This is a genomic window from Photobacterium salinisoli, from assembly GCF_003614885.1.
GTDB lineage: Bacteria > Pseudomonadota > Gammaproteobacteria > Enterobacterales > Vibrionaceae > Photobacterium > Photobacterium salinisoli.
In genome coordinates this window covers 979,076-1,209,761 of sequence record NZ_QZMS01000007.1, presented here as the reverse complement: position 1 = coordinate 1,209,761, position 230,686 = coordinate 979,076, and the positions used below count along the sequence as shown (strand labels likewise).

Here is a 230,686-nt window from a genome sequence, read left to right as displayed (position 1 = left end):
GACTCCGAAGCGGAAGCACGTCGTGTATTTGATGCGCTGGCAGACGGTGGTTCGGTTCGTATGCCGCTAGAAAAAACTTTCTGGTCACCTTTATATGGCCAGGTAACGGATAAATTTGGCATGGGCTGGATGGTGATGTTACCAGGCGACGACAGCCAGCAGTAACCGGCTTCTGAAATCAGACAGGGAGTATCAGGGCAATGAAATATGTAGCTTTGGTGTACTACGATGAATCAGTAATGAAGACGCTCACGCAAGACGAGTGGGATGCGCTCAACCGTGAGTGTATCGATTGCGGCGAATCCCTGCGGTCGCGTGACTATATGATCGGAGGCGAGGCGCTGCTATCTATCCAGACGGCAACCACGTTACGCGTTCGAAATGGCAAGGTGGACATTACGGATGGCCCTTTTGCTGAGACCAAAGAACAACTTGCAGGTTTCTACCTGTTAGATGTCCGGGACCTGAACGAAGCGATTCAGATGGCCAGTAAGATCCCGCCAGCACGCTACGGCAGCGTAGAAATTCGCCCAGTTCGTGAGTTGCAGGGTGAAAATAACGTGAGTTATAAAGACACAGACGTGCGTAAAGCACCATAGGTAGAGGAGAAAGAGTATGAGTTATGTAGATGGTTTTGTTTGCGCTGTGCCAACAGACAAACGAGAGGAATACCAACAACATGCTGCAGAAGCCGCACAGGTCTTTAAAAAATACGGCGCCGAGCGTGTGGTTGAAACCTGGGGTGATGATATACCAGATGGCGAAATCACCTCTTTTCCTATGGCGGTAAAATGTAAAGACAGTGAGACAGTGGTGTTTTCATGGATCATTTGGCCGTCAAAAGTGGCCCGAGATGATGGCATGGCCCTGTTCATGAAAGATCCTATCTGCGATCAGAACCTGAATCCCATGCCGTTTGATGGCAAGCGTCTTATTTATGGCGGATTTGAAACTATCGTCGATTGCTAGAAACTGTCATTCGTGCAGGTAGAAGTGTAGAAAGGCGGTGCGGCCATGCACCGCTCAGTCTGTTTAAACACCAGGAGAATACATGATTGTCATTGCTCGGTTTTTGTTTCCTCATGAAGCACATATAGCGAAAGCCAGCCTTGAGGCTGCAGGTATCCTGAGCCATCTGGCTGACGAACATACAGTGAATGTGCAGTGGTTGTACTCCAATGCGATGGGTGGCGTACGCCTTATGGTCGCTGAACAACATGCCGAGCAAGCTCGTGATATTTTAAGCAGTGACTTTTCACAAGCTGTCGAGGACAGTCATATCTGTAGCGGGGGAGCAGATGCCTGCCCGCACTGTGGAAGTCATGAATTACTGCCCTATACAAAAGGGAAACGACCCGCTTTTGTCGTTTTCCTTTTACTTGGCTTTCCCTTGTTTTTTTGCCGGCATGGCTATCAATGCAAAGCTTGTGGTGAATTTACTGAAAAGCTTTAAACCAGTGGCAGAGCGTTTTGCCAAAGTATAAAAAGGGCGTGACCTCGATCTCCCGTAATACCATGCCGCACTGCCAATTAACATTAAGTTATTGATTTTTAAATAATATTTGTCATGCTTCCTCTGTCTTGTTCTATTTCATAAAGTGTCTGTCCCGCTATCTCACCCTGTATCGCTGCTATGCCTGTCCTGGTAATTCCTCGTTTCATCTTGTGTCTGTCCTGATATCACTTTTTGCACAGGAAATTAATGATAACTCTATCTTTAGTTGGCTGGTTCAATAACGCTGTAATTTTTGGTGTAAAATAGACAAATCTGATGGGTAATCAGATAATTGCCTTTTAAACTCAACCTTTTTTGGAAAGTTTGATGTCTTTACTGCTCAGATAAAGAGATATATTTTATTTCTTGATTTTTTGATATCTATTCTTGATCACGGTTTCAAATGTTGACTGTGGTTTGTTTCTTTAAATATTATTAAGTGACTCGAGATAAGTTCTTTTGTTGATATAAAAAACATATTCCTGTGTTTAATCTCCCCGCCAACTGACTCATTGATTAATTGTCAGGATTTAAGAGTTACACCTTAATTGACCATGTTCTTATAAGTGCATGCGACACAAAGGCTTTATATGTTCAATATTTTAAAATCGCTCGGTCGCTCAGAGTCGCCCGTTTCTCTGTTTATGAATAAACAGGTGTTTGCCATTCTGTTGTTTGCCAGTGCAAATGCTGCTGTGAATCCGTATAAGAATATTTTTGGTGTCGATGTCATTGGCCTGAAAGAAATTTATTATAGTTTAGTGATTCTACTTTCAGGAGTAATTATCACCTTTTTTAGTATCTATTTTGGCATGAGGTCAGACAAAGAAGGAAGTTTTGTAAAGTATATTATTATTTGTAGCATTTGTGGTGTGTTTGGAAATATTGCACTTTACGTATGGCCGAATGAGTATACGTACTTTTTAGCTAATTGCTTGCTTCTTCCAGTATTTTGCGTATTGAACTCTTTAATTTTTGGTTATGCAGCGGCTAAGCGCAATGTGGATGGCGCAGATAATGCGCACAATGAGAACGCGGCACTGCGTTCGACCTATTCGATGGGATATGTGTTAACCCTTGGTATGATAGGGATGTTGGCACTTCAAAAAGAACAGCTCATTTTTATCTGGCTGTTTTCAGGCATTATGTGCTGCTTGATCTTCACCTTGTACTTTAAGGAAAAGTTTGTCAACGAAAGCCATAAATCAATGTTGTCTTCCGAACCTATTTCTAAAGTATTCCACGCTTCAAACATTATAAAACTGATAAGTGTTTCGCTTGTTACTAACATGCTGTTTACCTTAGATGCGACTGTTCCATTTATTATTGTCAATCAGGTCCAGGGTGAGTATTCAGATATTGGTGTATTTGAAGCCGGTATTGCTGTGTTTGAGGTTTTCTTTATTTTTTATTGGTCTAAGTCAGCGCAAAAAAAGAAAACATCCAGTGTGATAATTATGGGGGCTGTCATATTCTCATTGTCTACCATGCTGTTGTCTGTGACTCAGAATATCGTTCATGTCTATCTGTTAATTCCTTTGATTGCATTAGGTGCGGCATGTCTTATTAGTATCCCTATCGGATTTTTGCAATCGCTTGCTGAAGGAAGACCGGGTGTTGGTAGTTCGTTGTTGTCGATTTCATTCTTTATATCATCTTCCGTTTCATCTGTTGTTTACTTCTTTGGTAATTATTTCTTTGATATCAGTATGACAATATTTATTTCATCGGCTGTTGGTTTGTTAGGTTTGACCATTTTATACCTGGCCGACAGACGGTAATTTTCACCCGAAAGGGAATTTAAAAAAGGAGAGGAAATGTCGACGTTTTGTGTAGTCGGAGGGGGACTGTCTGGTCTTGAATTTGCGCTTTATTCCGCCATTCAGGGCAACAAGATTGTGGTTTATGAAGCCGGACCGGATTTGCGTAAAGAACATGTGCATTTCGATACCCGAGTTTTGAATGGCGATGAAAAGAAAGTGTATTGGTCGGCGGATGAACATTGGGCTATCGGTGGAATCAGTGAGCGTTTGGGAGGGCGTTCGCTGTGTTACCACGGGGTCATGCTGCCGCTTGAACCACAGGCACTGGCAAGCTGGTCTGAGGTTTGGCAGCAGCGCTTAAATGGCCCATCAGGCTTGTATCGCCAGTTGCAGAAGGAATTTATCGGTAAATACCCAGAAATGACCAGACAACAACAGGTTGACATGCCTCTGATTCATGCGCCTCAGGCTGCGGTTGTCGGCGAGAATGCGACATTTTCGTCATACAGTCCTTTATATCAGCTTGAACCCTTTATCAGGGATGGGGTGATTCAAATTGAAAGAGCGACGATCGCCAAAGTGGAAAAGAAACCGGAAGGCTTTTTTCTGATTGATCAGGACGGGCGCACAGTGAATCCATTACCGTTCGATAAATGTATTTTGTCGGCATCGGCGCTGGTGAATAACAAGATTATTTCCACATCGCTGGAAAAGTCCACAACAGCACAGGTGACCGATCATTACTGTATTGGTATCGCCGTGAAAGTTGAACAGGGTGAACGCATTGCTGAATACCGCCATGAAATGTTGTGGCATGGTTTCAGCGAGCATCATGATCTGAATACCAACATCTTTGTGGTGGAGCGACCGAATCTCGACAGCGGAGATCGCATTTTGTTGCTGATGGCAGTGATTGAGCAAAACCCAGATCAGTCTGAATTCAGCCAGCTCCATTGTCACTACAGTCAGGGGCAGACATGGTTGGACATTAAGTCACATCATTCAGAGGCAGGGATTGAAAACTACAACCGTGTAGCCAGACGCATTGTTGAATTTGCCAGTGAGCAGTTAGGTACAGAATTAGTACCGTTGTTTGACACACCCACAGAACAAGCCGGCAGGTTTTTTGGTTCGACAGAAAGTACCGAGATAGAGCAGGCACTGGCAGCACTGAGTGAGGCAGAGCAGTCAAATGTCTATACGCGATTTATCTTTCCTTATGGCTCGTACGAACATGAGAGCTGTACGCACCCTATTGGCGGAACCGGCGATATTGCTTTAACAGACGACTTGGAATTAACGGCTATGCCGGGTGTGTATGCCATTGGACCGGGTGCTTTTCCTCGTTTGGGCATTGCGAATCCAGCCTTGACCATATGTTCACTGTCCCGTTGGCTTGCATCACATATTTAAGCAGGAAAAAATGATGAATAAACTCGCGATTCTGGGCGGTAGCCCTGTTATTTCAGAACCATTACCGGCCTGGCCCAGCTTGGATTTGACTGTAATGGATGATATTGAAGCCATTTTAAAAACCGGTGAAATTAACTATTGGACCGGTAAACGTGGAATGGCTTTTGAAAAGGACTTAGCGGCCTATCTAGGTGATGGCTATGTCGTGACCACCACCAATGGTACGTCAGCCTTACATACGGCTTTTTCCGCACTGGGTATTGGTTCAGGTGATGAAGTGATCTGCCAGTCCTATACCTTTATTGCGACCGCATTTTCGATTCTGCAGGCGGGAGCACTGCCTGTATTTGCCGATGTTGATCATACGCATACGCTTGACCCCAAGTCGGTAGAGAGCAAAATCAGCGAGAAAACTAAAGCCATTGTGGTCGTACATACATTCGGGGTGCCAACCGATATGGACGCTATCATGGCCATCGCCAGAAGACATGACTTAAAGGTCATTGAAGATTGTGCTCAGGCATTGGGCGCCAAATACAAAGGGGCTTACCTGGGCACCATTGGTGATGCCGGCTGCTTCAGTTTTTGTCAGAGCAAGCACATTACAACAGGCGGGGAAGGCGGTGCTGTGTATGTCAACTCAGAAGATCTGGTCTGGAAATGCCGCTCGTTCCGCGATCACGGTTACGACGTAGAAAAAAGGCTGGGTTTGTTTGAAATCTCACAGAAACTGCCTTACATCCATACTCAGGTTGGTTTTAACTACAGGATGACAGAAATTCAGTCTGCCATTGGCATCAGGGAACTCTCTCGCTTTAAGGCAACTGCATTAGAACAGCGAATTCGCAACGGGCGCTATCTGAGCGTGTTACTGAAGGAACACCCTTTGGTAAAGCATGCACCGGTTGATGATGAAACGCATGGTAACGCCTTCTGGTGGGCGCCTTTTGTCCTTGATATGAGCCAGCTCACCTGCGACATCAAGACATTTACCAAAGCTATTGATGCCGAGGGGGTACCTGGTTATCCGGTACCCTGGCCAGAAGTTTACAATGAAGATGCCTTCCAGAAACAAAATGGATTTGGCACGAATAACTACCCATTTAACGATCCGGCCCACAGGCAGATGGATTACACCTTAACGGACTGTCAGGCGGCCAGACAACTGGGAGACAGCTCGATCGTTTTCCATACCCATCCTGTTTATTCTGAGCAGCACATGGAAAAATTCGCCGCTGCGTTTAATAAAGTGTACGAGCACTATAAAAAGTAATCTGTGTAAAATAGTTTTTGATGAGATGGTTGTTCCATTGAGCACCGCCTCCGCATTCGCGGAGGCGTTTTTTTTTGCGAATACTGTCCTAACGTTCAGATAAACCGACCAAAAATCTCTGTGCTTGTAACATAATGACCATGACCGCCACTCTTTGAGAGAAAAAACAGTGAACATCAAACCTGAGTTAGACGTCACAAGCGATGAGCATGGAGCGATAACTGCGCTCCGGAATAATGCATTTCCCGATCATCAAGTCACCCGGTCCTATTACAAACAGCTACCTCATATGCGGGCGCTGGAATACAAAGATGGCAGGTTAGTAGGCTATCTGGGGCTGGACTATCGGGTTATTGGGGTTGGCAACTGCACATATAAGGTGCTTGGTGTTATTGATTTTTGCGTAGCCAAAACACATCAGAGGCAGGGTATCGGGTCTGCTATGTTGTCTGAGCTAAGCGAATATTCGAAGAATCGGGATGTCGACTTCATTATTTTAGTCTCGGATCTGACGAAGTTTTACATTGATAATGGATTCAGGCAGATTCATGCGCCAAGTGCCTGGCTGAGATTGCATGAGCATAAAAATTTCGGTGTAGCCTTTGAACACCTTGATGATCTGTTTATTAAGCCCATCAGCGGTAAACGCTGGGAGCACGGGTATGTAGATTGGTTGGGTTATATGTTTTAAAGGTAAGCAGTTATTGAGTATCTTGAGTGGCGGGCTAGGGACATGCACGGTGCGCCATTTGTGAATCATAAGAAGGAATCTGACTGTGACATATGAGGAATACAATGCATTTTGCCGCTCTTTACCCGCAACGACATACGTAGTTCAGTGGGGAGGCGCTCATGTCTGGAAAGTGGGGGGGAAAGTTTTTGCCATTGGTGGCTGGGCAAAACCGGGCGAGCCAGCATTTACATTCAAAGCCTCTGAGCTCAATTTTAATATCTTAAAAGATGAGCCTGGATTCAGACCCGCGCCCTATCTGGCTTCGCGGGGGATGAAATGGATTCAGCAGATGGATACTGCCAAAACAAAAGATGAAGCATTAAGATATTACCTCAAAGAGTCATACCGTATTGTGTCATTAGGGCTAAGCAAGAAAAAACAAAAAGAGCTCGGTATTCATCCGGATGAATAAAAATGACGGTTGCATAGTCATCCCTAGTTTCACTTCACTCACACGTAACAAGATTCGCAGGGCAGTCATATGTTTTTCAACAAAATGAAGCGAGAAAACCAAGAGCTGAAAGCTGAGTTATATGCATTAGCGCAAGTTAAAGAAAGTATAGAGTCTGACATGCTTCGACTGACTCTTGACGAGGGTGGGAATATAATATCCTCTAATGCATTGTTTAGAAAAGAAATTTTGATATCGCTGGAAGCGATTGAAGGTAAGCATATTGCGGATTTAGTTCCTATGCAGGCGCGGAATACCCGTCACTTTCATTTGATGTCTGATGCAATCAGGCAGGGAAAGCACTGGAATGGTGCATTGCAAATTTTAAAAGGAAATGGTGAAGAAGCCTGGTTGAGGGCGATTCTTCAGCCCATTTCGTCTGCGAGTGGCGGCATTAAGCATATTGTTATTTATGCCTCAGAGCTTACCAGAACTATTACAATGTCGCGGGAGCAAGAAGATCTTATTAATGCGTTGAACCGTTCTACGGCAGTTATCGAGTTCACCTTAGACGGGATTATTATTGATGCTAACAGTAATTTTCTGACGTCTATGGGCTATGAAAAAACGAAAATTGTCGGGCAGCATCATCGCATTTTCTGTGAGAGTTCAGAGGCCAACTCTCCTGAATATCGCGCGTTTTGGCAAAGGTTGGGACAAGGAGAGTTTGTCTCTGACCGGTTTAAACGTATCGACAGTTATGGGAATGTCGTTTGGTTAGAAGCGTCTTACAACCCCATCTATAACGCCCATGGTGAGTTATATAAAGTAGTCAAATTTGCTACTGTAATTACTGACCAGATTAACCGTGAGATTGCGATTGCGGAAGCCGCTGACATTGCTCATGAAGTCTCGACAGAGACAGGTCAGCAGACGACGCAAGGCAAACAAGTGATTGATTCAACCATAGAGAAAATGGAAGAGTTAACAAAAGTGATGGAAAAAGCGAATACAGGTATTCAAGCACTGTATGAGCAATCTCAGAAAATTAACGAGTTGGTTAGCAGTATTGATGGGATAGCGGCGCAAACTAACCTTCTGGCGCTGAATGCTGCAATTGAAGCGGCCCGGGCTGGTGAACAGGGCCGCGGTTTTGCTGTTGTTGCTGATGAAGTCCGTCAACTAGCCTCAAGGACAAGCCAGACCACAGAAGAAATTGTTGCTGTGGTCTCAGAGAATTTAACGCTAACAGGGAATGCCGTTCATTTGATTGAACAGAGTCTGTCTCAGGCATCTGAAACACTCTCTTTGTCAAACAAAGCTGGGCAAATGATGAGTGATATTCGGAAAGGGGCTGAGAAAGTGGATATGGCGGTTGGCAGTTTTACCAAACAGCTATAGCAATGAAGAGGATAAGGCTCAGTTTGATCTCATAGATATTGCTCGCAATGTGTGTGATTTATTGGGTTTGAAGGTGCTGTTTCTTCACTATTAACAGGCTGAAGAAATGGCACCCATGTTTCGTTCTGGCTATTGATCTTTCCTGATTTTCTGATGAACGTCTGACAAGTTATCGCGGGTTCTCATCGCGACTATGTATCTGTCCAGACTCTCTTCTCTCAACCTGAAACCAAACAAATCACAATTATAGGTTGCTACCCGGGAGTGAAAGCCTCAGAATGTCGGACTTTTCGCCGTCAGAGAGTTAGGCGAACATTCACATCATTAACAATTGAGAATCATATATGGGTTTTGCCTCAACAGGTCTTTCTGCGCCAATCCTGAAAGCTATTCAAGAAAAAGGATACGACACTCCCTCACCAATTCAAGCACAGGCGATTCCTGCTGTGTTAGATGGAAAAGACGTCATGGCTGCAGCTCAGACGGGAACAGGTAAAACCGCTGGCTTTACATTACCGATTCTTGAGCGTCTTTATCAGGGGCCACAGGTTCGCAGCAACCAAGTGCGTGCGCTTATCTTAACGCCGACACGCGAGCTGGCAGCACAGGTACAGGAAAGTGTGTCCGTCTACAGCCGTCATCTGCCGTTGAGCAGTGCTGTGGTGTTTGGTGGGGTCAAAATTAATCCGCAGATGCTGCGCTTGCGCAAAGGCGCAGATATTCTGGTGGCAACACCAGGGCGACTGATGGATTTATATAACCAAAATGCAGTGAAATTTGATCAGCTGGAAGTTTTGGTTTTGGATGAAGCCGACCGTATGCTTGATATGGGGTTCATCCGCGATATTCAAAAAATTCTGAAATTGCTTCCTGCGAAACGTCAGAACCTGCTGTTTTCAGCAACGTTTTCTGAAGAAATTCGCACCCTGGCGAAAGGTCTGGTAAACAACCCTGTTGAAATTTCTGTCAATACCGCGAATTCAACGGCAAGAACGGTTGAGCAGTGTATCTATCCGGCCGATGTGAAGAAGAAAGCGCCTATGCTGGTCAAGCTGATCAAAGATGGCGACTGGCAGCAGGTGTTGGTGTTTACCCGTACTAAACACGGCGCAAACCGCCTGGCAGCATTTTTGTCTGAAGAGAAGCTGGCTTCTGCAGCCATTCACGGTAACAAGAGTCAGGGCGCACGAACCAAAGCGCTGGCTGATTTTAAATCGGGCAAAATTCGCGTATTAGTGGCGACAGACATTGCTGCACGTGGTATCGATATTCCTCAGTTACCACAAGTGGTGAACTTTGAGCTGCCCAATGTGGCGGAAGATTATGTTCACCGTATCGGGCGTACAGGCCGTGCAGGTGAAACAGGTAAAGCGATTTCGTTGGTGTGTGCGCAGGAAGCCGATGAGTTGTTTGGCATTGAGCGTTTAATTCAGCAATTGCTGCCGCGTGTGGAACTGGACGGTTTCAAGCCGAGCAATACGTTACCGGACTCAAAGCTGGACTCGCGTCCCATTAAACCGAAAAAGCCGAAGAAGCCGAAGTCGAATAAACCACGCTCAGGTCATGCTGAGGGTGAGAGAAGCAATGCAAGCGGTAATACGGCGCAAAAGCCAAAGCGTCGGACAAATGGCCATTCGGGTGGTGCAGGTAAAACCGGTGCAGGCAAATCAGGCAATAGTGCGCAAAATACCCGTGATAATCAGTCGCGCAGCCCAAAGAATGGTGCTGGACGCTCTGAAGCGGGCAATTCAAGACCTGCTGGTAACGCGACTGGTGGCAACAAGCGACCTGCTCAGCGTCACAGAGCGCGTCCGCAATCGGCGTGATGCTTTGCTGACAACTTAGATCTGATAACAAGCCTGTCTGAGACAGGCTTGTTGCTTTTGAACCGCTCTTAATTTTCGCTATTGGTTTGCGTAATGCAATGTTTGGCCAACTCATGATACCGGGCCTGCATGGTATCGACGAAATCATTGGCATCGTCAAAATGGCTAACCGGCTCACCAATCACCACATCGCAGTTAAATGGAACAAACATAGCTGTGCCTCTGGGTAAAGAACGACCCAGACCGCGCATGACGACCGGGATGACCGGGCAGCCTTCATGATCTTTGACTAAATGGTAAATACCTTTCTTAATGCCGCTCATGGTTTCCGGCTCGCCCCGGCTGCCTTCCGGGAAGATGATCAAAATATCCCCTTGTTGTAATGCCTGATGACACTCATGTAATACCGCTTCCCGCTGGCTGGGGGAGGGGGAGCGTCTCAGCGGAATAATCCCAATGACATTCAGCGACAGCCAGGCAACGACTTTATTGGCCAGAAAGTAGTCCGCCGCGGCGACCGGGCGGACCTTGTGGACAATGGAAATCGGAAACAGCGCCAGTAACACCAGTGTATCTAAATGGCTGTTATGATTCGCGGCTACCACAACCGGGCCATTTGCTGGCAGGTTTTGCCGCTGGATGATGTTCAGCCCAAGGCCTATAAATACCAGCGGCTTAACAATAAAGAGGATAAATAACACCTTGAGCACGTGAGCCATGGGATCCTCAATAGTAGAGATAGTAAATGTAATGGAAGAACAGCGGTGCAGTGAACATCAGGCTGTCGATGCGATCCAGAATGCCGCCGTGTCCCGGAATAAACTGGCTGGTGTCTTTAATCTGCAAATCACGTTTCACCGAAGAAATCACTAAATCTCCGATAAAACCACTGAAGGCAATGATCATACCGGCTACCAGACCCTGCAGCGAGGTGAGTGGCGTGAGATAGGGAGCAACGAAATACGACACCAGAATCACGGTTGCACTGCCGCCGATAAAACCTTCCCAGGTTTTGTTCGGGCTGACTTTCGGCACTATTTTGTGTTTGCCGAAAGACTTGCCCCAGACGTACTGACAGACATCGTTAAACTGGGTAAATACCAGCAGAAACAGCAGCATTCCCAACGATCCGGCATCCGGATTCAGGCTTGGTAAGACCAGCAGATAGGCCATATGGCTGATACAAAACACGGTCAGCATCATGGCCCAGTGAATAATACCGGCGGAGCGGATGAAGCCTTTGGTATCGCCAATCAGCACCATCACCATCGGCAGGTACAGGAACACATAGACCGGAATGAAAATGATGAACATGCCGTACCAGCCAATCGACAGCCAGTAATACTGAAAGGGAATAGACAGATAGGCCCAGAAGATCACACGGCGATCTGTCATTCGGGTCGGCACGATAGACAGAAACTCTTTCAGCGCCATAAAACTCAGAAAACCGACAAAAAACAGCGTATAGGTCAACGGCAGATAGAGAACGACGAAAACAATGCCAATCATACACCACCAGGAGCGGATACGCAGTTTCAGCTCAAGGTAATCCCTGTCAGGGTGAGCGCGCGATTTCCACAAATACACCAGCGTTCCTGTTACCAGCACAGCCATGATGGCAAGCATCAGATACAGCGAATGGGAAGGTATACTATTCATAGTCAGCCCTTTCTTTATTAGCCTGCTCTGCTGCTTTAAAGCGATAAATACCAACCAGGCGACGCCAGGTCGTTATCACAGATCCTACCAGCATGATCGCCAGCGCGGCGTCCAGCGTGTAGGCCAATATCTCTGGCTGCAAGGCAAACACCTGACTGACGAACAAGACAAGTAAGCTCACGGTCAGCAGCGCCATTCTGTGCTGTTTAGCCATAGGCCCGCGGAAGTCGGCCGGGCAGCCCATGCTGACCCCTAATACACGAACGTAAGCGGTCAGCACGGCGACGAGAGCACACAGCCATGCCAGTGTCATACCGATGTCAGACTGGGTTGCTAAGCCTGCGGCGATGATGAACATAGGGTCTGCAATACGATCTGGCACGTCATTGAATAATTCCCCTGCCGGGGTTTGCTTACCGCCTTCAACAGCCACCATGCCGTCAAACAGGTTACACAGAAGCCGTAACTGGATACAGACTGCAGCGACAAGCAACAGAACACTCAATGCAAAGCTCTTGTAGCACATCAGTGCAGCCAGGCCGATGACGGCAAAAACTATGCTCATCAGAGATATCTGGTTCGGAGTGATGTTTTTCTGGCTTAACCAGACAGCAATGCGCTTGGTTAAAGCCGTGTCCCTGACAGCCAGAGGACGCCGGTTGGATTCAGGTTCGTGCTGATTCTTCATGTTTATGACTTTATTGAAAAGAAAGATGAGCTGGCAGACCACAGCATTGAAGAGCGTTAATTATCTGCTTAATTAAAACGGATGCACGACGGCAGATAAAACGGGCAGCAGAATGTCTTCGGTCTTATAAATCGTACTCGCCAGCAAGGAGTCTTAAACATAAATGGAATAGATTGAATATCAAGCGATTGATTATGACTTTTTGAACTGCTTTCAAACTAAGAGCATGCTAACTAAACGGATAACTGCACTTAGCGGGATGGGGTGAAGTGGCAGACACTGAGAGCATGCTGCGGAGGAAATATCTCCCACAGCATGGCTGGCAGAAGCTAATTGGCTTACGGCTGGCAGACGGTATCTACGCAAGCCACTGAACAGACTTTTGCCAGAGAATAAGCCTTCATATCAATTCAGTCTGTCATGGCATTGACCACAGGCAGTTTAGCGTCTTGCCAGGCTTGTATGCCGCCAGCCAGTGAAAACACCTGTGTAAAACCCATTTTTCGCAGCGATTCTGCGGCTAAGGCTGAACGGGCACCGGAGCGACAGTAAAGGTAAACGGGTTGCAGAGCCATAACTTCAAGCGGATTGCTGTGATGGGCAACCGCCGGGTGCGTTTCGATCTGCATTTCAAGTACGCCCCGTGAAATATGTATGGCGCCTGGCAGCATGCCTGTATCCACTTCATGACGTTCGCGAACATCGATCAAAATAATGTCTCGAGTAAGCAGTAACGCTAATTCATGGCAGTGAATTTCTTCAATACTTTGCTTAGCCCGGTTGGCTAGGTCGCGTCCATTAACAAGCATAATCATATTCCTCTTAACATCAGAGAGTCATTGAAGGAAGCAGTGAAGGCAGTGACTGGTACAGAATGAATCCTGCCATCAGAATTAAACACACCGAAAAAAACCGCTGTAAGTGTTGTTGAGGTAATCGCCCGGACAGTCGCTGCCCGGCTAAACTGCCAGCCACACCAATGACAGCCATGATCACAATCACAGACCAATCCAGCTGGGTGTGTGTAAGGGCGAGGACATTCTGGTATTTCAGAAAACCGATCAACGAGTTCATGACGATGATCACTAGGCTGGTAGCTACTGCAGTTTGCATCGTCAAACCACTGAGCAGTACGAGCGCGGGGACAATCAGAAAACCACCGCCCACACCGCCCACACCGACAAACCCGGTCAATACCCCGACCAGCAGCCCCTGCAAGCCGGTAAACCAATATGACTGAGTCTGATCATGAGAGGACGCAAGGCCAACCGGCTGGAACATTCGCCACGCTGCTGCCAACATCACAAGGGCAAATACTGTCATCTGGATAGCCCCATCCAGATAGCTGGCGATCCAGGCTCCCAGGTAAGTCCCTGTCATTCCTGGAAATCCAAACAGCATCACCAAGGGCCAGTTCACTAAACGTTGTCTGATGCCAGTTATTGAAGAGATGCTGCTGATTATTCCGACAATAATTAAAGCGCTGGCGATCGCTTGTTTTTCTGTCTGACCCAGACCGTAAGCCAGAATGGGTACTGTGAGTATTGCACCGCCGGAACCTAGCATGCCTAAGCTAAGCCCGACTGCAATTGCACCCAAAAAAAGAGTGATCATAGAGACCTCATTGCTTGCTATGATTGTTCGTATGTGTGTAATATACGATATATAGATATTAAAGAAAAGGAAGAGTCTGATGAATGCGATAATTAAAGCTTTCTATCATACTGATACCAGCACTATCAGCTATGTTGTCTATGACAAACAGGGTGGACATGCTGCCATTATCGACAGTGTACTGGATTTCGCTGCACACTCCGGCAAGGTCTGGACCGCATTTGCTGATCAGCAACTGGCATTTATCAAAGAGCAGCAACTGACTGTAGATTGGATTTTGGAAACGCACGCGCATGCCGATCACTTATCAGCGGCACATTATCTGCGTGAACAGTTTGGTAGCCCTGTTGGCGTGGGAGAGGGAATTATCAAGGTGCAGAAAACCTTTAAAGCCGTCTTTAATATTGGTGACGACGAATTACTGCCAGATGGTCAGGTCTTCGACCATTTGTTTCACGATGGTGAGCTTTTTACGATTGGTGCATTAACCGGCAAGGTGATGTCGACACCCGGACACACGAATGACAGTGTGACGTATCTTATTGAAGGTAATGCATTCGTCGGTGATACCTTATTCATGCCGGACGGCGGTACAGCCCGGTGTGATTTTCCCGGCGGTGATGCAGGCGTGTTGTATGACAGTGTGTCTCGGTTACACAGCCTGCCGGCTGAGACCAGACTATGGATGTGCCATGATTATCAACCTGATGGGCGGGACCTGGCTTATGTTACGACAGTTGCCGAGAGCCGTTGTAACAATATCCACATCCATCAGGGTGTCGAGAAAGAGGCTTTTATTCAGGTGAGAACAGACAGAGATCAACATCTGGATGTGCCTAAACTGCTGTATCCCTCTGTGCAGGTGAATATACGTGGCGGCAAGTTACCGGCGGTTGAGAGTAACGAAACAGCCTACATTAAGATTCCTTTAACCGTAAAGCGGTCAAATTGAACAGATTGACCAGCTCACGCAGTTCATGCGCCATCAAGTTGTCGCAAAACTGAAACTATTAACTGAATTTGTGAGAGTAATGAAATGACAGAATTCACACCTTGGACGGCGCTGGCTGGTGGGGCAGTGTTGGGCGTTAGCGCACTGATTTTGCTGTTACTCAATGGCCGCATAGCGGGTATTTCAGGTATCGTCAGCGGCGCGTTAGATGTCAGTGATCCAAATGCCAAATGGCGCTGGATGTTTATAGCGGGTCTGATTATCGGCCCCTTACTGGCAGCCCCTTTTGGTACCTATCTGCCAGAGCATATTGATGCTGGCTGGCCTCTTATCATTGCTGGAGGATTGTTGGTTGGTGCAGGAACAAAACTAGGGTCTGGCTGTACCAGCGGACACGGTATTTGTGGTATCGGGCGTCTATCTCCCCGTTCTATTGTCGCAACAGTCACCTTTATGCTGGTCGCCGTTGTGGTTGTATTCGTTGTTCGCCATCTGACAGGAGTGTAATGGTATGCAAATGCTCATCGCCCTTATTGCCGGTTTGTTGTTTGGTGCCGGATTAACGATTTCCCAAATGGTTAATCCGGATAAAGTGCTGAATTTTCTGGATGTAGCAGGTCAGTGGGATCCCAGTTTATTACTGGTCATGGGATCGGCATTGGTTGTTTTTGGCCTGGGTTATCATTTCTTAGTTAAGCCACGTTCCAAACCTCTGGTAGCCGATCAGTTTTATATTCCTGTCAATAAAATTATCGATAAGCCATTGATCATTGGCGCTATTTTATTTGGTCTTGGATGGGGTTTAGTGGGGATTTGCCCTGGGCCCGCTGTGAGTAATCTGCTGGGAGGTAATGCGAAAATTTTCGGCTTTATTATCGCGATGTTGGCGGGAATGCAGTTTTCTGGCACTATCGACCGTCTGCTTAAAAAGTCTTGAAAATTATGAGGGTAGAATGCGAGATTATTCCAACATGGAGGCAAATGTCGAGCAGGCGGTTGAGCTGCTTAAAGCCATGGGTAATCAGCACAGGCTGATGATACTGTGTGTACTCCAGGAAGAAGAATTGTCTGTTTCTCAGCTGAATGAACGATTTCCTATCCCTCAGTCTTCTTTGTCGCAACATCTGGCCTGGTTGCGCCGGGCCGGATTTGTGAAAACGAGGCGGGAAGCGCAGACTATCTATTACCGGCTCGATAATGCGGCTGTTATTGATATCATCGCGGTGCTTCATAAGCATTATTGTGCGGACTGAATCTGCTTGTTGTGAATTTATCATCAATCTGGGTAAGTTTTACTCAGATTGATCTGCTTCTTTTATCCCCCCAGACAGTCAATTTGACCTGTATTCCATTTTTTCCAAGATCAAAATCAAATATTTCAACAATGCAGGTTGTAGTTTGTGCGCTACCTCATTATTTTGCTTCGTGACCGAACGCCTTGCCTTGACCTGGCAAGAGATGAAATATCAGCCAATCTGGCTGGTTTTTATCAGAAATGACCGAAGTTCTATCGTGTTAGGAGTACGATAAATGACATTACACTGCTCGCTTCCAGGCCAGGCATCATTGCCAGGTAGGGACGCTATTCTCATGATTTCCATTTTGAGTGCTTTGCTCAGCCGCTTTGCTTTGCCCTTGCTGCCTTTTTCACACCCGCTTTCTGCCTATCGCCTTCATTTCTTTCGCCGATTTAGATGCTTTGGCCGTTACTGAGCACATACAGAACGCAACTGATGACAGCTGAACTGTATCAGATAGCTTTAAATTGAATAAAATTAAATAGTTAAGAAATAGGTGCTTGATTGCGATTTTGGTATAAATCGCAGTTAAGGGCATGAAGGAAAATTCTGTGAATATGAAATTGTTAGGCAGTTCCCTGATTATTGCAGGGACGGCACTGGGTGCAGGCATGCTTGCTATTCCTATGGTATTAGCCCAGTTTGGCTTGCTGTGGGGCACCTTGTTAATGCTGCTGATCTGGGTAGGTACAACTTACGCAGCCCTGTTGTTACTTGAAGCCAGTATTAAGTCTGGTGGTGGCCTGGGCATGAATTCCATTGCTCGTAAAACACTGGGTAAAGGTGGCCAGTTGGTGACAAATGGCTTGCTGTATGCGTTGCTGGTGTGTTTGCTGATGGCCTACATTATCGGGGCCGGTGATTTGCTCAAGAAACTGACCGATGGCCTTGGTATCGAATTAAGTGCTACTCAGGCACAAATTGCGTTTACTGTCGTCGCGGGTTTCGTTGTCGCTGCCGGAACCGGTGTCATTGACCGCTTGAACCGGCTGCTGTTTGCGGCAATGGTGATCATGCTGGCCATGACGCTGGTTACTTTGGTACCAGGCATCGCTCCTGAAAACCTGGCATCGGTTGGCAGCGATAACAAAGTGGCACTCATTAAAACGAGCTCTGTGTTATTTACCAGCTTCGGTTTTATGGTAGTGATCCCGTCACTGGTAACTTATAACCCTGAAGCCACGCAAAAGCAGTTAAGAAATATGGTGATTGCAGGCTCTGTCATCCCATTATTCTGTTACCTGTTCTGGCTGTACGCGGCGGTTGGTAATCTGTCGCCTGAGCAATTGGTGGGCTTTGCGAATGTTTCTGAACTGATTGCTGCGCTGAGTGTGAATCACGGCAGCATGCAGCTGATTTTGTCTATCTTCACCGGTCTGGCGTTGTTGACCTCGTTTCTGGGCGTGGCAATGGCACTGTTTGACCAGAACGCGGATGCGTTCCGTCAGAACCGGGCTGTGACGTATGTACTGACTTTTATTTTGCCTATGCTGGGTGCGATTCTGGCGGCGAATCAATTCCTGTCAGTATTGAGCTATGCCGGTATTATTCTTGTGTTTCTGGCTATCTTCGTTCCAATGGCAATGACAGTCAAAGTCAGAAAGAATGAAGAGAAGGCGACAGTAAAAGAGGGTAATGACGCTGTGTATCAGGCGGGCGGTGGCGTAATGGCGCTGGCGCTGAGCTTTCTGTTCGGGTGTTTTTTATTGATGGCTGAACTGATTTAATCTTTTTGAATTTACGATGTGCAAAAGGCGCTTCCATTTGGAAGCGCCTTTTTTGTGGAGCTCAATATCGTATCAGCGACATTGCTTTGAGGATGCTAACGATTTGTTTGACCGAACAAGACCGATATCGTCAGGAGTAGTTTCAGGTTTGACCGAACGCTGAAATAACCTATCTGCCGGAGTAGTGATCTGTTGACACAGAGTAAGCAGCTAGTGACGTATCCTCAAAAAGTTGAGCGAATCTTACCGACTTTCCTTATCTGGTGCTAGGCTTGAGCCTGTTTTGCCGAAGAGACAAAATCCACCATAACGTAAACTTTTTTATACACGCTTTTCTCCTATGACACGCATGCCAAGTTAGAGTATCTTGGTTAAAAAAGATGGGATATGGATATGAACTGGAAACTTGCGGATCAGGTGGCTGCAAAGGCGCTGGCAGAAGGTAGTCTTATGCCAATCGCCACAGAAGCGGAGCAAATTGAAGAACAGGGTGTACGTTATCTTGGCCACCTGGTAACAGAGAATGCAGGCAAGAAGTTACTGAATCTGACGGCCAAGCATACTTCTAACCCCTTTCTGCCCTATGAGAAATCGATGTATGTTTGTGAAGCAGGGGAGCACCATGTGTGTCTGCTCAATAAGTTTCCTGTTATCTCGCCACACTTGCTGATTTGCTCAAAAGATTTTGTGCCTCAGGAGTCGCCTTTAAGCTGGGAAGACTGGCATGCATGGTTGGGCGGATTTACACACTCAGATGTGCTCGGTTTTTATAACAGCGGTCCATTAGCCGGAGCGAGCCAGGCACACCGGCATATGCAGTTGGTTCGAAGTGATATTCCGCTGGAAAAAGTGATCGCGGGTGGAAAGCTGCCATTTGCGCATTGGTTGTATCTGGTTGAAGCGATGACCACTGACGAGCTGTATGACGCCTATCTGAAGGGCATGAAAGCCTTGTCCCTTTTTAATGAGACGGGCGATGCGTGTAAGCCGCATAACATCCTTCTGACTGAGCGTTGGTTGCTGATACTGCCACGTTCCGCTAACAACGTTCAGGGGCTTTTTGCCAATGGTATTAACTACAGTGGACGCTTCCTGGTGAAACAACCGGAACAGCTGGTGTGGTTACAGGAATACGGTTTAATGCGGTTTTTGCGCGAATGCAGTGAGTGAATCACAGGCAGGGCCTTGGGAAGAAGCATCTGTTGTTACAGCATTAAAAAACCCCAGCCTGAGCTGGGGTTTTTTGTCGTTACGTTAAGAAAAGAAATTATTTCTTAGCGTTACGCTCTTTTACTTCTGCGATTACTGCTTCAGCAACGTTCGCTGGGCATGCAGAGTAGTGAGAGAATTCCATTGAGAACTGACCACGGCCAGAAGTCATGGTGCGCAGGTGACCGATGTAGCCGAACATCTCAGACAGAGGTACGTCAGCTTTAATACGAACACCAGTTGCAGCAGCAACCTGATCTTTGATCATACCGCGACGACGGTTCAGGTCACCGATAACATCACCAACGTGATCTTCCGGAGTGAACACGTCAACGTGCATGATAGGCTCAAGCAGCTGAGCACCAGCTTTAGGCATAGATTGGCGGAATGCGCCTTTCGCTGCGATTTCGAATGCTACAGCAGAGGAGTCAACTGCGTGGAAACCACCGTCGAACAGCTCAACTTCAACGTCCAGCACAGGGAAGCCAGCCAGAACACCAGTACTCATCATACCAGCGAAGCCTTTTTCGATTGCAGGCCAGAATTCTTTAGGAACGTTACCACCAACAACAGTAGAAACGAACTTGAAGCCAGAGTTTGGCTCACCTGGTTTGATACGGTAATCGATCTTACCGAACTGACCAGAACCACCAGACTGCTTCTTGTGCGTGTAGCTGTCTTCGATTGCTTTGGTGATAGTTTCACGGTAAGCAACCTGTGGAGCACCTACAGTCAGTTCAACACCGTGAGTACGCTTCAGGATGTCAACTTTGATGTCCAGGTGCAGCTCACCCATACCTTTCAGGATGGTTTCGCCAGAATCTTCGTCAGTTTCAACCTGGAACGATGGATCTTCTGCGATCATCTTACCAAGTGCGATACCCAGTTTCTCAGAAGCGCCTTTGTCTTTAGGAGCAACAGCGATAGAGATTACTGGATCTGGGAAGATCATTGGTTCCAGAGTACATTCGTGCTTAGGATCACACAGAGTGTGACCAGTCTGAACGTTCTTCATACCAACAACCGCGATGATGTCACCAGCTTGCGCAGAATCCAGCTCGTTACGGTCGTTTGCGTGCATTTCAACCATACGGCCGATACGCTCAGTTTTACCTGTTGCAGAGTTCAGGATGGTATCACCCTTCTTCAGCTTACCAGAGTAAATACGGATGAAGGTCAGGGCACCGAAACGGTCATCCATGATCTTAAACGCAAGTGCACGGAATGGTTCGTCAACAGAAACGGTAGCAACTTTACCAGTTGGTTCACCAGTTTCTGGATCAGTCAGATCCTGAGGGTCAACTTCTGTTGGGTTTGGCAGGTAGTCAACAACAGCGTCAAGCAGCAGCTGCATACCTTTGTTCTTAAACGCAGAACCACAGAACGTTGGGAAGAAAGCCAGGTCACGAGTACCTTTACGGATACAACGCTTCAGGTCTTCGATAGAAGGCTCTTCACCTTCCATGTAAGCTTCCATCAGCTCGTCGTCTTGCTCAACGGCAGTCTCGATCAGCTCTTCGCGGTAAGCTTCTACGTCATCAACCATATCCGCTGGGATGTCTTTGATTTCGTAGTTTTCTGGCTGACCTGAATCGTCCCACACGTAGGCTTGGCGAGTCAGAACGTCAACAACACCAACGAAATCGTCTTCACGGCCGATAGGCAGGGTCATAACCAGAGGGTTTGCGCCCAGAACTTTCTTCACTTGCTCAACAACGCTGAAGAAGTCTGCACCCATACGGTCCAGTTTGTTAACGAAGATCAGACGAGATACTTCTGATTCGTTCGCGTAACGCCAGTTAGTTTCAGACTGAGGCTCAACACCACCTGAACCACAGAATACACCTACACCACCGTCAAGTACTTTCAGAGAACGGTAAACTTCAACGGTGAAGTCAACGTGTCCCGGAGTATCGATAACGTTAAAACGGTGGTCTTTCCAGAAACAGGTAGTCGCAGCTGACTGGATGGTGATACCACGCTCTGCTTCCTGATCCATGAAGTCCATGGTAGAAGCACCGTCGTGTACTTCACCCAAACGGTGGATTTTACCGGTCAGCTTCAGGATACGCTCAGTGGTAGTGGTTTTACCCGCATCTACGTGCGCGAAAATACCAATGTTTCTGTATTTAGATAGATCTGCCATTGTTTTTCTCTATATGAACAATTGTTGTCACATGTCAGGGTGGGGAGTATAGCACTACTTACAACTATCAGAACATAGATCTGAGTAATTTAATGAGTAATCGTTGGCTTTTAACCCATTGATTCAGGCAGGAACTGGATGATTGCTCAAGAAAAATACAGAAAATGTCTGTTAACTGATTGTGACAAGGTGTCGCATCACGACCGGACGGTTCAACAAATTTCTTGATGATATGCCCAGCGATTCAGGCGGCGTATTTTCTTATGGTATATATTTGTGTTACATGTCAGTGTTCGTCATTGACAACTCTTACAATAATGAAAAAGAACGATTTTCTGGTGTCGACTGGGTTGTTAGGTGAAGTTGCCTTGGAGGGGATATGAAGAATGGATTGACTGTAAGCCTGTCAATAATGGCAGGATTATTGCTGGGAAGTACCAGTGCACTGGCAAAAGAGGTGATAGAAACCGCCAGTTTGGTGGGCTTTGGTACGGCAAAATATACACCTGAATTCAAACACTTTGACTATGTCAATCCGGAAGCGCCAAAAGGCGGATCCATCACCTATGCGGAAGTCGGCACGTACGACAGTTTTAACCGTTATGCCTCGAGAGGGGTTTCGGTAGCCGGCGCGGACGAGATGTATGACACCTTGTTTGCGCCAGCAAGTGATGAAATTGACAGTTACTATCCGTTAATCGCAGAAAAAGTGCGTTATGCCGACGATTTTTCCTGGATGGAAGTTGATATCAACCCTAAAGCGCGATTTCATGACGGCGAGCCGATTACAGCGAAAGATGTCGCCTTCACCTTTGATAAGTTCATGACAGAAGGGGTGCCCCAGTTTCGTGTGTTTTATAAAGACGTGAAGTCAGTGACGGCGGTATCGCCGCTGACAGCACGGGTTGAAATGTCTGTCGCCAACAGGGAAAAACTGTTTTCTCTGGTTGAAGGCATGAACGTCTTACCGGAACATTACTGGAAAGACAAGAAACTCAGCGAGCCACTCAACGAACCACCGATTGGCAGTAGTGCGTATAAGGTAACCAGTTATCAGTCGGGCCAGAGTGTGACTTACTCCAGAGTTAAAGATTACTGGGCGGCCGATCTTCCGGTGAATGTCGGGCGGCATAATTTCGACACCATCCGGTACGACTATTACCGTGATGATACTGTTACCCTGGAAGCGTTCAAAGCCGGTGAATATGACTTTCGCCAGGAAAATGTTGCTAAGTTCTGGGCGACCCTCTATGAGGGAAATAATTTTGATGACGGTTATATAAAGAAGGAAGAAATTCCTCACGAAATCCCTCAGGCAATGCAGGCCTTTGTCTTTAATACCCAGCGCCCGGTTTTCAGTGATGTCCGTGTCCGAGAAGCCCTGAATTACGCCATGGACTTTGAGTGGATGAATAAAACGCTTTTCTATAACCAGTATTCACGTACCCGCAGTTTTTTCCAGAATACCCCTTATGAAGCAAAAGGTTTGCCGACACCTGCTGAGTTGAATTATCTGGAACCGTTAAAAGACAAGATCCCGGCGCGTGTTTTTACTGAATCTTACCAGCCACCTGTCACTGACGGCTCAGGCCGCGTTCGTGCGCAATCACGTAAAGCATTTGCATTATTAAAGGCTGCTGGCTGGGAGCTGAAAAATCAGGTCATGACCAATGTGAAGACTGGGGAGCCTCTGGCGTTTGAGCTACTGATATACAGCCCGACCTCGGAGCGCATCGCAATTCCGCTGCAGAAAAATCTCAAGCAGCTTGGTATCGATATGAAAATCCGTACGGTTGATACAACGCAATACATCAAGCGCCTGCGTGACCGGGATTTTGACATGGTGTCTTCCGGTTACAGTGCCAATGCTTACCCGACACAGAACCTGCTGATTGCCTGGAACAGTAACTATCTGGATTCCACCTACAATACCGCCGGGGTTCAGGATCCTGCTATTGATACGCTGACAGAACAAATTGCAGCACACCAACAGGATCCTGCTGCGCTGGCAGCATTAGGCCCGGCGCTGGACAGGGTGCTGCAATGGAACTTTTTTGTCATTCCTCAGTGGCATTTAAGCAAATTCCGAGTGGCGACCTGGGATAAGTTCGACCGTCCTGCGGTCCGGCCTAAATATGCACTGGGTGTTGATACTTGGTGGGTGGATACGGCCAAGGCGGCCAAGTTGCCGGAAAAACGCCGTTAATCGAAACGTGAAAACAGGTAAAGCAGTATGACGGCATATATTATCCGGCGACTTTTGCTGGTGATCCCAACGCTCTGGGCGATTATTACGATTAACTTTTTTGTGATTCAGATTGCACCGGGCGGGCCTGTTGAACAGGCGGTGGCGCAGCTTGAAGGGCATACTTCCGGTATTATGGAGCGCTTTACCGGCGGCGGGCAGGAAGTGCAGCCGTCGGAAAGTTCGCAAGCAAACGGCAATGGCGGAAGTGGCTACCGTGGCTCCCGCGGGTTGGACCCGGAAGTGGTGGCAGAAATACGCAAGCAGTTTGGTTTTGATAAACCTCTCTGGGAGCGGTATGTCGACATGCTGAAAAACTATGTCACGTTCAATTTCGGCGAAAGTCTTTTTCGTGGCGGCAATGTGATTGATCTGATTATTGAGCGGCTGCCGGTGTCGATTTCGCTGGGACTGTGGAGCACCTTGATCATTTATTTCGTCTCCATTCCTCTGGGGATTGCGAAAGCGGTGAATCATGGTAGCCGTTTTGATATCTGGAGCAGCGCGTTAGTGATTGCCGGGTATGCGATTCCCGGTTTCCTGTTCGCTATTGTGTTGATTATTTTCTTTGCCAGCGGGAATTATTTCAGCTGGTTTCCGTTACGGGGATTGTTCTCGGCTGATTTCGATCAGATGACCTGGTATCAGCAAGTCGGGGATTACTTCTGGCACCTTGCGCTGCCCATCTTTGCCATGGTCATCGGTGGTTTTGCGACCCTGACTATGCTGACCAAAAATTCGTTTCTGGATGAGATCAACAAGCAATACGTTGTCACCGCCCGTGCGAAAGGGCTCGATGACAGAAGTATTTTATATAAGCATGTTTTTCGTAATGCCATGCTGATTATTATTGCCGGTTTTCCCAGTGCGTTTATCAGCATTTTCTTTACCGGCTCAATGCTTATTGAAGTGATGTTTTCGCTGGAGGGAATTGGCCTGTTAGGCTTTGAATCAACAATTCAGCGTGATTACCCCGTGGTATTCAGCTCGCTTTATATCATGACATTGCTGGGACTTATCCTGAATATCATTTCTGACCTGACTTATACCCTGGTCGACCCACGCATTGATTTCGAGGCCAGGTAATATCATGAGAAAGACATTCGCAACCTTGTTTACCTTCAACCCACTGACAAAAGAGCGCTGGGCTCGGTTTAAAGCACACAGACGCGGATATTGGTCAATGTGGCTGTTTGGCGTGCTTTTTATTATCAGCCTGTTTGCTGAAGTGATAGCCAACGATAAGCCCTTGTTCGTCAGCTTCAAAGGTGACTGGTATTTTCCGATAACCGAACAGTATGCCGAAACGCAATTTGGCGGTGAGTTTGCCACAGAAGCCGATTATACCGACCCGTATGTGCAGGATCTGATCAACGAAGACGGCTATATGATCTGGCCACTGATCCATTTCAGCTATGACACGATTAACTATAATTTGTCCGGCCCGGCGCCTTCAGCACCGGATAGTGTGAACTGGCTGGGGACAGATGATAAAGGCCGCGATGTACTTGCCCGTATCATCTACGGCTTTCGTATATCCGTGCTGTTTGGCTTTGCGCTGACCGTGATTTCAACCATTGTCGGTGTCATGGTCGGAGCCGGGCAGGGCTACTATGGCGGCTGGCTGGATCTGTTTGGTCAGCGTTTCATCGAAGTCTGGTCAGGTATGCCGACTTTGTTCTTGCTCATAATCCTGTCCAGTTTTGTTGAACCTAACTTCTGGTGGCTGCTGGGCATCATGGTGCTCTTTAGCTGGATGGGATTGGTGGGTGTTGTGCGAGCGGAATTTCTCCGCTGCCGGAACCTGGATTATGTGCGTGCAGCGCAGGCGCTGGGCGTGAATGACAGGCGCATTATGCTCCGTCATATGCTGCCCAATGCCATGGTGGCCTCGCTGACGATGATGCCCTTTATTCTCAGCGGGTCAGTGACCACACTGACATCACTGGATTTTCTGGGGTTCGGTTTGCCTGTGGGTTCACCGTCTCTCGGTGAATTGCTTGCTCAGGGCAAAACCAACCTTCAGGCACCCTGGCTGGGCCTGTCTGCATTCGTTGTACTTTCTATCATGCTGAGCCTGCTGGTCTTTATCGGCGAGGCGGTGCGCGATGCTTTCGACCCACACCATCAATCGTAACGACCGGGATACTGCAATGAGTGATGCATTACTGACTATTGAAAATCTCTCTGTGGGCTTTGCCAATGGTAAGCCTGTCCGCCCGGTAACGGAGAAAGTCTGCCTGACAATCAAGCGGGGAGAAACACTGGCACTGGTGGGTGAGAGTGGCTCAGGCAAGTCTGTGACGGCCAATGCCATCCTGCGCTTGCTGCCTAAAGCCTCGGCGCGTTATCTGGAAGGCCATATTTATTACGATGGTGTGGATATGCTGCGGTGCAGTGAACGCCAGATGCGCGGGTTACGCGGCAATAAAATCGGCATGATCTTTCAGGAACCTATGATGTCCCTGAACCCGCTGCATAAAATTGGCCGGCAACTGTGTGAAACTCTGGCGATTCACAAGGGAGTGCGCCAGAGACCGGCAGAGAAACGCGCGCTGAGCTGGCTGAAGAAAGTGGGTATCCGCAACCCAGAGCAGCGTATGTATGCCTATCCTCACGAGTTGTCAGGTGGTGAGCGACAGCGCGTCATGATTGCCATGGCGCTGATTAATGAGCCCGATCTCCTGATTGCGGATGAGCCAACGACCGCGCTTGATGTGTCTGTTCAGGCCCAGATCCTCGATTTGTTGAAAAATCTTCAGCAGGAACTGGGCATGGCCATGCTTTTTATTACGCATGATTTGAGTATTGTGCGAAAAATTGCCGACCGGGTCGCGGTCATGCAACTCGGGCAGTTAGTGGAAACCAATGAGAAAGAGATTCTTTTTTCGTCGCCATCCCATCCTTATACCCAGAAACTCATTAATTCTGATCCCACCGGCGAGCCTGTCCCCGTTAACGGGGACCCTTCCGCACTGTTTGAAATAGACAAATTGCGTGTCTGGTTTCCCGTCAAAGGGGGGATTATGAAACGTGTTATCAGCCATATTAAAGCCGTGACCGATGTGAGCTTCCAGCTGAAGAAGGGGCAGAGTGTTGGTCTGGTCGGGGAAAGTGGTTCAGGTAAGTCTACGACCGGAATGGCAATACTCCGATTACTTAACAGCGAAGGGAGCATACGTTTTGACGGTCACGAGATCAGCCATCTCAACCGTAAAGGCATGTTACCTTTTCGCAGTCGCTTACAAGTCGTCTTTCAGGACCCGTTTTCCGCACTGAATCCTCGAATGTCTGTCGCTCAGATTATTGGCGAAGGTCTGAAAGTCCACCAGACATTATCAGATGAGGAAGAAGATGCTGCGATTTGTCAGGCAATGAAAGATGTGGAGCTGGATCCGTCCACCCGTTTTCGTTATCCCAATGAATTTTCAGGTGGGCAACGTCAGCGGATAGCCATAGCAAGGGCGCTGGTATTGAAACCGGAGTTTATTCTGCTGGATGAGCCCACCTCATCTCTGGATCGCACCGTCCAGCATCAGGTGCTGAATTTACTGAAAGAATTGCAGTTGAAGTATGGCCTGAGTTACCTCTTTATCAGCCATGATCTCAATGTCGTGAAGTCATTGTGTCACTATACCTTGGTATTAAAAGATGGCTGTGTAGTAGAACAGGGGCCAACCCGTCAGCTGTTCAGTCGCCCTGAGGCCGAATATACCCGCCACTTAGTGAATTTGTCTGCGGTTAACTGATACTCACTCTCCGTTAACACCTCTAAGCTGAACTGCTTTTTTGGGAGGCAGTTCATGCGTCAGATTTCACATAAATGCTTTTGATGGCATATGCTTGCAATACAGTCTTTTGTGCCTGTTGATGTCTGAACAGTATCTGTCACGGCCTCTTTATGCTGACATGCTGCACATTATTGACATCTTTTGTGAATCAGCTGGCTAATACTTATACAAATTATCACAGGCCTAACTAGCAATGATTGGTTTAGTGTGCCGAATTTACCGTAAATAATAGTTTCAATGACTGGATGTTGTGGATTTGTTGCTATTTGATGCCTTCATCAAGCAAATCAATGCTGATGAAATAAAATTCTTAACAATCACATTACAATTTGCGTATTATACTGCTCGAGTTGTAACCAAACAGACTATAACAGGGAGACTCATATGCAGTCATTGGTCGATTTTATCAACGGGATAATATGGAGTCCGGCATTGATTTATCTTTGCCTGGGTGCCGGTTTGTTTTATTCCATCACAACACGTTTCATGCAGGTTCGCCATTTCGGCGAGATGATTCGCCTACTGTTTGCCGGACAGAGTTCTGATAAAGGGATTTCGTCTTTCCAGGCATTGGCAGTTTCGCTGTCAGGCCGTGTGGGTACAGGTAACATTGCAGGTGTTGCTGCAGCCATCGGTTTTGGTGGTCCGGGTGCCGTATTCTGGATGTGGGTTGTTGCCTTCCTGGGTGCTTCAACAGCTTATTATGAATCAACGCTTGCTCAGATTTATAAAGAAGAAGACGAAGGCCAGTTCCGTGGCGGTCCTGCGTATTACATCGAAAAAGCAATGGGCCAGAAATGGTATGCGTGGATTTTCGCGATTTCAACAATCGTTGCTTGCGGCCTTCTTCTTCCTGGTGTGCAGTCAAACAGTATCGGTAATGCGGTTGAAGCAGCATTCGGTTCTGGTGATGTGATCGAAACCACTTTAGGTACATTCAGCTCTGCGAAGATCATCACTGGTGCGATCGTTTGTGTGGTTCTGGCTTTCATCATCTTTGGTGGTGTTAAGCGTATTGCCCACTTTACTCAAATTGTTGTGCCTTTCATGGCGCTGGGCTACATCGTTATTGCCTTCGTTGTTATCCTGCTGAACATTGACATGGTACCGAGTGTGTTTGCCACCATAGTGGGTGATGCCTTTACGCCAATGGCGGGTGTCGGTGCGGCTATCGGCTGGGGTGTTAAGCGTGGTGTCTACTCCAATGAAGCCGGACAGGGTACTGGTCCGCATGCAGCAGCAGCGGCACAGGTTGATCACCCTGCTCAGCAAGGCATGGTACAAGCGTTCTCGATTTATATTGATACGCTGTTGGTTTGTAGTGCGACAGCATTCATGATTATCATCACTGGTGCGTTTAACGTCCATGGTGCTGAAGGTGCTTTCCTGGTTCAAAACCTGCCTTCTGACATTGCTGCGAACAGCCCGGTATTTACTCAGATGGCAATTGAAACTGCAATGCCAGGTCTGGGTAAACCATTCGTTGCAATTGCACTGTTCTTCTTCTCATTCACGACAATTCTGGCGTACTACTACATTGCAGAAACCAATGTTGCGTACATCCACCGTACCATTCATGTACCTGGCCTGATGTTTGTACTGAAGCTGTTCTTGCTGGCATCTGTATTCTACGGCGCAGTGAAAACCGCTGATCTGGCATGGGCGCTGGGTGACGTGGGTGTAGGCCTGATGGCATGGCTGAACATCATCGGTATTCTGATTATCTTCTTCATGGCGAAACCAGCGCTGAAAGCGTTGAGAGACTATGAACTGCAGAAGAAAGCGGGCGTGAAAGAATACGTATTTGATCCTGTGAAACTGGGTATCAAAGGTGCTGATTACTGGGAAGAGCGCATGAAGCGTAAAGGCCAGAAAGCGCCAGACCTGGGTGAAGATTCCTCTACAGGTACAGCCAAATCAACCTTGTAATGTGAATTGACAGACAGTCTTATTACCAAAGGCCAGCATTTGCTGGCCTTTCTTTTTTTAAGAGTTCATGTAAATCAAGTAGTGCAAGACACTCTAACTTATACATTCTGATGCTTATGTGTTAGCTTTTGCGTTCTTAGGGCCAAAGCAGATAAGTGGGTATGGATATATGTATCAAATAGCTATCATCATTTTTGATGATTTCACGGATATCGATTTTTTTCTGCTACGCGATATTTTGGGAAGAAGCCAAAAAGACTGGGCCGTAAAAATATTGGGTACTAAGCCGTCACATATATCGACTTTAGGCATGGAAGTAAAAACAGATGGGCATGTTGCAGAGGCCTCGGAGGCCGATGTTGTGTTATTCAGTAGTGGTTACAAAGGGATTCCAGCGGCGTTAAATAATAATGAATTTATGGCATCACTTAAGCTGGATCCTCAAAACCAGCTTATTGGGTCAATTTGTGCAGGTGCGTTTATTCTGGCCAAACTGGGTCTACTGGATGGTATTACTGCAACGACTCATCCGGATGCAAAATCAGCGCTTGAGGCGGAAGGTATTTATGTCCTTGATAAGGCGCTGGTAGTGCATGGAAATCTTGCCACAGCAGGTGGGTGCTTGTCGCAATTGTATCTTACAGGTTGGCTGGCAGAGCGTTTGTATGGTGTGGATAAACGTCGGGAAATTCATCGGCAGCTTATTCCTGCAGGCCAGTCAGAAACGTTTGAGACATTAATTAGCCGTACACTTTCAGAAGCATAATTAATTTGAGTGAGGCTGTTCGGTTATTCAATATTGTAATAATGGAAGGTGATTTAATGCTATGACCCTTCTCAAGAGGTAGCTCAAGATGATTCTAGACACACAGCAACTACTATTAGTGCCAATCACCGAAACGGATTGGCCACTTTTTCAGACGCTTCATACGATACCGGCTGTGATCGAAAAATGTTTTGATGCGCCATCTGACGATGAATTAAAAGCAAAATTTCACGCGCGTCTTCAGGTCTGGACACCTGAAAGCGGAGCATGGTTAACTCTGGTCATCAAAGAAAAAGCGTCAGGTGAAAAAGTCGGCATTACTGGCTTTTTCGTCGATCAGGGGATTGCGGAAATGGGTTATCTGCTGATGCCTGAATTTTATGGCAAAGGCTATGGTACGGAATCCCTGGATGCAGTCATTCAGTGGGCTGAGACAGCGTTAGGACTTGCCTTGTTCAGAGCCGTGGTAACCGAAGGCAATATCGCTTCCGAGCGTGTGCTGGAAAAGTGCGGCTTCAGGTTACAGGAGAAATTTCCTGAAGCTTATGACATAGGCGGTAAATTGTACGCGGATCATATTTACCTGAGGGGATAAAGCGACGTCTTTCAGTTCCTGAGCCCTGTCTTGGGCACTATGAAAGCCAGGGGAAATCATGCTGTGCCGCCAGGCAATGAGCCTGACGGCAATGACGAGATTACACAGTAAACTGCTTCATCAGCTCATTTTGTTCACGGACGTTCTTAATTTGTGTTGCCATTGCCACACTGGTTTCATTGGCGGTTTCGGCAACCTGAACCGACAGATCCTTAATGTTGATGGTATTACCATTGATATCCTCAGCAACCAGGCTCTGCTCTTCAGCTGCCGAGGCGATTTGTATATTCATATCGTTGATCTGTTGAATGGCTTCACGGATACGCGACAGTGCTTCATCGGCTTCCTGCGCCGTTGCCACAGTTTCGCTGGCGGTGTTTTTGCTCAGTGCCATGGTGCTGGTGGCTGAGCTGGCGCCTGCCTGAAGCTGCTCAATCATCTGGCGAATTTCAGTGGTAGATTGCTGAGTACGTTGCGCCAGTGTGCGGACTTCATCGGCGACGACCGCAAAACCGCGACCGGAGTCACCCGCCCTTGCGGCTTCAATGGCAGCATTCAGCGCCAGCAGGTTTGTCTGATCGGCAATGTCATTGATCACCTGAAGAATACGCTCAATGTTGCCTGTGGCAGATTCCAGCTCCCTGACGACATCGACAGCCTGATCAATCTGATCAGACAAATCATGAATAGACACAGATGTCCGGGAGACTATATTTCCACCTTCCTGTGCAGCCAGCTCTGCCGCTGAAGCTGCAGACGCTGCGCTGTGTGCATTGTTTGCCACGTTAGCCGATGTCGAAGCCATTTCGTTCATGGCCGTTGCCAACAGTTCAAGCTGTTGCAACTGGCTGTTCATGGCCTCGGATGAACGGTTGGCGCCCTGAGCCGTCAGCTCAGTACCTTGCATAATATCGTTACTCAGCGATTGCGAGCGTATGATTTGTTGCTGCATACGTTCCGTAAACTGATTAAAACTTTGCGCCAGTGATGCAAACTCCGGCTCGGTATTGGTGCTCAGACGCTGGGTAAGATCGGCCTGCCCGGTGGCAATGTTTTTCATGGCCTGATTGATCACATCCAAAGGGCGCATCAGGCGTTTGACCGTAAAGAAGACCGCGATGAAACCGACAATAATAAACAACAGAGAATAAGTGATGGCGTTGTTTTTGATTTGATCAACAGCGGCAAACGCAATGTCATTTTTCAGCACCGCACCAATATACAGTGTCTGTCCCTGTACTTTATGGAAGCTGATCTTCACGGATTCATTATCAAGCACGGTATCCAGCGGCTGCGCTGAGATCTTGATACCGGGATACGCTTCCGGCAGTGGTTTACCGTTAACGTCTTTGTTTGGGTGCGCGATGATGACACCATTATCAGAGACTAAAAAAAGATAACCGGCATTAAACAAGGACGCCTGATTAATCAGATTGGCAATTTTACTCATGCTGACGTCAAAAAAGATGGCGCCAACAAACTGGCCGTTGTTTTTAACAGGCGCGGCAAAAGAGACCAGAATTTCGTTTGTCACTGAATCCCGGTATGGCGAGGTAATTATCATATGTCCGGCTTCTTTTGCCTCGGTGTACCAGGGGCGGGCACGGGGATCCCAGCCCGGTGCTGGCTTCCATGATGGATCACTGATGATAAAAGAACCGTCTTTCTCGAATCCTATACCTGTCAGCTCAAAAGTATTTTTGAGTACAGGCTGGCTGATAATTTGGCGAATGCTGTCAGGGGTTAAATTTTGCTCAACGATCCCAGCGGTGATATTGGCTAATTTCGTCCGGCTGGCTATCTCTGTGACTAAGGTCTGATTCACGCCGGACACGATTTCATCAAGACTGTTGTCTACCAATTTATGCACATCATCCCTGGTGTGAACATACTGAATGCCAGAAAGCAGAACTAAAGCGGCGATCAGTATTGCCGACGAAGTGGCAACGATTTTGTGGCTAAACTTCATGGAGTCCCTCAACTACTGTAATAGCTATTATTGTTCTTCCATTGTCGGCGCAGTGCCGAAAAGTCTTAATAGCAAAAATATGTAATTGTGATGGGTGATAAATATTAGCAATGATTTTGTGAGGAATAATGCATTCCTGTTCCGAATATTCAACCAGGACTCAATAAAAAAGGGCAGCAATAAGCTGCCCTGATATTCCATCAAGGGAATATTAGTCGATCAGACCATACTCATTGCGTAGCACAGTGATAATTTCTTCTTTAGGATTACCGCTGAGCTCAATTTTCTGACCTGTAACTTTCTCGGCAATGCCGGTATAGATGCGAGATACCTGCATCAGTACTTCTTCAGGCAACGCATTGTCACGGGCCAGCGCTTCACGCTCTTCCATACGATCTTTGTTCAGCAGAATGTCCGGGTCAGGGAAGTGGTTCAGCAACAACTGACGGAAATCTTCTTTCGAGTTTTCGACAATTTTACCTTCGCGGTAGGAAGGGCCATCCCAAATGCGGGAGGAGTCCGGTGTACCGACTTCATCCATGTAGATCATTTTTTCCTGGCCTTGCGCATCGGTGACATAACCAAATTCGAATTTTGTATCGACAAAGATCTGGTCAAGTTGCGCTAACGCATCGCTGATAACAGCAAAACCTTCTTTCAACAGCACTTCGTAATGATCAACATCTTCAGGCTGGCTGAAATTGAACGCCTGATAGTTGTTGAGCAAGTCGTTGCGCGTGACATTGACATCATCCACAGCAGGTACGCCAGGAATACCATGCAGAATTCCTTTGGTTGAAGGGGTGATCAGAACTTCAGGTAATTTCTGATCTTTTGCCAGGCCATCAGGCACATGAATACCGCAAAACTCGCGATCACCGTTGGCATAGGCACGCCACATGGATCCAGTAATGTATTGGCGGCAAATCGCTTCTACTTTGATTGGACGGGCTTTCTGAACTATCCAGACAAACGGGTGAGGGATATCCAGAATATGGCTGTCTGCCAGGCCTTTCTCGCGGAACAGGTGGAACCAGTGATTGGAAATCGCATTCAGTGCCGCGCCTTTGCCCGGTACACCGTTCAGGCCACCTTCACCATGCCAGATGCAGTCGAACGCAGAAATACGATCGCTGATAACCATGATTGCCAAAGGCGCATCCGGGCGAACATTGTAGCCTTTCTCTTCAATCAGACGGCGGCTGTCAGCCTCAGTCAGCCAGTATACGGAGCGGACTTTACCGCTGTGAACCGGCTGGTCGGTACGGATTGGGAGATCATCATTTACAGCAAGAACTTGATCAGCAAGGCTCATGGTGAAGTTCCTATTTCAAGAGTCAATTCGATGAAAATCGCTGATTGAGGTATCGCCCAATCAGCGCATATCCTGTTGGCGTGGCAGATAATAGCAGAAGTGTTTTCGCCTTTCAGCAAAAAAGCAAACGTTTGCCTTCATGTTTCTCTGAGTGGCGCTCATTGCAACAGTACCGCCATTTTGCCTGAATTTTCAGCGGCAATCGCAAAAGACTGACGGACGTTAGTGCGACGGGCGGAACTGTGGCAAAATTACCCTCCTTTCAGACAGCCACAGGCAAAAACGGTACATGATGCATTTTACATCCGAGCAGCAGTGTTTTATTCAGCATCGCGAGGGAAATGCCTTATGTATTGCCGGTGCAGGGACAGGGAAAACGACGACTCTGGTCGGCCTGATCCAGGCTCAGCTCGACATGCGGTCGGCCAGCGAGATGCTGGTCCTGATGTTCAACAGCGACATACGCCGTGATTTTCAGCAAAAACTCAACCAGTCCGGTATCACTCAGCCTGTCCCTGTTCATACTTTCCACAGTTTTTGTCTGCGGGTTTTGAATCAGTCGGGCTATCTGGTTGAAAGCGGATACCGCGTTGATTTCAACCCTGGCGAAAATGATAAAAGTCTGGCGAAACAAGTGCTGCGACAAATGACGGGGAAAGAGACGGCTTACAGCAAACAGCAGCAATTAAAAGAGCCAAAAACCCTTGAACTGCTGCTCAGTTTTGTCGGTCTGGTGAAAGCGCATATGTTACCGCCTCATGAAGTCTTTGCCATGGCGGGTATCAACAATGACTATCGCTTTATTCTGGATGCCTATACCGCCTTTGAACACTTGCGGCAGGCGCAGAAGTTACTGTTTTTTGATGACTGGCTGGTCACTGTCGTGTCACTGCTTGAACAGAATGCCTCACTGCGTGCGCATTGTCAGCAACAGTGCCGGTTACTGGTGGTTGACGAATTTCAGGATATCAACAATGCGCAATACCGTTTACTGAAGCAGTTGCTGGGACCTGACTGCCAACTGGTGGCCGTGGGGGATGTTGATCAGTGTATTTATACCTGGCGGGGCAGTGCGCCGCAGTTTATGCTGAATTTCGAACGCGACTTTGCCCCTGCGCAGGTCTATTCGCTGTCGCAGACATTTCGCTTTGGTCATAGTCTGGCGCTGGCTGCCAGCCATTTGATTGCACATAATCAGGCACGTTTTTCAGATTTCCTGACCGTGCCTGCTGACAATGTTCCTGATACTCAGGTGAATGTGATTGGCTCTCCCAGACAGGTGGGGGAAATTGTCAGTGCTGTTCATGCGTATATCGAGCAGGGAGGTCAGCCGGACGATATCGCCATTCTGGTCAGACGCTGGTCTCAGACCTTGCTGTTTGAACTGGCGTTTCTCAGCAAACAGATTCCATACCACATGCCCGTACCTTCTGTGCTGGCAAACAGCCGTGAAGTGCGCTTACTGATGGAAGTCATGACGCTGGCCATCGGGCGATTTGCCCAATTAAATGATCAGGACAGATCCGCACTGCTGTTCAGCTTGCTGTCATTTCCCCATTGTTACGTACCCAATAAAGCGCTCAGACCCTTGTGTGATCAACTGGTGAAAATACCGGATAACCACTGGGTCGGTTTTGCTGAGCGGCATGCCCAGGTAAACCCTGGTCTGAAACTGGATAACCTGATTGAACGCCTGGCGCTTTTTAACCGGTTGCAGCGCAAAGGCGGGCAGAAGGCCTTTGATGTATTTGAGCAGTACCGGCGTGAAAGCGGTCTGGACAGCTGGATATGGAAAACCGAGGCTACAGCCAGTGAGATAGAAGAAGCGATAGACAGGTTAGATGCGGTATCGACCGTGCTGGAGTCGATGGATCAGCGCTGTGAAAAAGCTTTACAGTATTTTGAGTTTTACACAGCGCAATCCCGCGATACCGGTCAGGGGCAGACAGATCAGAAGCTACGTTCGGCCAGCGTGCAAGTCACCACTATATTTCGGGCTAAAGGGTGTGAGTATCAGCGTGTATTCCTGCCGTTCTGGGATAAAGATGCGTTTCCTTACCGCAATCCGGCAGCCACAGACATGAAAACAGATCAGGAAGAAGAACGGCGCCTGGCTTATGTGGCTTTAACGCGGGCAAAAGCGTATTCGGCTGTGTATTACACTGACTCAGAAAAGAAAGGTAAACGTAACGCCAGTACATTCGTTCGGGAAGCCGCGATTGAGAAGGCCAAATCCATTGGGCCAGCCCTGTATCAGAAGGGGTCATTACCTGCTGCGGAATCCCCTGTGACGGAAAGGTATTATGAACGTGTCGGACGGGCCGCAGATGCAGCGCAAAGTGCGAGCAGTCGCACGCCACACAAAACGGTATCCAGGGCAGATAACCAGAACCATGGCCACGTCAATCACGACAGCATGGTTGCTTACAGCTACCTGTGGGCCATTGAGCAGCCCTTGCCTGATAACGCCGAGAAGGTAATTCGCTCCTTGATCAGAACTAAAAATGCCCGTTACCTTGACGCAGAAATTACCCGGTTGTTGCGAGATCTGAACACCGCAGCGGACAGTAAAAAACCTGTGCTGATCAAACGTTTGATTGCTGTGTCCCACGCACGTCGGCAGGTGCTCAGGTGAAGGGGGAATTTACTGCAAGACATGCAATTTCTTTTCTAACTGGCCCAACATTAATGCCGCATCCGGTTTATCAGCATTCAAACCGGCGATCAGTGTCATAAAGTAGCAGTCCATCATCACCGCGGCGCGGTGTGGGTCGTAACTGACTTCATGTGAAAATAAGCGCTGGCGGAAGGCTTCCAGCTGCTGTTCAAACTCATCCTGCTGCCAAATCAGCACCCGAAACAGCTCTCTGCTGAAATCCGCTTCCAGACAATAAAATGCATAAAGGTATCCGGCAAAGTGCATGAGTTTTTCTTTAGGGCAGGTCTCGGGGCAATCAGTATTTGCTGCCGCTAAGACATGATCAATTTGCTGACTAAAACCGGCTTTCAGTAAATCCAGCTTTGTCGGAAAGTGGCTAAATACCGTTCCGGCTGCCACCTCAGCACGCTCAGCTATGTGCCGTGTTGTTGTGTCTTGATAACCCCTCTCGCGAAATAATTGCCAGGCGGCTTCCTGAATCCGTCGTTTTGTCTGTTCTTTTTTCATCATGTCTTGTTGCTTTGCTGATAAGCCGGTTGCGGATGAGTTGCCATCATACCGTAATTAACGAGCGGACTTCATCTTGAATGTTGAAAATTGATCGCGCTCAAATTACTATAAATGAGCGCGCTCAATTTTATAAAGCAGAAAGATGGAGAAACCGAATCATGAATTATTTACTTTTAATGAAAAGAGCAATGCTTCAGGTATTGCGCTATGGCGTTTATGTGCCGTATCTGGTGTTTTACAGTTTTGTTCTCGGGCCGGTTGTGGGCGGTATACTGATGGTTGGCGGAGTGGCCGTACTGTCATTGATTCTTGGCCCAAAGACGAGCTGGCTGGCATTGAAAAAGGCCTACCGAGAAGAGGAAGTCAGGGGATTGAGGGCGCATTAAAACGAGAAAACAATGTCGTGGGCAGTCTTAAGACTGGGCGGTTAAACTACACACACTATTTTGCGTTTATGAATCTTTCCTGAACGGTCGCCATTCTATAGCGTCCAGTGCAAAAGGAAGGGCTGACAATGCGATTTCAGTGGTTGCTGATCATACCGTTTTTCTGTTTGCTCACGGCCTGTTCTTCATCTCAGGTACATTGGCGGGATATTTCGCCCAATGCCGTGCAAGCAAACGCCGCCGAGGAGCCTCTGTCACTGTGCAGGGCACTTTACAAAGATGAGGCCCAGATTTACCAGTGCGAAATAGAGATGTCGGCACTGTTACGGGCAAGACAGCAGTGCGCACAAGATACCGATCCCAGTTACTGTGTGCTGATGGCAGAATATACCTGGCGCCATTATAAAGACCATGTGCTGGAAGGTTCCCCCGATATCAAGCAGGCGGGTACTTACCCTGTGATGTGCGGTTATAAAGAAAATCAGATAACGCCGTGTTCTCTGACAAAATAATGCTTAATACTCAGCGTCATACTGTCGTCTCTTAATACTGATACATCAATCTGCCAGTAACAGAAAGATGTTGAACGGTATAAGAATGGGTTACCAAACCCTATAAGTTGTGATGCTTGGCTGCCTTTGGCAGCCTTTTTTTTATGCCTGCTATAAGCGGTTATAGTTGATGAAATGTGATGCCATTGATATGTTTCAATGTTCATATGTTTGTTGGGCGAAGGCTTGCTCTGCCCGAAATGGTGAACAGGGAGAAACGGATGTCGTTAGCATTATTACTGGCTGAGTTAGAATCGTTAGGGGAACAAAATGACGCAATTCAATCAGACAGGGCGAAAAAACTGCTGAACATTACCCGGGACACAGGAGAGTTCCTGTCTGTCATGGTGAAGGCAACAAGCGCTGAAAACATACTGGAAATTGGCACCTCTAATGGTTACTCAACGCTGTGGCTGGCTTCGTCGCTGTCCGCTAAAGGTAAAGTGGTAACTATCGAAAAACAGACAGAAAAAATCGCAATGGCAGCTGAAAATTTTGTGCGGGCCGGATTACAGGATCGCATCGAACAGGTCCAGGCTGATGCCGGTGAATTCATACAACGCACAGATCTGATCTTTGATTTTATTTTTCTCGACGCCGAGCGTTCAGCTTACATGGATTATATTGAGCTACTGCTAAGTAAACTCTCAGCCGGTGGGGTATTAGTGTGTGACAATGCCATTTCTCATCGTCATGAACTCGTAGCCTTCACTGACTATCTGAGCCGCCAGGAAGGATTAACGACCTGTCTGCTGCCTGTCGGTAAAGGGGAGTTTGTTGTACACAAAGCCTGAGCGTTACGGTCGGATAGGAACGGGTAAATGAAATCAAGGGACATGGTTATTGCGCTGCTGGTTGTTGTCATTTGGGGTGTCAACTTCTCTGTTATTAAGATAGGACTGGAGACGCTGCCGCCGATATTATTTTCTGCATTACGTTTTGCTGTGGTGGCTGTACCGGCTGTCTTTTTCATTCCGTTCCCGAAAACGTCCGTATGGAACGTGCTGGGTGTCGGCGTGTTCCTGGGGGTACTGAAATTTGGCTTACTGTTTATCGCTATGAAAGCGGACGCGTCAGCCGGCTTATCATCCTTGATCTTGCAGGCTCAGGTGTTCTTCACCATAGGTTTGAGTGTCTTGCTGTATAAAGAAATGCTCAGCCGGTATCAGGCGTTGGGTATTCTGGTGGCCGTGGCAGGTTTCGGGCTGTTTTTTCTTGATGCCGACGGCAACATTACTGCCATGGGTTTGATGATGATTCTGGCAGCCGCATTTTGCTGGGCTATCGCCAATACCATGATGAAGCGGATGCAAGGGGTCAATTTGCTTCACTTCATGGTATGGGTCAGTGTGGTTCCTCCGCTACCTTTGCTGTTAATGTCGTATTTCACCGAAACGGCGCAGCCTTTGGATGTGCTGCTCGCTGCCACGTCTGAAACCTGGCTGGCACTGCTTTACGTGAGTTATCTTTCTACCTTGCTGGCCTTTGCATTGTGGGGGTATTTACTGAAAAGTTATCCCGCAGCCACAGTGACGCCTTTTGCTTTATTAATTCCGGTCGTCGGGATGTTCACATCCACACTGGTGCTGAATGAGCGCATGACGGTAACGGAAGTGGCAGGTGCAGGGCTGATCTTTGCCGGTTTGTCATGCTGTATTTTAGGGGGACGACTGATGCAGGCAAAAATTCGTGCTGCCCGGCAGCAGCTTTAAAGTCTGATAAAATGATAATTTTATTAATAACTGCATTCTGGATCCTCTGATTTTTGCCGTTGGTACTCTTTTACAAAAACACCTGCCACTAGGGTAAACAAGGACGTGTTCCTATTAACCCATATCAAATGATTGATTTAAGGTGGTTGAGATGAAAACAGTGGCAACGCTTTTAGTAGCAGGCATGACGCTAAGCTACAGCGTACAGGCAGAGATTCTTTTTACCGATAATTTCGACAGTGGATTTACGCAGTGGTCAAGTTCAGGTGTTGTGGAAAGTAACAATAGCGAAAACCTGGGGGGTGATGCGGTCCGACTGCAGCAGACGGGGCAACTCTGGAAAACATGGGATACAACAGGCTATTCCAATGTCACCATAGAATATTATTTTGCCGCGACCTTACTGGAAGATCCGGACTATTGCTATGCGGAATATTCTACCGACGGCGGAAATCAGTACACAGTTGTCACCAGCCTTACCAACGGACAGGATACAGGGACATTTCAGCACGGTCTGATAAACACGGCTGATCTTGCCAATAACCCCGGTGTGGTGCTCCGTTTTCGTGCTGCGGCTTCAACCGCCGATAATTGCTTTATCGAAAATGTCACTGTAACCGGAGAGCCCGGCTCAGGCACGCCAGAAGCGGATATTCAAACCAGCAGTTCAGTGAATTTTGGCAGTGTATTGATTGGCTCATCGGTTAATCAGACATTAACTGTCACAAATCAGGGGCAAGCCGACTTACTGATCAACAGTGTTTCTGGTATGTCGGGTGATCTTGCAGTGACGGCTGATAGTTGCAGCAGTGCGAGTTTACATGCACAGAGCCAGTGTCAGATCACGCTGAACTATCTGCCAAGTATTGAAGGGTCGGTTAATCAGTCACTGTCTATTCAGTCTAACGATCCTGATCAACCAGTTCTGAATTTGCCTGTCAGCGGATATGGCCTGGATGATCAGGGAGATGGCTATGTTGAAAACTATGATCCACTGAGTGGTTCGGGCAGTGTGTCCCGTTCTGAACTGACTTATACCTATCTGAACGGGGCAGGCAGTGATACTCAGGTGCCTCTGTCTGCGTTTGCCGTGCCAGCCAATGCAGCCCAGCCCGTTCATCAGTTTGAAGGTCGTATTCAGCTTCACAATCCTGGCAGCACAGGCCAGTTTGCAGAGCAAAGGGATACATTCAGGTATACCGGCTCAGGTGATGATCCCCGTAAACACCTGCCAGACTTTGATTTTCGTTTCGTACAATCTGGCACACACCTGATTCCAGAAACCCGGGGTATTGTGCTCGGAAGCCATCCATACTGGGAGTATATTCTCGAGCCTGGCCGTGTCTGGCGTGAAACCAATGACAGCGGTGATTCGCGTGCCGCTATTCCTTTCTCGTTGATGCAGAAAAACTCGAATTGTGTCCATAACGGTTTGATGAGCTTTACGTTCAATGACAACGGGATGAGTGATGTCGCGTATCAGATTTCGTCTGAAACCTGCCTGTATTATCAGGTCGATATGTGGGGCAGAGTAGCGGCAACCTACACACCCTCAACGGTCACTGATGCCTTGCTGATTAAGCAACAGCATCAGGCTTATGAAGCCAGTAAAGTGCCGGTCAAACCTATCACAGCACTGGCTTCTGACTATCCGGCGGCCAATGTGGATGTCAGTCAGTTTGGCAACAGCAGTGAAGTCAGCTCTGATTACATGTCTGTATACGGCGTTTATGTTGACGGCACGCACTATACTGCCGGTTGTGAAACCCGGGCCGGGATGCATCCTTATTGTGATCGCTTGCGTGTTCCCTCTTACTCGACCGCGAAATCGGCGATGGCCGGTACCGCGACAATGAGGCTGGAATACCTGTATCCGGGCTATATGCAGGAGCAGATTACAGACTGGCTGCCCGAAGCTGCCAACGATCCGGAAAATGACTGGCAGCAAGTCACAGTGAATAACGCGATTGACATGGCGACAGGGAATTATCGTCTGACCAGTGATTCACTGAGCGATGAAGGGTCGGTTGCCAATGATACGGGATTCTTCCTGGTGGAAGGTCATCAAAATAAGCTGGACTATTCAGTCAGCCGTTATCCGAGAAATTCAGAACCTGGCACACTGTTTATTTACCACACCACGGATACGTATATTGCCACCGCGACGGCTCAGGCCTACGTGAAAGACAAGTTTGGCGCACAGGCTGACGTCTTCAAAGACATTATTGTCAAAGATATCTGGGCACCACTGAACATGGATCTCGGTACGCAGGATACACGTCGCACTTACGACAGTGTGAAAATGCCATTTGGCGGATACGGCCTGACTTTCCTGCGGGATGATATTGTCAAACTGGCCCGTTTTACCAGCATTGATCATGGTCAGGTAAACGGACAGCAGGTACTGGATCCTGCACAGTTGGATATTGCGTTATTCCGTGACCTGTCAACACCGCCGTTTAGCACGACCTACACCAACAAGTATTACAGCAACAGTTTCTGGTCACTGAAGCAAAGCGTACCGGGCCAGTGTGATGTCCACGTGCCTTATATGTCTGGCTATGGTGGTATCCAGTTCGTGATGTTGCCGAACGATATGATTTATTACTACGTCAGTGACAATGACGAGTTTAAGTGGGATAAAGCGTTTGCTGAGGCGGGAAAAATCAAACCCTACTGCCAGTAATCCATTGAAAAACAATATGAATAACAACGGCCCTGCGGGGCCGTTTTTCTTGCGAGATACACACCAAAAGTTTCTTTTGCAGAACGCTTTTATTGAAAAGCATGATATAGAACGCGCATGTTAAATGAGATGAGAGGCATATGTATTAATGAGATGGATAAGTTTATTGCTGTACGTTTGTATCTTAACGGGTTGTTCAAGTATTGCTTCGAGGGTTGGCTCGGGTTATCAGGTAGGGCAGCCTTACGGAGGCCTTGAATATGCTGTAGATAATGCAGACTGTAATGTTTATGCACTTCTGGCATTTCCACCCATCATTGTTGTCACGATTCCACTTTCCGTTGCAGATATTCTGACGTCGGCTGCTTTAGATACCGCTTTATTGCCGTTAGATCTCATACTGGAAGATAATGGGAATAATAAAACCAGTTTCTGTCGGATGTCCTGGCGATAAGAGCATGATCGTTGACGCGCTCTTCAAACGCAGAGATGTCGCGGTTTTCTGATTTTATCGCTCCTATCCCTAACTGGACCCCTCATCAGAAAAATCTGGATCTATGACAGGTGTCCTAATCCCTCTATTGTTAAGCTGATGTTACGGAAAAGCCGCCGCGCAGAGGGTTAAGTGCGCGGCTGTACGAGGTACGAATCCTCACTATACAGCTTAACGTGGAGCGACATATGTTGAAGAAAAAGGGAATGACTTTACTGGGTGCACTGAGTGTGACGATGGCAGCCGGTAGCGTGATGTATTCAGCAGACACCCTGGCAGCCGGCACAGACACTTTAACCTATGCCCAGTATGCCGATATCAAGGATTGGGACCCGGCTGTCGCCTTTTCACTGGAAGTGAATATGCTCAGCAACGTGTATGAACCTTTGCTGTGGTATAACCCACCGGGCAGCGAAGAAACCTTCACACCAGCGTTAGCAACCTCCTGGTCGGTGAGTGATGATGGGCTGACATGGACCTTCAGGCTCCGTGAGGGCGTGAGCTTCCATGATGGTGAAAAGCTGACTGCACAGGCAGCAAAACAGTCGCTTGAACGTACCATTGCCATGAAAAAAGGCGCGCACTACATCTGGTCTGAAGTAGAAGCCATTAATGCACCTGATACTTACACGCTGACAATTACCACGAAAAATCCCGCGCCCATCGATCTTATTGCCTCCTCGCAATATGGCGCTTATATCTATTCCCCAAAAGCTGCTGAAAAAGGCACCGAGTGGTTTAATGAAGGGCATGCCGCAGGCACCGGTCCTTATCAGGTTCGATCCTGGGAACAAGGCCAGCAAGTGGTATTGGATAAAAACACGGCCTATTGGGGGGGCTGGAAAGACAGCCAGTACGAGCGTGTTGTCCTGAAACTGGTCGCCAATCCAGCCACTCAGATTCAGATGATCAAAGCCGGTGATGCGGATTTCATCAGCCTGCCGTCTGCGGATCTGATTCAGTCTTTGGCGAAAAACAAAGACGTGGTGGTTCAGGAAGTCGCTTCCTGGAAAAACTCGCAATTTCTGATCAATACGCAAAAATACCCCACGGATAATCTGCAGTTTCGTCAGGCACTGACCCATGCATGGGACTATCAGTCTGTGGTTGATTATGTCTACGCAGGCGGTGCTTCTGTCGCCAAAGGGATTGTGCCAACCTCCATGTGGGGCGCGAATGCGGATCTCCAGGCGCCCGGTTTTGACCTGAAAAAAGCCAAGCAGTTACTCAAATCGTCCGGCGTGCCGGAAAAAGACTGGAAAGTGTCTGTTTCTTATATCAACTCGTCAGATGCTTATAAAAACGCCATTCTGATGTACCAGGAAAATCTGCGTCAAATTGGTGTCACACTGGAAGTGAAGCCAGGACCTTGGGGTAAAATCTGGAATGATGCCAAGAACCTGCGTACTGCACCGAATCTGCAATCCATGACCTGGTGGCCGACCTATGCCACGCCATCAGACTGGCTGATCGGGTTATTCCGCACCGAAGATAAAACCTCGTTTAACCTGTCGCATTACTCTAACCAGCGCTACGACAGTCTGGTGGATCAAGGCGTGAAACTGGAAGGTTCCGACCGGGCGAAGGCCGTCAGTCTTTATCAGCAGGCCCAGAAAATTCTGGTGGATGACGCCGTTGCTATTTTCTATGCCGATCTGAAAGACAGGGTGATTTACCGCAAGGGAATAGAAGGGCTGAAACCGAATCCGGCGTATGCGGCGACCTTTTTCTACCAGCTGAGTCAAGGCTGAGACACGCCCACCATTCAGGCATAATCACAGGGAGGTGACGGCGATGAGCAGTTACATTGCCAAACGTTTGGGCATGCTATGCGGTATTCTGTTCGGCGTTCTGACCATCACATTTTTTCTGACGAGGGTGTTGCCCTCGTCACCGGTAGAAATGATGCTGGGCTCGAAACCGACGCAGGAACAAATTGCCGAGGCAACCATTGCACTGGGGCTGGATAAGCCCCTGCTTTATCAGTACGCAGACTATCTGGGTAAGGCGGTAACCGGGGATCTGGGTAACAGCCTGAGAACCGGGCAGAGTGTGGTGTCGGATATCGGCACACACATGACGGCAACCATTGAGCTGGTGACCATAGCCATTCTGGTTTCTGTCTTGATGGGTGTGCCGGTTGGGGTGTTTTCCGCGGTGCGTAAAAATACCCTGGCAGATCAGGCTTCCAGAGCGGTTTCCCTGATGGGTATCGCTGTCCCTTCCTTTTTTCTCGCGATCGTGCTGCAAATGGTGTTTTACGGCTGGCTGGGCTGGTTTCCGCTTCAGGGGCGGATTGCCTCAGCGGTCTTTATTGAGCACCCATTTCCGTCTGTAACCGGTTTTTATCTGCTGGATACGCTACTGGATGGACAGTGGGAGGCGTTCAAGAGTGCGGCCCTTCACCTGATATTACCTGTCATGTCACTGAGTCTGGCGACCTTTGCCATATTCGTGCGTACAACCCGTAATCTGATGGTAGAAGTACTGAGTCAGGACTATATACGTACCAGTCATGCGTTTGGCATGCCAAAACGTACCACACATTTTATTTATGCTTTGAAAGCGACGCTGGTGCCTTTACTGACGGTGGTGGGACTGACCTACGGTTTCATGCTGGGTAACAGTGTGATTGTCGAATTCGTGTTCGACTGGCCCGGTATTGGCCGCTATGTCGTGGATTCTGTAATAACCAATGATTTTCCGGCTGTGATGGGCGTGACTCTGGCTCTGTCCGGAAGTTACCTGCTAGTCAATGTCATTGTGGATCTGATTTATTTCGCGGTTGACCCGCGTTTGAGTGTGAAGGGGTAGTCATGGAACAGACGCTGACGTTACAAACAGGCTGGCGCTACACGATTGCCTTATGGTTGCACAGAGTGCGCAGTAACCCGCTGCTGTTTATCGGTGCAGGATTATTGATACTGCTCTGCGCTGCGGCGGTGTTTGCACCCTGGCTGGCACCTTATGACCCGGCCCAGATGAATTTCGCCCATAAATTACAGGCGCCCAATGCGGCGCATTGGTTTGGCACCGATAATCTGGGGCGCGATATCTTTTCCCGTGTGCTATATGGCGCTCAGGTGTCATTAACCATAGGCTTCGCGACTGTGGTTTTTTCCCTGCTGATAGGGTTGCCGGTCGGGTTACTGGCAGGCTATGCGGGAGGACGGGTCGATACTGTTCTGATGCGGGTATCGGATGTGTTTCTGGCGTTTCCGCCCATGTTGTTACCTATCTGTATGATTGCGATCCTCGGGCCGGGTTTGTTTAACGTGATGCTGGCGATCGCCGTCTCCTGGTTCCCCTGGTATGCCCGTATATTACGTGCTGCTGTGCTCAGTGTGAGAAACGAGCTGTATGTGCATTCAGCCCGGGCTATAGGTGTCAGTCATGTCACTATTATGTTTCGTCATTTATTGCCTAATGCGATGACGCCTTTGTTGGTGCAGGTCTCGATGGATTTTGGCTATGTCATTCTTTGGGCTGCGGCGCTGAGTTTTCTGGGATTAGGTGCAGTACCACCGACCATAGAGTGGGGACTGATGATTGGCGATGCGCAAAGTCTGTTTCTTGAATTCTGGTGGACGGCGGTTTTTCCTGGTCTGGCCATATTTATATGTGTTCTTGCCGTTAACCTGCTGGGTGATGGCTTGCGCGATATGTTAGACCCGACTTTCAAAGGACGTGAATAATGGATGATCACATACTGTTATCAGTCGAGAATCTGACTGTACGATTTCCCGGTTTTCACCACACAGTGCATGCAATCAACGGCTGCAGTTTTGAGGTGAGAAAAGGGGAACTGCTTGGCTTGGTTGGCGAGTCAGGTTGTGGGAAGTCACTGACATCCGCCGCCTGTATGGGAATCCTGCCGGCAAACGCTGAGGTTTCAGGCCGTATTCGTCTGGGCGATACCGACATGGTGACGGCGGGAGAGGCAGAGCTGGCAAGCCTGCGCGGGCAAAAAATTGCCATGATTTTTCAAAACCCGATGACGGCACTGAATCCGTTTTTTACTGTCGGCAGGCAACTGACCGATGTGATTCGGCGGCATCAGCCTCTTGATAAAAAATCAGCGTACAACAAGGCCAGCGCACTGTTATATAAAGTGCATTTACCCGATCCCGATATTGCACTGAAAAAATACCCGCACCAGTTTTCAGGCGGCCAACTGCAGAGAATCATGATAGCCATGGCACTCAGTTGCGAACCGGACGTACTGATTGCCGATGAACCGACAACGGCGCTGGATGTCACCATACAGGCCCAGATTATTGTGCTGCTGCGCGAACTGGCGAATAAAGAAGATTTGTCTGTCATTCTCATAACCCATGATTTGTCCGTGGTGGCCTCGCTGTGTGACCGTGTTGCAGTGATGTACGCCGGACAAGTGGTGGAAACTGCGCCAACCGAGCAGCTTTTCGCTCAACCATTGCACCCATATACACAAGGGTTGCTGCAATCTGTACCAGAAATAGGGCATGGCAACGCTCCGCTGTTTGCGATTAAAGGCAGTGTACCGGATCTGCGTCAGCCTCTTTCAGGGTGTGCGTTTGTCAGCCGGTGTCAGCAGTGCGTTTCGCAGTGTTATGAGCAGGAGGTGGGTATGTCCACTATCGGGCAACGGCAGGTCAGATGTTTTCAGGCAGAAGGTGTGCCAGCAACATTGAACAGGGAGGTTGCCAATGGCTGAGAGTCAGATTTTTGTTCATCATCAGAGATTGGCTGACGAGACGGCTCCTTTGTTGTCTGTTCGCGGATTAGGCAAGCAATACTGGGTCGGGAAACAGCCGCTGCAGGCTTTTTCTGACGTTGATTTTGATATCCGCCGTGGTCAGTGTGTTGCTTTAGTCGGAGAATCGGGCTGCGGTAAAAGTTCTGTGGCGATGAGTGTGTTGCACCTTATTGAGCCGGACCAGGGGACAGTTATTTTTGACGGCATGAATCTGTCCAGAGTGGATCGAAAGTCGATGAAATCGCTTCGGCAGCGTTTCAGTATTGTGTTTCAGAACCCGTATTCTTCGCTTAATCCAAGACTGAATATCTTCCAATTGATTGAAGAACCCCTTAAAACTCATTTCCCGCTAAGTAAGGCGCAACGCCGGGAACGGGTACTGGCTGTCATGGCGGATGTAGGATTGGATGAGCTGATGTTAGCCCGGATGCCACACGAGCTGTCTGGCGGTCAGCGCCAACGTGTTGGTATAGCAAGGGCATTGATTCTTGAGCCCGACTTACTGGTACTGGATGAACCAACAGCTGCATTGGATGTATCGGTACAGGCAACTGTGGTGAATTTACTCAATAAGCTACGTGCACAGCGAAAGCTGAGTTACTTGTTTATCACTCATAATCTCGGGCTGGTTGAACGTATTGCCGATCACGTTTTGGTGATGTATCTGGGGCAAATTATTGAATCAGGCCCAGTCAGGCAGGTATTCGGTCAGCCAAAACATCATTATACCCGTGCGTTGCTGGATTCAATTCCATCGCTGGACCCGGCTAAACGGGATAGCCTTCAGCCTTTGCAAGGGGAAATACCCAGCCCGCTGAATAAGCCTGAAGGGTGTTTGTTTCATACGCGCTGTCGCAATGTGAATACGCTGTGCCAGCAGAAACAGCCGGTTATTCACGACAGCGGTAACCTATCCAGCGGTGATCAGCTAAGCAGAGGTGAGCCAGACAGTAACGATAACGATCGGCATCATAAAGTGGCCTGCCACTTTCCAATCGGGGAGTTGATGAAATGAGTTATTTTGCGATTGCAGGCCTGCAGCTTGCGCTGGGACAGAGCGATAATCTGAGTCGGCTTGAAGCGGAAACCCGTCTGACATGCCAGCGTTTTCCCTGGGTGGACATGGTCATTTTCAGTGAGTTAGCGCCATTTGGTTCTCACCCGGCGTTCAGAGAGCCCATGCCCGGGCCTACCGAAGAGCGGCTACAGGCGCTGGCACGTGAACTGGAGATCTGGCTGGTACCCGGGTCTATGTATGAGCGGGCCGGTGATCAGGTGTTTAATACTGTGCAGGTAATAAATCCGCAAGGAGAAATTGTCAGCCGGTATAGGAAGATGTATCCTTTTCAGCCCTACGAGCAGGGTATCAGCGCCGGCAATGAATTTGTGGTGTTTGATGTACCGGATGTCGGCCGCTTCGGGGTCTCTATCTGTTATGACATGTGGGTGCCTGAAACGATTCGTGCCATGGTCTGGCAAGGGGCGGAGGTGATCATTCATCCCACCATGACGGGCACGCTGGACAGAGAACTTGAATGTTGCATGGCGCGTACCCATGCTGTCACAAATCAGTGTTACTTTGTTGATATTAATAGTGCCGGAAATCTGGGGAACGGCCAGTCTATTGTTGTCGGCCCGGATGGCGACATACTCTATCAGGCGGGTACGACTGAACAAGTGATTGCACTGGAGCTGGATTTGAACCGGGTACGCCGTTCCAGAGAGCGAGGTGTACTTGGCTTGGGACAAATTTTAAAGAGTTACCGTGATCATGACGTGATTTTTCCGCAATATCAGGGAGATCGCTCGCCATATTTGGATCGATTGGATACTCTTAAGGTATCTGGCCGTGCGGCATTATGCCGTAAGCCAACAGAATTATAATAAGAAACTGAACAATGGTTCCTTGAGTGCGGGGCTTAACAGCCCCGATTTTTTTGCTTCAGATAGCTTTACACACTTCCCTTACGCATCAGACACATCACCCCGGCAGTGCGGTCACCGTATTGGATAATACCTCTTCGCTGTTTACCTGAAAGGTGGTCTTCGGGTTCAGAATTCCCTGATTGACGCACCAGCCTGATTCATCAAACCATTTAAATATCTCACCATGCACCACAATGGCAAAGCTGCGCTCTTCGGCAAACTGCCATCGGCGCCATTGCCTGTACCACCTGTCGTCTTTAATCCACCAGTAGCCTTCATCTTCATCATTGGGGTGATCGGCAATACCATGAATCTGCCCGTCACGCTGAAAGGTAATCAGATAGGGTACGTGGTAGCAGTCACTGGCCAGAACCTGACAGCCATTAAGCAACTGACGTAACGCATCGCCCCGGTAGCGAATACCCACGGCATTGTCGATGTGTTCCGGCGGTAGTAGCTTGTTCATCAGCCTCGCGAGCTGGGCAATGCCTTCACGGATACGGTCAATCGGTATCGCGGCAAAACCCAGCCGAAAACAGTGACGGCCATTGTTGCGGCTGAAAAAGCGATCCCCAGGTTCAATCAGAATACTGTGCTCTTTGGCAATGCGTTGTAATTCATTGGCATCCAGTTCCGTTGGCCCTTCAATCCAGAAAGCGGTTCCACCGAAAGCCGGCGTGGCGTTGTATTGGGGAAAATAATAATTCAGGCTGTCTTCCATGACCTGCCACTTCTGACGGTAGGCATGGATCAGTTTCTGCATTAATGCATCGTAATATCCCATAGACAAAAACAGAGAAAGACTGCTGACGTTGTTTGCCGGTGGCTGACGGATCATCAGAGAACGTATGGTTTTCGCATGCTGTATCACGGCAGGGGATGCCACCATAAAACCAATGCGCAGCCCGGGTGCCAATACCCGGGACAAGCTGGAAATGTAGATGACACGTTCTGCATCCGCCCGCGACTTGAGCGCCGGAACGGGGGAGTCGAGATAATTGGTTTCATGTTCATAGTCATCTTCAATGATCAGCAGATTATGCTTCTCTGCCATCGCCAGCAACGCATGGCGCCTTTCGTCGCATAACGTCACTGTGGTCGGAAGCTGGTGGCTGGGTGTGGTGTACACCAAATCGCATTGTGCCAGTTTGTCATCGACCATCAGGCCTTCGCTGTCGACATCCAGCGGGCACAGTCTGGCATGGTGAGCCTCAAACACTTTTCTGGCTTCCGGGTATCCTGGTTCTTCAATCCCAACGGTTAGGCCGTCTCGTTTGAATAAATGCGCCAGGATGAACAGTGCTTGCTGGCTGCCCAATGTAATCAGAATCTGGTCACGATTGACCAGAATGCCTCTGCGGGGCAGGATGCGTGTGCGAATGTGTTCAATCAACTCATCATCGTTAGCCTGATCACCCGTCCAGACTTCACAACTTTTTCGGTTGAGCACCCTGAGACTGCATTTTCGCCATTCATTGGCCGGAAACATGCTGCTATCGACCTGGCCATAAACGAAAGGGTAGGTGAATGTGCGCCAATCATCATGAATTGGCTCGGAAGACTGCTCTGCAGGATTGGTGATCAGCGTCGCCCAGTTTACTGAATCTTCATTGGTGAGAGGGGGAGAGTCTGCCATTGCTGCTGTGTTGACCATACCCGGATTCGGATAATAGCCTGACCGTTCCCTTGAGATTAAGATCCCGTCTTCAACCAGTTGCTCGTAGGCTCGGATGACGGTATTACGTGCCACATTCAAGGTTTGAGAGAGTTTACGCGAAGAAGGCAGGCTTTTTTCAGAGGGAAAATAGCCTTTAATCACAGCATCAGTAATGCCGGCCTGTATTTGTTCGCCCAGAGATAAGCGAGACTGCGGATCCAGTGCAATCAGTTGGTTTAGCATGTTACGTCCTATTTCAAGGTGCCCTTATCCTTGGGCAAACCTGTCGCTATACCTTAACTGTTTAACATATCAGTAACAAGTGCAGGGGAGAACAGAGAACAGCGCTAAAAGCAGAAAAGTATGGCAACTTGTGATCCAGGCAGGTATCTCACCGGCTGCTTGCACGGCCGGTGAGTTGAGTGTTATTTAACGAGTTGCTCAAACAGCACCCTGAGCCGGTTCAGTCCGAGTCGGATCTCATCCATGTCAGCGGTGAGCGGCGGCAGAAGCCGAATGACATTGCCTCTGACACCGCACGACAGCAGGATAAGTCCGGCTTGGGGGGCCGACTGAACCAACTGCTTTGTCAGATCGCTAAGCGGCTTATGAGTGACAGGGTCACTTAATTCGATCGCGACCATAGCGCCTAACTGGCGGATATCGGTAATTTCAGGGAAGGATTGCTGAAGCGTTTCCAGTTGTTGTTTCATCACCTCGCCGATCGCGCTGGCTTTGTCGCACAGATTGTCTTTGTCGATGATCTTCAATACTTCCAGCCCGGCGACACAGCCGAGTGGCGAGCCCGCATACGTACCGCCCAATCCACCAGGGCTGGCGGCATCCATGATCTCAGCTTTACCGACAACGGCCGATAACGGGAAACCGCCGGCAATGCCTTTAGCCAGTGTCATGAGATCGGGTTCGATGCCAAGGTATTCGGTCGCAAACAGTTTCCCTGTGCGTGCAAACCCCGTCTGAATTTCATCACAAATCAGAACAATGCCGTGCTGATCGCAAAGGCGGCGAATGGCCTGAGCCCACGGTGGCGGAGCCTGATAAAAACCGCCTTCACCCTGAACCGGCTCAAAAATGATCGCCGCGACGCGAGCGGGTTCAATGGTGCTGGCAAATAAATCCTCCAGCGCATTCAGGCTGTGGGCCTGGCTGATCCCATGGCAGGTATTTGGAAAGGGAAGGTGATAAATTTCGTTAGGAAACGGGCCGAAACCGGCTTTATAAGGCGTGATTTTGCCTGTCAGTCCCATGCACAGATTGGTGCGGCCGTGGAACCCTCCTTTGAACGCAATGACACCGCTGCGTCCGGTTTTTGCTCTCGCAATCTTAACGGCGTTTTCGACCGCTTCGGCACCTGTGGTCAGGAAGATGGCTTTTTTGGCGCAGTTCCCGGGTACGCGTTCGACCAACTGCTCAGCCAGTTCGACAAAAGCCGGGTAAGGGGTAACCATGGCACAGGTGTGACTGAATTGATCGAGCTGGCGTTTAACTGCAGCAATGATCTGCGGATGACTGTGACCAGTATTGGTAACAGCAATGCCAGACGCAAAGTCAATGTACTGATTCCCCTCGACATCGCTGAGTGTCATGTTATCGGCCTGAGTAATATAGACCGATGCCAGATTCCCCATTCCTTTTGCTATAACCGCCTCTTTGCGTTGTTGCCAGTGGTGATTGTCCATGCAGAATTCCTTGTCAAAATGATGTGCTGTTGCAGAATTGGCTTACAACGAGCCAAAACACAGATATTTAGTGTGTAAATATTCTTCGATGCCCTGGCGTCCGCCTTCGCGGCCGATGCCGGATTGCTTCACGCCGCCAAACGGGGCAACTTCGGTCGAAATGATGCCTTCATTGATGCCAACCATGCCGAACTCCAGAGCCTCGGCGATGTGGAATACCCGGTTGATATTCTGAGTGTAGAAATAGCTGGCCAGACCATGAATTGTGTCATTAGCCATCGCAATCAGTTCACTGTCGTTGCTGAAGCGGATCACAGGGGCGACCGGGCCAAAAATTTCTTTCTGCACTATGTCCATGTTCTGTGTGACTTCTGTCAGCAGGGTAGGTGCGATGAACAGTCCACCCAGATCTTCACCTCCTGTCGCTACCTGTGCTCCCTGAACCACAGCGCCCTGAATCAGTGCCAAGATCTGATCTTTGGCGCGGCGATCGATTAACGGGCCTATGGATACCCCTTCTTCCAGACCGTTACCGACTTTCAGCGCACTGATAGCACGGCTGAACTGCTGGACGAAATCGTCATAAACGCTGTCATGGACATAGAAGCGGTTCGCACAGACACAGGTTTGCCCGGCATTGCGGAACTTAGAGGCCAGCGCACCTTTGACAGCACGTTCAATATCGGCATCCTCGAACACAATAAACGGTGCGTTGCCACCAAGCTCCATGGAAGTGCGTTTTACGGTATCGGCACTCTGGCCCATTAAAACACGGCCAACTTCAGTCGAGCCGGTAAATGACAGCTTTTGAATCAGTGGGTGGGTGCTGAACAACTGGCCCACCATCACGGAAGAGTGACTGTTGACCATTGCCAGCAGATCTCTGGGAATCCCGGCCTGATAAGCCAGCTCGGCGACCGCATAAGCACTTAAAGGCGTCTGGTTGGCAGGCTTGGCAATGAAACTGCATCCGGCAGCCAGTGCGGGTGCCGCTTTGCGGGTAATCATGGCGATAGGAAAATTCCAGGGGGTAATGGCTGCTGCCACGCCCACAGGTTGCTTGATGGTAATGATGCGTTTGTCTTCGCTGGTGGCAGGAATACTTTCGCCATAAGTACGTTTTGCTTCCTCGGCAAACCATTGAATAAATGAGGCGCCATAAGCCACCTCACCTTTGGCTTCAGCAAAGGGCTTGCCTTGTTCCAGTGTCATAATACGGGCAAGATCATCCTGATTCGCCATGACAAGCTCATACCAGTGACGCAGCATGGCTGAACGGGATTTTGCCGGCAGGTTTGCCCATTGCTTCTGGGCAAAGTGTGCCCGTTCAATGATATCAATGATGGCGCTTTTGCTCAGAGACGGGACATACCCAAGTGTCTCATCGCTGGCCGGATTGATGACTTCAATGGCATCGTCGCTTTTGTTGCACAGAACCGACAGTAATGTCGGATTGTTCAGTGCAAAATGGTGTAATTGAGCATTTTCTGGCATAGCGGCTTCCTGAACTGAGCAGATTGTCGGTATAGACCATAAGTCTGAAAACCCATTCTAGGAAGGTCCGTTTGTCCAAAGGAGATCCAGTTAATGTGTGTCTGAGGATCCAGAGGGCAGGGTGATTGATTGTAACGCTGTGTATTGGTGCGCTCTCCTGAGGTCGCAGGTCACACAGCTATGATTGTTTTGTCTGTCTGTTTCGGTGAGACCAAGGCATGACAGCCCGCGGTTTTCGTCGTAAATTCAGTCAATAACAGAAAAGGGAGCCCAGATATGCTGATACGTGAGATGGATGCCGCCGATTTCGAACAATTCTGGCCTGAGTTCAGGCGCATTATTCAGGCGCAGGAAACCTACGCCTTTGATCCGGAGATGAGCCGTGAGCAAGCCTACACATTGTGGGGCGAGATGCCGCTCAAGACGTTTGTATGTGTGGAAGGCGATATTGTGCTGGGCTCTTATTATCTGAAAGCTAATGCCATGGGGCCGGGGAACCATGTCTGTAACTGCGGCTATATGGTGACGAAGGCCGCGCGGGGCAAAGGCGTCGCGCGTGCCATGTGCGAGCATTCACAACGTGTGGCGCTTGAACAGGGGTTCAGCGCAATGCAGTTTAATTCAGTGGTATCGACCAATGAGGTTGCCGTGAAGCTATGGCAGAAACTGGGCTTTCAGATCGTCGGCACGTTACCCGGTGCCTACCGGCACAAGACTCAAGGCTTAGTCGATTGCTACGTAATGTACAAACAACTGAATGATGAATAGACGACTGAACAAGGAGGAATGATGTCAGGAATCATGGACTTGAAACGGCTGCTGCAAACCATGTCGCCGGTTACACGGGAAGACGACTATGTATTTTGTACTGTCAATGGGGACATTACCGAGTATCTGCAGTATGCCCCGCTGGCGACATTTCAGGAGCAGGAAGGCTTAACGCTGGTGTTGACGACCCAGTCGGCAGAAGCGGCTGCAATCAAGTATGAATCGACCTTTCGTTGTATCACACTGACGGTACATTCCAGCCTGGAAGCCGTCGGGCTGACGGCGGCGGTGTCAACTGCGTTGGCAAAGCATGGCATCAGCGCCAATGTGATTGCCGCGTATTATCACGATCACGTTTTTGTGCCGGCGGACAAAGCGGACCTGGCGTTACAGGTGCTGACCGATCTGACAAATCAATCATAAGGATGAGTATGGAATCGCTTTCCGGAGGAAGGAAAACAGGGATTTACCGTCAGGGTGAAACGGTCGTCAGGCCAGTGCAGGCTTGGTCTGCCACGGTTCACCGTTTATTGCGTTATTTGCACCAACAGGGGTTTCGAGCCTGTCCTGAAGTGATTGGGATGGATGTGGGATCTGAGGTACTGAGCTTTGTCGAAGGCGAGACGTACAATTATCCGCTTGAAGGAGCGATAGCCTCAGAAGAGGCATTGATCAGCGCTGCCAGATTGCTGCGGCAATTGCATGATGCTTCGCAAGGTTTCCTGAAAACAGTGAATCTGGCGGAAACGGCTTGGATGCTGCCAGCCAGAGCGCCTGCCGAGGTGATCTGTCATGGTGATTTCACCCCGTACAACGTCGCACTGAGCGGACATGAAGTCGTGGGCGTGTTCGATTTCGATACCGCTCATCCGGCACCCCGGCTGTGGGATATTGCCTATTCGGTCTATTGCTGGTCGCCTTTTAAAACCGATCCTGTCGATCAGCTGGGGACGCTCGACACACAGATAGCCCGGGCCAGATTGTTCTGTGACAGCTACGGCGTTTCTGCCTCCGACAGACAGCAATTAGTCAGTGAGATGATCACACGCTTGCAAAGTTTGGTCGCTTTCATGCAGGCACAGGCTGACATGGGTGACGCGCAGTTCGTACAACACTTTGCTGAAGGGCATCATCTGGCTTATCTGGCGGATATTGATTATCTCAGACACCAACAGGTGGCGATCACTGAGGGAATCATGACGGTACAGGATCTGTGATCTTGTATCCTAATATAGACATCTGATTGCGTATTGTGTGGCTTGGCGCACGCACAGCGTAATCTCGTTTTGATGACGATGCTTTGTCGATTAAAGTCAGTGCTGCCGTGGTTATGATTTCCTGCAAGAAGACTGCTCAGAGGTTTTTTCATGGACAATTCAATGATTCAGCAAGGCTGGCATGCATCCCATGCTTTAGCTGTTGCATCTCTTTATGAAAATGCGTTTGGACACAAGTTTAAAGCCGCGATTCCCAGCAAAGCGCAGCGGATTCATTTACTGTCTGAATCCTTTAATCCGGATTTTTCTTTTGTGGTGATAGCCAATGGAAAAATCGTAGGTATTGCCGGGTATCAGACAGCGCAGGGCTCGCTGACGGGAGGAATCACTTTAAGGCGGTTATGGCGAGTCCTGGGCTTCTGGCGCGGAACCTGGGCCGCGCTTGTCCTGAGTTTGTTTGAACGCAAGCCTGATCCCAAAGAGCTGATCATGGACGGCATAGTGGTGGATCCCGCCTGCCGTGGCTTGGGACTTGGCTCGGAACTGCTGTCGCACATCATTACGTATGCCAGTGAAAATCAGTATCAGAAAGTGCGGCTCGACGTTATCGACAGCAACCCGAGAGCCAGAAAACTGTATGACGAAAAAGGCTTCCTTCCGGTCAGAACCGATCGTTTTCCTGCTCTGAAATGGCTGGTTGGCTTTTCTGGCTCAACCACCATGGTTTACGAGATACAGGCAGGCTGATGGCGCTTTCTTTTTTCACTGTGCATAGTGGTGTTGCGAGGCAAATCCAACCTTTTTAGTTGTTAGCTTGATATTCCTCACAAGAATTGAATAACTGTCAGAATGACTGGGTAAAAAGTCATATTAACTACTATTTCCTATTTTCTATCAATGGGATACGCTAATGGGCATCTGGTAGAATAATGGCTACCAATTAGTCTGTGTTGCGAGGAAAGCGTCATGGGAGTCACTATCAGTGCTGATGGTCTGAGCATTGTTCATAAAGGGTCAGGCGGTGAAGCGAATGCTGCCGTCCCTGATGTATGTATGACAACAGTCGGGCCACCCGTTGTGCCCATTCCTTACGGAAACAATGCTAAGTCGGCCGATCTGGCCGATGGAAGCACAACCGTCACCGCCGATGGTGGTAACAGCATTGCCCTGAAAAGCAGCCAGTTTTCGTGCAGCACCGGCGATGCAGGCGGCGATAAAAAAGGCATTGTTTCCGGTACGACCGAAGCGGAAGCCAAATTCACCACGGCATCTTCTACAGTGAAAATTGAAGGTGTCGGGGTGGCCCGTAAAACCGACATGATGACCATGAACGCAGGCAATACCATGTGTTTTGGTTGTGAAAACCCGTCGGTGACTGTTCAGCCAGATGAAGACAAAACCCATGCGCTGCGTGTTCAATGTCGTTACACGTCCGGTAAACCGCTCGCCAATGCCCCTTTCAAACTGAAAGATGAATCCGGTGCCGTTCTGGCAGAAGGCACACTGAATAACGCAGGTGAAGCCATTGTTGACGGCTTGCCCACCAAAGGCTGCACCGTTGAATACGGTGAAGCGCCAGCACCTTATAAAATCAATTATCCTCGCCCTGCCAACCCGGATAAAGCCACGCTTGATGACGAGGTGTTTTTTGACCGCGCATCACACATGTGCGTGCCATTCTGGGTCCCAAGGGGTGATATGCAAAAGCGTATCTGGGGTTATCTGGGCGAAACGCTGGCAGACAGCCTTGAATTTCGTCACATGCTGGAAGTGGAAATTCGCGCTCATCTGCCATTGAACCCCAAACCGGGTCAGGCAGAAGAGATCGCAGCGCGGCTGATCAACTTCTTTGACCAGCAGCCTGTGTCGGAGCAAGACATCCTCGGCCTGATCAGCACCATGCTGCCGATACTGGAAGCAGACGGCGTCTTGTTTGATCTGTTCGTCAATTATCACAAAGAGGAATCCGGCAACAACCTGCTGGCTTCCATGCGTCATCTGGGCACTGGCAACCCGAGTGAGTGGCTGGACAACCTGGACTGGGACGCCAAGGCAACCCTGCTCAGTCGCGAATGCGGCAGCATTCTGGAAAAAACGGATGCCAGGCTGGAAGCGATCCTTTTTCACTCAGATACCCGTGGGTATACCTATATCTCAGACAACATCAAAGCCCATCGGGAATCGGTGAAAGCAGTCCGTAAAAACCTGCCCGATGACATTTCAGCGGCGATGAACGGCCTGAAACAGAAAATCGCCACCATCCGCAGCAAGGGCGAAAACATCATGGTGGTGCCGACCAATAACCAGCGCACCACGCAGGGCGGCAGCATTACCGATGTGGTTCACTCGCTGAACGCATTGCCAGCGCCGCTGGCGATTCGACTGACATACGATGACATGGAGCAAACGCCAGCAGGCTATGTGCCTTACTCTGTCATGTTCGCCAATGGCGAAAAACAGGAAGGAAAGCTGGATGCGAACGGCAGTGTGATGCTGTACGGTGTGCCTCAAGTCGGCGCAGAAGTGACGTTTGGTGATAAAGAAGCAGCGAAAAAGGCAGAAAAGGAACAAGCCGAGCTGAAAAAACAGTTATCAGAAGCACTCGATAACATGGTTGAAGATTTCAAGCCGATAGCACACCGGCAGGCAGCAATGGCAGTTGACGTTGCGCCTGAAACGTTTGCATTGGTGAAGGCCTCTGTTGAAGCCGAATTAGCTGAGATGGAAAGCCGCAAAGATGCCTTTGATGACTTGTCTTTCCTGGAGCAAAGTTGGTCCTATGCGAAAAGTGCAGGACTGGGGGTAAGCACGGGAGTTACCGAATATATCCCAGATTTTGGCGAATTTGGCGAGCTGATGGAAGCGGCAGATATTGGTATCGATGTTCTCGTGGAAGCCATTTACAAGGGTGAAATTGACATCCTGCAACGTAAACTAAAGCATGTTGATCGCGCCAAGCTGGGTTTGCAGCAAGCCAGTATGGCGATGGAAGTTTTATTGCTACTGGCCTCGGATCCAGAGACACGACAATATCTTGCCAGCCTGCCACGCCGTTTCATGGAATCCATGCCACCAGATGAACTGGCTCGTTTTACTGTATCTCAAATGACCCAAAAAGGGATAGATGTCGCAGCTGTTGCAGGCAGTACAGCCGTTGCGGGAGCTGTTAGTGCTGGAGTTGGCGCACCAATTGCTGCTGCAGCAATGACGGGAGTGGTCACAGCCCGTAACGCAGGTAAAGGCATGGAAGGCTTGGTCAAGGTGCTGATGAAAATCTTCGAAAACAATAAGAAAATGCTGAATTATCACCCTAAAAAACAGCATGAGAGAGACAATGAAACTCATCTTGAACGCCGAAATGGAGAGCCTTGTCCGTTATGTGGCAAGAAAGTACTGAAAAAAGGTAAAAAGCCGAAAAAGAAAACTAAGAATCTTTGCAAGCACGATGGCTATAAAGGCAAGTTATATAAAGAAAATGACAGGGAGTATGGCTTTACTCGCAGAGGATACACAGGAAAAGGTTCTGATAAAGAGCAGCGGCAACATTCACCGTGGAAATATTTAGGCATTAAACCCATTGAACATGATTGGTGGGCAAGAAGTGCAGATAAAGATGAGCATGGTAATTGGCGCCGTTCAGAGCATGAGGCGAGTTATCCTAATAATGTAATTGCAGCTCATCATATTATTTCAATTAAAGAAATGGCTAAGAATGAATTTTTATTCAAATTGCTGCCTAGGGTAGGATATAACATAAATGAAAAGTATAACATCACTGTACTTCCAATGATTCCTGAGTTGGCATGTGCTCTTAGTGTTCCATTACACAATTCAGATCACCCATCAAGTTATACACAAGAAATATATAACGAGTTGCTTTCTTTAAAAAATGAAATTGAATCTTCAATGTATTGTGATACGGAAAGTAAAGCGATACATATGATTATGGATGAAGTAAAAAACATTTCAATTGAAATGTTGAAAAAAATTAATGATTTTCACGAAGCTGGAATTGTTAGTCAGCCTGAAGCCTTTGGTGATGACTATAAAAGTGGAGGTTTTGGCTGTAGAAATAAGCTGAAAGAATCAGGGAAGTTTGAGAATAATTCGATTTCATGCATTCATAGACGAGAAAAAACTAGTCATGAATTTTTAGATTATTATGGTAATAATAAAATTATGCCGAAAAATGCTATTGCTAAAATTGGGGGGTAAATGAATTATTATATTCTAGAAAGAGAGTTTATTGAAGGTGAGGCTTCATTTCATTTTGATGAAGATTACATCGATATCCTTGATTATAGTCAGATAGGGGTTAGGTTCTATAATTCTCCGCCTAAAATATTTGTTGATGAAGAATATAAGGAGAGAGCAATGTCTGATATCCTTAAGGCTCTTGACTTATTGCCTAGAAAAAACATTGCAAATATGCTTGCATCAAATTATATCAAGGGAGTGCAATTTATACCTGTTTTAGTTGATAATGATGGAGTAGTATATGATGATTACTATCATATGAATGTTTTTTCTTCATATCCATTACTAAATGAATATGCCTCTGAAGCAAGGAGATACAGTAATTATTATGAAAGCTACAAAACAGTTACTCGAATGGTAATTGACTCAAAAAAATTAGCTAAGTCCAATATTGTTCATGATGTCTTTAGAGTAAAGGAACATTGCTGGAAAATTATTGTTAACGAAAAAGTTAAGTTGATTTTAAGTCAGCTAAATGTATCAGGAGTTAGATTAACACCGGTGGAGATCATCTGATGGAAAACTGGATCAAACAAAGCTTTCAACAACCGGGTCCACTGGCGGAAGTGGCAAAGACAAAATTTTATTCAGACGAGCCAAGAGTTATCCTTGATTTTACTCTTTTTCCTGGCGTGTACATCAGCGATGAATTAGAGATTACTGAGAATATCGAGACCCTGCCGGCTATGGTGCGTTTCGATGAAGAGGATTGGGAATACGAATTTGTTCAGGCAAAGCCCTTGCATTGGGTAGCGGATGCCATTCAATCTGGAGAACAAGTTTGGTTGGCCTATGATGATGAGGCATTGTATTTTCATCCAGATTTGGCGTATAAGATTCAGCATGCAGATCAACATATTCGGCTTCACCGGAAGCTGTAATCATGAAATATGACAGTCAGTATTATCTTTTGGAAGAGAGTGGTGATTCGACTAGTTACATGTTAAACCAAATTGAAGGTTCAGATGATGGGTTAGAGAGGTTAATGTCTCTTTTCCCTATTCATCGAAAAGTGCTGGGGCCGGGCCGGGTAGGTATATCTGAAGGTAATCGTGCTAAGTTTAAACCGTGTGACTATCATGAAACCGCAGAGCAGTTGGTCTCTGAAAAATTCAGGCAAGTTCTGGCACCGTTTAACTTACCTGGCGTGGATTTTTATCAAACCAATATCGTCAATGGTGATAAAATTTGGTCAGAACACTATTACATGCATATCTGGAATCATCATCAAGCGATTCATAAGAAGCGGAGTGAAATATTAGGGACTTATGTTGATGACCGATTTACCCTATTGAAGTTGTCTTTAGATGAAAAAGTCCTTGATCAAGTCCCTTTAGAAAAAAGGCTTGTTTTCACCTTGGAAGAAAAACCTGTTTTTTTGTTTCATGAATCTGTCGTTGCAGCCCTCAGAGCCGCTGACCTCAGTGGTTTAGGCTTTCGCCGTGTCGATAGCTGGTCGATCGGATCTGCCTTTGAAGATGACGACGGTGATTTTTATGATGAGTTGTAATTGATATTAATAGTGTTATTAATGTCGGCCCCTTCACTGGGGGCTTTAATGATGGATACAGCAGAATGTAATGAGATTTGAGTCAGAGGTCTGGGGCTAGTCAGGTTCATCTGGAAGTTACATGTATGGTAATAATATGAAGTACGACAATGAATACTATATCTTGAGAGAAAACTCAGAGTCTGGTGCTTACATGCTAGGTCAGCGTATGGATTCAGATGAGGGGTTGGAACACCTAATGTCAATTCATTCAATTCGTCGCCGCGTGTTAGGACCAGGTAAAGTTAAAGTTTCACATGGTGATATGAGTAATTTTAAGCCTTTTGATTACCATGAAACTGCAGAGCAGCTGATATCTGAAAAATTCAGACAAGTTTTGTTGCCTTTTAATTTGCCTGGGGTTGATTTCTATCAAACAGATATCATTCATAATGATAATGTTTGGCCCGAACATTATTTTATGCATATATGGAATAATTATAATGCGATCCACAAAGGTCGCTCAAAGATAGATGGCACTTATAGAAATAGTGATTTCACATTAGAAGAGCTATCATTAGATGAAAACGTACTAGATAAAATACCACTTGAAAAACGTTTAGTTTTTACATTAGAAGAAAAACCTAAGTTTTTATTTCATGAAACTGTTGTAAATGCACTCCGTGAAGCCAATTTGACTGGAGTGAATTTTATTCGTGTTAATGAGTGGTCTATCGGATCAGCATTCGATGATGATGAACTTTATAATAGTTTGTAATTGATATAAATAATGTTATTGATATTGCCCCCTTCAGTGGGGCTTTAATGATAGATACGGCTGGATTTGATAAACATTGACTCAGAGGCCTGTGGCTGAGTCTGTTCATTGGGAAATTCCTTGCATGAAAATAATATGAAATATGACAGTCAGTACTATATATTGAGAGAAAATCATGAGTCAGGTGCATATATGCTTGAACAAGCTGATGGTTCTGATGAAGGATTAGAGCATCTAATGTCACTTAGGTCCATTAGTAAAAGGGTGTTAGGTCCAGGCATTGTAGTAGTGTTGGATGGCGATTCTAGCAGGTTTAGCCCATGCGATTATCATGAGACTGCAGAACAGTTGATCTCGGGTAAATTTAGACAGGTATTGTTGAAATTTAACTTACCTGGCGTTGATTTTTATCAAACAAATATCATCAATGGTAATAAGGTTTGGTCAGATTATTATTATCTTCATATTTGGAATAGTTATAAATGTATAAACTTATTACGTTCTGAAATTGATGGAAATTATAAAACATATAGTTTTACCTTAGAAAGTCTGTCCTTGGATGATAAGGTATTAGAAGAAATACCAGTAGCAGAGCGTCTTGTCTTTAGGTTAGAAGAAAAACCTAAATTTTTATTCCATGAAACTGTTGTGCAGGCTCTTCGTGAGGCTAATCTTACAGGTTTGAGTTTTCAGCGGGTAGATGAATGGTCAATTGGTTCGGCCTTTGAATAACAGACTATTACTACAATGGCTGCCTGAAATGCTTCTGGTTGCCATATGTTTTTTCAATGTTCTGGATCATCAACAGTTTGAGAGATAGTCGATTTGAAGACAAATCGTATAATGGCAAGAAAATGAAATATGATAGTCAATACTACATGTTAAACGAAAGTGGTCGTGCAACGAGTTATATGTTAGATCAAGTTGAAGGTTCAGATGATGGGTTAGAGAGATTAATGTCTCTTTTTCCTATTCACCGAAAAGTGCTGGGGCCGGGTCGGGTAGGTATATCTGAAGGTAATCGCGCCAAATTTCAGCCGTGTGACTATCATGAAACCGCAGAGCAGTTGGTCTCTGAAAAGTTCAGGAAAGTTCTGGTACCGTTTAACTTGCCAGGCGTGGATTTTTATCAAACCAATATCGTCAATGGCGATAAAATTTGGTCAGAACACTATTACATGCATATCTGGAATAATCATCAGGCGATACATAAGAAACGCAGTGAAATATCTGGAACCTATGTCGGTGATAGGTTTACTCTATTGAAACTGTCGTTAGATGAAGAGGTGCTGGATCAAGTGCCTTTAGAAAAAAGATTGGTTTTCCGGTTGAGAGAAGACCCAACATTTCTGTTTCATGAGTCTGTCGTTGCAGCCCTCAGAGCCGCTGACCTCAGTGGTTTAGGCTTTCGCCGTGTCGATAGCTGGTCGATCGGATCTGCCTTTGAAGACGACGACGACGATTTTTATGATGATTTGTAATTGATATTAATAGTGTGATTGATGTTGGCCACTTAAGTAGGGCTTTAATCAACTTTGATTCAGAGGCCTGTGGCTAGGTAAGTTCATCCGGAAATGACATGCAAGAAAATAATATGAAATACGACAGTCAGTACTATATTTTGAGAGAAAATCATGAGTCTGGCGCTTATATGCTTGGACATACTGAGGGTACTGATGAAGGGTTATTCCACCTGATGTCATTACGTTCAATTAGTCGTCGAGTTTTAGCGCCAGGAAAAGTGAAAGTGTATGATGGTGATACATCAAAGTTTTTCCCTTGTGATTACCATGAAACTGCAAAACAATTAATTTCAGAGCGATTTAAAAAATCTTTGTCACAATTTGATTTACCTGGTGTTGACTATTATGAGACTCATATCATTAATGATGGTAAAGTGTGGAAAGAGCATTACTTTATGCATATCTGGAATCATCACAAAGCAATCCATCATGGAAGATCAAAAATAGATGGTACTTATGTTGATGATGATTTCACGTTAGAGGTTCTGTCGTTGGATGAAAATGTACTAGATATAATACCTCTTGAACAACGATTAGTATTCACATTGGAAGAGAAGCCTAAATTCCTGTTCCATGAAACAGTTGTGCAGGCACTTCGTGAGGCGAATCTCACAGGTTTGAGTTTTCAGCGGGTAGATGAATGGTCAATTGGTTCGGCCTTTGAATAACAGACTACTCTCACAGTGACCACCCGAGTGCATGCGTAGGATAATTATTTTAATGACGCTAGGTTTATTGAATTGGAGGCTCAGTGAAGTTTTATCAGTTAAAAAGTGACTTTATAAGGGGTGAAGCTTCATTTGCTTTTGATAGCAAGTATAAGAATATTCTTGATAAAAGCGACTTGTCTATTAAATTGTATTTTGACAAGCCTTTAATTAAGGTTAGGGAAGTATATCGACAGCGAAATATGTCTGACGTACTTAAAGCGATTGACTTGATACCACATCAGCGTTTGGTTAATACTTTCATTGATAATTTCATTTCTGGTGTTCAATTTATTCCCGTTGTCGTAGATGTTGATGGAAAGCTACATCACAACTATTTTTATATGAATGTATTTCCTACATATTCACTATTAGACGTCGTTAAATCACAAGCGAGTAGCTATAGTGATTATTTTGAGACATATGGATTTATCATGGATATGGTATTTGATGCAAATAAAATAAATAAAGTTGATATTAAGCATGATGTATTCAGAGTGAAAGAGTTTAGTAGCTCAATTGTTATCAACGAAAAAGTCAAAAGAATTATTGGAGATAACAATATCACCGGTGTTGTTGCTTCCCCTGTGGAGATCGTCTAATGGAAAACTGGATCAAACAAAGCTTTCAACAACCAGGTCCATTAGCGGAAGTGGCAAAGACAAAACTTTATTCAAACGAGGCAAGAGTTATCCTTGATTTTACTCTTTTTCCTGGCGTGTACATCAGCGATGAATTAGAGATTACTGAGAATATCGAGACCCTGCCGGCTATGGTGCGTTTCGATGAAGAGGATTGGGAATACGAGTTTGTTCAGGCAAAACCTTTGCATAAGGTCGCGAGTGCCATTCAATCCGGAGAACAAGTTTGGTTGGCCTATGATGATGAAGCATTGTATTTTCATCCAGATTTGGCGTATAAGATTCAGCGTGCAGAACAACATATTAGGATTCACCGGAAGCTGTAATTATGAAATATGATAGTCAGTACTATATTTTGAGAGAAAATCATGAGTCAGGCGCATATATGTTAGATATGGCGGAGAATTCTGATGAAGGGTTAGATCATTTAATGTCTCTATGGTCTTTAAAAAATCATGTTCTTGGCCCTGGCGTTGTAGAAATTACAGAAGGTAATCTCGCCAAATTTCAGCCGTGTGACTATCATGAAACCGCAGAGCAGTTGGTCTCTGAAAAATTTAGGCAAGTTCTGGCACCGTTTAACTTACCTGGCGTGGATTTTTATCAAACCAATATCGTCAATGGTGATAAAATTTGGTCAGAACACTATTACATGCATATCTGGAATCATCATCAAGCGATTCATAAGAAACGAAGTGAAATATCTGGAACCTATGTCGGTGGCAGGTTTACTCTATTGAAACTGTCGTTAGATGAAGAGGTACTGGATCAAGTACCTTTAGAAAAAAGGCTTGTTTTTACCTTGGAAGAAAAACCTGTTTTTTTGTTTCATGAATCTGTCGTTGCAGCCCTCAGTGCCGCTGACCTCAGTGGTTTAGGCTTTCGCCGTGTCGATAGCTGGTCTATCGGATCTGCCTTTGAAGACGATGACGATGATATTTATGACGATTTGTAATAGAGAAAACAATATCCGTTTTCAGCAATGATGTTTAAGGATGGACATTTACTCTTTTAACCCTAATTACTGATATAACGCCTGAATCTCTTCTTCTGTGGGTAACTGACCATGATCGATGCGTCTGAGAACCTTGCATGGGTTACCGGCAGCGATCACATTTGAAGGGATGTCTTTTACCACGATACTGCCTGCGCCAATCACTGTGTTATCGCCAATCGAAACCCCTCCGAGCACAATGGATCCAGCACCAATCCACACATGATTGCCAATCGTGATGGGATCGCCACAGGCATAGGGTTGTACCCGTTCTGATAACAGCACCGGATGGCCAGCCGCACAAAGCTGAACGTTTGGGCCTATCAGCACATGGTCGCCAATCGTGACGGGTGCAATATCCAGCACAATCAGACCGTAATTGATAAAGCCGTCTTTGCCAATAGAGAGGTTGCTGCCCATGTCGCAGCGAAAGGGCGGTTCGATATGTGTGCCCTGGCATTGTTTGAGGATCTTGTTCAGGATGTCTTGCCGTTTTTGCTGCTCACTGGGGCGCGAGTGATTAAAGTCGTACAGCAATTCTCTGCAGGCGATTTGATGATCAATTAACGCCTGATTGATGAGCAGTTTGGTATTGAAATCGTTGAGCTTATCCGGCATTGACTCGTCTCTTTCACTGGCAGGTTGTAACACTATAACTGAGGACAGCCAAAATGTGTCTGTCCGGGATAAGTTGAAATCGTCGAATTGAGGAAATGTGCATTGCCGCACATTAACCTTAATATCATGCGATGTTATGCATCATGATTGTTATAGTGAGTTCTTCTGAGTAGCGAGAATCTGATGTGTTATCTATCTTATTGTATTTTGTTGCTTTAACGCTTGCTTTTGATGGTGCCGCTTCATCGAATCAGTTGCAGTTGCCTGAATGCGAAATGACGGACGTGGTAGATACCCCGATTACCTTTTTTGTGTCGAAAGAAGCAATGGAGGATTATTCACCGTTTGTCAGGAGCGGTATTATCGACAGTTGGATACAAACATCTAACCAGATTCTGAAAAACTCCTGCGTGCCTATGCGCCGTACATTTCATCAGATTGTGGTTGCTGATGAACTGAATCTTGCAGAGTTTGATGAGATTACACTTGTCCATGATTTGCTTGAGTATCATCACTTTGATCTGATTGAGACGTTCGCGTCCAGACCCAATCATTTTTACGGCGTGTTGTTCAGCACTAAGCGATCTACAAACACATTACCGGAACAGTGCGGTATGACATATGTGGATGTTTATCCTCAGTTCTTTATTGCTGATTTAGCCTGTAGCAGTGACATACTTGAGCATGAGCTAGGACACCTGGCCGGTGCCGAGCATGATATAGATACTCTCTCAGGTCAGATAGATGTGCGAATAGATGAATTGAAAGAGACCACGGCATCACATCAGCAACACGCATTCCGGCCATATGCATTTGGCTATCGATGTGGCGGGAAAGGTACTGTGATGGCCTATGCAGATGAGTGGCTTCCTGTTTATTCAAGCCCGGATATTACCTACAAAGGAATAGCATGTGGCGGTGAAAAGTTTGCGAATAATGCAAAGCGTCTGAGAGAGTATGCCTTACAGTTGCAAGAGCGGATGGTGTCGGACTTGAATGCCAGTATGGCTGACGTCAAAGCAAACCCATCAGCGACAACACAGTAAATCTCATTGATCAGGGAGAAAGCAGCATGGCGACAATTCAACTGAGATGTGAATGCGGTAAGTTACAGGGAAAAGCAGAAGTGCCCACGCCATCGTCCGGCAACCGCGTGGTGTGCTATTGCAAAGATTGTCAGGCATTTGCCGAGCAGCTCTCGCCCGAACGGATACTCACTGCACATCGGGGCACGGCGATTTTTCAGCTCAGTCCGGCCAGCGTGCAATGGACAAATGGCAGTGAGCAGATTCGCTGTTTACGGTTGTCACCGGAAGGCTTATTTCGCTGGTATGCCGGATGCTGCAAAACGCCGATAGCAAACACCCTCAAGCCTGGTTTTCCTTTTGTAGGCTTGATCGAAAAAGTGATATCAGCGCAAGACAGAACGGAGGAGCGGCTTGGCCCGGTCCGGGCGCATGCCTACCCGCAACATGCCAATCCGCCATTACCTGAAGACATACTGCGCAATAATCGCGTCTGGCCCATGATGATTCGCGTATTGCTGAAAATTTTGGGCTGGAAACTGACTGGAAAAGGACGGCCGAATCCCTTTTTTGATCGTCATTCTCAACCCATGAGTCAGCCAGAGATTGTGAGTACAAAAAAGCTGAAGCATGATGAGACATTGTGACGCTGAGCTGGCGGAAATATCCCCAGTGTGAAAACACCTTCTAAACTCAATACTTAGGGCAGGAAGTAATGACTTTCTGCATGGGCGAATGACGAGTGTTGGGTTTCAGAGCAAATGTTATGGTTGATGCGCTAACGTTTCTGACGTTGTTCCTTGTGATTGCCACACTGTTGCCTTTATGGCGACACCCGCACTGGCTGGTGCGCGGCTGGGATTTTCCTCGTCTGCAACTGGCCGTGTTTGCGTTGTTTTTGCTGGTGGCTAATGCTTTTGCTCACGCCCATTGGCTGGTCACGTTGTCGTGTTTTGTGTGTCTGGGCTGGCAGTTGTGGTGGATTTTGCCTTATACACGGCTCTGGCGTCAGGAAGTGAAGACGGCGAACGGTGAGAACGGGCATAGGCGGTTGCGCATCATCACAGCCAATGTGCTGACCCCGAACCGTCAGGCAAATAAGCTCATCACATTGGTGCATCAGTATCAGGCCGATGTGCTGGTGACGCTGGAGTCGGACGACTGGTGGCAGTCGCAGTTGGATACGCTTGAAACCCAACTGCCTTATACCATGAAGTGTCCCCTGGATAATCTTTACGGCATGCATGTTTATGCCCGGTTTCCTTTGGAGGATACCAGCGTTGAGTTTTTGATCGAAGACGACGTGCCTTCCATGCATGCGTTGCTGGTGCTTCCCTGCGGCGAAAAAATCAGAATGCATTTTCTGCATCCGGCACCGCCCAGCCCGACAGAAAATCCGGCTTCAGCAGAACGGGATGCCGAACTGGTGCTGGTGGCACGCAGCGTATCTGGCAGTACACAGCCCATTATTGTGACAGGCGATCTGAACGATGTAGCCTGGTCGTCGACCACTCGGCTGTTTCGGAAGATCAGCGGATTACTGGATCCGCGCGTGGGGCGGGGCATGTTTAATACCTTTCACGCCGACTATCCGTTTCTGCGATGGCCTTTGGATCATATCTTCCACAGCCACCATTTCAGACTTAGCCAGATTCAGCGTCTGCCGTCTATTGGATCGGATCATTTCGCTCTGTTTACTGAACTGTATCTTGAGCCGTCTGCCGCCCAAAAGGAAAACGGCCTGCAAGCTGAAGCTGAAGACGATGAGTGGGCGGAAGAGATTATTCAGGAGCAGAATGTCAGCGATGAAAAAGTGCCGCGTCCAGGACAATGAAACAGGTAAATTCGGGCTGGTAACTGGCTGTTCAATCAGGGTAATCTGTCTTTCGTTACTCTAGCGTACCATTTTGATTTGCAAAGGATGCTGCAATGAAAATAGCCATACTGACTTTCGAAGGATTCAATGAACTGGATTCACTGGTTGCTTACTCAATACTGAATCGGGTCAAAAGCGAGAACTGGCAGGTGCAGATCACCAGTCCCACGCCGACAGTAACCTCAATGAACGGACTAACCATCTCCGCCCACCAACCTCTGGCGTACGCCAATCAGGCCGATGCCGTCATCATCGGCAGCGGGTCGCTGACCCGGCAGATCGTAGCCGACCAATCACTCATGAGCGCATTAACGCTGAAGCCGCAAAAACAGCTGATTGCCACTCAGTGTTCGGGTGTGCTGCTGTTGCCGGCATTAGGCATTTTGGATAACGCGCCTGTCTGTACCGACCTGACGACTCAGCCCTGGGCGATGGACGCCGGATTAATGGTGCTTGAGCAGCCTTTTCATGCATCCCAGTCGGTCGCAACAGCAGGAGGTTGTCTGGCATCTCAGTATCTTGCAACCTGGCTCATTGCGAAATTAGCGAATGTGGAGGCCGCCAAAAACGCGATCCACTATGTTGCGCCGGTCGGAGAGAAAGAAGCTACGGTAAAGCGTTGTTTGTCTGTCGTTGAACCTTATCTGGACTGAAAGATGCACATTTATAACGTATTTGGAAAACACAAGGATCTGGGCGGTAACCTGATGGCTGTCTCAGAAGTACCGGAAAATCCGATAGATTCCGGTATTCCTGTAATTGTAGTGATGTCGGACAGCGAGCAAGCCGACGTCCGGTTTCGCTTTTTTTATCCCGGTTCAAAAGAAGCGCCAATTTGTGGCCATGCACTATTGGGTGCGGCCAGCCATATTGCTCAGGCGTCGTTTCGTGTCGAAACCGGCACGGGTATCAGCGACGTACGAAAATCCGGAGATGTAGTCAGCGTCAGCATGACCTTGTCGACAGCTGTCTCTCCCGATTTTACCGGTCAAGCTGATCCTGGCTGGTTTGGCCTGGAGGCCAGCCAGATCCTCAAAGCCGGACTCTACAGTGCCGGTAAACCCAAATGGTGTATCGAGCTCAAAGACCTCGCTGCACTGAATGCCGTCCGTTTCGATCTGGATGCACTGGCTAACTGGAATCAGGGGAAAAATTTCAGTGGTTATGTGTTGTATGTCTCCACTGGCGACGGTTGGTATGCCAGAGCCTCTAACCCCTTGTATAACATACCGGAGGACCCGGCTTGCGCGGTATGTTGTGCGGCGCTGCCTTTATCTCTGGAAGAGCCGGCTTTCGTTCACATGGGGTATCCTGAGTATCACAATCAGATCCATTTGGCAGCAAAAGACGGGCAATTATGGGTTGGCGGCAAAGTCTATCAGTATCAACAATTCGGAGCCGTCTGAATGTCTGAGAAGCACGTTAAACACAAGGAGAGACGGATGACTGCGATTCCGACACTGCATTTTATGTGTGGCAAAATGGCGGCGGGAAAATCCACATTAGCGGCACAGATTGCCAAAACGCAACATGCCGTATTGCTGGTGGAAGATGAGTGGCTCAGCACCTTATACCCGGAAGAGGTTCGCAGTCTGGCGGATTACATTCAGTATTCCGAGCGGCTCAAGAAAACCTTACAGCCGCATGTTGAGGATTTACTCGGCAAAGGGATATCGGTTGTGCTGGATTTCCCGGCCAATACGGTAACGCAGCGCCAGTGGTTTGCGGCCCTGATATCAGCAACGGGTGTTGAACACTGTTTGCACTATGTCGACAAACCGGACGAGGTTTGCAAAGCGCAGTTGAAAATTCGCAGCCAAAATTTGCCTGCGGGCAGCCCGTTTACTACGGATGACGCGTTTGATGCCATTACCCGTTTTTTTGAGCCACCGAAAAACAGCGAAGGCTTTATTATTCAGCAGTATAAGCAGGATACACCCACATGAAACAGGCCATTGTGCATATTGCTTTGGTCGTTGATGATTACGACGAAGCAATCGATTTTTACGTCAATAAGCTTAAATTTGAGTTGATTGAAGATACCTGTCAACTAGAGCAGGATAAGCGCTGGGTGGTGGTGTCGCCTCCGGGTTCCAACGGTGTGACTTTGCTGCTGGCGAGGGCGTCAAAACCTGAACAGCGCGATTTTATCGGTAATCAGGCCGGAGGCCGGGTCTTTCTGTTTCTGAGCACAGACGATTTCTGGCGCGATTATGAGCGAATGGTCTCTGACGGCATCCGCTTTGTGCGTCCGCCTCAGGAGCAGGATTACGGCACAGTGGCCGTGTTTGAAGATTTATACGGCAACTTGTGGGATTTGCTGCAATTGCATCCAGACCATCCCATGGCGAGAAGAGGAAGAGCAGAATAATGCAAAGGGAAGTACATGATTGCGTGTCTTTTTTGCTGATACGCGGAGAAGAGGTCCTGCTTGAAAAGCGCAAGCTGACCAAAGTGGTTGACCCTGGGCTGATGGCCATTCCCGGTGGGCATGTTGAAGCAGGAGAAACCCTGGAACAGGCACTGCATCGTGAAGTTGTCGAAGAGCTGACCGTCACACCCATTGCCTATTTTCCACTGTGTACGCTGTACCATCCCACCACTGAGTTACAGCGGTTGCATTATTATGTGGTCACAGACTGGACGGGTGAGCTGTCGGCACAGGAAGCAGAAGCTGTGATCTGGACATCACTTCATGCACCGGACGCTGCCACCGTCGAAGCGGATAATATTGCACTGGCGGAATATCGGCGCGTGATTTTACCGCTGTTGAAAGCGCAGTGCTAAAAGTGCAGCGCTGACAGAGCGACAGTAAAACGATTCAGCAGATTGCGTCAGGAAGGGGAAGCGCATGACAATCAGACGGATGACGGCAGACGATGCCGGAGAGGTTGCAGCGTTAGTGAAAACCAGCTTTATGGCGAGTGCGGCAAAGCAACTTGCACCGGCGGGTATTGATACTTTCTTTAAAGTCGCCTCAAAAGAAGCGCTATTGCTTCGCCTGCAGGAAGACAACCTGATGCTGGTGTATGAGCAGCAGGGCAAGATTCTTGGCATGGCGGAACTCAAACAAAGGGCACACCTGGCAATGTTATTTGTGTTACCGGACTGGCAGGGAAAAGGCATTGCTACTTTACTGCTGGAGGCTCTGCTGCCAAAGGTGCGTCATGCTGAGCTCACCGTGCGTGCTTCTCTGAATTCCGTCTCTTTTTATCAGGCGCAGGGATTCCAGAAAACGGGTGCGGCGGCAGAGCTTGCCGGCCTGCGATACCAGCCCATGTCACTGACAATGGCCCCCACAGTTACAGCGCTGACAGATCCGTCCGCTTCAGCGCTTTAGCAAACGTCACTATGGGCGAATCGGAACGCTCATCTTTCCTAATCAGGGCCTGCCAGTTCAGGTAGAGCCCATGCTCTGTAACCCGGGCAGTCCTGAGCTCGCCGCTTTTCAGGTACGGCTTTATCACCCAGCTCGGCATGATGGTTATCCCCATACCCGCTCTGACAAATTCCACGACCGCTTCGGTCACACCAGCTCTGATGACTTTAGGCGGTAAGAGGTGGTTCGGGCTGAACAATTGTTCGTACTCGCGCCCGGGGCCGGGTGTGGTGTGGTAAGTAATGTACGTGTCGGCGGCGATTTCCTGCGGCGTCAGCCAGGTTTTGCCGACATTTGGATGGTCTTTGTGCATCACAGCGATCATTTCATCCCGAAACAGTTTCAGCACCCTGAAGCCAGTCTGAGTCACCGTGCCGGAGACAATGGAAATGTCTATCGTGCCGTTGCGTAAAGCCGTAAACGGGTCGAGAGAGACATCGGGAATAATCTCAACTGAATAGCTGGGAAAGTCCTGATTAAAACGCTTTATGAAAGGCGGTAGCCAATGGTAACCGCCATACGCTTCATTCCCTACCCGAATCACATGCTCTATCCCTACCGACAGTTTATCGATGTCGTTTTCAGCCCTTTCCAGCTCGCTGAGAACCACAGTGGCCGAGAGCAGCAGCCGTTTGCCGGCACTGGTCGGAATGAGCTTTTTATGCTGGCGATAAAACAGCTCAGTATTTAACAGTCGTTCTGCTTCACGAATGCGGTGGCTGAGCGCAGATTGCGTCAGACCAATCTGACTGGCCGCTTCTGACACACTGCCTGCCTTTGCCACAGCCATGATCATTTGCAAGTGTCTTGTACTGATTTTTGTAGCCATGATGTATGAAAAAAGTTAATGAGTTTTGAATATTTTATGAAATTTACAGTTAAAAAGGTGTCTCGTAAACTAATAAATGAATGGTCAATAGCCTCTGACAGGCAAGGAAATAGTGGATGAACAAAATGGATAAAAATCAGACTGCGCCCACGCTGAAAGTGGACCTGGACAATGAAAAAGTGCATTGGGATCAGGACATGAGCTACGGGCAGTATCTCGCTCTGGGGCCATTACTCTCCTGCCAGCATCCGGTGACCCAACAGCACGACGAAATGTTATTTGTGGTCATCCATCAGGTGTCTGAACTGTGGATGAAGCTTTGTCTGCATGAAGCATACGGCGCGGTGGAGAATATTCGCCAGGATCAGCTGCGTCCAGCCTTTAAAATGATGAGCCGGATGGCACGCATTCAGTCTCAGATGCTGAATGCCTGGGAGGTGCTGGCAACCATGACGCCGGCTGATTATGCCAGCTTCCGCGATGAACTGGGCCAGAGTTCGGGTTTCCAGTCTTATCAGTACCGCGAACTGGAATTTCTGCTGGGCAATAAAAATGAGGCCATGATTCAGGCGCACCGCGCCCACCCGAAATATTACGATCACCTGAAATCTGTTCTTCATGCACCCAGCATTTATGACATCACGCTGCAGTTGCTGAAAGCACGTGGATTTGATGTGCCTCAGTCTCACCTTGACCGGGACTTCTCCCAGCCTTATCAGGCCAGCGAAGCCATTGAACGTATCTGGGCGGAAATCTACAACAACAGCAATGAATACTGGGATCTTTATGAGCTGGCCGAAAAGCTGGTCGACATGGAATTCAATTTCCAGAAATGGCGTTTCAGCCACATGAAAACGGTTGAGCGCATTATTGGCTATCGTCGCGGTACTGGCGGTACGTCGGGGGTGAAATACCTCAATAAAGCGCTTGAGCTGCAATTCTTCCCTGAATTGTGGTCGGTGCGTACCTCAATTGAGGGGCCGAAGCATGGCTAAAATCTGGGATATTTCGCAAACACTGCGGCAGGGCTTGCCGGTCTGGCCGGGCGATACAGCATTTTCTTCACACTTCCACTGGGAAATGAGCGAGGAATGCCCGGTTAACGTCGGTCAGTTTTCCCTGTCTTGTCACTCAGGCACGCATGCCGATGCGCCTGCGCATTACGATGCACAGGGCAAAACCATGGAAGCGGTCAGCCTGGATTATTACATCGGGCCGTGTGTGGTGATTGATGCCACCCAGGCAGTCGGTTGGGTAAAACCGCAGGACATTATTGATCAGTTGCCGGATCAGGTAGAGCGGGTGATTTTCAAAACCTACCGGCAGTTTCCGCACAACGAATGGCGGTCTGACTTTACGGCGGTGGCTTCAGAGACAATCGACTTACTTGCAGAGCGTGGCGCTTGTCTGATTGGCATCGACAGCCCGTCCCTGGACCCGCAGACCTCGAAAACCATGAGTGCCCACAATGCGATTAAACGTCATGGCATGGCGATACTGGAAGGCCTGGTCTTGGATGATGTGCCTGCCGGACAGTATGAGCTGATAGCACCGCCGTTAAAACTGGATTCGCTGGACGCTTCCCCCGTACGGGCACTGTTGCGCAGTGTTGCCTAGCCATCAGAAAAGTCAGGAGTAATTAAGAATGCAAACACTGAACAGAGCGTATTTTGAAGAACTGGATCGCGTTGATCCCCTTGCTGACTATCGAGATCAGTTTGATTTGCCCGCCGGGCATATTTATCTCAATGGCAATTCCCTGGGTGTACTGCCTAAGGCGGCAAAAGAAAAAGCCCGGCAAGTGGTGGAAGAGCAGTGGGGGCAGGGATTGATCCGCAGCTGGAACACTCACGATTGGATCCGCATACCGCATCGGGTGGGAGATAAAATTGCCGGTCTGATTGGGGCTGACGAAGGTGAAGTGATCGTGGCGGACTCCACCTCTGTCAATCTGTTCAAGATGGCGGCGGCAGCGGTAAAACTGAATGCAGGTCGCCATAAGATACTGTCTGAACCAGGTAATTTCCCGACGGATCTTTATATCTTGCAAGGACTGGAGCTGTTTCTTGATGGCCAAGTGCGTCTGGTGACTGAACATCGCGATAGCATTCTGGATGCCATCGATGAAGACACAGCGGTTGTGGTGCTGACCCATGTGCACTACAAAAGTGGCGCCATGTTTGATATGGCGGCGATCACAGCCCGTGCTCATGAAAAAGGCGCACTGGTGATCTGGGATCTCAGCCACAGTACTGGTGCAGTGCCTGTCGAACTGAACCGGGTAGGCGCCGATTTTGCCATCGGTTGCGGTTACAAATATCTCAATGGCGGCCCCGGTGCACCGGGTTTCCTGTTTGTTGCCAAGCGCCATCAGGCGCAGTTGCAGCAACCGCTGAGCGGTTGGTTTGGTCACGCAAATCCCTTTGCAATGCGCGATGACTATGAAGCGGCACCGGGTATTGCACGTACCTTGTGCGGCACCACGCCCGTCGTCGGTGCCAGCCTGCTGGAAGTGGGGGTAGATATCATGGCCTCGGCCGATATGCATCAGATTCGTGAAAAATCCCTTCACATGGGTCAGTTGTTTATTGAACTTGTTGAACAGCGCTGCAGTCAGTACGGCTTCGGGGTGGCGTCATCAAAAGACCCGGCGGTACGGGGCAGTCAGGTCTCCCTGACGCATGAGCAGGGCTTTGCCATCATGCAGGCCTTGATTGCACGCAATATCATCGGCGATTTTCGTGCACCGGACATTCTTCGTTTCGGCTTCACACCGTTATACGTTCGTTATGTCGATCTGTGGGATTGCGTAGATGCGCTGGTCGACATCATGGCTAACGATCTTTGGGATCAGGCGGCGTTCAAAAAGCTGACCGCAGTAACCTGATACCAGGGGCAGCATTGGCTATGTGTATAGCCAGCTGTACCACCAAAAGCAGTTTCACCAAAACCAATAACATTAAAACCCGTACACAAGAAGCACTGAGCCTGTCTTGCCGGAGAGGGTAAACCGGCAGGGCAAGCTGCGTCGGTGTTCAAACCGGTGCAGGGTTCAGAATGATAATTATAAAAGTAAAAGGACGAACTGAGATGCAAAAAAACGCGACCGCATCAATCAATACCGCGGCTAATGCGGGTGGCATGCCCGCAACAGGCCGACTTAACTGGTCAACCCGTATGGCATTTATCCTGGCGGCTACCGGCTCGGCTGTCGGCTTGGGTAATATCTGGAAATTTCCCTACATCACAGGTGAAAACGGAGGCGGTGCTTTCGTACTCTTGTACCTGTTCTGTATTGCGTTAATTGGTATCCCTCTGCTGATTGCCGAAGTCATGATTGGTCGGCGCGGTAAACACAGTCCGCCAGACGCGATGAAGGCACTGGCAAAAGAAGCCGGCGTCAGTCGACACTGGAGTCTGGTCGGCTGGGTGGGGGTGATCACCGGCTTTTTGCTCCTCAGTTTTTACCTCGTCGTCGCTGGCTGGGCGGTGTCTTATATCTTTACCGCAGGTATCGGCGCATTTAACGGCGCTTCGGGCGATGACATCGGTGCCATGTTTGGCGGGCTTGTCGGCGATCCGGTTGCCACAACAGTCTGGGGCAGTGTTGTACTGCTGATCACATCGGCCATTGTTATTAAAGGCGTCAAGCAAGGGCTGGAGCGCGCTGTCACTACTATGATGCCGGGACTACTGGTGCTTTTGCTGGTCTTAGTGGGCTATGCCATGACAACCGGTCATTTTGCCGAAGGGGTAAATTTCATGTTTAACCCTGACTTCAGCAAACTGACCGGCACCAGTGTGCTGGTGGCCCTGGGCCATGCGTTCTTTTCACTCAGTCTGGCCGGTGGCGGCATGATGACTTACGGTTCGTACCTGGGTAAAGATGTCTCACTGGGAAAAACCGTACTGACCATAGGTGTGCTTGATACTCTGGTTGCCCTGATCGCCGGTCTGGCGATTTTTCCGATTGTGTTTGCCAACAACCTTGAACCGGGTGCGGGGCCGGGCCTGATTTTTGTGACTTTGCCTATTGCTTTTGGTCAGATGCCAATGGGGCAGGTGGTTGGTTTGCTGTTCTTCATTATGTTGTCGTTTGCAGCGCTGACATCGGCCATCTCGCTGATGGAACCTGCTGTTTCGTTTCTGACGGAAAAGAAAGGTTATTCGCGCCTGAAAGCGGGGTCGATGACAGCAGCCGGTATCTGGGTGCTGAGTCTTGGCTCTGTGTTCTCATTCAATATCTGGCAGGATCATACCCTGTACGGAAAAACTTTCTTCGACGTGCTGGATTATCTGACCAGTAGCTGGATCATGCCGCTGAGCGGTCTGGCGATGGCAGTATTTACCGGCTGGGTGATGAAGAAAACCTCAACGCAGGAAGAACTGCCCAATGGGATGACACATACGCTGTGGCGGTTCCTGATTCGCTACATTACGCCAGTCGGCATTCTGGCGGTCTTTCTGAATGCCATCGGTGTGATGGGATAAGATTTCCACGTCTGTAACGTGGAAAAAAGCCGGGTGCATGGTATGCCCCGGCTTTTTTATTGATGAGGCAGGATACGAATAAGCCACCGGAAACGGATTGATTCAGGCACAACAAAAAAACACTTGATGCAACACCAATCATTGATCAATACTTGACTGGTCAACTAAATATCGAGGTGTTTATGTCTATAATGACGATCAATGGTCAGCTGATGATTGAGCTGGCAGTCAGGTATTCAGGAATGTTGAAATCCATTGACAGAAAGCTGAGTGCACATGGCATCAGTATGTCGGAGTTTCTGGTCCTTCATCAGCTTTATGCAGCGGCAGAGCAATCTATGAGTCGGGTCGCACTCGCGGAGACTGTCGGGCTGACAGCATCTGGCGTGACGCGGCTTCTGAATCCGATGGAAAAAAATCATCTGGTCGAAAAAGAAAAGAATAGCCGGGATGCCCGGGTCAGCCTGGTGAAACTGACTCAAACCGGTGTGGAGATTTATCAGGATGCGCTGGTGAGTTTTAATCATGGTACTGAGGCGATGACAGACAGACTGACATCGGCACAACTCACACAACTGCTGACGCTCATTGGTAAGCTGAATTAACTCAGTCCGGAGCGGGTGTAGCAACCTTATACCTGACGGAAAGCCTCTGATTGCCTATAGTTGATGGGGAGCAGGCTGAACCGTTCAGGAGTCGGGATGAAAATCAGAAAATTCAGAGTTGGCTGGGTGGTGTTCAGTCTCAGTGCTGCTGCTGTGCTGGTTTATCATCAGGTCAAAGCAGCAGAGCCATCGTTTGATTGCACTGCAGTGACAGAGGGTAGTATTGAGGCGATGATTTGTCAGGACGATGAATTAGCCGCGTTAGATATCAAGTTGTCAGAGGTTTATAAGCAGGCCGCTGGCAAAGCCACCAATGAGCATCCACCAACCTTGAAAGCAGAGCAAAGAGGCTGGGTGAAAGGCCGGAATGAATGCTGGAAAGCTGATGATAAAAAGTCATGTGTTGTGTCTGAATATCGGCAGCGCATTGCTGAGCTGCAGGCCAGATACGGCTTGATTCAGGCCACAGCAACCGTCACTTATCTGTGCACGGATCAGCCGGGAAGTGAAGTGGTCGCGACTTATTTTCCTACTGATCCGCCAACGCTGATTGCCGAACGCGGTGACAGTGTATCGCTGATGTATCAGCAGGAAAGCGCCAGTGGTACAAAGTATGTCGGACGTAATGAAAGCCTGTGGGAGCATCAGGGTGAAGCAAGAGTCACCTGGGGCTACGGTGCACCAGAGCTACAGTGCAAGCTGCAACAATAGTCTGATATAGCATGAAGCCACAAGATAGGACTAACGCTTACAAAATGATGTAGACCATAAAAGCCCCAAACAGGGTGGCAAAGATGCCTGCTAAGCGTCCCTGTGTGTCATTAAGACCAACTGCCCAACTGATGAGCTTTTTAAAGTTTACCCTGCCCAGAATTAACAGAAAAATTGCTGCAATAATGGATACCCAGCCGATGGCGGCGACCACTAAGGGAAAGTCTGTACTGTCAGCATACTCAATTAATAAATATCCAATCAGCAATCGTACGGCAACCGCAACAAAATGCAGCCAAAGCTGTTTTTTGTGCCGGTCGATAAAGTCCAGAATAAGCCTGGGCTCAGCGGTAATAACCAATCCTGAAAACGCAACCGCTACGCCTATCAGGCCAATCAGTAATCTCATATCCGCTCTCCTGTCATCGGAGAAATGTCAGTTAGGGTCTGTGGCCTGGCCGGTCGACAGACAAGGGCTTACAACCTTGAAGGGTGGCTGTCCGGATCCCCCTCGATATGAGGTTTATCATCATGTGATACGCCATGCTCTTCCGGTCCTTCCTGATCCCAGGACCCCTCTTCAGTCCACGGGTCATCTTCCGGTAATTCTTCGATATAGATTTCCTTGTCTTCGTAATCGGGTTGATAGCGAAGGTCGAAGTGCGCTGCGCGAATAATGGAAATACACAGCAGTAAAGCGACAATAAGCAAAGGAACCCCCCCGATCACACTGGCGGTTTGCAGGGTATCTAACCCCCCGATGAACATCAGGGTGATGGGCATGACAGACAGTGCAAATGCCCAGAACAGGCGGTTCCAGCGCGCCGGCTCTTCATCGATTTCTTTCTGCACCACAGCAGCCAGAATGTAGGAAATAGAATCAAAGGTGGTGGCGGTGAAGATCACCGCCAGTATGGTAAAGGCGAGTACCACCAGTTTACTGAGTGCCAGGGTGTGTAGCATGGCGAAAATCGCGGCAGTGGCCCCCTGATTGTTCAGTATGGAAATAACATCCAATTGTCCGGAAAGTTGCAGGTAAATGCCGTAGTTACCCATGATCATGAAAAACAGAAAACAGCCCAGGGTGCCGAAAAAAATCGAGCCGACAACCATGGCTTTTATGGTGCGCCCCTTTGAAATTCGGGCGATAAACAGCCCTACACTGGGCGCGAAAACCAGCCACCAGGCCCAGTAGAATATGGTCCAGTCCTGAGGGAAATGGGTGTCCGGGAACTGCCGGAACTGGGCAAATGGCTCGGTCCATGTGGCCATTTCGAACAGGTTGTTGATCATCCTCCCCAGCGAGTCCAGTCCGGTGTTCAGCATGAAGAGAGTGGGCCCGGTTACAAAAATGAACAGCAAGATGCCGACGGCCAGCCACATGTTGATGTTAGAGAGTAACTGTATGCCTTTTTTCAGGCCGGCGTAGGCGCTGTAACCGAAAATGGCGGTACATACTATCAACACGGCTATGCGGGTATAGAGGTTATTTGGCACGCCAAAAAGCTCATGGACGCCCTGATTAATCAAGGGGGCGGCAAGGCCGAGCGTGGTGGCCCCGCCTCCGAGCATACCGAAGATGAAGAACACATCAATGAGCTTACCCAACCATCCGCGCGCCCTTTCTTCACCCAGCACCGGCATTAAGGCTTCACTGATCTTCAGGACACTGTGGTTACGGACGTAATAGAAATAGGCAATCGGTAGCGCAGGGATCAGATAAATAGACCAGGCCAGCGGTCCCCAATGGAAAATGCCGTAGGTGACTGCCCATTTGGCAGCTTCGTGCGTACCGCCGGGAATGTCGAAAGGCGGGGTCTGATAATAGTAAGCCCATTCAATCATTGACCAGTAAAGAATTGAAGCGCCAATACCAGAGCAAAATAGCATCGCAGCCCAGGAGAAGGTGGAAAACTCCGGGTTTTCTTCTGGGGTGCCCAGTTTGATCTGGCCGATATCACTGAAGGTGATGTACACCATAAACAGAAACGCACCAAGGCCGAGAATCAGGTAGAGCACGCCAAGCTGATCGGTCACAAAATCTTTGGCGCTCAGTACCCAGGCTGCACCGGCTTCGGGAAAGAAGACTAAAGGCAAGGTCACAGCAAATAGCAGGAACAGGGAACCGAAAAAGGTGGGTTTATCTATGATGTCATTAAATTTGGTGGACGACATCGTGGCCTCCGCACAAAAATGGGTGTGTGATTCGTCCGTGAACTGGGTTGTATATGAGTCGTATTGTTAATTCATAGAACGTCAAGTCCGGAAAACCAATGCCGATCCATAGTGCTGATTACGAGCTTATTATAGTCGAGCTGTCAAACTGCGTTGATTCAAAGGCGATTCTGGCGGGCTGTGATTGATTGGATTGGGGGAAAAGTCATGTTTGGTATCGTTTACCCATTTTGTCGGCGTTCCCGCTCATTTCTGCAATCTGCGCCATCGTCAGAGCCAGCAGGCGGCGCCCTCTCAGTTGTGCGGATGCCATATGCATCAAACATTAAGAGTACGCCGCGGCCATGACATCGTTAGCTGTCGGTTCGCTCAGCCTGCGAAGGAGTGCGGGGATGACGCGTACTGGCAGGCTCAATAACGATTGATACTAATATCAGAAACATAGCCGTGCTCTGCCTGTTGCAGTGCTTTCTTTAACATGGTGGCGGTTTCTTCCGCTGACATGAAACCGCTGAGATCCATCTCTTTGCCACTGTTGGCCCAGAATTCAGTAGCCATACCGCCAGGATATACCCCGACCAGTTTCATTGGCTTGCCTGTCAATTCCAGCCGGGTTGATTCAACCAATCCCTTTACGCCCCATTTGGCAGCGCAATAGGTTGATTCGCCGGCTTTCGCCACCTGAGCCGCTGTCGACATAACAATCGCGCAGGTCAGGGGAGTATTGCGGTAGCGTTTAACGGCTTCTCGCAGGAAATAGGTCGCAGACAGCAAGTTATTGCTGATCAACTGTGCAATGGCATCCGGGGCCTGTTTCTCCAGCGAGCCGAAATAGCCACTGCCGGTACAGAAAATCATGGTCTCAGGCGCTGATGGCAGTTTATCGAAAAGCGATGATACTGAGCTGGCATCTGAAAGATCGGCAGTAAGGGTACAGATATTGGCAGGCTGACACTGACGGGCAACGTTATGTAAGCGCTCGTCGTTTCGGCCTGTCAGTGTTAGTGAGTGGCCATCGGCGGCATAAGAGGCAGCCAGAGCTGCGCCCAGTCCACTGCTGGCTCCTGTGATCAGAATCATTGTTATCCTCTGCTTTTATCAGGGTTTATTCGGCAAAGTATAGCGACATTTTGGTTGGCGGGCTGAGTTGGCAGCATACAGAGGGTTATCAATATAGGGTGGATTTACCTGATAACACAGCGCATCGTAAGCCTCGGCCATGATGCGCACATCGTGGTGTTGTAAAATATAGCGGCGAGGGCTGATGCCTTGTTTCTTAAGCAGCGCGGTATGAATTTGGTAAATCAGCGTCCGTTCATCATCTGTATTGAGCGGAATTCCATTTAACGGACAAAGGACATCGCTGCAGGCCCCCATATCGGTTAATGCTGCGGGTATTCCACAGGCTTGTGCTTCAAGGGGAGAAGCAGGATAGTCCTCCTCTTCCGAGGTAATACAGAACAGATCCAGCGCCTGATAAAATTCCGGCATATTCTCAACGTGCCCCATGAAATGAACACGATGGCTTAGCGACAGTTTGATTGTCAGCATATGCAGAGCTTGCGCAAGACTGCCTTCACCTGCCAGCGTCAGATGCACATTCTCCGGTAAATGACTCAGGGCATGTATCAATAAGTGTTGCCGTTTTTCCGGGATCAGTCTGCCTGCTGTGCCTATGATTTTCGCTCCTGTGGGCAATCCCAGCCGCAGCCGGGCCATGCTCTGGTTGCCAGGCTGGAAGCGCTGGGTATCAACACCGTGTGGAATTGTGGTGATATCGCGGCGGTTAAGATACGTCTGTAACCTGTTATTCATTCTGCCTCCGTTTGTAACCAGGGCAGGGTGTATACAATTGAGGACCATTTTCAGTAAACGCGGGTGTTTGGGTTCCTCTTCTAGCCAGTTGTCGTGCTCGCTGTGTATTAAGGTTTTGACGCCAGCCAGTCTGGCTGCAATACCAGCCTGATACAAAGCCGTACTTTGATGGGTATGCACCACGCCTGCGTGGTATGTGCGAAACAGTTTTACCAGTGAGCGGACGACGCTTGCTGTTGTTTCAGATTCTGCATCAAGGAAAATCAGTTTATCGATGACATTTTTCAGGTATGGCCAGCTTTCAAGAGTTTCACTCATAGTCCCTTCAAGACAGATGATGAAACGCGTTTGCCGCAAGGCAGAGAATTGCTGAATATTGATCGCCGCAGTGCCCACCATTCCCGGCGTTAAGTGCTTTACAACCTGGATTACAGCATTCATAACGACCGCCTCGTAACACCTGCCTGTATAGACTTAAGCAAGAGTTATACCAGTAAAAATGCGCCTGGTTGCGCCTCTTTGCGTTGGGGGGCGCCAGCGAATCAGGTGATATTTGCATTCTGCAAACCAAGTTGGGAATGACAAGCTGAGATTGAAATGAATATGCAATTTATCAATGAAGAAATGACATCAACCGCATGACTGCTTTTGTTGACTTCATGGTATTAATTTCTGGGCTAAGCTGGAAAGTGTTTTTCCAGGCCCGTTGTGTCTGCTCAGGGTTTAAATCCCTGTTACAGCTGTTGAGTTATGTATGGAGTAGGGCTATGGAACAAGCGCTATTGAAAAAGGACAGGCAGTGACATTGCTCTGCCACATTCATTTCAGTTCAGGAGACATCGACATGGCTACCATCAGCGTAATGGCATCGAATCAAAAGGAAATCACGCTTGAGAATGATGCTGAATCCAGCAGCAAGGTCGCGCTTGCGGCGTTTAATGGCCGGGTATATATGGCTTACCGTGGCTGGGGCAGTTCCAAGAGCTTGTATATATGCTCTACTGCCGACGGGGTGAGCTGGTCTCAGCAAACGGATATTACCGATGAAAATGGCGCGAAAACCCAGAACAGCCCGGCGTTGGCGGCATTCAATGGCAGATTATATCTGGCTTACCAGGGCTCAGGATCCGATAGTATTTATATTTGCTCAAGTGCAGATGGCGTCAATTTTGGTGATCAAACAAAAATCACCTCACAGAATGATGCTGAAACCGATTCTCCGCCAGCACTCGCTGCCTTTAACGGCCGGCTTTATATGGCCTTCCGGGGTGAAGATTTATCGAGTAACCTTTATGTTTGTTCATCGGCAAACGGTACCGACTGGGATTCACAAGTGAATGTCAGCGATCAGAATGGCGCATCATGCACAACGACAGCCGGACCCGCATTAGCTGCTTTTAACGGTAAACTGTTTTTAGGCTGGGAAGGGGTTGGCGGAACCCCGATTAATGGTTCTGCTATTTATGTGTGCTCCTCATCTGACGGCTTAGAGTGGGGCCCGCAAACCAATCTGGAAGATGCAAACGGTGCAGAAGCCTATGACGGGGTGTCGCTGGCGGCAACCAGTGATACTTTATTTGCGCTCTACCATGGGGCCCACACCGCACAGCTATACGGTTGTGCTTTTAATGGCACATCCTGGAGTACAAATCAGATCGATTTTACAGAAATCAATGAAGCGGCTTCTAAGTGCGGCCCGGCCCTGACAGCATTAAACAATACGTTCTATGCCGCCTATCCAGGCATAGGGGCTTCGAATAATCTGTGGGATTTCACTTTTACCGTGAACTGGAGCGGTGTGTAAAACCGATCTTCAGACAAAGAAAAAGCCCGTTCTTTCGAACGGGCTTCTCTGTATGGTGCGTCTGAGTGGACTCGAACCACCGACCCCTACCATGTCAAGGCTAGTTGATAATTGATGTAATCTAATGATTTATAAAGAAAAAGGCATGATTTTCATGCCTTTTGAACGTGCGTTTTAAGCGATTGGGAATGCTTAAAAATCAATGGGTTACGAAGGGGTTTTGGAACCACTTTTTGCTATGAAATTCGGTTCTTCATCCAACCATAGATGAACTTTTCATTCTTTTCACGCGCCTCACTGATATCCAAATATCGGGCACCCTGACTGCAGTTTAAAGAGCGCCACAATATCTGTTCACCTTCAGTACCTCGGCGTAATAAATAAGCCTCTAAAGCCGATAGGGTTGCCGGACCGATATGGCCATCAACGATCAGGTCTTCATAGTATGCCTGGCTGTTGTTGTACGTGTTCAGCCAGCGCTGAAGAAACTTTGCAGCGATGCTTGTGCCCATGTTGATGCCAGTATCAATCACTTCCTCACCAATGAGAGCGCTGATGGCGTGAATATCGCTGAAGCGTGGGGCTTTGATATAGCGGTTAAAGTAAATGTCGCATGCGATGGCTTGTGTCATGGCTGACATGGGGCCGGTATATCCGTTTTTCCGGGCTACAGCTTCAGTGATTCCCCAGGTTGTACTGCCACCAAGATCATCAGCATCGTTGGAATGATGGCCTTCTTTTATCAGAACCTCGTTGATGATTTGCTCCAGAGAGCGTGTTGCCGGCTGATTACGCATAGTCGCCTCCTTAGGTCTACGCGCATTCTCATCCCGCTGGCAATGTCATCAGAGGGCGTTCTGCCTGGGTTACTGCGTGGGTTCTCCGAAGTCTTACAGAACGCCCATCATAAGAAGGCGCTTCTTCACCCCAATTGGTTCTGCCCCCGCACCCCCTGAAGGTTTAAGGGCGCCCGGGTTGGAGGCGGGAGCGTGAAAAACAGGATGGCTCGGCGTCTGCGTTCTGGCAAGTCCGGGTGCACAGGATATTGTTCTAACTTGTGGACCTGTGGATGCTACTCCTTAACTTATTGATGTTTATGGTTTTGGCATTTTCTTTCATCCACGGGTTTACCGTTTTTTTCCATGGGTTCGCCTGTTTTCTCCATGAGTTCGATTTTGGTCTAATTTCGCCGCCTTTCTTCTTTCTTTCTTTTTTTATTTAAAAAAGAGAGAGATAGAGAGGCAGGAAATAAAGAGAAGGCAAATTTGGGTATCCACAGGTTGGGGTGAGCGGTTAATTTTCCATCCATGGATTTTTCAGGCTTCCATGAGTTGATCCATGGATTATTTAAAGCCCTCCGATAGCTGGCAGGCCGCATGAATACTGGGCTCTACGAGTTCTAAGCTAAGGATCCATGAATCCATGAGTTTTTCTGCCCCCGGGGAAGAAATTGTTGATGAGGAGGTTGATCTGTCATTGGTTGATCAGTTCCTCAATTGGAAGCGAGAGAATGAAAACTGCAGCTCGAAAACAGTCGCCAAGTATCGCCAGCTACTGGAACGCCTCGGTCAGTTTCTGAATGGCGAATACCTGGCAGCGACATTGGGTAAACTTGAACAGTTCGCCGGTGGCCAGCTTCACCGGTTTGGCTATTCAGCAGCTTCACGCAAGGTGGCCGTGGCTGCAATCCGGGGATTTTATAAATACCTTTACCAGCGCCGGCACATTCAGGATAACCCGGCAGGCCATCTGGTGTATCCGAAGTCTGGCAGACGATTACCCAGAGCCATGGGCTTACACAGTGCTGAAGCCATTTTGCTGCAGCCCGATTTGTCCGAGTTTTCTGGCATACGGGACAGCGCGATTCTGGCATTACTGCTTGGGTGTGGTTTTCGTGTTTCTGGGCTGTGCAGTCTGAATGAATCGAATCTGATTTGGTACAAACACCAAGATGCCGATCGCCTGGCAATTTTACTGAAAGAGAAAGGCGAAAAAGAACGAATGGTGCCTGTGCCTTCCGAAGCTATGTTGCTTGTTCAGGCTTATTTAGGCCATCCCACTTTGGCTGATATTGACCGCCTATTGGAAAACGGTGATCAGGTGCTGTTCGTGAACATGCGAAATCGCCACATTCCGGAATGGGAACATCGCGGCGAACTCCGGCGGTTATCGTCCCGGGCCGTCGACAGAATGATTAAACGCTATGCCATAGCAGCCGGTGTACCTGAAGATCAGGCACATCCGCATGCCTTGCGTCATCTGTTCGGTACTGAACTGGCAGAATCGGATGCATCCACACTGCAGATCCAATCCCTGATGGGGCATTCAGACCCAAAGACTTCCGCCATTTACACACACATTGCTATGCGCAAGATGACAACAGTGCTCGATCAAGGCAATCCACTGGGCAAAATCAACACGCCAGTGTCTGAGCTGCTGCGTGAGATGCAGAAGGGGAGAAAAGTATGAAGTTACGGCCGTTGCATGATTGGGTGGTGATTGAGCGAGATCCTGTTCAAACTGAAGAAAAAGGCATTTTCCATTCAAGCTCGCCATCCAATCAAGGAAAGGTGCTAGCAGTTGGGCCGTTGGTGAAAGAAATCGAACTCGATGACAGGGTTTGGTTCAATGCTTATGCGGGCTTCTTTATTCAAGCTGTCGAGACGAAATTAACGATGGTTAGGTCAGTTGATATTGTAGGAATCGTGGTTTAGTCAAAGGGAGCCTAAGCCGACTATTTTTCCCCTTATGGGTTGCTCCATTGACTGCCTCAAAATTTAAAATGTTATAATAAATGGAGCGCATATAGGTCGATTGCCCTCACCATTAACTAAAACCCAAAAAATGGAGGACATTATGAATCTATCCCCAAAACATCTTGCGCGCTTTAAATCATTCATTGCCTGTGGCAGTAAAGGCAAGTGCATGCTTAACATTTTGGTGCAGCAAGGACTTGCTCATCAAACAGCCAACTTATTCATTACAGGTATTCGATATCAAGTTTATGGCATGAACAATACCGAAAGAAATAATTCTCTAGCAGAACGAACCCAATTAGCTCTTGATGCCCTAAGTGAGATAGGAAGTAATGTATCAATTGATGCAGTCACTCTCGCCCTATTTGGCTATAAAAAACCATAGAAGAACCAGAATTTTCTTAAAGTCCATTTCAATTTTGTAGAGATAGTGGCTCAGATAACAGTGATTGTTAATGATGATAGATACTTTCTGTAGGAATAACCCAAAGTCTTAGAACTTACATAACCCGTCTTTAACTTTTCTAGGGATGTCAGATATACTTGACGTTGACGGACGATTTTACAGACCTTGAGAACTCGCTTTCGAAACGGCCAAAACCGTCCAAAGTCTTAGAACTTTTTACCAGACCCAGTTGCGCATAACGGCAGAATGCGCAACTCATAATCTTACTGCGGTGTCCGAGCCCTGATGATGACTGGCTTCAGTTTTCAGAAGGAATCAGGAAATGCGCAGCTTAATTCTCAATATCTCACCTGTTCTTCATCACCACACCATCACCGAACAAGGGGTGGGGGCTCGGCATAGGAAAACGCGCGTCTCCACAGGGGGAGGTGGGTACCTGGATAACTGCACCCAATTAGAACTTTCCCTGAGTGCCTCCGAACTGCAGAAAGCCGTCGACAGCTTGCCGCTTCCGCCGCATTGGAAAACCATTGCAGATCACCTCGGCCCTGAGTTGTTCCTCACGGTTTGGCGAAAGCTGGAAACTTTGCGCACCGAACGGCGCCTGCGCATGCCGGTGCTGCTTTACTCGTACACTCATGAAGCGATGACGGCCGATGAATTTGAAGACTGGCTGGACGCCCAGCGTCTTGCGGCCGCGTGGTTCGAAATTTATGTGGCGGTGGATTCAGAACAGTATCGCTTCATCTGGCGGGAGCTGTTCAAAGCGGCCTATCAACCAAACCGAAAGAAGCTGCGTGTGTACGTGCCGGTGTTCCGGGTGTGGAACAACCATCTGCGCGATATCCTGATCGTCGAACTGCTGCGGGCCGATGTGCCGTTCGACCGGATTCGCCAGCAGCTGTACAAATGGCTGGGTGACGACATCTCGATCAGTCATCTGGGCAGAGTGAAGAAACAGCTTGAATCCCTCCAGTCTCCGGCGCTGGCTCATTAACGTATCGCCATGAGTGAGAAGAAGCCGAACCCGCCGCGTGAAACCGTCACCTTCAAATGTGGTGACTGCAGTTTCACCTTCAGAGCGGCACCAGTCCGTATTGAGGATGAGCCCAAGCGTGCGCATCCTTACCGCTATTTTGGAACCTGCAGTAACTGCCAGCGCGAAGTACAGCAAGTACCGTGGGAAGTGGGGCAGTTTTGCGCTGTGCTCGCTTCTACCGGGCCGAAAACACCGGAAGGCAAAGCGCGATCTGCATCGAATCTGGCCGGGCACCCAACCGCTGCAGAGCAGGCCATCACGCGATTCAACGCCCTGAAGCATGGCGCCAATGCCAAAACGGCTCTGTTTTTTCCAGCCCGGCCCGGCAAATACCCGCAATGTGCCACCTGCGATGTCGACCATGCTTACTGCGCCACGCAGCCCGCCTGCATCAAGCGTACCGAGCTGATGATGCAGCACCTGATCGCCTTTCAGTCGGCCGACCCGTCTAAGCTCACGGAGCTGCACGCGATTAACCAGGCAAACCTGGCCGCCATCTTTCAGGACATGATGCAAACCATCGTGGCGGATGGCGTCTCGCTGCGAAATCCGGTGTACGACTTCGACAAAGAAGGCGGATTCCATATCGGCCGCTATAAAGCTACCAACGGCGAAACAGTCACCATTGAAGAAATCAAAGCGCACCCGTTGCTCAAGCCAATGATGGAGCTGCTGAGCAAAAACAATTTGTCCCTGGCGGATCTGAACATGACACCGAAAGTGCAGGTTGACCACGGCATCGAAATGGGCCGGACGATTGATCAGGAAGAGGAACGGGAATCGGCACTCGATTATCAGCGCAAGATGACCGAGCAAATGTCCGGCCTGAAGGAAATGATCGCCCGTTCTCAGAACCGGGTGCGGCGCGACGACATTTTGATTGAGCACAATCAGGACAGCAGCGCCGAAGAGGGCGAATTCAGCGAGGTGAACCCGAATGGCTGAACGCCTCAGCGCCGCGCAGCGGATAGAAATCCAGAGCCTGGCTGAAAAGGAAATCCAGCGTTACGCCGGAAACCACGGCATGTGGCACAAGCACGTTCACAACGTTGAGCTGGACCCGATGCAGCTGTTGAAAATGGAAGAGATGGACTTGCACCCGAACACCGTCGATTTCAGCTGTCGGCGAACCGGGAAAACAGCCGTCAAAGAGATGTACTTTCTGGAGTGGAACGCCATTCATGGCGATCAGGAAGGCGGGATTGTCGCCCCGCGTGAAGCGCAGTCTCTGGTCAACCTCGGCTATCACCTCGACGCCATTCGGCGATCGGATATTCTCAGCGGCTATCTCGCCTACAAATCGGGCCGCAGGCAGCTGGCCGACACCTATTACGAATTCGCCAACCGCTCGAAAGCGCGAGCATACGGTATCATGGCCAACGTCGATGGCGGCGACTTAACCTGGGCCTCGCTGGAAGAGGTCGACGACCTCGATGCCGATCGCTTGTATGGTCGTTTCCTGTTGATGATGGGCTCCAGCCGCCGACTGGGTGCCAGCAAAGCGTCGATTAACAAACCGCAAATTCGTATCACAGGTGTATTTAAAGGCGCCGATACCCTCAGCGGCCTGATTGATTCCGGCGAGTACACCTGCCTGCCCACAGTTGACTGTTACCTCGGCATTGAGCTGGGCATTCTCAATGAAGACTTCATCATGAGTATGCGCAAGCAGCTGCCCGAGGATGAATACATCCGTCAGCTGCTCTGCATCAACGTCGCTGCCAAAAACCTGATCTGGGAAAAGTACATCCGTAACGCCATTCAGGTTGGTGCCCGCATCGGGCTGGAACCCAGCGCCCCGGCACCATACACCGTGTACAAAAAGCGCGGTGTGATTGCATTTGGCTACGACCACACAGGCCATGGTGAAAACCTGGCTTCGTCGCGTTCCTCCATTGTGGTGGAAGAGCAGGTCGGCAACTTCTCGGTTGTCATCTTCTGCAAAACATGGCACCCGGGCACAGACGAAGGCATCATCCGGCGGGATCTGGTTGGCTTCTGGCGCTACTTCCGGCCCGATTACGCCATCGGCGATGCCTTCGGTATCGGCCTGCTGACTCAGGTGAATGACGATCTCTTTGCGGAAGGTCTGACGCAAATCGACCGCCGCGCCATCGGGGGCGGTGAAAGTACCGCCTCCACATGGCCGGAATGGGCCTTCTCACCATTGCGCTTTGAAGGGTACGCCAAACACCAGATGGCACAGTCGCTGCGCAGCGCGTATCACAACCGCCAGATGGTGCTGCCGTACGTCGACGACCGCGAAAACGATCCAGAACTGGAAGACTACGCCAAACTGCCAAGGCAGCTCCGCAACATCAAACCCACACCCGTGAAAGCCGGCAGTTATTCCAGCTACAAAATGGTGAAAGCGTCTATCGGCGATGACCTGTTCGATGCCCACATGGCCTCGCATTGGGCGCTGGTCACGCAGGGCGCTGCACCTGTTCCCAGCATCATCACCATCAACCACAGAACCCGCGACCAGCTGTTGGGCAGTCCAAGCAGCCTGAACCTGTTAAGGAACCTTTCATGAGTATGATTTCCCGCATCTGGGCGGCTGTGAAAAACAGGCCTCTGGCTTCCGCGCCCAATACCCCGGGCAACCAGAGCGGCCAGCAACATTCCGACAAAGGCCACATCGCCGACCCCGAACGCTCGGTGCAGTACCTGTATGACATGATGCAGTGCGATCCCAACCTGCGCGCAGCCATTATCACCCTGCGTCACATGGACAAAATCGACCCGAGGGTGAAGAAAATTCACCGCCGTATCGCCAGAGACGCCACCAAAGGCGGGCTGAAACTGCACTGGATTGGTAAAGAAAACCAGCCGGTGAACAAGCTGTGGCAGCAATTCATTACCCGCTTGCAGCTCAACAACCGCGCCAAATTGATGAGCGACGCGGGCGGGCTGGCCAAAGAAGGCAACTTGCCTCTGCAATGGGTGGTGAACGAAGCCATGCAGGTCACCAATGCCATTCGCATGCCGACCGAAACCATCATTCCCATTGTCGACACCACGGGCCGTTTCAAAGATCCGAAACGCGCATTCCGCCAGATCGACCCGATTACCTGGCAGGAACTCTGCACCTTTCCGTTATGGCAGCTCACCGTCAGTCGGCTTGACCCGGACAACTTCGACGACATGGGCTGCATGGGCAGGCCGTATCTGGATGCGAACCGCACCATCTGGCAGAAACTGGTGATGACGGAAGAAGATTTGGTGATCCGCCGCCGTACCCGGGCGCCGCAAAAACTGGCGCACTCGCTGGACGGGGCCGACAAAGCCGCGCTGGATGAATACCGCGAACGGGTAGAGGGCCAGAGCGGGGAAATCGCCACCGACTTTTACGGCAACAAGTTGTCGGTGACGGCCGTCAGCGGGGATGCCAACATGGATCAGATTGCCGACATTAGCCTGTTGGTTGATGCCTTCTTCTCGGGTGCCCCGGCACCGAAAGGGCTGTTCGGTTATGTCGACGGCATGGCCCGGGACATTCTGGAAGATCTCAAGCAGGACTACTACGAAGAAATCGACGCCCTGCAGGATGCGCTGGCCTACGCCTATCAGGACGGCTTTAAACTGCAACTGCTGCTTGCCGGGCTGAACCCGGATTCGTACCAGTTTCAGGTTCAGTTCGTTGAACGGATGACTGACACCAAGAACCAGCGCGCAGACCTGGCACTGAAATATCAGGCGCTGGGTATGCCGCGCAAATTGGCGTGGGAATCGGCGGGCGTCGACGTGCAGCGGGCCGAAAGTATGCGTGAAGAGGAAGCCAACAGCCGGGATCCGTATCCCGACCCGCACCTGCCACAAAGCAGCAAGCCGGACGTCAGCATTACGCCGGGCAATCAGCCGAAAGGCGAGAGTGCCACCTCAATCACGAACGGGTGATCACCATGACAGACAATACCCGCACGCAGGTGAAAGCCACCATTCGCCGGGCGATGAAAGCCGCAGAACGGGCCACCAATGAACTCGATGCCACAGCCATGAATGAACTGGGGCTGTTGTATCAGTCGGTGCTGTCGGAAATTCAGTTTCTGGTCATGAATGCGGCCGACGAGCTGGGTGAGGTTCGCCTTTCTCAGCTGCAAACCTTAACCCGTGAGATTGAAACTCTGCTGGACCAACTGGCGCAAACACAGGCCAGCATGGTGGATGGCTATATTGTTCAGGCCGCGCAGCATGGCGGGACCACATTCAGCACCACAGTTGCGGCCGCGACCGTCAGTCAATCCATTGATGAAGCCGTGCTGTCCGTGCGCACCATGACCCACAAAGACGGCCTGCAACTGAGCGACCGGCTCTGGCGGGTCGACCGCTATGCGCGGGAAGTGATCACACAGGCGGTTGAACGGGCGGTGATTATGGGGCAGTCGGCCAGTGAGGCAGCTCAGGCGTTCCGGCAGCGCAGCCAGCCAGTGCCTGCTGACATTGCCCACAACGCAGGGCTGTCGAATGCAGCGGGCATCAGCCGCACGGTTGCGCAGGAACTCATGGTGAACGACGGCGCACCTTACTCGCAAATCAAACGCGTGATGCGCACCGAAATCAACCGGGCGCACGGCATGGCTTTTCAGAATGCCGCCTTTGAAGATGAGTTCGTGGTTGGCACACAATTCAAACTCAGCCCCAACCACCCGAAGCCAGACATCTGCGATATGCATGCCCGGGCCAATCTTTTTGGACTGGGTAAAGGCGTGTACCCGAAAGGCAAAAGCCCGTGGCCGGCACACCCCAATACGCTGAGTTATGAGCAGGTGGTGTTTGTAGACGAAGTGACAGAGGAAGACAGAACCAGCCAGACCGACCGCATCAGCTGGCTGAAAGGCCAGAGCCGGGAAGGGCAGAAAGCCGTGCTGGGCCACGACAAAAAAGTTGCAGCCCTGCAACAGGGCCACCTGAAAGAGAACATGATTGCCACGCCCTGGAAGCACCTGGAACCTTTGCTGAAGCGCAAAGGCATTGATACCGAGACCCTCTGATGCTGCTGAAAAATTGGGCAATTTTGCCCATGTAACTTGGATATAATGAGCTACATCAGTACAAGCCAGCGCAGACGAACGGCAGAAAGCTAGGAGCAAATCATGAATACTGCACAACAACTCCCTCAGTTCCACTCAGTCAAACCCATTGTGAATGAAGTTGTCTGCGAATGCGGCCATCGCATCTGCGACAGCGAAGGCGTGATCCGATCCCGTTGCGTCAAAATCGGCGAGGGCATTGCCCTGTGCCGGTGTAAGCGGTGGGTGAGTGTGCCTGTAGGTAACTGCTAAACACCGCCATTATAAGCCTTGCATACCTCAAAAGGAGGTATGCTTTTCGTACCAAACTGAGTTGACTATTTTCAAATAATTCAAGATGATAGCTATAAATGGAATAGTTTAGGTACAAAGGTTTGATATGAGTTCTGAAAATAAGAAAAGCTTAATTAGTAATATATGGATTCTAATGCTAGGAGTCTTAATTTTAGCAGTATGGTCTCTTTATCCTTTATGGATGGAACATATATTTACTCCTAAAAATACAGAGATGCAAAGTAATTTAGGGACTCTGGGTGATTCATTTGGTGCTTTGAATACATTGTTCTCTGGGTTCGCATTTGCGGGGATTATTGTTTCTATTTATTTGCAATCGAACGAGCTTAAAGAAACAAGAAAAGAAATTAAAGCACAAGGTGATCAGTTCGAACTCCAAACACGAGCTTTAAATAAACAAAATTTTGAAAATACATTCTTTCAGTTGCTTAGCTTGTATAATGAGATATTGAATTCAATTTCAGTTTACAAAGGTCATAGAGAAAATAGGGAGAAAATTTTCGGACGTGATGCAATACAGGATCTATATGCAAATAAGTTTTTGGAAAAAGAATATATTCACTTTTTAGAGCGTATAGCTCGAAATGATGACGCTTTTGTTGGTAAGCATGTTGAATACATGGGGTTTCATCGATGTTACGAGCAATCTATTGGTCATTACTTCCGGAATATTTATCAGATCTTAAAGTTTGTAGATGAGTCTGATGTTGCGGATAAAAAGTTTTATACAAACCTATTGCGCGCTCAACTTTCAAGTTCAGAATTGTCGTTACTATTTTACAATTGTCTGAGTGAGGTTGGCTTTGAGAAATTTAAACCCTTGGTTGAAAAGTATGAGTTTTTCGAACATTTACCACCGCTGACAGACATGGATGGAAGGGAGATTTTGATGTATAAAAAAGAAGCTTTTGGTAAAACAAATCATAATTACCTCTCAGAGTTTGGAGAACTTCAGTTTGAAACTGAATGATTAATGGTGATATTTAAAGCCTGAGCATTATCAGGCTTTAAATTACTATATAATGGTAAGATCATCTAGTGTTTTGCAGAGTTGATTGTAACTTTCTTGAACTCGAATTTGGTTATTATTGCTGAAAAATATTACTGAATTCTTTTTATCTTCAGGACACTTTTGAATATTTGTTACTTGCGTAAGGTTAATTAGTGTTCTTTCAGTCTTGGATATTTTTAACTCGATGAATTTAGGCATTTGTTTTTCCTTGTAGATTATGATTTGTTGATGATTTTGTTTGCACGTTCTAAATATTTATCCATTTTATCGCATGACTCAATAGCACTATCTGAGCAATACACACATGAGAAAGACAAGTGAGCAGCTTGGTTTAGTGGAACACGGAGTGCAAAGTCATCAAGCTTCAAGACTTGTTCAGGCAGTCCTTTTGCCTGAACTCTTAGTGGATTGGATTCATTCGCACACTGTCTAAGCTGATTGAGATCACTTAAATCATATGTCGAATGTAATTGTTTCCCTTGCGCTTGAAGCGTCTTAATTTGTTGAAGTAGTTCTTTACCGTTGAATTCTGCTGCATTTATTGTGAATGGCATGAACGCGCAGAGTGAACCAATCAGCAATCTCATGGTGAATTTTCCTTATGCTACAGTGTGAGCATAAATCATACTCCAACATCACTGCCTGTAAACCTTGACTTTCACAAAATGCGCAATTAGCCTAATTGCATAACAGCAAAATCTGTTATCTGGATTGGCGTCCAGCACAAAGTACAGAGAGCCTAAAGACGCGCTCGGCGTCTTTTTTGTTGGGCTGCGTTCGCGCACACCATAGGAAATGCGGTATCATTCTATGGTAGCTCGGACAGGGGCGACTTCGGTCGCGCCAGTACCTCTGTAGCTGGTTACGCCAACCCTGTTCGAGTTGCCACCATCGTGAGATTGGCGTCTCCATTGTGGCAACATAGTTTGCGTACAGAGGAGACATGCTATGTCTATAAATTCAGCTTCTGCTTTCCAGGCAATCAACAAAGATCCGCACACCTTAGTCCTCGAAGCCCGGGAAATGATTGGCGGGTTAGCCGCAATCTCCGGCGCAACCTCAGGCCCGGTTGAAACCCTCACCGCTGAACAACTCTTCTATCTGTTTGCATCTATCGGCGACAAGCTAGACATCGCCTTACTCAAGATGGAGGCAGAATGATGGTACAGGCCAACGTCACCGAACTTGAACCAAAACGACTCGATGCCATGTACCAGGAACTGGCGGGGCCATACCCCGCCGTCGTCTGCGAATGCGGCCACTGCATCTTCACCCACCAAGGCGTCATCCGATCCCGCTGCGTCAAAGTCGCAGAGGGTGTGGCGCTGTGCAGGTGTAAGCGCTGGGTGGAAGTGCCGGTTGGGATGAGCTTCTATTGATGTGATCGGAGTAGGCAAACACCAGAAATGGCGTTTGCTTTTGCATGAAAATACCTTATTGTATAAGATACTTGTTGTATATTTTCTTGATAACCTAAGGATAACTTCATGAAGGTAGATATCTACAAGAGTGCTAAAAGTGATATTTATGTATCGGTGCCTGAGGGGACTGATATTCAGGATTTAAGTCTGCCAAAAGAGGTTTTACCTGTAGGTCCTTTTAAGAGCAGTGTTGATCTTAATCCTACTCAGCCTAGAGTTGGCATTGATCAACAAGATGTAATTGATCAGATTGAGACTAAAGGTTACGCAATTCATGGTGCTAAAGTCAGCACAACAATTGAAGATGAGTAATAAAATAATGAATCCTAGGTTCTAGGATTCATTATTTTTAATGTTAGCGGCATTTCTTCTATCTTCAATTTCCTTGTTAACCCTTCTTTCCTGAACATGGAATAGCTTGGATGGAAGCATGAAAGAATAGAAAAAAGCAATGTATGATAAGAACAGTATAAATCTTTCAGTTAAGAGCTTTATAGATAGTAAATTATCTTTAATATCTTCTGAAAGTTCTAGTTTTTTATATATCTCAAGAACGCCATCAATCGTGAATAATTTATATGAGAATATAAAGAATAGAGTCAGTAAATATATGTAAAGAAGGTTCCTTGTACCTTTTAAATTTCTATAGGTGTTATTTCTTGCCTTTTCGGCCACACGCCATGAACCAGAAGGGAGGGATAGTGGGTCTCCAATAAGTGCAATAATCCCTACTAAGAAACCCGCTAATATGGAGTATATGTTTACAAGGGTATCTAACGCTTTTTCATTAATTAATGGCTGAGATAAATATGATAAAAACAAGCTAACAAGAATAGCAATAATTAGCTGGGTTGTCTTTTTACAATATTTTTTAGCGTTAGCGAAACTCATTACTGCTCCAGGACGCCACTTTTCTCATACTGTTGTAGAGTATACACTAGTTGTCCCCACATTGCGTCGCGATTTACTGACTTTCCATGCTCTGGGACATCAACTTTACTTTTCACTATAATTTTATCATGTGTGAATGTTTTGCCTTTCTTGGTGGTTATTCTGTAGCCGTTGAGGTCGCTTTCTATTAGCTGGAAAGCTGCATTACTCAATTGATCACCTTCTTCTTCTGCTTGCTCTCCTTTAACTCGACTATCGTGAGAAATCACAATGTTAGCATTTAGGCTATCTATATTGTTGAAATCTGCTACATTGTCATCTTCATATAAACAGTCAAGTACACTTTCTGCCATTTCCTTGAGCTTTCTTAGAATTGGTGTCGTCTTGAAATTATTGTTATTTCTTGAAAGATAATCAAATGTGGATACATATGCACTGGAATTTATTGAAATGTTTCTTATTCCTTCATTGTGAATGGTTTTTAATGTGTCAATATCAGCTATTTGATGAACATTTAAAGTGTTTGCTTCTTTTCCATAGCCACCTGCATTTAATAAAGATTCGAAATACTGTAATGCAGTCGCTGCTCTAAGTAGATCAGTAGGGCTTAGAATAATATGGTTTCCATATAGGCACATGAATGCTTCACCATCCAAATACTCTTTATCTATTGGTGCTGAATATGTGTCGGCTGAAGTTTCAATGTGAGAGTTTGATGGACGAGAAATAGTGTTTGCATCAGCACCTTCTTCATAAATCCCTAAGCAAATGGTAGTGCAGTCTCTATTACCTTTTGATAAAGTCGCTCGCATCGGGGAAATCTTCATCCCAACAATTTGCCTTCCTTTGCTAGAAAAAAAGCTTCTTTCAGAGGTGCTGTTTAATTTGGACCATGAATTAATGACCATTTCTTCTAATGTTTCATTTATAACGAGGCCATCAAATTTTTTGAACTCAGCTCGGTAATAGTAAATTGTTCTACTTCTATTGTTCTTTTTATTTGCCATTTAAGATCTCATCTCTACTTCTTCCATGAAAACCTAATAATGATACAAATTGCATACACTTGCTGTGATTGTGATCAAATGAATACAAATGATACAAGTACTAACTTTCACTGCCCCTCCTTATGAATCTTTTATTCTCTAACACTGCAATAATTGATGGCGACCAAGCCCCTGAGTTAATCCTCAGGGGCTTTTCCGTTTTAGGGCAGAGACATGAGCAAACAATCCTTTCTTTCCGCCAGTGTTGTGCTGGCACTCAGTGCAGCACCGGCCAGCGGGGCCATTCATCTTCTGTCGGATGCTGTGAAGGTGGATACCCACAGCAGCAGTAAACGCAGTGTTGTCACCATTACCCGAACCGGCAAATTTTACGATCCGCGTTACGGCGAATTCGAACTGACCCAGCAAATGTTCGATGACCTGGTCAAAAACTTCAACGAGAACGTCTATGGCCAGGAAATCAACATCGACATTGCGCACCAGCCTGAAAATGGTGCCGGGGCGGTGGTGCGTCGCCTGTTTACCGACCGCGGTCGATTACGTGCAGAGGTGGAGTGGTACGAACTCGGCATCAGCAAAGTCACCAAAGAAGGCTTTAAATATCTGAGCGCCGAAATTCATCCCAATTACGTCAGTAACGAGCAGGGGCAGAACGGCCAGTATCAGGAATTTGGGCCAACCCTGCTGGGCGCGGGGCTGGTCACACGGCCATGCATTAAAAACCTCGACAAAATCGAGCTGAGCGAAGCCAGCCTGCACGATTGCCCAACCTACCTTTCCGAGTCACTGGCGAATAAATTCTCTGAGGAACGACAAACAATGTGGGAACAACTGATCGCACTGTTCGAAGCGAACACCAAAGGGCTGAAACTCTCTGCCGAACAGCACACCGCCATGGTTCAGCTGCTGAAAGACTCACTTACAGGGGTCAGCGACGAAGCTGCCGCCACCAAGCTGCGCGAGCAGATTGAAGGCGTTGCCAAGCAGCTTTCAGAATCCGGCAATACCAGTGCGCCGGTCATCAACCTGAACGGCGGTAATTTAACGCAGGAAGACGTGGTACGCATTCTGGCAGAACAGCAAACCGCCGCCGAAAAGGAAAAAGCCGATCAGGCCAAGAAGCTGACCGACAAAGTCAAAATCTTCACCGATGCCATCGACGCCGCGGAAGGTCTGAGCGATGAAGTCAAAACCGAGCTGAAAGAAGCGAAAGACCTGATCTCGGCCGAAATGTCCGATGACCAGGTGAAGAAGCTCGCCGAAAACCAGATTACACACGGCAACCAGAAAATGGTCGGCATTCAGCTTTCCGGGCTGGGCTTTGGTTCTGCTGCTGGTTCGCTGACCCAAACGCCCGACCAGCAGCGCGAAAGCCTGCAACTGCAGCAGCAGATTCACGCCAACCTGCGCCAGACCAACACCTATTCACTGGGCCAGTTGAGCCTGATGGAAGAAAAAGACCTGCCTGTATTCGCGCAGCAGGTGCTGGCCGAGTTCGACCGCCTGAATCACCACCGCATTCATCAGGAACGTCTGGTGCTGACCGGGCAGGGCAGCGCGAACGTGATTTCAGATACCGACTTGCCTGTCTCGGTACAGCGGGAAGTGATTCGCGAAGCCTTGTCTGATCTGAACGTGCTGCAACTGGTGCAGACCCTGACCGACTTCAGTGCCAGCGCAACCACCAATATTCCGTATGAAATGCGGGATGTCTCGGCGGTGCTGGGCGATGGCATCGTGTTCGAGAACGGCACCATCCCCAAGGTGAAAAACTCGCAACGCATGGATCTGGCCTACGTGCTGCCGATGAAAGTGGCGTTCGAAGTCTCGAACGAGCTGATGCACTTTTCCCGGTCATCTGCCATCAACTGGGATGCCTGGGGCCGCAACGTTGCCACGGCCAGCCGGATCATCAAAGAACTGGTTGCCCGTCGCATCATGAACTCGATGCAGCGGGTTTCCGACAGCTATCTGGCGGCCAGCGTGGCCGATGAAGACATCGCCGCGCAGCTGCAGGACAAAGCTTTGTTCAGAACCTCGCAGTTCCCTGTGGTGGCGCAGCATCAGCAGTACGACCTGCAGGGCAACACCATTGGCGCACCGGAAAACCCGATTGTGTTGCTGATCAACGGCAGCGAAGTGAAGCCCTGGGACGGCAGCGGCCAGCAGGCAGCGGGCACGTATTACGTGGTGCGCTCTTACAACCTCGGCCAGTTTGCGCTGGTTGATGAATCTGGCGCGCCGAAAGCAGTTACGGCCGCCAACGCGAAGATCAGCTACAACTTCGCGACCAACATTCAGAAGGTCGACAGTGATGTGCCGGACGGCCTGTCACCCGAGAAGCATTACAACAAGTTGATGCAGGCCATCGGCCGCCGCAAAGCCATCATGAAGGATGATCGCTTTGTGACGCCGGATTTCCTGATCATGTCCAACACCCTCAACGATACCTGTACCAATGCCGAGCAGTTCATTGTGTCGCAGCGTCGTGATGGTACACGCACAAACGCACAGGGCGACCTGGAAGCCGTGAAGTCGCTGCCTGCATATTCCACCAATGCACCGGGCACGCATCTGGGCGATGAACGCATCCTCATGGGCCAGCGGGGCGCACTGACGTACACCGTAGTGAAGCCGTACACCCTGAGCGAAATGCAGGAAGCCCGCGACAGCAACGGCCAGCTGAAAGGCGGCAAAGAAGCCTATGGCGAAGAGTACAACGCCATTCACTGTCCGAAGCCGATCCGCAACCGCTTTACCAGCGTGCTGTTCTATTCCGCATCCGGACGATAGGGGCGTCGATTCCCCGGCCGGCAGTGGCCGGGGCTTTTTCTTCTTTGCATACCGGACATGAGTTAAGGAAACCGAGATGAAACCTTCCATTGCTTACACCAACACCACTCATCAGCCACAGAACATCGGCGGCAGAACTGTTTTGCCCGGCGAAACCCGCGAAGTCGATGCCCGCTTTGTGAATGCCACGGCGCTGGTCAACCGGGATCTGATGATTCTGTTTATCAACTTGGATGCGTCACCGCGCTTTTTTGGCACCACCAAAGTTTTGCCGGGCGAAGCAGTGCGTGTGTCGGTCATCCATTTTGAAAACCCGAACCGCGAGAATGCCGGCGCGGTGCAGGACCGGATTTTCGAGCAACTGCTAGAAAACAAAATCGACATCATCAAGCCTTATTTTTCCGAGCTGGAAGACGGGGAACTGAGCCGTCTGGCAGAGCTGGAGCAGGCAGGCGACAAGCGTAAAACCCTGCTTGAAGACATCGACAACGAACTGGCGGTGCGGATGGCAGAGCGTAATTTCAGCCCTGCTGAGTATGCCCAGCAACTGGATGCCATGACCGATGAAGATCTGCAGCTGGAACTGCTGTCCGTCGGCGATGACAGCCGCAAGATTGTGGCGATTCAGGACGAACTGGCGAAACGCAGCGACCTGCAAAAGCAAGAGGAATAAGCCATGTGGGACAAGGTCAAAGCCCTGCTGGCAGGCTCTGCGCCACTGGTTGGCAGTTTACTGGGTGGCCCTGCAGGCGGTGCAGTCGGAACCATGGTTGCCAGCGCACTGGGTGTGGAAAGCACGCCCGAGGCGATTGAAGCGGCACTCAGAACGGATCCGGATGCATTGCTGAAAATCCGTCAGCTCGAAAGCGATGAACGCGTCGCGCTGCGCAAGCTCAAGCTGCAGGAAACTGGCCTGCTGTTGGATTTCGAAAAGGCCAAGCTGGCCGATACCCAGAACGCCCGGCAGCAGCACCGCGACCACTGGATGCCCTGGGCACTGACCTTAACGCTGTCCGTGATGGTCAGCGGCATGTTTGCGTCGCTGTTCTTCGGCAATCCGCCGCAGGACTATGCGCAAGTGCTGATCATGATTGCCGGCACTGTCATGGGCGCTTTTGGTACAGGCGTTGCGTTCTGGCTGGGCAGCAGCCAGGGCAGCGTCACCAAGAGCAAGCAATTGGTTGGAGGGGTGAATGCAAGGTGATACAGCGGAAAGGGAAGGCATTTCCCGCCGTGAGTTCACTGACTTCCGGCAGGAAATGCGGGATTACATGGCGGCTCAAACCAGCCTGATGAGCCAGATGGTTGAGCTGCAGACCAAGCACATCAACCTTGAATCCCGTGTCGATCGCAATGAGCGGGATCTGGAAGAAATGGAAAAGCGTATCCGGCCTTTGGAATCAAACCAAAATGGCTCAGCGGCAGCGACTAAATACAACCGCGATCTAATCTGGCTGATGCTGTCGTTCATTGTCGGGCTGGCAGCTTACGCGTTGAAAAGGTGAAAGGATGCAGGTATCAGACTTAATCGTGAAACTACAGGCGGCGCTGATGGACAGCGCCGAACACGTTTCAGGCCACGAACAGCAGCTGGTTGAAATGGCCCTGGCAGATTTCAGCCGTTATCGGCCGCATCAACGGCTGGGTACAATCGAGCTGCAGCATAATCAGGCTTGTTATCCGGCCCCGGCGGATCTGATTTCAGTGCGTACCTGCTTTTACGGTCAGTCGGCCCGCAAGCAATATCAGCCCTGGGAACGAGGCTATCCCCGCGATTTACCGAATCTGAGCCGCATCGACGATGAACAGGGCAAGCCGATGCTGAGGCTGTCTTTTCTTCCCGGCTATCATCTACTCAATCAGGTTGGATGGACCTACAGTTTCAGCTATTACGCCGCCCGAACGATTCAGAACGACGTCATCACGATAGACAGTCAGGATGAGCCTTTGTTGCTGCTGCGTGCCATTGTCGAAGCGGTGAAATACATTGCCGTGAATCACCTCAGCAAAACTGTTTCCGTGCGGAACAGTATTGGTGGTGAAGCGAAAAACGGCACGCCAGCCGCGATTCATCAGCAGCTGATGGAACAATTCGAACGGCAGGTGCGCCATGCGTGAGCTATCGGTTCGTGTCGAAAGCTCAGCCCTGGATGAAGCGCTCCGGGAAACCCCCGGAACGCTGATCAAGTATCTGAAAGAAGGCGTATCCCGGGCGGGTATGGAAGTGTCCCGTACTACCCGGGAAGAAGCGCCTAAAGCTGAAACCACACTCACGCATTCCATTCGCAGCAATGTGGTGGGTGAACTGCAACGGATGATTACCAGCAATCAGAACTACAACCAGCACGTCGTCGCTGGGACGGGGCGGCAGGGCATGCCGCCGATGCAGTCGATTCTGGACTGGGTGAAAGTGAAGCGTCTGCAGCCGAAGAACGCAAAGCAGGATCAGAATGACCTGGCGTTTATGATTGCCCGATCTATCGCTCGTAACGGCACAGCACCGAATGACTTTTACGACCGAGCCGCAGATAAAACCGCAGACCGGGTGGCAGATATTCTCAATGCTTCGGTTGCCGCAGGCCTGCGCGCAGCCGGGTTAAGGAGCCTGTAATGCCGGATGCTTCCCGCAACGTCGATACCATTCTGACAGCCATCACAGAGGGCTTTGCTCAGCGTTATCCGCATCGGAAAACGACCCGGAACTGGCAAGACCGAAGCGCGTACAACAACCGGGATTTAGAGCCCGGTTTGCTGACGGTGATTTATACCGGGGAGATCCCGAACGATGTGTATGACACCTATATCAAAATACTGGTGATTGGCCGTGTCTACTGCGGTGCGAAAGCGACGGCGCTCGAGACGGAACAGGCCGAGCTGGCGTTTCTGCAAGAGTGGCGGGAGTTCTGTACCAGCAGCGCATTCGGGAACATTTCGATTCTGTCGGTGAATTCCTCACAGCAACAGGAAAAACCGGATGGCTGGTTTCTGGCGGAATGCCGGAGCGGGCCGTATGACCTGGCGGCAGAAATCGACTGGTTACCCGTTGGACCGGCTGAGTTGCCGGAAGGGATAAAAGCCTCGCAGTCGCCGGATATCGGGGCGTCCAATGAATCCAGATATTTTGATGTTGATGAGAATTTCTGATGGGAATGACAGAAAGCCAGTTCGTGCGCCTGCTCAGCGAGATGATTCAGTTCGGGACCATCATCGCCATTCAGGCAAAGCCGCTTCGCTATAAGGTCCGGTTCGATGCCAACCGAACCAGCGGCTGGCTGCGTTCAAATGTTGGCCATGCGGCCGAAGTGAAAGACTGGCATCCCATGCAGCAAGGCGAGCAGGTGATTGTTCTCAAGCCCTTCGGCGCGCAGGGGGGCGTGATTATTGGCAGCCTGAATCAGGCTCAGTTTGACCAGCCGAAAGATAACCTCAAGCTGTTCTATCGTGAATTCCCGGATGGCACCTGGTTGCAGTACGACATGGAAAACCACGTTCTATCAGGCGAAGTCAGCGGCAGCGTTGAATTGAAGGCTGAGCAAGCGTTCAAGGTGGAATCGCCCAAGATTGTGCTGGTCGGGGATATTGAGCACCAAGGCATGCAAACGACGACGGGCAATATCTCATCAGGGGCGAGTATTTCCGCGGCAACGAACATTTCCGACAGCGTTCGCTCCATGGCGGATGACCGCAAGATCTTCAACCAGCATGAACATCCGCATGGTGTACCGAATACGCAGAAACCGATTCAACAGCAGTGAGGATACATGGCAACGGGAATTGATGAACGCACAGGCCTGCTCATTGATGGCGTTGCTGAACTGAAGCAGCGCCTTCAGCGTTGTATGCGTACCCGAAAAAGCACGCTGCCTCTGAGCCGGGGGTATGGTTCGAACCTGCCACATCGCATTGATCGCAAAATTAACCCTGAGCTCGAAATGGACGTGTTCGCAGACGTGGCCGACATGATTGCCGACCCTCTGAACGGGTTTACCGATGAGATAAAACTCAACCGTGTGTGGCTGGAACGGGGAGAAAATCGCGTGTTTGTGGGTGTGGAAGTGACTTTGCGGTTCGATGGCAGCGTCGAGAAAATTTCAGGCCTGAGCGTATGAGTCAGATTGACCTGTCGAAGCTGCCGCCACCGGAGATTGTCCATCAGCTGGATGCCACGGCTATCCGAAGCCGGATGTTGCAGCGCTATGCTCAGCTGCAGAACGTTGATGCCCCGAAAGTGGGTGATCCGCTTTACAACGCGATGTCAGCCATGGCCGAAGAAGTCACCCGGGCCCGTCAGGAATTTCAGGACATCAGCCTGAATAATATGGTGGCGTTTTCTCATGGCGCCAGCCTGCAGCAGCTGGCAGCACTTCGTCCGGTCGAGAAGTTTGAAAAAGAAACCGATGATCAGTTTCGTCGTCGTGTGCAGATGGCACCTGATGGTTTCAGTACTGCCGGGCCAGATGGCGCTTATATTTTCCATGCCCTGAATGCGCATGAAGATGTGCTGGATGCTGAAGTTCTGAGCCCGTCACCCGTCAAAGTTGATCTCTATGTCCTCAGCAGGCAGGGAGATGGCACCGCTTCAGCTGAGTTGTGTCAGCAGGTGTTTGAATACATCGACGGGCAGACGAAGCGGCCACTGAACGATCATTTCAATGTGTATCCCGCAACCATCCAGCCTTACCGTATTGTCGTCGAGCTGGATATTCCTTATGGCCCCGGTGAAGGACAGACACTGGATATTGCCCGTCAGCGTCTGCAGTCGTTAGCCACTGAATCCCATGTTTTAGCGGGCTGTGTCGCTTTGTCTGCCATTGATGCCGCCGCACATGTGAAGAATGGGGAAGCAGACGGTAGTTATCAGCCGGTGACTGAAGTTTTCATCCTCGAACCCGCCCAGACCATCAAGTGCACCAAAGCCCAGGCGCCGTATTGCACCGAGATTATTGTCCGGTTGAAAGGGGCGTGAGATGGTTTTCATCAGCACTTTGCCGCCTTCAGCATCGGCCATGGAACGCGCACTGGAACAGGTGTTCTGGGAAGAAATTCAGCTGATTGAGCGGGATATTCAGAACTTTCTGGATCCCTGGACATGCCGGTTAGATTTACTGCCTTATCTGGCCTGGGAACTGAGTGTTGATGACTGGAACGAGACCTGGGACGAACAGACAAAGCGCAAAGTCGTCAGTAGCTCGCTGGAGATTCACACCTACAAAGGCACCCGGTACGCCATTGATAAAAGTATTGAAGCCATTCGGGCTGATTCGCTGAACGTCATCGAGTGGTTTGACGATCCGGCAACGCTTGCGCCGGCAGAATTCCGGGTTGAGCTGGTTTCGAAGCAATCACCGGTTGATGCGGCAACCATTCCCCAGATTTCCAGCGCAATTCGGAACGCAAAGAATACACGCTCACATCTGACCAAAATCCGGATCACCAGTCATATCAATACACCCGAAAAGCTTGCAACGGTGAGTCGGCAGGGGATTCGGGTTGGCTCTGGTCCATGGGCAATCCGGTCTGTGGCCAGCGTAGTGAATCGGTCCACTTGTTGTTTTTCCCGCCTTGGAGTCGTCGTGCGCTCCGGGCCTTTACCTCGATAAGGAATATTGTCTATGGCTGATATCCCAGAATCTCAGCAGCAATATGGCTCCATTCTGACCATTGCCGGCGAGAACGCCGAGCAGAACGGCAAGCTGCTGAAAAAGCCCATTGAGTTCACACACATTGCCATTGGTGATGCGAACGACACCTATGTACAGCCAGACCGCACGCAGAGCGCCCTGGTGCATGAAATTGCCCGCTTGCCCGTAAATGTTGTGGATGTCGTTGAAGGCACGCAGAACACAGTCCCCACTTTAGTGGTTGAAGCTTTGTTGCCTGACACTCTGGTGAATGTGGTGATCCGTGAATTCGCTGTAGTGGCCAAGTTCAATGGCAATACTTATCTGCATGCCGTCGGTAACTGCGCCAGGGTATATGTACCGGCGCCACAAAACAACGGCGGCGAAACCAACGAAGTCGCTGTGCAGATGACGTTCACCGTCACCTCTGTTGACCCGATTGTGATGATCAACCCGAATGTCGTCACCGCCAGCCGGGAGTACGTGAACAAACAGATGGCGGCGCATCTGGCGGCTGTGGATCCGCATCCGCAGTATGGTAAAAAAGAGAAATTTCATTTCTCTAATCATTTTCAACGTATCGCTATTTTACTTGTTCCCTATGCCGAGGCTTCCACCCGTTTTGAAGAGTCATTTGTAATTGGCCGATTAATAATGGCTAGAGGATCATCGCAGTTTTCAGAGCGTTTGGGAGATTTTGAAATATCAGTCAAAAGTTCCTATAACGAAACATCATTCACTATGATGGTCTATCGGCGGGGGTGGCGATTAGAGTTTTGTTCGCTTGAATATGAGGGGCAGAAATGGCTGGCGTTGTACGATACCAATGCAGAATGGTTTAATTCGCAAGACGCGCATGTAACATTTTTGGGCGAGCGTGGGATGAAAGAGCCGTCTTACGATAAGGATAATCAGTTCAAAATCATATCGTTTGCATCCTCAAGCCCCTCAACTCCAGCATCTAACCCTGAGGTCTTTGAAACAATTGTTCCTCTGGAAACTCACAATCCTCAGGATGCTCGCGGGTATCAGTTCTACTCTCAGAGTTATCCGCCTGTCGTGGGTAATGTTCAAGGATTACCGGAAGCCTTGGGAACGAAATTACCTGTCAACTCATTGGTTGGAAGTATTGTTGAATTCTCAACAGATCAGCCTCGGACTGGTTATGTCAAAGCGCAGCGTGTGGAACTATCCCGAATCGCATACCCAAAGCTTTGGAGTGTTGTACAAGGTGCGCAAAACTTGACGGACCAAAGCTTAATTGATGCAGATCCGCAAACTTATGCAGGACATTACGGTACCGGGGATGGGGTATCTACCTTCACAACGCCAGATTATCACTTGGGTCATTATCGTCGCGGTGCTGAGGCTAATGACGTATTTGCCTCAACACTGGATTCTGCCGTCGAGTTTCATAACCACGGTTTACCGACTTCTGCCGCCTCAACGCCAAACCCAGTTACTTATGGTATGCCTGACTCAGCATGGGTTGCGGTTGACCACTTTAATTATGTTCTTCCTGGAGGCGGAATTGTCGTGACGGCTGATGTCGGTCAAGAGGCAGCTGGTCAGAGAAAAGGCAATTTTGATGAAGTGACCAGGCCAAAAACGCTAATTAACTATGTTTACATTTTTCATGGGGAATCAGCATGAAAGTACACAGTTATTCTTTCCGTGATGGTCGGTATGTTCAGTCTGTTACGGCACAACCCGACCAGATGAATCAGGGCACTTATCTCATCCCCGGTTACCATTCCCCCAAGTCATTGCCTGATTCAGGTTGGCTGCTTGAAGGGGAGTATTTTGCTTATCACGACGAGAACGGAAAAACACCACGCCGCTGGCAGGATGGTGACTGGACGATTCTGAAAGAGAAAATCCCGACAACAGGGTGGTTAAAGTCAGACTGTACTCAGTCCAGACAGTTTGATGATGCAGGTGAACTGACAGAAGATTATACCTCTGAAAAACCAGTCACCCGCTGGGACATCTGGACCGACTACGGCTGGCAAACCGACGAACAAGCGAAGTTCGAATCTGAAGTGCGGACTATCAATGACCTTCGCCGCCAGCAGTATGCTCAAATCGTTGATCCATTGATGAATGAAGCCCGGATGCAGCGCATGCTGGGTGATGATATCGGAGCTGAACAGAACGAACTTCAGGCGCAGCAATGGTATGAGCGAATCCGGGAAGAGCATCCATGGCCACAGGCGCCGGAAGGTGTACTCCCTCCAACCACCGCATAACCTGACTACCCTAAACACAAAGCCGCTGAAGGTGTGTTTTCTTTGATCAAAGAGGAACTCACCCATGGCGTTCAAACATGGCATTTTCGGAAGCACGGATGAGGGTGGTGTAAGGCCCATGCTCATGGCCGACACCTCCTTTGCGGTGGTGTTGGGAACGGCGCCGGATGCTGACCCTTCTGTTTTCCCAGTTAATCAACCGGTTTTAATTCCGGGCGATGTCCATAAACTTGCCAAACTCGACATGGCTGGCAACAAAGCCGGTACGTTACCAACAGCGATGGAAGCTGTTTTTGACCAGAAGCGCTGCGCGATCTGTGTGATTCGTGTTGAAGCTGGTGCAACCGAAGCAGAAACCATCACCAAAGTGATTGGCGGTGTGGACCCGGCCACCGGTGCCAAATCTGGCATTGAAGCCATTCTGGATGTTCAGGCCATGACCGGGCGGCGTCCGCGGCTGCTGGCAATCCCGGGCTTTACACACAGCCAGTCGGTTCTGACCAAGTTGTTACCTGTTGCGACCCGGCTGCGCTGTAAAGTCTTTGCGGACTGTCCCGGCAGCACCTATGAATCTGCCGTGGCATATCGTCAGCTGTGGGGCGATCGTCGCCTTGAGCTGTTCTGGCCACGGGTTCGCAACGCACTGGATAAATTGGTTCCCATGTCGGCTTATGCACTGGGGATTGAGATTCAGAAAGACCAAGATCCGAACCACGGCTACAGCGCATCGATTTCAAATCGTCGAATCAATGGCGCGCTCGGGACCGAATTCCCGATTGATTATGTCGATGGCGACACCAATTGCATGGCGCACCTGCTCAATGAAAACCAGATCACCACAGTGATCATGGATGAAGGCCTGCGCACCTGGGGTAACCTCAGTTGTAGTGACGACCCGAAATGGCAGTTCAATTCGCATGTGCGAGTGAATGACATGGTGCTCGATGCCATCACCCTTGGCCTGAAGTGGGCCCGGGACCGCAAGATTCTGGCGACCTTCGTCGAAGATGTGACGGAGTCGGTTCAGAACTTCCTTGATGGCGAAACCCGGGCAGGGCACATGTATGGCGCCACTGCTTGGGCAGACCCTGACCTCAACCCGCCAGACTCCATTATTGCGGGGAATTTCTATCTCGATTACGACTTCACACCGCCTGGCATTGCGCAGGCGATTCACGTAACGAGCCATTTCACCAATGACTACGCAGACGTCATTTTCAAGTAAGGAACGGCCATGGAACGCAGAGCACCGAAAATGCTGGTCGATTATGCCTGGTACCAGGATGGTATCGGGCTGATTGGGTTGGTCTCTAAAGTGAAGCTGCCACCGCTGAATCGGGTGGTTGAAGAATACATTGCCGGGGGCATGGTCGGCGCCATCAAAATTGATATGGGCGCAATTGAAACCGATGACCTTGAAGTCACGCTGGCAGAACCGAACCCAAGCACGATCAAGATGTTTGGCCTGACCAACGGCGATGAAAAGCCATTTACTTTCCGCGCTGCTTATAAGGGCGCAGGTTCTCAGGTCGATAAGTTCAAAGTGCAGGTGTATGGCCGGGTGATTGGTCTGGAACTGGGCGATCTGGAGCGTAAAAAGCTCACAGAAGTGCCCTGCAAGATCACCTGGACGCAGTTCAAGATGGAATACAACGGTGAAGTGCTGATTGATATCGACCTGATTTCAGGAAAAGAAGTGATCGGCGGTGTCGACCGTCGTGCCGGCATTAATGCAGCACTGGGCTTGTAAGGAAAGTTATGACCAATCAATACCAACCCATCCGGGTAACGCTTCAGGAAGCGAAGCCTTTTGATGACAAACCCCAGACCGAACTCATCATGCGGCCGCCGACTACCAACGATGTGATTCACTCACAGCAGCTTGGATCACGCATTCTGGCGGATGGCAGCAAGCATGTGGATGAAGCCGAGGCGGAAGCACATCTGTTTGCGAACCTGACCGGCACAACCCGGGAGTACATTGGTTCACTGGCTTTCTATGACTACAGCCAGTTAGGGAGAGCCTACGACTGTTTTTTGTTGCCAGTGCCACAGTATGCCGCCAAATGTGCCTTGCTGTTTCCCGGTTCAGTGGCGCCTCACTCTCAGAGCTCAGAAGCCTCAGTATTGCAGAACTCCACGACTGGCTGAATGACTGTAGCGAGCTGACGAAGCAGGCAGATGATGATTAAAAGGGGATGCAATGGCAGATAACACACAATCTGTCGGCATTGGTGTAGAAGCCCGGGTAGATGGCAGCGTCTCCCGGGCTTTTAGCCAGGTTGAGCAGCAAAACCGACGTCTTGGCCGCGGTGCGCGGGAACTCAGCCAATATACGCGACGTGTTGGCCGGGAAAGCAATCAGACCGGTTCTCAGGTTGGCCGTATGGGGCGTATGTTTGGCCGTGCCGGCGCAGGTGTCCGGAGATATACCCGGGACATTGGCAGTGCAATCCGGAATAACCAGCTGCTCAGGGCCAGTCTGGATAAGGCTGGCGAAAAGCTGGACGGGCTAGGCAACCAATGGACGGGGATTGCAACAGGTGTGGCGGGTGCCGGTTCAGCCATGGCTGTGATGGGCCTTGAAGAACGTTATGAGCGGCTGGGCATTCAGGCGGGTAAATCCCGCGATGAAATGACCAAACTGCGGCAGGAGATGTTTGCCACTGCTCAGCAAAGCGATATTCGGGTTGATCAGGGTGAGATGCTGGCCGCAGTCGAAAAGATTGTGGAGAAAACCGGTGATCTCGAGTTTGCCCGTGAAAACATGGCCAACATCGGTCGGGTGATGCAGGCAACGGGTGCAGCAGGCCTGGATGTCGGTGAGATGTTTGCTGACATGTCAACGAAGTTTGGCCTCAAGAACAGCGACGATGTTTTGAAAGCCATCGACACGCTGGTCGTTCAGGGTAAAGCCGGTGCATTCACCTTGCAGAACCTGGCAGCAGAAGGTGCGGCTGTGTCGGCAGCATATGCTGCGATGGGACGTTCTGGCCCCAAGGCTGTGCAGGAAATGGGGGCGCTGCTGCAGATCTCCCGGATGGGTTCCGGCTCAGCGGCAGAAGCTGCCAGCTCAATGGAATCTGTTCTGGCTGATATCCGCTCAAATTACGAGGACATCGAAGCGCTTGGCATTCAGGTCTTTGATGAAGATGCACTCGCTCGGGGAGAAAAGAAGTTTCGTGATATCCCGACGTTACTGAAGGAAATCATGGATACCACCAGTGGGGATATCACTCAATATGGTGAGCTGTTTGGTGATGAAGCCATGCGACTGATGCAGGCGCTTGCTGGCAGTGATGGTCGGGCTAAGTTTGATGATTTCCTTGCCATCTATGGCGATGGTTCCGCAGTGCTTCAGGATTCAGCCAGAGCCGCGAAAACCGCCAATGCTGCCATGGTGAGTCTGAAAACTGCCTGGATGAGTTTTGCCGATCAAAACCTTGCTGGGCCGATTGCTGGCCTTGCTGATGCCATCAACAGCCTTGACCCGGAAACGCTGGAAACCACTTTGAAAGTTGCCACAGGTGTGGGCAGTGCATTGGCTGCAGCCTATGCAGGCCGTAAAGTCTGGCAAATGGGAAAGAGTGTTGCCGGGTTGTTCAGGCGTGGTGGTGATGGTGGCGGCGGAAACAGCCCGGATTTACCCGGTGATGATGTCTCTAAGGTTTATGTGACTAATATGCCGGATTCAGGCATGGGTGGAACTTCAGAGGGAAACCGCAGGCGAAGACGAGGACGACGCCGGGGAACAAGGCCCATGGGGGGCACAGGCCGTTCGGCGGGCATGTCATTCCTGAAAGGGACGGCTCGCAAGCTGCCGTACCTTGGTGCCTTGCTGGGTGTCGCCGACATCGGCAGTACCATGATGGACAGCTCTTTAACCGGCGCTCAGAAAACAGAAACCGTTGGCGGCACGCTTGGCAATATGGGCGGTATGGCTGCAGGGGCCATGACAGGGGCTGCGATTGGTTCAATTATTCCGGGTATTGGTACGGCCGTTGGCGGCATTGTCGGTTCTGTGATTGGTGGCTTTGGTGGCGGTGCATTAGGTCGTATGGTTGGTAGCTGGATGGGCGGTGATAACGCCAAGCCTGGTGAAGCTGTCGTAAAAGCCCAGCAGACACCTGCTCCCACAGGCGTTCAAACTGCGTCGAGTGTTCAATCAAATCAGTCTGTGACTTTAGCGCCGGTGTTCAACATTCAGGGCGAAGTCAGTGACGAGCAGATCACCAAACTGGAAAAAATGGTCATGGACCTCAGCAAGAAAATCAACCAGCCCGGCCGTGTCTCTGGCCCGTCGTTCTCAGATTAGGAGGTGACATGGCAGATGTCATGATGGCTCTGGGTGAATACCGTTTCTCAATCAACAGCGCGGCTTTGCAAAGCATCAGTGAAACCCACAGCTGGCGCTGGGCTGATCACAATGTCGCTGGCAGCAAGCCGCGTTCTCAGTATGTGGGGGCGGATCTGTCTTCCATTCGTTTGCAGGGCACGATTTATCCGTATTTTCGGGGCGGACTGGAACAGACCGACAAGATGAAAGCCGAAGGCGATCAGGGCAAGCCCCTGCGCATGATAGACGGGCAGGGCAAAGACTGGGGGCTCTGGACGGTGCGCCAGCTGCAGGTTGATAAATCAAACCTCTGGATGAAAGGCGTGGCCCGTAAAGTGGAATTCACGCTTGAAATCAAAGAATATCCGCAGGAGCAGGCATGACAACCTACATCACCAAAGACGGCGATCAGATTGATGACATCGCCTATCGCTACTACAACGGTTTGCCTGGTGCTTATGAAGCGGTGCTGGCAGCAAACCGTGGTTTATCTTCCTTGCCCCATCCGTTGCAGGCAGGCGTCGAGATTCATTTGCCCAAACTTGAGGAACCTACAGCCGAGGAGGAGATCAGCCTGTGGGATTAGCCAATTACAAGATTGTCGCCAACGGCAAGGATATCACCGACATTATTCGGCCCCTGTTCGTCAGTTTAACCATCACCGATGAAGCAGGCCGGAACAGCGACAGCTTCAGCCTGACGCTGGTCGATGATGGCAAAATTGCATTCCCCAAAACAGAAGCCCAGCTGCAGATCGCAACCGGAAAACAGGAAGGCCGGCTCTACGACCGTGGGACGTACACGGTGAATTCGGTAAAGCTGGTCAGCCCTGAAAACCTGATTATTCTGTCTGGTGATGCGGCCAACCTCTCGGGGGAGTTCAAGAATCAGCGTGATTTTACCTGGGAGAATGTTTCCCTCAGGTTGCTGGTTGAGACGGTCGCGTCCCGCTGTGGTTATCAGCCTGCTGTCTCTGAGGCTTACAGCGACATTCACATTGAGCACCGTTTACAAACCGGGCAGAGCGATGCGGATTTGTTGACCGAACTTGCCAAGGAACACAACGGCACCATGAAAGTGGCTAAGGGCAAGCTGATTTTCTTTCCCCGCGGCGATAATCAAACCGTCAGCGGTAAAACCCTGCCTGCAGTGCCGTTGCACCTGACCGATGAAGTGAAAGCCGAAATTACCCTCAGCGGCGCCGGGAAATATCAGGCAGTGATCGCCAAGTGGCACGATGGGGATGCAGCGGAGACAAAAACGGTGCGGGTAGGCCACAGCAAGGGGAAAGCCAAACAGCTCAATACACCCTATCCGGACGAGGCCAGTGCCAAAGCGGCAGCAGAATCTGCCCTGTATGAATCTCAGCGTGCGGAATACAAACTCGAAATCAGCGACAGCCCCTTTATCCCCGGCCTTCAGGCTGAGCGGAACATCTTACTCAGCGGCCACTTGCGCCCACAATTCAACGGCGCATGGATGTGCGAAAGTGTTACCGAAACACTGGATCAGGACGGCCATGTGCAGAGTGCAAGCTTTGTGGTGCCTAAGGGGATGTCAAAGATACCAAGATTAAATGCCACAGGTTGACTATTCAGCTTGCTTTGATGCTTAATAGCATTGGGACAAAAAAATGAATAAGAGGCCAAAGTGAGCAAGAATACTTTTAAAACAATTACAGATGGTTACTTCTCTGATTTTGCGAGGAAATTTAGTAGTAAAAGAAGAAAAACTGTTCCTGGCCTGGAAGGCTTTATAAACGAATCTGAGCACTTTTTTGAGCATGACACACAAGATGTTTTAAAATCGTCATTAGATATTATTGCTCCTCCAGAATATACATATCAATCACTACTACGCCCACTTTTTGGTAAGTCAGGGATAAATTCAAGCAAAGTTGGAGCGCATCCAGACTTCGAAAGGCTGAGAGAGTCTGGAGATATTGAACATCATAATATTGTTACAATGTTTGTAGATATAAAACGTAGTTCAAGACTAGCTTTATTAATGACATTAGAAGAAACCTATATGGTAAAAAATAGGATTCTTCAAACCTGCGTAGATGTGGTTCGCTCTTTAGATGGTTATCCTCATAGATTAATGGGTGATGCATTGATGGCTTATTTTGGTGGGAGGGAGTCTTCATCTGAAGATGCGATTGCAAATGCAATCAATGCGGCGTCAACATTAAAGTTTGTACTTTCTGAGTATGTTTTCCCGAGTTTAAATGAAATAACAGGGAATGAAATAAAGTTGGGCGTCAGAATTGGGTTGGATTTTGGTGATGATGATGAAATAATTTGGGCAAACTATGGTTATGGCCAAGCATCAGAAGTTACCGCGTTAGGTATACCTGTAGATTTAGCATCCAAGGCACAGAGTCAAGCAAAAAAAAATACAGCGATGTTGGGACAAGGGATACTGAAACATATTGATTTCCCTGATGCCTATTCTGAAATAAAAATTGTTGAGAAATCTGGTGTTTTGGAAGAGGAAAGGTATATCTTACCAAACATGCAGAAATCCGATGGCACAAAGCTGAATCGGATTTGCCGTTTGCTGCGAATGGATGATTATCAATATCTGCTACCTTTTTCTCAAAGTGAAAAGAAAGGAAGCAGTACGGCATTAGATTTAATTATTAATGATTCTATTAGGTTTTATTGTCAATATAGATTGGATGATAATTCCCCTTGGTCTGATTACCCTTCTGTATCTTTTTTCTTAGAAAAAGGAATGAATCTAAGGTTTGTAGTTGAAGTTTTAGGTAAAGATATTCAAGCGTATGGGGACTTGATAGCAGTATTTACGAAGACAAACCACGGTAAGCAGGCAAGAGATAAAAATGAAGATGGTGCTCATAGCAGTTCGGAAAGGTTGTTGGTTAATCAACCTGATGGTTATAACTTTGTTGTGAGTAAACATGAGGAAATTGAAAAAACTGCTTATAGAGGCTTGCATACTATGGAAGTAAAAGTCTATCCAAAGTCTCATAAAAATCTCATTTTGTTTCAAGATGTGATAGGTGTTTACATTAAGTAAAGTAAGGGGCTTTGGCCCCTTATGTCATTTGCATGATGGCGAGTTCAAAAATAAGGTTAACTTGAGAAATAAAAAGAAGTAAAGAGATGCCTAAAAGCGAAGAAACTAAAGATAACCAGAAGAAAGTAAGGCTTGATTTGAAGCTGTTCATCTTTTGCATGCATATATCAGAACAAATCCAATGATTTTCTAGTAAGTCATTTTCCACACTTTGTGTAAATATATTATCTTGTTCTTTGATTGTTGTATAATGCTGTTTAAATTCTTCTAGTGATTCGTGAGTTTGAATAATTGATGCAAATGAGATTATCGACTTATTTGTGGATGATTTTACATTAGGAGTGAATACTTTCTTTACTTTTATAAACCAAATGACCCATGGGACTAAAACTAAGCCCAGAACTGATAGTAAGTAGGGCGCAGGTATTGATAGTTCATCGCTTGTTGCGATGTTGTAGAAAATACTTGCATAAATCCCCAGAAAAGTAATTCCAGCAGCCAATGTAAAAGAAGCTTTTAGATCAGCAGAGTTAATAAATGTATCTGTACGTTTTAGTGATTCAAACAGAATAGATGTTTTCTCGTTCATGTAATATTCCAGTTCTGACCATAATCACACGTTATCATATGGTCAGAAATTTAGCATTATTTTCTCATCACCCTCAACATCCCCAGCACCGCCTCCTGCTGCTCATCGGTTAGCTCTGAGAACAGAGCTAACAGTTCCTGTTCCCGGGCTTCAGTTTTCACAGGTCGCATCGGGCCTTCGCCCGCCAAATACCACTCAACACGAATATTCAGCAACGAACACAGCCTTTTTACTTCTCGCATGGTTCGCGGTTTGCGCTCGGTCGTTTCCCAGGCTTTCACCGTATAGGGTGATTTGTGCATGGCCTGGGCGACTTTTGCTCTCGAGAACCCCGCTGCCTTCCTGGCCTGTTTCAAACGGTCTTTCATCATTTTGCGGCGCATCATACAGGCTGAGACGGGCTTTGTGCGTTTTGAGCGAAACTGTCTCTGCGCGTAACTCAACCGTCTACAGATTCGGTATATGTGTCGTCTGGCACTTCATCCGCGTGAGCGTAGCGGTAAAATCACGTCGCATCATAGGGATATAGAATAAAAAGAACGGCTTAGGTTATAAATGACACAAAATGATAAGAGAGATAATCAGGTGAGAATGCCAGAGGAGAAGGTCATTGCTCTGGCATTTCAGGTACTGGAAGAGATAGCGAGGGAGAAAAAAGTAAAATCTCACCTCGTTGTTAGGAAAGCATTAGTCACGAACAACGTCGATGGCCGTGCGGATGTTCTCTGCCGTTAAGTCTTCAGGTTGAAGACCAAGTCGATCGGCCTGACGATAGACTGCGGTGATCACTCGGGATTTTTGGTCACTATTGAGGTTTTCACCTAGCTCAATGGCACAGTCTTCTACCAGTGCGACGATAGTACGCATTAGGTCCAACTTCACAGGTTCATCGTCAGCAGGTTTGGTTGTACCTGCTGTCTCTGGGGAATAAAACTGCAGATCGGAGTCTTTCGCCGGTCTATGGTTGGCCAGCAATGCATCTTCACTGTCGAAAAGGCGATAGGTTCCAACCTGTCCGGTTGCGATGGATTCCTCATCTTCCGGAGAGAGCAGTGGAATCTTGATTTGCTCGCGGTGTGGGAAGTTTCGCAATACCGCGGCAAGTTCTTTACTACCTGGGCCGACGAGGACTTCAAGGAAGTGTACGTGAATCGGGTTACTTCCTGCATGGGACCAAGTGCCTTCTTGATCAAAAACAAGGATAGTTCGCTCCCCTAAGCTACAGACATATACGTCTAAATGTGGCTCATCTTCAAGCATGATGTGAACCGTTTTAGAGAATGATTCAGCGGTATTTACTTGATCAACGTAGAAAGGACGTCCCTTACCAGTAAGTAGCCAATCAAGGTTGACGTTCTCTGATCGTCTGATGGCGAAAAGGACTTTGTCTCCTGGAATAGCTCCATTAAACATTCTGGAAATTGTAGCGCTAGGGAAGCCTAAGCTTTTTCCCCAAGGAGTTTGCTTTCGTCCCGCAAGCAGAAATTCGAGGTTCGACACAAAATCATTCATCTTTGTACCTTCTTCGGCTTGATTAGATTCAATTTTGGATCTATCATTGGTTTCGTTGATAACAAATCCATATTTGGATTATTATGTGGTCTTAGTCAATAAATGAATCTTAACATATAGGGTGAAGTACATGATAACGACTCGAGGTCTGAATTCAGACATTATTTCGACCCGTGACCTTGATTTAAGGTTGCGAGTTGAGCGCTTGGCAACGTTAGAAGAGCGTAAGTTGGCACAGATGGCTCGCATTTTGTTGCGAAAAGCTGTGGAGCGACAGGAAGAGGAGCTGGGATTACCGCCATTGAACGAAAAAGACTAAGAGGAAAAGCCCTTCCTAACGGCAATCAGGAAGGGCCCGGGAAGCTGTGACACAACTAACCGTCAGATGATGAGCAGAGGCGGCAACCTCTATGCTCACGGCTCACACACCATTTCATCCTTACGGTTAAGTGTAACGCAGCCTCCTGAAAAACAAAACGTAATTAAACTCAGGAGGTCATATGACCATTTCATCTATCACGCCCATGCGTGAGGAACCGTGCTATCCGCAGGTTGTCATTGCCTGCCGTGAAACGTTGCGCCAGTTTAATAACACTTGTTTGTTAGAACATCAGCTGAACAAACGGGCGGGCGTGCTGGCCAACGAAATCAATCCGAATCAGAAGCATCACAAACTTGGTTTGATGGATGCGATCACCTTAATGAAGCTCACTGGCGATGTGCAGATCCTGCGCGCACTGGCCGCTGAGATGAACCATTCCATTTACTTCCTGGCGAATTACCAAGCCATTTCCGATCTGGAACTGCTGAACTCATACAGTAACTGGCACGCCGAAGTCGGCGATGTAAACCGCGAGCTTTCTGCAGCATTGGCAGATGGCGATATTCAGCGTGAAGAGTTCGAACGCATTGAACGTGCTCTGCAGGAATCTTTCGCGGCAGCGCTGGAGTTTCTAAGCCGCGTGCGTGCGCTGGTTGTGGATTAACAGAAGGCGAAGCCCGGAGGTAAGCCATGAGTCATCAAACCGTTTTTGAACATTATTTCACCGAGCAGGAAGAAAAGCGCCTGTTCAAAACCATCAAATTAACCGACTGCATTTATGCGAAGCGTGACTACTACTGGATGCTGCTGATGCGGGAAACCGCTGTCCGTTTGGGAGTCCTGGCCGGGCCGGATCCGAAGAAGGCCAACAAACATGATTTACCCATGATTGGCCTGACGGTTCTGGATGCAGAGCTGAGCCTGGATGAAGGGTATCTGGTTTTCGACAGTGTGAATGCCAAAGGCCAGAAGAAGCATCCGGTCTCCCTGAACCGATCGGCGACTGAAGCACTGCGTGAATTGCTGCGGATTCACCGCGAAATGAGTGAGGGCTGGGACTGGGATACTCCACGAGGAGAAAGGCCGTTGTTTCTTAGTCGGAACCGTCAGCGTATGAGTCGCCGGAGCTTTCAGCATCGCTTCAAACTCTGGTGCCGGGCTGCAGAAGTACCGGAAGGCACGCCGCACTGGCTGCGGCATTGCTGGGCGAAGCGGTATCTGGAACGTGCAACATCACCGGACGCGCTGCGACGTGTACAGGCGGTGCTGGGCCACTCAGACATTAAGACCACAGCCATTTACACCATGCCGGATAAGGAATCACTGGCATCAGCCATGAGGGAGGCTAGCACATGTTTTCACTGATGTTAGATGGGCATAGAGCTGCAGCAAGGTTGAAACGTGGTGATTTGGTGAGTGTTTCAGGTTCGCCGGCAGATATCGCACCACTGGCAGCGATTATCCGGCAACCGGACGGCAGTGTTCAGTTAAATCCAATCGGTCAGGGATGCATTCAGGTGAATCAGTTTCAGCAGATTGCGGTGTATTCGTTGTGCAGAGGAGCAGGGCGATGAGTAAGTCACTTTCAGCCATTGTGGTTGAACTCAGGCGAGCGGCACTGCATGCCGCGTTAAGGAATATCAATCTGCATGTGTTTGATAGCAGAGCGACAGAACGCGAACTGCATGAATACGTGGCAAGGGAGCTTGGCCAGTATCCCGGTTTGATTCGATGCTGGACACGACATGAAGGGGTACCGCGTGAGTTTGTGTCGGACATGCTGGCGATATTGAATCGTCACTCTGTGTGGGCACGCCATCAGCTGTATCCGAATAAAGCCATAGCAGCTCAGTACTTGGGCGGGGAGCGTTAATCATGTTTGCAACCCGAATGACGCTAACCGAGCAGCGTTGCCTGATGCGGCTGGAGCAACAGCTGGTGAAGAATCAGGGGTTTATTTCATTGTCGGCTTTCGATAGCGACCATGCAGAAATCCTGCGTAACTGGCAGCAACAAGGTCACCTTGTGCTGAATGCTGACAGCATCAGCGAGATTCCGACGGAACTGGTGACTCAGCGGGGGATCACTCATGGATGCCAGCTCAGCGATGAGTTGTGGGTGGCTTCTGCATCGCTGCGGCGGATTATCGCTCATGGCCTTTAAATCCCCTTTAGCTTTCTGGCCGGAGCCGTGCATTTGCCGGCTCCAGGCACCCTGCGTGAATTTGAGCAGATTACCAACCGACAAGAAGCGCTTGGTTTGGCAGCACATTCAGAGCCAACACGCAGAGATAGCTGAGTTATTGAGTTCGGACGATTTTAACGAGTTGAAGCGCCAGTTATCGGCGCGATTTGGCCCCGTAGAAGTTGGGGTGAATTTGCAAGACATTGGAGGTTCGCTGTATGGCGTCCGCAGACAAGCTAAAACGAGATATTGACCTGCACGATCTGGCTGAACGGCTGGATATGGAACGCCCTGAGCCGAATGGGAATTACCGGGCACCGGGCAGGACAGACAAGCACCCGAGCGTGAGCATTTTCTTTGCCAAAGAAGCTGGCCACATGATGTGGAAAGACCACACCACAGGGGAAAAGGGAAGCTGTATCGACCTGGTGATTTATTGCGGCCGTGCTGAAGATGCCAGCGAGGCAATGCGCTGGATTCATGAGGAATACGGGATTCCGGCAGACTCGCCAGAGCAGCCTCAGCAAAAGTCACAGCTGGAATGGCTGACTGAAAAGCAGATCGCTGTGGCGAATGATGCGCGGGGCTATTTGTTTGATGAACGCAAAATTCCTGCACCGGTGATAGACCTGATGCAAAAGCGTGGGGCGTTTGGGTTCAGTGACTGGACAAATCCAAAGAAGAACGCGGGTGAAATAGGGTATGGCGGCCCGGCTATTGCTTTCCCTGCTCGCTGTGTTTTGAGCAAACAGGTGATGGGGATTGATTACCGCTACTTTGACCCGTCACTGAATGGAGACCTGAAAACCAAGGCGCAAGGAGAGAAGCGTGGATACCCCTATATTCCAGATGCAATGGCTCTGCGCAGAGCCAAAACTGTTTATGTTGTTGAATCTCCAATCAATGCCATTTCTGCAGTGGCGGCATTTGATCCGGAGGGGACAGGTAAAGGCACAACAACGGCAATTGCGACCCGCGGGCTGGCGGTGGAAGACATTAACTGGCGCTTTCTGGCAGGGAAGAAAGTGGTGTGTTGTTTCGACAATGATGCGCCGATTAAGGATGGACCTCGCAAAGGGCACCGTCCGGGGCCGGAAGCCGCATGGCTGGTCCATGAAGCGTGTACTGCACTGAATATACCGTGTTTTCTGGTCCGGCAGGATACTCCTCAATGGGAGGATGTGAACGATCTGAACGATTACCTGAGAAAACACGGCCCCCAGGAAACCAAGTTCGCTTTATTGCGACTGGAGCAATGGCTGGTTTATGGGCAGGAAGGAAAGTTCATTGCTGGCAGAGTGAAGCGTCTGCCTCTGCCTGAACATGACCAGTATATGTATGGGTTGTTCCGGACAAAGCAGGACTTCACGAGCTTTCTGAAGATTGTTCAGAACGAGGAAGAGGGGGAGCAACAGATCCCTCAGGACGTATGCAGCTTCAGAATCGCCGGGCTTTCGAAGGTAACGATTTCTTCTGCAAATGCAGCGATGACTGGGGAGAAAGATCTGCAAGCCCATAAGGTGTACTCAGCTTCAATTCAGACGCCGGATTCACCTTATGAACTGACTCGTTTCATTCTTGAAAGGGAGCAGCTTTATAACATTGATGTCTGGCGCCGTGTTGGCGGGGGAATTTTTAACCCGGGAAAATTCAGCCGGATGATTTCAATACTGGAAAGGGCCACCAAGATTGGCGCGCGTTCAGCCGTGAACTTTGTAGGCCTCGCCTGGCATGAAGGCAAACCAATCTTTAATGAAGGCCCGGATTGTTACTTTACGAACCCCAAGCAGCAATGCCCTTATTACAACCTGCGCTTCATTTCTGGCCACCCTAGTGATGGCAAGACGGTCATCGAAGCGTACAGCAAGACGTTCAAACAAAGCGCTGGATTGATTCCGTTGGTTTGGGGGTTGGGATGTCATATTAAAACGTTTCTGGGCTTCTGGCCGCACTTCACGCTTCAGGCGGATAAGGGAGCAGGTAAGTCGACACTGATTAAGCGGATTGAGAGAAGCATAGGTTTCACCATGCTTTCCAGCCAGAGCATGAAGTCTGAATTTCGATTGGTAACGTCAATCGGGCATACCTCACACCCGGTTGGGTGGGAAGAAATCAGTGCGCAGGAACAGAAAACGATTGATAGGGCTGTTGCCTTACTGCAGGAAAGCTACCAGTACACCACATCGAAACGCAGCTCAGAGATGACTGAGTTCCTCTGTGTTGCACCGGTATTGCTGGCGGGAGAAGATGTTCCCGTTCAAAGCCTGCAGGGCAAATTGATTCGGTCTGATTTATCGAACAGAAAAGGCGAATTGCTGCCTGAGGATTTGCCGAGATTTCCGGTGAAAGAGTGGATTCAGTTTCTGACGTCATTTACCCGTCAGGAAATGCGTCAGCACTTCACTGAATGTCTGGAGTACATGAAAACAAAGCGCAGCTCGGTAAATAGCGATAGTACTGCAGAACGCATGATTGAGAATTACAGCTGCGTATTACTTGCATGGAAGCTGCTGTGTCAGTTCACCGGTGTGTCCTCCAAGTATGGCAAATTTGTATCGCACCTGGTTTCAGAGATGAACTCTCATGTCAGTGAAACCAATGCGACAAGAGAACCATGGGTTTGGATTCTTCATGTCATTTTGGGTGAGATTGATTCTGGCCAGTATCGCTATCCATATCTTTTTGACTGGATGGACGGAGAACTGTGCCTGTTGATTCGGACGAGTCATATGATGCAGCAACTCAGCCAGACGCCAGCACTGAAACAGACATTTGACAGCTTACCTGTGAAGTCAGACCGGGTACTGAAACGGCAGCTGAAAAATGCAGGCGTCATTTTGAAAGAGCCTTGTGAAAAAACAATTAATACCAAGCGTGTTTCTAATCTCGTTGCTTTAGGTGTCGAGAACCTTCGCGAATTCGGGTTGTACCCGGGAATCCCTGAAAATGTTCAGGAGCAGCAAGTTAACCAACCATGAGGAAACAAAGATGATCAGTAATCTGCAAATCGTATTACTCAGTCAACTGAAGAACCATTGTCATACAGGCTATGACATTACGAAGCTGATTCAACATTCACCATGGAAAGCATCTCATCAGCAGGTGTACCGGGAGTTGGCCCGGTTGGAGGCATCTGGCTGTGTCAGCATCGAAGAAGTGCTGCAACAGGGCAAACCAGATAAGAAAGTGTACAGCCTGACGGAAGCCGGCAGAAAAGTTTTGGCAGACGCTGAAGGCCTGCAACCGGCAATCAGAAAACTTCAGGACGATGCCAGTGCAATGCTGTTTTTGAAACAGCCTGGCTATTACCAGAGTATGAAATCAGAAATCGAACAGCGAATTGCAGCAATTGAAGCTGAGCGCACTTCATGCACCGATGCTTTGTTACTGCTATCGCTGGATCGTGAAAAGCGTTTGCTGGAAGCAGATGCTCAGTGGTGCCAAGGCGTCGTCAGAGCATTTGCATCCGGCTTAACGCAAGCAGCATAACTCGAATACGAAGGAGGGCAGTATGCCAAAGAAACCACTCAACCACATTGCCACCCTGATTTCTGAAGTTTATCAGGAGGCTGGGCTGGATAAGGAATACATCGAAGGTAAGAAAGCCATCATGCGTGGCCATGAAAGCAAATATGAAACGCTTGCAAGCGCGATCAATCTCGATGCGTCCAACCGTAAGCGTTTGGCAGTGAAGCTTGGAATCTCATCACTGCACTTGGATGTGACAGTTAAAGTGCTCAATCACCATTGTTAATAAACCGATGAAGGTAACACGATGAAAAATCAACTTGTTGATCTGAACAATCACCTATTTGCGCAAATGGAACGTTTGAGCGACGAGTCATTAACGCAGGAAGATCTGAGGAGTGAAATCGAGCGCAGTAAGGCCATTACGCAGATCTCGAATCAGATTGTCAGTAATGCTCAGCTCGTGCTGGATGGCGCGAAGTTCAAAGCTGAATATGCCGGTAAATATGAAGTCCCGATGATGGAGGATAAACAGAATGCCTAAGGGTCAATGTCACCAGTATACAGAGGCTCAGCGGGAGTTCATTCGGCTGAATTCAGCACTTCCTCACCAGGAACTGACGGACATGTTTAATCAGGAGTTTGGAACAGCGCTCAGTCGGCCGGCAATCTCAGCTTATTGCAAAAGGTATGGTTTCCTTACAGGCAGAACAGGCTGCTTTGAAAAAGGTGCTAAGCCTTGGAATACGGGCACGAAAGGGGCGGTGAAACCTAATTCAGGGTGTTTCAAACCTGGAGTGAAACCGAAGAACTTCAAGCCAGTTGGCCATGAAAGAATTTGCTCGAAAGATGGCTATGTGTTGATTAAAACCGATCAGGTAAATCCATACACCGGCGCAAGTACCAGTTACAGATTCAAGCACTTGGTGGTTTGGGAACAGGCACATGGCCCAGTACCTAAAGGTCATATTCTCCGGTTCAAAGACGGGGACAAGACAAACTGTGAATTGAGTAATCTTGAATGTGTTTCCCAGGCTGTGAATCTGCGGATGAATCAGAACGAGGTGGCCAAGTTGCCAGCTGAACTGATGGAGACCGGACGGTTGATCTCAAAACTGGAAGTCGCCGCGTTTCAGGCGTCAAGGAAAGGTTAGGCAAACCTTGGTTCAGAAGGCAAAACTATGCTTTCGGCTCACACAACTGCTGCCTTCGTAAGAGGGCAGCTTCCTACTCAGATTGCTGCGGCAACAGCAAAGTTGAGGTCATGATGAAATTGAAAAGACTGATTGAACGAAGCCGGTTTGGTTTCTCAAATACCATGATTCACGTGGATCCACAGGTTGAATCAAAAGAAAAAGACTTCAAATTAAGTAACTCATGGACGGTAAATCAATGTTTTTTATTTGGTTTTATGGGACATCCACGGTTCCACAGGTTATTTCGGATCCCTCTCCCCCCGAAACCTATTTTTCCCTGCATAGGAGCGACTCATCATGTTGGTTAAATTGAATGAATGGCGAAAAATGCGGTTTCCGGATGGTCAGGCACCAAGTGTCAGTGTTTGCCGTAGGGAGATCGATTTGGGCACGTTGCCAGGGAAACGGATAGGGCGCTGTTATTACGTTGACCTAGACCGAGAGAAAGACGCAACAGGTGATGAATTTTTAGATGACCTGCTAAGCCATTAAGAAATAAAGAGGTGACCGTGCCCCGTCCACGAAATAAGAAGTTTAGAGACCTTCCCGAAGGTCTCTATCACAAAGGCGAGAAAGGCTATGTGTTCCGCCGCATCGACAATACCTGGAAATCACTTGGAAAAGAGAGATCGAGAGCTGTTGCTTTAGCCCGCCGATACAACGCGACCTACCGGATTGATCCTGAGATTACCCACGAAGTGAACCCAAGCCTGGTCAGTACTAAAAGAAAGAAGGGCCTGGTGCCATTTTCTCAGTACTTAAAGCGGGTTATCAAACGCTACAAGGAAGAAGAGAACCCATCTGAGGAAACCTATAAATACTTCGTTTCACGGGTCTGCCGGCTAGCGGAAGTCATTGGGAATAAGCCTGGCATGGTGCTCGATCTGCATGATGTGAATCATGTGCTTGAAACGCTTGCTGAGGGCAAATCCAATGAGGTTTATAACCGCTGGATATCTGTGATGGTGAAAGTGTTCGACTATGCGGTTGATGACAGCGTGATGCTGGAGAACCCGGCAAAGCGGAAGAAACGGAAACCGCTCGAAAGTAAACGGCGGCAAAGGCTCACATTGGAGGAATATAAGGCTATTTGGCGAATCGCACCTCCCTGGCTTCGCTGTGCAATGGACCTGTCCCTGGAAACCACGCATGCAGCGCTTGAAATCTGTTCTGTACGGTATGACCACATTGAATGGCTCGAAGAGCCTGCTGATGAAAATGGTGTTCAGGTGTTTGGATATTTGAAGATTCATCGCCAGAAAGTAAAGAAGAAGGAATCTAGCAGGGTCATGATTCCCGTGACGTTGTCACTCAAGAAAATCATCGATGATAGTAAAGACAATATTGCTTCTGCATATGTTGTCCACCGAATGCCAGAGAAGATTAGTAATGAAGTGAGTAAATATTGTGAGCATCTGACTCAGGTGAACCGAAAATTCTTGAGCAGAAAATTTTCACATTACCGGGATCTGGCAGGGGTGAAGAAACATCTGGATAAAACCGAACGTCCGACATTTCATGAAGTGCGTGGGTTGAGTATTCATTTGTTCGATAAAGCAGGTTATGACCCTCAGGCAAGAGCCGCACATTCAGATGCCAGAAGCACAAAAGTGTACAAAGAAGGACATGAAAAATGGGTGCAGGTTCCGGCTGGTGAGATAGGGATTCGCAGCCCGGTTCCAAAATAGTTTTGGAACCATTTTGGAACCGGCGATTTTTGAGAGGGGTAAATCGGGAGGTTTACCCCTATTTTTTTTCATGCGAAAACAGAAGGGTGACCTGGTACTTCCTGAATTTGAGGCAAAGAAAAAGCCCGTTCTTTCGAACGGGCTTCTCTGTATGGTGCGTCTGAGTGGACTCGAACCACCGACCCCCGCCATGTCAAGGCGATACTCTAACCAGCTGAGCTACAGACGCTTTATTCAGTTTTTGCTTCAACACGCTTTAGCATATTGAAAAAATTTGGTGCGTCTGAGTGGACTCGAACCACCGACCCCCGCCATGTCAAGGCGATACTCTAACCAGCTGAGCTACAGACGCAAATTTTAAGTTATTCTAATGCAGGATTTGGTACGACCGAGTGGACTCGAACCACCGACCCCCACCATGTCAAGGTGGTGCTCTAACCAGCTGAGCTACGGTCGTATCATTTAATCGTCCTGCCTGAGAACGGGGTGAATATTAGCGACTCAGACCCACTCGCGCAAGTGTTTGAGTTGGCTTTTTTTATTTTTCGTGACTGTTTGATTGTTACTTGTACTGCCTGACGCTGAATCAGGCACTGAGTGATTGTTTTCAGGGTAAAAATTATTGCAAAAGCTCATGATCCGGCGGCAGTAAGCGGGAGATCCAGATAGCCAGTTTGTGTTTCATGTTGGGGCCGTCTTCCTGATCAGGTGAGAGCGGGGTGATCTGCTTAACATCTACCAACAATCGGTAGATACATTCGACTTTTTCTTTATCTGAAATGCCTTTGGCGAAGTCTTCATAACCCTGTTTTTTGGCAAAGGCGATCCCTATTTCCATGGCTTTCTTAATCAGCTTTTGCTCGTTTTTGATTTTTTTCATTGTATCTCGTTCCCTGACGTTGACCTGCACATAAAGCATTGTAGGGGGTGTTGATCTTTTAGGCCATGTTCATTTATCCGTAAGGCGGTTAAAGGTGTTTAGGCAAGGCGATGAAAATGAGCTGCAAAGACCAGCAACCCTTATGACTGTCCGACGTTTATCCCACAACGCTTGAACAAGGTCTGCCAGTATGAGACGTGGTTGAGAGTAGCGTCACGAAATTGGCGGTGTACGTCACCGTCTATGTAAAAGCTGTGATAATCGGCGAGCGCGGCAGGGCGGTTGGGAATAGCAAACAGAGTTTGCAGATCAGGTTGAATGTCCTGATAGCGGGCATCGAGACTGGCAAGGTATGGCTGAATATCCGTAACGAAAAATTTATAGAAGACGTTCTCAAGAAAGTTGGCTTTCTGCTGATTTCGGTTAGGTCCGCACACGACTGTGGTGTCATTTTGGTCCAGTAGAGCGGTTGTGGTGTTCAGCCAGTCAGTGGCGCGGGCCATTGAGTAAAATAGCTGACCAAGATAACGTGAGGTGTGGATGTTTTCTTCGTAGCTGAGCAGACGTTCAGCGGACTGGGCCGATACGCTAAGCTGCGCCGATATCTGGCTGGCAATATGTGCTAAACCACTCATCGCCTGCATAGTGGCGGTAGCGTCTGGGATTGTGTCGAGCGAAAAAGCGGAGTGAGCGGGCTTAAACTGTTTTTGCCATTCTTCGCCGGTAAGCAGCATGTTCCACAAGTATTTAGGCAAGTCATCTTCTTTCGTGCTTTGAACCTGTATCAGCTGCGCTCTGAGATTATCGTCTTCGGGCAATGTCGCGATACAGTGGCCGATACCGTCCAATAAAAGCAGTTCGTAGCGGAGCTGACGGGTTCTGTCCTGTACTTTGCCCAGCACAGAGTTTCGCTCTGCGATGAGATGAAACAAGCCACATTTTCTGAGCCCATAGGCATCAATCAGACCCATTCTGACATCTTCTGTGCGCTGCAGCATATCGCCGACCTCGGGAAGTGGCGGGAGCAGGGTATCAGGCTCTTTCGGTGAACTCACTTCCAGCACAGAAGCAAGACGATCAGCATAGTCTGCAAACTGATTATCGGAGGACTGCCTGTCGCAGCCGGCCAATATGATGAACAGGCCGCATATTGCGAGTCGAATCAGCAATTTGTGTATGTTTAGCGGATAGGAAAGAAAGTGTCGGCTCATGATCGTTATTCTGGGATTTTTATAACAGTATAAGCTAACAGATTGAGTTTTCAGATAAAGAAAAGGCAGCGTTTGCTGCCTTTGTTATCGAGTTAATGGTGAGTCCAATTACTGCACCGACATGGCCAGCTGGAAATCATGATCTTGGCGTTGCAGCCAAAGCAGCCGCACCGTCAGCATTAATGCTGCAGCGGTTAGACCAACAATAGTACCAATCCAGAAACCATGTGGCCCCATGGGTTCGGCGAACAGGTGCGTCATACCAAGTACATACCCGATAGGCAAACCAAACACCCAATAGGCAATAAAGGTGCGGATAAAAATGGCACGCATATCTTTGTAACCACGTAGTGCACCGGCAGCAACCACCTGGACGGCATCACTGCACTGATAAACGGCTGCAAGGAATAAGAGCTGTGTCGCCAGCATAATCACGTCTGTGTTGTCGGTATATAGCAAACCTATCTGCTCGCGGAAAAGGATTGTCAATACAGCCGTTGCCACAGAAATTGCAACACCCACCCATATACCGCAGTGGCTGGATATTTTGGCACCATCAAAATTTTGTTCTCCTAACTGATGCCCGACCCGGATGCTGACAGCGGCACCTAAACTCATAGGTAACATGAAGACCAGCGAAGAGAAGTTGATGGCAATCTGGTGCGCCGCGACAACAATTGAACCCAGTGGTGCAATCAGCAGTGCGATAGCAGCAAAAATCGAGACTTCAAAAAATAAGGCAGCTGCAATCGGAAAACCAAGCTTGAACTGACGCACAATGGCTTTCAGCTCCGGGCGATACCAGGTGTGGAATAGTCCGACACGGCTGAGTTTCCGGTTTACCAGCACATAAACCAGCATCGAGAAGTACATCAGCCAGTACACAATAGCAGTGGCCACACCGCAGCCGATTCCGCCTAGTGCTGGCGCACCGAATTTACCGTAGACAAAAATCCAGTTGAGAGGAATGTTGGCTAACAAACCGATGAAGCCAATGACCATACCGGGAACGGTCAGCGACAGGCCTTCGGAAAAGCTGCGTAATGCCTGAAAAAGCAGCAGGGCCGGAACAGCATAAAGAACGGCGTGTAGGTAACCAATGGTTTTCTCTGCCAGTACAGGTTCGACGGCCATGTAATCAATTAAGATGCCCGCATTAAAGAGCACCAGTATGATTGGGACTGACAAGAGTAAAGACAATACAAAGCTTTGCTGAACCTGAAACGGAATTTTGTCTTTCTGGCCGGATCCGTTGAGCTGGGCCACAATGGGTACCATAGCAAACAGCACACCAATACCAAACAGAATCGCAGGCATCCAAACACTGGATGCAACCGAGACTGCGGCCATATCAGTGGCACTGACTCCGCCAGCCATCACAGTATCAATAAAGCTCATTGCCGTCTGTGCGACAGAGGCGATCAGAACAGGAATAGCGAGTTTCAACAATCGCTTAGTTTCTAGACGATAAAGATGCACGAAATGCTCCAGAGGGCAGGTAATCTATTATTGGAATAATGTTCACAGTGGATTATATCGGCTTCACTGATACTGACAATGATTTATTCAATCTGTATCACAATTCAGCATTTTTCTGCTTTTTTTAGTGTCGCTTCACTGCTTGTGGCGATCACAATGCAGCGGTATTGCGGGACTGGCTAAGTAAAACGGGTCAATGATAGGATGCTGAGTCAGGGCGATCGTATGAGTGTTCCTCCGGCTGAATACCGGAGGCAACTGGAAACCTCTAGTTTGGAATTGTCTCGCTAAAGGGGAAAGTGGGCAAACGAAACTACAATTGTTTTAAATCAACAATATAAGATTTTTACTTGTTTCCTGACTTAGAAAGCGCTTTTTGTGCTGCCTGCCCGATAGAATCTATATCTGCGTTATTTGAGGCTAAAAACTTCTCAAATAATGGCATCAAAGCTCCCATTTTTTCGTCAATGGCATCACGTACAGTGTCGACTACCACCTGAGTTCCACGCTCGATTTCAACATTGATATTTGAGTCGGTCTGCTTTTCTTCAAAAGTAGTCATTCTGCGGGTTTCAGGGATTAACCAAACATCGAACCAACCCTCGCTTTTATTAACGTCAGAAACAGTCAAACTGGCGCCATTCAAAGCAATATAACCTTTAGGGAAGATGTATTTGGCCCACTCACGAGGTACTGAAATTCGTACACGATAGTTATCATCGATTTGTTGCACGTCAAGAACTGAGGTTTTGAAGTCAATATGTCCAGATAGCGGATGCCCACCGATTTCTGCTCCATCTTTAGCAGCACGCTCTACATTAACTCTTTGGTTCTGCTTATATTCACTCAGAGTGGTTATCTCTAGGCTTTTGAGCATGACGTCAAACTTAACTTGTGTTGGAGTAACTATCTCAGTAACTGTCAAGCAGACACCATCAACAGCAACACTCGCTCCAATTTCTAGGTTCTCGCAGAAACCAGGCTCAAACTCAATGTTAAAAGTTCTGATACCTTTGTTGTCGCTTATTGATGAGATAAGCGCGACAGACTGAATTATACCCGTGAACATTGCTGACTCTCCTGTTGTACCAATGTGGTAGTGCGGGAGTCAGTATTTTGAACCAGTTGGCGTGTAATTCATAGAGTGCGCGATCATCACTGCTGGTACTTTATTCAAAATCGAGTTGGTATCGGTTGCCAGAACCACAGTTAAATCCTGTATCATTTTATCTTACCAGTAACCAGAAAGGGTCTGCGCGCCAAAAAGGTGATGTGATCAATATAGAAATTGATCCTCAGACGCAGGCAGTGGTTGATACGGTGGAAAGGGTAATGGCAGCAAGAGGCTGAAGGACGTTGTTTGTCTTAATCAACACGCCCACTCGTGAGAGGGGCGTGCTGATTCGGACGTTAAAAAATTTGCTCGTCGTCAGCATCGACAAACAGGTGAATGGTTTTGTGTAATTCATCAACCTGCATGTTTAAGTGAATCGCATGGCAACAAGCGGGACAATCATCATAAAACTCCTGACTGCCGGCACTGCTGTCCAGGGTAATGCGAATATGGTGGCCACAATGCGGACAAGTCACACTCTGCTCACTATAGTTCTTCATTTTCTACTCCTTACATTATGTACCTGATACTGATTGGCACATTCATACCGCTGCCAGTGTCCTTACTGGTGAGTCACGACTCTTTCGTTTTTGAAGCACTGGCTGGTTAAAGCGCAGAAGGCGTTTTTTACCTGGCAATCGCAACAAAACGATGGGTATAGGTTTGCTAACCGTTAAGTTAATCCTAGCGATACGGATTAGTTTTTGCCGTGAATTAACTGCAAACTTTGAATTGCTGAGAAGTTTTAACTACGAGGGCTTTGTTGCCTGCAAAGTTGATAAGAAGAGAGTAGACAAGCTAACGGTAATGTGAAATTGATTGGCCGGAAATGGGCCTATAGTGACGCTTTTGAAAGCGATATGGATGAGTGTTTTGTGACGCAGAATGAACAGCCTGTTTGTGTGTCGCGACAAACAGGCTAACCATTCCTCAGCCTGATTAAAGACTGGTGATTAATTCTTTATTTACTTCGAGCAGCGAGTTAAGTTTTTTGTCCGCGATTGACCAACGCAGATCGGCACTGTGCTGTTGCTCCGGCACGACAATGCTTTTCATGCGGGCTGCCTTAACGGCCAGCAATCCGTTCAGGGAATCTTCAAAGGCTACACAGTGGAGCGGATCGATACCCAGTTCATGGGCCGCATTCAGGTACACTTCCGGGTGAGGTTTGCCATAGCGAAGGTGCTCGGCAGAGAACAGGGCACTGAAATGCTCGGTCAGTGACAGGGCATCTAAGGTGGCATTAATGAGGCTCATTGGTGATGATGACGCCAGAGCAATCGTCAACCCCATCTCCTGGCACGTCTGTATCGCTTCACGCACCCCTGGCAGCATAGGTTTGTGCTCCTGAACCAGTTCTTCAACACGTTTAGTGATCATGGTGTTGACGTCCTGACATGTCGGGCCTTGCCAAGGCTGACGTTCGAACCAGAGATCAACAATGTGATCGATTCGCAACCCCATGGTTTCCAGCGTTTCCTGCTGTGAAATTGTGACACCCAGCGAAGAGAACACCTCAACCTGGGCACGTTGCCAGAAAGGTTCTGAGTCGACCAGAAGGCCATCCATATCGAAGATTGCGGCTTTTAACATACGGTTCCTGTCTTGAGCTGAAAGGATAAAGAATGTGAACTTTATCACTTCAACCCGGCAGACGGTAGCCCGGATTGTCGTTTAATGACTACTCAGAATCAGTCAGATTCAGCCTGCGAATACAGCGTTCTGCCTGATCCAGATATTCTCCGCCAAAGAGATTACAGTGGTTCAGCAAATGGTAAAGGTTGTACAGGTCGCGACGTTGTTTGTAGCCATCATCCAGTGGGAAAACAGACTGATAGCCATTATAGAAACTGTCGGGAAATCCACCGAACAGCTCTGTCATGGCAATGTCGCACTCTCTGTCGCCCCAATAGCAGGCGGGGTCATAAATAACAGGTCCATCGACACTGAGTGCCGTGTTTCCATGCCATAAATCGCCGTGCAGCAGGGAAGGTTTGGGCTGATGTGCCGACAAGATATCAATAACCCTGCCTGTGATGACATCAATGCTGCCAAAGTCGATGCCTTTCTCTTCACAGAGCTGAAGCTGCCAGGCAATACGCTGTTCAGCGAAAAAGCGGCACCATTTGCGACGCCATTGATTGGGCTGAGGCGTCAGGCCAATGAAGTTATCCATGTCAAAGCCGTATTCCGGCTGTTCACCCCACTTATGAAGATGCGCCAGTTGCTGGCCAAGGGTGTGAGCCGATTCCGTGTCCAGACTTTTCATGGGCATGAAATCGAGGACAAGGAAGGCTTTATCCCGGCTTATGCCCATATGCCGGCTTGTTGGCACTGTCACTGAGTTTGTTTCCCGCAGGACCCGCAGACTTTCCGCTTCTGCTTCAAAAACGGGAAGCTGATCTTTCTCATTAAGCTTGATGAAGTACCTTTGAACGCCATCGCTGATGCAATAGCATTCGTTAACATCCCCGCCAGGGAGCGTATCGCGCTCACGTATGGTAAAGGGCTGCTCAAGTACGTCTGAAAGCTGATGGGAAATCGCTTGCCACATAGCATCCTCCGGGTACAAACCAGTTTGGGTACAAATCATGATAAACAATAAAACAGCACCTGGGCTGAATTATAAAAAGACAGTGACGCCAAATCTGTTGGGGCAGGCTGATTATGTGAACCGGAATGACCCATGGTTCATCTCTACGCCGGACTGACGTTATTTGTGTGTTTTTTGTCCGTCGCCCCGTGCTTTACCTCATCACAGCATAGACTATATGTTCACCGCTTAGCTGACTTAAATAACAAAAACAGTCAATTAAAAAGTGCAGGGCAGTAAAATTCATATCAAAGCTGTTTTAATAACGGATTCAGATAAAAAAGCCGGGAGGGCTCCCGGCTTAGTGGTATAGCTGAATGTTGATCGCTCTCAATCAGAGACTTGGCGCAAAAGCGTCTGACGTTGTACGGCCAGAATCCTGCGACGGGTCTCTGCGTGAGTGGCAGGGTGGCACAGGCTGCACACTCATTCTGCCTGAAAAAAACTGCTAGCTATCAGCTGTGATCATTACTGCTGGCACTATTTGTCAGTAATCATCGGCAGATCAAGGCCCTGTTCTTTGGCGCAGTTGATTGCAATGTCGTAGCCGGCATCGGCGTGACGCATCACGCCAGTAGCTGGGTCGTTACGCAATACGCGGCGAATGCGCTCTTCGGCTTCATCGGTGCCGTCACACACAATCACCATGCCCGAATGCTGAGAGAAGCCCATACCTACGCCACCACCGTGGTGAAGGGAAACCCAGGTCGCGCCCGATGCTGTGTTCAGCAGGGCATTGAGCAGTGGCCAGTCGGAGACAGTGTCTGAGCCGTCCATCATGCCTTCCGTTTCGCGGTTAGGGCTGGAGACAGAGCCTGAATCCAGGTGATCACGGCCAATTACGATAGGCGCTTTCAGCTCACCGTTACGCACCATTTCGTTGAATGCCAGACCTAAACGTGCGCGGTCTTTCAGTCCCACCCAGCAAATACGTGCCGGCAGTCCCTGAAACTGGATACGCTCGCGCGCCATGTCCAGCCAGTTATGCAGGTGCGGGTTATCCGGGATCAGCTCTTTGACTTTCTGATCGGTTTTGTAGATGTCTTCCGGGTCGCCAGACAGAGCAGCCCAGCGGAACGGACCGACACCTTCACAGAACAGGGGACGAATATAAGCCGGTACGAACCCTGGGAAATCGAACGCGTTTTCAACACCTTCTTCCAGCGCCATCTGGCGTATGTTGTTGCCGTAATCGACGGTTGCAGAACCTGCTTTTTGCAGATCCAGCATCGCCTGTACCTGTACCGCCATCGACGCTTTTGCCGCTTTCACAACCGCAGCTTCGTCTTTCAGACGCATTTCTGCCGCGTGCTCCATGGTCCAGCCCTGCGGCAGGTAGCCATTGAGCGGATCGTGGGCTGACGTCTGGTCAGTGGTACAGTCTGGCACGATGCCGCGCTTCACCAGTTCAGGGAAGACATCAGCAGCATTACCCAGCAGGCCAACAGAAACCGGCTTACCGGTTTGTTTGGATTCTTCAATGATCGCAAGGGCTTCATCCAGCGTCGTGGCTTTGCAATCGACATAACCGGTACGCAGACGGTAATCAATGCGCGATTCATCACACTCAACCGCAATCATAGAGAAACCCGCCATGGTGGCCGCCAGAGGCTGAGCGCCACCCATGCCGCCCAGACCGCCAGTCAGTACCCAGCGACCTGACGCATCACCATTAAAGTGTTTACGCGCCATAGCCACAAAGGTTTCGTAGGTGCCTTGAACGATGCCTTGCGAACCGATGTAGATCCAGCTGCCTGCGGTCATCTGGCCGTACATCATCAGGCCTTTCTTATCCAGCTCGTTGAAGTGCTCCCAGTTTGCCCAATGCGGCACGATATTGGAGTTAGCAATCAGTACCCGCGGCGCGTTGCTGTGCGTTTTAAACACGCCGACAGGTTTACCAGACTGAACCAGCAGTGTCTCGTCATCTTCCAAACGTTTCAGGACTTCCACAATCTTGTCATAACATTCCCAGTTACGGGCAGCACGGCCAATACCACCATATACCACCAGTGAATGCGGATGTTCTGCCACATCGGGGTGCAGGTTATTCATCAGCATACGCAGCGGGGCTTCTGTCAGCCAAGACTTGGCATTCAGTTTGGTGCCTGTTGGTGCTTGTATGGTACGTGTCGTGTCCAGACGTGGATTCTGCTGTTGCGTCATTTTGCTCTCCTTGCCGCTTTTGGGTTAACGAATCGCGCGGGCGATTGTCCAGGCCAGCCGTGCAGCTAACCGCGCAGTTTGATTATCAATGTCGAATCGGGGGTTGTACTCAGCCAGATCCGCGACCAGGATCTTCGACTCGCCTTTCGGCGTTCTGGCTTTTAATATCGGTTCCAGCAGCATTTCAACGATATCGAATGGCACGCCGCGCGCAGCCGGGGCACTGACCCCAGGCGCCACAGAGGCCGGGAAAACATCCAGATCAATGGTCAGATAGAGGTAATCACACTGATCAATAAATCGCTGAAGCTCTGTCAGAGTCTGTTCCATTTTGTGATGAACCAGTTCATGGTCATCTTTATAAAGCACACCTAAACGGTCGGCTTTTTCATACAACGCCTGGGTGTTACTGGTACGTGCCAGTCCCAGACAGGCATATTTGAATGGCCAGTTATGCATTTCGCAAAAACGGGCAGCCTGGTGGAATGGGGTGCCTGAACTGCCTTTCTCCGATTGCTTGCCACCCGGCGGATTACGCAGATCAAAGTGCGCATCAAAGTTGATGATGCCAACACGCGGCGGCTGCTGTGCTTCATTCGCATTGCCGGCAACATGCTGCTTTTGCACCAGATAATTGCCAATGCCCTGAAACGATCCCCAGGCCACTTCATGCCCACCGCCAAAGACGATCACTTTGTGACGCTGGCGCAGGGCGCGGCTTACATCTTCTGCCAGCCGGTATTGCGCCAGCTCCAGGTTGCTGTCGTCGCAACTGATATTACCGCCGTCATAAACGGGCTCTTCGTGGTGCCAGGCCAGGTTGGCCAAGGCGCGGCGAATCGCAACTGGCGCATCATAAGCGCCGGTACGGCCTTTGTTGCGTGAGACGCCTTCATCACAGGCGAAGCCAAGCAACATGATGCCGTTGTCATTGGCATTGTCGGCCGGTTGCACTTTTTGGTGCCAGCGCAGACCTTTGTTACCGTCTTCAGGATCACTGCGTCCTTGCCATACACTCATATCAATAGGCATACAGCCTCCTGTTTACTGATTCTTGGGTTGATAAAATACGTTGCCATCCACAACCCGGGCGATTAAATCCGGCACACCCATGCGATAGGACAGCTCTGCTGGCGAGTCAAGATTCCACAGTGCCAGATCCGCTGCCATGCCTGTACGGATCTGCCCGCACTCTTCACTCAGGCCCAGTGCCTGAGCGGCATTGGCGGTAACACCTCTGAGACACTCTTCCGGCGTCAGACGGAAGAAGGTACACGCCATGTTCATCATGGTACGCAGTGAGGCAATCGGCGAGGTGCCAGGGTTAAAGTCGGTGGAAATCGCCATCGGGACACCTTTTTCACGAAGCAGTGAAACAGGAGGTTGCTGGGTTTCTCTCAGGAAATAAAAGGCGCCAGGCAGTAAGGTGGCGACAGTGTTGTTCTCTGCCAGCGCATCAACGCCTTTTTGATCCAGGTATTCAATGTGGTCAACAGACTTCGCACCCAGGCTGGCAGCTAGAGCACTGCCACCCAGATTCGACAGCTGTTCTGTATGGCCTTTGATCATCAGATTATGCTGGATGGCTGCCTTGAATACGCGCTCACACTGGGCAGGGGAGAAGCCTATGCCTTCACAGAACACGTCAACGGCGTCAGCCAGTTTTTCTCTGGCGGCGGCAGGAATTATTTCATCGCAGACCAACGTAATATAATCGTCGCTGCGTCCGGCATATTCTGGCGGCAATGCGTGTGCGGCCAGCAGTGTGGTGGAAACTTTGATATCGGCCTGCTTGCCAATTCTGCGAGCAACACGGAGCATTTTCAGCTCATCTTCGGTCGTCAGGCCATAGCCGGATTTTATTTCGACAGTTGTGACACCGTCACGTTTAAGACCAGCCAGACGCTCTGATGCTAATTCAAACAGTTCATCTTCAGTGGCGGCTCGTGTGGCTCTGACGGTAGATAAAATGCCGCCGCCGGCCTTGGCGATCTCTTCATAAGGTACACCGTTCAGGCGCTGTTCAAATTCGTTAGCACGATTGCCCGCAAACACCAGATGGGTATGGCAATCAATGAAACCCGGAGTGACCAGAGCCTGTTTACAATCCACAATGTCGGCCTGGCTGCCGACAGTGTCCTGCCAGTTTGCCTGCTGCGGACCGGCGTAGCTGATCTTGCCCTGACGGATGATCACCATGGCGTTATCAATGATCTGATAACCGTGTTGCGGTTCCATGGTGACGAGTTTGAGATTAGTCAGAATGCGTTCCATTGTGAGCGGCGTCTCTTTGGTTGATTATATGTATATACAAATTAAAGTCTGAAATCAGGAAAAACTCAAGATCTGATGTAACAAAAATGTGATTTATGTTGAAGGATTCTATTAAGTGTCGCGCACTTAGCAGCGGGAAAGAGCAGTGTCAGGCGAGAACGATGTACCAGACAAAAGCCTGACCACTGAATGATCAGGCTTTTGTATCAATATGATAGATAAGAAAACAGCCAGTTATTAAGTGGATGAAGACGAATCAGTGTTAAATGACCCGTGTTCTGGAGCTGAGTTTGTATTTATCGCCAGGGTGGTACAGTAGCGCGGTGCTAATGAGATTGGTGTTACTCCAGGTACGACGATTGAGCAGCAGGCATGGCGACTCGATCTCCATTTCGAGCAGCTCACTGATATGCGACGGGGGCAGAATGGCTTCAACAGTATGCTCAATATCGCTGAGCGGACATGTCTGCATCAAATACTCATTGGGTGTTTGAGTCGTAAAATCCTGCTGGATATAATCGGGGGCAAAGTGCGGGTTTACCCAGCGTTCTTCTAACTGAATTGGCACCTTATTTTCGTAATGAACGATTTGAGTGAAATACACAGTCGTGTCATGCCGGACGCCTAAGCGTAATGCAATTTCATCACGGGCTTTAACCTGTTGTTGCGTGATCACTTTGCTGGAGTATTGATGGCCCCGGCTTGTGACTTCTGCTGCAATGTTCCGAATTTCCATCAAAGGAGATTCAGCTTTTTTATTGCAGACAAAAGTACCTAAACGGGGTGTGCGTTCCAGAAACCCTTCATTAACCAGTTCTTTGATAGCTTTATTGGCCGTCATCCGACTGACTTCAAACTGCTCTGACAGCTCAATTTCGGTGGGGATCTTATATCCGGGAGGCCATTCACGGCTCTGGATTTTCTGGTCGAGGTACTCTTTGATTTGCTGATAACGCGGTGCGCTTGCCATGGTGTTGTCTCTGCGTCATTATCGACTCTAAATTGCCTATACAAATGAAAGCAACTTTTCCCTTATTTTGCAAGTGGCTCACACGCAACTGGCTTTTCTATCTTTAGTTTTGTGAGTCAATCCATTACAATTCGCCTTCTGTCTGGGGTCAGCAATTTTGATTTGTGCCAAAATTCACACCGAAACAGACATTATCTCATCACCGTCCTGCGCCTTGGCAGGCGGTAAAATACGAAATTGCATGTGCTACTTGGTATGTGGCACCACTGAACAAAGGATCAATGAATGCCTGTAATTACTCTTCCTGACGGCAGTCAGCGTCAATTTGATAACCCGGTTTCTACTCTCGATGTGGCGCTGTCTATCGGCCCTGGCCTGGCGAAAGCCTGTATTGCCGGTCGTGTTGACGGTGTTCGCGTTGATGCCTGTGATTTGATTGAAAACGACGCAAAACTGGAAATCATCACCGCAAAAGATGAAGACGGTCTGGAAATCGTTCGTCACTCTTGTGCTCACCTTTTGGGTCATGCGATCAAGCAACTGTACCCGGATGTGAAAATGGCGATCGGTCCAACGATTGATTCCGGTTTCTATTATGACGTCGATCTGGAACAGCCACTGACCACTGACGATCTGGAAAAGATCGAAAAACGCATGGTTGAACTGGCGAAAACCAAATACGACGTTATCAAGAAGAAAGTCAGCTGGCAGGAAGCACGTGATACTTTTGAGTCTCGCGGCGAACCCTACAAAATGGAAATCCTGGATGAGAATGTCTCTCGCGATGACCGTCCGGGATTGTACCTCCATGAAGAATACATCGACATGTGTCGTGGCCCGCACGTGCCGAACATGGGCTTTTGCCAGCATTTCAAACTGCTGAATGTGGCTGGTGCCTACTGGCGCGGTAACAGCGATAACAAGATGTTACAGCGTATTTACGGCACAGCGTTCCATGATAAGAAAGCACTGAAAGCGCACCTGACGCGTCTGGAAGAAGCGGCTAAGCGTGACCACCGTAAACTGGGCAAGCAACTTGATCTGTATCATATGCAGCAAGAAGCGCCGGGTATGGTGTTCTGGCATCACAACGGCTGGACTGTGTTCCGTGAGCTGGAAGTGTTCGTCCGTGACAAGCTGACTGAGTATGATTACCAGGAAGTGAAAGGTCCGCTGATGATGGACCGCGTTCTGTGGGAACGCTCTGGTCACTGGGACAAGTACGCAGAGAACATGTTTACGACTGAGTCGGAAAAACGTGAGTATGCGATTAAGCCAATGAACTGTCCGGGTCACGTTCAGATCTTCAATCAGGGTCTGAAATCATACCGTGATCTGCCATTACGTATGGCCGAGTTTGGTAGCTGTCATCGTAACGAACCGTCAGGTGCACTGCACGGTCTGATGCGTGTTCGTGGTTTCACGCAGGATGATGCGCACATTTTCTGTACGGAAAATCAGGTGCAGGAAGAAGTGACTTCTTGTATCAAGATGGTTTATGACACTTATGAAACCTTTGGTTTCAACAATATTGTGGTGAAGCTGTCTACACGTCCTGAAAAGCGTGTTGGTTCCGATGAAATGTGGGACAAAGCCGAATCTGACCTGAAAATCGCACTGGAATCAATGAACATTCCTTACGATATTCAGGAAGGTGAAGGGGCGTTCTACGGCCCTAAAATTGAATTTACTTTGCATGACTGCTTAGATCGAGCTTGGCAGTGCGGTACAGTTCAGCTAGACTTTGCTCTGCCTGAGCGTCTGGGGGCGACTTATGTCGGTGAAGATAATGAGCGTCATACGCCAGTTATGATTCACCGCGCAATTCTTGGTTCCCTGGAGCGTTTCATCGGTATCCTCATCGAAGAATACGCGGGTTACTTCCCAACCTGGTTGGCGCCACAACAAGCAGTCGTCATGAATATTACTGACAGCCAGTCAGAATATGTTCGAGAAGTTGTAGAAAAACTGCAAAAAAGTGGAATCCGAGTCAACGCGGACTTGAGAAATGAGAAAATTGGCTTTAAAATCCGCGAACATACTTTAAAGCGAGTTCCGTATATGCTTGTCTGCGGTGACAAAGAAGTCGAAGCAGGTGAGGTTGCGGTTCGTACTCGCAAGGGTAACGATTTGGGTAAATTCAAGATTGATGACTTTGTTGCGTACATGCAACAAGAGATTAGCAGTCGTAAGCTCAATGTTTTGGAGGAATAAGGTATTAAAGGCGGAAAAAGAACTCAAGCACCAGTTAAGCAAAACGCACACCGTATCAATGGCGAAATCCGTGGCGTACGCGAAGTTCGTTTAACTGGTATCGATGGTGAGTCTATCGGTGTTGTTTCTATTGAAGAAGCAATTAGTGCAGCGAATGAAGCTGGTGTCGATCTGGTTGAAATCAGCCCTAATGCCGAGCCACCAGTCTGTCGAGTGATGGACTATGGCAAGTACCTGTTCGAAAAGAGCAAGGCTGCTAAAGAGCAAAAGAAAAAGCAAAAACAAATCCAGGTTAAGGAAGTTAAATTCCGTCCTGGTACAGATGAAGGCGACTATCAGGTAAAACTGCGCAACCTGACTCGCTTTTTAGAAGAGGGCAACAAGGGTAAAGTCACACTGCGTTTCCGCGGTCGTGAAATGGCCCACCAAGGTCTGGGTATTGATCTTCTGAACCGTATTAAGGATGAACTGGTCGACATCGCTGTCGTCGAGAGCTTCCCTAGTCGTGTAGAAGGTCGTCAAATGACCATGATGCTTGCCCCTAAGAAGAAGTAATTCAGGCCTTCAAGTAGCAAAAGCGCTGCTCAGTGCAGCGCTTTTTGTTCGCCTGATTACTATGTTATTAACTATCAACAATGCGGAGTCTCATCATGCCTAAGATGAAATCCAACAAAGGTGCTGCTAAGCGTTTCAAGAAAACTGCTGGTGGTTTTAAGTACAAGCGTGCGACCAAGCGTCACATTCTGACTAAGCGTACTACTAAGAACAAGCGTCAGCTACGTCCAAACTCTCTGCTTCCTGCATGTGAAGTAGCAGCAGTAGCACGTATGCTTCCGTTCGCTTAATCGTTTTTAGTTTTCGTATTTATTTAGTTAGGAGTTTCCTATGCCTCGCGTAAAACGTGGTGTACAAGCGCGTGCACGTCACAAAAAAGTTCTTAAACAAGCTAAAGGCTACTATGGTGCACGTTCACGTGTATATCGTGTAGCTTTCCAAGCAGTTACTAAAGCCGGTCAATACGCTTACCGTGACCGTCGCAACAAGAAACGTACTTTCCGTCAACTGTGGATTGCACGTATCAATGCAGCGGCACGTCAAAACGACATGACCTACAGCACCTTCATCAATGGTCTGAAGAAAGCATCTATCGAAATCGATCGTAAGATCCTGGCTGATATCGCTGTTTTCGACAAAGCGACTTTCACCGTTCTGGTTGAAAAAGCGAAAGCTGCACTGTAATTTCAGTTCAGTTTGATGAAATAAGGAGAGCCTAGGCTCTCCTTTTTTTGGTTTCAATATACACAAGTCTTCACACTAGCACTGAGTCCGTTAACCGTTACAGCCAGTTTGTGCCTGCCAGGGGTTGTCGGGTGTGTGGCCGGGGATCTCTTGTGCAGTCCACCATTTAGCTTTCCAGTACTGCCCGTTAAACCGGACAATATCCCCAGAACGGTATGTTGTGTGCGCTGACCAGTTAGCTTGTTCACAGCTCAACACTGGCAAAGGGTTTTCCATCCATTCAACAAGCTGACAATGCGATACAAAACGCACCTGCTGTTTCGACAACGCGTATTCAATGAATTGCTTCAGCACTGTTTGCCTGTCTGCGACGCTAGTTTCAGGCATCCCGCTATGTTCTTCACCATTTATCTTGCCGTAAAAAGCAGAGTGCAGACCCAGTACCAAAGGCGCGCGATTGCCGGATAAGTGCAGGTCGAGATTATATTTATACAAGGTGAGCACATCGGCAGTGTTCAGGCCGTACCAACCCCAATCAGGCGTGGTATAGAGCTTCCAGTCGAAGTTGTCAGCCTTTCGTGCTGCCGGATCATAGTAGAGCAATCTCCTGTTGCCACTGCTCAGGCGTCATCCAGAGCTCGAAAGGGTTGTAGTTTACCTTATCGTCCGGATGGGTTTCTGTGTGGTTGGCGATATCATGACCGTCATTGTTTAGTTTTCGCCATAGATTGATGATCTCAGGCTGGTTTCGGGCAGGCTGGCAGTGCATGAAAAAACTGGCCGTCAGTGTGGTTGAGGCAAACGCATCAAGCCCATTTGGGTTGCTACGGTGATTGAGCAGTTCACTAACCCAGTTCAATCCATCAGCCTCAACATTGTCATCAAACCCTAAAGCAATAAACATGGGTGTTTCAGATGTTTCAAGCGGGCTGGACTGGGCTGCAGGGTAAAAGCTTGTGTCCGCGACAGCAAATGAACTCGCTATCAATAAGGGTGCTATGGCAGGTGTACGTTTTTTCATCATGGGTCCCTTAAGTGTAAAGAAAATATATTGAGTAAAAACATAATTTTATGGAGATATAGTGAAGTTGCGGATCAGAGAAAGAGGAGAAAAGTGATTTTCAGAGTGATATGGCAACTTAAGTACGAAAAAATGTGTGTTGCACACCTTAAAGTGACTGTCGTTACGCTAATGGATGTCATGGCAGTATTTCGTTGCTAACCGCGTGAACCTAAGCTTTCTGGTTCCCCGAAAGGTGCAGAAATGTCTGCTAGCGTTGTTCTGGACGATTTTTCCGGAAAATTTTTTAGCAAATACGCTGCTAAGTCGCGATTGAGTTTGGATTTAGCACCAGCTTTCTTTAATATGTATCGTTACGCGAATTTATCTCCCTGAAGGACGCCACCAGTGTGTGGATGAGGAAACGATGCAACATCTAGAAGAGATTATTGCCAACGCAACGGCAGCAATTGAGCAGGCTGACTCAGTCGCTGCTCTGGACGAAGTCCGTGTCCATTATATGGGTAAGAAGGGTGAACTGACCCTTCAACTGCAAAGCCTGGGTAAATTGCCACCTGAAGAGCGTCGCGAAGCTGGTCAGCAGATCAACCTGGCAAAGCAAGCTGTTCAGCAGGCAATTGCCGCTCGTAAAGACGCACTGCAGCGTGCTGAGCTAGAAGCCAAACTGGCCGCAGAAACCATCGACGTGACCTTGCCTGGCCGTCGTATTGAAAATGGTGGTCTGCACCCGGTGACCCGTACTATTGAGCGTATTGAAAGCTTCTTTGGTGAACTTGGCTTTACTGTTGAGTCTGGCCCGGAGATCGAAGACGGTTTCCATAACTTTGATGCTTTGAACATTGCCAAAGATCATCCGGCTCGTACCGATCACGATACTTTCTTCTTTAATCCTGAGCTGATGCTGCGTACGCACACTTCTGGCGTGCAGATTCGTACCATGGAAGCCAGCCAGCCGCCACTGCGTTTTATTGCACCTGGCCGTGTGTACCGAAATGATTACGACCAGACTCATACCCCAATGTTCCATCAGGTTGAAGGGATGCTGGTTGATGAGAATGTCAATTTTGCTCAGCTGAAAGGCATCTTGCACGAATTCCTGCACAACTTCTTTGAAGAAGATCTGGAGATTCGTTTCCGTCCTTCTTACTTCCCGTTTACTGAGCCTTCTGCTGAAGTGGATGTACGTCGTAAAGGCGGGAAATGGCTGGAAGTGTTGGGTTGCGGGATGGTCCACCCTAATGTACTGCGTGCCGTTAATATCGATCCTGAGAAATATTCAGGTTTCGCATTTGGTATGGGTGTAGAGCGTCTGACCATGCTGCGTTACGGCGTGAATGACCTGCGTGCATTCTTCGAAAACGATCTTCGTTTCCTGAAACAGTTCAAGTAAGCATTAGGGGCTAGCAAATTATGAAATTCTCTGAATCTTGGCTACGCGAGTGGGTCAATCCTGCTAACAACAGCGAAGAACTAGCTCACCAGATCACTATGGCGGGCCTGGAAGTTGACGGTATTGAACCTGTTGCAGGCAGTTTTACTGGCGTTAAAGTCGGTCAGGTTGTCGAATGCGGTCAGCACCCTGATGCCGACAAACTGCGTGTGACTAAAGTTGATGTAGGTGAAGAAGAACTGCTGGACATCGTCTGCGGTGCGCCTAATTGCCGTCAGGGTCTGAAAGTTGCTGTGGCAACAGTGGGCGCTGTTTTACCTGGCGACTTTAAAATTAAAAAAGCCAAACTACGTGGCCAGCCTTCCCATGGCATGCTGTGTTCATTTACTGAGTTAGGCATTGATGTTGATTCAGATGGCATCATGGAACTGCCGGAAAATGCTGTGATTGGTACAGATTTCCGCGAATTCCTGAGTCTGAACGATGTCATTATTGATGTGGATCTGACACCGAATCGCGCTGATTGTTTGAGCATTGCTGGTCTGGCGCGTGAAGTTGGCGTATTAAACCGCGCTGAAGTGACTTCGCCATCCTTTGATGCTGTTGCTCCGGCCATTGACGATCAAGTTTCCATCGAAGTGAAAGCGCCGGCAGCGTGTCCGCGCTATCAGGGACGTATTGTTCGCAATGTGAATGTAAAAGCGGAATCTCCGTTGTGGCTGCAGGAAAAACTGCGTCGTTGCGGTGTTCGCTCTATTGACCCAATTGTTGATATTACCAACTATGTGATGCTGGAACTGGGACAGCCGATGCATGCGTTCGATCTGAACCAGATCGAGGGCGGCATTGTTGTGCGTATGGCAGATCAGGGCGAGAAACTGACCCTGCTGGACGGCACTGAAGCGGAACTGAACAGCGACACGCTAGTGATTGCTGATCAGTCAAAAGCGTTGGCAATGGCGGGAATCTTTGGCGGTGAGCACTCAGGTGTAAGCGAAAACACCAAAGATGTGCTTCTGGAGTGTGCGTTTTTCACGCCGGATGCTATTCGTGGCCGTGCACGTAGTTACGGTCTGCATACTGATTCGTCTCATCGCTTTGAACGTGGTGTTGACGCCGGTCTGCAAACCAAAGCCATGGAGCGTGCAACGGCTTTACTGGTTGAGATTTGCGGTGGCGACGTTGCGCCTATCGTAGAAGCTGAATCTGAACAGCATCTGCCTCAGCAAAACAGCATCGTACTGCGCCGCAGTAAGTTAGACAGCCTGCTGGGTCACTTTGTCTCTGATGAAGACGTCGTAGAAATTCTGAGCCGTCTTGGCTGTATGGTCGAACCTACTGATACCGGCTGGCGTGCAGTTGCACCAAGCTGGCGTTTTGATCTGGCCATTGAAGAAGATCTGGTTGAGGAAGTGGGTCGTATCTACGGATACAATAATATCCCGGCTCAGTCGCCTGTTGCTGCGTTGAGCATGAATCTGCACCAGGAAGCAAACCTGCCACTGAAACGTGTTCGCGATCTGCTTGTTGACCGTGGTTACCACGAAGCGATTACTTATAGCTTTGTTGAGCCAGAGCAGCAGAAGTTGATCGTACCGGATGTGGACGCGATCATTCTGCCGCACCCGATTTCTGCTGAAATGTCAGCAATGCGTCTGAGCCTGTGGCCGGGCCTGCTGAACACGGTTGCCTTCAACCAGAAGCGTCAGCAGCCTCGTGTGCGTCTGTTCGAATCTGGCATGCGTTTTGTTCCTGACGCATCAGCTGAAAATGGTATCCGTCAGGAAACCATGCTGGCGGGTGTGATTGCCGGTGCACGCAGTGAAGAGCATTGGGATATCGCGACAAACACCGTTGATTTCTTCGATCTGAAAGGTGATTTGGAAGCGGCTCTGGAACTGACTGCCAAAGATGCTGAGTTTACATTTACGCCAGCTAAACACCCGGCACTGCATCCGGGACAGTCAGCGGCTATCGTTGTAGACGGTAAGGAAGTTGGCTTTATCGGTACAGTTCATCCTGAGCTGGAGCGCAAGTTCGACCTTAACGGACGTACTATTGTGTTTGAAGTTGAGTGGAATGCTGTTGCAAGTCGTACGATTCCTCAGGCTAATCCTGTGTCTAAGTTTCCTGCGAACCGTCGTGACATCGCTGTAGTGGTTGCTGAAGATGTTGCTGCTGGTGATGTGTTAAAGGTCTGTCTGGCACATGGTGGTGAACTGCTTACTGATGTAAACCTGTTCGATGTTTACCGCGGTAAAGGTGTTGAGGACGGCCAGAAGAGTCTGGCGATTGCTTTGTACCTTCAGTCTGCTGACCGAACGTTGGAAGAAGCTGATATCAATGGTGCTGTCGAGTCGATTGTTGCGGTTCTTGGCGATCAGTTTGGTGCAGCGCTTCGCGATTAACTCACTGTTATTATTTGACAATTGATGAAAAAGCAGCCGATAAGGCTGTTTTTTTTTGATTTTTTTTCAGTTAAAGCTAAGATTTTGATAAATAGCAAAAATTATCTGTACGATTCATTTTTGTGGTTTTATTGACTGCAACTGACTTTAATTTTGGTTTTTATTGTTGCCGATTAATAAGCGTAAGCACAACAAGGTGCATGCGTTCATGCTTTTCCGGAATATAAGATTCAATCATTTTACGGTAAGTTTACCTAAAAAAGTTGGCGGAAATCAGCTAGTTGGCATAAACTTGTCTCTAGTTAAGGTCAGCCACTGTTGTGAAGGCTATAATGCATTTTAGTGCATAGGTGGGCAGCCTGGCTACACATGAAGTATTCGCAGTAAGCATAAGTGATATGTTTACTATTCGTTCAACATAGTCTTGAGGGAGTTATCTATGGCGCTCACAAAAGCCGAATTGGCTGAGAACCTGTTTGAGAATGTCGGACTAAGCAAACGGGACGCCAAGGATACGGTGGAAGTCTTCTTCGAGGAGATCAGAAAGGCACTCGAGTGTGGCGAACAGGTTAAGTTATCAGGTTTTGGTAATTTTGATCTGCGCGACAAAAACGAGCGACCTGGACGAAATCCTAAAACCGGTGAAGATATTCCAATCTCGGCACGGCGAGTGGTGACCTTTCGCCCTGGTCAGAAGCTTAAAGCACGCGTTGAGAATATCAAAATCGAAAAATAAGTGGTTTGAGCCTACAAGAAACCCAAGTAAGCGAATTGTTTACTTGGGTTTTTCTTTATCAGTATTAAAAAGAGTATACCTTGGTCTCATTCTTGCCTGCTGTCGTCAATATAGTGTTGAAACTATGTAGCCAAGATGTATAGTAAAAACAGTTTATTTCACTGATTTTCTTTCATCTTTTAGTGTTCTTTATTGGTTGTTATTCGTGCAATCATGAAATCGCCTGTAAGAACATGCCTGTTACAAGGACGAGGAGGTATAATGGCTTTGTTAAAGGCAGTGCAAAACGGGGAATTTCTTTCTGCGACCCTGGATTTATCTTTGCCGTTTGAGGCGGGAGAATGGCAGTTAGAAAATGGCGTAGTATGTCAGTTGACGGCGCGAGGTGTTTTAACCGTTATTCCACCTGGCTTATCCGCTGCCAGTAAAGACATCGTCATTTCATCTGGGGTGCACGGTGATGAAACCGGTCCGATCGAACTGCTACAGCAGTTAGTGAAAAAAATCCTGCTTGGCGATTTAATGCCTGAACATCGTCTGCTGCTGATCATTGGTCACCCTGAAGCCATTAATGCCCATACCCGCTTTATTGATGAAAACATGAACCGCCTTTTTGGCAGTATCAATGATGAGACGAATGTTGACCGTATTCGCGCGAACCTCCTTCAGCGCTCAGTCGATACCTTCTTTCAGAACTCGCCATCAGAGCATGTCGAGCGCTGGCATTTGGATCTGCATAGTGCCATCCGTGATTCGCAGCACTACACCTTTGCAGTCAGCCCTTTTAGTGAACATAAAACGCGAGGCTTAGCGTTGTTCAATTTTCTGCACCACGGCGAGATTGAGGCAATGATGCTCTCAGGTTCCGCGGCGCCGACATTTAGCTGGTACAGTGCTCAGAACTATGGGGCGCAGGCACTGACGATGGAGTTGGGCAAGGTAGCACGGCTGGGGGAGAACGATTTAGAGCGACTTGACGCCTTTAATCAGGCGATGCACGCACTCGTTTCACAAAAATCACTGCCAGATTATCAGGGTGACAAAAAAGTATGTGTGTACCGGGTCACTCGTACTCTTACTAAACACACGGATCAGTTCGCTTTCACCTTTCCGGCAAATCAGGCTAACTTTACCTACTTTGAAGAAGGTGCGTTACTGGGCAGCGATAACGGTGAAGAATACGTGGCCGCCAAAGGGGGAGAATCTGTCGTTTTCCCTAATCCCAATGTGGCGCTGGGGCAGAGAGCTTGTTTGCTGGTAAAGCAATCAGAGGTTGAACTCACTGATCAGGTCGTTGCTAAATTCTAAGCACTACTACTCCGAGGAGCTGAAAACAGAGAGATTATCAGCCGCCTCTGAGTAAATTCTTTTGAAAGCAAGCCAATTTAACTGGCTTGCTTTTCATTTTTTCAAAGACCCTGTATGTTTCCCCTTTGGATCTCACTTACGAAAACACACGACATCATGCACTTAGACCGTATCCTTCATCAGCGTCGCCATAAATGGAAAGTGAGCTTTTGGCTTGTTGCAATTTTGCTTGTTAGCTGTGGTCTGTTTTCATTGTCGGTGGGCGAGATCTGGCTGAAACCCTGGCAGCCTTTTGGCGAGCTGGAGAAGCAATTATTATGGCAGCTCAGAATGCCAAGGTTAGTGGCCGCCATGGCCATTGGGGCTGCGTTGGCTGCCTCTGGTGCTGTGTTGCAGGTATTACTGGGAAATCCGCTGGCGGAGCCCGGTGTGCTGGGTATTTCGGGTGGGGCCAGCCTGGCGCTTGTGCTCTTACTGTTTTTGCTTCCCTCAGTGCCCGGTCCCTGGCTGACAATGCTGGTTGCTATGGCGGGTGCACTGATCTTTACTTTACTGCTTGTTGGACTAGCCCGTATCCGAAGGGTGTCTACCGCGCGTTTGCTGCTCATAGGCGTTGCACTGGGTATTTTGTCTGGGGCGGTTGTGACCTGGGCGTTTTATTTCAGCGACGATCTGAATCTCAGACAGCTGATGTACTGGCTGATGGGAAGTGTTGCCGGTGTTTCCTGGGAGCAGCTTAGCGTGCTGACCATTCTGCTTCCCGCATTGTTCTGGCTATGCTCTCGTGGCCGTCAACTGGATATCCTGATGCTGGGAGAAACCCATGCACGACAGTTGGGTCTGGATGTGGCTGCACTGCGTTGGCGATTGATATTGATTATAGCCTTGTTAGTGGGAACATCCGTCGCTATGGCGGGTGTGATTGGCTTTATCGGCCTGGTGATTCCTCACTTGCTGCGTTTGGCTTTAGGCGCGGAAAACCGATACCTGCTACCGCTTTCTGCCTGTTTCGGGGCGCTGCTGCTGGCGGTTGCTGATGTATTGGCGCGGGTACTGCTGCCTGCGGCAGAATTACCTGTGGGCGTCGTGACCACGACATTGGGCGCACCTGTGTTTATCTGGATGCTGTTGCGTTCGCAAGTGGAGTAAGGCTGATAATGGTCGGTTCAGATCTGGATTGTGTATTACAAGCTGAGAATATAGCGCTAGCCAGGCGATTACTGCCGGTCAGCTTCTCGGTAAAGCGCGGTGAAGTGGTTCATCTGATAGGCCCTAACGGTAGCGGGAAAAGCACTGCTATTCAGTGCCTGTCCGGGCTGTTTCAGGGGACAGGCAAGGTGAGACTGGCAGGTCAGTGCTTGTCTGAGATGGATCTTCGCGATATGGCCCGGTACCGCAGTTATCTGTCGCAACAGGATAAACCGGGTTTTGCCGTTGGTGTTTATCATTATTTGCAGTTAGCGGTATCCGCGATTCCGGCAGCAGACGTTGAGAAGGTTAATCAGGCAATTCAGGATGTCAGTCGGTGGCTTTCTATTGATGACAAACTGGATCGCCATATTCAGCAATTGTCCGGTGGTGAGTGGCAACGGGTCAGATTAGCGGCTTCCTGCTTGCAGGTCTGGCCAGGACTGAATCCGGATGGTTGCCTGTTACTGCTTGATGAACCGGCAACAGCACTTGATATCGGGCAGGAAGTCTCTTTATACCGACTACTGCATTTTATGGCCGAACAAGGTATTGCTGTCGTTATGGCGAATCATGACCTGAACCGAACGCTGCAATTCGCAGACAGTGTTATCTTGCTGAAAGGGGGGAGCTGTGTTGCGAAAGGAAAACCTGAAGAGGTGATGACGAATGAACAACTTGCGCAGACGTTTGCCACTCAAGTTGAGCGTGTGAATCATAACGGAAGAATCGGGCTGTTTTTTAGCTGATTTCTCGCTGAAAGTTACTGCCGGCCGGAAAAGTAATCAGTTGCGTGATTTCAGTCAGAAAAGGCTTGTACTTCTCATCAGGATTTGGATAATGCGCTTCGTCTTCTGAGACAAGCTTCATCAAGGCGCGTTGGCAGAGTGGCTATGCAGCGGATTGCAAATCCGTGTACCTCGGTTCGACTCCGGGACGCGCCTCCATTCTTATCGAACTTCATCACCTGCAAGCAATGTTTCCGTTTTTTCTGAGGGTAAAAAGCCCGCAGCGACTACGGGCTTATCGTCTATTAAGCAGGTTTGGCCGTCCAGGCAGAGCACCAGCCATTTACGTTCACCGCTTTACCAGGGAAGATTGAACAGGGTCTCCATTCATCGCCTTCATTACCTTGTAATAGCATACAGTTACCGCAATGATTTTCTGCATGAGGTGATTTATGTGTGTATTGCAAGGCAGCTGCCTGAGCATCATCTTCTGCCAGATGTGGCAGTTCTTCACTGGCCAGCGCTTTACGCTGCAGGATCTGATCGCCCAGTGTGATGCCTATGATGCCTGCCATAGTCAGACGCAGAAAGCGCCGACGGTCAGTTGAGGTTTTCATCACATTTTTCCTTTTATAGTCATTTATGCTCACATGCTGTTCACCAGATTTACTCAGCGAACTGAGTAATTGTGGGAAAGAATCGGCAAATTCGCTAAGAAATCACAATGTTAAGTTTTTGAGGTATGTTGCGTTTTGTTATCAATTTCTGTTCAGATAAAGATTTTGAAACATAGTGCTTAGCGCTAAGATTTTGAGATTACGCAAAAAATGATGATTTTTAACAATTTGCTTATTGAAACATTTTGTTTACATCTTCATTCTGTACGTCATTATCACCGATGATAAAAATCAATGAAGGTATAGGGATGAATCTGTTGTTAGTGGATGTGGATGGTGCTTTGGTGAATGCCAGAGAAATGGATATGGTGTGTTTTCAGCAAGCCGTCGAAGCCGTTCTCCACATCACTTTGGATAAATCGCGCTATCAAGAGCGAGTGGTGACGGATTCGGCCATGTTAGATGAGATCCTTCATCAGTATCCTGCGCTTTCAAGCCGATCTATTGTTCACCGTCAGGTGGAGCAAAAATATCTGGAGAATCTCGCTGCCAGGCTGCACTCGATGCCTCAAGAGCTTGTGCTGAGCAAAGGAGCCAGAGAGTTTCTTGAGCAAATGGCAGTCCGGGATGATACGCATGTTGCTATCACCAGTGGCGGATGGGCAGCGGTAAGCCGTCTGAAATTGAAAGCTGCGGGGATAGATGCAAGTAAAATGACCTTTGCCTCCTCGTCAGATGCTGCCAGCAGAACGGAAATTATGGCGCTTGCTGCATTCAGAGCAAAGCAGGATACGGGGATGACGTTTAAGCGACGTATAGTGTTTGCGGAAGGTGAGTGGAATCAAAGAGCTTCTCAGGAACTGGGCTATGAATTTGTCGCTGTCGGTAAAAAGTTAAGTCACCATACTTATATTCCCAGTTTGTCGTTTTATCAGGCTGTTCTTTCCAAGTTCGATATCAATTGATGGCTGAATAATGTTACCAGGCAGACAAAATGTCTGGTAACGAGCTGAAGATATTACGCCATGATGCGAGTTTATTACCATGGCTGAACGTAAGTCGTCGTATGGTTTGATAACACATGATAATGATGGCTTTGATTCAGCATAGGGAGCCAAGGGGTTATGATGTCTTTCATCCGTCAGTCAGTGTTTATTGTATCTATGCTGTGTGGTTCCTGTACTGTGCTCGCAGCCAGCAGCGATACCTTCTGCGCAACGCCCCTACAAGCAATAAGGCCTGATTTATCCCGGATCATGGCTTCGAATAAGCCAGCAACAAGTATAGTGATTTTTCAGTCCATGCTGAGGCAGGCCAGTAAATATCATGATAAAACAGCTCTGATTGAGTTGTTGGAGGCAATTGCGCATAACTACTATCTGCTTGGGGACAAGCAAAAAGCCCGTTTCTATCAAGAGCAGGCCAAACCTTTTATGTCCGATATTTCTGGTACCACGACACTAAACACGGATCTTGTTAGCACTCTGTAGAACCCAATACGTCTCCTCCTGATAGTCATGGTTATTCATATTTTGTGAGATAATTGATAAATTTGACATTGAGCGAAGTTATTGGTTTGTTTTACATTCGGGTATAGGATTTGATGAGGGCCTGGGATAAATTGGCGTTAAGTTAATAATGCGGCATCTTGCAATCAAGATGGATTGTTTTCTTATGGTCAGTGTTGTTTGTGTCTGAAGTAGTGAGGTGAGATCTGTAATGGCAAGGGAGGATTGGATTGATGCCTGGTTCCTGGATATCTGGGCCAATGCGAGTAGCTCCAGCCTTGCTGAGTACGTCTCTGATCCTTTTGTTTTTCACTTACCTGGCGGTCGGCGTCACCCTCTGTCTCATGAAAGTTACCTTTCCTATCTGTTGTTATGGCGGCAAAAATTTAAGTCTGTCGTTTTCTCGATCTCAGATGTCATTAGTCAGCCGCCACTGACTGTTGTCCGATATCGCTGTCAGGCGCAATATCATGGCGGGTGGTTCAATTTGCCGGGTAAAAAACAGACGATACAAATGACAGGTATGATCCAGTTCCGGCTAGAAGATGGCTTGATTGTTGAGTGCTGGCTGGAGGATAGCAGTTTTGAACTCTACAAACAGCTATCTGGTACCGTGAAGTAATTTATGCCACTTATACTATAAAAGTGAAGAATATACGGCTGAAATAACAGTATTTTAGCTATCCAAAGGCCATGTTTATACACCTTTATGTCAGACATTTTTGTCATAGAGACTTTTTTTGCGACAATGATAGAATGTCAAAAAGTTAGATTTCTTTGTGATAAAAAATGCATCTATATAATCCTAAGTAATAATAAACCACACAAAATGGCCATTGGAACTTGTTCAACTTATTGAAGTCTTATAGGTAGCAGAGTTTTTATTCATTGTTGCTTATATTTGAAACAAACTCGAGCGGCTGGATTTATTTAGTTTATTGATCGTTAATTATTAAAAGTAAATACATTTTTGCCCTGATATTCATACGAATTCTTATCAGTACATTTTTATTCATCGACAAGGAGTGTCAACCGCCATTCATGCACTTGTTCACAAGAGCATGGGAATATGACACTAGCAGTTTAAGGTGAATATGTGATTTGGGTTAGCAGTAGTCATCATGACAAGCAGGTTGAAGCGAAAGAAAATTTGAAGCTTTCGCACAAGGTCATTGAGATTTCTCCTTACGAGTTATTGTCATCAATGACAGGGCAAGAGCTGATTTTTCTTGAAGTGATAGATTCGACATCGGAAGGATTTGAGCTGCTGCGTGCAGTGAAAAATCGTTTCCCGGCCGCAAAGGTTGTTGTCGTATACCATAACCTGGATGGGAATCTGGCACTTAATGTTTTAAGGGCCGGTGGTGAAGATGTGCTGGCTGCCAACGCCAGCAGGCAAGAGCTGGAGGAGTGCTTTAGCAGACTGCATACACATAATATTGAAAATGAAGCTGAGCCTGGTTTTGAAAATCGTGAGCTTTCAATCCGGCCAGCACTGAAAATTATTGATGAAAACCTAAGCTCTCCGCTGCGTGAGGAAGAACTGGCGAGTGCTTGCCATTACTCACCGACCTACTTCTCGCGGTTATTTCATAGCATTATGGGTGTCACGCTGAAACAGTACATCATAAAGAAACGGCTGGATCTGGCGTGTGGGTTGTTAAGCTCAGATCGGGAGAAAATCTCACAGATAGCTAATTCTTCAGGTTTCAAGGATGTGTCCTATTTCTCCCGTGTTTTTAAAAAGCACATGGGATGTTCACCGGGTGAATTCAGAATGAGGAAGCACAATTTAAATCACAATTAACATGTTATTGGAGTGCTGATTAATTTGCCTGGAAATATACACACTCCTGTAGAAGTTCCTTCATTGTGTTTTACTGCATTGCAAACAATGCAGTTTTTTTACGCATGATTTCTCATAAGTAAGACAACATATTGGCATTAATTGAAATCACAAAAAAATACAGAAACGTTCAGTTTTGACACACAATTATTCTGTCCTCAAGTGAAAATGATCACACAGACACTGCTATCTTTATTTCAATGCTGAGTAAGCTTGTTCTGTTGTTTCCGGAGGTGTCCGATGCGATTCACCTTATCTTTTAGGTTGTTGCTGTCTTTAGCACTGTTTGTCGTGTGTATCAGTCAGGTTCATGCAGCGTCGAGCCGATTACAGAAAGTCATGGACAGGGGAGTGCTCCGGGTAGGTACTACCGGTGACTGGGGTCCAATGACTATGAGGGATCCTGCGACAAATTTCTACAAAGGCTACGATATAGATATCACAACTGAACTGGCTAAGGACCTTGGTGTGACTGTGGAATATGTGGCCACGGACTGGAAAGCCTTGGTCAGTGGCATTGTCACGGAAAAATATGACCTGACCGGCAGTGCGGCGCTCAATATCAGCCGGGCTAAGATAGTCGGATACAGTCAGCCCTATTATTACCTTGCTTTTGTTCCTGTGACGCAGAAAGCCAACCAGACTCGTTTTCGCTACTGGGCCGATTTTAATTCCTCATCCGTAACGGTGGCTTCCCGCCGCGGAGCCGTTGAGGAAACCATGGTAAAAGAATTTTTTCCCAGAGCCAGGCAGCAGGTTATTGAGAACGGAAAATCTTATCAGGAATTACTGGCAAACCGTGCCAATGTCATTGTGACGTCCAATATTGAAGCCGCTATGCTAATTAGTCGGTTTCCACAATTAACGATTCCCAATGTTCAGGGGATGCGTCGGGCGACACCTTTGGCAATGTTGCTGCCCAGAGATGATCAAGTCTGGATTAATTTCATCAACCAATGGATAGAATTAAAGAAAACGCAGGGATTTTTTGATCGGATAGCAGAAAAATGGGGACTGGCTGTCATGGATATCGAGTAACCAGCCTGTGTTGTGCCGGCAAATGGGTTATTTACTCTGGATCTGTACTGGCAATTTGCGTCACTATGTTGAAACGTACTGATTTGGAGGTGGATATGGATTTGTCACGGTATCAGGGATTAATTTTCGACATGGACGGCACGCTGATTGACTCAATGCCAGCCCACATCGCAGCCTGGCGCTATGCCTGCGAGCAATTCAACCTTCCTTTTGATCCGCAGTGGCTTATGAGTCTGGGTGGTTCACCGACGATGAAAACAGCGCAAATGATGAATGATAAATATCAGACGGATCATAATATCCAGGAAGTGGCTGATACCAAATGGCGCTTTTTTGAAGCGCTGGAGCAAAAGGGAGAGATCATTCCTGCCACTGTTAATCTTTTATTGCAGCATAAAGGCCAGAAGAAAGTGGCCGTCGGTACCGGATGCCGCAAGGAGACTGCGGTTAATTTGCTGACCATAACCGAGATCTTGCCTTTACTTGACGCCCTGGTCACTGCTGACGATGTCTGCAATCATAAGCCTCACCCGGATACCTTCCTTGAAGCGGCGAAACGTCTTGGGCTGGCGCCTCATCAGTGCGTGGTTTTTGAAGACACTGACTTAGGGCGAAGAGCGGCATTAGCTGCCGGGATGGACTGTTTTCTTGTCGTTGATGGTGCAATCGCAGAATTTACCTCAGTAAAGCCAGTGCGATAGCGATACATTAGGATTGACTAAATTTATGATTCTATGTGATTTATTTTTTATTTAGTGGCAGGATTTTAATGCGTTTTCATGCTGGTCGCACTACAATCAAAATATTATATTAAGTAAGGAGGTGATTGTGAAAGCCTTAACAACAATAGTAGTAGGATTATCTGGTCTGGCTTTAGCAGGATGCAGTGCATCCATCGATGAGCGTGCCAATGACTTCGTCGATGTCAGCTATTCCTTATGCGGTGCGAAAGTGAAGGCGTTTTCTCAGAGTGATGACGGAAAAATTCGCGTAGTGTGTGAAAACGACAGCTATTTTTCTGTCAATAATCAGCAAACGCTGACAGTCATGAATGAGATTAACGGCGCATATTGTCATGGACGGGGATTCAGCCATTTTAATGAGCGCTCAGACTTTTACACTTTCACCTGCATGAATGAAAAAAACTTCAACATTCCCAAGTAACTGATTTTCTTTCATTTGCCCAGATGTTTAATTAAAGACCCGCAGTATTTGCGGGTTTTTCCCCTTATATATTGTTACTGATTTTATCTTCTTGACGGCGCTCACTGCGATTACTGGTTTCCTTGTTAGTATGAGTTTTGTGTACAGCGTAATGCCATGAAAAGGATTTTGCATTGAATCAGAAATTTATCACTGTCAGCATCGGGCTGGCCATTTCCTCATTTTCACTACATTCCGTTGCCGCCAATGTGCCTGAAGGGGTTGTTTTAGCTAAAGAGCAGCATCTGGTTAGGGCAAATGGCGCAGAGCCAAGTACGTTAGATCCTGGTTTTGTTGGTTCAGGCAGCCCGGGCGATGTCATAGTGAATGACTTGTTTGAAGGGTTACTGATTGAAAATCTGCAGGGTGAAATCACTGCTGGGCAAGCTGAAAGCTGGGCTGTGTCTGATGACGGCAAAACCTACACGTTTAATCTGCGTAAGAACCTGAAATGGTCTGATGGTCAGCCTCTGACCGCCATTGATTTTGTGTTTGCTTGGCGTCGGGCGGTTGAGAAATCGACAGGCAACAATACCGGATTTAATTTGGTCACGGCTAACATTACCAATGCTCAGGAAATTCTGAAGGGTGAAAAACCTGCATCTGAACTGGGAGTGAAAGCGCTCAACCTGCATCAGCTACAGGTCACTTTAAGCCGCCCGACGCCGTATTTTCTCAGCCTGATGAGCATCAAAACCTTCTTTCCTGTACCAGCACATGTGGTGAGTCAATACGGTGACTTGTGGACTCGCGCTGATCATTTTGTCTCAAATGGTGCTTATATTCTGAAAGAATGGGTGCCGAACGAAAGGGTTGAAGTGACACGCAACCCCTATTACAGGGATGATGCATCCACGGTTATTAACCATGTGACCTATCTGGCGCTGTCGTCACAAAGTGCAGAGCTGATGCGCTATCAGGCTGGTGAGGTGCATATGACGAACCGTGTTCAGCTTGAGTATTATCAGAAATTGCTAAAGGACAGTCCGGAAGAGATTAAATCTCTGCGCTTACTGGGCTCTTATGTGTATGCTTTTAATACCCGCCAGCCTCCATTTGATAATGCTGACGTACGCCGTGCACTGAGTATGGCGATAGACAGGGATGTGTTGGTGCAAAAAGTGACGGGGCAGGGCGAGCCAGAGGCTTTCTCCGTCGTACCGGATATCATTCCAAATTATCAAAATTTTACTCCGGCGTTTAAGTCTCAGAGCCATGACGAGCGAATGAGTGAAGCGAAAGTGCTGTTGGCAAAGGCGGGCTATAGCAAGAGCCACCCTTTGAATGTCACGCTGACCTATAACACCAGTGAAAATCATAAAAAGCTGGCACTGGCAATTGCCTCTATGTGGAAGTCTCTGGATGTGAGTGTCAAGCTGGAAAACATGGAATGGAATGCTTACCTGGCAGCAAAAGCGGCGGGTGATTATGCCGTTGCACGCTCTTATGCTTTTGGCGATTATGCAGAACCTTCCTCTGTGCTCAGTAGCTTCACCTGCGGACACGTCAGTAATGAAACCGGGTTCTGTAATAAGGAATTTGACGCATTGCTGAAGCAGGCCGCTGACATTGCCGATGAGAAGAAAAGGTATGGCATTTACCGCGAAGCAGAACATATTCTCGATCTATATTCACCGATCATGCCAATCTACCACTATAACCACACAAGGCTGGTGAAAAGTCACCTGAAAGGGTTTCCGGACAATAACCCGAAGGGCAACATTTATGCCAAGGACATGTACTTCATCGCTAAGTGATCTGAAAAGCCTGTTTTTACAGGCTTTTTAAATCACTGATACGTGTTCTTTTGTCGGGTAAGGATGGCAGACAGACCCGTCTGTTGTTCATAAGTTCGTGCAGTAGCTTATAGTTAAGCCCAGATGATTGGATATTGTTAAAACGCATTAAAAAGCCACTCGCTGTAAAACGAGTGGCTTTACTTTAGATGAACCTTTTAAAGATTACTATCTGTTCAAGCGGAACAATGAATCATTAAAGCTGAGTCCAGGCATCCTGCCAGTATACGCCCACGCCAGGTTCATAGGCCCATGCTGCACCTGAACACCAACCAGAATAAGGGTAGGGTTTACATTCAAAGTTCAGGCCACCGTTGGACACTTGATCACCGGCCTGATACGCAGTGCCTTCCACATAGGCTGGGAAATCACCTTCACCACCTGTTCCACTGTCGTCTTTTGCAACGGTTACAGTCAGAGAGGATGCGTCGCTAGCCGTTCCGTCTGAAACGCTCACACTGAAAGACAATACTGTATCAGCAGTATAGCTACCAGCCGTAAAGCTCAGGCTTGAACCATTAACAACGGCATTTACACCTGCAGGGACAGTCCAGTCGTAGGTCAGGGTATCGCCATCGGCATCAGCGGACTGCGAGGCATCAAGGGTAACCACATCACCTGCATTGGCTGTACCTGGGCCTGTCAGTGATGCGACAGGTGCTGTATTTTGTGCTCCCGGAGCTTTGGCCGTGACTGTGACACTGTCGGTTGCCGTCGCCCCTTCGTTATCTGTGACCGTCAGGGTAAAGACATACTGAGTATCAACAGTGACATCTGGCACAGAAACACTTGCAGCAGCACTGTTCGCATCAGACAAGGTCAGTGCCGGCCCACTGGTTTGTACCCACTGATAGCTGGCAATCTGACCATCACTGTCTGTTGATGAAGAACCGTCCAGGGTCACAGTGGCGGCAGTGTTTACTTGCAGATCGGCGCCTGCACGTGCAACAGGTGCCCGGTTGCCGGCAGGTGCGCCAGCCAGGGATTCTTGCATCGCATTCAGAATGTCACCATTGTCAGCGTCAATTTCCCATGCAAACAGACCGGCAAGTCCCAGGTCACGCACATACTGACCTTTAGCCATGATAGAACGCGGGCTGTCGTAGGTGACTAAATCGCCGTTACTGGGATCATAAGCCCATGGCGCTTCAGCTTGCTCATCGTAGCCCAGTACGACGCCGGCTTTATTTACATAGCGTGTGACAACATCTTTATAGTCGATTACGCCAGCTTCCCAGGAACCTGCGACAGGGCCATTACCTACACCTGTCATTGGGTTGCTTGGATCTGTCATGCTGGCTTGTGTTACACCAGTCCAGCCACGGGCATACATGGCCGCACCTACAACCAGTTTGTTAGCTGGTACGCCCTGAGCAAGCAGACGCTCGACACCATGTGCAGTGGTGTAAGCCGGGCCTTGACGTGGTTCACCGTTCTCATCAACACCTGTACCGTTACATTGATCCGCTGTCAGATGACTGCCGCAGTTCAGCGCCGTCTGGTGACCTAAGACGTTACTCCAGCCGCCGTAGAAGTCGTAACTCATGTTGAAGATGTAGTCCATGTACTGAGACGCTTCAGCGTAGTTAACAACATCAATTTTGTCGTAACCAACACCAATTGCAGAAGTCAGTTCGTACTGACGTCCCGTTTCGGCTTCCAGTCCATCCAGCATAGTGCGCAGTTCTCGCATCAGCGCGACGTATGCCGGGCCGTCGTTAACCGGATCGCCCAGCGTAGTATTGGCACCTTTTCCGCCCGGGAACTCCCAGTCAATGTCGACACCATCAAAGAATTTCCAGGTTTGCAGGAATTTCTTCACACTGGCAACAAAGACATCGCGCTTGGATTTATCGGTGAAAGAGAAGAAAGGATCAGACAGTGTCCAGCCACCAATCGAAGGGATAACTTTGAGATCCGGGTAGCGTTGCTTCAGTGCCATCAACTGACCATAGTTGCCTTTGTATGGTGTGCTGTAGGTATGGCCAGACTGTGGTTGTGGCATTTGGACAGCAGCCCAGGGATCGTGAATGGCGACTTCAAAATCTGGTGTGCCAGCACAAGCTCGCTCCAGTGCTGCTAAACTATTGCCACTCTCAATCTCGCCCAGTGATTCATTCGGACCACAAACTGGGATGAAGCCGTACAGAATATGTGTCAGGTTCTGGGCTGGGATCTTGTCGACGGTGAATTTACGGCCAAAGACTCCCCACTCAACAAAATAGGCACCGACAACGGTATCTGCAGGCGTAGAGTAGTTGCCGTTGTTAGGATCGACATTCATAGGGAGTGGATCGAGATGGCTGCCGTCTGTATCTGCTACTACTATGTTGGTAGCCGGGCTGCTGCTACAGGCTTCTTCAGTGCCAGAACCACTACATAATTCGACGGTTAACGAGTATTGGCCACCCTGAGAGATGGACAATGTTGTTGATCCTTCACCGCTGGAGGCCGGATCAATACTTTCCTCAAAGACCACGCTGCCATTGAGTTTTACTTTCCAATGGTCAGCCGTTTCGCCCGAATAACGTTGCCAGGCTACCGGTACATCTGCTGCCGTTTTCACTGTGACAAGATCTTTGTAGGCTGTTGCAGCCTGATCTACTTCAACGATGGCATAGTCTGTTTCCATCCATGCGAGTTGAGGGGCGCCCGGTGCGGCAAGCACGCTGCAGGACATAGTCGCGGCGGCAACAGAGAGTGCCACCAAGCTAAACTTGTTTAATAACATTGCTTTCTTCCTTGAGTCGAAACAATCTAAAGAGCAAATGACATGTTGGTCATTGCTCTTAAATAAATAGAACAGTTTCTTTTTTTCTCAAAGCAAGAAAGTTAATTAAATGATAAAAATGTTAATTAATGTGATCTTTTTTGCATTTGTGGTGAATATTTAACCGTAACCAGCACGTGGTAATGATATGAAAACGAGAAACCCCTTGGTTTTAACTCAGTTTATAAATTAATTAAAATAAGTTCACTGCAATAAGATGGTTATGTGTGGATGGTGAAATAATATCAATACTTATTAATTATCAATGAGATGAGATTGTTCTACTAATGCAGGAGCAATAGTGTTCTGAGTTTACGTGCTTACGAGAAAGTGCATCTGGTGGGCTAGCAACGTTTTTATTAATCAGAAACGTCTGAACAAGAATATAAATGCCAGTTAAAAGAAAACAAGCCAGAAAAACTGGCTTGTTTGAATTAGCATTGTCTTGCTGATTTAGCGTGATTCTTTTGCTGTATCAGGCTTAGGATGCCAGGCACCGTTTAGATCGCTAAGCTCCGGGAACTTACTGCGGTCAAACGTTGGCACTTGACCATTTTTCACTTGTACTTCGTAATCTTTGATCACTTTGATAGCCAGATTAGACAACAGCACAAGCGCAGCAATGTTAATCAGCGCCATCATGCCCATGGATGCATCGGCCATGTTCCATACAACAGGCAGTGAGGCGATTGAGCCAAACAGCACCATAGCCAGAACAATGATTCTGAATGTAAACAGGCCCTTCTTCGTATTGCCGTTCAGGAACATAATATTTGTTTCTGCGTAACTGTAATTAGCAATAATGGAAGTAAAGCAGAACAGAATGATAGCAGCTGCCATGAAATAGGTTGTCCAGCTGCCTAACTCATTGGTCAGTGCTTGTTGCAGCAGACCGATACCAGAAGCAGCATCAGGCTGATCCATCACACCTGACAGCATAATCATCGCGGCTGAAGCCGTACAAATAACAATGGTGTCTGCAAATACGCCCAGCATCTGAACAAAGCCTTGTGATGCAGGGTGGTTAGGGTTGGGTGTTGCACTGGCTGCGACATTTGCTGCTGAGCCCATACCAGCTTCGTTGGAGAACAGACCACGAGCGATACCGCTTTGCATTGCCTGCGCAATGGTATAGGCCACGCCGCCAGCTGCAGCTTCTTGCCAACCAAAAGCACTTTTCACAATCAGTGAGATTGCGGCAGGCAGTTCAGACAGGTTCATGATGACAATCAGGCAGGCGATAGCCAGATATCCGACCGCCATAATCGGCACGATGCGAGCAGAAGCTTGCGCGATAGATTTTAATCCGCCCATGATGAAGAAGGCAGAACACACCACAATGGCCAGTCCTACATACTTACGGTCAATCTCAAAAGAATGGTTGAGTGCAGCTGTAATGGTGTTTGCCTGAACGGCATTGAAGACTAATCCGAAAGCAATAATCAGACAGATGGAGAACAGGGTGCCCATCCAGCGGGCACCAAGCCCCTGCTCCATGTAATAGGCTGGGCCACCACGGTACTGCCCGTCTACATCTTTTACTTTATAAACTTGCGCAAGTGTGGATTCCACAAAAGCGGTCGCCATTCCCAGCAGGGCCATCACCCACATCCAGAAAATGGCACCCGGTCCGCCAACGGTCAGTGCGACCGCGACACCCGCCATATTGCCGGTACCCACACGGGCCGCCATCGAGGTGCAAAATATCTGATAAGAACTGATACCAGATTCCACATCTCTGCCTTTTTTCAAAACACTGATGGCATGACGAAACTGTCTGATCTGAATGAAACCGAGGCGAAAAGTAAAATAGATACCTACAGCAACCAGCAGATATACAAGAAGGTGGCCCCATAGTAGCCCGTTAATGTCGCCAATGATGTCCATTAATTGTTTGTTGAGAATGGCGAGCCAATTGTTAATCGTTGCATCCATAGAATGATCCTGTGATGTCATATTGACTAAGAAGCAGGACAACAATAATTGTCCTAAATGAAGGGAATGATTCAGCTTACTGGCTTATGCAGCGAGATGAAGAGGTGTCCCCGAATGTGTAATAGTGACTTAATTTTCGTGCGAGAAGGTAGCACAAAATTCCGCAAATGGCTCAGGACATAGATCACGTTTTTAATGGAATTTTACAGCCATACATGAAGGTTATTACATGGCGAGTATTTTTATACTCAATTAAAACAAATGCTTATGTTGTTCTTGTTGTCTATGCTGTCAGTGGAAACTCAAAACAGGATTAATTTGCTGTTAACGGAATTTTAAACTAAATTTAACGTCATTTATCAAATCATAACACTGTCACGTTACTAAGGAGATTGTGCTTTTAGCCGACTGAGAGAGATCGTTTTCACCGATGGTGCCATCTGGTTAATGCACTTGATGATCAAAAGGTGGAGAGGGGCAGGGAGACACCATGGCATTTTTCTTCGTGCTGATTAAGATACAACTGAATTGGTAACCACATATGCAAACAAACAGATGTTCATCAATGACTATGAACTCTTCGTGTTGACCGCATTCTTTGCAATATGGTGCCTGTTCCATATCATGCTCCTTTGGGAATAGAGCCAATGATAGACTGAAGCAGCAGTTGCTAAAAAAAGATTTGAAAAAAATTCGAGGGGAAACAAATAAAGAAGAGAAGGATGAAACAAAAAAGCCTTTTGGTCGGACATACTGGATTTGAACCAGCGACCCCTACTCCCCCAGAGTAGTGCGCTACCAAACTGCGCTAATGTCCGCCAAAAGGCTTGCTAACTGAGGAGCATAGTACCAATACTGACTGCTTTTGGCAAAGCTAAATTGCTGAGAATCAGGCTATTATTTCATCGATTGATTAGCTGTTGGCTGATTATGATGAAGAATGGGTATTTGTGGTGGCAGCAACGGCTTACACGGTATCCGGCAGATACACCCAATTAAACGTGCGATAGAAGAGCTGAGAAACATTGTCCGATAATCGCTGAAATCATTTTTTGGTCAGAGAATTGTCAAGGACACAAAAATTATGTTCACAATAACGAAGACTGAGAGTATTATTTAATTACTGCTGCTACTCTTACACCCTCGTTAGAGTTCTCTATTATAATTAAGTGAGCGTACTACTCTTCTCACATACGCGCAGCGGAAGTCATAGCGTTAGTTTTTCGGCAGAATATGGGTCTTATGAGATATCTTGGGATCTTGGTTTAATTTTATTAATTTTGCTCTATTTCAAATAGCACAACCAGTGTCATGAATCTGTTAGTCGATGGCAAGAAAGTGCTCTTTATTAGAATAGTGTTTAGAGGTAATTCATGGCTAACTTTTCGGATGCGGAAAAAGCACTCAGTGCGATGCTAAAGAATGTTGAAAACGGGAAACATCTGCAAGAGGCCAGAACTGACTATCGTCAGGCACTGATTGACTTTGCAGACGAAGTACCAGGCAGACAGCGTGCTGTCATTAAGCGAATTCCGCTACAGAAAATAAATGATTTGATAGCTGTATTGAACGAATTTAAAGAAGAAGCTCGTCAGGTAAGAATGATTGAGATTCTGGCATTGATGGAAAAAGACGGTGTTCATCCTGAAGAGTTGATGGGCTCTCAGGCTGAGGAATAACCGAACGTCTATCTGATTGCTATATATAATAAAAAAGGAGAGTAATACTCTCCTTTTTTATTATGCTTCAGTGACTGTCGTGATGTAGTCGACTTCATTTTTATATTTACGGACGTTGCGTGAGAGAGTCCCTTTCGGTACACCGTAGCGCTTCTCGGCTTCATAGCTGGATAAACCTTCGAAGACGACAGCTTCAACAGCAGTACGTTGATTTTGGGACTTGAAAATACGCTCAGAGATTACTTTAAATTGTTCACGTGTCATAGCCAAAACTACTCGCTTGTTATTCCTTTATAGGCCTGCTGGGTATGACTGACCGGCAGTTCTGATTCCCGATATAGTATCAGTCATACCCTAACGTAAGCTTAATAAGCGAATATTTACTTCAGTAGTATGAGTCCTGTGGGCAGCGAATCGCCGTAAACACGCTGGTTTTCTTCCTGGGTCAATATTTTATGTTCTGCCACCATGTCGATCCAGCGCTCCGGTGCCTTGCTCGCCTGCAGCTTACTGATGACTTTCTGGCGTAACTCGTCATCAATATCAAGCGTACGGTCACCAGTTTTTCGGCACATCATGACGGCGGCAAGGGCGATATCAGGTTCATCTCTCCAGTCAGAATCTAATAATTCCGGCAGGCAGTAGCTGATATGCTGTGCCGTTAACAGGTTATGCCGGCTTCCATATAGAGGGAAGCGACTGCCAATTCTGCCAATTGCCCACCAATGCGCCTGCGCAAATTGTGGTTTTTGCAATCGTGAGAATAGCCATTCGATCAGCTGCAGCTTCTTGTTAAATGCGATGTGCTCAAGAGAGGCAGCTAAACGCACCATTTGCTCATAACCTCGCTCTTGCATCTCTTTCGCTAATTTAGGATTGCGGGCCGCGCTCGGATTAATGTATTTGGCGATGTCTTTGTAAATGATTTCTTGCTGCGCCTGATTAAGGCCACCAGCCACACGACGCCAGAATATCCACCAGTCATTCCAGCTCTGAGTAGACTGGTGAAATTGCAGATTGTGCTGATACAGCGCCCAAACTTGATTCATGCGCCAGTCATCAACCGGGTCACCAAAACCGGGTCTTAATGTATAGCCTGTCAGTTTCAGCCAGTTTCGCTCATGTACAGCGGAACGGCGTCGCCGTTTTTTGCTGTCAAGCAAGGTGTCGGCCAAGGCTCTTAATGCTGGCATTTCCCAGTCTTCACGCTTACCCAGATACTTTTCCAGATCGTTTCTGAGTGTTTTTACGGGTTTTTCATCTGCGTGTTTTTTGCTGCCGCCGTATGCTTTCTGAATAGCGATTCGGGCTGATTGCAAGGCGGTTGGATGGGGAATATCTTCACTTGCATCAAGAAGATTATCCACAGCAGCTGTTTTCCGTACGGAAAACTCAACCCGCCATCGTTTGCCTGGCATATCTACGCTGACGCACTCCAATTGCAATGTGCCCACTTCAGTGAGCTGACAGGCAAGGGTAACATCAACCCTGTCTTTCTGGTTTGCTGCCAGTGATTCTCTGTCGGTCTCGCTGTCCAGGGTAATAACAAAGGGGGGCAGTGAGGTCATATGTGGTTTATCCAGAGGAAGAATATCACCGGCTGAAGTTGGCGTATCATCTGAAGAGGCATACAGATTAAAACGAACCGGTTCACCTAATGTCAGCGCGAATTTTCTGTCTGACAATGCAACTTCAACGCCTTCTTCAGTGCCTCGTGGTAACAGGCAAATACCAGAATGAGCCGGTTGCGTATGCAGATCGAGGAAAAAGGAGCGCGCCGATCCTCCTCCAATTTTCAGCTGTGCACCGTGTCTGGCTTTTGCATACGCGACGGCGCCGTATGCGACAGCCAGATCGGGATGCGGATTGTCCAGGCAGGTGACTTTCGCTCCTTTCCAGTGGGCAAAAACAGCCTCAATACGTTCAGACAATACAGGGCTGTTGAATACGCCGCCATTGAGCAGAATGGCAGGGGGAATCGCTTTATTCGATTCGTCGCTGTTGGCGTCGGTTAACCCCAGAGCATCACGACAGGCGACGTGATGTTCGCTGATGAAATGTGCCAGATGTTTGGAGATGGCCGGATCTGAGGCATAGGGTAAGCCGAATTCCACAACCGCACTTTGACGCTGACTTGGGTGTTCATCAAATGCACTGATAGGGAAAAAACCGTCGAGCGCGATGTGGTTGACTTGCTTCCGGGTGATCACCGCAGAGCGGCTGCCGCCAATCAGCTTCGATCCACCGCCAAGCAGCGTCACGTTCAGCTGATCTGGTGCATTTTTTGCCAGCAGTTGTTCCTTTGCACGACGTGTTTGCTGAATGAGTTTCGACAGACCAGCAGCGCTCAGTCGCTTGCCATCGGTGTGCAGAGCATTCTCTGTCTGATGGGCGAGTGCCAAATCCAGGTTATCCCCACCCAGCATCAGATGGTCACCAACGCCGATGCGATCAAGCTTGAGTCTTTCATTCTGGTAGCTGACTTTAATCAGGCTGAGGTCTGTGGTGCCGCCGCCAATGTCGCACACCATCAAAAGCGGTATATCTTGCAACAGATTTTCCGCTTCATTGTGATGACGGGAATACCAGTCGTAGCACACAGCCTGTGGTTCCTCAAGCAGCACCATATTGCTCAGTCCGGCCAGTTTGGCTGCTTCTATCGTTAGCGCTCTGGCGCCTTCGTCAAAAGATGCGGGTATGGTAATAACAACGTCCTGGTGTGCAAGCTTGTCTTGCGGGTGATGGTAGTCCCAGCACTGACGAACATGGTTCAGGTAACTGGCACTGGCAATAACCGGCGATACTTTTTGCACACCGCTGCTGGCTGCCCATGGCAGAATGGGCTGATTGCGATCAACGCCCGTATGAGATAGCCAGCTTTTTGCACTAGTGACTTGTCTGCCTTCAACTTTGGCCCCTAATTCGCGGGCATATTCCCCTATGATTGCCTCGGGAAAGTCGCCATTAACGGGCTTGTTATCCCAGGGCAGAACACACAGGTCAGGTGCTATTTCACCGGTTGTCGGATGGTATCTGAACGAGGGTAAAAGGGGTTTGCGCGCCACTTCACCAGGGGCGATGAGCTGGTCGATGTCAAAAATCTTTACAGCTTCATGTTGAAGATCTGAAGTAATAGGGCAATAGGCGACAACGGTATGTGTTGTGCCTAAATCTATACCCACTAAATATCGGGGAGAAGACATGTAAGACTCCGTGCCTGTTTTTACTCAGAAGTTACCTTGTAACTAGCATGTGGCTGAGACTGGGTAAGCTGGGTAAAATAACGGCGCAATGAATGCGCCGTCGAAATATCATCTGAGAAAGCATTAGCTTTCCCGAACGTCAAACTCTACTTGCCATTTTTGCCCGCCATCGGTTGGAATGGCTTCCAGGCATAAGGTGCCCAGTTCCGTAACACGTGCAGCCAGTGAGACGGGAACGATTTGTCCCGCAGAACGACCATCGGATACCGGTAGAGTCACTTGAATAGCTGGCAACTCCTCCAGCTCTTCCGGTTGCCACCAGTCAAGCAGGACCCCCGGGGCATCTTCACGGCGAACCGTTGAACCGAAGAAACGGAAGGTCACTGGCTGACCAATGATCAAGCCGAATTCTCTGCCTGATACTTCTGCATGACTGCCTTCTTCCATACCAAAAGGCGCCACACAAAGTGCTTCTACAGGCGGCTCCATACCTGGAATGGCCGGCATGGCACTCTCAATGCCAACATAATAGCTGCTGGCAATGCCACCACGTATGCGAACACCTTTGCCCTGGCGCACTGAACCGTAATAAGAAGCCCCGTGTGCAACGGACAGATCCAGATCCAGTCCCTGCAGGCGCTTGGCTTCTGGGCTGCCGGCCTGAGTCAGCCATTGATTAATGGTGGAGGTCAGGCGTTGAGAAAGCAGCTCAGATTTCAGCACACCGCCATTGAACAAAATCGCAGACGGGCAAATGAAGCCGTCATGAATTTGCTCAAAGCTATCAAAAAGCTCATCCACTGCGGATGACTGACGGCTCAGAAAACCGGCAATATGGCGGGTAATAGCGGCATCTTGTGCGTAAGGCAGTCCCATTTGGGTCAGGGCGCCGCGCTGCATTTCAACCGGATGCTCTTCAATGCCTGTTTGCGGGAAGAAGCCTTCCACAAGCGTTTGCTGTACTTCCTCTTGTGTCAGTTCAGTCTGCAGTGTACCGCCCAGCAGTTTTGAACCACGGCTTGGAACCACAATGGGAACAGCCTGCAGAGTGTTATCTGTCAGCAGGGCTTCTTTAGCATCGCGACAAGCGTGGGTAATGGCTTGAATCTGCCAGGGCTGTAGCTGCTTGCCTTCCTGAGCCAGTTTGGCTTTCAGACGGTAAGCCAGCGCCAGGTCCATGTTATCGCCACCCAGCAAAATATGATCACCGACAGCAACACGATTTAACGTCAGGTTGCCGTCTTCTTCAGTTACGGCGACCAGAGACAGGTCGGTTGTACCACCACCGATATCGACAACCAGAATGACATCGCCCACGCTGACCTGATCACGCCATGTGTCATCGTTATTTTTGATCCAGCTGTATACCGCTGCCTGAGGCTCTTCCAACAGTGTCAGGTGCTTGAAGCCCACTTCACGGGCCGCCTCTGCTGTTAAATCGCGCGCTGCCGGATCGAAAGAGGCCGGTACGGTTATGGTCACATCCTGATCGAACAGTGACGCATCAGGGTGTTTATGATCCCACGCTTTGGCAAGGTGGGATAAGTAAGCGCGGGTTGCTGCCAGTGGAGAAACTTTTGTCACTTCTTCTGGTGAATTCAGCGGCAGAAAGGCATCGCGGCGGTTAATACCACCATGGCACAACCAGCTCTTGGCACTGGCGATTAAACGAATAGGGGTTTTGCTTCCTAAATGGCGTGCCATCGCACCAACAATCGCATTGGGCTGGGCATCCCACGGCAGGGCAGTATCCCCTGGCGCCAGTTCGGATTCGTGTGCCTGATACATGAAAGAAGGCAATTGCGATTTTTCTTCTACATTGCCCGGGGTGGTCAGTTGCGCAATAGGCATCACTGTGACCGGTGCATCGTCCTGTTGTAAATCAACATAAGACAGAACGCAGTGGGTCGTACCAAGGTCGATACCCACACTGTATTTATGTTCTTGATGTGCTTGCATTATAGCTCAACCTCAGCAGCCGCCAGGATACGAGGGTCGTGTCCGTCTGACATTTTAGGTAAATTGATCTCTGTGACTTTCCATCCGCGGTGAATGAGTGTGCCAGTGAAAGGCGCATTACCCACCACATTGCCTGTCAGGCGAACTTCAGAGGCATTAAAGCCTTCTGGTAAGGTGATGCGGGTTTCTTCTTCCTCACCGCGCACTGGCGCAAACCGGAAATATTCATCCAGTACTTTTTTACCGCCTTCATGAATCACCCGGGCAGCTGCACCAATTTCTGCATCGGCAAAGCCTTTCAGATCTTCTTGCATAAAGTCGATGAAGCGTGCTTCTTTTTGTAGCAGAGACAAGAGCTGAAGTGCAGCGTCTGGCGTTGCGGTTTTGAGTTTAGATTCCACCTCAACAATTTTCTCTACTTCAACAATTTTTTCGACCGGTTTTTCTACTTCGACAATTTTTTCAACCTGGACTTCTTTTTCGACGACTTTCTCAACTTCTACCGGTTTGCCTTTCTTTGTCACATATAGCAGTAAAAGTATGACAACCAGAGCAGCCAGTAAGCCATGTGCCATATCAATAGTGGTTGGCATTGCGGATAAATCCACCGTCATTTTTGAAAAGTCTAAAGCCATATTTATCTTCTCTTTTGTCCGTGACAAGCTGAAAAATTTTGGCCCGAATATTAACACAACATATTGCTAATATAGCCAGTAAACACGCCATTTTTAGCGCTAGTTTCGTGAGAAACTGTTTCTTAGGTTACTTTGCAACCAAGTCAATATGACATTTTTCTGTCACAGGTTACATACACTTGTGATAAGAGCAGCAGCGGTAAGGCTCAAAATCGCTGAATGTGGCCGGAGTTTACGGCCCTCCATTACTTTTTAGTCTATTTTTTGAGCCTGTGTGGAACTCGCGTTAACTTTACAGGGGTGTCTGAAAATCAGACAGGCAAAATGCAACGCAATATGAGTTGCAGGCTGCGATAACTGGCGCAGCAGATAGCCCTTCAGGGGTAATCAAGCACTGCTTTTATGTCGGTGAGATTATCGGCAATCCATTGTTTGTTGATGGCGCCCCAATCCCGAATTTCATACCGTCCGCTCCGGTGGCGCTCTCCCTCAGCCTGTTTAAACTCACACACAATATCGAGATCGGAGAGGCTCTTGATCGTGTCCTGTGCTGTGCGCCTCGGCATACCTGTATATTCAAGTAAAGTCGGGACTGTCGCTATGCCCTGATCGATCAGGTGGGCGACGTACAAGCGACGGTAAAAGCTGGATTTGGTTTTACTGATGGACATAGCTACCGTGTTAACTCCGTTTAAACATGTTGACTGACAATGCCAGAGTATCACCAATTTCAGCTATGATGAACGGCGTTTTAAGGCTGCCTGGCAGTACGTGCCACTGTCAGGGAGTTTTACAGGGGGCGGAAGTCGTCATAACGGTAAGACTGTAACCTACTGAAACGACTGACTTGAAAAAGTTGGCCCGAATAGTGCTATCAAGTAATGAAACCAGACACACAAAAAACAAAGTGCGTATTGTGTGAATGTTAGTGTAGTGATGTGAAGAAGAGGGAGCATCTGATATCACTGCTTCAGGGCTTAGGGGAAGCGCTGATACTGTGCAGGGATTCAGAATTATAATAACAACAGACTAAAATTATAATTTTCAACTGGCCACCTACGGGTGGCTTTTCTTTGTCCCATACTGCAGCGATAGTCGTCAGGAGAACAGACCAGGTGTTGTGGTTCTTGCAAGCTTGCCATGCTGGTATACAATACATTGTTCTTTTCCTGTCTGCCCACGACGATGACAGTGCAGGCTTCGCTTCAAACAATAAGGAAAATCGTCTCTGTTATGAGCAAATTGACGGCACCGGAATTTAAGGCCGAACTTCTTCACCCCCGATACTGGCCGACCTTGTTGATGATTGGCACTATGAAACTCATCAGTTTACTTCCTTACCGCATTCAGTTTCTGATGGGGAAAGGGGTCGGCAGGCTGGCAATCAAACTGCTCAAAAAGCGCCGCTATACCATTGAGCGTAATCTGGAACTCTGCTTTCCTGATATGCCAAAGGATGAGCGTGATGCGCTGATTAAGAAAAATATCGATAATGCCGGTCTGGCTTTGTTTGAAACGGGTATGGCCTGGTTCTGGCCTGAATGGCGGGTCAAACGACACATCCGGTTTGAAGGTGTAGAGTATCTGGATGAGCTGGATAAGCAAGGACGGGGAGTCCTGCTGGTCGCCGTTCATTCAATGAATCTGGAAGTCGGAGCGCGTGCATTTGGTCTTCGTGCTCCGGGTGTTGGCGTGTACCGCCCAAACAATAATCCATGTTTTGACTATTTCCAGTTTAAAGGGCGGGTGCGCTCTAACCGTTATATGCTGGATCGTAAAGATGTCAAAGGGATGTTCCGTGCCTTGCGGGAAGGTGAGCGGGTCTGGTATGCCCCTGATCATGATTATGGTCGTCGCCGTTCTACATTTGCGCCCCTGTTTGCTGTTGATAAGGCCTGTACGACGGTAGGAACCAGTTTGCTGGTTGATGCTACAGATTGTGCCATTGTTCCTATTGCCTTGGTCCGCGACACCGATGACGGTATGTATACGCTCAGAGTGTTTAAACCATTGGAAGACTTCCCGCATAATGATCCGGATGCGGCTGCAGCATATATTAACAAACACGCGGTAGAACCTATGATCATGCAGGCACCAGAACAATATATGTGGCTGCACCGGCGGTTTAAGACACGTCCCGAAGGAGAGGCCAGTTTATACTGATTGGCAAAAGATAAAAAAACAGCCCGCTTTGCGGGCTGTTTTCGTAAGGTATGTTGATATCCGTTAGTCGGTCAGCTGGCCGGTCTGATAATCATGAATCGCTTGCTCGATCTCTTTCATGGTGTTCATGACAAAAGGGCCGTAATGTGCCACTGGCTCATTAATCGGGGTGCCTGAAAGCAATAGCAGACCGGTATCTTCTGTCGCCGTTATTGCCAGGCCTTCCCCGGCGGTTAATATCACCAGTTCACCAGCTTTGGCATGCCTTCCTTCGATGCTGACTGCTCCCTGGTAAACATACAGCATGGCCTGGAAATCCGGGTTCAGGCAGCTGTTCAACTGCTCACCGGCAGCGGCGCGCCAGTCTGCAATAGTGGTGGGTACACCCGTTTCTTGAAGTGGACCTGTCAGGGTGTCGCCATCAATAGTGAGATCGCCGGAAATAACACGAATCAGGTTCTGCCCGCTGAGCTGTTTCTCAGTAATAACCTCAGACTGGAAGTCATGGTACTGAGCGGGCAGCATTTTTTTGCTGGCAGGCAGGTTTATCCAGATTTGAAAGCCGTGCAATTGGCCGTCGGACATGATGGGCATCTCGCTGTGAATCACCCCTTTACCTGCTGACATCCACTGCGCACCACCGTCTTTCAGTTCACCTTTGTTGCCCATGTGGTCCTGGTGCTGGAAGTGACCCCGTAACATATAAGTCAGTGTTTCTATGCCTCGGTGCGGATGAGGGGGAAATCCGCCAATATAGTCAGCGGCCTGATCAGACTTGAGCTCATCAACCATCAGAAAAGGCGAGAATGCCGCATTGTCGAAACCATGCACGCGTTGAATTTTGACACCATCACCATCTGAAGAGGGGTGAGAGCGCAGGATTTGTTGAATTTGTCTGATTGCCATGATTGCCTCCGAATATCAGCTTCCGGCGTATTTTGAAAAAGTGTACGCCGGGCAGAGGCAACAGAACAGTTCAGGCTGACGAACAGCTTATTAGAAAAATTTGAATGAGTTGGCGTTTGGGGGTTAGTTGTGGAGGCGGCTTTGAATGCGCTGCCAGGCTTCACAGGCCTGCCGGAACTTGTCTGTATTTCCTTCAGGACGGTCTGGATGCCAGCGCAGTGCCAGTCTTCGCCATTGTTTACGTATTTGTGCCGGGCTGGCATCAGCGGGAAGTTCGAGCACTGCCAGATCCTGTTGCCATGAGGCGTTTGTCGTGACACTCAGGTTGCCAATGTGTTGCTGATACTGTTGCCAGAACGTCGACAGCAAATCACGGATGGAGTAGGTATCAGACTGGTAATTCTGCCAGTCCAGATAATACTCTCTGAGCGGATCTTGCTCGTCGACTTGCAGATCACCCTGATTTTGCATCAGTTTGATGTCCATTGCCTGTGCCTGCAGCCACTGACCGGGCAACAGCATTTGCTGCAACTGATATAACGCATTCATCAGCAGAAAATTTCGCTTGAAAAGATCCTGCTCTGCGACCTCGTCTAAGGTGTTCAGTAACCCCTGCTGCTTCAACGATTCCGCCAGGGTGTGCACCATCCATCCATTGGGTTGTTTTTCCAGCAGGCTGAGGATGGGCCAGATAAGCGGATTTTCAGGTTGTTCGTCAGATGGATGCTCTGGCAGGGTCATTCAGTGTTTCCGTCAGTTGTGAAAAAGGTGTCGCCTGATAACCGTCTGCGACGACAGGCTGTGGCACTCTAACAAACTCGGGAGTGAGACAAAAAGAAATCAAGGTACAGAAAGCGGATAGGGGAATCGGTATCACAGCTTGTGCATTTTCAGGCTATTGAATGAAAAATCCGGGATAAGTGCATGACGCTGATCATTATCCCGGGATGATTATCGGATGTCGCCGCAATGAGTCCTATTACTCAATAGTAACGCCGTAATATTTCTGGATACATTTGGCATAATCGCCTTTTTTCAACGTGGTGTGCGCTGTTTGGTAACCTGATTCAATCCGGCAGGCAAAGCTGCTACCGCCCGGGTTATCCGGGTAATAACCCCAGTCATTTTCCCAGTACAGGCCAAATGTGCTGTCACCTGTTTTCTTGAAGGCTTTCATACCCGCACAACCCAGCTGTTCGTCTGCCGGAATGGCTACACCCAGAGCGGCTGCATGGCCACGGTAGTATTTAATACGGTTAACTGACTGAGGTTTCTCGGTGTCAAGCGTACACTCAATACCGCCATTGATGATCATAGTGGTGACACCAAAACCAGGCACGCGCTTCTCAGCAATATCTGTGGCTGTTGGCTGCCATGTACCGTCAATCACATGCAGCATCGAAGGTTTCGGTGGCTGAGGATACACAAAGAAGAAGACGGCAGACGCCAGATTCAGCCAACTGTCAGCAACACGATCCGGATCTTGCAGCAGTACGTTCACGTCGTTAAAGATAAAGTCAGAGAATGGTCCGTAGTTGTAGTGGTAAGACAGTTGTTTGGCACCACGACCGAAATATTTCACATAACTGCCATCAGGGTTAGTTCCGCACGGCCATTGTTCAGTCTGCCAGTTACTGGCGGCACATTCACTGTTGTAGCCACAGGACGAGGCCTCTTCAGAACATCCGGCTTCGCGTACAAAAAACAGGCCCTGGCGCCATTCTTCGTAAGGAGAGTGAGGGTTATGGGCGCCGGTTTCCTGGGTGAAATGCGCAAACATGACAGCCAGAGATTTGGCGCAGATGGCATCTGATTGTGCGGCGCGATCATCGGTATAGGTGGCACAGAAACCTTTAAATTTCGCGACTGCTTTGAGGAAGTTAGAGTAGGTATAGGCGGCGTTGCGCTCTGGAAACAGCGCATCCCATTTTTGCTCGCTGATTAAGGCTTCAACCCGTTTGACGTTATCCGGGTTGGTGGACAAACCAGGTACAACGGCCTCTACAATCGCGTTGTCGCGTGTGCTGATGGAAGCCAGCACTTCTGTGAATTCAGGTGAGCTGGTCAGCTCGGTTTCACGGGCATCCAGATAGGCTTTGCTCATGATATAGCTGCCGTCCGGGTTCTGACCAATAATACCGTTGGCGGGGGTGGGGTCAGGTGTTGGATCCGGATCAGGTCCGGGGCCAGGATCAGGGTTATTGTCTGCACTGACCCACTCCCAGACACCTGTGCCGGGTGTGGCGTCCGGCGCTTCTCCTTGTGTCCACCATTTTGCTTTATAAATCTGACTGTTGTAAGAAACGTGGTCGCCCCCCACATACACAGCACTGCTTTGGTAGGCCGGATAAGTGGTTGTTGCTGAGGTCACGTTCAGCGTATTGACCGGCTGCCAGGCATCGCCCAGGTATGCATCGGGGGCCTCATTTTCTGTGGTACGTAACGCCTGATAAGTGTTTCCCTGATAAACGACTTGTTCACCTGCGCTGTAAACGCCATCGGGGTTGTAATTCGCCGTGGCCATCACACTGACAGAGAATAAAGCACTGCTGATCAGGACGGTTTTCAGCGTCCTTTGCAGTAAGGGTCTGTTATTCATTGTTGGTTCCTTAAGTGCAGTAAAAGCCGGCCTGCTGGCCGAAAAAATGTACTGCAAAATAAGGTATCGCTTATGGCGGTTTTGTCGTGAGCTGAAATGACAAACTGTGATAGCAAGCAACAGGATATAGTGAATGAGTCAGAGATTTGCTGAGAAGTTGTGATAACGCACTACAACTTAATTGGAGTGGCGTAAAAAGTGTTGATATTGACACTTAAGATGATCAGGAAGGCATTTATCGCCTTCCTGACATTAATGGAGAATAGGTGAATCAGTCGCGGAAGTTTTCAAACTGGAAAGGCTTATCCAGCTCTTCTGAGCTTCGTACCAGCGCCATTGCCGCTTGCAGATCATCGCGTTTCTTACCTGTTACCCGAACTTTGTCGCCCTGAATGGAGGCTTGCACTTTGATCTTGGAATCTTTCAGCATTTTGACTATCTGTTTAGCAACAGGAGTATCAATCCCTTGCTTAAATATGGCTTCCTGCGAATAGGTTTTCCCAGTGTGAACCATATCTTTGGTTTCCATGGCACGGGCATCAACGCCGCGTTTGGCTAAGTTTCCGCGAAGGATATCGCGCATTTGCAGCAGCTGAAACTCTGCTTCAGCAGACATTTTCACGATTTCTTTATTCAGGCTGAAAGTGGCCTCTACATTACGGAAATCAAAGCGGGTGTCCAGCTCGCGGTTACTGTTATCTACCGCATTCTTAAGCTCAACGGTATCAACTTCAGAAATAATATCAAAAGAAGGCATGGTGTATTCCTGCTCATCATTGTTAATGGGCGCTTTTATATCATAAAACGCCAGATTATTGTAACTAGTGGCTTTATGGTCTGGCTTATTGCTTTTGGACTGCCGCAGCGAGCATGGCAAGCATCTCTTGGGTATCTTCCCAGCTTATGCAAGGGTCAGTGATGGATTGCCCATAGGTCAGGCCTTTTTCCTGTCCGCTTTCCAGTGACTGATTACCTTCGACAATAAAGCTTTCTGCCATAATGCCTGCAATGTAGCGGCTGCCATCAGCAAGTTGTTTGCAGATGTCGGCAGCCACATCAAGCTGACGTTTATGCTGTTTCTGACAATTTCCATGGCTGAAATCGACAACCAGCTTAGTCGGTAGCGCGAATTCTTCCAGCGCGTCACAGGCTGCCTGAATATCTTCTGCGTGATAATTTGGCATTTTTCCGCCACGCAAAATAATGTGGCCATGCGGATTTCCCGCCGTTTTGTATATCGTCATCTCACCATTTTTTGCCGGGGAGCAAAAAACGTGCGGTGCGCGGGTGGCACGAATCGCATCGATTGCAATTTTCACATTACCATCGGTGCCGTTTTTAAATCCTACCGGGCAGGAAAGCGCAGAGGCCATTTCACGGTGTATCTGAGATTCAGTGGTACGTGCGCCAATCGCTCCCCAACTGATTAAATCCGCAATGTATTGACCTGTGATCATATCAAGGAACTCTGTCGCTGTTGGCATACCCAACTGGTTGATATCAAGCAACAGTTTTCTGGCTTTGTACAAGCCGGCAACTAAATCCAGACTACCATCAAGATGGGGATCGGAAACCAGACCTTTCCAGCCAACAACAGTACGCGGTTTCTCGAAATACGTGCGCATCACAATGCACAGTTTTTCCTGATATTTTTTCTTCAGTGTCAGCAGGCGACGCGCATAGTCCAGAGCCGCTTCCGTATCATGAACAGAACACGGACCAACGATGACCAGAAGGCGGTTATCTTTGCCTGTCAGAATGTTTTCGATCTCACGGCGGGAATGGGCTATGTGTTCTGCGATGGGATCTGTCATCGGGTGGGCGGCTTCCACCTCGTCTGGAGAAGGCATACGTCCGAGACTGACGGTACGAAGTTCATCGGTTTTTTGGGGCATTTGGGCGCCTGCTTTTCAGGTGTAACATTGATGACGGATAAAGATAGCCTAAAAGGTCGCAGGAATAAACCAAACGATGAATATCCATCGCTGTTATGGCCTGATTTTTCAGGGATCTGAAGAAAATCTGAATAATGGTTGCGCAGGGCAAAAGTGAATTGTTATGTTCCCTGTAAGCATAAAAATGGTGCTTGCCTATGAGGGTAGTTCGGATGCTGAGCTACTTTGGTTAAATAACAGATAATAAACAGCAGTGTAAGGGAGATGGCTATGATGTCCGCAGAGGAGTGGGCGACCAATGTTGTCGCGGGTAAAGCAATCGCATTAACGCGCTCGCAATTGGTATCAAGGTCAACAGATGAAGCCGGCAATACAGTTCTTATAGGTTTGGATGCGTTAATAGCAGAAACCGGGATTCATCTCAGCGCTGTGTGTCAGCCGGATGCGCTCAACGACAATGAGAAAGCGGCGCTGTCAGCAATGACTGGCGGGCAAGATGCTGAACAGTTTCTGGTTGACAGGTTAGTGAGTGATCTTTCTGAATTTGCTCAGAAACGTATTGCGGCAGGTCATACCAAACCGGTCCTGAAGCTGAGGCTCAGCGGAGCGGAAATTGCCTGCGAAAGTACGCAGATTGGCAGTCACTTAATGCCGAAAGAGGAAAACCCTGTGATGGGGTTGCGCGGTGTGGCTCGCTACCTGCATCCGCAGTGGGCCGGAATGTTTGCACTGCAGTGTAAAATTATCAAACAGCTGCGCCTTGTTACCGGTGATCTGCCGATAGCCATAGTGATTCCATTTGTCCGAACATACAGTGATGCGGCATCAGTGCATGATTTGCTGGCAGAACAAGGTTTGTTTCGCGGAAAGGCAGGTTTGCAGGTACATCTGATGTGTGATTTACCGGCCAATGCTGTGATGGCGGATAAATTTCTGCATTATTTTGATGGCGTGGTGATCGATCTGGATCATCTGGCACAACTGACGCTGGCGATCGATCCGGAAAATGAAACGCTGGATTATGACGAACCTTATAACGATGCTGTGTTATCTCTGGCGGAACTTACTCTGAAAAAGAGCAGGGAAGTGAATAAGCCCTGTGAATTTCTGGCACGCTCTGCAACGATTCAGCCAAAACTTCAGCGCTGGCTATCCGAACACTCGGTGTTGAGCCTTATCTGCAGTCCGCAATAACCACAAAGAGCCTGAATATTCAGGCTCTTTTTACTTACAGCTCTTTTTCCACCCGTTGGAGAGAGTGCTCGCTAAGACGAGCAACTGATTTCCAGCTCTTTTCCCCATTGCGGTGGTTTCACCGCCAGATGCTCATAGTCAGGGTGCTCATCATAAGGGTTGGCCAGAACGTTCAGCAGGTTTTCAACCATGGAATAGTCGCCGCGTTCGGCCAGTTCAATGGCTTGCTGAGCCAGATAGTTTCGTAAAATATATTTGGGATTATGCAGCCTCATTAACGCTAATCGTTCGGCGTCATTGTTCTGTTCAAGTGTCAGCCGCTTCGCGTAAGTGTTAAGCCAGGCTTGCAGTGGAGCAGGATCGTTAATCAGCGCTGAAAACCGGTGACTGCTGTCTGCGAGTTTGTCGGCTGGAATGCCCGTCAGTGTTCTGAAGAACAGGGTGTAATCTATTGCCTGATTGGCGAGCAACTCAAACATCTCGCTGAACAGGGCGCTATCTTCTTCATGACGTTCTACAAGGCCCAGCTTGCTGCGCATCCGGATGCTGTACTCTTGCTGAAGGCGTGACTGGTAGCTGTGTAATGCTGAATCTATCTCTTCTTTGTCGAGTAATGGGGTTAAGGCATAGCCAAGCGCAGATAAATTCCAGAGCGCGATGGACGGTTGTTGGTTAAACGCGTATCGGCCTGAATAGTCTGAATGGTTACAGATATAACCCGGTTGATAATCGTCCAGGAATCCGTAAGGGCCATAGTCAAAGGTCAGTCCGAGCACTGACATGTTGTCGGTATTCATCACACCATGAGCAAAACCAACGGCTTGCCAATCGGCAATTAAGGTGGCTGTCAGATCGACGATGCGCTGGAACATGGCCGCATACGGTGTGGCATGGGGGAGCAAATCGGCAAAATGATGCCTGATCAGATAATCCGCCAGCAGTTTCAGCTCTGCGTGCTGCTGAGTATAAAACAGGTATTCAAAGTGACCAAAGCGCAGGTGGCTTTCAGCGACACGGATCAGTGTGGCGCCCGGCTCCACTTTTTCCCGGTAAACGGGGGTGTCGCTGGCTAATACGGCCAGGGCATGCGTGGTTCGGATCCCCAGACCTTTCATGGCTGCACTGGCCAGATATTCACGAATACTGGAGCGTAAAACCGCACGGCCGTCGCCCATGCGGGAATAAGGGGTCTGCCCGGAGCCCTTCAGGTGGATGTCCCATTTTTTGCCTTGTGATGTGATGACTTCACCCATCAAAAGCCCGCGTCCGTCGCCTAAGTCCGGATTGTACTGGCCAAACTGATGGCCTGTGTATTTCATGGCCAGCGGGTCAAAGCCATGCAGCGACTCATTGCCGGTAAACAACTCGGCAAAGAAAGGGGTTTGTGCCTGCGCAGGATCCAGCTCCAGCATTTCACAGACGGCAGGATTGACACTGACCAGGTAAGGATTTTCCAGAGGCTGAGGGATCACCCGAGTCCCGAACACACTGGGTAATTCACTGTAAGTATTATTGAAAATCAATTCGGTCAGTTTGCGCATAATGGCCGCCAGGAAGAGGATAGTGAGGGGTAGCGTATCAAGTTACGGCCTGTAAACAAGGCATAAAATGTAAGGTTAATGGTATCGGAAAGCAGGCCTCCTCATAACATAATCATAGAAGAGGCCAATAATCGTGTCAGTTAGCGGAGGAAATCAGTCAATCGCTTCAATATCGACGATCTTTGAGCGGTTCATTATGATCTTCCAGCGCTGTATTTTAGGTTCCTGATCTTCGTCGCTCTCACGGGTGATCAGGTTAATCAGGTGCCGTTTTTCAACCGATTCTCTTGCCACCTGGCCGTCACGCATGACATAAATTTTCTGCGAGCCTTTCTCCATCAGTGTGGACAGAAAGCGCAGATCAAAAAGAATCGATTCTTTAGTTTGTTCATACCCGGTCAGAAACTTGGTCGTCGACATCCTGGTGGTGCTTTTATAATGCAGAATGGCTTCTTCTTTAGCCGACACCTTGTGTTTGCGCGCCTTCTTGATGTCGTCATCCAGGGTGTCGTACCGCATGTACTCCAGCCATTCCAACTGACGGCCAATCAGTTTATTGCTGTCGCTGTCAAAGAATTGTTTACGCCACTTGGGTTTGCCTTTTCGTACCCAGCGCCACAGCGCATGCTTAAGGTCATCTTTGAACACCTCGCGGGCGGCATAAATTACCGACAGCACCAGTATAAACGACGCGGTAATGTCACCGAGTACCCCACGGGCCTCAATAAGCATGATGGTAACAAAAATCATCACAAAACCGGCCGCAAATCCCGTGACGACTTTTTTGGTGGTATTACCCAAAACCGTCGTACTTTCTTTCATGGTGACCGGGTATTCTATCAGGCGCCGCAGCAGCCGCATTTTGTTCGACATGCGTGTTGGATCTGCCGTTGCACGCTCAGAGTTATAATTATTGGATAAACGATGGGCGGATTCTGTCTGACAGAAGTCCAGATACAGTGCTTTAATTTCGCTGTAGTTTTCCGCTCTTGGCAGGTGAGCGACTAACGATAAGAAACGCTGTTCTGTAAACCAGGATAAATAGTTATCTATGTTCTGGTAATACTTGAGCAGTTCTTCGTCAGTCGGCACATTGCGGCGCAAACGCTTGAGGATACCCGCCGAGACACTGGCGACTTCTTCCAATTCCTCTGTTGTGCGTTCAACTTTTTCATCAAGCAATTGGTGGACGGTTTCTTCCAGCGCGACCGCAAACTGGTAAGCAAACAAACTCAGGCTCAAGCGGTACTGGCCGGATGGCAAATTGCCACGGCTGGCGAGACGACTGTGAACCAGTGGAAGGTGATGCACATCACTGAAGTAAGTCCGTTTACCGTGAATAACATTATGGTAGAACTCGTCTTCAGACATGATATTGGCGTTCAGGCCAAGTTCACCGGGAATGAAAAGAAATACATCAAGCTGACGATTTTTTGCCTCATGAATGACATGCGACATTTTCAGGTTATGGCCATCTTTCTTTTCAACGGTGATCACTTAAATTTGTTCCTCTCTGAAGGTTCTGTGGTGTGGTTTGGCTGGATTCAGTTGCTGTTAGAATTTTAGTGTAAACTCATGTGAAATAGCACTACCAGACAACGAGTTATGGCTCGACAGCAGAAATTTTGGCCAGAAACGCCTATTTTGGTCAGGCAGCCTGAATCAACATCACGTATAATGCGCGTTTCAAAATAGCGTGCTTTCTCCCGTACAGCGTTAGTTTAGTGTCAGAAACCCTGCTGACCGGAGATAGAGGCGGATAACCGCTGGAATAGTTTACCCTGAGAGTGACATATTTATGATTAAAATTGGTCAGTACAACACGTTGGAAGTCGTAAAAATTGTAGATTTTGGCGTGTTTCTGGATGGTGGCGAGGATTTTGGCAATATTTTGCTGCCTAAATCGTCTGTGCCTGAAGGCACATCTCTGGGGGATAATCTGGAGGTGTTCGTATATTTTGATTCTGAAGATGACATTATTGCTACGACGAAAAAACCGCTGGCGCAAGTCGGGGACTTTGCTCTGCTGAAGATAGTCGGCATTTCTGGTGTCGGCGCCTTTGTTGACTGGGGACTGGATAAAGATCTGCTGGTGCCGTTCAGTGAGCAGCGACGTCGCCTGGAAGTCGGCCAGAATATTCTGGTGCGAATCTATACCGATAAAGCCTCCGGTCGTATCGTTGGCTCAACGAAACTGAACCGCTTTCTGGATAAAACACCTGCACCTTATCAAGTTGGTGATGAAGTGAAAGTCTTGATCGCAGAAACGACTGAGCTGGGTTACAAAGCGGTGATCGAAGATTTGCACTGGGGACTTTTCTTTAAGACAGAAGCCTTTGGTAAACTGTTTGTCGGTAAAAAACTGAAAGCCTACATCAAAGAGATTCGTCCGGACGGCAAGATCAACTTGTCATTACAAAAAGCAGGCAAAGCGAAAGTGGACGATCTGGCGGATAAAATTCTGACAGCGTTAGAGCGGCAGGGCGGCTTTCTGCCTTTGAGCGATAAATCAGCACCTGATGATATCTTCAAAGCGTTCAGAACCAGTAAAGCAACGTTCAAGAAAACCATTGGCAGCTTATATAAGAAAGGCCTGATCATCATTGAAAATGACGGTATCCGTCTCAACGATAACTGAAAATGTTGCAACCCTGACATAAGCCGGTGAAACTCACCGGCTTTTTTGTGACCGCTGTTATTCTCTATTGGTCAATATGAGCGTATGTTTATATCCCTGAATGGTTACAACATTGGGCCATTAATAGTCATTGATTGTGAGTAAAAAAACAGTCAGGTCCCATCCAAAGCTTATCCAACCCTGACAACACACTACAATTGACAAGGAATAGACATGCAAGGAATGAAAGTGAAAGCGTTAGCAGCAGGTATTTCCCTGCTGCTGTCTGGCGCGGTTTACGCCGCCGATGTGCCTGCCGGCATTACACTGGCAGAGAAACAGGAAATTGTCTGGAGCCTGGGGGGTGAGGTACCAACCTTAGATCCCACTATGACGACAGATGACTCGAGCAGTAAAGTGATCAGCGATTTATTCGACGGTTTAGTCTCTGAAGATCAGGAAGGAAATATTATTCCTGCCCTGGCGACGCACTGGGATATTTCTGCCGATGGCAAAACCATTACCTTCCATCTTCGTGACGGTCTGAAGTGGTCAAACGGCGAGCCATTAACGGCGCACGATGTGGAATACAGCTTCAAGCGCAATGCCGATCCGGCCTCTGCGGCCCCTTATTCCTGGTATCTGGGTACAGCGAATATTTTGAATGCTGTAGACATCACAGATGGCAAAAAAGACAAAGATACTTTGGGTGTCAAGGCGCTGGATGACAACACAGTGCAGTTCACGCTGACTCAGCCAACCCCTTACTTTGTCAAAATGCTCTCACACCCTTCAACGTTCCCTGTCTACCGTCAAGCAATCGAAAAGTATGGCGATAGCTGGACCAGCCCGGATCATATTGTCAGCTCAGGTGCTTACACGCTGAACAACTGGGTGGTGAACGAGCGGATTGATCTGGTCCGTAACCCGGCATACTGGAATGATGCAAAAACCGTTATCAATAAAGCGGCCTATCTGGCAATTGAAAACCAGACGGCAGAGTACAACCGTTACCGTACCGGCGAAATTGATATCACAGCAACGTTTCCGCTCGAACAGTATAAGCAAATTAAGCAAGAGCGTCCTGATGAGTTGCTGACCATGCCATCGCTGGCAACCTATTACTACCTGTTCAATTTAGATAAGAAGCCCTTCGATGATGTGCGCGTTCGCAAAGCACTGGCCTACGCAATTGATCGTGATGTGGTGACTCAGCGTATTCTGGGGCAGGGGCAGATTCCGGCCTACGGTGTGACGCCTCCTGCTGTGGCGGGTTTTGATGCGCCGGAATTACCCTGGGCATCTCTGTCTCAGAAGGAACGTAACCAAAAAGCGCGGGAATTGTTGAAAGAAGCGGGCTATTCGAAAGATAACCCGCTGAAATTTGAGCTGGTATATAACACCAATGAATCGCACAAAAAACTGGCGCTGGCGATGCTGTCGATGTGGAAACAAAGCCTGCCGGTAGAAGTGGATCTGGCCAATCAGGAATGGAAAACCTTCCTGCAGAAACTGGCTCAGAAAGACTTCAGTCTGGCGCGCTATGCCTGGGTAGGTGACTACAACGAAGCATCAACCTTTTTGTCGTACTTTGAAAGCAAGGGCATGAACTATTCGCGCTGGGCCAACCAAGCCTATGACAAAGCCATGGCGGATGCTTTAGCGGCGAAATCGGATAAAGAGCGTAATCACTTCTATCAGCAAGCGGAACGTATTTTTGCCGAAGATATGCCGGCTATCCCTGTGTATTTCTATACCAAGACAGTCATCAAGTCGCCAAAAGTTGGCGGGTATTCGACGACCAATGCATCGTCAAACCGTTACACCCGTGATCTGTACATCATGAAGTGATGTGCTTGGGCACACTGCTGGAGAGTTAAAGGCAGAATGCCGTTCTTAAAAGTGAACGGCATTCTTTTGTCTGTTCCAACTCTGTTATTCGTTTGTGGCACCCGTGTTTACTTGTTGCTGGCTGGCAAGTTGTTCCTCAAAACTTTCTCTTGATGCGTCGACATAGTGTTTTAGCCCGTCTCTGTCAATGAAAGCCTCTTTATCACCGGAGTAGTAACGACGTAGTTTGTCGGTTAATTTGAAACGGTTCCCTTTATTAGCAATGAAAATGTCAGGGCTCTGCGAAGCCAGCAGGTCAAAGCTGTGCCGTAAATCAGCGATAAGATTGGGATAGTTTTTATTATTGATTAAATGGTATCCAGGGGTCGCCAGGCTGTCGGCATATAAAAGTTCTTGTCCATTGCTCAACTCTATTTTCCATGACGTTGCTCCTGGTAGATGTCCAGGTGTGAATAGGGCTGTTACCTGGATAGCACCCAGAGAAAAACTTGCTTTATCCTGAATAATTTTATCCACATGAACAGGGGGAAACGGAAGCGCATCCCCCAGGGCAAAATCAGATTTACCGCCGCGGGCCAACTGTGACGCATTGTCGGGACTTGCGACTAATTGGCCTCCGCTCCACATTTTTAACCGGGCAAGACCACCGGCCTGATCCAGTCGTGCATGGCTGTTTAATAGATACTTGATGTCGGTGACATTAAACCCAAGCGATTTGATGTTAGCTCTGATTAATGGTGCACTGGTTTCCAGCGCGGCATCAATCAAAATATGGCCTTCAGGAGAAGTGATTAAGACGGAAGATAAATTCTCTGTACCGACATACCAGACATCTTCAGCTATTTGAAATGGAGCAATGGGTTTCGCCCACGAATCGAAGAGTGACATCGGAGGAACCTCTGACAGAGGTTGAGCGGGATCAAGCGAAGCACAGGAAGAGTCTGCAGATATTGCCATCATACATACAAACAATAGTGAATAAGGGTTCATGAATGCTCTCTGTTTGAAGTTTAAAGAGCGCGCAGTATAGTTGACATGTATTTAATACAGCTCAATAAGAATATTGCATTATGAACTTGATTCAACTGGATATGAATTTATTAAAAGTGCTTTATGTACTTTTACAGACCGGATCAACAGGACTAACGGCCCGAAGGTTGGCCATTACGCCTTCTGCGGTCAGTCATGCTTTGGGCAGATTAAGAGAAGCACTGAATGACCCTTTGTTTCGGCGTGAGGGTAATCAGCAGATTCCGACCCCTTTTGCATGCATGTTGAAAGAAAAACTGGTGCCGCTTTTTGTTTCACTCAATGAAGAACTTTTTGGTGAAGATGAAAATGAGAAACGGACCTTTCGGGTTGTGATTCCGCCGGCAATCAATGCATTACTCACCCCTGTCTTGGCTGGAAAGGGGAACGATTATCAGGCTCAAGTGCAATGTATACCTTTTGAACGTCGGGCTTGGCGGGATGATTTGCTGGAGGATAAAGTCGACTTAGTTATTGCTGTAGGTGACTATCAGAAAATGATTAGCGCGCTGCAGTATGAATTAGTGGGTAAAACGCGTTTGGTTGCGTTCTTTGGCAATCCGTTGCGAGAACAGTTAAAAGAGAGAGACAGCCTTAGCATGGCTGAGTTAAGTCGGTTCAGGCATTGCTATTGTCACCCTTGGCCGCAGGAAATCAACGAGCTGGATCGTCAGATGATGCGTGATGGTGAGTTCCGTAATTTGGCGTTTATTTGTAATGATTATGGACAGCTGGCGCCAGCAGTGCGCACTGCGCCGATCATGGCTATTGTGCCTGAGCCTTGGTTTACCAACCTTGCTGATAAAGAAGGTTTATTCATTTTACCTTTGGAAGGAGACAAGGTTGAAGGCGGGGTATTTATGCAGTATAGAAGGTCAACCGTAGCATGGAAAATGCGCTTTATTGATGCAATTCGACGAAAATTGAAGGAATATTACGTGTAATAACACGAATACTGTGATGTTCTTTCATCACAGTATTCGTGAGTCTGGTACTTACATAGTTTGATTTATTAACCGCAAACCGGGCAGTTTGCCTGTTTCATCAGCTTCATTTCCCGCCAGTGCATGGTCATGGCGTCCAGCAACAGGATTTTGCCTGTCAGGGGGCTGCCCATCGCAGCAACCACTTTAATGGCTTCCATCGCCTGAACCGCTCCAATAATCCCAACCAGAGGTGACATAACGCCAGCTTCAACACAGCTCAGGTTTTGTTCGCCGAACAGGCTGCTCAGACAGGCATAGCAAGGTTGCTCGTCCTGATAGGTGAAAACGCTGACCTGGCCTTCCATGCGTATTGCCGCGCCGGAAACCAAGGGGGTTTTCGTCTGGTAACACAAGCGGTTGAGCTGGTTTCGGGTTGGCAGGTTATCGCTGCAGTCGACAACCAGCGTGTGCTGTTTTATTAGAGCGAGCAGAGCAGCATCATCCAGACGCTCGCCAATGGCGTTAACAGTGCAGTGCGGATTCAGCCGCTCAAGTGCCTGTCTGGCGGAGTCGACTTTCAGCATGCCCACGGTCGCATCGTGATGGAGCACCTGGCGTTGCAGATTGGAGAGCTCGACCTTATCGTCATCAATCAGGGTCAGCACGCCGGCGCCGGCCGCAGCCAGGTACTGGCTCGCAGCGCAACCTAACCCTCCGGCACCCAGTATCAGGATGTGCGCCGCTTTTAAGGCTTCCTGGCCCTCAAAGTCGAACTGACGCAAAATGATCTGCCGGTTGTAACGCAGCATCTCTTGATCAGATAACTCTTCCATGACTGGCTCCTGCGTTATCGTCATTTAATACATACTGGCATTAAAGGGTTCAATCGTGACGGTTTCACCCGGCTGCACTTTACCCCGCTCTTGTTCCAGAATGACCAGGCAGTTGGCCTGATGCATGGAGCTGAATGCGCCTGACCCCTGATTACCTGTAGTGGCAACTTCAATCTGTCCTTTGCTGTTCACCTGATAAATACCGCGCTGGAAGTCAGTGCGTCCAGGGCGCTTTTTAAATACGGTGCTGGCAATGGCCGGTAAGCGCTGGGGAGCCTGATACTGACTCTGGCCCGCTAACTGTGCAAGCACAGGCTGAACAATCTCATACAGGGTGAGCATGGCTGAAACCGGGTTGCCCGGCAGGCCGCAAAACCAGCACTCGTTGACCTTGCCGAAGGCAAAAGGTTTACCCGGTTTCATGGCAATCTTCCAGAAACCAACTTCGCCTTGCTGGGTCAGGATATCTTTTGTGTAATCGGCTTCCCCGACACTGACACCACCTGACGTGATCAACATATCAGCTGTGCTGGTGGCTTTTGCAAATGCCGCATCCAGCTGAGCAGGATCGTCAGGGATAATACCCAGATCCAGTACCTCGCAGCCGAACTTGTCCAGCAGCGCCCGAATCCCGTAACGGTTACTGTCGTAAATCTGGCCAGCGGCCAGTGGTTCACCGAGCGGGCGCAGTTCATCTCCGGTCGAGAAAAAAGCGACTTTGGGGCGCTCGAAAACAGGTAAGCTGGCAATGCCCAGTGAAGCGATCAGCGGGAGCTCTCGTGCTGACAGCCTGTGACCTTTGGCAACGACAACCTCGCCGAGTTTGATGTCATCGCCAATCGGACGGACGTTATCTCCGGCTTTGGGTTTCACCAGAAAGCGGATTTGATCACCGATAGCTTCAGTCTCTTCCTGCATGATCACGGTATCCGTTCCAGCAGGAAGCTCAGCACCGGTCATAATACGAATGCACTGGCCTGATTGGCATGTACCGTCGAAAGGAGTACCGGCAAACGACTGACCCGCCAAAGTCAGGGTGTCTGTTTTGTCTAAATCAGCACGCTGAAGGGCGTAGCCATCCATAGCGGAATTGGCAAAGGGCGGGACGTTAATCGGTGAGATGACATCCTCTGCCAGCACCAGCCCGAGTGTTTCTGCCAAAGGTAATCTATTGGTTTTGCTGATGGGTTTGACCACTGACAGCATTTTCTCGATAGCAGTGTCTACTGGCATCAAGCCCGGCGCATCACACGAGTCCATTTGTTAATCCTTCATTCGTTATGCTTAATTGCTGACTATTATGACAAAAAAAACGCGTCGGAACTAATTCCCCCAGCAAATACGAGGTGTAATTGTTGCCAAATGGGGGTATCCTTCGGGCTTAGTTTTACTGGCAAGGCAGTGTTGTTCGATCATCAGCCTCAGTCAGTCGGAGGAGAAAATGACAACATTAAGCGAATCAGCATTGAAAGTCCGCCAGGCGTTAGAAGATCGCGGACTGGAAACCCCGATGACAACCGAATTGGTTGGCAATGCCGAGAAGAAAGAACGTATTGAATTCCACATGCGTGAAATTCTGGGATTATTATCTCTGGATCTCACCGATGATAGCTTGATGGATACTCCAAAACGTATCGCTAAGATGTATGTAGATGAAATTTTCTCTGGTCTCGATTACGCCAATTTTCCGAAAATCACTGTCATTGATAACAAAATGAACTGTGACGAAATGGTGCGGGTAAAAGACATCACTCTTACCAGCACTTGTGAACATCACCTTGTGACTATTGATGGTAAAGCTACGGTAGCTTATATTCCGCGCGGTAAAATCATCGGTCTGTCCAAGATCAACCGTATTGTACGCTTCTTTGCTCAGCGTCCGCAGGTGCAGGAACGTATGACGCAACAAATTTTAGTGGCGCTACAAACCTTGTTGGAAAGTGATGATGTCGCGGTGAGAATTGATGCGACGCACTACTGCGTGAAAGCTCGCGGTGTGATGGATCAAACCAGTGAGACGACAACGACCGCACTCGGCGGCATTTTTAAACGGATACCTGCGACCCGGGCAGAGTTTCTTCACGGACTGCGTTAACCGCTTTTCGTTACCCAGTCGTAAAAAAGCCAATACAGCTAACTGTCTGTATTGGCTTTTTTTATGGCGCTATTCCATATATGCAAGACAAAATTACGTAATTAATATTAAAAATAGTGAATATAGCGTCAATCATTACTGCACAGATACTTTAATGTTTATCTAACCTTAATATTAGCGATTATTAAATATTGAACACTTTACGGCTGGTGGCTTGGATAAACTTAGGCTAAGAAAAGCCGGATAAAAGTGAGTTAACCACGACTGACTTTTAGTGCGCATAATGAAGAACGTAAAGTGGGGTGTCAGGCTATGCTCAACGTCAAAAGCGGCAAAGTGACACGACAGGCAATGGATGTTGCGGTCTTTGGTTTAGTGAAAGGAATAGCCGCACTGGTTGCGGCAGTCTTGATGTCCGCACAGTCGCTGGCGGCAGAAGAGGGCGTGATCAGGCTGGTTCCAGCTCAGAGTTCGATTGTGTCTGCTACGCTGACTGCCCCACAACTCGGCAGGCATGGGCTGGAATCTGTTTCCATTCTGAGTTCTCGCCAGCTTTGTCCGAGCCAGACTGACCAGTTGTGTTTTCCAACGGCGTTGCAAAACCTCTACGCCAGTCATGATTTTATGCCCCTTTGGCGTGATCCCGCGCTGTTAGATGAACTACTGCTGCAGATAACAGCACTGGCTGAAACCCGCAGGGTGCCGGGGTTACTGCAGCGAGTTCAGGAGCTGCAACAACTATCGCAGCGTAATGACCAACGCGGTCTGGATCTTTTGGCGACAGATACCCTTTTGGTCTATCAGTCCACTGTCAACCAGATGCTCAATGATCCGAGTTCGCTCTATCGGCCTGCCAGTTTTACTCTGGATGCACAACATCTTGCTTCAGCTCCTGTGCTCACTGTGCCGCTGACCATAACTTCCCTGCAACGACTGCGTCCGACAGATAAGCACTTTGACGCACTGGTTGCTGAAATGCATATGCTTGAACAGACCCAGCCGCATGGTGTGTATCTGTCAGGGCGTCCGGCCATTAAATTTGGCGCTGAGATACCTAACGGTGACAAGCTTGCGCGTATGCTCAATACCTATGGTGATTTGTCGGATCAGGATTATGCCAATGTCATGAAGACGGATCAGGCAACAGGTGAGTCTGTCGCAAAACGATTCACCAATACCGGTGTACTTCATCAGGCCATCCGCCAGTTCCAGCAGCGACATGGCCTGACAGATGATGGCGTCATTGGTCCAGAAACCGCGCAGAATATGGCGCGTTCTTACGAACAGGTTGCTCAGCTTCTGGCACTGAATCTTCAGCGCAACCGTGTCCTGCAGAGGCATGGGCAGGGTGAGGTGCTTCAGGTGAATATTCCGGAATTCATGCTGCGAATTATGGATGATGAAAATGTGGTATTTGAATCCAAAGTGATTGTGGGCAGAAGCAGCCGGCCCACGTATTTATTCTCTTCAGCCATCAATCATATGGTGGTGAATCCAACCTGGAATGTCCCTGAAACTATCAAGGAAGAAGATGTCATACCCAGTATGAAGCGATCGCCAGACTATCTGGCGCGTCATAACATGCGGATGGTGTCAGGATGGGGTGACGCACAGGCGATCGACCCTGCACAGATTGACTGGAGTACGGTATCGGCCCGTAATTTTCCTTACGAATTTCAGCAAAGACCGGGCCCTGATAATGCACTGGGGCAGGTAAAATTCATGATGCCGAATGACTTTTCGATTTATTTGCACGATACGCCAGCTAAACGTCTGTTTAACAAAAGTAAAAGGAATTTCAGCTCGGGCTGCGTCAGGGTTGAGAAGGCACACGATTTAGCCTACTTCCTGCTGGAAAGGCAGCGGGCAGGACAAAGTGCAACCTATGATAATTTATTGAGAAAACGTAACCCGGCGACAATCAATCTGCGCAAAACATTGGCAGTGGATTTTATTTACCGTACCGCCTGGCTTGATGAACAAGGTAAATTGCAGGTTCGTGATGATATTTATGGCTACGATGATGATTCCACCGTACCGCAGGAACACGACTATATCGCCATGATGAACTATCGCTGACAACGACTGCACTAACCGGCTCACCAGACAAAAATTTCAGCCGCGTTATCTGGTGATTGTGTTTTAGCGGCAATATCAGTACAGCGCGGGGAAGACATGAAATTTTTTATGTTTTCCCCGTTCACGAAAAAAATAAAATCATAATCAATAGCTTATTGTCATTCTTGTGTCGACGACTTCCATCGCTTACCTCCCGCCTAAGATGAATTTTCTGTGTCAATGCTCTGCCTGCTATTGAGCCTGAGCAGTCAGTTTGCGTAGAGTATATACAGTTTTGGTCTATACCACTTGGTGGCGCAATGCAATCGACACAGTACAGCTCATTTTGGTTTAAAGAAGCACTGGAAAGCGAATCTGATATTCAACCCAGGAAACTAGAGGCAAACACAACAACAGATGTCTGCATTGTGGGTGGCGGGTTTACAGGGTTGTGGACGGCAATCCAGCTGAAAATGAAACAGCCGGCTCTGGATATCCTGGTGATTGAAAAAGATCTCTGCGGGAGCGGGGCATCGGGTCGCAATGGCGGCTGTATGCTGACCTGGTCAACCAAGTATCTGACTTTAAAAAAACAGTACGGTGAAGCAGAAGCCATTCGATTGGTGAAAGCGTCTGAAGCAGCGGTGTATGAAATAGAGGCTTTCTGTAAAACGCATGGCATTGATGCACAGATTCGGTTGGATGGTACCTTGTATACAGCGTCAAACAGGGCTCAGTTAGGTGGCATAGAGCCAGTATTGGCGGCGCTTGATGAGCAGACGATCAATACCTGGCAGCCCTGGACAAAGGAAAAAGTGCAATCTGAATCAGGATCCAATGTTCATCTTGAGGGCCATTTTTCATTGGCGGCAGGGACAGTTCAGCCCGGACTGCTTGTCAGAGGCCTCAAGCGTGTTGCAGAGCAAATGGGAGTGACTATTTTCGAACACACACCCATGACTGAGATTCAGCGGCAACACACTCCGGTGCGAATCACGACGCCCTGCGCGAATATACAGGCCAATAAAGTAGTGCTGGCATTAAATGCCTGGACACCAGCTTTACTTCCCGAATTTAAAAACAGTGTGGTGTTGGTCTCGTCTGACATGTTGATCACTGAACCTGCCCCAGATCTTCTGAAAAACCTGGGTTTTCGTGACGGCAAGTCGGTGATTGATGGCCGGACCTTTGTTCATTATTACCGCACAACGCCCGATGGCCGATTGATGCTCGGCAAAGGTGGCAACTATTTTTCTTTTGGTAACAGAATGAGCGCCGTTTTTGATCAGCCAAGCCGTTATCAAACCATCCTTGATGCCGCTTTTCGGCGATTTTTTCCTGCGATGCACTCAGTTCCAGTGGCGGCGACCTGGACTGGTGCGTCTGATCGCTCCGCCACAGGGATGCCTTTTTTTGGCCGTTTAACGGACACCCCTTCTGTTGTGTATGGCTTGGGGTATTCCGGTAATGGGGTAGTGCAGAGCTGGATCGGTGGACAAATCCTCTCTTCTCTGGTGCTCGAAGAAGACAATGACTGGACACGCTCTGGATTAGCGTCAGGACCTAAAGGCTCTTTTCCACCTGAGCCGATTCGCTGGCTGGGGGCCATTCTGGTCAGAAACGCGATACGACGAAAAGAAAGCGCGGAAGATGAGAACCGAACACCGAACTGGCTGGATAAACAACTCTCAAAATTGGCTAACTTCGCCGGTAAAGCTGATAAGGTCTAAAGAACGACATCATTTCAGAATGAAGCACTAAGCAGGTGAATAAGCCTGCTTTTTTTATTCACCCTGTTGCAAAAATGTGTCCACGGCATGGGTATTAACGTGGCTGGTTTTTGACCATTCGGTCAGCTCTAAATGTAATAATCATTAATATCCTCATAATTTGAATTTAAACTCTATTAATTTTGATTTAAATGGTATTTAAATCTGAACTTATTTTATTTATTGGTTTTATAATCTTGCACGTCAGTAAAAAGTAAATTTCCATTTTTGGTTGGATATTTTGTTGTCATATAAATCAATAACTTGCATTGTTAATATTTTGTTCTGGTTTTGTTAAAATTTGCAGTGATTTAGTTTGTAATTTATAAATTAAGCCGCATTTATGGATACATAACTACCTCAACGAAGAGAATAATTATGAGCAACAAAGGAAATGGGACCCTGATGGGACACCCTAAAGGCTTGTTCCTGCTGTTTGGTACTGAGCTTTGGGAACGTTTTTCGTACTATGCAATGCGCGCTATTCTGGTGTTGTATCTTACCGATAAAACAGTGAACGGTGGTCTTGGTTGGTCAACGGAAGACGCGCTCAGTCTCTATGGTATCTATACCGGTCTGGTGTATATCACACCCTTGATCGGCGGTTGGGTAGCCGACAATTTCTTAGGTCAACGCCGCTCTATTATCATAGGTGGTGTTCTGATGGCATTAGGTCAGTTCACTCTTGCACTGCCACATTCTCTTGTTGATCCCAATGCCACCACCGCCTTTTATCTCGGCCTGGCATTGTTGATTATTGGTAACGGTCTGTTTAAGCCAAACATTTCAACTATGGTGGGTGATCTGTATTCTGAAGGCGATCACCGCCGTGACGGTGCCTTCACCATTTTCTATATGGGTATTAACCTGGGGGCTTTGCTGGCAGGTATTGTCGCGGGTTCTGCATCCACAGCTTATGGCTGGAAAGCCGGTTTTCTGGCTGCAGGCATAGGTATGGTATGCAGCCTTGTCATTCAAATGTTGTTTGCGGAAAAACTACTGGGAAATATTGGTAAAGTCCCTGCTGCCAAGCGCGCTGCAGCCATGTCTGACAACGGTAAGAAACAACCTCTGACGAAGAAGGAAATCGATCGCCTTAAAGTGGTGATGATCATGGGGCTGTTCGTGGTTGTCTTCTGGGCTGGTTTCGAGCAGGCTGGCGGGCTTATGAGTATTTATACTCAGGAATATGCCGATCGTATGATTGGCAGCTTTGAAGTACCTACAGCCTGGTTTCAGTCTCTGAACCCTTTCTTTATCATCACAATGGCACCACTACTGGCTGCACTGTGGGTGAAAATGGGGCCTAAGGAGCCAAGCTCGCCAATCAAGTTTGCCATTGCACTTTTCTTGCTGGCGATGGGTTTTGTATGCATGGTGGGGGCTGTGATGCAGCAGGGTGGCGATATGACTGCCAAGACCTCTATGTTGTGGATTGTCGCGGCTTACTTCTTCCATACAATGGGTGAGCTGTGCCTGTCGCCAATTGGCCTGTCTATGATCACTAAGCTTGCACCGTTGCGTCTGGCGTCGCTGATGATGGGTGTATGGTTTGGCTTCAATGCGGTTGCTAACTATGTTGCCGGTATGGTTGGCGCCCATGTAGGCGAAGCCGGCCCACTGGCCATCTTTGGTGGTATTGCAATTACCGCCGCCGTATCGGGTTTGATTCTGGTGGTATTCTCAAATCAGCTGATCCGCTGGATGCATGGTGCCGAAGGTAAAGCGGTGACAGACACTACCGACGTGCCAGCCAACGCAAAGCCTGCACAGGCATAATGTAAAAGCGCTATCAGGTCTAAGTATGACGGGAGCCAGCAGGCTCCCGTTTTTTATATCTGAATTTCCCCTCTGATTATGCGATTCACGTCACAAGCGGTGTATGCGATTACACGCACGTTGTCATTATGCGCAAGTGGACATATCGCACCGAAAACTCATAACCTATGTGAATATTGTTTGATATTTGTTCAGTTTTTATTTTTGAGGGGCGCGCATGAGGAAGTCGCTTTTATCGGTTGCGGTGGCAGCAACCATTTTATCGGGGTGCGGTGGGTCGGACTCAGATAAGAATGATGACGATGGGAAGAATCTCGACGGCAAGGTCACTGTTCAGGTGATCGACGGTTATTTGTCGAATGCGCAACTGTGTGTCGACCGAAATCGCAATGCGCACTGTAATACAGGCGAACTGCTCACTGAAAAAACCAATAGTAACGGTCAAATCACCATTTCTGAAAGCGACAGCCAGTACCCGTTAATTGCCAGAGTTATTGCCGGTGAATCTTTAGACAGCGATCACCCGGGTTTTGTCTGGCAGGATGCTGAACTCTATGCGCCAGCCGGCCAGACAATCCTGACCCCTTTTTCGACCCTGGCTTATTTAAACGATCTAAGCCTTGCTGATTATGCGGCCAGTCTGAATCTGGATGCCAGTCTGCTCAGCCAGGATTATGTGGCATTAAAATCGTCAAATCCCGATGCCAAGAAAGTCCATTTGTATGCGCGGACGATGCACGCGATGCTCGGTGAAACCTTGTCTGATAACGTTCTGGAAGGGCAGAAAATTTGGATTCAGAACCTGAAAAACAAAATTCAGGAACTGGAAAACAATCAGGTTGATTTTGATGCCGTCACGTTATCGCTTGATAAGGATAACGGGCAGTTTACTCGGTCTGAGCGTGTGAAAGGTATCCAGCCCTTCCTGGAAGGAAACGGGGGCGTGAAATTCCTGGAGTGGCTTAATGCTTCAATCGATATCCCGCACCAGTTTACATTTACGGATGGAAAAATTACCAGCAGCGATATTGGATATATTCATGTTGGTACGGATTATCAGGTTTCAGGTACATCCGTGACAATGGCTTCTCAGCCAGAAACGAAGATCGACTTTGTGTATGTTTCCCCGGATATCGCCTTGGGTTATGTCTATAGTGATCCTTCGAAGAAGTTTCTGACGTTCTGGCAATCCAAGGAGGATTATCTGAACGGGAGCACTGATCTGGCCCAAGAGGATTTCACGGGGCAAATCTGGTACCTCCTGAGAGATGCTGCCGGACCAGAAGCAAAAGAAGAAGAGCCCCCAGTTCCTGAACTCAATGAACTCGTCTTTTTTTCTGCCACACACGTGTCGATCAATCCGATGGGGTCGGATGCCTATGAAGCGGAATGGAGTTTTACATCTGATCCAAACGAAAGTTTCCAGACCCTTACAATTCAGTTCAGCAATAACAACTCAATGATTCTGGATACTGATGTATCAAAGGCTGGGGTGACGTTGCTGAAGCAGAAGATTGTTGATGACAATCCTCAGAATATCCTTATGACACAAAACAAAGCTTTAGCGAAAGCGTTACACAAGCATTGGCAATAAACCTTTCATCTTGAACGGCATGACGATGATGTGGGAACTGGGGTAAGGTATGGAAAACCGAGTCCGAGTTCCCACTTCATTGAAAGGATTTCTTCATGTATTCACCTCAGCTTTACATCCGTCCTGCAACGCCTGCCGATACACCTGCGCTCACACGTTTGTTGGCCCAGCTGGGTTATGACACCGAGCAGGGGCGTATTGAGACAATGATTTATCTTGCTGATTCCGATTCTGAACTGATCACAGTCGCTGAAATTAACGATCAGTTAGTGGCGGTAATATCGCTGATTTTTTTTGACTATTTTCCTGCGGCTGCGCGCTATGCCCGTATCACCGCTATGGTGGTTGATGAACTGCACAGAAGTAAAGGGATAGGCTCAGAGCTGCTTGAATATGCCAGAATCAAAGCGGCGGAACGTGACTGTGCCTGTATTGAAGTCACCAGTTCAGTGTCACGAAAGGGCACCCATGATTTTTACGTCAATGCCGGTTTTCATCATGACTCGTATAAATTTGTCCTGCCGATCGGCTCACACTGATGTTTAAATTGTGTGCTGTGACTGATGACACAGTGACCGAAACATAACAAGGGAGTGTTTGAATGGTTATCAAACCTGTGCACAGAGCAAGCTGCCACTGTGGCAGTGTGGTATTGGAACTGTCTTTACCGCAAGGGTTGGTTGATCCCAGGCGTTGCGACTGCTCTATGTGTCGCCGACGAGGGGCGATTGTGGCTTCCGTCCCGCTCAATGATATTACTATTATAAAAGGTGAAGACAAACTCAGTCTTTATCAGTTTAATACCCATACAGCGAAACATTATTTTTGCTCGGTCTGCGGTATCTACACTCACCATCAGCGCCGATCTAATCCGGAACAATATGGCTTTAATATTGCCTGTCTTGAAGGCGTAAATCCTTTCGAATTGGATAATGTGCCGGTTAATGACGGTGTGAATCATCCCGCCGATCGCTAAAACCTTCTTTTAATCACCTCACTTATTCAGAGTGAGGTGATTCTTTTTTGTTCAAATAATACACTTTCTCTAATCTTTTCTTTCGCGGCTATACACATCTTATCACCGTTGTTTTTTTAATCATGTTGCGTCGCTGCTTATTGCAGGCCTTAAATATTCTTTGTTGGTCAAAGACTCAATTAAAATGGCAGCGTAATTCACTGGTATTCATTCATTTTTCGCTTATTGATAGTGATAGAAGCATTTTTTCGACTCATGTCAAATAAACCAATCAAAATAGTTACACGATGCTTTAGAATATAAATGCATACAGATCCGACCTGTATTGCTGTTTTTTATTATAACGATATAAAAATGAAGGTGATTATTGCTCGAACGAAAGGAGCTGTTGTTCAAAATGAGCTTTAATTAATGATAGATCTGTTGGTTATCTATGCTGTTTGTTTGACTAAATAATTGATATTTAGATGATTTGTTTGTTATGGAGAGTTTACTGTTTATGTTTAAGCTGTGATCTTAAGTCAAACATGTCGTTTTGTCATATTGATGGGCAATATCGTTGCATATAGTTTGTTACAGATTGTTTACATGCGTAGAGGTCAATCATGAAACGTGCATGGTTATTCATCATTTTGTGGTTTTGTCCACTGATAGCTCTCGCTCAGGTACAGCCGGACGATGAGAGATTACTTCGTGCATTGGAAGAGCAAGGCATTATTTGCAAAGGGCTCTCATACGAGGAAAAGCAGGAGGCTTTGCGAATTTACTTGCAGCGTAAAGCGACAATGAAAGATAAAAAGCAAAAAGAAAATGACACAACCAAGCAACCAGACACGATGAATGACACTAAAAAAACGTGTATTTCACCAGAATAATACCTAATTAAATATGTTGTTAACCGCAGAGCACAATGTGCTCTGCCGGGTTTTTGACAGCTTCACGATGGAAATAATAAATAAGGACAGTAAATGAAACATATGAAGAAAACATTGCTGGCTTCAGCAATGTTCACTTTATTTAGCGGCAGTGGCTATGCACATACACCCGCTGATATGGGCGTCGTTAATGAAGATAAACTCATTGAAATGCTGGTCAGAAACGGCGTTGTTGAAGCCGATGCTTCTGATGAGCAGAAACGTCATGCACTGGATAAATATCTGGATAATAAAATACGTTCAGGTTTTAAAGGGGATGCGCAGTTCGGTAAACAGGCCTTAGAAAAAAGAGCCAAAGTACTCAAAGCAATTCAGAAAAATAAAGGCAACCAGCGAGCCAATATTTTTGCACTGGATGTTGGTCAGAAGCGAACAGATAAAGTGCTGGCACTGTTAATTGATTTCCCTGATTTACCATGGAATGACAACCGCCTGACGAAAGACCACACAGAGATGCTGTATGACAGTTATGAACCTGGTCATTATCAGGATCTGCTGTTTTCAGGGGCCGGATATACCGGGCCAAACGGTGAAAACCTGATATCAATGCGCCAGTTTTACGAGGCTGAGTCCGGGGATTCCTACTCGGTGATGGGACAGGCAGCCGGTTGGTATCGCGCATCGAAAAATGCAGCATTCTATGGTGGTAATTCACCTACAACGGATAACGATCTGAATGCACAGGAACTGGTGCGTGAAGCGCTGAACCAACTGGCTCAGGATCCTTCGATTAATCTGGCCGACTACGACGTAGAAGATCGCTACGATTACGATGGTGATGGTAATTATCGTGAACCCGATGGCGTGATCGATCACCTGATGATATTCCACTCATCCGTTGGCGAAGAAGCAGGCGGTGGTGTTCTGGGCGCAGACGCCATCTGGTCGCACCGTTTCAACCTTGGCCAGTATCATGTGCTCGCTGGCACCAAGAGTACAGTGCCGGGACGCTTTAACGGCCAGTATGCTGCCTTTGATTATACGGTTCAGCCTATTGATGCCGCAGCAGGTGTGTGTGCCCACGAATACGGGCACGATCTTGGACTCCCGGATGAGTACGACACTCAATATACCGGGCAGGGCGAACCCGTCTCTTATTGGTCTATCATGTCCTCAGGCAGTTGGGCCGGTAAGATCGGCGGCACGCAGCCGACTGCGTTCAGTTCCTGGGCCAAGCAATTCTTGCAGCAGTCTATTGGCGGACAATGGATTAATGATCAGCAGGTTGCTATTAGTGAACTGGAAAATGCCCCACGTGAATTCACCCTGTTCCAGACGACAGACACCAAAAAACCAAACATGGTGAAAGTGTCACTGCCGAGTAAACGCATTGAGACATTGAAACCATTCGAAGGTCAGTACGCGTTCCATTCGGGCAAAGGTGATGATCTGCGAAACAGCATGACTCGTACACTGTCTGTTCCTGCGGGTGAAAGAGCAATACTGAAATTTAAAGTCTGGTATCAGATAGAAAAAGACTACGATTTTGCCCGCGTTCTGGTTAATGGTAAGCAAATCAGCGGCAATATCACCACAATGGATGATCCGTATAACACAGGTCTGATACCTGCCATTAGCGGTGATTCAAATGGCTGGATTGATGCTGAGTTTGACTTGACTGCCTATGCCGGCCAGGACATCACGCTGAGCTTTGATTATGTGACAGACGGCGGTCTGGCGATGGATGGCCTGTATCTGGACAATATGGTGCTGGATGTCGATGGTACTGTTACCGCGATTGACAATGGCGAGTCTGGTTCAAGCTTTGCTTTTGCTGGCTACAAGTTGTCAGACGGTTATCACGATGCGGCGCATTACTACCTGCTGCAATGGCGAAGCCATACTGGTGTCGATGAAGGCCTGGCGAATATCAAGCGTATGGGCCAGATCATGACTTTTGAGCCTGGCTTGATTGTTTGGTATGTCGATGAGTCGATGACGGACAACTGGGTGGGTAAACACCCGGGTGAGGGTTGGTTAGGCGTTGTTGATGCGGATCAGAATGCGCTGGTATGGGCTGACTCTGGCCAGGCCGCACAGACTCGGTTCCAGGTACGCGATGCGGCATTCTCATTGCAGGATCAGGCGCCATTGCGTCTGGTAAACAGCAGCGGAGATGTGCTGGAAGACAGCAGCCTGATTGGTAACGCCTACTTCTCTGACGCGGAAGATTACAGCTCTCCGATGGCACCGGATTCTGGTCGTAAGCTGACTGAATTTGGTCTGATGATTGATGTTGTTGAGCAAGGTCCGAACAACGAGTTTGGCGTGGTGCGCTTATCTAAAGCCGCATCGCAGAATGAATTGCCAACCGCGAGTTTTGAACTGAATGTTGATGGTCTGACAGTGTCGGCAAACAACCTGAGTGTTGATCCTGATGGTCAGATTACGGCCTATCAATGGGATTTCGGCAATGGCCAAACCAGCAGCGAAGCAGCGCCAGCCTGGCAATATCAGCAAGCCGGCAGTTATGTTGTGAGCTTGACAGTCACCGATGACAAAGGCGCTACAGACACCTTCAGTTACACTGTCACTGTTGAGGTGCCGAATGCTTTGCCAGAAGCCAGCGCGGAATATATTCACCTGGGCCGCTGGGTCACTATGTGGTCAACCAGCACTGACAGCGATGGCCGTATTGTCGATACCGAATGGACATTGCCAAATGGTAAGGTGAAACGAGGTCGTGTGTTTACGTCGATTTTCCCGAGCTATGGTCAGCATGAAGTCACGATCAAGATTATTGATAATGACGGTGGTATCACGACTAAAGCCATAACCGTTAACCTGTAACGAGAGTCCCATTTAGCTCCTGCAGCTTTGAGCGCAGCCATTCATGGTTGCGCTCTTTTTTGATCCTGATTTAGTGTGTTATCCGGATCGGAGATTTTCCGGTATTCATTATGATGATTTGATACCAGGTCAGAACAGAAGCAACAGACATCGCCAGACAGGTTGCTATGGCCGCGCCCGCCATACCGAATTCAGGGATGAACCACAGGTTCGCAAGCGTGTCTGTCAGCAGGGTGAACACGCCGATAACCATCACTTGTCGGCCTTTACCATTATATTGCAGCCAGGTTGAGGCGAAAGCACTCATGGCCCAGACGCTGTATGCGACTGTCAGCACATTGAGCGAGAATTCCGCCTGTGCGAAATCATCGCCAAAGAAGGCTAATAACCATGGCCCCCCAGTCATCACAGCGGTGGTCAGAATGACAGTCACGATAACAATGAGCCGTTGTGCCTGCCGGAACAGAACTTTGGCGGTTTCAGGACAGTCATCAAGCGCCGGCCCAATAAGTGGCAGAAATAAGCCCGCAATAGTCACTTGAGCCACAGGTAATAAATGGGCTGTGGTGGCCGCTGCTGCAAAGTGTCCGACTTCTTTTTCATCGGCCAGAATTTCCAGCATGAAAAGATCAATTTGATTTAAAGCCATAGTCACCATCATGGCGAGCATCATAGGAACGGACAAGCTTAACAGCCTGCGTTTTTCAAGGGCATGTACGCCATACTGGTCAGCATTGATCAAGTCTAATTGACAAATTTTATGCCATTGCCAGGCTACGATAGCGGCAGCGGCTAAGCCTCCGGCCGCAATGACATGCCAATACTCCACCTCGCTGATCGCCGACATTAACAGTAACAGTAGACAGGTTTTTATCGCAGGCAGTGCAATCCGCCAGGGCAGGTTTGAAGCTGCCAGCAATTTTGCAGATTGCAGCACACGACTAAATAAAGCGCCAATGGCAATCAGAGGGATGACAAATGTGATGATCATCAGCGGGTGATGGCCCAGCACGTCAGTTTTCCCCAGATGAAGTACTCCGCCTAAGTAAGTTACCAGTATGACCAAGGCAGAAAGCAGCATAGCGATACCGCCATAAAAAAGCAGAAAAGAGACAATATAGTGGCGCTCTTTGTTCTCAATGGCACCGGACAGCACCCGTGGGGCAACCCGATCACCGCCTAATAAGATGATCACACTGGTTAAAGTAGCGAAAGCATAAGCGACCTTGTAATCACCATATTCATGGCTGGAAAGCGCCTGGCTGAGTGTCAGGTTAAACAGATAGTCTGCAATGAAACCAAGACCCAGGCTAAAAAGTAAAATGATGCTGCCTGACTTTAAATAGTCTGAGTGTGAATTAACCGGCGATGAACGCATTGATCAGGTATCCGTGAAAAATAAAAACTCAATGAATTATGCCTTTGTTTGACTATACAAAGAACCCGACCAGTTCATTTTCACCTATGTGTCACGCTTAATGACCGCTTCGATGAAAAAATGAAAAAAGAGGGTGATGTTTATTTTTGGGCATATTTGGTGAGTTATCAGTAGTGGATGCCCTGTTATTGTGCAAGTAAAAAACATTGTTTATACGCAAAATGTGCAGTCAATGCACAATTAAAGTGCACTTTGAAAATATCAAAATTATTAATATTTTTATCATCTTTGTTTTTATCTCTTTTGTGGTTTTTTATCCTGCCTTTTAAATTAATGTTCAGATAATAAACCCAAATGAAGTTGAATGAGATCTTGTCGGTGTTTTGGCATGTCAAATGCTATAAGAATGTTAAATAAGGATGCGATGGATTACCTATCGTATGAAAATGCTGAGTTAGTGCGGTTATTTATGCATAAACCAGCATAAAGAATGGGATCATCATCATATGCAACTGCAAGACATGATGGCGATTTACAAATATTAAAACAGCACAAATAACCATTCAGGTTAGTCAACACAACAGACAGGAAGTCTTTATGAAAAACAAAAGAACCCTTTTTTCAGCTTCTTTAATTGCTTCATCGCTGATGCTGGCAGGTATTTCTGCAGGCGCTCATGCCGAAATGGCTTCAGGCTCTGAAACATTGGATAAAGTTAAACAAGCCGGTGTGCTTAAGTGCGGTGTCAGCACTGGGCTGCCGGGTTTTTCAAATACCGACGCCAAAGGGAACTGGGAAGGTATTGATGTTGAATTCTGCCGTGCCGTTGCGTCAGCTGTTCTGAAAGATGCCGACAAAGTGCAATATATTCCGCTGACGGCCAAAGAGCGTTTTACCGCGCTGCAATCTGGCGAAGTGGATGTGCTGTCTCGTAATACGACATGGACACTGCAACGTGATACAGCCCTGGGGTTGAATTTTGTCGGTGTTAACTATTATGACGGCCAGGGTTTTATGGTCAGTAAAGATTTAGGGGTGAAATCTGCGAAGGAACTGGATGGGGCGTCAGTCTGTATTCAGTCCGGCACCACAACAGAGCTGAATCTGGCGGATTACTTCCGTACTAACGGCATGAGCTTTAAGCCCGTCGTATTTGATACTTCCGATCAGACGGTGAAAGGCTTCGAAGCCGGGCGTTGCGACGTGCTGACCTCAGATCAGTCTCAGCTATATTCACTGCGTATCAAACTGGCTAACCCATCGTCAGCGGTTGTGTTGCCTGAAGTGATTTCAAAAGAACCTTTAGGGCCGGTTGTACGTCAGGGCGATGACAAATGGTTCAACATCGTGAAGTGGACACTGAGCGTGATGGTGAATGCCGAAGAGTACGGGATTAATCAAAGCAATGTCGATGCCAAACTGAAATCGACCGATCCAACCGTACGCCGCATTTTAGGTCTTGATGGTCCTAAAGGTGCCGGTCTGAGTCTTGCTGACGATTGGTCTTATCAGGTTATCAAGCAAGTGGGTAACTATGGCGACAGTTTTGAGCGAAATGTAGGCGCAGGCTCGCCACTGAAAATTGCACGTGGTCTTAATGCCCTCTGGAAAGACGGCGGGATTATGTACGCGCCACCAGTGCGTTAATTACCGGTTAACATTCAATACATGGCGGGGATATTTCCCCGCCTGATTGGAACAGCTTTTCATTCAAGATGAAAAGATGGGAATCCATTGGCTTAACAGGGTAGTTGTATGGCACTGAGTGAAGTTGAATTCGATGCTGTCACCGAAAAAGACAAAAAGAATGAAACGTCGGGCAAAAAAATGGCCACCGTTTCTGAAACACCTTCTTTGAACCTCCGTTCTTTAATTTATCATCCGGGCGCTCGCGCCGTTTTTTTCCAGTCGCTGCTTATTCTGGCTATCGGTGTGTTTTTATACACTGTTGTCAGCAATGCACTGGATAATTTAGCGCAGAGGGGAATAGCGACCGGTTTTGATTTTCTCGATCAAACCGCTGGCTTCGGCATTGGTATGTCGCTCATTGACTATGACGAGACATATAGCTACGGCCGGACTTTTCTTGTTGGATTACTGAATACGGCATTGGTCGGTATTCTTGGCATAGTGCTGGCAACAGCACTGGGTTTTGTTGTTGGCATTGCCCGCTTATCAAAAAACTGGTTGTTAAGCCGCCTGGCTGCGGTGTATATCGAAGTATTCCGAAATGTGCCGCTATTGCTGCAAATTCTTTTCTGGTATTTCGTTGTTCTGCGTGCTTTACCTTCGCCAAGACAATCATTGTCATTGGGTGAAGCCGCGTTCCTGAATGTTCGTGGTCTGTATGTGCCTGCACCCGTATATGAGCAAGGCGCCTGGATGGTGCTTGCTGCTGTTGTGATCAGTGTGATCGCGGGTGTGGCCGTCCATATGCGGGCCAGCCGGCATCAAAAGGCCACGGGGGAGCAGCGTCCGACCTGGCGCTATTCACTCGGTATGCTGCTGGTCTTGCCTGTGCTGACGTATTTTTTGTCGGGACAGCCGGTATCACTGGAATACCCTGAGCTGAAAGGTTTCAACTTTCGGGGCGGTATTTCCGTTATGCCTGAGCTGTTTGCTTTACTGGTTGCACTGAGCATTTATACCGCTTCGTTTATCGCTGAAATTGTTCGTTCAGGGATCATGGCTGTCAGTCATGGGCAGACGGAAGCGGCACACTCATTGGGGCTGAAGAATTCGCATACGCTCAGATTGATTGTTATCCCGCAGGCATTGCGTGTCATTGTGCCGCCTCTGACCAGCCAGTATCTGAACCTGGTCAAAAACTCTTCGCTGGCGATGGCGATAGGGTATCCGGACCTGGTGTCCGTGTTTGCCGGTACGACACTGAATCAGACAGGGCAGGCTATTGAGATAATTGCAATGACAATGGCAGTGTATCTGGCGCTGAGTTTGCTGACGTCACTTTTGATGAACATGTACAACCGCAAGATTGCGCTGGTGGAAAGGTAGTAAGAGGTAGCATGATGAAAACATTTGATTTTACGCCCTCAGAAGCCCCGCCGGCAAAGTTAACGGGCGTGAGCGGCTGGTTACGCAAAAACCTGTTTGCCGGTCCGGTCAATACAGTGGTCACACTGGTTTTGCTCTGGCTGGTTGTTACCTGGGCTGAGCAGATTTTCCAATGGGCCGTGCTGGATGCGGATTTCATTGGCTCAACGCGTGATGCCTGTTCCCGGGAAGGTGCATGCTGGGTGTTTATTCAGGCGCGGTTCGAACAGTTCATGTTTGGCTTTTATCCTGAATCAGAAATCTGGCGACCTGTGGTGTTTTTTGCAGCCACAGCAGGGTTAATCCTGTGGTTGCTGGTCGATCGTATCCCCTATAAAAAATGGGCATTACTGATCACTCTGATCCCATTTCCCGTTTTGTCAGCCATGCTGCTACACGGCGGTGCGGCTGGTCTGGAAACCGTGGAAACGCACCAGTGGGGCGGGTTGATGGTCACACTGATCATCGCGTTGACAGGTATACTGGCTTCCCTGCCTTTTGGGGTACTGCTGGCGCTCGGGCGTCGATCAAAAATGCCGGTTATCCGCAGCATCAGCACTGTGTATATTGAGTTCTGGCGTGGCGTACCATTAATTACCGTCCTTTTCATGGCGTCTGTCATGCTGCCGTTGTTCCTCTCTGGCGGAACGGAAATTGACAAATTACTGCGTGCACTGATTGGCGTGGTGCTCTTTAACTCGGCGTACATGGCTGAAGCGATAAGGGGCGGTTTACAGTCTATCTCGAAAGGGCAGTACGAAGCGGCGGAAGCCCTGGGTTTGGGCTACTGGAAAATGATGCGTTTAGTCATTCTGCCACAGGCGCTGAAAGTCAGTATTCCGTCGATCGTTAATACCTTTATTGCCTTGCTCAAAGATACCAGCCTGGTGCTGATTATCGGTATGTTCGATGTGCTGGGGATTGCTCAGTCGGCGAACAGTGATCCGGCCTGGCTCGGATTCTCAACGGAAAGTTATTTATTTGCGGCCTTCATTTTCTGGGTGATGTGCTTCGGAATGTCGCGCTACAGCCTTTATCTGGAAAACAAACTCCATACCGGGCATTGATCAATTACAAGGAAGTTAGGATGTCTATGATTGAAAAAGTGAACCAGAGTTCGGATAAAGAACCTGTCATCCGTCTGAAAAATGTCAACAAATGGTATGGTGAATTCCATGTGTTGAAAAATATTAACCTGGATGTGAAAAAGGGCGAAAAAATTGTGATCTGCGGGCCTTCCGGCTCGGGTAAATCGACCATGATTCGCTGTATTAACCATTTGGAAGAACACCAGCGCGGTGACATCGTTGTTGCCGGTACGGAGTTGAAGGACGATCTGAAAAATATCGAGCTGGTGCGCCGTGAAGTGGGTATGTGTTTCCAGCACTTCAATTTGTTTCCCCACCTGAGTGTGCTGGAAAACTGTACGCTGGCGCAGATGTGGGTAAAGAAAAAATCGCAGAAAGAAGCTGAAGCCCTGGCAATGAAGTACCTGGAGCGGGTACGGATTGCAGAACAGGCACACAAGTTTCCGGGTCAGTTGTCCGGTGGTCAGCAGCAGCGTGTTGCGATTGCCCGCTCCCTGTGCATGGAGCCGCAAATCATGCTGTTTGATGAGCCGACCTCCGCGCTTGATCCGGAAATGGTGCGTGAGGTGCTGGATGTGATGGTTGAGCTGGCTGAAGACGGCATGACCATGCTGTGTGTGACACACGAAATGGGTTTTGCCCGTGAAGTGGCGGACCGGGTTATTTTTATGGATGCCGGTGAAATTATTGAGCAGAATGCCCCGGAGGAGTTCTTCAGTAATCCGCAGTTTGACCGCACGCAAAATTTTCTGCAGCAGATCATTCACTGATTTTTCATCATTTATGCGGTATTCGCATGGTGGAGTGAACATATGTTATGGCGCCTTTTCAGGCGCCATTTTTCATTTTTTGTCAGCAAAAGAGCATTGGGTGTAACGCGCTGGCGGGCAAAACGTTAAATCGTCGCCGTTGATTCAATCAAAATCGCGTCGTGACGCCAGTATTCTAAATCGCAGTCAATCAGGTTGCCGCTTTGGTCGTAGTTCACCCGTTCGACAAACATGGCAGGCGTACCGGATGTTGCCCTAAGGTGGTGGGCGGTTTCTGCCATCAGGGAGGTAGAACGAACCCGGAACCGGGTCTTGGAATAAATGACACCGTATTGCTCACGGTACGTAGTCGTGAGCGAGTCGGTGATATTGTGTTCAAACAAATCAGGGAAATGGGTGGGCGAGATAAAATTCGTGACCACCACGACCGGACGATTATCGAGAAATCGCAGCCGGTCGATACGGTACACTTCGGTCAGTGGTTTGACATTCAGCAGCGAGGCTGCGCGCCGGCTGGCAGGAACACGTTTGGCAGAGAGCAGATCAGAACGTGCTTCGCGACCTTGCGCTTTGGCCATGGCCGGAAAATCTGTGGTGTAGGTCGGATCGTACAAGAGCGGCACCGGTGAGACAAACCAGCCCCGGCGATCTTCCCGATACAGCTTACCTTCGGCTTCGAGCAAGGCCAGCGATTCGCGCAAAGTGACTCGCGTTGTGTTGAAAGACTCCGCCAACTTACGTTCAGCAGGCAGTTTGTGTCCGCCTGCCAGAAGCCCGGCATCAATCTGTTCATTGATGGCTTCCATGATTCTTATATATTGCACGTTAATCCTTCCCATTGCCGACCAGGGTTCAACTGGTTAGCTATTATAAAGTCTGTTTTCACAGAGTCATTAGCGGTTACGCCAGGCTTGGGTGTATTTATCACTCAGGCGGTTTGCACCGAGATGCATGAGTTTCACTGCCGCCGCCGTCAAGAGGATCATGACTGCCATCGCGGCGGCAGGTCCGGTCTGACCGGCATCATCCATATTCAGGACAGACACGGAGGCTGGCATAGTGTCTGAGGCGTACAGAAAAACAATGGCCGACGTGGTGGTCATCGCATTCACAAACAAATATGTCGCAATGTCTAAAATGGCAGGGGTACACACAGGAACAGTGACTTTAAAGAATGTCTTGAACTGAGCAATGTTGAGCGATGCAGAGATCGCTTCGATTTCTCCCGGCAGCTGCTTCAACGCTGTCACTGCCGTCATATGGCCGACTGTGTAGTAGTGAGTAATGGTATTGACCACCAGTATGGTCAGTGTGCCGTAAACCCATGACAGCGGATTGTCGCTGTGGTTGAAGAAAAAGATGTAGCCCAGTCCTAGCACCATTCCCGGTACCGCCATCGGCAGAATCGCCAGCATTTGCAGCAGGTTACGCAGTGGGGCGAAGCTTTGTCCTTTTTCAATGCAGTAGGCACAGGTAAAAATCACCAAAGTGCCTGCCAGAGCGACCATCCCAGCCAGTTTCAGTGAATTGAAATACGGTGCCCAGCCATAGGTGCTGAATTCGGCAAAGTTGTAGTTGTTCAGGCTCAATGCGGTGTTCCAGGGCCAGAATGTAACCAAAGAACCGTACACGGCCATGGCAATGACACTCAGAATTGCCAGTGAGATCAGTGAGCAGAACAGCAAACACATGCCGTCACGAATGCGGTGTGGTTCAGGCTGGTAAGCCACTGAGCGGGCATCGAACAGGTTCTGCTGTTTTTTCTGTACCCAGCGGTCACCGGCAAAGGCCAGCAAAGCGGGCAGTAACAGCATGACGGACGTGACAGCACCCATGGCGAAGTTTTGCTGGCCAACCACTTGTTTGAAAATGTCGGTTGCCAACACATTGTATTGGCCGCCAATGACTTTAGGGACACCAAAGTCGCAGACAACCAGGGTAAATACCACGATCAACGCACTGATCAGGCCGTATTTGGCGCCCGGTAAAGTGACCAGAAAGAAGGTGCGTACGCTGGATGTATTAAGCGCTTTCGCGGCTTCGTAGAGCCGGGCATCAGATGTTTTCAGCGACGTACTGATGATCATCAAAGCATGAGGGAAGGTCCATAACACCAGGCCAATCGCAATGCCTATAGGGCCGTAAATACTGTGCCCGAACAGCATCTCTTTGGCGATGCCCTGATTACCGAACAGGTAGATAAGACTGATTGCAGGTAACAGTGATGGCGCCAGAATAGGGGCGGAGCCGATGACGGTAAAGACGCCTTTGAATGGCATACAACTGCGGGTTAAGGCAAAGGCAAAACCAAAAGCCAGCACACCAACAATGGCAGTGACAAGTGCACCTATCACGATGGTATTTTGCAATGATTGCCACAGGGCAGGTGATGCAAAGTAGGTCGCGAAATTTGCCAGGCCGACAAAGTCACCATCGGCGTTCTGTACACTTTTTTGCAGCATCGCAAGCAGCGGCGCGACGATAAAGGCGGCCATCAGTGTACTAAATACCACCAACAGTACGGCAAGAGTGACGTTGTCACGGCCAAAGTGATGACGCAGCCGTATGAGGGATTGTAAGAGACCTGGCTTTGACGTAAGAAGCGGTCGGGTCAGTTGGGTCATGGTGACATCCTGTTTATCGGCTTTGGCGGTAGATATGGGTATGCTTATCGGCAATATGCAACTGCAGATAGTTGCCTCGGCTCAGGCCAAGGTGACGCGTTTCCCTGATAGGAACATCCACCTTGATCGTCGGTAATTGGTGCGCCCCCTGAAGCTGGCAGTCGGCACGCATGAAAGTGCCCTGAAACTCCAGATCGTCTATGCGTACCAGCACGCTGCTGCCACTCTTCTCACCCGCGGGCAGAAAATGCAGATCTTCCGGTCTGAGTCCCAGTTCTACCTGCTCGCCGCGCTGGAATTGAGCGGCCGGAAGTGGCAGCAGGCTTTCACCGATTCGCATTTGCTGCTCACTCACGATTGAGGCAGGCAAGAAATTCATCTGGCCGACAAATTCAGCGACAAAACGGGAACTCGGGTTCTGATAGATTTCTTGCGGTGTGCCGACCTGTTCGATACAACCGTGATTCATGACCACGATACGGTCGGCCATCGCGAGTGCTTCTTCCTGATCGTGCGTCACCATAATGGTCGTAATACCCAGCTTGCGTTGTAAGCGGCGGATCTCTTCGCGTAAGTGGGATCGCACTTTTGCATCAAGGGCAGAAAGCGGTTCATCAAGCAGTAACAATCCTGGTGATAATGATAAGGCACGAGCAAGTGCCACCCGCTGCTGCTGTCCGCCGGATAACTGGCTTGGGTATTTATTGCCTGCTGTTGGCAGGGCAATGGTGTCCAGCCACTGGCTGACGATACTGTCTGTGTCTGCGACAGATTTTCCCTGATTGCGCAATCCAAGGCTCAGATTTTCATAGACAGTCAGATTAGGAAACAGGGCGTAAGACTGGAAAACAATACCAAAGTCCCGTTTTTCTGGCGGCAGGTAGGTGATGTCACGACCTGCTTGTTCAATCGTGCCTGCACTGGCCAGATCCAGTCCAGCGATGGCGCGCAGCAAGGTGGTTTTTCCACAGCCTGAAGGGCCAAGAAAACAGATAAATTCGCCTTTGTTGATATCCAGTGAAATGTCTTTCAAAGCCGTAAACTGACCAAACTGTTTACCGACTTGTGATATTTTCAGATAGGTTTCCATAGCAACGTCATTTCTCTATTTGGTATATACCAAATGTAGATCGAATGAATGACACTTGGATGACAGAAGCTTGACGATAAGAAGACAGCCGGTTGTGCCGATAAACAAAAAAGGCAACCTATGTGGTTGCCTTCTTGAGAAAGGATTGCGAGTCGGTTAAGAGCGCGGCTCAGATTTCGCGTCGAATTTATCCGACCAGGTTTTCAGCACACCTTCACGGCTGACTGCCATTTTAGCGAAGTCCATTTTCACCATGGCCTGCTGAACATTCGGGTAGTTCTTCACAGGCTTGTTCACGTCTTTGTGGCCGACAACAGGGTAAAACGCGTTATACAGCTGGTTTGCCTCTTTAGACAGAGACCAGTCAACCAGACGCTTCGCGGCATCTGACTGGGCGTTGACCAGACCAACCGCTTCGGCTTCCCAGCCAACACCGCCTTCAGGCAGGATGATGTCGATAGGTGCCCCCTGAGATTTCAGTTTTGCACCACGAATAGCCATAGAGATACCAATGGCAACCTCACCCATACCTGCCTGGACACATGGCTTGGAACCAGAGTGAGTGTAATGAGCAATGTTCTGATCCAGTTTGGTCATATAATCCCAGCCTTTTTGCTCACCCATGGTTTGCAGCCAGGCAGACACCTGCATATAACCTGTGCCGGAAGAGGCAGGGTTGGGCATGGCAATGTGGCCTTTGTACTCAGGTTTGAGCAGGTCATCCCAGTTCGTTGGCTTGCTCAGACCCAGTTGCTCGGCCACTTTCTTATTGAAGCAGACCGCATTAAAGAAGGCATCGTTACCAAACCAGGCCGGGTTGGCTTGCGGGTCGATAAGATTGCTGTGGATCTTGCTCAGTTCCTTTGGCTGATAGGGCTTTAGTACACCTTCTTCTTTCAGCAGTGCCATTGAAGAGCCGGCCAGCCCCCACACAACATCCGCGCGAGGGTTGCTTTTTTCGGCCAGCAGCTTGGCCGTCATGATGCCTGTGGAATCCCTTACCCATTTGATTTTGATATCCGGGTTTGCTTTTTCAAATCCTGTTTTGAATTTTGCCAGCATGTCTGTTTCGAACGCTGTGTATACCGTCAGTTCCTGTGAGGCGAATGCCTGAGTGCTGCTCAGAGCCATCAATGCCGCCAGGGGTGCAACAAGCCATGTCTTTTTCATTTGTCCTTCCTAAAAAGTAAATGTGGTATGTACCAGATTGGTTCGACACGGAAGATGCTAGGTGCCATTTATGACAGTTCGATGATTGCCAGATGTCAGTTTCATGAGGACTGTGTGATCGTGATTCAGCGCAAGTTTGTGTTGAAAATCGGCGAATGTTGCCATTATTAAACTTTTATGAAGACTGGTTCTGTCGGATTTACAGCACGGGTTTGCCATCGCTATAGTGATTTCGTATCTGGTATAGTCCAAAGAGATCAACTAATGGCAAACTCCGACAATCAATATCTACTTCTCACGCCTGGCCCGCTGACGACAACACAAACTGTGCGGGAAGCCATGCTGAAAGACTGGTGCACCTGGGATGATGACTACAATGTTGGCGTGGTTCAGCACATTCGTCAGCAACTGGTTGCCCTGGCCACTGCGCACGACGGTTATACCAGTGTGCTCATGCAGGGCAGCGGTACCGCCTCTGTTGAGGCAACCTTAGGCTCTGTGATTCCGGCTGGCGGAAAGTTACTGGTGATTAACAATGGTGCTTACGGTGCCCGTATTGCACAAATTGCATGCTGCCTGAACATCCCGCACGTGAACTGGTCTTTAGGGGAAATAACCCAGCCTGACGTCAACGAGCTGGAACGTTTGCTGGCAGCCGATTCCGCTATCACCCATGTTGCTATGGTGCACTGTGAAACAACCACAGGCATGCTGAATCCGTTACAAGCGGTATGCGAAAAAGTGAAAGCGGCCGGTAAAGTGATGATCCTGGATGCCATGTCGAGTTTCGGCGGTATCCCTATGGATATCGGCGATTTGGGCATCGATTTTCTGATCAGCTCAGCAAACAAGTGCATTCAGGGAGTACCAGGTTTTGGCTTTGTGATTGCACGCCGTTCATTGTTGGAAGCATGCCACGGACGTGCGCGTTCAGTGTCGCTGGATCTCTACGATCAGTGGCAGTGTATGGAAAACAACCATGGCAAGTGGCGCTTCACATCACCGACTCACACAGTGCGGGCGTTTGCTCAGGCGTTGACCGAACTGGAACAGGAAGGGGGCATTGAAGCGCGCTTTCAGCGCTATCGCACCAATCAACAAACGCTGGTGGCTGGCATGTCACGGCTGGGTTTTGAAAGTCTGCTCGATAAAGCGCTTCATTCTCCCATTATTACGTCTTTTCATTCTCCGCACTCATCGTTTTATGACTTTAGGCGCTTTTATGAATGCCTGAAAACCAAAGGATTCGTGATTTATCCGGGTAAAGTCTCTGATGCAGACTGTTTCCGTATCGGCAATATCGGTGATGTTCATCCGGGCGACATTCAGCGCCTGCTGGAGGCGATTAACGAGTCTATGTTTTGGGAGAGTGAAGCGCAAACGGCCGGAGAGCAGGCATGACGTCCCTGCATACTGATCTCAGCCAGCGTGCGCTGGCCTGTGAAGGAGACACGAATACGTCCTCTGCACGGGTACGATGGACAAACAGTATCTCGGACCGGCAGACACAGGCACTGCTGGAGGAAGACAGTCAGTACTTTTTGCATCAGGCCATGTCGACACCCTGTCTGGATGCCCTGGAAAGTGCAGAGGGGATTTATCTGACTGATGTGGCCGGCAAACGCTATATGGATTTTCATGGCAACAATGTCCATCAGCTGGGTTACGGCCACCCGGAGATACTGGCTGCCATTCAGACCCAGTTAGCCAAACTGCCATTCGCCCCCCGTCGTTTCACGCACCAGAGCGCCGTTGACTGTGCCCGTGAACTGACCCGCATTGCCGGCGGTGAGCTGAACCGGGTGCTGTTCGCGCCGGGAGGCACATCCGTGGTAGGCATGGCACTGAAGCTGGCTCGCCGTATTACAGGCAATCCCAAAGTGGTGTCCCTCTGGGATGCATTTCACGGCGCATCGCTGGATGCGATTTCTGTGGGTGGAGAAGCTTGCTTTCGAGAAGGTATGGGGCCACTGATGGCCGGGGTTGAACGTATCCCACCGCCGGTTCGCTATCGGGGCGCTTTCCCGCGTGATGATGACTCAGATGTGCATTACGCCGATTATCTGGAATACGTGATTGAGAAAGAAGGCGGGATTGGTGCCTTCATCGCAGAAGGGGTGCGGAATACCGATGTTCAGGTGCCCAGCCAGGCCTATTGGCAGCGCGTCCGGGACATTTGTGATCGCCACAATGTGCTGCTGATTATTGATGACATCCCCAATGGGATGGGCCGGACCGGCCACTGGTTTACACACCAGGCATTCGGTATCGAACCGGACATACTTTGCATCGGCAAGGGGCTGGGCGGCGGCGTCGTGCCAATGGCAGCCATGCTGACGAAAGACAGGTACAACACAGCGACTCAGGTTTCGCTGGGCCATTACACCCACGAGAAGAGCCCGATAGGCTGCGCGGCGGCGTTAGCCACCATCCGGGTCATCGAACAGCAGCAATTGCTGCAAAAAGTCCGTCGTGATGCGGTGTACATGGCTGAGAGGCTGGAGGCCATGAAGGCGCGGTTGCCAATCATAGGTGATATCCGCGGTATCGGTCTGCTGTGGGGCATTGAGCTGGTTGAAGACAGGGAAACAAAAGTACGCGCCTATGACGCGGCAGAGCAGGTGATGTACCACTGTCTGGCACGCGGACTGAGCTTTAAAGTTTCTCAGGGAAATGTATTACAACTTAGCCCGCCTTTGATTATTGCCAGAGAAGAGCTGGCGCTGGCCATGGACTGGCTGGAAGACGCAATTGAATCTGTGTGCAAGCATGTTAATTAACCATTGAGTCAGAGCCTGAAGCGACAGGCCACGAACTGAACGAGAAATTGAAGATGAATACGCAAGTAGAAGCGGTAATTTTTGACTGGGCGGGAACGGTTGTAGACTTCGGCTCCTTCGCACCAACCACCATTTTTGTTGAAGCGTTTAAACGTGAATACGATTTTGATATTTCACTGGCAGAAGCCCGCGTACCTATGGGATTGGGGAAGTGGGATCATATTAAGGCGGTGGGTGAATTACCTGATGTGGCTGCCCGGTGGGAAAGCCGGTTTGGGCGCGCCATGAGCAAAGAAGACATTGACACTATCTACCAGACGTTCATGCCGTTACAGGTGGCAAAAGTTGCAGAGCATGCCGATTTGATTCCAGGTACCACTGAGGTCGTTGCCCGGCTTCGTGAGCAGGGTATCAAGCTGGGCTCATGTTCGGGCTATCCCAGAGTCGTGATGAACGAATTGCTGCCGGCGGCGGCTGAAAAAGGGTTCGCGCCTGATTATGTGGTCGCCACCGATGATCTTGCCGCGGGCGGCCGTCCAGGTCCGTTTATGGCGCTGCAAAATGTGATCGCACTGGGTATAGGTAATGTGGCCGCTTGCGTCAAAATAGATGACTCAGTACCGGGTATCGAAGAAGGACACAATGCAGGTATGTGGACTGTCGCGTTATTACTGTCTGGTAATGAAGCGGGACTGACTGAAAAAGAATACTTATCCGCCTCTGAGCATGATCTGGCCGTTGCGAGAGACAAAGCGCGTAAAGCCTTTAATGGTTGTAATGCACACTATCAGATAGATACAGTGGCTGACTTGCCCGATGTCATTGCTGATATTAATCGCAGACTCGCCGCAGGTGAGCGTCCTTAAATCTGTTTCTGAACGTTATTTAGCCAAAAAGCCAGGTTCTGTTGCCATTATTTTCATAATACTGAGCTGAACAGCCTGGCTTTATTCATATTGCTGCACTTAATTCGTTTGTTGAATTTATGCCTGAATAAGAGGCGTATTGGTGCAAGTGCCCGATTTTAATACACATCTCAACTTTCCTCTTATCGCCGTTCATCAGTGCATTATTCCTGTTATATTTTTAAGTGCATGTATTTATTATGTTATTTTGCATTCTCATTATGTATTGATTCACATGTTACCAGTGTTGGCTTAGTTATTGCTTTATTTAAAACAAGAGGTAATTTGGATTTAGTGAGGTGTTATCCCGGCTTAAGGTTTAAATAAAGTGTTTAATTTGTTGCTTTTGAGTTAACAAATGCAGTGAGTTAGCAAAAACTGAAAAATTACAAAGCATGAAGAGTTGTTTAAAATGCGTTCAAATGATGTTAATTAAGTGTTTTTCCAATATTTTTTAATTGATGCGAAGCAAGAAAAAACACGATCATGCGCAAAAAAATGAAGAGATAAAAAAGTAAGTGATTGGCGAAGCCTTTATAGTGTCTCGCTAAATAAAGCATTCGTCCAATTTACTTTAGCTTGCACATTAATGCTGTTGAATTCTTGTGAAGGAAAGTTATGAAATCTTCAGTTGAAGCCCAACAAGCGAAAGAGATTGTGTTTGATTACACCTCATTTCTGTCGGTGTTGTGTCATCACAGACCAACCTTGTGGGATGCGTTTAAAGTGGTGCTGCCAGCATTGGAATTTTCCTGGGGCAGATCGTCTGGTTCTGGTGCCAGCAAGACGGAACGCTTACGTAACCAGGCGCTTAAAGTTTTGTCTACCCATACCAGCGATGTGAACAACCTGGTGAGATTGTTGCGCTTGGCACGTATGGAACAAATTTTTGAGCTCGACATCCGCCTGCCGTATTCGTTGGATCAGGAACAGCTGGATCTGATTACAGAAAAAGCAGAATGTGAGATTCAGGAAATTGGCAATAATGGCGAACAATTGCACATTCGTTTAATGGTGCCCTGAATCCGGGCTGCACTTATGCTTGTCTGCGCCAAGATGACGACATAGGTGATGGATAAACAAGCGTAGAAAAATGCCAGTTGAATGTATTCGATTCCTGGCATTTTTCATTTCAGTTGCAAGCAATCGTTTCCGTGGCTTTTCAATGCAGCAGGGTACTGGCTTGCTGAGTCCGATTGATGATAAACGCCATTGAGTTGCCGTGAACAGCAGCATCATGAATGGTTTTGTTGCAATACTCCTGCACATTCCCGCTGGCGATGACCGCACTACAATTCCCCATATGCAAAGCTTTTGCCATCAACATCTGGGTGGATTGCTTGTTCTTTTCTTTTAACACCAGTACTTTATTAATATCGACTCCGGCATTGCTAAGCAGTTGGCGATCCAGCAGCGCATCGGCACCGATAAACATAATCCACCGGTTTTGCTCGCTGGCCTGTTTTAGCAGTCTGAGCAGATAGGCGAGCTGGGCTTGTTCATGATCGCAGAAACTGACTTCGATAGGATACTGAACCTGGTTGGAACTCAGGGAAGAAGAATGAGACAGAAAAGTGGATTTGTATACCTGAGAAGCGGTCACTGATTGGATACTGTCTAATTGTGCTGTCATGAGAGTTCCATCCTCTGCTAGAGTCGATGTTATTGTTTATTTATACATGCTGTATGTCTATACAGTAGTTTTGAACGTTAAGGGATGCAAGTGTTTTTTTGGGCCTGATTCACAATATCCTGATCTGACTGGCTTTCTCTGATATCAATAATCTTAATTAAATTATTGATAATAAATGCTTTTGTTTGAGTTTGTTATCCTGTTTCGTTGGGTGGATTTTAAACGAATTTTTGCTGTCGGTATGATGGTCTGTTTATTTATACAGTATGTATGGACAGTGCCTTATACAGTACTCTTTCCTCAATACAGATCGGAAAACGACGTTGGAGTGAACTATGAAAAAGAGAATCTGCCTGAATGGCTGGGCAAAATGCTCGATAGTGCTGTTGGCGGGCTGGCTGTTTTTGACGGGGTGCAGTGAGGCTTTGTCCGTCTCTGTGACACCGGTAAAAGGTGTTGATCACATTGAGCAGCAAGAAAAATCGCTCGATGTGTATTGTTCGTCAGGTATTTGCAGCTTCGGGCTGGAAAGCAATCAGAAAGTGACCCTGTCGGTGAATATGTTTTATGGCACAGAGCAACCCTTTACGAAAATTGAAGGGGTGAGTGTGACCGGAGAGTCTGGCGGGACACTAAACATGGTGGGGCAGCATCAGTTCACGCTTGAGATAGTACCGCAAAATACACCTGTCTCTGTGCAAGTGGTAGATTATTATCGGTAATCATCGCCTGGTAAATGAAATCACATAAAAGTAAAGCAATGGTTATAGAAACTTAGGTGTTTACTGGCTTCTATTAACTGAAATTTTGTTAACGACCGCAGATAGCGTTGATTTGTGTTAGCAATAGCCAAAATCATGGTCTGATGGCTTGATTTAAACACTATTCATCAGTAGTATCCGCACCTCTTTTTTATGTGGTGGTGTATATGAGCAGATTTGATTGCCTTGAGAGAATTGTCGAAGAATACCGCAAGAAGGTTCGTGACGCAGAATTCAATAAACACAACGACAGCGAAGTTGCGAAAGTCCTGGTTTTACTTGTAGGAAACTCAATGTTCAACCTGGCAGATGAATTTGCAGATTGGGTAAACCGTGGTGGTGATCGCAGCTACGGCGGTAAGTTTTTTGTGTCTAAGCAACTGATGACGTTACTGGAACCTGTGACCTTCCGAGGGGTTACCGTGCGTCGTGATTCAATCAAGTTATTCCGCATTGGTTGATACCTGTGCGTTACCTTGTCACTAAGCTCGCATAAAGAAATTGAGAATTGACCGCAGGCCTTTGTTTTGTCGAAGGTAAGAAAAAGGATGCTCCGGCATCCTTTTTTCGTTTCTGCAGCTGCATCAGTGCTGGCAGGGCTGGCTGGATCTCAATACAGAAATGTGGTCTGATACCGCCCTGAAGTCAGTCAAGTACAAAGAGAGCAGTCGATGGATGCAGAATTTTGGCATAGCCGCTGGGCAGAGAACCGAATCGGATTTCATTTAAACGACACTAACCCGGTATTACCTTATTACTGGCCAAAATTAGGGCTGCAACGCGAAGATACTGTGTTTGTGCCTATGTGCGGTAAATCTCTGGATTTGACCTGGCTGGCAGAAAAGCACCATCAGGTGACTGGTGTCGAGTTAAGTGAAATTGCTGTCCGTGCATATTTTGCCGAGCATTTGTATTTACCGACTGTCACTGCATTAGGTAACGGGCATACTCTTTATGAGTTTGATGAGGTCCGTATTTATTGTGGTGACTATTTCACTGCGCCTGTTCAGCCTGCAGATGCTGTGTATGATCGCGCGGCGCTGATTGCGATGCCGGAGAGCATGCGACAAAGCTATGTGCAGCGCCTGCTATCTTTAGTGAAGCCAGGCGGAAAGATCATGCTGGTGACACTTGATTATATTCAGGAAGAAATGGCGGGGCCGCCGTTCAGCGTCGAAGCAGACGAAGTGCGATCACTCTTTGCAGGCTGTGAAGTTACTCATATCGCTCGGCAAGACGCCGATGAATCACACCCGCGACGTCAGCAGGGCTTAAGTCGTTTTGCTGAAGAAGTCTGGTTTATTCGAACGCCAGTCTGACAATCTTTTTTAGTGTGACTGTGCTTTCAGTCACACTTGTTTGTCCTGATTATTATGCATTTTTATCATTAGCTTAATCCCGTCTATAGTCAAAATACCAGACGGAGGTGAGTAATGAATGTACGAATTTCGAAGGACAGTTTTCACAGTAAAAAAACCTTGGATATTGGCGGTCAGCGCTTTGATTATTATGACCTGACTGCACTGCGTCATTTGGGAGAGGTTGACCGCTTACCTTTTTCCCTGAAAGTGTTACTGGAGAACCTGCTCAGGTTTGAAGATGGTGACACTGTCACAAAATCCGACATCCAATCTATTATTGATTGGCTTGATACCCGCCGTTCTGACAAAGAAATTCAATACCGCCCGGCCCGTGTGCTAATGCAGGATTTTACCGGTGTGCCGGCTGTCGTCGATCTGGCTGCGATGCGGGACGCCATGACCCGGGCGGGTAAAAACCCCGACACGATCAATCCACAGTCGGCTGTTGATCTGGTGATAGATCACTCTGTGATGGTGGATGTTTACGCCTCTGAGCAGGCGTTTGACCGAAACGTTGAACTTGAAATGCAGCGTAATATAGAGCGCTATCAGTTTTTGCGCTGGGGCCAGCAAGCCTTTACGAATTTTCGTGTTGTGCCGCCGGGAACGGGAATATGCCACCAGGTAAACCTTGAATACCTTGGACAGTCCGTGTGGCAGGACAATGGCGTTCTGTATCCGGACACGCTGGTCGGAACCGACTCGCATACCACTATGATTAATGCTTTGGGCGTGCTTGGCTGGGGTGTTGGCGGTATTGAAGCGGAAGCCGCTATGCTTGGTCAGCCAATCTCTATGTTAATCCCGGAAGTGATTGGTTTTCACCTCAGTGGCAAATTACATCCGGGCGTGACGGCAACCGATCTTGTCTTAACTGTCACTGAAATGCTGCGTAAAAAAGGGGTGGTCGGTAAGTTCGTCGAATTCTACGGCCCGGGTTTGGATGCTCTGCCTCTGGCTGATCGGGCGACAATTGCCAATATGGCGCCTGAATACGGTGCAACCTGCGGGTTCTTTCCGATAGATCAGGAAACGCTGCGGTATATGCGTCTTTCCGGGCGCAGTGAGTCCCTGATTGCCCGTGTTGAAGCCTATGCCAAAGCCAATGCCATGTGGCGCGATTCCAGCCGGCCTGAGCCTTTTTATACAGATACTCTGGCACTGGCACTGGATGAGGTTGTCCCGAGTCTGGCCGGCCCCAAGCGTCCGCAGGACAGAGTCTCGCTGCCTGACATCAAAACCGCAACGGAAGATTTACTGACATTGAGCGGACTGCAACCAGAGCAGCAAATCCAGGTTGATTTGGGCGTACCCGGCGAGGAGACTGAAGGTCGGACGTTTTCACTGACTCACGGTGATGTCGTGATTGCCGCCATCACATCCTGCACTAACACTTCTAATCCCAGCGTGATGTTAGCCGCGGGTTTGCTGGCAAAGAATGCGGTGGAAAAAGGTCTGCAGACCAAGCCCTGGGTGAAAAGCTCTCTGGCACCTGGTTCGAAAGTGGTGACCCGGTACTTTGAGGCATCGGGCCTGCAGGACTATCTGAACAAGTTGGGGTTCAATTTAGTGGGGTATGGCTGTACGACCTGTATCGGTAATTCCGGACCGTTACTTGCCCCAATCGAAAAAGCCATCAATGACGCTAACCTTACTGTTTCCTCGGTGCTGTCGGGCAACCGAAACTTTGAGGGCCGCGTCCATCCCCTGGTGAAAGCGAACTGGCTGGCATCTCCGCCTCTGGTGGTTGCCTTTGCTTTGGCTGGCACGACAAGTATTGATTTGACCCAAGAGCCTCTGGGTCATGACAGTAATGGCCAGCCGGTGTATCTGAAAGATGTCTGGCCATCTCAGGAAGACATTGACCTGGCGATGAGGGAAGTGAAGAACAGCATGTTCGAGCAGGAATATGCGGACATTTTTGCCGGCGACGATATCTGGCAGCAAATCACCATTAATAAAGGGAATACTTATCAGTGGCGGCCAGACTCTACTTACGTTCGCCTTCCGCCTTATTTTGACGAGATAACGCAGCCGCTAAAGCCGCTGAAAGATATTGAAAATGCAGCTATTCTGGCGCTGTTTGGTGACTCAATAACGACCGACCACATCTCACCGGCGGGTAACATTAAGGCAGACAGCCCGGCCGGCCATTATTTGCAGGAGCAGGGGATTGAACCGGCAGATTTCAATTCCTACGGTTCACGGCGCGGTAATCACGAAGTCATGATGCGCGGCACTTTTGCCAATATTCGCATTAGGAACCTGATGCTCAAAGGTAAAGAAGGCGGGTACACCATTTACCAGCCGACAGGTGAAGAAGTATCCATTTATGATGCTGCGATGAAGTATCAGGACCAGAACATACCTCTGGTGATTTTTGCCGGGAAAGAATATGGCACAGGATCAAGCCGGGACTGGGCCGCGAAAGGGACCAGCTTACTGGGCGTGAAAGCGGTACTGGCCGAAAGCTTTGAGCGAATTCACCGTTCAAATCTGGTGGGTATGGGGGTGATTCCTGTGGAGCTTCCTGAAGGTTTACTGGCTTCATTGGCGTTAACCGGCAAGGAAAAGGTACAGCTGAAAGGCGTTGATACCTTATCGCCGGGGGCAGCGTTGACGCTTGAAATCACCAACGAACAGGGACAAGAGTCACAATATAGCGTAAAAGCCCGGGTCGATACCCGAACAGAAATGGCGTACCTCAAGGCTGGAGGCATTTTGCATTATGTTTTAAGAACAATGATTTCTGCCGAATGAAAATGCGTTTATCTGTAATTATTTGACAGCTGGTATGTCAAATATTTGTCATTTGTATGGTTATAGGTTCGTATTGTCGTGATATTGCAGTTACAGTAGAGTGACAAGCTTAAAGAGAGCTCTATCAGTATAATCTAAGGTCGTTAGAGCGCAATTCAGGGAAAACGGACAGTAACATGAAGAAGTCGTTGATTGGTATTTTGTTGTGTGGTTTGTCTACGTCTGCTTTGGCGTCGCAATCGGCAGGTATTTTTCTTGGTTCGCCAATGAGTGGTGTGCAGTACAAAAATAATGACCTGCGCTTTTCGCTGGGTTTAGACGAATTTGGTTTTGCGGTGGATAAAACGTTTAACCTGGGCACCTTGACAAGAAATCCTCAGCTTAACATGGGATATACCTTTGTTGGCGCGCAGTATGTTGATAACCGTTACGATAAATTGGGTATCCGTTCCGGTATTGGTCTGGAAGTGCCTGTTAATCAGTTTGAGCTGTATGGTGAAGTTGGGCCGACGCTATATATGGTCGAAGATGTTGATGTGGAACTGGAAGCGGCAATGGGTGTAAGAGTGCGTTTCTAATTCAGCATGAATGGAGACTGCAGAATGAATCGAAAAAGCTGGCGAATTGCCAGCTTTTTTGTATCTGTCGTCAGGTCAGGCAACTTCATTGATTGTTGCCGCCTGCAGCATCGGTTTTCTTCGCTCCCACTGCGTAATGAAAGCGACCGAGGCAATAATAATGGCGGCCCCCAGCCAGAGCCGTCCAGGAGGTACCCATCCGAAGACGATAAATCCGGCCAGTACGTTCAATGGCAGTTTGGCATGGTCGAAAGGTTGCACGAAAGAGGCGTCAGCAATGGCGTAGGCTTTAGCAATGGCCCAGTTAGCGAGTGCGGTAAATAACCCGGCACCGACCAGCAGAACCCAGGTGTGTTGGCCAACAGGCAGAGTGAAATCAGGCGCCGCAAGAAAAAGGTTAAAAGGTGTGATCAGCACCAGCAGGTAGACGACCATAGTCGTCGGTGAGTCGTGGTGCGACATCTTCTTCACCATCAGAGAATAGCTCGCCCAGAAGAAAGCGGCGCCAATAGGCAGCAATGAGGCTAAATTGAAATTGTCAGCCCACGGCTCAAGGATGATCATCGCACCAGCGAAGCCAGCCAGCGTTGCCATCCAGCGTACAAAGCCGACCTTTTCTTTCAGCAATAAACCCGAGCCTACGGTAGCGAACAAAGGCGATGTCATCAGCAGCGCAATGCCTTGCCAGATAGGAACAGGGTATGCCAGCGCCCATAGCCATAACTGAATACCGATAACGGACAGAAAGACGCGGAAGCAATGCATACCAAAATGTTGTGTTTTCAGAGCCTGGCGAAGGCCGATACTGTGCAGCCAGGGAAGCATAACCAGAAGAGCAATAAAATATTGAATCAAACCGACCGTGGTAGATGGCAGATGGAAGGTCACACTCAGGTATTGTGCCATGCTGTTAACCACGGCAAACGCCATTCCAGCTGTCAGCATCCAGCAAGCGCCCTGAAGAGGGTTGTGTCGATGAGTCATAAGATGTCTTTCAGAAAAAATAATCTGGAATCATACTCTGATGGATGCATAGAAGAAATTGTTAATTAATAAAAAAAGCCGACAAAACAGAGTGCTTTGTCGGCTGCAAGGAAGTTTCTGTTTGTTATCAGATGGCGGCGTAAGAGAGTGGCATATCAGGATTGAAGGTTTCCAGCGTATTTTGTGTATCAGCCAGCAAACTGATAGCAGAATCTTTCTGTTCAACCAAAGCGGCTTCAATAATATCTGACAGCGGATAGCCAGCCATATTCATGTTAATCAGTGCCACTTGGAGTGGTGGCAGGCTCGGGTTAAATGCCGCATTCTCTGCGTACATGCCGGAAAACAGCCGGCCATCTTTCGCTTTCAGCGCAACCCCTGCGTAGTTTTTACTATAGGGGGCATGTGATTTATCTGCCGCTTTACAGGCTTCTTGCAGCAACTCATCATCGGTTTCAAGCTTCAGTTCATGTGAGCGGTCCGATAATAAGAGCTCGGTGATACCCAAATCTGACGGACCAAAGGACTCAGGCAGATATTCCTGCAGTGCTTTGGGTGAACGCTCCGGCAATTGCACCATGATGCTTTGTGCTGTTGTCAGTTCATTCATGAACTGCCGGCAATGCCCGCAGGGTGAGTAGTTTACGGTAATGTCGGTAATACCCGTTTCACCTTTCAACCAGGCATGGCTGATGGCAGACTGTTCTGCGTGAACCGTTTGTGACATAGAAGTGGCACTGAATTCCATGTTCGCACCGAAATACAGGCGACCAGAGTTTCCACGGGCAATGGCACCCACATGGAAGTTTGACAGAGTGGCAATCGAATAAGCAGCGGCCACTTTCAGCAACTGAATACGCAGATCTGCATCCGTCAACTGACTGTCTTTCATTAACTTGTCGAATTCTTCTTTGCTCAGTGTGGCATCAAAACTCGGATCGGTAATGATAGGCTTAAGCGCCTGTGACAATGTGTGTGGCAGGTGCTCTACAGCGTCCATTACGTCGGTGCGCATACTGATTCTCCTTAATGTATTCACTTACGCATTGTAGTGCGTAAATGAATACATATAGTGATCACTGTCACCATTTTATGTTGTTTATTTCATCGCATTTGCAAATTAGTGAGTGGTTTCACATGATTAATGAGATAAGTGTATGTATTTAAATACTCAGTAAAGCGGTCTGGCTATGCCTGTATTGCACAGCTAAACCGCTTAAGAAGTGACCGGAAGCTTGTTGTCAGTGGAAGACAGACAACAGCAGGGGATAGATGATCGGAGCAAGAATGGCTGTGATGACACCACAAAGAACTAAGGCCAGTGAGCTGAACGCGCCATCTTTGTAATTCTCCTCAGCCGCTTTAGCCGTTCCTAATGCGTGTGCCACAGTCCCCATGCTTAATCCTTTGGCCATCGGGTGGGTGATGCCGACAAGTTTAAACAACGGATAACCCAATACGGCTCCAAAGACACCGGCGATCAGTACCATGACGGCGGCCAGCGACGGTACCCCCCCAATTTGTTCAGCAACTGCCATAGCGATGGGGGTGGTCACGGATTTAGGCAGAATACTTGCAGTAAGCTGTAAGTCAGCACCAAGCGCAAGGGCAATGGCTGTCCCGGTAATCATTGATAGTATGCTGCCAAACAGGCAGGCTGTGACGATGACTTTCCAGCGACTGCGAATTTGCGGCAGTTGTTCATAAAGAGGAAAAGCAAGAGCAACGACAGCAGGTTCCAGGAGATAATGAATCCATTTGTTATCATCGAAGTACACTTCATAAGGTACATTAAGCACCAAAAGCAGAGGAATGATTACC

The 230,686-nt window shown here is 48.5% G+C and carries 224 protein-coding genes, 5 tRNA genes and 2 pseudogenes (2 of these 231 cut by a window edge); 162 read left to right on the top strand and 69 right to left on the bottom strand.

The window, feature by feature from the left end; genetic code table 11:
• The 12 genes and pseudogenes from D6M16_RS06255 to D6M16_RS06205 form a co-directional block, all read left to right on the top strand.
• On the top strand, positions 1-165 hold the 3' end of the coding sequence (locus D6M16_RS06255) for a YciI family protein (RefSeq protein ID WP_120511061.1). Its footprint begins 687 nt before the window's first position; the window shows 165 of its 852 coding nt (coding positions 688-852); its start codon lies beyond the left edge, outside the window; the stop codon is at positions 163-165.
• 35 nt (positions 166-200) lie between these two features.
• Positions 201-599 carry a YciI family protein gene (locus D6M16_RS06250; protein WP_120511060.1) on the top strand — a complete coding sequence of 133 codons (399 nt, stop codon included), beginning with the start codon at positions 201-203 and terminating at the stop codon, positions 597-599.
• 16 nt (positions 600-615) lie between these two features.
• Complete coding sequence (locus D6M16_RS06245; protein WP_120511059.1) at positions 616-969, top strand: DUF1428 domain-containing protein; 354 nt, start codon at positions 616-618, stop codon at positions 967-969.
• An 82-nt stretch (positions 970-1,051) separates the two neighbouring features.
• Positions 1,052-1,453, top strand: coding sequence for a putative signal transducing protein (locus tag D6M16_RS06240; protein ID WP_120511058.1), 402 nt, complete (start codon positions 1,052-1,054; stop codon positions 1,451-1,453).
• A 632-nt stretch (positions 1,454-2,085) separates the two neighbouring features.
• Positions 2,086-3,276, top strand: a complete 1,191-nt coding sequence (locus D6M16_RS06235; RefSeq protein ID WP_120511057.1) for an MFS transporter — start codon at positions 2,086-2,088, stop codon at positions 3,274-3,276.
• Between the two features lie 36 nt (positions 3,277-3,312).
• On the top strand, positions 3,313-4,671 hold the full coding sequence (locus D6M16_RS06230; RefSeq protein WP_120511056.1) for a hypothetical protein: 1,359 nt from the start codon (positions 3,313-3,315) through the stop codon (positions 4,669-4,671).
• Between the two features lie 10 nt (positions 4,672-4,681).
• Positions 4,682-5,944: a DegT/DnrJ/EryC1/StrS family aminotransferase gene (locus D6M16_RS06225; RefSeq protein ID WP_205576835.1), complete on the top strand. Its 1,263-nt coding sequence runs from the start codon at positions 4,682-4,684 to the stop codon at positions 5,942-5,944.
• Between the two features lie 169 nt (positions 5,945-6,113).
• A complete protein-coding gene (locus tag D6M16_RS06220; protein WP_120511054.1) occupies positions 6,114-6,635 on the top strand; it encodes a GNAT family N-acetyltransferase in 522 nt (173 codons plus the stop codon).
• Between the two features lie 85 nt (positions 6,636-6,720).
• Positions 6,721-7,089: an MmcQ/YjbR family DNA-binding protein gene (locus D6M16_RS06215; protein ID WP_120511053.1), complete on the top strand. Its 369-nt coding sequence runs from the start codon at positions 6,721-6,723 to the stop codon at positions 7,087-7,089.
• A 69-nt stretch (positions 7,090-7,158) separates the two neighbouring features.
• Positions 7,159-7,929, top strand: a pseudogene (locus D6M16_RS22685) (PAS domain-containing protein); the annotation flags it as partial.
• Between the two features lie 90 nt (positions 7,930-8,019).
• Positions 8,020-8,469: a methyl-accepting chemotaxis protein gene (locus D6M16_RS22680; RefSeq protein WP_240435580.1), complete on the top strand. Its 450-nt coding sequence runs from the start codon at positions 8,020-8,022 to the stop codon at positions 8,467-8,469.
• 344 nt (positions 8,470-8,813) lie between these two features.
• Complete coding sequence (locus D6M16_RS06205) at positions 8,814-10,295, top strand: DEAD/DEAH box helicase (RefSeq protein ID WP_120511051.1); 1,482 nt, start codon at positions 8,814-8,816, stop codon at positions 10,293-10,295.
• Between the two features lie 68 nt (positions 10,296-10,363).
• Here the strand turns inward: D6M16_RS06205 and D6M16_RS06200 are convergent, their stop codons facing one another.
• From D6M16_RS06200 to D6M16_RS06180, 5 genes are all read right to left on the bottom strand, one after another.
• Positions 10,364-11,014: a lysophospholipid acyltransferase family protein gene (locus D6M16_RS06200; RefSeq protein WP_120511050.1), complete on the bottom strand. Its 651-nt coding sequence runs from the start codon at positions 11,012-11,014 to the stop codon at positions 10,364-10,366.
• A 7-nt stretch (positions 11,015-11,021) separates the two neighbouring features.
• Positions 11,022-11,954 carry a phosphatidate cytidylyltransferase gene (locus tag D6M16_RS06195; RefSeq protein ID WP_120511049.1) on the bottom strand — a complete coding sequence of 311 codons (933 nt, stop codon included), beginning with the start codon at positions 11,952-11,954 and terminating at the stop codon, positions 11,022-11,024.
• A complete protein-coding gene (locus D6M16_RS06190; RefSeq protein WP_120511888.1) occupies positions 11,947-12,642 on the bottom strand; it encodes a CDP-alcohol phosphatidyltransferase family protein in 696 nt (231 codons plus the stop codon). Before D6M16_RS06190 ends, D6M16_RS06195 begins: the two co-directional genes overlap by 8 nt.
• A 410-nt stretch (positions 12,643-13,052) precedes the next feature.
• Positions 13,053-13,451, bottom strand: coding sequence for a rhodanese-like domain-containing protein (locus tag D6M16_RS06185; protein ID WP_120511048.1), 399 nt, complete (start codon positions 13,449-13,451; stop codon positions 13,053-13,055).
• A gap of 19 nt (positions 13,452-13,470) precedes the next feature.
• Positions 13,471-14,256 carry a sulfite exporter TauE/SafE family protein gene (locus tag D6M16_RS06180; protein ID WP_120511047.1) on the bottom strand — a complete coding sequence of 262 codons (786 nt, stop codon included), beginning with the start codon at positions 14,254-14,256 and terminating at the stop codon, positions 13,471-13,473.
• 79 nt (positions 14,257-14,335) lie between these two features.
• Between D6M16_RS06180 and D6M16_RS06175 the strand changes: the two genes are divergently transcribed.
• From D6M16_RS06175 to D6M16_RS06150, 6 genes are all read left to right on the top strand, one after another.
• Positions 14,336-15,208 carry an MBL fold metallo-hydrolase gene (locus D6M16_RS06175; RefSeq protein ID WP_120511046.1) on the top strand — a complete coding sequence of 291 codons (873 nt, stop codon included), beginning with the start codon at positions 14,336-14,338 and terminating at the stop codon, positions 15,206-15,208.
• A gap of 84 nt (positions 15,209-15,292) precedes the next feature.
• The gene (locus D6M16_RS06170; RefSeq protein ID WP_120511045.1) at positions 15,293-15,715 is read left to right on the top strand and encodes a YeeE/YedE family protein; all 423 of its coding nucleotides are present in this window, start codon (positions 15,293-15,295) and stop codon (positions 15,713-15,715) included.
• A gap of 4 nt (positions 15,716-15,719) precedes the next feature.
• Complete coding sequence (locus D6M16_RS06165; RefSeq protein ID WP_120511044.1) at positions 15,720-16,145, top strand: YeeE/YedE family protein; 426 nt, start codon at positions 15,720-15,722, stop codon at positions 16,143-16,145.
• Between the two features lie 16 nt (positions 16,146-16,161).
• Complete coding sequence (locus tag D6M16_RS06160) at positions 16,162-16,461, top strand: ArsR/SmtB family transcription factor (protein ID WP_120511043.1); 300 nt, start codon at positions 16,162-16,164, stop codon at positions 16,459-16,461.
• A gap of 596 nt (positions 16,462-17,057) precedes the next feature.
• Entirely contained in the window at positions 17,058-18,233 is a 1,176-nt protein-coding gene (locus D6M16_RS06155; protein WP_120511042.1) for an amino acid permease, read from the top strand.
• A 393-nt stretch (positions 18,234-18,626) separates the two neighbouring features.
• Positions 18,627-19,403 carry a DUF4922 domain-containing protein gene (locus D6M16_RS06150; protein WP_120511887.1) on the top strand — a complete coding sequence of 259 codons (777 nt, stop codon included), beginning with the start codon at positions 18,627-18,629 and terminating at the stop codon, positions 19,401-19,403.
• Positions 19,404-19,500: 97 nt separating this feature from the next.
• Here the strand turns inward: D6M16_RS06150 and fusA are convergent, their stop codons facing one another.
• Positions 19,501-21,588 (bottom strand): elongation factor G, encoded by a 2,088-nt coding sequence (fusA, locus tag D6M16_RS06145; protein WP_120511041.1) that lies wholly within the window; start codon positions 21,586-21,588, stop codon positions 19,501-19,503.
• A gap of 379 nt (positions 21,589-21,967) precedes the next feature.
• On the opposite strand from fusA, the gene D6M16_RS06140 reads away from it, so the two are divergent.
• From D6M16_RS06140 to D6M16_RS06110, 7 genes are all read left to right on the top strand, one after another.
• Complete coding sequence (locus D6M16_RS06140) at positions 21,968-23,794, top strand: extracellular solute-binding protein (RefSeq protein ID WP_120511040.1); 1,827 nt, start codon at positions 21,968-21,970, stop codon at positions 23,792-23,794.
• Positions 23,795-23,821: 27 nt separating this feature from the next.
• On the top strand, positions 23,822-24,919 hold the full coding sequence (locus tag D6M16_RS06135) for a microcin C ABC transporter permease YejB (RefSeq protein ID WP_120511039.1): 1,098 nt from the start codon (positions 23,822-23,824) through the stop codon (positions 24,917-24,919).
• A gap of 4 nt (positions 24,920-24,923) precedes the next feature.
• A complete protein-coding gene (locus tag D6M16_RS06130; RefSeq protein WP_120511038.1) occupies positions 24,924-25,970 on the top strand; it encodes an ABC transporter permease in 1,047 nt (348 codons plus the stop codon).
• Positions 25,971-25,986: 16 nt separating this feature from the next.
• Positions 25,987-27,582 (top strand): ABC transporter ATP-binding protein, encoded by a 1,596-nt coding sequence (locus D6M16_RS06125; RefSeq protein ID WP_120511037.1) that lies wholly within the window; start codon positions 25,987-25,989, stop codon positions 27,580-27,582.
• Positions 27,583-28,008: 426 nt separating this feature from the next.
• Positions 28,009-29,553, top strand: coding sequence for an alanine/glycine:cation symporter family protein (locus D6M16_RS06120; protein WP_120511036.1), 1,545 nt, complete (start codon positions 28,009-28,011; stop codon positions 29,551-29,553).
• Between the two features lie 169 nt (positions 29,554-29,722).
• A complete protein-coding gene (locus tag D6M16_RS06115; protein WP_120511035.1) occupies positions 29,723-30,319 on the top strand; it encodes a DJ-1/PfpI family protein in 597 nt (198 codons plus the stop codon).
• 88 nt (positions 30,320-30,407) lie between these two features.
• A complete protein-coding gene (locus tag D6M16_RS06110; protein ID WP_120511034.1) occupies positions 30,408-30,914 on the top strand; it encodes a GNAT family N-acetyltransferase in 507 nt (168 codons plus the stop codon).
• A gap of 100 nt (positions 30,915-31,014) precedes the next feature.
• On the opposite strand, the gene D6M16_RS06105 is transcribed toward D6M16_RS06110, so the two are convergent.
• Both D6M16_RS06105 and D6M16_RS06100 read right to left on the bottom strand, forming a co-directional pair.
• Positions 31,015-32,883 (bottom strand): methyl-accepting chemotaxis protein, encoded by a 1,869-nt coding sequence (locus D6M16_RS06105; protein WP_120511033.1) that lies wholly within the window; start codon positions 32,881-32,883, stop codon positions 31,015-31,017.
• 211 nt (positions 32,884-33,094) lie between these two features.
• Positions 33,095-34,198 (bottom strand): phosphoribosylaminoimidazolesuccinocarboxamide synthase, encoded by a 1,104-nt coding sequence (locus D6M16_RS06100; protein ID WP_120511032.1) that lies wholly within the window; start codon positions 34,196-34,198, stop codon positions 33,095-33,097.
• A gap of 289 nt (positions 34,199-34,487) precedes the next feature.
• Here D6M16_RS06100 and D6M16_RS06095 point away from each other — a divergent pair, with 289 nt between their 5' ends.
• Positions 34,488-36,833: an ATP-dependent helicase gene (locus D6M16_RS06095; protein WP_120511031.1), complete on the top strand. Its 2,346-nt coding sequence runs from the start codon at positions 34,488-34,490 to the stop codon at positions 36,831-36,833.
• Between the two features lie 9 nt (positions 36,834-36,842).
• Here D6M16_RS06095 and D6M16_RS06090 read toward each other — a convergent pair whose 3' ends face one another.
• Complete coding sequence (locus D6M16_RS06090) at positions 36,843-37,367, bottom strand: TetR/AcrR family transcriptional regulator (RefSeq protein WP_120511030.1); 525 nt, start codon at positions 37,365-37,367, stop codon at positions 36,843-36,845.
• A 77-nt stretch (positions 37,368-37,444) separates the two neighbouring features.
• Between D6M16_RS06090 and D6M16_RS22165 the strand changes: the two genes are divergently transcribed.
• The 11 genes from D6M16_RS22165 (at position 37,445) to D6M16_RS06030 (ending at position 49,817) form a co-directional block, all read left to right on the top strand.
• Positions 37,445-37,753 (top strand): hypothetical protein, encoded by a 309-nt coding sequence (locus D6M16_RS22165; protein WP_162940939.1) that lies wholly within the window; start codon positions 37,445-37,447, stop codon positions 37,751-37,753.
• Positions 37,754-37,881: 128 nt separating this feature from the next.
• Positions 37,882-38,265: a hypothetical protein gene (locus D6M16_RS06080; RefSeq protein ID WP_120511028.1), complete on the top strand. Its 384-nt coding sequence runs from the start codon at positions 37,882-37,884 to the stop codon at positions 38,263-38,265.
• Between the two features lie 260 nt (positions 38,266-38,525).
• Complete coding sequence (locus tag D6M16_RS06075) at positions 38,526-39,098, top strand: O-methyltransferase (RefSeq protein ID WP_120511027.1); 573 nt, start codon at positions 38,526-38,528, stop codon at positions 39,096-39,098.
• Positions 39,099-39,125: 27 nt separating this feature from the next.
• Positions 39,126-40,016 carry an EamA family transporter gene (locus D6M16_RS06070; RefSeq protein WP_120511026.1) on the top strand — a complete coding sequence of 297 codons (891 nt, stop codon included), beginning with the start codon at positions 39,126-39,128 and terminating at the stop codon, positions 40,014-40,016.
• Between the two features lie 151 nt (positions 40,017-40,167).
• A complete protein-coding gene (locus tag D6M16_RS06065) occupies positions 40,168-42,702 on the top strand; it encodes a choice-of-anchor D domain-containing protein (RefSeq protein ID WP_120511025.1) in 2,535 nt (844 codons plus the stop codon).
• 681 nt (positions 42,703-43,383) lie between these two features.
• Complete coding sequence (locus D6M16_RS06055) at positions 43,384-44,946, top strand: ABC transporter substrate-binding protein (protein ID WP_205576834.1); 1,563 nt, start codon at positions 43,384-43,386, stop codon at positions 44,944-44,946.
• 43 nt (positions 44,947-44,989) lie between these two features.
• Positions 44,990-46,009, top strand: coding sequence for an ABC transporter permease (locus tag D6M16_RS06050; RefSeq protein ID WP_120511023.1), 1,020 nt, complete (start codon positions 44,990-44,992; stop codon positions 46,007-46,009).
• 2 nt (positions 46,010-46,011) lie between these two features.
• Positions 46,012-46,890 carry an ABC transporter permease gene (locus D6M16_RS06045; RefSeq protein ID WP_120511022.1) on the top strand — a complete coding sequence of 293 codons (879 nt, stop codon included), beginning with the start codon at positions 46,012-46,014 and terminating at the stop codon, positions 46,888-46,890.
• A complete protein-coding gene (locus D6M16_RS06040) occupies positions 46,890-47,891 on the top strand; it encodes an ABC transporter ATP-binding protein (protein WP_120511021.1) in 1,002 nt (333 codons plus the stop codon). Before D6M16_RS06045 ends, D6M16_RS06040 begins: the two co-directional genes overlap by 1 nt.
• Positions 47,884-48,948: an ABC transporter ATP-binding protein gene (locus D6M16_RS06035; protein ID WP_120511020.1), complete on the top strand. Its 1,065-nt coding sequence runs from the start codon at positions 47,884-47,886 to the stop codon at positions 48,946-48,948. Before D6M16_RS06040 ends, D6M16_RS06035 begins: the two co-directional genes overlap by 8 nt.
• Positions 48,945-49,817 (top strand): carbon-nitrogen hydrolase family protein, encoded by an 873-nt coding sequence (locus D6M16_RS06030; RefSeq protein WP_120511019.1) that lies wholly within the window; start codon positions 48,945-48,947, stop codon positions 49,815-49,817. Before D6M16_RS06035 ends, D6M16_RS06030 begins: the two co-directional genes overlap by 4 nt.
• Positions 49,818-49,914: 97 nt before the next feature.
• On the opposite strand, the gene pdxR is transcribed toward D6M16_RS06030, so the two are convergent.
• The 3 genes from pdxR to D6M16_RS06015 form a co-directional block, all read right to left on the bottom strand.
• Entirely contained in the window at positions 49,915-51,759 is a 1,845-nt protein-coding gene (gene pdxR, locus D6M16_RS06025) for a MocR-like pyridoxine biosynthesis transcription factor PdxR (RefSeq protein WP_120511018.1), read from the bottom strand.
• A 182-nt stretch (positions 51,760-51,941) separates the two neighbouring features.
• Positions 51,942-53,216 carry a 4-aminobutyrate--2-oxoglutarate transaminase gene (gabT, locus tag D6M16_RS06020; RefSeq protein ID WP_120511017.1) on the bottom strand — a complete coding sequence of 425 codons (1,275 nt, stop codon included), beginning with the start codon at positions 53,214-53,216 and terminating at the stop codon, positions 51,942-51,944.
• Positions 53,217-53,258: 42 nt separating this feature from the next.
• On the bottom strand, positions 53,259-54,710 hold the full coding sequence (locus D6M16_RS06015) for an NAD-dependent succinate-semialdehyde dehydrogenase (RefSeq protein ID WP_120511016.1): 1,452 nt from the start codon (positions 54,708-54,710) through the stop codon (positions 53,259-53,261).
• 279 nt (positions 54,711-54,989) lie between these two features.
• On the opposite strand from D6M16_RS06015, the gene D6M16_RS06010 reads away from it, so the two are divergent.
• The 15 genes from D6M16_RS06010 to D6M16_RS05940 all read left to right on the top strand — a co-directional run bounded on the left by D6M16_RS06010 (position 54,990) and on the right by D6M16_RS05940 (position 67,045).
• Positions 54,990-55,478, top strand: a complete 489-nt coding sequence (locus D6M16_RS06010) for a GNAT family N-acetyltransferase (protein ID WP_120511885.1) — start codon at positions 54,990-54,992, stop codon at positions 55,476-55,478.
• 21 nt (positions 55,479-55,499) lie between these two features.
• Complete coding sequence (locus tag D6M16_RS06005) at positions 55,500-55,901, top strand: ACT domain-containing protein (protein WP_120511015.1); 402 nt, start codon at positions 55,500-55,502, stop codon at positions 55,899-55,901.
• Positions 55,902-55,909: 8 nt separating this feature from the next.
• Positions 55,910-56,695 (top strand): aminoglycoside phosphotransferase family protein, encoded by a 786-nt coding sequence (locus D6M16_RS06000; protein ID WP_120511014.1) that lies wholly within the window; start codon positions 55,910-55,912, stop codon positions 56,693-56,695.
• A 150-nt stretch (positions 56,696-56,845) separates the two neighbouring features.
• On the top strand, positions 56,846-57,442 hold the full coding sequence (locus D6M16_RS05995) for a GNAT family N-acetyltransferase (protein ID WP_120511013.1): 597 nt from the start codon (positions 56,846-56,848) through the stop codon (positions 57,440-57,442).
• A gap of 219 nt (positions 57,443-57,661) precedes the next feature.
• Positions 57,662-60,910, top strand: a complete 3,249-nt coding sequence (locus D6M16_RS05990) for a PAAR-like domain-containing protein (RefSeq protein WP_120511012.1) — start codon at positions 57,662-57,664, stop codon at positions 60,908-60,910.
• Positions 60,911-61,468, top strand: a complete 558-nt coding sequence (locus tag D6M16_RS05985) for an imm11 family protein (RefSeq protein WP_120511011.1) — start codon at positions 60,911-60,913, stop codon at positions 61,466-61,468. It abuts the gene before it with no gap.
• On the top strand, positions 61,468-61,833 hold the full coding sequence (locus D6M16_RS05980) for a hypothetical protein (protein ID WP_120511010.1): 366 nt from the start codon (positions 61,468-61,470) through the stop codon (positions 61,831-61,833). The genes D6M16_RS05985 and D6M16_RS05980 overlap by 1 nt, the downstream gene beginning before the upstream one ends.
• 2 nt (positions 61,834-61,835) lie before the next feature.
• Positions 61,836-62,462 carry a hypothetical protein gene (locus tag D6M16_RS05975; RefSeq protein WP_120511009.1) on the top strand — a complete coding sequence of 209 codons (627 nt, stop codon included), beginning with the start codon at positions 61,836-61,838 and terminating at the stop codon, positions 62,460-62,462.
• Positions 62,463-62,583: 121 nt separating this feature from the next.
• Positions 62,584-63,219: an imm11 family protein gene (locus tag D6M16_RS05970; protein WP_240435532.1), complete on the top strand. Its 636-nt coding sequence runs from the start codon at positions 62,584-62,586 to the stop codon at positions 63,217-63,219.
• Between the two features lie 135 nt (positions 63,220-63,354).
• A complete protein-coding gene (locus D6M16_RS05965) occupies positions 63,355-63,951 on the top strand; it encodes an imm11 family protein (RefSeq protein WP_120511008.1) in 597 nt (198 codons plus the stop codon).
• Positions 63,952-64,007: 56 nt separating this feature from the next.
• Positions 64,008-64,700 carry a hypothetical protein gene (locus D6M16_RS05960; protein WP_240435531.1) on the top strand — a complete coding sequence of 231 codons (693 nt, stop codon included), beginning with the start codon at positions 64,008-64,010 and terminating at the stop codon, positions 64,698-64,700.
• A 98-nt stretch (positions 64,701-64,798) separates the two neighbouring features.
• On the top strand, positions 64,799-65,410 hold the full coding sequence (locus tag D6M16_RS05955) for an imm11 family protein (RefSeq protein WP_240435530.1): 612 nt from the start codon (positions 64,799-64,801) through the stop codon (positions 65,408-65,410).
• A gap of 83 nt (positions 65,411-65,493) precedes the next feature.
• The gene (locus D6M16_RS05950; RefSeq protein ID WP_120511007.1) at positions 65,494-66,051 is read left to right on the top strand and encodes an imm11 family protein; all 558 of its coding nucleotides are present in this window, start codon (positions 65,494-65,496) and stop codon (positions 66,049-66,051) included.
• Entirely contained in the window at positions 66,051-66,416 is a 366-nt protein-coding gene (locus D6M16_RS05945) for a hypothetical protein (protein WP_120511006.1), read from the top strand. Before D6M16_RS05950 ends, D6M16_RS05945 begins: the two co-directional genes overlap by 1 nt.
• 2 nt (positions 66,417-66,418) lie before the next feature.
• Positions 66,419-67,045, top strand: a complete 627-nt coding sequence (locus D6M16_RS05940; RefSeq protein ID WP_120511005.1) for a hypothetical protein — start codon at positions 66,419-66,421, stop codon at positions 67,043-67,045.
• Between the two features lie 66 nt (positions 67,046-67,111).
• Here the strand turns inward: D6M16_RS05940 and D6M16_RS05935 are convergent, their stop codons facing one another.
• Entirely contained in the window at positions 67,112-67,702 is a 591-nt protein-coding gene (locus D6M16_RS05935) for a sugar O-acetyltransferase (protein WP_120511004.1), read from the bottom strand.
• Positions 67,703-67,887: 185 nt separating this feature from the next.
• On the opposite strand from D6M16_RS05935, the gene D6M16_RS05930 reads away from it, so the two are divergent.
• The 9 genes from D6M16_RS05930 (at position 67,888) to D6M16_RS05890 (ending at position 73,943) form a co-directional block, all read left to right on the top strand.
• Positions 67,888-68,748 carry a hypothetical protein gene (locus D6M16_RS05930; RefSeq protein ID WP_120511003.1) on the top strand — a complete coding sequence of 287 codons (861 nt, stop codon included), beginning with the start codon at positions 67,888-67,890 and terminating at the stop codon, positions 68,746-68,748.
• A gap of 26 nt (positions 68,749-68,774) precedes the next feature.
• On the top strand, positions 68,775-69,374 hold the full coding sequence (locus tag D6M16_RS05925) for a DUF6151 family protein (RefSeq protein ID WP_120511002.1): 600 nt from the start codon (positions 68,775-68,777) through the stop codon (positions 69,372-69,374).
• A gap of 119 nt (positions 69,375-69,493) precedes the next feature.
• Positions 69,494-70,561, top strand: a complete 1,068-nt coding sequence (locus D6M16_RS05920) for an endonuclease/exonuclease/phosphatase family protein (protein ID WP_120511001.1) — start codon at positions 69,494-69,496, stop codon at positions 70,559-70,561.
• A gap of 95 nt (positions 70,562-70,656) precedes the next feature.
• On the top strand, positions 70,657-71,256 hold the full coding sequence (locus tag D6M16_RS05915) for a DJ-1/PfpI family protein (RefSeq protein ID WP_120511000.1): 600 nt from the start codon (positions 70,657-70,659) through the stop codon (positions 71,254-71,256).
• Positions 71,257-71,259: 3 nt separating this feature from the next.
• Positions 71,260-72,009 (top strand): PhzF family phenazine biosynthesis protein, encoded by a 750-nt coding sequence (locus D6M16_RS05910; RefSeq protein WP_120510999.1) that lies wholly within the window; start codon positions 71,260-71,262, stop codon positions 72,007-72,009.
• A 36-nt stretch (positions 72,010-72,045) separates the two neighbouring features.
• On the top strand, positions 72,046-72,549 hold the full coding sequence (locus D6M16_RS05905; protein WP_120510998.1) for a P-loop nucleotide/nucleoside kinase family protein: 504 nt from the start codon (positions 72,046-72,048) through the stop codon (positions 72,547-72,549).
• Positions 72,546-72,974 (top strand): VOC family protein, encoded by a 429-nt coding sequence (locus tag D6M16_RS05900; RefSeq protein WP_120510997.1) that lies wholly within the window; start codon positions 72,546-72,548, stop codon positions 72,972-72,974. The genes D6M16_RS05905 and D6M16_RS05900 overlap by 4 nt, the downstream gene beginning before the upstream one ends.
• Positions 72,974-73,390 carry an NUDIX hydrolase gene (locus tag D6M16_RS05895; RefSeq protein ID WP_120510996.1) on the top strand — a complete coding sequence of 139 codons (417 nt, stop codon included), beginning with the start codon at positions 72,974-72,976 and terminating at the stop codon, positions 73,388-73,390. Before D6M16_RS05900 ends, D6M16_RS05895 begins: the two co-directional genes overlap by 1 nt.
• Before the next feature lie 64 nt (positions 73,391-73,454).
• Positions 73,455-73,943, top strand: a complete 489-nt coding sequence (locus D6M16_RS05890; RefSeq protein ID WP_120510995.1) for a GNAT family N-acetyltransferase — start codon at positions 73,455-73,457, stop codon at positions 73,941-73,943.
• Here D6M16_RS05890 and D6M16_RS05885 read toward each other — a convergent pair.
• A complete protein-coding gene (locus D6M16_RS05885) occupies positions 73,906-74,778 on the bottom strand; it encodes a LysR family transcriptional regulator (protein ID WP_120510994.1) in 873 nt (290 codons plus the stop codon). The genes D6M16_RS05890 and D6M16_RS05885 overlap by 38 nt on opposite strands.
• Positions 74,779-74,927: 149 nt before the next feature.
• On the opposite strand from D6M16_RS05885, the gene kynA reads away from it, so the two are divergent.
• The 6 genes from kynA (at position 74,928) to D6M16_RS05855 (ending at position 80,618) form a co-directional block, all read left to right on the top strand.
• Entirely contained in the window at positions 74,928-75,806 is an 879-nt protein-coding gene (gene kynA / locus D6M16_RS05880) for a tryptophan 2,3-dioxygenase (protein ID WP_120510993.1), read from the top strand.
• The gene (kynB, locus tag D6M16_RS05875) at positions 75,799-76,428 is read left to right on the top strand and encodes an arylformamidase (RefSeq protein ID WP_120510992.1); all 630 of its coding nucleotides are present in this window, start codon (positions 75,799-75,801) and stop codon (positions 76,426-76,428) included. Before kynA ends, kynB begins: the two co-directional genes overlap by 8 nt.
• Before the next feature lie 28 nt (positions 76,429-76,456).
• Positions 76,457-77,698: a kynureninase gene (kynU, locus tag D6M16_RS05870; RefSeq protein ID WP_120510991.1), complete on the top strand. Its 1,242-nt coding sequence runs from the start codon at positions 76,457-76,459 to the stop codon at positions 77,696-77,698.
• Between the two features lie 203 nt (positions 77,699-77,901).
• Entirely contained in the window at positions 77,902-79,302 is a 1,401-nt protein-coding gene (locus D6M16_RS05865) for a sodium-dependent transporter (protein WP_120510990.1), read from the top strand.
• Positions 79,303-79,484: 182 nt separating this feature from the next.
• Complete coding sequence (locus D6M16_RS05860; RefSeq protein ID WP_120510989.1) at positions 79,485-79,907, top strand: MarR family winged helix-turn-helix transcriptional regulator; 423 nt, start codon at positions 79,485-79,487, stop codon at positions 79,905-79,907.
• A gap of 96 nt (positions 79,908-80,003) precedes the next feature.
• On the top strand, positions 80,004-80,618 hold the full coding sequence (locus D6M16_RS05855) for an MliC family protein (protein WP_120510988.1): 615 nt from the start codon (positions 80,004-80,006) through the stop codon (positions 80,616-80,618).
• Between the two features lie 37 nt (positions 80,619-80,655).
• Here D6M16_RS05855 and D6M16_RS05850 read toward each other — a convergent pair whose 3' ends face one another.
• From D6M16_RS05850 to D6M16_RS05835, 4 genes are all read right to left on the bottom strand, one after another.
• The gene (locus D6M16_RS05850) at positions 80,656-81,027 is read right to left on the bottom strand and encodes a hypothetical protein (protein WP_120510987.1); all 372 of its coding nucleotides are present in this window, start codon (positions 81,025-81,027) and stop codon (positions 80,656-80,658) included.
• 68 nt (positions 81,028-81,095) lie between these two features.
• The gene (locus D6M16_RS05845) at positions 81,096-82,793 is read right to left on the bottom strand and encodes a BCCT family transporter (RefSeq protein WP_120510986.1); all 1,698 of its coding nucleotides are present in this window, start codon (positions 82,791-82,793) and stop codon (positions 81,096-81,098) included.
• 411 nt (positions 82,794-83,204) lie between these two features.
• Entirely contained in the window at positions 83,205-83,873 is a 669-nt protein-coding gene (locus tag D6M16_RS05840) for an SDR family NAD(P)-dependent oxidoreductase (RefSeq protein ID WP_120510985.1), read from the bottom strand.
• A gap of 18 nt (positions 83,874-83,891) precedes the next feature.
• Complete coding sequence (locus tag D6M16_RS05835; protein ID WP_120510984.1) at positions 83,892-85,049, bottom strand: glycosyltransferase; 1,158 nt, start codon at positions 85,047-85,049, stop codon at positions 83,892-83,894.
• 403 nt (positions 85,050-85,452) lie between these two features.
• Between D6M16_RS05835 and D6M16_RS05830 the strand changes: the two genes are divergently transcribed.
• Positions 85,453-86,412: a glycoside hydrolase family protein gene (locus D6M16_RS05830; protein ID WP_120510983.1), complete on the top strand. Its 960-nt coding sequence runs from the start codon at positions 85,453-85,455 to the stop codon at positions 86,410-86,412.
• A gap of 236 nt (positions 86,413-86,648) precedes the next feature.
• Here the strand turns inward: D6M16_RS05830 and D6M16_RS05825 are convergent, their stop codons facing one another.
• Positions 86,649-87,209 carry a glycoside hydrolase family 108 protein gene (locus D6M16_RS05825; RefSeq protein ID WP_120510982.1) on the bottom strand — a complete coding sequence of 187 codons (561 nt, stop codon included), beginning with the start codon at positions 87,207-87,209 and terminating at the stop codon, positions 86,649-86,651.
• 625 nt (positions 87,210-87,834) lie between these two features.
• Here D6M16_RS05825 and D6M16_RS05820 point away from each other — a divergent pair.
• From D6M16_RS05820 to D6M16_RS05775, 10 genes are all read left to right on the top strand, one after another.
• Complete coding sequence (locus tag D6M16_RS05820; protein ID WP_120510981.1) at positions 87,835-88,881, top strand: tyrosine-type recombinase/integrase; 1,047 nt, start codon at positions 87,835-87,837, stop codon at positions 88,879-88,881.
• The gene (locus D6M16_RS05815; RefSeq protein WP_120510980.1) at positions 88,878-89,126 is read left to right on the top strand and encodes a co-chaperone GroES; all 249 of its coding nucleotides are present in this window, start codon (positions 88,878-88,880) and stop codon (positions 89,124-89,126) included. The genes D6M16_RS05820 and D6M16_RS05815 overlap by 4 nt, the downstream gene beginning before the upstream one ends.
• A gap of 142 nt (positions 89,127-89,268) precedes the next feature.
• Positions 89,269-89,553, top strand: coding sequence for a hypothetical protein (locus D6M16_RS05810; protein WP_120510979.1), 285 nt, complete (start codon positions 89,269-89,271; stop codon positions 89,551-89,553).
• A 343-nt stretch (positions 89,554-89,896) separates the two neighbouring features.
• Positions 89,897-90,571 carry a hypothetical protein gene (locus tag D6M16_RS05805; protein WP_120510978.1) on the top strand — a complete coding sequence of 225 codons (675 nt, stop codon included), beginning with the start codon at positions 89,897-89,899 and terminating at the stop codon, positions 90,569-90,571.
• A 9-nt stretch (positions 90,572-90,580) separates the two neighbouring features.
• Positions 90,581-91,558 carry a hypothetical protein gene (locus tag D6M16_RS22505; RefSeq protein ID WP_120510977.1) on the top strand — a complete coding sequence of 326 codons (978 nt, stop codon included), beginning with the start codon at positions 90,581-90,583 and terminating at the stop codon, positions 91,556-91,558.
• 79 nt (positions 91,559-91,637) lie between these two features.
• Positions 91,638-93,149, top strand: a complete 1,512-nt coding sequence (locus D6M16_RS05795) for a hypothetical protein (protein WP_240435529.1) — start codon at positions 91,638-91,640, stop codon at positions 93,147-93,149.
• Positions 93,146-94,513, top strand: coding sequence for a hypothetical protein (locus tag D6M16_RS05790; RefSeq protein ID WP_120510975.1), 1,368 nt, complete (start codon positions 93,146-93,148; stop codon positions 94,511-94,513). The genes D6M16_RS05795 and D6M16_RS05790 overlap by 4 nt, the downstream gene beginning before the upstream one ends.
• Positions 94,514-94,518: 5 nt before the next feature.
• Positions 94,519-95,607: a hypothetical protein gene (locus D6M16_RS05785; protein ID WP_120510974.1), complete on the top strand. Its 1,089-nt coding sequence runs from the start codon at positions 94,519-94,521 to the stop codon at positions 95,605-95,607.
• A gap of 102 nt (positions 95,608-95,709) precedes the next feature.
• Positions 95,710-95,898: a hypothetical protein gene (locus D6M16_RS05780; RefSeq protein WP_120510973.1), complete on the top strand. Its 189-nt coding sequence runs from the start codon at positions 95,710-95,712 to the stop codon at positions 95,896-95,898.
• 127 nt (positions 95,899-96,025) lie between these two features.
• A complete protein-coding gene (locus tag D6M16_RS05775; RefSeq protein ID WP_120510972.1) occupies positions 96,026-96,910 on the top strand; it encodes a putative phage abortive infection protein in 885 nt (294 codons plus the stop codon).
• A 257-nt stretch (positions 96,911-97,167) separates the two neighbouring features.
• Here D6M16_RS05775 and D6M16_RS05765 read toward each other — a convergent pair whose 3' ends face one another.
• Entirely contained in the window at positions 97,168-97,539 is a 372-nt protein-coding gene (locus D6M16_RS05765) for a hypothetical protein (protein ID WP_120510970.1), read from the bottom strand.
• A gap of 361 nt (positions 97,540-97,900) precedes the next feature.
• Between D6M16_RS05765 and D6M16_RS05760 the strand changes: the two genes are divergently transcribed.
• The 3 genes from D6M16_RS05760 (at position 97,901) to D6M16_RS05750 (ending at position 98,685) form a co-directional block, all read left to right on the top strand.
• On the top strand, positions 97,901-98,113 hold the full coding sequence (locus tag D6M16_RS05760) for a hypothetical protein (RefSeq protein WP_036757348.1): 213 nt from the start codon (positions 97,901-97,903) through the stop codon (positions 98,111-98,113).
• Positions 98,110-98,331, top strand: a complete 222-nt coding sequence (locus D6M16_RS05755) for a hypothetical protein (RefSeq protein WP_120510969.1) — start codon at positions 98,110-98,112, stop codon at positions 98,329-98,331. Before D6M16_RS05760 ends, D6M16_RS05755 begins: the two co-directional genes overlap by 4 nt.
• Positions 98,332-98,439: 108 nt before the next feature.
• Entirely contained in the window at positions 98,440-98,685 is a 246-nt protein-coding gene (locus tag D6M16_RS05750; RefSeq protein WP_120510968.1) for a DUF6139 family protein, read from the top strand.
• A 21-nt stretch (positions 98,686-98,706) separates the two neighbouring features.
• Here the strand turns inward: D6M16_RS05750 and D6M16_RS05745 are convergent, their stop codons facing one another.
• Together D6M16_RS05745 and D6M16_RS05740 are read right to left on the bottom strand one after the other, a co-directional pair.
• Entirely contained in the window at positions 98,707-99,264 is a 558-nt protein-coding gene (locus D6M16_RS05745) for a hypothetical protein (RefSeq protein ID WP_120510967.1), read from the bottom strand.
• On the bottom strand, positions 99,264-100,271 hold the full coding sequence (locus D6M16_RS05740) for a hypothetical protein (RefSeq protein WP_120510966.1): 1,008 nt from the start codon (positions 100,269-100,271) through the stop codon (positions 99,264-99,266). The genes D6M16_RS05745 and D6M16_RS05740 overlap by 1 nt, the downstream gene beginning before the upstream one ends.
• A 213-nt stretch (positions 100,272-100,484) precedes the next feature.
• On the opposite strand from D6M16_RS05740, the gene D6M16_RS05735 reads away from it, so the two are divergent.
• The 21 genes from D6M16_RS05735 (at position 100,485) to D6M16_RS05635 (ending at position 118,312) form a co-directional block, all read left to right on the top strand.
• Positions 100,485-103,064: a hypothetical protein gene (locus D6M16_RS05735; RefSeq protein ID WP_120510965.1), complete on the top strand. Its 2,580-nt coding sequence runs from the start codon at positions 100,485-100,487 to the stop codon at positions 103,062-103,064.
• 76 nt (positions 103,065-103,140) lie between these two features.
• Positions 103,141-103,737, top strand: a complete 597-nt coding sequence (locus D6M16_RS05730; RefSeq protein ID WP_120510964.1) for an ABC transporter ATPase — start codon at positions 103,141-103,143, stop codon at positions 103,735-103,737.
• Positions 103,738-103,740: 3 nt separating this feature from the next.
• Positions 103,741-104,268: a hypothetical protein gene (locus D6M16_RS05725; RefSeq protein WP_120510963.1), complete on the top strand. Its 528-nt coding sequence runs from the start codon at positions 103,741-103,743 to the stop codon at positions 104,266-104,268.
• On the top strand, positions 104,258-104,569 hold the full coding sequence (locus D6M16_RS05720) for a chromosome partitioning protein ParA (protein WP_120510962.1): 312 nt from the start codon (positions 104,258-104,260) through the stop codon (positions 104,567-104,569). The genes D6M16_RS05725 and D6M16_RS05720 overlap by 11 nt, the downstream gene beginning before the upstream one ends.
• 4 nt (positions 104,570-104,573) lie before the next feature.
• Complete coding sequence (locus tag D6M16_RS05715) at positions 104,574-105,182, top strand: hypothetical protein (RefSeq protein WP_120510961.1); 609 nt, start codon at positions 104,574-104,576, stop codon at positions 105,180-105,182.
• On the top strand, positions 105,175-105,675 hold the full coding sequence (locus D6M16_RS05710) for a hypothetical protein (RefSeq protein WP_120510960.1): 501 nt from the start codon (positions 105,175-105,177) through the stop codon (positions 105,673-105,675). Before D6M16_RS05715 ends, D6M16_RS05710 begins: the two co-directional genes overlap by 8 nt.
• Positions 105,675-106,208 carry a hypothetical protein gene (locus D6M16_RS05705; RefSeq protein ID WP_120510959.1) on the top strand — a complete coding sequence of 178 codons (534 nt, stop codon included), beginning with the start codon at positions 105,675-105,677 and terminating at the stop codon, positions 106,206-106,208. The genes D6M16_RS05710 and D6M16_RS05705 overlap by 1 nt, the downstream gene beginning before the upstream one ends.
• The gene (locus D6M16_RS05700; RefSeq protein WP_120510958.1) at positions 106,208-106,819 is read left to right on the top strand and encodes a phage baseplate assembly protein V; all 612 of its coding nucleotides are present in this window, start codon (positions 106,208-106,210) and stop codon (positions 106,817-106,819) included. The genes D6M16_RS05705 and D6M16_RS05700 overlap by 1 nt, the downstream gene beginning before the upstream one ends.
• A gap of 6 nt (positions 106,820-106,825) precedes the next feature.
• A complete protein-coding gene (locus D6M16_RS05695; protein ID WP_120510957.1) occupies positions 106,826-107,173 on the top strand; it encodes a GPW/gp25 family protein in 348 nt (115 codons plus the stop codon).
• Entirely contained in the window at positions 107,170-108,030 is an 861-nt protein-coding gene (locus tag D6M16_RS05690) for a baseplate assembly protein (RefSeq protein WP_120510956.1), read from the top strand. The genes D6M16_RS05695 and D6M16_RS05690 overlap by 4 nt, the downstream gene beginning before the upstream one ends.
• A 1-nt stretch (position 108,031) precedes the next feature.
• Entirely contained in the window at positions 108,032-108,664 is a 633-nt protein-coding gene (locus D6M16_RS05685) for a phage tail protein I (protein ID WP_120510955.1), read from the top strand.
• A gap of 12 nt (positions 108,665-108,676) precedes the next feature.
• Positions 108,677-110,338 carry a phage tail protein gene (locus D6M16_RS05680; RefSeq protein WP_120510954.1) on the top strand — a complete coding sequence of 554 codons (1,662 nt, stop codon included), beginning with the start codon at positions 108,677-108,679 and terminating at the stop codon, positions 110,336-110,338.
• Positions 110,335-110,934, top strand: coding sequence for a hypothetical protein (locus D6M16_RS05675; RefSeq protein WP_120510953.1), 600 nt, complete (start codon positions 110,335-110,337; stop codon positions 110,932-110,934). The genes D6M16_RS05680 and D6M16_RS05675 overlap by 4 nt, the downstream gene beginning before the upstream one ends.
• Before the next feature lie 64 nt (positions 110,935-110,998).
• Positions 110,999-112,159, top strand: coding sequence for a phage tail sheath C-terminal domain-containing protein (locus D6M16_RS05670; protein ID WP_120510952.1), 1,161 nt, complete (start codon positions 110,999-111,001; stop codon positions 112,157-112,159).
• 9 nt (positions 112,160-112,168) lie between these two features.
• Entirely contained in the window at positions 112,169-112,684 is a 516-nt protein-coding gene (locus tag D6M16_RS05665; protein WP_120510951.1) for a phage major tail tube protein, read from the top strand.
• Between the two features lie 8 nt (positions 112,685-112,692).
• Positions 112,693-113,085 (top strand): phage tail assembly protein, encoded by a 393-nt coding sequence (locus tag D6M16_RS05660; RefSeq protein WP_120510950.1) that lies wholly within the window; start codon positions 112,693-112,695, stop codon positions 113,083-113,085.
• A gap of 52 nt (positions 113,086-113,137) precedes the next feature.
• A complete protein-coding gene (locus D6M16_RS05655; protein ID WP_120510949.1) occupies positions 113,138-115,249 on the top strand; it encodes a phage tail tape measure protein in 2,112 nt (703 codons plus the stop codon).
• Positions 115,250-115,257: 8 nt separating this feature from the next.
• A complete protein-coding gene (locus D6M16_RS05650; RefSeq protein ID WP_120510948.1) occupies positions 115,258-115,653 on the top strand; it encodes a phage tail protein in 396 nt (131 codons plus the stop codon).
• Positions 115,650-115,856: a tail protein X gene (locus D6M16_RS05645; protein ID WP_120510947.1), complete on the top strand. Its 207-nt coding sequence runs from the start codon at positions 115,650-115,652 to the stop codon at positions 115,854-115,856. The genes D6M16_RS05650 and D6M16_RS05645 overlap by 4 nt, the downstream gene beginning before the upstream one ends.
• Entirely contained in the window at positions 115,847-116,860 is a 1,014-nt protein-coding gene (locus tag D6M16_RS05640; protein WP_120510946.1) for a phage late control D family protein, read from the top strand. The genes D6M16_RS05645 and D6M16_RS05640 overlap by 10 nt, the downstream gene beginning before the upstream one ends.
• 60 nt (positions 116,861-116,920) lie before the next feature.
• Complete coding sequence (locus D6M16_RS05635) at positions 116,921-118,312, top strand: nucleotide-binding domain-containing protein (protein WP_120510945.1); 1,392 nt, start codon at positions 116,921-116,923, stop codon at positions 118,310-118,312.
• Positions 118,313-118,331: 19 nt separating this feature from the next.
• Here the strand turns inward: D6M16_RS05635 and D6M16_RS05630 are convergent, their stop codons facing one another.
• The 3 genes from D6M16_RS05630 to D6M16_RS05620 all read right to left on the bottom strand — a co-directional run bounded on the left by D6M16_RS05630 (position 118,332) and on the right by D6M16_RS05620 (position 120,413).
• On the bottom strand, positions 118,332-118,901 hold the full coding sequence (locus D6M16_RS05630; protein WP_120510944.1) for a Pycsar system effector family protein: 570 nt from the start codon (positions 118,899-118,901) through the stop codon (positions 118,332-118,334).
• 56 nt (positions 118,902-118,957) lie between these two features.
• A complete protein-coding gene (locus D6M16_RS05625) occupies positions 118,958-119,272 on the bottom strand; it encodes a helix-turn-helix transcriptional regulator (protein WP_162940937.1) in 315 nt (104 codons plus the stop codon).
• Between the two features lie 316 nt (positions 119,273-119,588).
• Positions 119,589-120,413: a helix-turn-helix domain-containing protein gene (locus tag D6M16_RS05620; protein ID WP_120510942.1), complete on the bottom strand. Its 825-nt coding sequence runs from the start codon at positions 120,411-120,413 to the stop codon at positions 119,589-119,591.
• A gap of 130 nt (positions 120,414-120,543) precedes the next feature.
• On the opposite strand from D6M16_RS05620, the gene D6M16_RS05615 reads away from it, so the two are divergent.
• From D6M16_RS05615 to D6M16_RS05550, 12 genes are all read left to right on the top strand, one after another.
• On the top strand, positions 120,544-120,732 hold the full coding sequence (locus tag D6M16_RS05615; RefSeq protein WP_120510941.1) for a hypothetical protein: 189 nt from the start codon (positions 120,544-120,546) through the stop codon (positions 120,730-120,732).
• Between the two features lie 181 nt (positions 120,733-120,913).
• Complete coding sequence (locus D6M16_RS05610) at positions 120,914-121,399, top strand: phage regulatory CII family protein (protein WP_240435528.1); 486 nt, start codon at positions 120,914-120,916, stop codon at positions 121,397-121,399.
• A 26-nt stretch (positions 121,400-121,425) separates the two neighbouring features.
• Positions 121,426-122,100, top strand: coding sequence for a tyrosine-type recombinase/integrase (locus D6M16_RS05605; RefSeq protein ID WP_120510940.1), 675 nt, complete (start codon positions 121,426-121,428; stop codon positions 122,098-122,100).
• Entirely contained in the window at positions 122,088-122,309 is a 222-nt protein-coding gene (locus D6M16_RS05600) for a hypothetical protein (RefSeq protein WP_120510939.1), read from the top strand. Before D6M16_RS05605 ends, D6M16_RS05600 begins: the two co-directional genes overlap by 13 nt.
• Positions 122,306-122,608 carry a hypothetical protein gene (locus D6M16_RS05595; protein ID WP_120510938.1) on the top strand — a complete coding sequence of 101 codons (303 nt, stop codon included), beginning with the start codon at positions 122,306-122,308 and terminating at the stop codon, positions 122,606-122,608. The genes D6M16_RS05600 and D6M16_RS05595 overlap by 4 nt, the downstream gene beginning before the upstream one ends.
• 2 nt (positions 122,609-122,610) lie before the next feature.
• On the top strand, positions 122,611-122,898 hold the full coding sequence (locus D6M16_RS05590) for a hypothetical protein (RefSeq protein WP_120510937.1): 288 nt from the start codon (positions 122,611-122,613) through the stop codon (positions 122,896-122,898).
• A gap of 239 nt (positions 122,899-123,137) precedes the next feature.
• Positions 123,138-125,897 (top strand): toprim domain-containing protein, encoded by a 2,760-nt coding sequence (locus D6M16_RS05580; protein WP_120510935.1) that lies wholly within the window; start codon positions 123,138-123,140, stop codon positions 125,895-125,897.
• A gap of 10 nt (positions 125,898-125,907) precedes the next feature.
• Positions 125,908-126,408 (top strand): PadR family transcriptional regulator, encoded by a 501-nt coding sequence (locus D6M16_RS05575; protein WP_120510934.1) that lies wholly within the window; start codon positions 125,908-125,910, stop codon positions 126,406-126,408.
• 22 nt (positions 126,409-126,430) lie between these two features.
• Complete coding sequence (locus tag D6M16_RS05570) at positions 126,431-126,673, top strand: hypothetical protein (protein ID WP_120510933.1); 243 nt, start codon at positions 126,431-126,433, stop codon at positions 126,671-126,673.
• A gap of 21 nt (positions 126,674-126,694) precedes the next feature.
• Positions 126,695-126,931, top strand: a complete 237-nt coding sequence (locus D6M16_RS05565) for a hypothetical protein (RefSeq protein ID WP_120510932.1) — start codon at positions 126,695-126,697, stop codon at positions 126,929-126,931.
• On the top strand, positions 126,924-127,541 hold the full coding sequence (locus D6M16_RS05560) for an HNH endonuclease signature motif containing protein (RefSeq protein ID WP_120510931.1): 618 nt from the start codon (positions 126,924-126,926) through the stop codon (positions 127,539-127,541). Before D6M16_RS05565 ends, D6M16_RS05560 begins: the two co-directional genes overlap by 8 nt.
• Before the next feature lie 551 nt (positions 127,542-128,092).
• A complete protein-coding gene (locus tag D6M16_RS05550; protein WP_120510929.1) occupies positions 128,093-129,271 on the top strand; it encodes a site-specific integrase in 1,179 nt (392 codons plus the stop codon).
• A gap of 152 nt (positions 129,272-129,423) precedes the next feature.
• On the opposite strand, the gene D6M16_RS05545 is transcribed toward D6M16_RS05550, so the two are convergent.
• The 7 genes from D6M16_RS05545 to D6M16_RS05515 all read right to left on the bottom strand — a co-directional run bounded on the left by D6M16_RS05545 (position 129,424) and on the right by D6M16_RS05515 (position 133,910).
• Positions 129,424-129,500, bottom strand: a tRNA-Val gene (locus tag D6M16_RS05545).
• A 46-nt stretch (positions 129,501-129,546) separates the two neighbouring features.
• Positions 129,547-129,623, bottom strand: a tRNA-Val gene (locus D6M16_RS05540).
• Between the two features lie 28 nt (positions 129,624-129,651).
• A tRNA-Val gene (locus tag D6M16_RS05535) sits at positions 129,652-129,728 on the bottom strand.
• A 162-nt stretch (positions 129,729-129,890) separates the two neighbouring features.
• Complete coding sequence (locus D6M16_RS05530) at positions 129,891-130,151, bottom strand: DUF5062 family protein (RefSeq protein WP_120510928.1); 261 nt, start codon at positions 130,149-130,151, stop codon at positions 129,891-129,893.
• A gap of 140 nt (positions 130,152-130,291) precedes the next feature.
• Complete coding sequence (locus D6M16_RS05525; RefSeq protein ID WP_240435527.1) at positions 130,292-131,362, bottom strand: DUF3080 domain-containing protein; 1,071 nt, start codon at positions 131,360-131,362, stop codon at positions 130,292-130,294.
• Positions 131,363-131,470: 108 nt separating this feature from the next.
• Positions 131,471-132,841 (bottom strand): MATE family efflux transporter, encoded by a 1,371-nt coding sequence (locus D6M16_RS05520; RefSeq protein ID WP_120510927.1) that lies wholly within the window; start codon positions 132,839-132,841, stop codon positions 131,471-131,473.
• A gap of 346 nt (positions 132,842-133,187) precedes the next feature.
• Entirely contained in the window at positions 133,188-133,910 is a 723-nt protein-coding gene (locus D6M16_RS05515) for a riboflavin synthase subunit alpha (protein ID WP_120510926.1), read from the bottom strand.
• Positions 133,911-134,119: 209 nt separating this feature from the next.
• Here D6M16_RS05515 and D6M16_RS22500 point away from each other — a divergent pair.
• Positions 134,120-134,191: pseudogene (locus tag D6M16_RS22500) on the top strand (riboflavin synthase); the annotation flags it as partial.
• Positions 134,192-134,251: 60 nt separating this feature from the next.
• Here the strand turns inward: D6M16_RS22500 and D6M16_RS05505 are convergent.
• The 7 genes from D6M16_RS05505 to hutC form a co-directional block, all read right to left on the bottom strand.
• Complete coding sequence (locus D6M16_RS05505) at positions 134,252-134,455, bottom strand: CPXCG motif-containing cysteine-rich protein (protein WP_027252104.1); 204 nt, start codon at positions 134,453-134,455, stop codon at positions 134,252-134,254.
• Between the two features lie 439 nt (positions 134,456-134,894).
• Positions 134,895-135,548 (bottom strand): hexitol phosphatase HxpB, encoded by a 654-nt coding sequence (gene hxpB, locus D6M16_RS05500; RefSeq protein WP_120510925.1) that lies wholly within the window; start codon positions 135,546-135,548, stop codon positions 134,895-134,897.
• Positions 135,549-135,636: 88 nt separating this feature from the next.
• The gene (locus D6M16_RS05495; protein ID WP_120510924.1) at positions 135,637-136,509 is read right to left on the bottom strand and encodes a fructosamine kinase family protein; all 873 of its coding nucleotides are present in this window, start codon (positions 136,507-136,509) and stop codon (positions 135,637-135,639) included.
• Positions 136,510-137,028: 519 nt separating this feature from the next.
• Positions 137,029-138,714, bottom strand: a complete 1,686-nt coding sequence (hutU, locus tag D6M16_RS05490) for a urocanate hydratase (RefSeq protein WP_120510923.1) — start codon at positions 138,712-138,714, stop codon at positions 137,029-137,031.
• Positions 138,715-138,738: 24 nt separating this feature from the next.
• Entirely contained in the window at positions 138,739-139,746 is a 1,008-nt protein-coding gene (hutG, locus tag D6M16_RS05485) for a formimidoylglutamase (protein WP_120510922.1), read from the bottom strand.
• Positions 139,747-139,758: 12 nt separating this feature from the next.
• Positions 139,759-140,988: an imidazolonepropionase gene (gene hutI, locus D6M16_RS05480; RefSeq protein WP_120510921.1), complete on the bottom strand. Its 1,230-nt coding sequence runs from the start codon at positions 140,986-140,988 to the stop codon at positions 139,759-139,761.
• Positions 140,989-141,250: 262 nt separating this feature from the next.
• A complete protein-coding gene (hutC, locus tag D6M16_RS05475) occupies positions 141,251-141,958 on the bottom strand; it encodes a histidine utilization repressor (RefSeq protein ID WP_120510920.1) in 708 nt (235 codons plus the stop codon).
• A gap of 285 nt (positions 141,959-142,243) precedes the next feature.
• On the opposite strand from hutC, the gene thrS reads away from it, so the two are divergent.
• From thrS to rplT, 4 genes are all read left to right on the top strand, one after another.
• Positions 142,244-144,172, top strand: a complete 1,929-nt coding sequence (gene thrS / locus D6M16_RS05470; protein ID WP_120510919.1) for a threonine--tRNA ligase — start codon at positions 142,244-142,246, stop codon at positions 144,170-144,172.
• Between the two features lie 3 nt (positions 144,173-144,175).
• Positions 144,176-144,727 (top strand): translation initiation factor IF-3, encoded by a 552-nt coding sequence (gene infC / locus D6M16_RS05465; RefSeq protein WP_205576862.1) that lies wholly within the window; start codon positions 144,176-144,178, stop codon positions 144,725-144,727.
• Between the two features lie 95 nt (positions 144,728-144,822).
• Positions 144,823-145,017: a 50S ribosomal protein L35 gene (gene rpmI / locus D6M16_RS05460; RefSeq protein ID WP_027252113.1), complete on the top strand. Its 195-nt coding sequence runs from the start codon at positions 144,823-144,825 to the stop codon at positions 145,015-145,017.
• A 40-nt stretch (positions 145,018-145,057) separates the two neighbouring features.
• On the top strand, positions 145,058-145,411 hold the full coding sequence (gene rplT, locus D6M16_RS05455; protein ID WP_027252114.1) for a 50S ribosomal protein L20: 354 nt from the start codon (positions 145,058-145,060) through the stop codon (positions 145,409-145,411).
• A 90-nt stretch (positions 145,412-145,501) separates the two neighbouring features.
• Here the strand turns inward: rplT and D6M16_RS22495 are convergent, their stop codons facing one another.
• The gene (locus D6M16_RS22495) at positions 145,502-146,014 is read right to left on the bottom strand and encodes a carbohydrate-binding protein (RefSeq protein WP_240435526.1); all 513 of its coding nucleotides are present in this window, start codon (positions 146,012-146,014) and stop codon (positions 145,502-145,504) included.
• Complete coding sequence (locus tag D6M16_RS22490) at positions 146,001-146,432, bottom strand: polysaccharide deacetylase family protein (RefSeq protein WP_240435525.1); 432 nt, start codon at positions 146,430-146,432, stop codon at positions 146,001-146,003. The genes D6M16_RS22495 and D6M16_RS22490 overlap by 14 nt, the downstream gene beginning before the upstream one ends.
• A gap of 406 nt (positions 146,433-146,838) precedes the next feature.
• Between D6M16_RS22490 and pheS the strand changes: the two genes are divergently transcribed.
• The 7 genes from pheS to D6M16_RS05415 all read left to right on the top strand — a co-directional run bounded on the left by pheS (position 146,839) and on the right by D6M16_RS05415 (position 154,409).
• Entirely contained in the window at positions 146,839-147,822 is a 984-nt protein-coding gene (gene pheS, locus D6M16_RS05445; protein WP_120510918.1) for a phenylalanine--tRNA ligase subunit alpha, read from the top strand.
• A gap of 20 nt (positions 147,823-147,842) precedes the next feature.
• Complete coding sequence (pheT, locus tag D6M16_RS05440; RefSeq protein ID WP_120510917.1) at positions 147,843-150,230, top strand: phenylalanine--tRNA ligase subunit beta; 2,388 nt, start codon at positions 147,843-147,845, stop codon at positions 150,228-150,230.
• Positions 150,231-150,669: 439 nt separating this feature from the next.
• A complete protein-coding gene (gene ihfA / locus D6M16_RS05435) occupies positions 150,670-150,966 on the top strand; it encodes an integration host factor subunit alpha (RefSeq protein WP_027252117.1) in 297 nt (98 codons plus the stop codon).
• A 261-nt stretch (positions 150,967-151,227) separates the two neighbouring features.
• Complete coding sequence (locus D6M16_RS05430; RefSeq protein WP_120510916.1) at positions 151,228-152,274, top strand: succinylglutamate desuccinylase; 1,047 nt, start codon at positions 151,228-151,230, stop codon at positions 152,272-152,274.
• Positions 152,275-152,430: 156 nt separating this feature from the next.
• On the top strand, positions 152,431-153,423 hold the full coding sequence (btuC, locus tag D6M16_RS05425) for a vitamin B12 ABC transporter permease BtuC (RefSeq protein ID WP_120510915.1): 993 nt from the start codon (positions 152,431-152,433) through the stop codon (positions 153,421-153,423).
• An 8-nt stretch (positions 153,424-153,431) separates the two neighbouring features.
• Positions 153,432-154,211 (top strand): vitamin B12 ABC transporter ATP-binding protein BtuD, encoded by a 780-nt coding sequence (gene btuD, locus D6M16_RS05420; protein ID WP_120510914.1) that lies wholly within the window; start codon positions 153,432-153,434, stop codon positions 154,209-154,211.
• 124 nt (positions 154,212-154,335) lie between these two features.
• Positions 154,336-154,409 (top strand) — tRNA-Cys (locus tag D6M16_RS05415).
• 86 nt (positions 154,410-154,495) lie between these two features.
• On the opposite strand, the gene D6M16_RS05410 is transcribed toward D6M16_RS05415, so the two are convergent.
• Complete coding sequence (locus tag D6M16_RS05410) at positions 154,496-154,807, bottom strand: high-potential iron-sulfur protein (protein ID WP_120510913.1); 312 nt, start codon at positions 154,805-154,807, stop codon at positions 154,496-154,498.
• 308 nt (positions 154,808-155,115) lie between these two features.
• Between D6M16_RS05410 and D6M16_RS05405 the strand changes: the two genes are divergently transcribed.
• From D6M16_RS05405 to D6M16_RS05370, 8 genes are all read left to right on the top strand, one after another.
• On the top strand, positions 155,116-155,772 hold the full coding sequence (locus D6M16_RS05405) for an HAD family hydrolase (protein WP_120510912.1): 657 nt from the start codon (positions 155,116-155,118) through the stop codon (positions 155,770-155,772).
• 159 nt (positions 155,773-155,931) lie between these two features.
• A complete protein-coding gene (locus tag D6M16_RS05400; protein WP_120510911.1) occupies positions 155,932-156,297 on the top strand; it encodes a hypothetical protein in 366 nt (121 codons plus the stop codon).
• 229 nt (positions 156,298-156,526) lie between these two features.
• Positions 156,527-156,937 carry an ester cyclase gene (locus D6M16_RS05395; RefSeq protein ID WP_120510910.1) on the top strand — a complete coding sequence of 137 codons (411 nt, stop codon included), beginning with the start codon at positions 156,527-156,529 and terminating at the stop codon, positions 156,935-156,937.
• Positions 156,938-157,411: 474 nt separating this feature from the next.
• A complete protein-coding gene (locus tag D6M16_RS05390) occupies positions 157,412-158,122 on the top strand; it encodes a helix-turn-helix transcriptional regulator (protein WP_120510909.1) in 711 nt (236 codons plus the stop codon).
• Positions 158,123-158,401: 279 nt separating this feature from the next.
• Positions 158,402-159,199, top strand: a complete 798-nt coding sequence (locus D6M16_RS05385) for a transporter substrate-binding domain-containing protein (protein WP_120510908.1) — start codon at positions 158,402-158,404, stop codon at positions 159,197-159,199.
• 89 nt (positions 159,200-159,288) lie between these two features.
• The gene (locus D6M16_RS05380; RefSeq protein ID WP_120511879.1) at positions 159,289-159,900 is read left to right on the top strand and encodes an HAD family hydrolase; all 612 of its coding nucleotides are present in this window, start codon (positions 159,289-159,291) and stop codon (positions 159,898-159,900) included.
• Positions 159,901-160,027: 127 nt separating this feature from the next.
• Entirely contained in the window at positions 160,028-160,363 is a 336-nt protein-coding gene (locus D6M16_RS05375; RefSeq protein WP_120510907.1) for a hypothetical protein, read from the top strand.
• Between the two features lie 173 nt (positions 160,364-160,536).
• Positions 160,537-162,159 (top strand): peptide ABC transporter substrate-binding protein, encoded by a 1,623-nt coding sequence (locus D6M16_RS05370; RefSeq protein WP_120510906.1) that lies wholly within the window; start codon positions 160,537-160,539, stop codon positions 162,157-162,159.
• Positions 162,160-162,394: 235 nt separating this feature from the next.
• Here the strand turns inward: D6M16_RS05370 and D6M16_RS05365 are convergent, their stop codons facing one another.
• From D6M16_RS05365 to D6M16_RS05355, 3 genes are all read right to left on the bottom strand, one after another.
• On the bottom strand, positions 162,395-164,929 hold the full coding sequence (locus tag D6M16_RS05365; protein WP_162940935.1) for a glycosyl hydrolase family 18 protein: 2,535 nt from the start codon (positions 164,927-164,929) through the stop codon (positions 162,395-162,397).
• Positions 164,930-165,421: 492 nt separating this feature from the next.
• Positions 165,422-166,903 carry an alanine/glycine:cation symporter family protein gene (locus tag D6M16_RS05360; protein ID WP_120510905.1) on the bottom strand — a complete coding sequence of 494 codons (1,482 nt, stop codon included), beginning with the start codon at positions 166,901-166,903 and terminating at the stop codon, positions 165,422-165,424.
• Positions 166,904-167,644: 741 nt separating this feature from the next.
• Positions 167,645-167,721 (bottom strand) — tRNA-Pro (locus D6M16_RS05355).
• A 555-nt stretch (positions 167,722-168,276) separates the two neighbouring features.
• Between D6M16_RS05355 and D6M16_RS05350 the strand changes: the two genes are divergently transcribed.
• Positions 168,277-168,582, top strand: a complete 306-nt coding sequence (locus tag D6M16_RS05350; protein ID WP_120510904.1) for a hypothetical protein — start codon at positions 168,277-168,279, stop codon at positions 168,580-168,582.
• Positions 168,583-168,642: 60 nt separating this feature from the next.
• Here the strand turns inward: D6M16_RS05350 and D6M16_RS05345 are convergent, their stop codons facing one another.
• The 5 genes from D6M16_RS05345 to D6M16_RS05325 all read right to left on the bottom strand — a co-directional run bounded on the left by D6M16_RS05345 (position 168,643) and on the right by D6M16_RS05325 (position 175,050).
• Positions 168,643-168,846, bottom strand: coding sequence for a helix-turn-helix domain-containing protein (locus D6M16_RS05345; protein ID WP_027252139.1), 204 nt, complete (start codon positions 168,844-168,846; stop codon positions 168,643-168,645).
• Positions 168,847-168,962: 116 nt separating this feature from the next.
• Positions 168,963-171,785, bottom strand: a complete 2,823-nt coding sequence (locus D6M16_RS05340; RefSeq protein ID WP_120510903.1) for an Hsp70 family protein — start codon at positions 171,783-171,785, stop codon at positions 168,963-168,965.
• A 123-nt stretch (positions 171,786-171,908) separates the two neighbouring features.
• Positions 171,909-173,744 (bottom strand): Hsp70 family protein, encoded by a 1,836-nt coding sequence (locus tag D6M16_RS05335; RefSeq protein ID WP_120510902.1) that lies wholly within the window; start codon positions 173,742-173,744, stop codon positions 171,909-171,911.
• The gene (locus D6M16_RS05330; protein WP_162940984.1) at positions 173,744-174,358 is read right to left on the bottom strand and encodes a DUF2760 domain-containing protein; all 615 of its coding nucleotides are present in this window, start codon (positions 174,356-174,358) and stop codon (positions 173,744-173,746) included. The genes D6M16_RS05335 and D6M16_RS05330 overlap by 1 nt, the downstream gene beginning before the upstream one ends.
• A 398-nt stretch (positions 174,359-174,756) precedes the next feature.
• Positions 174,757-175,050: a winged helix-turn-helix domain-containing protein gene (locus D6M16_RS05325; protein WP_120510900.1), complete on the bottom strand. Its 294-nt coding sequence runs from the start codon at positions 175,048-175,050 to the stop codon at positions 174,757-174,759.
• A gap of 562 nt (positions 175,051-175,612) precedes the next feature.
• Here D6M16_RS05325 and lpxL point away from each other — a divergent pair.
• The gene (gene lpxL / locus D6M16_RS05320; RefSeq protein ID WP_120510899.1) at positions 175,613-176,542 is read left to right on the top strand and encodes an LpxL/LpxP family Kdo(2)-lipid IV(A) lauroyl/palmitoleoyl acyltransferase; all 930 of its coding nucleotides are present in this window, start codon (positions 175,613-175,615) and stop codon (positions 176,540-176,542) included.
• A gap of 63 nt (positions 176,543-176,605) precedes the next feature.
• Here lpxL and D6M16_RS05315 read toward each other — a convergent pair whose 3' ends face one another.
• From D6M16_RS05315 to D6M16_RS05295, 5 genes are all read right to left on the bottom strand, one after another.
• Positions 176,606-177,448 (bottom strand): pirin family protein, encoded by an 843-nt coding sequence (locus D6M16_RS05315; RefSeq protein ID WP_120510898.1) that lies wholly within the window; start codon positions 177,446-177,448, stop codon positions 176,606-176,608.
• A 123-nt stretch (positions 177,449-177,571) separates the two neighbouring features.
• Positions 177,572-178,189 carry a DNA-J related domain-containing protein gene (locus D6M16_RS05310; RefSeq protein WP_120510897.1) on the bottom strand — a complete coding sequence of 206 codons (618 nt, stop codon included), beginning with the start codon at positions 178,187-178,189 and terminating at the stop codon, positions 177,572-177,574.
• Positions 178,190-178,427: 238 nt separating this feature from the next.
• Positions 178,428-180,047, bottom strand: coding sequence for a glycoside hydrolase family 19 protein (locus D6M16_RS05305; RefSeq protein WP_120510896.1), 1,620 nt, complete (start codon positions 180,045-180,047; stop codon positions 178,428-178,430).
• A 271-nt stretch (positions 180,048-180,318) separates the two neighbouring features.
• Positions 180,319-180,804: a YajQ family cyclic di-GMP-binding protein gene (locus D6M16_RS05300; RefSeq protein WP_120510895.1), complete on the bottom strand. Its 486-nt coding sequence runs from the start codon at positions 180,802-180,804 to the stop codon at positions 180,319-180,321.
• A gap of 85 nt (positions 180,805-180,889) precedes the next feature.
• A complete protein-coding gene (locus tag D6M16_RS05295; RefSeq protein WP_120510894.1) occupies positions 180,890-181,942 on the bottom strand; it encodes a 3-deoxy-7-phosphoheptulonate synthase in 1,053 nt (350 codons plus the stop codon).
• Positions 181,943-182,212: 270 nt separating this feature from the next.
• Here D6M16_RS05295 and D6M16_RS05290 point away from each other — a divergent pair, with 270 nt between their 5' ends.
• A complete protein-coding gene (locus tag D6M16_RS05290) occupies positions 182,213-183,136 on the top strand; it encodes a putative PEP-binding protein (RefSeq protein WP_162940934.1) in 924 nt (307 codons plus the stop codon).
• A 71-nt stretch (positions 183,137-183,207) separates the two neighbouring features.
• Here the strand turns inward: D6M16_RS05290 and D6M16_RS05285 are convergent, their stop codons facing one another.
• A complete protein-coding gene (locus D6M16_RS05285; RefSeq protein ID WP_120510892.1) occupies positions 183,208-184,677 on the bottom strand; it encodes a protein adenylyltransferase SelO in 1,470 nt (489 codons plus the stop codon).
• A gap of 153 nt (positions 184,678-184,830) precedes the next feature.
• Positions 184,831-186,174: a hypothetical protein gene (locus tag D6M16_RS05280; RefSeq protein ID WP_120510891.1), complete on the bottom strand. Its 1,344-nt coding sequence runs from the start codon at positions 186,172-186,174 to the stop codon at positions 184,831-184,833.
• A gap of 301 nt (positions 186,175-186,475) precedes the next feature.
• Between D6M16_RS05280 and D6M16_RS05275 the strand changes: the two genes are divergently transcribed.
• Positions 186,476-187,315, top strand: coding sequence for a CvfB family protein (locus tag D6M16_RS05275; protein ID WP_120510890.1), 840 nt, complete (start codon positions 186,476-186,478; stop codon positions 187,313-187,315).
• A gap of 213 nt (positions 187,316-187,528) precedes the next feature.
• Positions 187,529-189,145 carry a peptide ABC transporter substrate-binding protein gene (locus D6M16_RS05270; protein ID WP_120510889.1) on the top strand — a complete coding sequence of 539 codons (1,617 nt, stop codon included), beginning with the start codon at positions 187,529-187,531 and terminating at the stop codon, positions 189,143-189,145.
• Between the two features lie 84 nt (positions 189,146-189,229).
• On the opposite strand, the gene D6M16_RS05265 is transcribed toward D6M16_RS05270, so the two are convergent.
• Positions 189,230-190,102: an HARLDQ motif MBL-fold protein gene (locus D6M16_RS05265; protein WP_276131401.1), complete on the bottom strand. Its 873-nt coding sequence runs from the start codon at positions 190,100-190,102 to the stop codon at positions 189,230-189,232.
• A 113-nt stretch (positions 190,103-190,215) separates the two neighbouring features.
• On the opposite strand from D6M16_RS05265, the gene D6M16_RS05260 reads away from it, so the two are divergent.
• Positions 190,216-191,118 (top strand): LysR family transcriptional regulator, encoded by a 903-nt coding sequence (locus D6M16_RS05260; RefSeq protein WP_120510887.1) that lies wholly within the window; start codon positions 190,216-190,218, stop codon positions 191,116-191,118.
• A gap of 68 nt (positions 191,119-191,186) precedes the next feature.
• Here the strand turns inward: D6M16_RS05260 and moeB are convergent, their stop codons facing one another.
• On the bottom strand, positions 191,187-191,933 hold the full coding sequence (moeB, locus tag D6M16_RS05255; protein ID WP_120510886.1) for a molybdopterin-synthase adenylyltransferase MoeB: 747 nt from the start codon (positions 191,931-191,933) through the stop codon (positions 191,187-191,189).
• A gap of 24 nt (positions 191,934-191,957) precedes the next feature.
• Positions 191,958-193,193, bottom strand: coding sequence for a molybdopterin molybdotransferase MoeA (gene moeA / locus D6M16_RS05250; protein WP_120510885.1), 1,236 nt, complete (start codon positions 193,191-193,193; stop codon positions 191,958-191,960).
• A 181-nt stretch (positions 193,194-193,374) separates the two neighbouring features.
• On the opposite strand from moeA, the gene folE reads away from it, so the two are divergent.
• The 9 genes from folE to D6M16_RS05205 all read left to right on the top strand — a co-directional run bounded on the left by folE (position 193,375) and on the right by D6M16_RS05205 (position 205,929).
• On the top strand, positions 193,375-194,028 hold the full coding sequence (gene folE / locus D6M16_RS05245) for a GTP cyclohydrolase I FolE (RefSeq protein WP_120510884.1): 654 nt from the start codon (positions 193,375-193,377) through the stop codon (positions 194,026-194,028).
• Between the two features lie 312 nt (positions 194,029-194,340).
• Positions 194,341-196,107, top strand: coding sequence for a L,D-transpeptidase family protein (locus D6M16_RS05240; protein ID WP_120510883.1), 1,767 nt, complete (start codon positions 194,341-194,343; stop codon positions 196,105-196,107).
• A 299-nt stretch (positions 196,108-196,406) separates the two neighbouring features.
• Positions 196,407-197,816 carry an FAD-dependent oxidoreductase gene (locus tag D6M16_RS05235; protein WP_120510882.1) on the top strand — a complete coding sequence of 470 codons (1,410 nt, stop codon included), beginning with the start codon at positions 196,407-196,409 and terminating at the stop codon, positions 197,814-197,816.
• A 417-nt stretch (positions 197,817-198,233) separates the two neighbouring features.
• On the top strand, positions 198,234-199,634 hold the full coding sequence (locus D6M16_RS05230) for a peptide MFS transporter (protein WP_120510881.1): 1,401 nt from the start codon (positions 198,234-198,236) through the stop codon (positions 199,632-199,634).
• A 217-nt stretch (positions 199,635-199,851) separates the two neighbouring features.
• On the top strand, positions 199,852-201,228 hold the full coding sequence (locus D6M16_RS05225; RefSeq protein ID WP_120510880.1) for a hypothetical protein: 1,377 nt from the start codon (positions 199,852-199,854) through the stop codon (positions 201,226-201,228).
• Positions 201,229-201,323: 95 nt separating this feature from the next.
• On the top strand, positions 201,324-201,767 hold the full coding sequence (locus tag D6M16_RS05220) for a GNAT family N-acetyltransferase (protein ID WP_120510879.1): 444 nt from the start codon (positions 201,324-201,326) through the stop codon (positions 201,765-201,767).
• Positions 201,768-201,829: 62 nt separating this feature from the next.
• The gene (locus D6M16_RS05215) at positions 201,830-202,204 is read left to right on the top strand and encodes a GFA family protein (protein ID WP_120510878.1); all 375 of its coding nucleotides are present in this window, start codon (positions 201,830-201,832) and stop codon (positions 202,202-202,204) included.
• Between the two features lie 605 nt (positions 202,205-202,809).
• A complete protein-coding gene (locus D6M16_RS05210) occupies positions 202,810-203,079 on the top strand; it encodes a hypothetical protein (protein WP_120510877.1) in 270 nt (89 codons plus the stop codon).
• A gap of 93 nt (positions 203,080-203,172) precedes the next feature.
• Positions 203,173-205,929: an immune inhibitor A domain-containing protein gene (locus tag D6M16_RS05205; RefSeq protein ID WP_120510876.1), complete on the top strand. Its 2,757-nt coding sequence runs from the start codon at positions 203,173-203,175 to the stop codon at positions 205,927-205,929.
• Positions 205,930-205,999: 70 nt separating this feature from the next.
• On the opposite strand, the gene D6M16_RS05200 is transcribed toward D6M16_RS05205, so the two are convergent.
• On the bottom strand, positions 206,000-207,307 hold the full coding sequence (locus D6M16_RS05200) for an oligosaccharide flippase family protein (protein WP_120510875.1): 1,308 nt from the start codon (positions 207,305-207,307) through the stop codon (positions 206,000-206,002).
• 597 nt (positions 207,308-207,904) lie between these two features.
• Between D6M16_RS05200 and D6M16_RS05195 the strand changes: the two genes are divergently transcribed.
• The 4 genes from D6M16_RS05195 to D6M16_RS05180 all read left to right on the top strand — a co-directional run bounded on the left by D6M16_RS05195 (position 207,905) and on the right by D6M16_RS05180 (position 212,219).
• Positions 207,905-208,954 carry an amino acid ABC transporter substrate-binding protein gene (locus D6M16_RS05195; protein WP_120510874.1) on the top strand — a complete coding sequence of 350 codons (1,050 nt, stop codon included), beginning with the start codon at positions 207,905-207,907 and terminating at the stop codon, positions 208,952-208,954.
• Positions 208,955-209,134: 180 nt separating this feature from the next.
• The gene (locus D6M16_RS05190; RefSeq protein ID WP_120511877.1) at positions 209,135-210,322 is read left to right on the top strand and encodes an amino acid ABC transporter permease; all 1,188 of its coding nucleotides are present in this window, start codon (positions 209,135-209,137) and stop codon (positions 210,320-210,322) included.
• A 14-nt stretch (positions 210,323-210,336) separates the two neighbouring features.
• Positions 210,337-211,428, top strand: coding sequence for an amino acid ABC transporter permease (locus tag D6M16_RS05185; protein ID WP_120511876.1), 1,092 nt, complete (start codon positions 210,337-210,339; stop codon positions 211,426-211,428).
• 26 nt (positions 211,429-211,454) lie between these two features.
• Positions 211,455-212,219 carry an amino acid ABC transporter ATP-binding protein gene (locus D6M16_RS05180; protein WP_120511875.1) on the top strand — a complete coding sequence of 255 codons (765 nt, stop codon included), beginning with the start codon at positions 211,455-211,457 and terminating at the stop codon, positions 212,217-212,219.
• A gap of 125 nt (positions 212,220-212,344) precedes the next feature.
• On the opposite strand, the gene phnR is transcribed toward D6M16_RS05180, so the two are convergent.
• The 4 genes from phnR to D6M16_RS05160 form a co-directional block, all read right to left on the bottom strand.
• A complete protein-coding gene (gene phnR, locus D6M16_RS05175) occupies positions 212,345-213,043 on the bottom strand; it encodes a phosphonate utilization transcriptional regulator PhnR (RefSeq protein ID WP_120510873.1) in 699 nt (232 codons plus the stop codon).
• A gap of 69 nt (positions 213,044-213,112) precedes the next feature.
• Complete coding sequence (locus D6M16_RS05170) at positions 213,113-214,843, bottom strand: putative 2-aminoethylphosphonate ABC transporter permease subunit (RefSeq protein WP_120510872.1); 1,731 nt, start codon at positions 214,841-214,843, stop codon at positions 213,113-213,115.
• A gap of 13 nt (positions 214,844-214,856) precedes the next feature.
• Positions 214,857-215,933, bottom strand: a complete 1,077-nt coding sequence (locus tag D6M16_RS05165; protein WP_120510871.1) for a putative 2-aminoethylphosphonate ABC transporter ATP-binding protein — start codon at positions 215,931-215,933, stop codon at positions 214,857-214,859.
• A gap of 156 nt (positions 215,934-216,089) precedes the next feature.
• Positions 216,090-217,103 (bottom strand): putative 2-aminoethylphosphonate ABC transporter substrate-binding protein, encoded by a 1,014-nt coding sequence (locus tag D6M16_RS05160; RefSeq protein ID WP_120510870.1) that lies wholly within the window; start codon positions 217,101-217,103, stop codon positions 216,090-216,092.
• 264 nt (positions 217,104-217,367) lie between these two features.
• Between D6M16_RS05160 and phnW the strand changes: the two genes are divergently transcribed.
• From phnW to D6M16_RS05140, 4 genes are all read left to right on the top strand, one after another.
• Positions 217,368-218,504 (top strand): 2-aminoethylphosphonate--pyruvate transaminase, encoded by a 1,137-nt coding sequence (gene phnW / locus D6M16_RS05155; RefSeq protein WP_120510869.1) that lies wholly within the window; start codon positions 217,368-217,370, stop codon positions 218,502-218,504.
• Positions 218,501-219,883 (top strand): aspartate aminotransferase family protein, encoded by a 1,383-nt coding sequence (locus tag D6M16_RS05150; RefSeq protein WP_120510868.1) that lies wholly within the window; start codon positions 218,501-218,503, stop codon positions 219,881-219,883. The genes phnW and D6M16_RS05150 overlap by 4 nt, the downstream gene beginning before the upstream one ends.
• A 53-nt stretch (positions 219,884-219,936) precedes the next feature.
• Entirely contained in the window at positions 219,937-220,749 is an 813-nt protein-coding gene (gene phnX, locus D6M16_RS05145) for a phosphonoacetaldehyde hydrolase (protein ID WP_120510867.1), read from the top strand.
• Between the two features lie 657 nt (positions 220,750-221,406).
• On the top strand, positions 221,407-221,811 hold the full coding sequence (locus D6M16_RS05140) for a hypothetical protein (protein WP_120510866.1): 405 nt from the start codon (positions 221,407-221,409) through the stop codon (positions 221,809-221,811).
• A gap of 139 nt (positions 221,812-221,950) precedes the next feature.
• Here D6M16_RS05140 and D6M16_RS05135 read toward each other — a convergent pair whose 3' ends face one another.
• A complete protein-coding gene (locus D6M16_RS05135) occupies positions 221,951-222,421 on the bottom strand; it encodes a SulA-like leucine-rich domain-containing protein (RefSeq protein WP_120510865.1) in 471 nt (156 codons plus the stop codon).
• Positions 222,422-222,756: 335 nt separating this feature from the next.
• Between D6M16_RS05135 and D6M16_RS05125 the strand changes: the two genes are divergently transcribed.
• The 5 genes from D6M16_RS05125 (at position 222,757) to D6M16_RS05105 (ending at position 227,881) form a co-directional block, all read left to right on the top strand.
• Positions 222,757-223,143, top strand: coding sequence for a spore gernimation protein (locus D6M16_RS05125; RefSeq protein WP_162940933.1), 387 nt, complete (start codon positions 222,757-222,759; stop codon positions 223,141-223,143).
• A 206-nt stretch (positions 223,144-223,349) separates the two neighbouring features.
• On the top strand, positions 223,350-223,643 hold the full coding sequence (locus tag D6M16_RS05120) for a hypothetical protein (RefSeq protein WP_027252174.1): 294 nt from the start codon (positions 223,350-223,352) through the stop codon (positions 223,641-223,643).
• Between the two features lie 210 nt (positions 223,644-223,853).
• Positions 223,854-224,501 (top strand): thiopurine S-methyltransferase, encoded by a 648-nt coding sequence (locus D6M16_RS05115; RefSeq protein ID WP_120510862.1) that lies wholly within the window; start codon positions 223,854-223,856, stop codon positions 224,499-224,501.
• 114 nt (positions 224,502-224,615) lie between these two features.
• The gene (acnA, locus tag D6M16_RS05110; RefSeq protein WP_120510861.1) at positions 224,616-227,303 is read left to right on the top strand and encodes an aconitate hydratase AcnA; all 2,688 of its coding nucleotides are present in this window, start codon (positions 224,616-224,618) and stop codon (positions 227,301-227,303) included.
• Positions 227,304-227,479: 176 nt separating this feature from the next.
• Positions 227,480-227,881, top strand: a complete 402-nt coding sequence (locus tag D6M16_RS05105) for a hypothetical protein (RefSeq protein WP_120510860.1) — start codon at positions 227,480-227,482, stop codon at positions 227,879-227,881.
• Between the two features lie 75 nt (positions 227,882-227,956).
• On the opposite strand, the gene D6M16_RS05100 is transcribed toward D6M16_RS05105, so the two are convergent.
• From D6M16_RS05100 to D6M16_RS05090, 3 genes are all read right to left on the bottom strand, one after another.
• Positions 227,957-228,865 carry a DMT family transporter gene (locus D6M16_RS05100; protein WP_120510859.1) on the bottom strand — a complete coding sequence of 303 codons (909 nt, stop codon included), beginning with the start codon at positions 228,863-228,865 and terminating at the stop codon, positions 227,957-227,959.
• Positions 228,866-228,992: 127 nt separating this feature from the next.
• Positions 228,993-229,880 carry a cytidine deaminase gene (cdd, locus tag D6M16_RS05095; RefSeq protein ID WP_120510858.1) on the bottom strand — a complete coding sequence of 296 codons (888 nt, stop codon included), beginning with the start codon at positions 229,878-229,880 and terminating at the stop codon, positions 228,993-228,995.
• A gap of 226 nt (positions 229,881-230,106) precedes the next feature.
• Positions 230,107-230,686, bottom strand: the 3' portion of a protein-coding gene (locus tag D6M16_RS05090; protein ID WP_162940932.1) for a CidB/LrgB family autolysis modulator. It continues 98 nt past the right edge of the window; 580 of the gene's 678 nt are visible here — the last part of the coding sequence; its start codon lies off the right edge, out of view; its stop codon occupies positions 230,107-230,109.

Bases quoted from the DNA above. Each gene is read 5' to 3' on its own strand.
- rplT (WP_027252114.1), top strand. From the start codon at position 145,058: ATGCCTCGCGTAAAACGTGGTGTACAAGCGCGTGCACGTCACAAAAAA.
- D6M16_RS05505 (WP_027252104.1), bottom strand. From the start codon at position 134,455: ATGAAGAACTATAGTGAGCAGAGTGTGACTTGTCCGCATTGTGGCCAC.
- D6M16_RS05340 (WP_120510903.1), bottom strand. From the start codon at position 171,785: ATGTCTTCTCCCCGATATTTAGTGGGTATAGATTTAGGCACAACACAT.
- D6M16_RS06190 (WP_120511888.1), bottom strand. From the start codon at position 12,642: ATGAAGAATCAGCACGAACCTGAATCCAACCGGCGTCCTCTGGCTGTC.
- D6M16_RS05430 (WP_120510916.1), top strand. From the start codon at position 151,228: ATGGCTTTGTTAAAGGCAGTGCAAAACGGGGAATTTCTTTCTGCGACC.
- D6M16_RS06240 (WP_120511058.1), top strand. From the start codon at position 1,052: ATGATTGTCATTGCTCGGTTTTTGTTTCCTCATGAAGCACATATAGCG.
- hxpB (WP_120510925.1), bottom strand. From the start codon at position 135,548: ATGTTAAAAGCCGCAATCTTCGATATGGATGGCCTTCTGGTCGACTCA.
- D6M16_RS06090 (WP_120511030.1), bottom strand. From the start codon at position 37,367: ATGATGAAAAAAGAACAGACAAAACGACGGATTCAGGAAGCCGCCTGG.
- D6M16_RS05210 (WP_120510877.1), top strand. From the start codon at position 202,810: ATGAAACGTGCATGGTTATTCATCATTTTGTGGTTTTGTCCACTGATA.
- D6M16_RS06070 (WP_120511026.1), top strand. From the start codon at position 39,126: ATGAAATCAAGGGACATGGTTATTGCGCTGCTGGTTGTTGTCATTTGG.
- D6M16_RS06045 (WP_120511022.1), top strand. From the start codon at position 46,012: ATGGAACAGACGCTGACGTTACAAACAGGCTGGCGCTACACGATTGCC.
- D6M16_RS05160 (WP_120510870.1), bottom strand. From the start codon at position 217,103: ATGAAAAAGACATGGCTTGTTGCACCCCTGGCGGCATTGATGGCTCTG.
- D6M16_RS05760 (WP_036757348.1), top strand. From the start codon at position 97,901: ATGTCTATAAATTCAGCTTCTGCTTTCCAGGCAATCAACAAAGATCCG.
- D6M16_RS05850 (WP_120510987.1), bottom strand. From the start codon at position 81,027: ATGAGATTACTGATTGGCCTGATAGGCGTAGCGGTTGCGTTTTCAGGA.
- D6M16_RS05570 (WP_120510933.1), top strand. From the start codon at position 126,431: ATGCCAAAGAAACCACTCAACCACATTGCCACCCTGATTTCTGAAGTT.
- D6M16_RS06030 (WP_120511019.1), top strand. From the start codon at position 48,945: ATGAGTTATTTTGCGATTGCAGGCCTGCAGCTTGCGCTGGGACAGAGC.
- D6M16_RS05675 (WP_120510953.1), top strand. From the start codon at position 110,335: ATGAAAGTACACAGTTATTCTTTCCGTGATGGTCGGTATGTTCAGTCT.
- D6M16_RS05815 (WP_120510980.1), top strand. From the start codon at position 88,878: ATGAAGTTACGGCCGTTGCATGATTGGGTGGTGATTGAGCGAGATCCT.
- D6M16_RS06185 (WP_120511048.1), bottom strand. From the start codon at position 13,451: ATGCTTGTTAATGGACGCGACCTAGCCAACCGGGCTAAGCAAAGTATT.
- D6M16_RS05885 (WP_120510994.1), bottom strand. From the start codon at position 74,778: ATGATCATGGCTGTGGCAAAGGCAGGCAGTGTGTCAGAAGCGGCCAGT.
- D6M16_RS05595 (WP_120510938.1), top strand. From the start codon at position 122,306: ATGAGTAAGTCACTTTCAGCCATTGTGGTTGAACTCAGGCGAGCGGCA.
- moeB (WP_120510886.1), bottom strand. From the start codon at position 191,933: ATGGAAGAGTTATCTGATCAAGAGATGCTGCGTTACAACCGGCAGATC.
- D6M16_RS05530 (WP_120510928.1), bottom strand. From the start codon at position 130,151: ATGAAAAAAATCAAAAACGAGCAAAAGCTGATTAAGAAAGCCATGGAA.
- D6M16_RS06150 (WP_120511887.1), top strand. From the start codon at position 18,627: ATGAACTGGAAACTTGCGGATCAGGTGGCTGCAAAGGCGCTGGCAGAA.
- D6M16_RS05195 (WP_120510874.1), top strand. From the start codon at position 207,905: ATGAAAAACAAAAGAACCCTTTTTTCAGCTTCTTTAATTGCTTCATCG.
- D6M16_RS05205 (WP_120510876.1), top strand. From the start codon at position 203,173: ATGAAACATATGAAGAAAACATTGCTGGCTTCAGCAATGTTCACTTTA.
- D6M16_RS06100 (WP_120511032.1), bottom strand. From the start codon at position 34,198: ATGAGCCTTGCTGATCAAGTTCTTGCTGTAAATGATGATCTCCCAATC.
- D6M16_RS05860 (WP_120510989.1), top strand. From the start codon at position 79,485: ATGTCTATAATGACGATCAATGGTCAGCTGATGATTGAGCTGGCAGTC.
- fusA (WP_120511041.1), bottom strand. From the start codon at position 21,588: ATGGCAGATCTATCTAAATACAGAAACATTGGTATTTTCGCGCACGTA.
- D6M16_RS05140 (WP_120510866.1), top strand. From the start codon at position 221,407: ATGAAATCTTCAGTTGAAGCCCAACAAGCGAAAGAGATTGTGTTTGAT.
- D6M16_RS06015 (WP_120511016.1), bottom strand. From the start codon at position 54,710: ATGCCAGAAAATGCTCAATTACACCATTTTGCACTGAACAATCCGACA.
- D6M16_RS05290 (WP_162940934.1), top strand. From the start codon at position 182,213: ATGATGTCCGCAGAGGAGTGGGCGACCAATGTTGTCGCGGGTAAAGCA.
- D6M16_RS05690 (WP_120510956.1), top strand. From the start codon at position 107,170: ATGAGTCAGATTGACCTGTCGAAGCTGCCGCCACCGGAGATTGTCCAT.
- D6M16_RS05745 (WP_120510967.1), bottom strand. From the start codon at position 99,264: ATGAGTTTCGCTAACGCTAAAAAATATTGTAAAAAGACAACCCAGCTA.
- D6M16_RS05265 (WP_276131401.1), bottom strand. From the start codon at position 190,102: ATGGCAATATCTGCAGACTCTTCCTGTGCTTCGCTTGATCCCGCTCAA.
- D6M16_RS05565 (WP_120510932.1), top strand. From the start codon at position 126,695: ATGAAAAATCAACTTGTTGATCTGAACAATCACCTATTTGCGCAAATG.
- D6M16_RS06200 (WP_120511050.1), bottom strand. From the start codon at position 11,014: ATGGCTCACGTGCTCAAGGTGTTATTTATCCTCTTTATTGTTAAGCCG.
- D6M16_RS05410 (WP_120510913.1), bottom strand. From the start codon at position 154,807: ATGAAAACCTCAACTGACCGTCGGCGCTTTCTGCGTCTGACTATGGCA.
- D6M16_RS05115 (WP_120510862.1), top strand. From the start codon at position 223,854: ATGGATGCAGAATTTTGGCATAGCCGCTGGGCAGAGAACCGAATCGGA.
- D6M16_RS05335 (WP_120510902.1), bottom strand. From the start codon at position 173,744: ATGCAAGCACATCAAGAACATAAATACAGTGTGGGTATCGACCTTGGT.
- D6M16_RS05215 (WP_120510878.1), top strand. From the start codon at position 201,830: ATGGTTATCAAACCTGTGCACAGAGCAAGCTGCCACTGTGGCAGTGTG.
- D6M16_RS06120 (WP_120511036.1), top strand. From the start codon at position 28,009: ATGCAGTCATTGGTCGATTTTATCAACGGGATAATATGGAGTCCGGCA.
- D6M16_RS05750 (WP_120510968.1), top strand. From the start codon at position 98,440: ATGAAGGTAGATATCTACAAGAGTGCTAAAAGTGATATTTATGTATCG.
- D6M16_RS05945 (WP_120511006.1), top strand. From the start codon at position 66,051: ATGGAAAACTGGATCAAACAAAGCTTTCAACAACCAGGTCCATTAGCG.
- D6M16_RS06115 (WP_120511035.1), top strand. From the start codon at position 29,723: ATGTATCAAATAGCTATCATCATTTTTGATGATTTCACGGATATCGAT.
- D6M16_RS05935 (WP_120511004.1), bottom strand. From the start codon at position 67,702: ATGCCGGATAAGCTCAACGATTTCAATACCAAACTGCTCATCAATCAG.
- D6M16_RS05685 (WP_120510955.1), top strand. From the start codon at position 108,032: ATGGTTTTCATCAGCACTTTGCCGCCTTCAGCATCGGCCATGGAACGC.
- phnX (WP_120510867.1), top strand. From the start codon at position 219,937: ATGAATACGCAAGTAGAAGCGGTAATTTTTGACTGGGCGGGAACGGTT.
- D6M16_RS05920 (WP_120511001.1), top strand. From the start codon at position 69,494: ATGGTTGATGCGCTAACGTTTCTGACGTTGTTCCTTGTGATTGCCACA.
- D6M16_RS06080 (WP_120511028.1), top strand. From the start codon at position 37,882: ATGCGATTTCAGTGGTTGCTGATCATACCGTTTTTCTGTTTGCTCACG.
- D6M16_RS05925 (WP_120511002.1), top strand. From the start codon at position 68,775: ATGGCGACAATTCAACTGAGATGTGAATGCGGTAAGTTACAGGGAAAA.
- D6M16_RS05560 (WP_120510931.1), top strand. From the start codon at position 126,924: ATGCCTAAGGGTCAATGTCACCAGTATACAGAGGCTCAGCGGGAGTTC.
- D6M16_RS22505 (WP_120510977.1), top strand. From the start codon at position 90,581: ATGAGTGAGAAGAAGCCGAACCCGCCGCGTGAAACCGTCACCTTCAAA.
- D6M16_RS05395 (WP_120510910.1), top strand. From the start codon at position 156,527: ATGGCAAGGGAGGATTGGATTGATGCCTGGTTCCTGGATATCTGGGCC.
- D6M16_RS05700 (WP_120510958.1), top strand. From the start codon at position 106,208: ATGGGAATGACAGAAAGCCAGTTCGTGCGCCTGCTCAGCGAGATGATT.
- D6M16_RS06160 (WP_120511043.1), top strand. From the start codon at position 16,162: ATGCGAGATTATTCCAACATGGAGGCAAATGTCGAGCAGGCGGTTGAG.
- D6M16_RS05910 (WP_120510999.1), top strand. From the start codon at position 71,260: ATGCACATTTATAACGTATTTGGAAAACACAAGGATCTGGGCGGTAAC.
- D6M16_RS06055 (WP_205576834.1), top strand. From the start codon at position 43,384: ATGTTGAAGAAAAAGGGAATGACTTTACTGGGTGCACTGAGTGTGACG.
- D6M16_RS22165 (WP_162940939.1), top strand. From the start codon at position 37,445: ATGTTGAAAATTGATCGCGCTCAAATTACTATAAATGAGCGCGCTCAA.
- D6M16_RS05915 (WP_120511000.1), top strand. From the start codon at position 70,657: ATGAAAATAGCCATACTGACTTTCGAAGGATTCAATGAACTGGATTCA.
- D6M16_RS05970 (WP_240435532.1), top strand. From the start codon at position 62,584: ATGTATGGTAATAATATGAAGTACGACAATGAATACTATATCTTGAGA.
- D6M16_RS06175 (WP_120511046.1), top strand. From the start codon at position 14,336: ATGAATGCGATAATTAAAGCTTTCTATCATACTGATACCAGCACTATC.
- hutI (WP_120510921.1), bottom strand. From the start codon at position 140,988: ATGGAACGCATTCTGACTAATCTCAAACTCGTCACCATGGAACCGCAA.
- pheS (WP_120510918.1), top strand. From the start codon at position 146,839: ATGCAACATCTAGAAGAGATTATTGCCAACGCAACGGCAGCAATTGAG.
- D6M16_RS05350 (WP_120510904.1), top strand. From the start codon at position 168,277: ATGGCTAACTTTTCGGATGCGGAAAAAGCACTCAGTGCGATGCTAAAG.
- D6M16_RS05180 (WP_120511875.1), top strand. From the start codon at position 211,455: ATGATTGAAAAAGTGAACCAGAGTTCGGATAAAGAACCTGTCATCCGT.
- D6M16_RS05660 (WP_120510950.1), top strand. From the start codon at position 112,693: ATGACCAATCAATACCAACCCATCCGGGTAACGCTTCAGGAAGCGAAG.
- D6M16_RS05615 (WP_120510941.1), top strand. From the start codon at position 120,544: ATGATAACGACTCGAGGTCTGAATTCAGACATTATTTCGACCCGTGAC.
- D6M16_RS05605 (WP_120510940.1), top strand. From the start codon at position 121,426: ATGAGTCATCAAACCGTTTTTGAACATTATTTCACCGAGCAGGAAGAA.
- D6M16_RS05580 (WP_120510935.1), top strand. From the start codon at position 123,138: ATGGCGTCCGCAGACAAGCTAAAACGAGATATTGACCTGCACGATCTG.
- D6M16_RS05235 (WP_120510882.1), top strand. From the start codon at position 196,407: ATGCAATCGACACAGTACAGCTCATTTTGGTTTAAAGAAGCACTGGAA.
- D6M16_RS05645 (WP_120510947.1), top strand. From the start codon at position 115,650: ATGACAACCTACATCACCAAAGACGGCGATCAGATTGATGACATCGCC.
- D6M16_RS05665 (WP_120510951.1), top strand. From the start codon at position 112,169: ATGGAACGCAGAGCACCGAAAATGCTGGTCGATTATGCCTGGTACCAG.
- D6M16_RS05680 (WP_120510954.1), top strand. From the start codon at position 108,677: ATGGCTGATATCCCAGAATCTCAGCAGCAATATGGCTCCATTCTGACC.
- D6M16_RS05820 (WP_120510981.1), top strand. From the start codon at position 87,835: ATGAGTTTTTCTGCCCCCGGGGAAGAAATTGTTGATGAGGAGGTTGAT.
- D6M16_RS06165 (WP_120511044.1), top strand. From the start codon at position 15,720: ATGCAAATGCTCATCGCCCTTATTGCCGGTTTGTTGTTTGGTGCCGGA.
- D6M16_RS05200 (WP_120510875.1), bottom strand. From the start codon at position 207,307: ATGCGTTCATCGCCGGTTAATTCACACTCAGACTATTTAAAGTCAGGC.
- D6M16_RS05120 (WP_027252174.1), top strand. From the start codon at position 223,350: ATGAGCAGATTTGATTGCCTTGAGAGAATTGTCGAAGAATACCGCAAG.
- D6M16_RS05300 (WP_120510895.1), bottom strand. From the start codon at position 180,804: ATGCCTTCTTTTGATATTATTTCTGAAGTTGATACCGTTGAGCTTAAG.
- D6M16_RS05895 (WP_120510996.1), top strand. From the start codon at position 72,974: ATGCAAAGGGAAGTACATGATTGCGTGTCTTTTTTGCTGATACGCGGA.
- D6M16_RS05695 (WP_120510957.1), top strand. From the start codon at position 106,826: ATGGCAACGGGAATTGATGAACGCACAGGCCTGCTCATTGATGGCGTT.
- D6M16_RS05740 (WP_120510966.1), bottom strand. From the start codon at position 100,271: ATGGCAAATAAAAAGAACAATAGAAGTAGAACAATTTACTATTACCGA.
- D6M16_RS05630 (WP_120510944.1), bottom strand. From the start codon at position 118,901: ATGAACGAGAAAACATCTATTCTGTTTGAATCACTAAAACGTACAGAT.
- D6M16_RS05185 (WP_120511876.1), top strand. From the start codon at position 210,337: ATGAAAACATTTGATTTTACGCCCTCAGAAGCCCCGCCGGCAAAGTTA.
- btuD (WP_120510914.1), top strand. From the start codon at position 153,432: ATGGTCGGTTCAGATCTGGATTGTGTATTACAAGCTGAGAATATAGCG.
- D6M16_RS05385 (WP_120510908.1), top strand. From the start codon at position 158,402: ATGCGATTCACCTTATCTTTTAGGTTGTTGCTGTCTTTAGCACTGTTT.
- pheT (WP_120510917.1), top strand. From the start codon at position 147,843: ATGAAATTCTCTGAATCTTGGCTACGCGAGTGGGTCAATCCTGCTAAC.
- D6M16_RS05285 (WP_120510892.1), bottom strand. From the start codon at position 184,677: ATGCGCAAACTGACCGAATTGATTTTCAATAATACTTACAGTGAATTA.
- D6M16_RS06000 (WP_120511014.1), top strand. From the start codon at position 55,910: ATGGAATCGCTTTCCGGAGGAAGGAAAACAGGGATTTACCGTCAGGGT.
- D6M16_RS05315 (WP_120510898.1), bottom strand. From the start codon at position 177,448: ATGGCAATCAGACAAATTCAACAAATCCTGCGCTCTCACCCCTCTTCA.
- D6M16_RS05400 (WP_120510911.1), top strand. From the start codon at position 155,932: ATGATGTCTTTCATCCGTCAGTCAGTGTTTATTGTATCTATGCTGTGT.
- acnA (WP_120510861.1), top strand. From the start codon at position 224,616: ATGAATGTACGAATTTCGAAGGACAGTTTTCACAGTAAAAAAACCTTG.
- phnW (WP_120510869.1), top strand. From the start codon at position 217,368: ATGGCAAACTCCGACAATCAATATCTACTTCTCACGCCTGGCCCGCTG.
- D6M16_RS05360 (WP_120510905.1), bottom strand. From the start codon at position 166,903: ATGGATGCAACGATTAACAATTGGCTCGCCATTCTCAACAAACAATTA.
- hutC (WP_120510920.1), bottom strand. From the start codon at position 141,958: ATGGCAAGCGCACCGCGTTATCAGCAAATCAAAGAGTACCTCGACCAG.
- D6M16_RS05890 (WP_120510995.1), top strand. From the start codon at position 73,455: ATGACAATCAGACGGATGACGGCAGACGATGCCGGAGAGGTTGCAGCG.
- rpmI (WP_027252113.1), top strand. From the start codon at position 144,823: ATGCCTAAGATGAAATCCAACAAAGGTGCTGCTAAGCGTTTCAAGAAA.
- moeA (WP_120510885.1), bottom strand. From the start codon at position 193,193: ATGGACTCGTGTGATGCGCCGGGCTTGATGCCAGTAGACACTGCTATC.
- D6M16_RS06180 (WP_120511047.1), bottom strand. From the start codon at position 14,256: ATGATCACTCTTTTTTTGGGTGCAATTGCAGTCGGGCTTAGCTTAGGC.
- ihfA (WP_027252117.1), top strand. From the start codon at position 150,670: ATGGCGCTCACAAAAGCCGAATTGGCTGAGAACCTGTTTGAGAATGTC.
- D6M16_RS05275 (WP_120510890.1), top strand. From the start codon at position 186,476: ATGATTAAAATTGGTCAGTACAACACGTTGGAAGTCGTAAAAATTGTA.
- D6M16_RS06250 (WP_120511060.1), top strand. From the start codon at position 201: ATGAAATATGTAGCTTTGGTGTACTACGATGAATCAGTAATGAAGACG.
- D6M16_RS06040 (WP_120511021.1), top strand. From the start codon at position 46,890: ATGGATGATCACATACTGTTATCAGTCGAGAATCTGACTGTACGATTT.
- D6M16_RS06035 (WP_120511020.1), top strand. From the start codon at position 47,884: ATGGCTGAGAGTCAGATTTTTGTTCATCATCAGAGATTGGCTGACGAG.
- D6M16_RS06235 (WP_120511057.1), top strand. From the start codon at position 2,086: ATGTTCAATATTTTAAAATCGCTCGGTCGCTCAGAGTCGCCCGTTTCT.
- D6M16_RS05240 (WP_120510883.1), top strand. From the start codon at position 194,341: ATGCTCAACGTCAAAAGCGGCAAAGTGACACGACAGGCAATGGATGTT.
- D6M16_RS06095 (WP_120511031.1), top strand. From the start codon at position 34,488: ATGATGCATTTTACATCCGAGCAGCAGTGTTTTATTCAGCATCGCGAG.
- D6M16_RS05150 (WP_120510868.1), top strand. From the start codon at position 218,501: ATGACGTCCCTGCATACTGATCTCAGCCAGCGTGCGCTGGCCTGTGAA.
- D6M16_RS05170 (WP_120510872.1), bottom strand. From the start codon at position 214,843: ATGACCCAACTGACCCGACCGCTTCTTACGTCAAAGCCAGGTCTCTTA.
- D6M16_RS05590 (WP_120510937.1), top strand. From the start codon at position 122,611: ATGTTTGCAACCCGAATGACGCTAACCGAGCAGCGTTGCCTGATGCGG.
- D6M16_RS05805 (WP_120510978.1), top strand. From the start codon at position 89,897: ATGCGCAGCTTAATTCTCAATATCTCACCTGTTCTTCATCACCACACC.
- D6M16_RS05515 (WP_120510926.1), bottom strand. From the start codon at position 133,910: ATGTTCACGGGTATAATTCAGTCTGTCGCGCTTATCTCATCAATAAGC.
- D6M16_RS05795 (WP_240435529.1), top strand. From the start codon at position 91,638: ATGTGGCACAAGCACGTTCACAACGTTGAGCTGGACCCGATGCAGCTG.
- D6M16_RS05965 (WP_120511008.1), top strand. From the start codon at position 63,355: ATGAAATATGACAGTCAGTACTATATATTGAGAGAAAATCATGAGTCA.
- D6M16_RS22490 (WP_240435525.1), bottom strand. From the start codon at position 146,432: ATGAAAAAACGTACACCTGCCATAGCACCCTTATTGATAGCGAGTTCA.
- cdd (WP_120510858.1), bottom strand. From the start codon at position 229,880: ATGCGCACCGACGTAATGGACGCTGTAGAGCACCTGCCACACACATTG.
- D6M16_RS05225 (WP_120510880.1), top strand. From the start codon at position 199,852: ATGAGGAAGTCGCTTTTATCGGTTGCGGTGGCAGCAACCATTTTATCG.
- folE (WP_120510884.1), top strand. From the start codon at position 193,375: ATGACAACATTAAGCGAATCAGCATTGAAAGTCCGCCAGGCGTTAGAA.
- D6M16_RS05600 (WP_120510939.1), top strand. From the start codon at position 122,088: ATGTTTTCACTGATGTTAGATGGGCATAGAGCTGCAGCAAGGTTGAAA.
- D6M16_RS05985 (WP_120511011.1), top strand. From the start codon at position 60,911: ATGAATTATTATATTCTAGAAAGAGAGTTTATTGAAGGTGAGGCTTCA.
- D6M16_RS05165 (WP_120510871.1), bottom strand. From the start codon at position 215,933: ATGGAAACCTATCTGAAAATATCACAAGTCGGTAAACAGTTTGGTCAG.
- btuC (WP_120510915.1), top strand. From the start codon at position 152,431: ATGCACTTAGACCGTATCCTTCATCAGCGTCGCCATAAATGGAAAGTG.
- D6M16_RS05790 (WP_120510975.1), top strand. From the start codon at position 93,146: ATGAGTATGATTTCCCGCATCTGGGCGGCTGTGAAAAACAGGCCTCTG.
- D6M16_RS05330 (WP_162940984.1), bottom strand. From the start codon at position 174,358: ATGACGGTGGATTTATCCGCAATGCCAACCACTATTGATATGGCACAT.
- D6M16_RS06005 (WP_120511015.1), top strand. From the start codon at position 55,500: ATGTCAGGAATCATGGACTTGAAACGGCTGCTGCAAACCATGTCGCCG.
- D6M16_RS05975 (WP_120511009.1), top strand. From the start codon at position 61,836: ATGAAATATGACAGTCAGTATTATCTTTTGGAAGAGAGTGGTGATTCG.
- D6M16_RS05405 (WP_120510912.1), top strand. From the start codon at position 155,116: ATGAATCTGTTGTTAGTGGATGTGGATGGTGCTTTGGTGAATGCCAGA.
- D6M16_RS05835 (WP_120510984.1), bottom strand. From the start codon at position 85,049: ATGAATGCTGTAATCCAGGTTGTAAAGCACTTAACGCCGGGAATGGTG.
- D6M16_RS05785 (WP_120510974.1), top strand. From the start codon at position 94,519: ATGACAGACAATACCCGCACGCAGGTGAAAGCCACCATTCGCCGGGCG.
- hutG (WP_120510922.1), bottom strand. From the start codon at position 139,746: ATGCCTATTGATATGAGTGTATGGCAAGGACGCAGTGATCCTGAAGAC.
- D6M16_RS05125 (WP_162940933.1), top strand. From the start codon at position 222,757: ATGAAAAAGAGAATCTGCCTGAATGGCTGGGCAAAATGCTCGATAGTG.
- D6M16_RS05655 (WP_120510949.1), top strand. From the start codon at position 113,138: ATGGCAGATAACACACAATCTGTCGGCATTGGTGTAGAAGCCCGGGTA.
- hutU (WP_120510923.1), bottom strand. From the start codon at position 138,714: ATGACGCAACAGCAGAATCCACGTCTGGACACGACACGTACCATACAA.
- D6M16_RS05765 (WP_120510970.1), bottom strand. From the start codon at position 97,539: ATGAGATTGCTGATTGGTTCACTCTGCGCGTTCATGCCATTCACAATA.
- D6M16_RS05230 (WP_120510881.1), top strand. From the start codon at position 198,234: ATGAGCAACAAAGGAAATGGGACCCTGATGGGACACCCTAAAGGCTTG.
- D6M16_RS05525 (WP_240435527.1), bottom strand. From the start codon at position 131,362: ATGAGCCGACACTTTCTTTCCTATCCGCTAAACATACACAAATTGCTG.
- D6M16_RS05845 (WP_120510986.1), bottom strand. From the start codon at position 82,793: ATGTCGTCCACCAAATTTAATGACATCATAGATAAACCCACCTTTTTC.
- lpxL (WP_120510899.1), top strand. From the start codon at position 175,613: ATGAGCAAATTGACGGCACCGGAATTTAAGGCCGAACTTCTTCACCCC.
- D6M16_RS06230 (WP_120511056.1), top strand. From the start codon at position 3,313: ATGTCGACGTTTTGTGTAGTCGGAGGGGGACTGTCTGGTCTTGAATTT.
- D6M16_RS05270 (WP_120510889.1), top strand. From the start codon at position 187,529: ATGCAAGGAATGAAAGTGAAAGCGTTAGCAGCAGGTATTTCCCTGCTG.
- D6M16_RS05855 (WP_120510988.1), top strand. From the start codon at position 80,004: ATGAAAATCAGAAAATTCAGAGTTGGCTGGGTGGTGTTCAGTCTCAGT.
- D6M16_RS05495 (WP_120510924.1), bottom strand. From the start codon at position 136,509: ATGTGGCAAGCGATTTCCCATCAGCTTTCAGACGTACTTGAGCAGCCC.
- D6M16_RS05190 (WP_120511877.1), top strand. From the start codon at position 209,135: ATGGCCACCGTTTCTGAAACACCTTCTTTGAACCTCCGTTCTTTAATT.
- D6M16_RS06205 (WP_120511051.1), top strand. From the start codon at position 8,814: ATGGGTTTTGCCTCAACAGGTCTTTCTGCGCCAATCCTGAAAGCTATT.
- D6M16_RS05365 (WP_162940935.1), bottom strand. From the start codon at position 164,929: ATGTTATTAAACAAGTTTAGCTTGGTGGCACTCTCTGTTGCCGCCGCG.
- D6M16_RS06065 (WP_120511025.1), top strand. From the start codon at position 40,168: ATGAAAACAGTGGCAACGCTTTTAGTAGCAGGCATGACGCTAAGCTAC.
- D6M16_RS05670 (WP_120510952.1), top strand. From the start codon at position 110,999: ATGGCGTTCAAACATGGCATTTTCGGAAGCACGGATGAGGGTGGTGTA.
- D6M16_RS05260 (WP_120510887.1), top strand. From the start codon at position 190,216: ATGAACTTGATTCAACTGGATATGAATTTATTAAAAGTGCTTTATGTA.
- D6M16_RS05345 (WP_027252139.1), bottom strand. From the start codon at position 168,846: ATGACACGTGAACAATTTAAAGTAATCTCTGAGCGTATTTTCAAGTCC.
- D6M16_RS05980 (WP_120511010.1), top strand. From the start codon at position 61,468: ATGGAAAACTGGATCAAACAAAGCTTTCAACAACCGGGTCCACTGGCG.
- D6M16_RS06135 (WP_120511039.1), top strand. From the start codon at position 23,822: ATGACGGCATATATTATCCGGCGACTTTTGCTGGTGATCCCAACGCTC.
- D6M16_RS05100 (WP_120510859.1), bottom strand. From the start codon at position 228,865: ATGACTCATCGACACAACCCTCTTCAGGGCGCTTGCTGGATGCTGACA.
- kynU (WP_120510991.1), top strand. From the start codon at position 76,457: ATGCAAACACTGAACAGAGCGTATTTTGAAGAACTGGATCGCGTTGAT.
- D6M16_RS05830 (WP_120510983.1), top strand. From the start codon at position 85,453: ATGGCTACCATCAGCGTAATGGCATCGAATCAAAAGGAAATCACGCTT.
- D6M16_RS05840 (WP_120510985.1), bottom strand. From the start codon at position 83,873: ATGATTCTGATCACAGGAGCCAGCAGTGGACTGGGCGCAGCTCTGGCT.
- D6M16_RS06245 (WP_120511059.1), top strand. From the start codon at position 616: ATGAGTTATGTAGATGGTTTTGTTTGCGCTGTGCCAACAGACAAACGA.
- D6M16_RS06140 (WP_120511040.1), top strand. From the start codon at position 21,968: ATGAAGAATGGATTGACTGTAAGCCTGTCAATAATGGCAGGATTATTG.
- D6M16_RS06075 (WP_120511027.1), top strand. From the start codon at position 38,526: ATGTCGTTAGCATTATTACTGGCTGAGTTAGAATCGTTAGGGGAACAA.
- D6M16_RS05135 (WP_120510865.1), bottom strand. From the start codon at position 222,421: ATGACAGCACAATTAGACAGTATCCAATCAGTGACCGCTTCTCAGGTA.
- D6M16_RS05730 (WP_120510964.1), top strand. From the start codon at position 103,141: ATGAAACCTTCCATTGCTTACACCAACACCACTCATCAGCCACAGAAC.
- D6M16_RS05990 (WP_120511012.1), top strand. From the start codon at position 57,662: ATGGGAGTCACTATCAGTGCTGATGGTCTGAGCATTGTTCATAAAGGG.
- D6M16_RS06105 (WP_120511033.1), bottom strand. From the start codon at position 32,883: ATGAAGTTTAGCCACAAAATCGTTGCCACTTCGTCGGCAATACTGATC.
- D6M16_RS05755 (WP_120510969.1), top strand. From the start codon at position 98,110: ATGATGGTACAGGCCAACGTCACCGAACTTGAACCAAAACGACTCGAT.
- gabT (WP_120511017.1), bottom strand. From the start codon at position 53,216: ATGGACAATCACCACTGGCAACAACGCAAAGAGGCGGTTATAGCAAAA.
- D6M16_RS05295 (WP_120510894.1), bottom strand. From the start codon at position 181,942: ATGCCCCAAAAAACCGATGAACTTCGTACCGTCAGTCTCGGACGTATG.
- thrS (WP_120510919.1), top strand. From the start codon at position 142,244: ATGCCTGTAATTACTCTTCCTGACGGCAGTCAGCGTCAATTTGATAAC.
- D6M16_RS05865 (WP_120510990.1), top strand. From the start codon at position 77,902: ATGCAAAAAAACGCGACCGCATCAATCAATACCGCGGCTAATGCGGGT.
- D6M16_RS05810 (WP_120510979.1), top strand. From the start codon at position 89,269: ATGAATCTATCCCCAAAACATCTTGCGCGCTTTAAATCATTCATTGCC.
- D6M16_RS05325 (WP_120510900.1), bottom strand. From the start codon at position 175,050: ATGTCCATCAGTAAAACCAAATCCAGCTTTTACCGTCGCTTGTACGTC.
- D6M16_RS05715 (WP_120510961.1), top strand. From the start codon at position 104,574: ATGCAGGTATCAGACTTAATCGTGAAACTACAGGCGGCGCTGATGGAC.
- D6M16_RS06050 (WP_120511023.1), top strand. From the start codon at position 44,990: ATGAGCAGTTACATTGCCAAACGTTTGGGCATGCTATGCGGTATTCTG.
- D6M16_RS06130 (WP_120511038.1), top strand. From the start codon at position 24,924: ATGAGAAAGACATTCGCAACCTTGTTTACCTTCAACCCACTGACAAAA.
- D6M16_RS06110 (WP_120511034.1), top strand. From the start codon at position 30,408: ATGATTCTAGACACACAGCAACTACTATTAGTGCCAATCACCGAAACG.
- D6M16_RS06125 (WP_120511037.1), top strand. From the start codon at position 25,987: ATGAGTGATGCATTACTGACTATTGAAAATCTCTCTGTGGGCTTTGCC.
- D6M16_RS05960 (WP_240435531.1), top strand. From the start codon at position 64,008: ATGTTCTGGATCATCAACAGTTTGAGAGATAGTCGATTTGAAGACAAA.
- D6M16_RS05305 (WP_120510896.1), bottom strand. From the start codon at position 180,047: ATGAATAACAGACCCTTACTGCAAAGGACGCTGAAAACCGTCCTGATC.
- D6M16_RS05575 (WP_120510934.1), top strand. From the start codon at position 125,908: ATGATCAGTAATCTGCAAATCGTATTACTCAGTCAACTGAAGAACCAT.
- D6M16_RS05650 (WP_120510948.1), top strand. From the start codon at position 115,258: ATGGCAGATGTCATGATGGCTCTGGGTGAATACCGTTTCTCAATCAAC.
- D6M16_RS06195 (WP_120511049.1), bottom strand. From the start codon at position 11,954: ATGAATAGTATACCTTCCCATTCGCTGTATCTGATGCTTGCCATCATG.
- D6M16_RS05720 (WP_120510962.1), top strand. From the start codon at position 104,258: ATGCAAGGTGATACAGCGGAAAGGGAAGGCATTTCCCGCCGTGAGTTC.
- D6M16_RS05780 (WP_120510973.1), top strand. From the start codon at position 95,710: ATGAATACTGCACAACAACTCCCTCAGTTCCACTCAGTCAAACCCATT.
- kynA (WP_120510993.1), top strand. From the start codon at position 74,928: ATGAACAAAATGGATAAAAATCAGACTGCGCCCACGCTGAAAGTGGAC.
- D6M16_RS06225 (WP_205576835.1), top strand. From the start codon at position 4,682: ATGATGAATAAACTCGCGATTCTGGGCGGTAGCCCTGTTATTTCAGAA.
- D6M16_RS05220 (WP_120510879.1), top strand. From the start codon at position 201,324: ATGTATTCACCTCAGCTTTACATCCGTCCTGCAACGCCTGCCGATACA.
- D6M16_RS05995 (WP_120511013.1), top strand. From the start codon at position 56,846: ATGGACAATTCAATGATTCAGCAAGGCTGGCATGCATCCCATGCTTTA.
- pdxR (WP_120511018.1), bottom strand. From the start codon at position 51,759: ATGCTAAACCAACTGATTGCACTGGATCCGCAGTCTCGCTTATCTCTG.
- D6M16_RS05705 (WP_120510959.1), top strand. From the start codon at position 105,675: ATGCCGGATGCTTCCCGCAACGTCGATACCATTCTGACAGCCATCACA.
- D6M16_RS05310 (WP_120510897.1), bottom strand. From the start codon at position 178,189: ATGACCCTGCCAGAGCATCCATCTGACGAACAACCTGAAAATCCGCTT.
- D6M16_RS05625 (WP_162940937.1), bottom strand. From the start codon at position 119,272: ATGATGAAAGACCGTTTGAAACAGGCCAGGAAGGCAGCGGGGTTCTCG.
- D6M16_RS05725 (WP_120510963.1), top strand. From the start codon at position 103,741: ATGTGGGACAAGGTCAAAGCCCTGCTGGCAGGCTCTGCGCCACTGGTT.
- D6M16_RS05900 (WP_120510997.1), top strand. From the start codon at position 72,546: ATGAAACAGGCCATTGTGCATATTGCTTTGGTCGTTGATGATTACGAC.
- D6M16_RS05775 (WP_120510972.1), top strand. From the start codon at position 96,026: ATGAGTTCTGAAAATAAGAAAAGCTTAATTAGTAATATATGGATTCTA.
- D6M16_RS06170 (WP_120511045.1), top strand. From the start codon at position 15,293: ATGACAGAATTCACACCTTGGACGGCGCTGGCTGGTGGGGCAGTGTTG.
- D6M16_RS05735 (WP_120510965.1), top strand. From the start codon at position 100,485: ATGAGCAAACAATCCTTTCTTTCCGCCAGTGTTGTGCTGGCACTCAGT.
- D6M16_RS05620 (WP_120510942.1), bottom strand. From the start codon at position 120,413: ATGAATGATTTTGTGTCGAACCTCGAATTTCTGCTTGCGGGACGAAAG.
- D6M16_RS05105 (WP_120510860.1), top strand. From the start codon at position 227,480: ATGAAGAAGTCGTTGATTGGTATTTTGTTGTGTGGTTTGTCTACGTCT.
- D6M16_RS05905 (WP_120510998.1), top strand. From the start codon at position 72,046: ATGACTGCGATTCCGACACTGCATTTTATGTGTGGCAAAATGGCGGCG.
- D6M16_RS05940 (WP_120511005.1), top strand. From the start codon at position 66,419: ATGAAATATGATAGTCAGTACTATATTTTGAGAGAAAATCATGAGTCA.
- kynB (WP_120510992.1), top strand. From the start codon at position 75,799: ATGGCTAAAATCTGGGATATTTCGCAAACACTGCGGCAGGGCTTGCCG.
- D6M16_RS05710 (WP_120510960.1), top strand. From the start codon at position 105,175: ATGCGTGAGCTATCGGTTCGTGTCGAAAGCTCAGCCCTGGATGAAGCG.
- D6M16_RS05955 (WP_240435530.1), top strand. From the start codon at position 64,799: ATGCAAGAAAATAATATGAAATACGACAGTCAGTACTATATTTTGAGA.
- D6M16_RS05610 (WP_240435528.1), top strand. From the start codon at position 120,914: ATGACCATTTCATCTATCACGCCCATGCGTGAGGAACCGTGCTATCCG.
- D6M16_RS05825 (WP_120510982.1), bottom strand. From the start codon at position 87,209: ATGCGTAATCAGCCGGCAACACGCTCTCTGGAGCAAATCATCAACGAG.